218 protein-coding genes and 6 tRNA genes (1 of these 224 running past the window's edge) are annotated in these 222,719 nt (G+C 65.7%); 140 read left to right on the top strand and 84 right to left on the bottom strand.

Going from position 1 to position 222,719, the window contains the following annotated elements; translation table 11 throughout:
* Positions 1 to 32: 32 nt before the first annotated feature.
* From K320_RS0105480 to K320_RS0105470, 3 genes are read left to right on the top strand one after another with little or no spacing between them, the layout of a single operon-like run.
* Positions 33 to 311: a type II toxin-antitoxin system RelE/ParE family toxin gene (locus tag K320_RS0105480; RefSeq protein WP_024537842.1), complete on the top strand. Its 279-nt coding sequence runs from the start codon at positions 33 to 35 to the stop codon at positions 309 to 311.
* A 12-nt stretch (positions 312 to 323) separates the two neighbouring features.
* Complete coding sequence (locus K320_RS0105475; RefSeq protein WP_029695841.1) at positions 324 to 635, top strand: HigA family addiction module antitoxin; 312 nt, start codon at positions 324 to 326, stop codon at positions 633 to 635.
* Between the two features lie 13 nt (positions 636 to 648).
* On the top strand, positions 649 to 2,319 hold the full coding sequence (locus K320_RS0105470; protein ID WP_024537840.1) for a hypothetical protein: 1,671 nt from the start codon (positions 649 to 651) through the stop codon (positions 2,317 to 2,319).
* Between the two features lie 12 nt (positions 2,320 to 2,331).
* Here the strand turns inward: K320_RS0105470 and K320_RS0105465 are convergent, their stop codons facing one another.
* From K320_RS0105465 to K320_RS18960, 3 genes are read right to left on the bottom strand one after another with little or no spacing between them, the layout of a single operon-like run.
* Positions 2,332 to 2,571: a helix-turn-helix domain-containing protein gene (locus K320_RS0105465; protein ID WP_024537839.1), complete on the bottom strand. Its 240-nt coding sequence runs from the start codon at positions 2,569 to 2,571 to the stop codon at positions 2,332 to 2,334.
* Positions 2,572 to 2,616: 45 nt separating this feature from the next.
* On the bottom strand, positions 2,617 to 2,763 hold the full coding sequence (locus K320_RS18965) for a hypothetical protein (protein ID WP_156913834.1): 147 nt from the start codon (positions 2,761 to 2,763) through the stop codon (positions 2,617 to 2,619).
* On the bottom strand, positions 2,760 to 2,915 hold the full coding sequence (locus tag K320_RS18960; protein ID WP_156913832.1) for a hypothetical protein: 156 nt from the start codon (positions 2,913 to 2,915) through the stop codon (positions 2,760 to 2,762). The genes K320_RS18965 and K320_RS18960 overlap by 4 nt, the downstream gene beginning before the upstream one ends.
* 690 nt (positions 2,916 to 3,605) lie before the next feature.
* Here K320_RS18960 and K320_RS0105450 point away from each other — a divergent pair.
* On the top strand, positions 3,606 to 3,911 hold the full coding sequence (locus K320_RS0105450; protein ID WP_024537838.1) for a hypothetical protein: 306 nt from the start codon (positions 3,606 to 3,608) through the stop codon (positions 3,909 to 3,911).
* A gap of 81 nt (positions 3,912 to 3,992) precedes the next feature.
* Here K320_RS0105450 and K320_RS19430 read toward each other — a convergent pair whose 3' ends face one another.
* Entirely contained in the window at positions 3,993 to 7,199 is a 3,207-nt protein-coding gene (locus K320_RS19430) for a class I SAM-dependent DNA methyltransferase (protein WP_024537837.1), read from the bottom strand.
* A 158-nt stretch (positions 7,200 to 7,357) separates the two neighbouring features.
* Here K320_RS19430 and K320_RS0105435 point away from each other — a divergent pair, with 158 nt between their 5' ends.
* Both K320_RS0105435 and K320_RS0105430 read left to right on the top strand, forming a co-directional pair.
* A complete protein-coding gene (locus K320_RS0105435) occupies positions 7,358 to 8,125 on the top strand; it encodes a 2OG-Fe dioxygenase family protein (RefSeq protein WP_024537836.1) in 768 nt (255 codons plus the stop codon).
* Between the two features lie 36 nt (positions 8,126 to 8,161).
* Positions 8,162 to 8,602: a universal stress protein gene (locus tag K320_RS0105430; RefSeq protein ID WP_024537835.1), complete on the top strand. Its 441-nt coding sequence runs from the start codon at positions 8,162 to 8,164 to the stop codon at positions 8,600 to 8,602.
* 155 nt (positions 8,603 to 8,757) lie between these two features.
* Here K320_RS0105430 and K320_RS0105425 read toward each other — a convergent pair whose 3' ends face one another.
* From K320_RS0105425 to speD, 4 genes are all read right to left on the bottom strand, one after another.
* Positions 8,758 to 9,219 carry a DUF192 domain-containing protein gene (locus K320_RS0105425; RefSeq protein ID WP_029695840.1) on the bottom strand — a complete coding sequence of 154 codons (462 nt, stop codon included), beginning with the start codon at positions 9,217 to 9,219 and terminating at the stop codon, positions 8,758 to 8,760.
* Between the two features lie 95 nt (positions 9,220 to 9,314).
* Entirely contained in the window at positions 9,315 to 9,551 is a 237-nt protein-coding gene (locus K320_RS0105420) for a hypothetical protein (RefSeq protein WP_029695839.1), read from the bottom strand.
* A 161-nt stretch (positions 9,552 to 9,712) separates the two neighbouring features.
* Positions 9,713 to 10,660 carry a polyamine aminopropyltransferase gene (gene speE, locus K320_RS0105415; RefSeq protein WP_024537834.1) on the bottom strand — a complete coding sequence of 316 codons (948 nt, stop codon included), beginning with the start codon at positions 10,658 to 10,660 and terminating at the stop codon, positions 9,713 to 9,715.
* Positions 10,661 to 10,665: 5 nt separating this feature from the next.
* Positions 10,666 to 11,073: an adenosylmethionine decarboxylase gene (speD, locus tag K320_RS0105410; protein ID WP_024537833.1), complete on the bottom strand. Its 408-nt coding sequence runs from the start codon at positions 11,071 to 11,073 to the stop codon at positions 10,666 to 10,668.
* Positions 11,074 to 11,292: 219 nt separating this feature from the next.
* Between speD and K320_RS0105405 the strand changes: the two genes are divergently transcribed.
* The 21 genes from K320_RS0105405 (at position 11,293) to hisA (ending at position 28,767) form a co-directional block, all read left to right on the top strand.
* Positions 11,293 to 12,123 (top strand): ABC transporter ATP-binding protein, encoded by an 831-nt coding sequence (locus K320_RS0105405; protein ID WP_024537832.1) that lies wholly within the window; start codon positions 11,293 to 11,295, stop codon positions 12,121 to 12,123.
* Entirely contained in the window at positions 12,120 to 12,902 is a 783-nt protein-coding gene (gene mlaE / locus K320_RS0105400; RefSeq protein WP_024537831.1) for a lipid asymmetry maintenance ABC transporter permease subunit MlaE, read from the top strand. The genes K320_RS0105405 and mlaE overlap by 4 nt, the downstream gene beginning before the upstream one ends.
* A gap of 11 nt (positions 12,903 to 12,913) precedes the next feature.
* Positions 12,914 to 13,402 carry an outer membrane lipid asymmetry maintenance protein MlaD gene (mlaD, locus tag K320_RS0105395; protein ID WP_024537830.1) on the top strand — a complete coding sequence of 163 codons (489 nt, stop codon included), beginning with the start codon at positions 12,914 to 12,916 and terminating at the stop codon, positions 13,400 to 13,402.
* Complete coding sequence (locus K320_RS0105390; RefSeq protein ID WP_024537829.1) at positions 13,399 to 14,145, top strand: MlaA family lipoprotein; 747 nt, start codon at positions 13,399 to 13,401, stop codon at positions 14,143 to 14,145. The genes mlaD and K320_RS0105390 overlap by 4 nt, the downstream gene beginning before the upstream one ends.
* The gene (locus K320_RS0105385; RefSeq protein WP_407059754.1) at positions 14,145 to 14,789 is read left to right on the top strand and encodes an MlaC/ttg2D family ABC transporter substrate-binding protein; all 645 of its coding nucleotides are present in this window, start codon (positions 14,145 to 14,147) and stop codon (positions 14,787 to 14,789) included. The genes K320_RS0105390 and K320_RS0105385 overlap by 1 nt, the downstream gene beginning before the upstream one ends.
* 13 nt (positions 14,790 to 14,802) lie before the next feature.
* Positions 14,803 to 15,075, top strand: a complete 273-nt coding sequence (locus K320_RS0105380) for an STAS domain-containing protein (protein ID WP_024537827.1) — start codon at positions 14,803 to 14,805, stop codon at positions 15,073 to 15,075.
* A complete protein-coding gene (locus tag K320_RS0105375; RefSeq protein WP_024537826.1) occupies positions 15,072 to 16,427 on the top strand; it encodes a sensor domain-containing diguanylate cyclase in 1,356 nt (451 codons plus the stop codon). Before K320_RS0105380 ends, K320_RS0105375 begins: the two co-directional genes overlap by 4 nt.
* Before the next feature lie 14 nt (positions 16,428 to 16,441).
* Positions 16,442 to 17,371 (top strand): ABC transporter ATP-binding protein, encoded by a 930-nt coding sequence (locus K320_RS0105370; protein WP_024537825.1) that lies wholly within the window; start codon positions 16,442 to 16,444, stop codon positions 17,369 to 17,371.
* A complete protein-coding gene (locus K320_RS0105365) occupies positions 17,368 to 18,123 on the top strand; it encodes an ABC transporter permease (RefSeq protein WP_024537824.1) in 756 nt (251 codons plus the stop codon). Before K320_RS0105370 ends, K320_RS0105365 begins: the two co-directional genes overlap by 4 nt.
* A gap of 23 nt (positions 18,124 to 18,146) precedes the next feature.
* Positions 18,147 to 18,398 (top strand): BolA family protein, encoded by a 252-nt coding sequence (locus K320_RS0105360; protein WP_024537823.1) that lies wholly within the window; start codon positions 18,147 to 18,149, stop codon positions 18,396 to 18,398.
* A gap of 54 nt (positions 18,399 to 18,452) precedes the next feature.
* Positions 18,453 to 19,727: a UDP-N-acetylglucosamine 1-carboxyvinyltransferase gene (gene murA, locus K320_RS0105355; RefSeq protein ID WP_024537822.1), complete on the top strand. Its 1,275-nt coding sequence runs from the start codon at positions 18,453 to 18,455 to the stop codon at positions 19,725 to 19,727.
* Positions 19,728 to 19,849: 122 nt separating this feature from the next.
* Positions 19,850 to 20,488 (top strand): ATP phosphoribosyltransferase, encoded by a 639-nt coding sequence (hisG, locus tag K320_RS0105350; RefSeq protein ID WP_024537821.1) that lies wholly within the window; start codon positions 19,850 to 19,852, stop codon positions 20,486 to 20,488.
* A gap of 30 nt (positions 20,489 to 20,518) precedes the next feature.
* Complete coding sequence (gene hisD / locus K320_RS0105345) at positions 20,519 to 21,841, top strand: histidinol dehydrogenase (protein WP_024537820.1); 1,323 nt, start codon at positions 20,519 to 20,521, stop codon at positions 21,839 to 21,841.
* A gap of 181 nt (positions 21,842 to 22,022) precedes the next feature.
* Positions 22,023 to 22,445 carry a cupin domain-containing protein gene (locus tag K320_RS0105340; RefSeq protein WP_024537819.1) on the top strand — a complete coding sequence of 141 codons (423 nt, stop codon included), beginning with the start codon at positions 22,023 to 22,025 and terminating at the stop codon, positions 22,443 to 22,445.
* A 280-nt stretch (positions 22,446 to 22,725) separates the two neighbouring features.
* Positions 22,726 to 23,751, top strand: a complete 1,026-nt coding sequence (locus K320_RS0105335) for an autotransporter outer membrane beta-barrel domain-containing protein (RefSeq protein WP_024537818.1) — start codon at positions 22,726 to 22,728, stop codon at positions 23,749 to 23,751.
* 45 nt (positions 23,752 to 23,796) lie between these two features.
* On the top strand, positions 23,797 to 24,774 hold the full coding sequence (locus K320_RS18005; protein WP_156913830.1) for a helix-turn-helix transcriptional regulator: 978 nt from the start codon (positions 23,797 to 23,799) through the stop codon (positions 24,772 to 24,774).
* Positions 24,775 to 24,970: 196 nt separating this feature from the next.
* Entirely contained in the window at positions 24,971 to 25,285 is a 315-nt protein-coding gene (locus K320_RS0105325) for a YIP1 family protein (protein ID WP_024537816.1), read from the top strand.
* 215 nt (positions 25,286 to 25,500) lie between these two features.
* Positions 25,501 to 26,604 carry a histidinol-phosphate transaminase gene (hisC, locus tag K320_RS0105320; RefSeq protein WP_024537815.1) on the top strand — a complete coding sequence of 368 codons (1,104 nt, stop codon included), beginning with the start codon at positions 25,501 to 25,503 and terminating at the stop codon, positions 26,602 to 26,604.
* Positions 26,601 to 27,224, top strand: a complete 624-nt coding sequence (hisB, locus tag K320_RS0105315; protein WP_024537814.1) for an imidazoleglycerol-phosphate dehydratase HisB — start codon at positions 26,601 to 26,603, stop codon at positions 27,222 to 27,224. The genes hisC and hisB overlap by 4 nt, the downstream gene beginning before the upstream one ends.
* 48 nt (positions 27,225 to 27,272) lie before the next feature.
* A complete protein-coding gene (hisH, locus tag K320_RS0105310) occupies positions 27,273 to 27,941 on the top strand; it encodes an imidazole glycerol phosphate synthase subunit HisH (protein WP_024537813.1) in 669 nt (222 codons plus the stop codon).
* Positions 27,942 to 28,023: 82 nt separating this feature from the next.
* Positions 28,024 to 28,767, top strand: coding sequence for a 1-(5-phosphoribosyl)-5-[(5-phosphoribosylamino)methylideneamino]imidazole-4-carboxamide isomerase (hisA, locus tag K320_RS0105305; RefSeq protein WP_024537812.1), 744 nt, complete (start codon positions 28,024 to 28,026; stop codon positions 28,765 to 28,767).
* 15 nt (positions 28,768 to 28,782) lie between these two features.
* Here the strand turns inward: hisA and K320_RS0105300 are convergent, their stop codons facing one another.
* Positions 28,783 to 30,135, bottom strand: coding sequence for an HD domain-containing phosphohydrolase (locus tag K320_RS0105300; RefSeq protein ID WP_084301171.1), 1,353 nt, complete (start codon positions 30,133 to 30,135; stop codon positions 28,783 to 28,785).
* A gap of 134 nt (positions 30,136 to 30,269) precedes the next feature.
* Here K320_RS0105300 and hisF point away from each other — a divergent pair, with 134 nt between their 5' ends.
* From hisF to tatC, 9 genes are all read left to right on the top strand, one after another.
* A complete protein-coding gene (gene hisF, locus K320_RS0105295; RefSeq protein ID WP_024537810.1) occupies positions 30,270 to 31,049 on the top strand; it encodes an imidazole glycerol phosphate synthase subunit HisF in 780 nt (259 codons plus the stop codon).
* A 61-nt stretch (positions 31,050 to 31,110) separates the two neighbouring features.
* The gene (hisI, locus tag K320_RS0105290) at positions 31,111 to 31,515 is read left to right on the top strand and encodes a phosphoribosyl-AMP cyclohydrolase (RefSeq protein ID WP_024537809.1); all 405 of its coding nucleotides are present in this window, start codon (positions 31,111 to 31,113) and stop codon (positions 31,513 to 31,515) included.
* A 5-nt stretch (positions 31,516 to 31,520) separates the two neighbouring features.
* Positions 31,521 to 31,892 (top strand): phosphoribosyl-ATP diphosphatase, encoded by a 372-nt coding sequence (locus K320_RS0105285; protein WP_024537808.1) that lies wholly within the window; start codon positions 31,521 to 31,523, stop codon positions 31,890 to 31,892.
* A gap of 1 nt (position 31,893) precedes the next feature.
* On the top strand, positions 31,894 to 32,280 hold the full coding sequence (locus K320_RS0105280; RefSeq protein ID WP_024537807.1) for a DUF4870 family protein: 387 nt from the start codon (positions 31,894 to 31,896) through the stop codon (positions 32,278 to 32,280).
* A complete protein-coding gene (locus tag K320_RS0105275; RefSeq protein WP_024537806.1) occupies positions 32,273 to 33,298 on the top strand; it encodes a patatin-like phospholipase family protein in 1,026 nt (341 codons plus the stop codon). The genes K320_RS0105280 and K320_RS0105275 overlap by 8 nt, the downstream gene beginning before the upstream one ends.
* Before the next feature lie 22 nt (positions 33,299 to 33,320).
* Positions 33,321 to 33,680, top strand: a complete 360-nt coding sequence (locus tag K320_RS0105270; RefSeq protein WP_024537805.1) for a histidine triad nucleotide-binding protein — start codon at positions 33,321 to 33,323, stop codon at positions 33,678 to 33,680.
* Positions 33,681 to 33,740: 60 nt separating this feature from the next.
* Entirely contained in the window at positions 33,741 to 33,986 is a 246-nt protein-coding gene (gene tatA / locus K320_RS0105265; protein ID WP_024537804.1) for a Sec-independent protein translocase subunit TatA, read from the top strand.
* A 20-nt stretch (positions 33,987 to 34,006) separates the two neighbouring features.
* Positions 34,007 to 34,492, top strand: coding sequence for a Sec-independent protein translocase protein TatB (gene tatB / locus K320_RS0105260; RefSeq protein ID WP_024537803.1), 486 nt, complete (start codon positions 34,007 to 34,009; stop codon positions 34,490 to 34,492).
* Positions 34,493 to 34,563: 71 nt separating this feature from the next.
* Positions 34,564 to 35,364, top strand: coding sequence for a twin-arginine translocase subunit TatC (gene tatC, locus K320_RS0105255; RefSeq protein ID WP_024537802.1), 801 nt, complete (start codon positions 34,564 to 34,566; stop codon positions 35,362 to 35,364).
* Between the two features lie 18 nt (positions 35,365 to 35,382).
* Here tatC and K320_RS0105250 read toward each other — a convergent pair whose 3' ends face one another.
* Positions 35,383 to 36,519: a S1C family serine protease gene (locus K320_RS0105250; RefSeq protein ID WP_024537801.1), complete on the bottom strand. Its 1,137-nt coding sequence runs from the start codon at positions 36,517 to 36,519 to the stop codon at positions 35,383 to 35,385.
* A 60-nt stretch (positions 36,520 to 36,579) separates the two neighbouring features.
* Between K320_RS0105250 and K320_RS0105245 the strand changes: the two genes are divergently transcribed.
* Positions 36,580 to 37,332, top strand: a complete 753-nt coding sequence (locus K320_RS0105245) for a Nif3-like dinuclear metal center hexameric protein (RefSeq protein WP_029695832.1) — start codon at positions 36,580 to 36,582, stop codon at positions 37,330 to 37,332.
* Between the two features lie 3 nt (positions 37,333 to 37,335).
* On the top strand, positions 37,336 to 38,385 hold the full coding sequence (gene pdxA / locus K320_RS0105240) for a 4-hydroxythreonine-4-phosphate dehydrogenase PdxA (protein WP_024537799.1): 1,050 nt from the start codon (positions 37,336 to 37,338) through the stop codon (positions 38,383 to 38,385).
* A 37-nt stretch (positions 38,386 to 38,422) separates the two neighbouring features.
* Here pdxA and mscL read toward each other — a convergent pair whose 3' ends face one another.
* The gene (gene mscL / locus K320_RS0105235) at positions 38,423 to 38,845 is read right to left on the bottom strand and encodes a large conductance mechanosensitive channel protein MscL (protein ID WP_024537798.1); all 423 of its coding nucleotides are present in this window, start codon (positions 38,843 to 38,845) and stop codon (positions 38,423 to 38,425) included.
* Positions 38,846 to 38,998: 153 nt separating this feature from the next.
* Between mscL and petA the strand changes: the two genes are divergently transcribed.
* From petA to K320_RS0105205, 6 genes are all read left to right on the top strand, one after another.
* On the top strand, positions 38,999 to 39,601 hold the full coding sequence (petA, locus tag K320_RS0105230; RefSeq protein WP_024537797.1) for a ubiquinol-cytochrome c reductase iron-sulfur subunit: 603 nt from the start codon (positions 38,999 to 39,001) through the stop codon (positions 39,599 to 39,601).
* Between the two features lie 10 nt (positions 39,602 to 39,611).
* Positions 39,612 to 41,033, top strand: coding sequence for a cytochrome b (locus K320_RS0105225; protein WP_024537796.1), 1,422 nt, complete (start codon positions 39,612 to 39,614; stop codon positions 41,031 to 41,033).
* Positions 41,034 to 41,047: 14 nt separating this feature from the next.
* Positions 41,048 to 41,803, top strand: a complete 756-nt coding sequence (locus K320_RS0105220) for a cytochrome c1 (RefSeq protein WP_024537795.1) — start codon at positions 41,048 to 41,050, stop codon at positions 41,801 to 41,803.
* Positions 41,804 to 41,893: 90 nt separating this feature from the next.
* Complete coding sequence (locus tag K320_RS0105215) at positions 41,894 to 42,505, top strand: glutathione S-transferase N-terminal domain-containing protein (protein WP_024537794.1); 612 nt, start codon at positions 41,894 to 41,896, stop codon at positions 42,503 to 42,505.
* Positions 42,506 to 42,518: 13 nt separating this feature from the next.
* Positions 42,519 to 42,998, top strand: a complete 480-nt coding sequence (locus tag K320_RS0105210) for a ClpXP protease specificity-enhancing factor (RefSeq protein ID WP_024537793.1) — start codon at positions 42,519 to 42,521, stop codon at positions 42,996 to 42,998.
* A gap of 46 nt (positions 42,999 to 43,044) precedes the next feature.
* A tRNA-Thr gene (locus K320_RS0105205) sits at positions 43,045 to 43,120 on the top strand.
* Between the two features lie 9 nt (positions 43,121 to 43,129).
* On the opposite strand, the gene K320_RS0105200 is transcribed toward K320_RS0105205, so the two are convergent.
* Positions 43,130 to 43,450 (bottom strand): hypothetical protein, encoded by a 321-nt coding sequence (locus tag K320_RS0105200; protein WP_024537792.1) that lies wholly within the window; start codon positions 43,448 to 43,450, stop codon positions 43,130 to 43,132.
* Between the two features lie 33 nt (positions 43,451 to 43,483).
* Here K320_RS0105200 and K320_RS0105195 point away from each other — a divergent pair, with 33 nt between their 5' ends.
* The 5 genes from K320_RS0105195 to K320_RS0105175 all read left to right on the top strand — a co-directional run bounded on the left by K320_RS0105195 (position 43,484) and on the right by K320_RS0105175 (position 49,951).
* Positions 43,484 to 44,437, top strand: a complete 954-nt coding sequence (locus tag K320_RS0105195; RefSeq protein WP_024537791.1) for a M23 family metallopeptidase — start codon at positions 43,484 to 43,486, stop codon at positions 44,435 to 44,437.
* A gap of 147 nt (positions 44,438 to 44,584) precedes the next feature.
* Entirely contained in the window at positions 44,585 to 47,338 is a 2,754-nt protein-coding gene (secA, locus tag K320_RS0105190) for a preprotein translocase subunit SecA (RefSeq protein ID WP_024537790.1), read from the top strand.
* Positions 47,339 to 47,352: 14 nt separating this feature from the next.
* Positions 47,353 to 48,594 carry a bifunctional glutamate N-acetyltransferase/amino-acid acetyltransferase ArgJ gene (argJ, locus tag K320_RS0105185; RefSeq protein ID WP_024537789.1) on the top strand — a complete coding sequence of 414 codons (1,242 nt, stop codon included), beginning with the start codon at positions 47,353 to 47,355 and terminating at the stop codon, positions 48,592 to 48,594.
* A gap of 44 nt (positions 48,595 to 48,638) precedes the next feature.
* Positions 48,639 to 49,508, top strand: coding sequence for an ATP-binding protein (locus K320_RS0105180; protein WP_024537788.1), 870 nt, complete (start codon positions 48,639 to 48,641; stop codon positions 49,506 to 49,508).
* Positions 49,505 to 49,951: an NUDIX domain-containing protein gene (locus K320_RS0105175; protein ID WP_024537787.1), complete on the top strand. Its 447-nt coding sequence runs from the start codon at positions 49,505 to 49,507 to the stop codon at positions 49,949 to 49,951. Before K320_RS0105180 ends, K320_RS0105175 begins: the two co-directional genes overlap by 4 nt.
* Positions 49,952 to 49,998: 47 nt before the next feature.
* Here the strand turns inward: K320_RS0105175 and K320_RS0105170 are convergent, their stop codons facing one another.
* On the bottom strand, positions 49,999 to 50,220 hold the full coding sequence (locus tag K320_RS0105170) for a DNA gyrase inhibitor YacG (RefSeq protein WP_024537786.1): 222 nt from the start codon (positions 50,218 to 50,220) through the stop codon (positions 49,999 to 50,001).
* Positions 50,221 to 50,297: 77 nt separating this feature from the next.
* Between K320_RS0105170 and K320_RS0105165 the strand changes: the two genes are divergently transcribed.
* The 3 genes from K320_RS0105165 to K320_RS19200 are packed head-to-tail and all read left to right on the top strand — an operon-like array spanning position 50,298 to position 52,506.
* A complete protein-coding gene (locus K320_RS0105165) occupies positions 50,298 to 51,233 on the top strand; it encodes a sulfurtransferase (RefSeq protein WP_024537785.1) in 936 nt (311 codons plus the stop codon).
* The gene (locus K320_RS0105160) at positions 51,230 to 52,327 is read left to right on the top strand and encodes a YeeE/YedE family protein (protein ID WP_024537784.1); all 1,098 of its coding nucleotides are present in this window, start codon (positions 51,230 to 51,232) and stop codon (positions 52,325 to 52,327) included. Before K320_RS0105165 ends, K320_RS0105160 begins: the two co-directional genes overlap by 4 nt.
* 26 nt (positions 52,328 to 52,353) lie before the next feature.
* Positions 52,354 to 52,506: a hypothetical protein gene (locus K320_RS19200; RefSeq protein WP_169730030.1), complete on the top strand. Its 153-nt coding sequence runs from the start codon at positions 52,354 to 52,356 to the stop codon at positions 52,504 to 52,506.
* Positions 52,507 to 52,573: 67 nt separating this feature from the next.
* On the opposite strand, the gene K320_RS0105150 is transcribed toward K320_RS19200, so the two are convergent.
* The 5 genes from K320_RS0105150 to mtoX all read right to left on the bottom strand — a co-directional run bounded on the left by K320_RS0105150 (position 52,574) and on the right by mtoX (position 57,600).
* Entirely contained in the window at positions 52,574 to 53,686 is a 1,113-nt protein-coding gene (locus tag K320_RS0105150; RefSeq protein WP_024537783.1) for an S-(hydroxymethyl)glutathione dehydrogenase/class III alcohol dehydrogenase, read from the bottom strand.
* A 33-nt stretch (positions 53,687 to 53,719) separates the two neighbouring features.
* Positions 53,720 to 54,427, bottom strand: a complete 708-nt coding sequence (locus tag K320_RS0105145; protein WP_024537782.1) for a cupin domain-containing protein — start codon at positions 54,425 to 54,427, stop codon at positions 53,720 to 53,722.
* Between the two features lie 55 nt (positions 54,428 to 54,482).
* Entirely contained in the window at positions 54,483 to 55,448 is a 966-nt protein-coding gene (locus tag K320_RS0105140) for a cytochrome-c peroxidase (protein ID WP_169730033.1), read from the bottom strand.
* Positions 55,449 to 55,564: 116 nt separating this feature from the next.
* Complete coding sequence (locus tag K320_RS0105135; protein WP_024537780.1) at positions 55,565 to 56,248, bottom strand: SCO family protein; 684 nt, start codon at positions 56,246 to 56,248, stop codon at positions 55,565 to 55,567.
* Positions 56,248 to 57,600 carry a methanethiol oxidase gene (gene mtoX / locus K320_RS0105130; RefSeq protein WP_024537779.1) on the bottom strand — a complete coding sequence of 451 codons (1,353 nt, stop codon included), beginning with the start codon at positions 57,598 to 57,600 and terminating at the stop codon, positions 56,248 to 56,250. The genes K320_RS0105135 and mtoX overlap by 1 nt, the downstream gene beginning before the upstream one ends.
* A 181-nt stretch (positions 57,601 to 57,781) precedes the next feature.
* Between mtoX and fdhD the strand changes: the two genes are divergently transcribed.
* The gene (gene fdhD, locus K320_RS0105125; RefSeq protein ID WP_024537778.1) at positions 57,782 to 58,633 is read left to right on the top strand and encodes a formate dehydrogenase accessory sulfurtransferase FdhD; all 852 of its coding nucleotides are present in this window, start codon (positions 57,782 to 57,784) and stop codon (positions 58,631 to 58,633) included.
* 17 nt (positions 58,634 to 58,650) lie between these two features.
* Here the strand turns inward: fdhD and grxD are convergent, their stop codons facing one another.
* The 5 genes from grxD to hemA all read right to left on the bottom strand — a co-directional run bounded on the left by grxD (position 58,651) and on the right by hemA (position 62,934).
* Positions 58,651 to 58,974 carry a Grx4 family monothiol glutaredoxin gene (gene grxD / locus K320_RS0105120; protein WP_024537777.1) on the bottom strand — a complete coding sequence of 108 codons (324 nt, stop codon included), beginning with the start codon at positions 58,972 to 58,974 and terminating at the stop codon, positions 58,651 to 58,653.
* Between the two features lie 127 nt (positions 58,975 to 59,101).
* A complete protein-coding gene (locus K320_RS0105115) occupies positions 59,102 to 59,557 on the bottom strand; it encodes a VOC family protein (RefSeq protein WP_245593823.1) in 456 nt (151 codons plus the stop codon).
* Between the two features lie 55 nt (positions 59,558 to 59,612).
* Complete coding sequence (gene prmC / locus K320_RS0105110) at positions 59,613 to 60,467, bottom strand: peptide chain release factor N(5)-glutamine methyltransferase (protein WP_024537775.1); 855 nt, start codon at positions 60,465 to 60,467, stop codon at positions 59,613 to 59,615.
* Positions 60,460 to 61,545 carry a peptide chain release factor 1 gene (gene prfA, locus K320_RS0105105; protein WP_024537774.1) on the bottom strand — a complete coding sequence of 362 codons (1,086 nt, stop codon included), beginning with the start codon at positions 61,543 to 61,545 and terminating at the stop codon, positions 60,460 to 60,462. The genes prmC and prfA overlap by 8 nt, the downstream gene beginning before the upstream one ends.
* Before the next feature lie 84 nt (positions 61,546 to 61,629).
* Positions 61,630 to 62,934, bottom strand: coding sequence for a glutamyl-tRNA reductase (gene hemA, locus K320_RS0105100; protein ID WP_024537773.1), 1,305 nt, complete (start codon positions 62,932 to 62,934; stop codon positions 61,630 to 61,632).
* Positions 62,935 to 62,973: 39 nt separating this feature from the next.
* Here hemA and K320_RS0105095 point away from each other — a divergent pair, with 39 nt between their 5' ends.
* Positions 62,974 to 63,249 (top strand): hypothetical protein, encoded by a 276-nt coding sequence (locus tag K320_RS0105095; protein ID WP_024537772.1) that lies wholly within the window; start codon positions 62,974 to 62,976, stop codon positions 63,247 to 63,249.
* 23 nt (positions 63,250 to 63,272) lie between these two features.
* Here the strand turns inward: K320_RS0105095 and ugpQ are convergent, their stop codons facing one another.
* Positions 63,273 to 64,025 (bottom strand): glycerophosphodiester phosphodiesterase, encoded by a 753-nt coding sequence (gene ugpQ, locus K320_RS0105090; RefSeq protein ID WP_024537771.1) that lies wholly within the window; start codon positions 64,023 to 64,025, stop codon positions 63,273 to 63,275.
* A gap of 160 nt (positions 64,026 to 64,185) precedes the next feature.
* Between ugpQ and serA the strand changes: the two genes are divergently transcribed.
* From serA to K320_RS0105025, 13 genes are all read left to right on the top strand, one after another.
* Positions 64,186 to 65,415 (top strand): phosphoglycerate dehydrogenase, encoded by a 1,230-nt coding sequence (gene serA / locus K320_RS0105085; RefSeq protein WP_024537770.1) that lies wholly within the window; start codon positions 64,186 to 64,188, stop codon positions 65,413 to 65,415.
* A 10-nt stretch (positions 65,416 to 65,425) separates the two neighbouring features.
* Positions 65,426 to 65,869, top strand: a complete 444-nt coding sequence (locus tag K320_RS0105080) for an HIT family protein (protein ID WP_029695825.1) — start codon at positions 65,426 to 65,428, stop codon at positions 65,867 to 65,869.
* 64 nt (positions 65,870 to 65,933) lie between these two features.
* The gene (locus K320_RS0105075; RefSeq protein WP_024537768.1) at positions 65,934 to 66,404 is read left to right on the top strand and encodes a gamma-butyrobetaine hydroxylase-like domain-containing protein; all 471 of its coding nucleotides are present in this window, start codon (positions 65,934 to 65,936) and stop codon (positions 66,402 to 66,404) included.
* 108 nt (positions 66,405 to 66,512) lie between these two features.
* Positions 66,513 to 67,244, top strand: coding sequence for a bifunctional demethylmenaquinone methyltransferase/2-methoxy-6-polyprenyl-1,4-benzoquinol methylase UbiE (gene ubiE / locus K320_RS0105070; RefSeq protein WP_024537767.1), 732 nt, complete (start codon positions 66,513 to 66,515; stop codon positions 67,242 to 67,244).
* Between the two features lie 36 nt (positions 67,245 to 67,280).
* Positions 67,281 to 68,285, top strand: coding sequence for a Tim44 domain-containing protein (locus K320_RS0105065; protein ID WP_024537766.1), 1,005 nt, complete (start codon positions 67,281 to 67,283; stop codon positions 68,283 to 68,285).
* A 27-nt stretch (positions 68,286 to 68,312) separates the two neighbouring features.
* On the top strand, positions 68,313 to 68,855 hold the full coding sequence (locus tag K320_RS0105060) for a hypothetical protein (protein WP_024537765.1): 543 nt from the start codon (positions 68,313 to 68,315) through the stop codon (positions 68,853 to 68,855).
* Entirely contained in the window at positions 68,852 to 70,417 is a 1,566-nt protein-coding gene (gene ubiB / locus K320_RS0105055; RefSeq protein WP_024537764.1) for a ubiquinone biosynthesis regulatory protein kinase UbiB, read from the top strand. The genes K320_RS0105060 and ubiB overlap by 4 nt, the downstream gene beginning before the upstream one ends.
* A 95-nt stretch (positions 70,418 to 70,512) precedes the next feature.
* Entirely contained in the window at positions 70,513 to 71,961 is a 1,449-nt protein-coding gene (locus K320_RS0105050) for a sodium:solute symporter family protein (RefSeq protein WP_024537763.1), read from the top strand.
* Positions 71,962 to 72,037: 76 nt separating this feature from the next.
* Positions 72,038 to 72,364 carry an FmdB family zinc ribbon protein gene (locus tag K320_RS0105045; RefSeq protein WP_024537762.1) on the top strand — a complete coding sequence of 109 codons (327 nt, stop codon included), beginning with the start codon at positions 72,038 to 72,040 and terminating at the stop codon, positions 72,362 to 72,364.
* A complete protein-coding gene (locus tag K320_RS0105040) occupies positions 72,365 to 72,994 on the top strand; it encodes a DUF502 domain-containing protein (RefSeq protein ID WP_024537761.1) in 630 nt (209 codons plus the stop codon).
* 40 nt (positions 72,995 to 73,034) lie between these two features.
* The gene (gene aspS / locus K320_RS0105035) at positions 73,035 to 74,837 is read left to right on the top strand and encodes an aspartate--tRNA ligase (protein ID WP_024537760.1); all 1,803 of its coding nucleotides are present in this window, start codon (positions 73,035 to 73,037) and stop codon (positions 74,835 to 74,837) included.
* Between the two features lie 103 nt (positions 74,838 to 74,940).
* A complete protein-coding gene (locus K320_RS0105030; RefSeq protein ID WP_024537759.1) occupies positions 74,941 to 75,222 on the top strand; it encodes a type II toxin-antitoxin system Phd/YefM family antitoxin in 282 nt (93 codons plus the stop codon).
* Positions 75,223 to 75,540, top strand: a complete 318-nt coding sequence (locus K320_RS0105025) for a CcdB family protein (RefSeq protein ID WP_024537758.1) — start codon at positions 75,223 to 75,225, stop codon at positions 75,538 to 75,540. It begins immediately after the preceding gene.
* Between the two features lie 3 nt (positions 75,541 to 75,543).
* Here K320_RS0105025 and K320_RS18955 read toward each other — a convergent pair whose 3' ends face one another.
* The 8 genes from K320_RS18955 to proV all read right to left on the bottom strand — a co-directional run bounded on the left by K320_RS18955 (position 75,544) and on the right by proV (position 83,423).
* Complete coding sequence (locus tag K320_RS18955; RefSeq protein ID WP_156913828.1) at positions 75,544 to 75,717, bottom strand: hypothetical protein; 174 nt, start codon at positions 75,715 to 75,717, stop codon at positions 75,544 to 75,546.
* Positions 75,705 to 76,169 (bottom strand): SH3 domain-containing protein, encoded by a 465-nt coding sequence (locus tag K320_RS0105015; RefSeq protein ID WP_245593822.1) that lies wholly within the window; start codon positions 76,167 to 76,169, stop codon positions 75,705 to 75,707. The genes K320_RS18955 and K320_RS0105015 overlap by 13 nt, the downstream gene beginning before the upstream one ends.
* A 48-nt stretch (positions 76,170 to 76,217) precedes the next feature.
* Positions 76,218 to 77,210, bottom strand: coding sequence for a porin (locus K320_RS0105010; RefSeq protein ID WP_029695822.1), 993 nt, complete (start codon positions 77,208 to 77,210; stop codon positions 76,218 to 76,220).
* Positions 77,211 to 77,254: 44 nt separating this feature from the next.
* Entirely contained in the window at positions 77,255 to 78,307 is a 1,053-nt protein-coding gene (proX, locus tag K320_RS0105005) for a glycine betaine/L-proline ABC transporter substrate-binding protein ProX (RefSeq protein ID WP_024537755.1), read from the bottom strand.
* A 107-nt stretch (positions 78,308 to 78,414) separates the two neighbouring features.
* Positions 78,415 to 79,881 carry a mechanosensitive ion channel gene (locus K320_RS0105000; protein ID WP_024537754.1) on the bottom strand — a complete coding sequence of 489 codons (1,467 nt, stop codon included), beginning with the start codon at positions 79,879 to 79,881 and terminating at the stop codon, positions 78,415 to 78,417.
* Positions 79,882 to 79,949: 68 nt separating this feature from the next.
* Positions 79,950 to 80,960, bottom strand: a complete 1,011-nt coding sequence (gene proX, locus K320_RS0104995) for a glycine betaine/L-proline ABC transporter substrate-binding protein ProX (protein WP_024537753.1) — start codon at positions 80,958 to 80,960, stop codon at positions 79,950 to 79,952.
* 67 nt (positions 80,961 to 81,027) lie between these two features.
* Entirely contained in the window at positions 81,028 to 82,116 is a 1,089-nt protein-coding gene (proW, locus tag K320_RS0104990) for a glycine betaine/L-proline ABC transporter permease ProW (RefSeq protein WP_024537752.1), read from the bottom strand.
* 17 nt (positions 82,117 to 82,133) lie between these two features.
* A complete protein-coding gene (gene proV, locus K320_RS0104985; protein ID WP_024537751.1) occupies positions 82,134 to 83,423 on the bottom strand; it encodes a glycine betaine/L-proline ABC transporter ATP-binding protein ProV in 1,290 nt (429 codons plus the stop codon).
* A gap of 656 nt (positions 83,424 to 84,079) precedes the next feature.
* On the opposite strand from proV, the gene K320_RS0104980 reads away from it, so the two are divergent.
* Entirely contained in the window at positions 84,080 to 85,057 is a 978-nt protein-coding gene (locus K320_RS0104980; RefSeq protein ID WP_024537750.1) for a glycosyltransferase family 2 protein, read from the top strand.
* Complete coding sequence (locus K320_RS0104975; protein ID WP_024537749.1) at positions 85,054 to 85,434, top strand: GtrA family protein; 381 nt, start codon at positions 85,054 to 85,056, stop codon at positions 85,432 to 85,434. The genes K320_RS0104980 and K320_RS0104975 overlap by 4 nt, the downstream gene beginning before the upstream one ends.
* On the opposite strand, the gene K320_RS18000 is transcribed toward K320_RS0104975, so the two are convergent.
* The 4 genes from K320_RS18000 to K320_RS0104955 all read right to left on the bottom strand — a co-directional run bounded on the left by K320_RS18000 (position 85,363) and on the right by K320_RS0104955 (position 89,171).
* Positions 85,363 to 86,940 carry an ArnT family glycosyltransferase gene (locus K320_RS18000; protein WP_024537748.1) on the bottom strand — a complete coding sequence of 526 codons (1,578 nt, stop codon included), beginning with the start codon at positions 86,938 to 86,940 and terminating at the stop codon, positions 85,363 to 85,365. The two genes, K320_RS0104975 and K320_RS18000, sit on opposite strands and share 72 nt — an antisense overlap.
* Positions 86,937 to 87,806, bottom strand: a complete 870-nt coding sequence (locus K320_RS0104965; protein WP_024537747.1) for a ChbG/HpnK family deacetylase — start codon at positions 87,804 to 87,806, stop codon at positions 86,937 to 86,939. The genes K320_RS18000 and K320_RS0104965 overlap by 4 nt, the downstream gene beginning before the upstream one ends.
* A gap of 82 nt (positions 87,807 to 87,888) precedes the next feature.
* Positions 87,889 to 88,437, bottom strand: a complete 549-nt coding sequence (locus tag K320_RS0104960; RefSeq protein WP_024537746.1) for an NUDIX hydrolase — start codon at positions 88,435 to 88,437, stop codon at positions 87,889 to 87,891.
* Positions 88,438 to 88,475: 38 nt separating this feature from the next.
* Positions 88,476 to 89,171, bottom strand: a complete 696-nt coding sequence (locus K320_RS0104955) for a fumarylacetoacetate hydrolase family protein (RefSeq protein ID WP_024537745.1) — start codon at positions 89,169 to 89,171, stop codon at positions 88,476 to 88,478.
* A gap of 61 nt (positions 89,172 to 89,232) precedes the next feature.
* On the opposite strand from K320_RS0104955, the gene pgeF reads away from it, so the two are divergent.
* On the top strand, positions 89,233 to 90,039 hold the full coding sequence (gene pgeF, locus K320_RS0104950; protein ID WP_024537744.1) for a peptidoglycan editing factor PgeF: 807 nt from the start codon (positions 89,233 to 89,235) through the stop codon (positions 90,037 to 90,039).
* Here pgeF and K320_RS18595 read toward each other — a convergent pair.
* Positions 89,926 to 90,264 carry a hypothetical protein gene (locus K320_RS18595; protein ID WP_024537743.1) on the bottom strand — a complete coding sequence of 113 codons (339 nt, stop codon included), beginning with the start codon at positions 90,262 to 90,264 and terminating at the stop codon, positions 89,926 to 89,928. The two genes, pgeF and K320_RS18595, sit on opposite strands and share 114 nt — an antisense overlap.
* Before the next feature lie 81 nt (positions 90,265 to 90,345).
* Between K320_RS18595 and K320_RS0104940 the strand changes: the two genes are divergently transcribed.
* The 3 genes from K320_RS0104940 (at position 90,346) to phbB (ending at position 94,172) form a co-directional block, all read left to right on the top strand.
* Positions 90,346 to 92,073 (top strand): PHA/PHB synthase family protein, encoded by a 1,728-nt coding sequence (locus K320_RS0104940; protein ID WP_024537742.1) that lies wholly within the window; start codon positions 90,346 to 90,348, stop codon positions 92,071 to 92,073.
* A gap of 71 nt (positions 92,074 to 92,144) precedes the next feature.
* Entirely contained in the window at positions 92,145 to 93,326 is a 1,182-nt protein-coding gene (locus K320_RS0104935) for an acetyl-CoA C-acetyltransferase (RefSeq protein WP_024537741.1), read from the top strand.
* Between the two features lie 108 nt (positions 93,327 to 93,434).
* A complete protein-coding gene (gene phbB, locus K320_RS0104930; RefSeq protein ID WP_024537740.1) occupies positions 93,435 to 94,172 on the top strand; it encodes an acetoacetyl-CoA reductase in 738 nt (245 codons plus the stop codon).
* Positions 94,173 to 94,518: 346 nt separating this feature from the next.
* Here phbB and K320_RS0104920 read toward each other — a convergent pair whose 3' ends face one another.
* Entirely contained in the window at positions 94,519 to 96,462 is a 1,944-nt protein-coding gene (locus K320_RS0104920) for an ABC-F family ATP-binding cassette domain-containing protein (RefSeq protein WP_024537739.1), read from the bottom strand.
* Between the two features lie 70 nt (positions 96,463 to 96,532).
* Positions 96,533 to 97,696, bottom strand: a complete 1,164-nt coding sequence (locus tag K320_RS0104915) for a PilT/PilU family type 4a pilus ATPase (RefSeq protein ID WP_024537738.1) — start codon at positions 97,694 to 97,696, stop codon at positions 96,533 to 96,535.
* Between the two features lie 165 nt (positions 97,697 to 97,861).
* Between K320_RS0104915 and K320_RS0104910 the strand changes: the two genes are divergently transcribed.
* Positions 97,862 to 99,367, top strand: coding sequence for a methyl-accepting chemotaxis protein (locus tag K320_RS0104910; RefSeq protein ID WP_024537737.1), 1,506 nt, complete (start codon positions 97,862 to 97,864; stop codon positions 99,365 to 99,367).
* Positions 99,368 to 99,658: 291 nt separating this feature from the next.
* On the opposite strand, the gene K320_RS0104905 is transcribed toward K320_RS0104910, so the two are convergent.
* The 4 genes from K320_RS0104905 to K320_RS0104890 all read right to left on the bottom strand — a co-directional run bounded on the left by K320_RS0104905 (position 99,659) and on the right by K320_RS0104890 (position 103,610).
* Positions 99,659 to 100,270 carry an RnfABCDGE type electron transport complex subunit B gene (locus K320_RS0104905; protein WP_024537736.1) on the bottom strand — a complete coding sequence of 204 codons (612 nt, stop codon included), beginning with the start codon at positions 100,268 to 100,270 and terminating at the stop codon, positions 99,659 to 99,661.
* 18 nt (positions 100,271 to 100,288) lie between these two features.
* Positions 100,289 to 101,647 carry a polyhydroxyalkanoate depolymerase gene (locus tag K320_RS0104900; RefSeq protein WP_024537735.1) on the bottom strand — a complete coding sequence of 453 codons (1,359 nt, stop codon included), beginning with the start codon at positions 101,645 to 101,647 and terminating at the stop codon, positions 100,289 to 100,291.
* A gap of 208 nt (positions 101,648 to 101,855) precedes the next feature.
* Positions 101,856 to 102,878 (bottom strand): tRNA dihydrouridine(20/20a) synthase DusA, encoded by a 1,023-nt coding sequence (gene dusA / locus K320_RS0104895; RefSeq protein WP_029695818.1) that lies wholly within the window; start codon positions 102,876 to 102,878, stop codon positions 101,856 to 101,858.
* Positions 102,879 to 102,974: 96 nt separating this feature from the next.
* A complete protein-coding gene (locus K320_RS0104890) occupies positions 102,975 to 103,610 on the bottom strand; it encodes a GntR family transcriptional regulator (protein WP_024537733.1) in 636 nt (211 codons plus the stop codon).
* Positions 103,611 to 103,739: 129 nt separating this feature from the next.
* Between K320_RS0104890 and scpA the strand changes: the two genes are divergently transcribed.
* From scpA to K320_RS0104820, 15 genes are all read left to right on the top strand, one after another.
* Positions 103,740 to 105,896: a methylmalonyl-CoA mutase gene (gene scpA / locus K320_RS0104885; RefSeq protein ID WP_024537732.1), complete on the top strand. Its 2,157-nt coding sequence runs from the start codon at positions 103,740 to 103,742 to the stop codon at positions 105,894 to 105,896.
* 93 nt (positions 105,897 to 105,989) lie between these two features.
* Positions 105,990 to 106,973, top strand: a complete 984-nt coding sequence (gene meaB / locus K320_RS0104880; protein WP_051384852.1) for a methylmalonyl Co-A mutase-associated GTPase MeaB — start codon at positions 105,990 to 105,992, stop codon at positions 106,971 to 106,973.
* Positions 106,974 to 106,998: 25 nt separating this feature from the next.
* Positions 106,999 to 108,531: an acyl-CoA carboxylase subunit beta gene (locus tag K320_RS0104875; RefSeq protein WP_024537730.1), complete on the top strand. Its 1,533-nt coding sequence runs from the start codon at positions 106,999 to 107,001 to the stop codon at positions 108,529 to 108,531.
* A 7-nt stretch (positions 108,532 to 108,538) separates the two neighbouring features.
* A complete protein-coding gene (locus tag K320_RS0104870) occupies positions 108,539 to 108,754 on the top strand; it encodes a GDCCVxC domain-containing (seleno)protein (RefSeq protein ID WP_024537729.1) in 216 nt (71 codons plus the stop codon).
* A 5-nt stretch (positions 108,755 to 108,759) separates the two neighbouring features.
* On the top strand, positions 108,760 to 110,808 hold the full coding sequence (locus tag K320_RS0104865; protein ID WP_024537728.1) for an acetyl-CoA carboxylase biotin carboxylase subunit: 2,049 nt from the start codon (positions 108,760 to 108,762) through the stop codon (positions 110,806 to 110,808).
* Positions 110,809 to 110,867: 59 nt separating this feature from the next.
* On the top strand, positions 110,868 to 111,329 hold the full coding sequence (locus tag K320_RS0104860) for a VOC family protein (protein WP_024537727.1): 462 nt from the start codon (positions 110,868 to 110,870) through the stop codon (positions 111,327 to 111,329).
* A gap of 166 nt (positions 111,330 to 111,495) precedes the next feature.
* Entirely contained in the window at positions 111,496 to 111,765 is a 270-nt protein-coding gene (locus tag K320_RS18950; protein ID WP_156913826.1) for a hypothetical protein, read from the top strand.
* Complete coding sequence (locus tag K320_RS0104855; RefSeq protein ID WP_084301168.1) at positions 111,672 to 112,250, top strand: tyrosine-type recombinase/integrase; 579 nt, start codon at positions 111,672 to 111,674, stop codon at positions 112,248 to 112,250. Before K320_RS18950 ends, K320_RS0104855 begins: the two co-directional genes overlap by 94 nt.
* A gap of 48 nt (positions 112,251 to 112,298) precedes the next feature.
* Positions 112,299 to 112,577, top strand: coding sequence for a type II toxin-antitoxin system RelE/ParE family toxin (locus K320_RS0104850; RefSeq protein WP_024537725.1), 279 nt, complete (start codon positions 112,299 to 112,301; stop codon positions 112,575 to 112,577).
* 11 nt (positions 112,578 to 112,588) lie between these two features.
* Positions 112,589 to 112,897 carry a HigA family addiction module antitoxin gene (locus K320_RS0104845; RefSeq protein WP_024537724.1) on the top strand — a complete coding sequence of 103 codons (309 nt, stop codon included), beginning with the start codon at positions 112,589 to 112,591 and terminating at the stop codon, positions 112,895 to 112,897.
* 30 nt (positions 112,898 to 112,927) lie between these two features.
* Complete coding sequence (locus K320_RS0104840; protein ID WP_024537723.1) at positions 112,928 to 113,209, top strand: BrnA antitoxin family protein; 282 nt, start codon at positions 112,928 to 112,930, stop codon at positions 113,207 to 113,209.
* Positions 113,210 to 113,219: 10 nt separating this feature from the next.
* The gene (locus tag K320_RS0104835; RefSeq protein WP_024537722.1) at positions 113,220 to 113,531 is read left to right on the top strand and encodes a HigA family addiction module antitoxin; all 312 of its coding nucleotides are present in this window, start codon (positions 113,220 to 113,222) and stop codon (positions 113,529 to 113,531) included.
* 110 nt (positions 113,532 to 113,641) lie between these two features.
* Positions 113,642 to 114,037: a hypothetical protein gene (locus K320_RS0104830; protein WP_024537721.1), complete on the top strand. Its 396-nt coding sequence runs from the start codon at positions 113,642 to 113,644 to the stop codon at positions 114,035 to 114,037.
* Between the two features lie 295 nt (positions 114,038 to 114,332).
* The gene (locus K320_RS0104825; protein ID WP_024537720.1) at positions 114,333 to 115,199 is read left to right on the top strand and encodes a ParA family protein; all 867 of its coding nucleotides are present in this window, start codon (positions 114,333 to 114,335) and stop codon (positions 115,197 to 115,199) included.
* Complete coding sequence (locus K320_RS0104820; protein ID WP_211236090.1) at positions 115,196 to 115,696, top strand: hypothetical protein; 501 nt, start codon at positions 115,196 to 115,198, stop codon at positions 115,694 to 115,696. The genes K320_RS0104825 and K320_RS0104820 overlap by 4 nt, the downstream gene beginning before the upstream one ends.
* Before the next feature lie 88 nt (positions 115,697 to 115,784).
* Here the strand turns inward: K320_RS0104820 and K320_RS0104815 are convergent, their stop codons facing one another.
* The 8 genes from K320_RS0104815 to K320_RS0104775 form a co-directional block, all read right to left on the bottom strand.
* Entirely contained in the window at positions 115,785 to 116,045 is a 261-nt protein-coding gene (locus tag K320_RS0104815) for a hypothetical protein (RefSeq protein ID WP_024537718.1), read from the bottom strand.
* The gene (locus tag K320_RS18945; protein ID WP_156913824.1) at positions 116,042 to 116,197 is read right to left on the bottom strand and encodes a hypothetical protein; all 156 of its coding nucleotides are present in this window, start codon (positions 116,195 to 116,197) and stop codon (positions 116,042 to 116,044) included. Before K320_RS18945 ends, K320_RS0104815 begins: the two co-directional genes overlap by 4 nt.
* 255 nt (positions 116,198 to 116,452) lie before the next feature.
* Positions 116,453 to 116,528: transfer RNA gene (locus tag K320_RS0104800), tRNA-Thr, on the bottom strand.
* Between the two features lie 205 nt (positions 116,529 to 116,733).
* On the bottom strand, positions 116,734 to 117,426 hold the full coding sequence (locus tag K320_RS0104795) for a MarC family protein (RefSeq protein WP_024537717.1): 693 nt from the start codon (positions 117,424 to 117,426) through the stop codon (positions 116,734 to 116,736).
* 51 nt (positions 117,427 to 117,477) lie between these two features.
* Positions 117,478 to 118,488 (bottom strand): class 1 fructose-bisphosphatase, encoded by a 1,011-nt coding sequence (locus K320_RS0104790; protein WP_024537716.1) that lies wholly within the window; start codon positions 118,486 to 118,488, stop codon positions 117,478 to 117,480.
* Between the two features lie 20 nt (positions 118,489 to 118,508).
* Entirely contained in the window at positions 118,509 to 121,217 is a 2,709-nt protein-coding gene (pepN, locus tag K320_RS0104785) for an aminopeptidase N (protein WP_024537715.1), read from the bottom strand.
* Between the two features lie 23 nt (positions 121,218 to 121,240).
* Positions 121,241 to 122,345 (bottom strand): peptide chain release factor 2 gene (prfB, locus tag K320_RS0104780; protein WP_156913822.1). Its coding sequence is split into 2 segments (ribosomal slippage): positions 121,241 to 122,263 and positions 122,265 to 122,345, totalling 1,104 coding nucleotides; the frame shifts between segments, so codons are not numbered across the junction.
* A 67-nt stretch (positions 122,346 to 122,412) separates the two neighbouring features.
* Complete coding sequence (locus K320_RS0104775) at positions 122,413 to 123,372, bottom strand: alpha/beta fold hydrolase (RefSeq protein ID WP_024537713.1); 960 nt, start codon at positions 123,370 to 123,372, stop codon at positions 122,413 to 122,415.
* 148 nt (positions 123,373 to 123,520) lie between these two features.
* Between K320_RS0104775 and ybaK the strand changes: the two genes are divergently transcribed.
* The 3 genes from ybaK to plsY all read left to right on the top strand — a co-directional run bounded on the left by ybaK (position 123,521) and on the right by plsY (position 125,998).
* Entirely contained in the window at positions 123,521 to 124,027 is a 507-nt protein-coding gene (gene ybaK / locus K320_RS0104770) for a Cys-tRNA(Pro) deacylase (protein ID WP_024537712.1), read from the top strand.
* 56 nt (positions 124,028 to 124,083) lie between these two features.
* The gene (locus K320_RS0104765) at positions 124,084 to 125,286 is read left to right on the top strand and encodes a GGDEF domain-containing protein (RefSeq protein WP_024537711.1); all 1,203 of its coding nucleotides are present in this window, start codon (positions 124,084 to 124,086) and stop codon (positions 125,284 to 125,286) included.
* A 79-nt stretch (positions 125,287 to 125,365) separates the two neighbouring features.
* Entirely contained in the window at positions 125,366 to 125,998 is a 633-nt protein-coding gene (gene plsY / locus K320_RS0104760; protein ID WP_024537710.1) for a glycerol-3-phosphate 1-O-acyltransferase PlsY, read from the top strand.
* A gap of 24 nt (positions 125,999 to 126,022) precedes the next feature.
* Here plsY and K320_RS0104755 read toward each other — a convergent pair whose 3' ends face one another.
* The 3 genes from K320_RS0104755 to K320_RS0104745 are packed head-to-tail and all read right to left on the bottom strand — an operon-like array spanning position 126,023 to position 128,132.
* Entirely contained in the window at positions 126,023 to 126,997 is a 975-nt protein-coding gene (locus K320_RS0104755; RefSeq protein WP_024537709.1) for an HD-GYP domain-containing protein, read from the bottom strand.
* Between the two features lie 2 nt (positions 126,998 to 126,999).
* On the bottom strand, positions 127,000 to 127,632 hold the full coding sequence (locus K320_RS0104750) for a retropepsin-like aspartic protease family protein (RefSeq protein WP_024537708.1): 633 nt from the start codon (positions 127,630 to 127,632) through the stop codon (positions 127,000 to 127,002).
* 14 nt (positions 127,633 to 127,646) lie between these two features.
* A complete protein-coding gene (locus tag K320_RS0104745; protein ID WP_024537707.1) occupies positions 127,647 to 128,132 on the bottom strand; it encodes a YajQ family cyclic di-GMP-binding protein in 486 nt (161 codons plus the stop codon).
* 66 nt (positions 128,133 to 128,198) lie between these two features.
* Between K320_RS0104745 and murB the strand changes: the two genes are divergently transcribed.
* Positions 128,199 to 129,281 carry a UDP-N-acetylmuramate dehydrogenase gene (gene murB, locus K320_RS0104740; protein WP_024537706.1) on the top strand — a complete coding sequence of 361 codons (1,083 nt, stop codon included), beginning with the start codon at positions 128,199 to 128,201 and terminating at the stop codon, positions 129,279 to 129,281.
* Between the two features lie 116 nt (positions 129,282 to 129,397).
* Here murB and ppnP read toward each other — a convergent pair whose 3' ends face one another.
* On the bottom strand, positions 129,398 to 129,718 hold the full coding sequence (ppnP, locus tag K320_RS0104735; RefSeq protein WP_024537705.1) for a pyrimidine/purine nucleoside phosphorylase: 321 nt from the start codon (positions 129,716 to 129,718) through the stop codon (positions 129,398 to 129,400).
* A gap of 217 nt (positions 129,719 to 129,935) precedes the next feature.
* On the opposite strand from ppnP, the gene K320_RS0104730 reads away from it, so the two are divergent.
* Both K320_RS0104730 and queC read left to right on the top strand, forming a co-directional pair.
* A complete protein-coding gene (locus tag K320_RS0104730; RefSeq protein ID WP_024537704.1) occupies positions 129,936 to 130,616 on the top strand; it encodes a 7-cyano-7-deazaguanine/7-aminomethyl-7-deazaguanine transporter in 681 nt (226 codons plus the stop codon).
* A gap of 4 nt (positions 130,617 to 130,620) precedes the next feature.
* Positions 130,621 to 131,328, top strand: coding sequence for a 7-cyano-7-deazaguanine synthase QueC (queC, locus tag K320_RS0104725; protein WP_024537703.1), 708 nt, complete (start codon positions 130,621 to 130,623; stop codon positions 131,326 to 131,328).
* Between the two features lie 22 nt (positions 131,329 to 131,350).
* On the opposite strand, the gene K320_RS0104720 is transcribed toward queC, so the two are convergent.
* From K320_RS0104720 to K320_RS0104705, 4 genes are all read right to left on the bottom strand, one after another.
* Entirely contained in the window at positions 131,351 to 132,241 is an 891-nt protein-coding gene (locus K320_RS0104720; protein WP_024537702.1) for a dihydrodipicolinate synthase family protein, read from the bottom strand.
* Between the two features lie 116 nt (positions 132,242 to 132,357).
* Positions 132,358 to 133,701, bottom strand: coding sequence for an argininosuccinate synthase (gene argG, locus K320_RS0104715; RefSeq protein WP_024537701.1), 1,344 nt, complete (start codon positions 133,699 to 133,701; stop codon positions 132,358 to 132,360).
* Between the two features lie 87 nt (positions 133,702 to 133,788).
* Positions 133,789 to 134,472 carry a glycine zipper 2TM domain-containing protein gene (locus tag K320_RS0104710; protein WP_024537700.1) on the bottom strand — a complete coding sequence of 228 codons (684 nt, stop codon included), beginning with the start codon at positions 134,470 to 134,472 and terminating at the stop codon, positions 133,789 to 133,791.
* A gap of 108 nt (positions 134,473 to 134,580) precedes the next feature.
* Complete coding sequence (locus K320_RS0104705) at positions 134,581 to 134,943, bottom strand: ArsC family reductase (RefSeq protein ID WP_034342754.1); 363 nt, start codon at positions 134,941 to 134,943, stop codon at positions 134,581 to 134,583.
* Between the two features lie 48 nt (positions 134,944 to 134,991).
* Here K320_RS0104705 and folC point away from each other — a divergent pair, with 48 nt between their 5' ends.
* From folC to K320_RS0104660, 9 genes are all read left to right on the top strand, one after another.
* On the top strand, positions 134,992 to 136,455 hold the full coding sequence (gene folC, locus K320_RS0104700) for a bifunctional tetrahydrofolate synthase/dihydrofolate synthase (RefSeq protein WP_024537698.1): 1,464 nt from the start codon (positions 134,992 to 134,994) through the stop codon (positions 136,453 to 136,455).
* Between the two features lie 110 nt (positions 136,456 to 136,565).
* Positions 136,566 to 137,345 carry an SPOR domain-containing protein gene (locus tag K320_RS0104695; protein ID WP_342667225.1) on the top strand — a complete coding sequence of 260 codons (780 nt, stop codon included), beginning with the start codon at positions 136,566 to 136,568 and terminating at the stop codon, positions 137,343 to 137,345.
* 6 nt (positions 137,346 to 137,351) lie between these two features.
* Positions 137,352 to 137,840, top strand: a complete 489-nt coding sequence (locus K320_RS0104690) for a CvpA family protein (RefSeq protein ID WP_024537696.1) — start codon at positions 137,352 to 137,354, stop codon at positions 137,838 to 137,840.
* Between the two features lie 27 nt (positions 137,841 to 137,867).
* Positions 137,868 to 139,373: an amidophosphoribosyltransferase gene (gene purF / locus K320_RS0104685; RefSeq protein ID WP_024537695.1), complete on the top strand. Its 1,506-nt coding sequence runs from the start codon at positions 137,868 to 137,870 to the stop codon at positions 139,371 to 139,373.
* A 100-nt stretch (positions 139,374 to 139,473) separates the two neighbouring features.
* Positions 139,474 to 140,694, top strand: a complete 1,221-nt coding sequence (locus K320_RS0104680) for an O-succinylhomoserine sulfhydrylase (protein WP_024537694.1) — start codon at positions 139,474 to 139,476, stop codon at positions 140,692 to 140,694.
* A complete protein-coding gene (gltX, locus tag K320_RS0104675) occupies positions 140,691 to 142,100 on the top strand; it encodes a glutamate--tRNA ligase (RefSeq protein WP_024537693.1) in 1,410 nt (469 codons plus the stop codon). The genes K320_RS0104680 and gltX overlap by 4 nt, the downstream gene beginning before the upstream one ends.
* Positions 142,101 to 142,196: 96 nt before the next feature.
* Positions 142,197 to 142,272 (top strand) — tRNA-Glu (locus tag K320_RS0104670).
* Positions 142,273 to 142,323: 51 nt separating this feature from the next.
* Positions 142,324 to 142,400 (top strand) — tRNA-Asp (locus K320_RS0104665).
* Positions 142,401 to 142,406: 6 nt separating this feature from the next.
* Positions 142,407 to 142,482: transfer RNA gene (locus tag K320_RS0104660), tRNA-Ala, on the top strand.
* Positions 142,483 to 142,745: 263 nt separating this feature from the next.
* Here K320_RS0104660 and K320_RS0104655 read toward each other — a convergent pair.
* Positions 142,746 to 142,821: transfer RNA gene (locus K320_RS0104655), tRNA-Ala, on the bottom strand.
* A 206-nt stretch (positions 142,822 to 143,027) separates the two neighbouring features.
* On the opposite strand from K320_RS0104655, the gene uvrC reads away from it, so the two are divergent.
* Positions 143,028 to 144,977, top strand: coding sequence for an excinuclease ABC subunit UvrC (gene uvrC / locus K320_RS0104650; RefSeq protein WP_024537692.1), 1,950 nt, complete (start codon positions 143,028 to 143,030; stop codon positions 144,975 to 144,977).
* 240 nt (positions 144,978 to 145,217) lie between these two features.
* Here uvrC and pdxH read toward each other — a convergent pair whose 3' ends face one another.
* Together pdxH and K320_RS0104640 are read right to left on the bottom strand one after the other, a co-directional pair.
* Entirely contained in the window at positions 145,218 to 145,871 is a 654-nt protein-coding gene (pdxH, locus tag K320_RS0104645) for a pyridoxamine 5'-phosphate oxidase (RefSeq protein WP_024537691.1), read from the bottom strand.
* On the bottom strand, positions 145,868 to 146,461 hold the full coding sequence (locus K320_RS0104640) for a gamma-glutamylcyclotransferase (RefSeq protein WP_029695812.1): 594 nt from the start codon (positions 146,459 to 146,461) through the stop codon (positions 145,868 to 145,870). The genes pdxH and K320_RS0104640 overlap by 4 nt, the downstream gene beginning before the upstream one ends.
* Before the next feature lie 137 nt (positions 146,462 to 146,598).
* Here K320_RS0104640 and greA point away from each other — a divergent pair, with 137 nt between their 5' ends.
* From greA to K320_RS0104625, 3 genes are read left to right on the top strand one after another with little or no spacing between them, the layout of a single operon-like run.
* The gene (gene greA, locus K320_RS0104635; protein ID WP_024537689.1) at positions 146,599 to 147,075 is read left to right on the top strand and encodes a transcription elongation factor GreA; all 477 of its coding nucleotides are present in this window, start codon (positions 146,599 to 146,601) and stop codon (positions 147,073 to 147,075) included.
* Positions 147,076 to 147,083: 8 nt separating this feature from the next.
* Positions 147,084 to 147,500, top strand: coding sequence for a DUF4149 domain-containing protein (locus K320_RS0104630; protein WP_024537688.1), 417 nt, complete (start codon positions 147,084 to 147,086; stop codon positions 147,498 to 147,500).
* A 3-nt stretch (positions 147,501 to 147,503) separates the two neighbouring features.
* Complete coding sequence (locus tag K320_RS0104625) at positions 147,504 to 148,400, top strand: Kdo hydroxylase family protein (RefSeq protein ID WP_024537687.1); 897 nt, start codon at positions 147,504 to 147,506, stop codon at positions 148,398 to 148,400.
* A 58-nt stretch (positions 148,401 to 148,458) separates the two neighbouring features.
* Here K320_RS0104625 and K320_RS0104620 read toward each other — a convergent pair whose 3' ends face one another.
* Both K320_RS0104620 and K320_RS0104615 read right to left on the bottom strand, forming a co-directional pair.
* On the bottom strand, positions 148,459 to 149,181 hold the full coding sequence (locus K320_RS0104620) for a hypothetical protein (RefSeq protein ID WP_051384851.1): 723 nt from the start codon (positions 149,179 to 149,181) through the stop codon (positions 148,459 to 148,461).
* Between the two features lie 29 nt (positions 149,182 to 149,210).
* Complete coding sequence (locus K320_RS0104615) at positions 149,211 to 149,681, bottom strand: YhbY family RNA-binding protein (RefSeq protein ID WP_024537685.1); 471 nt, start codon at positions 149,679 to 149,681, stop codon at positions 149,211 to 149,213.
* 20 nt (positions 149,682 to 149,701) lie between these two features.
* Here K320_RS0104615 and K320_RS0104610 point away from each other — a divergent pair, with 20 nt between their 5' ends.
* The 7 genes from K320_RS0104610 (at position 149,702) to K320_RS0104575 (ending at position 156,871) form a co-directional block, all read left to right on the top strand.
* Positions 149,702 to 150,355 carry an RlmE family RNA methyltransferase gene (locus K320_RS0104610; RefSeq protein ID WP_024537684.1) on the top strand — a complete coding sequence of 218 codons (654 nt, stop codon included), beginning with the start codon at positions 149,702 to 149,704 and terminating at the stop codon, positions 150,353 to 150,355.
* Positions 150,356 to 150,482: 127 nt separating this feature from the next.
* The gene (ftsH, locus tag K320_RS0104605; protein WP_024537683.1) at positions 150,483 to 152,399 is read left to right on the top strand and encodes an ATP-dependent zinc metalloprotease FtsH; all 1,917 of its coding nucleotides are present in this window, start codon (positions 150,483 to 150,485) and stop codon (positions 152,397 to 152,399) included.
* Positions 152,400 to 152,452: 53 nt separating this feature from the next.
* Entirely contained in the window at positions 152,453 to 153,310 is an 858-nt protein-coding gene (folP, locus tag K320_RS0104600; protein ID WP_024537682.1) for a dihydropteroate synthase, read from the top strand.
* Entirely contained in the window at positions 153,307 to 154,638 is a 1,332-nt protein-coding gene (gene glmM / locus K320_RS0104595) for a phosphoglucosamine mutase (protein ID WP_024537681.1), read from the top strand. The genes folP and glmM overlap by 4 nt, the downstream gene beginning before the upstream one ends.
* 3 nt (positions 154,639 to 154,641) lie before the next feature.
* Positions 154,642 to 155,070, top strand: a complete 429-nt coding sequence (locus tag K320_RS18590; RefSeq protein ID WP_245593820.1) for a GAF domain-containing protein — start codon at positions 154,642 to 154,644, stop codon at positions 155,068 to 155,070.
* 121 nt (positions 155,071 to 155,191) lie between these two features.
* Positions 155,192 to 155,350: an HD domain-containing phosphohydrolase gene (locus K320_RS19700; protein WP_407059753.1), complete on the top strand. Its 159-nt coding sequence runs from the start codon at positions 155,192 to 155,194 to the stop codon at positions 155,348 to 155,350.
* 204 nt (positions 155,351 to 155,554) lie between these two features.
* Positions 155,555 to 156,871, top strand: coding sequence for a methyltransferase domain-containing protein (locus K320_RS0104575; RefSeq protein ID WP_407059752.1), 1,317 nt, complete (start codon positions 155,555 to 155,557; stop codon positions 156,869 to 156,871).
* Positions 156,872 to 156,899: 28 nt separating this feature from the next.
* On the opposite strand, the gene K320_RS0104570 is transcribed toward K320_RS0104575, so the two are convergent.
* On the bottom strand, positions 156,900 to 157,457 hold the full coding sequence (locus tag K320_RS0104570) for an HNH endonuclease (RefSeq protein ID WP_024537678.1): 558 nt from the start codon (positions 157,455 to 157,457) through the stop codon (positions 156,900 to 156,902).
* 151 nt (positions 157,458 to 157,608) lie between these two features.
* Here K320_RS0104570 and K320_RS0104565 point away from each other — a divergent pair, with 151 nt between their 5' ends.
* The 3 genes from K320_RS0104565 (at position 157,609) to lspA (ending at position 162,098) form a co-directional block, all read left to right on the top strand.
* Positions 157,609 to 158,646, top strand: coding sequence for a bifunctional riboflavin kinase/FAD synthetase (locus K320_RS0104565; protein WP_024537677.1), 1,038 nt, complete (start codon positions 157,609 to 157,611; stop codon positions 158,644 to 158,646).
* A 79-nt stretch (positions 158,647 to 158,725) separates the two neighbouring features.
* A complete protein-coding gene (gene ileS / locus K320_RS0104560; protein WP_024537676.1) occupies positions 158,726 to 161,581 on the top strand; it encodes an isoleucine--tRNA ligase in 2,856 nt (951 codons plus the stop codon).
* A complete protein-coding gene (gene lspA, locus K320_RS0104555) occupies positions 161,574 to 162,098 on the top strand; it encodes a signal peptidase II (protein ID WP_029695810.1) in 525 nt (174 codons plus the stop codon). Before ileS ends, lspA begins: the two co-directional genes overlap by 8 nt.
* 27 nt (positions 162,099 to 162,125) lie before the next feature.
* On the opposite strand, the gene K320_RS18345 is transcribed toward lspA, so the two are convergent.
* Positions 162,126 to 163,025 carry a tRNA (adenosine(37)-N6)-threonylcarbamoyltransferase complex transferase subunit TsaD gene (locus K320_RS18345; protein ID WP_024537674.1) on the bottom strand — a complete coding sequence of 300 codons (900 nt, stop codon included), beginning with the start codon at positions 163,023 to 163,025 and terminating at the stop codon, positions 162,126 to 162,128.
* Between the two features lie 98 nt (positions 163,026 to 163,123).
* On the opposite strand from K320_RS18345, the gene K320_RS0104545 reads away from it, so the two are divergent.
* The 3 genes from K320_RS0104545 (at position 163,124) to K320_RS0104535 (ending at position 168,625) form a co-directional block, all read left to right on the top strand.
* Entirely contained in the window at positions 163,124 to 164,788 is a 1,665-nt protein-coding gene (locus K320_RS0104545; RefSeq protein ID WP_024537673.1) for a Na/Pi cotransporter family protein, read from the top strand.
* A gap of 199 nt (positions 164,789 to 164,987) precedes the next feature.
* On the top strand, positions 164,988 to 167,510 hold the full coding sequence (locus K320_RS0104540) for a ribonucleoside-diphosphate reductase subunit alpha (protein WP_024537672.1): 2,523 nt from the start codon (positions 164,988 to 164,990) through the stop codon (positions 167,508 to 167,510).
* 17 nt (positions 167,511 to 167,527) lie between these two features.
* Positions 167,528 to 168,625 (top strand): ribonucleotide-diphosphate reductase subunit beta, encoded by a 1,098-nt coding sequence (locus tag K320_RS0104535; protein ID WP_024537671.1) that lies wholly within the window; start codon positions 167,528 to 167,530, stop codon positions 168,623 to 168,625.
* Positions 168,626 to 168,897: 272 nt separating this feature from the next.
* Here the strand turns inward: K320_RS0104535 and K320_RS0104530 are convergent, their stop codons facing one another.
* Complete coding sequence (locus K320_RS0104530) at positions 168,898 to 174,363, bottom strand: PASTA domain-containing protein (RefSeq protein ID WP_156913820.1); 5,466 nt, start codon at positions 174,361 to 174,363, stop codon at positions 168,898 to 168,900.
* A 170-nt stretch (positions 174,364 to 174,533) separates the two neighbouring features.
* Here K320_RS0104530 and K320_RS0104525 point away from each other — a divergent pair, with 170 nt between their 5' ends.
* Positions 174,534 to 175,175, top strand: a complete 642-nt coding sequence (locus K320_RS0104525) for a response regulator transcription factor (RefSeq protein WP_051384837.1) — start codon at positions 174,534 to 174,536, stop codon at positions 175,173 to 175,175.
* Positions 175,172 to 177,016, top strand: coding sequence for an ATP-binding response regulator (locus tag K320_RS18340; protein ID WP_024537668.1), 1,845 nt, complete (start codon positions 175,172 to 175,174; stop codon positions 177,014 to 177,016). The genes K320_RS0104525 and K320_RS18340 overlap by 4 nt, the downstream gene beginning before the upstream one ends.
* 289 nt (positions 177,017 to 177,305) lie before the next feature.
* Here the strand turns inward: K320_RS18340 and K320_RS0104515 are convergent, their stop codons facing one another.
* The 5 genes from K320_RS0104515 to K320_RS0104495 form a co-directional block, all read right to left on the bottom strand.
* On the bottom strand, positions 177,306 to 178,283 hold the full coding sequence (locus tag K320_RS0104515) for a porin (RefSeq protein WP_024537667.1): 978 nt from the start codon (positions 178,281 to 178,283) through the stop codon (positions 177,306 to 177,308).
* A 285-nt stretch (positions 178,284 to 178,568) separates the two neighbouring features.
* Positions 178,569 to 179,339, bottom strand: coding sequence for a pseudouridine synthase (locus K320_RS0104510; RefSeq protein ID WP_024537666.1), 771 nt, complete (start codon positions 179,337 to 179,339; stop codon positions 178,569 to 178,571).
* Between the two features lie 27 nt (positions 179,340 to 179,366).
* Entirely contained in the window at positions 179,367 to 180,068 is a 702-nt protein-coding gene (locus tag K320_RS0104505) for a Rossmann-fold NAD(P)-binding domain-containing protein (protein WP_342667224.1), read from the bottom strand.
* 37 nt (positions 180,069 to 180,105) lie between these two features.
* Positions 180,106 to 182,352 (bottom strand): xanthine dehydrogenase family protein molybdopterin-binding subunit, encoded by a 2,247-nt coding sequence (locus K320_RS0104500; RefSeq protein ID WP_024537664.1) that lies wholly within the window; start codon positions 182,350 to 182,352, stop codon positions 180,106 to 180,108.
* Positions 182,349 to 182,810: a (2Fe-2S)-binding protein gene (locus K320_RS0104495; RefSeq protein ID WP_024537663.1), complete on the bottom strand. Its 462-nt coding sequence runs from the start codon at positions 182,808 to 182,810 to the stop codon at positions 182,349 to 182,351. Before K320_RS0104495 ends, K320_RS0104500 begins: the two co-directional genes overlap by 4 nt.
* Before the next feature lie 382 nt (positions 182,811 to 183,192).
* Here K320_RS0104495 and K320_RS0104485 point away from each other — a divergent pair, with 382 nt between their 5' ends.
* The 3 genes from K320_RS0104485 to K320_RS0104475 all read left to right on the top strand — a co-directional run bounded on the left by K320_RS0104485 (position 183,193) and on the right by K320_RS0104475 (position 186,194).
* Positions 183,193 to 184,041 carry an HDOD domain-containing protein gene (locus tag K320_RS0104485; protein WP_024537661.1) on the top strand — a complete coding sequence of 283 codons (849 nt, stop codon included), beginning with the start codon at positions 183,193 to 183,195 and terminating at the stop codon, positions 184,039 to 184,041.
* 20 nt (positions 184,042 to 184,061) lie between these two features.
* Positions 184,062 to 185,711: an NAD(P)/FAD-dependent oxidoreductase gene (locus K320_RS0104480; protein ID WP_024537660.1), complete on the top strand. Its 1,650-nt coding sequence runs from the start codon at positions 184,062 to 184,064 to the stop codon at positions 185,709 to 185,711.
* 138 nt (positions 185,712 to 185,849) lie between these two features.
* On the top strand, positions 185,850 to 186,194 hold the full coding sequence (locus K320_RS0104475; protein WP_024537659.1) for a cupin domain-containing protein: 345 nt from the start codon (positions 185,850 to 185,852) through the stop codon (positions 186,192 to 186,194).
* 73 nt (positions 186,195 to 186,267) lie between these two features.
* Here the strand turns inward: K320_RS0104475 and lpdA are convergent, their stop codons facing one another.
* From lpdA to aceE, 3 genes are read right to left on the bottom strand one after another with little or no spacing between them, the layout of a single operon-like run.
* Positions 186,268 to 188,091 (bottom strand): dihydrolipoyl dehydrogenase, encoded by a 1,824-nt coding sequence (gene lpdA / locus K320_RS0104470; RefSeq protein WP_024537658.1) that lies wholly within the window; start codon positions 188,089 to 188,091, stop codon positions 186,268 to 186,270.
* Positions 188,092 to 188,103: 12 nt separating this feature from the next.
* Entirely contained in the window at positions 188,104 to 189,762 is a 1,659-nt protein-coding gene (gene aceF / locus K320_RS0104465) for a dihydrolipoyllysine-residue acetyltransferase (RefSeq protein WP_024537657.1), read from the bottom strand.
* Between the two features lie 15 nt (positions 189,763 to 189,777).
* Positions 189,778 to 192,477 (bottom strand): pyruvate dehydrogenase (acetyl-transferring), homodimeric type, encoded by a 2,700-nt coding sequence (aceE, locus tag K320_RS0104460; RefSeq protein WP_024537656.1) that lies wholly within the window; start codon positions 192,475 to 192,477, stop codon positions 189,778 to 189,780.
* Positions 192,478 to 192,638: 161 nt separating this feature from the next.
* Between aceE and K320_RS0104455 the strand changes: the two genes are divergently transcribed.
* The 5 genes from K320_RS0104455 (at position 192,639) to K320_RS0104435 (ending at position 199,528) form a co-directional block, all read left to right on the top strand.
* Positions 192,639 to 195,161 carry a PAS domain S-box protein gene (locus K320_RS0104455; RefSeq protein ID WP_029695804.1) on the top strand — a complete coding sequence of 841 codons (2,523 nt, stop codon included), beginning with the start codon at positions 192,639 to 192,641 and terminating at the stop codon, positions 195,159 to 195,161.
* A 21-nt stretch (positions 195,162 to 195,182) separates the two neighbouring features.
* Positions 195,183 to 195,803, top strand: coding sequence for a response regulator transcription factor (locus tag K320_RS0104450; protein ID WP_407059755.1), 621 nt, complete (start codon positions 195,183 to 195,185; stop codon positions 195,801 to 195,803).
* A gap of 57 nt (positions 195,804 to 195,860) precedes the next feature.
* Entirely contained in the window at positions 195,861 to 196,709 is an 849-nt protein-coding gene (locus K320_RS0104445) for a bifunctional methylenetetrahydrofolate dehydrogenase/methenyltetrahydrofolate cyclohydrolase (RefSeq protein ID WP_024537655.1), read from the top strand.
* 32 nt (positions 196,710 to 196,741) lie between these two features.
* Positions 196,742 to 198,775, top strand: a complete 2,034-nt coding sequence (locus K320_RS0104440) for a M3 family metallopeptidase (protein ID WP_024537654.1) — start codon at positions 196,742 to 196,744, stop codon at positions 198,773 to 198,775.
* Positions 198,776 to 198,880: 105 nt separating this feature from the next.
* Positions 198,881 to 199,528: a glutaredoxin family protein gene (locus K320_RS0104435; protein WP_024537653.1), complete on the top strand. Its 648-nt coding sequence runs from the start codon at positions 198,881 to 198,883 to the stop codon at positions 199,526 to 199,528.
* Positions 199,529 to 199,540: 12 nt separating this feature from the next.
* Here the strand turns inward: K320_RS0104435 and rpiA are convergent, their stop codons facing one another.
* On the bottom strand, positions 199,541 to 200,236 hold the full coding sequence (rpiA, locus tag K320_RS0104430; protein WP_024537652.1) for a ribose-5-phosphate isomerase RpiA: 696 nt from the start codon (positions 200,234 to 200,236) through the stop codon (positions 199,541 to 199,543).
* A gap of 34 nt (positions 200,237 to 200,270) precedes the next feature.
* On the opposite strand from rpiA, the gene K320_RS0104425 reads away from it, so the two are divergent.
* On the top strand, positions 200,271 to 201,311 hold the full coding sequence (locus tag K320_RS0104425) for a quinone-dependent dihydroorotate dehydrogenase (protein WP_024537651.1): 1,041 nt from the start codon (positions 200,271 to 200,273) through the stop codon (positions 201,309 to 201,311).
* 41 nt (positions 201,312 to 201,352) lie between these two features.
* Complete coding sequence (locus tag K320_RS17995) at positions 201,353 to 204,199, top strand: bifunctional diguanylate cyclase/phosphodiesterase (RefSeq protein WP_024537650.1); 2,847 nt, start codon at positions 201,353 to 201,355, stop codon at positions 204,197 to 204,199.
* A 26-nt stretch (positions 204,200 to 204,225) separates the two neighbouring features.
* Here K320_RS17995 and K320_RS0104415 read toward each other — a convergent pair whose 3' ends face one another.
* The 6 genes from K320_RS0104415 to K320_RS0104390 form a co-directional block, all read right to left on the bottom strand.
* Positions 204,226 to 205,575 (bottom strand): spinster family MFS transporter, encoded by a 1,350-nt coding sequence (locus tag K320_RS0104415; protein ID WP_024537649.1) that lies wholly within the window; start codon positions 205,573 to 205,575, stop codon positions 204,226 to 204,228.
* A 17-nt stretch (positions 205,576 to 205,592) separates the two neighbouring features.
* Positions 205,593 to 207,875 (bottom strand): arylsulfatase, encoded by a 2,283-nt coding sequence (locus K320_RS0104410; RefSeq protein ID WP_024537648.1) that lies wholly within the window; start codon positions 207,873 to 207,875, stop codon positions 205,593 to 205,595.
* Positions 207,876 to 207,921: 46 nt separating this feature from the next.
* Positions 207,922 to 209,550 (bottom strand): GMC family oxidoreductase, encoded by a 1,629-nt coding sequence (locus K320_RS0104405; protein ID WP_029695800.1) that lies wholly within the window; start codon positions 209,548 to 209,550, stop codon positions 207,922 to 207,924.
* Positions 209,551 to 209,559: 9 nt separating this feature from the next.
* The gene (locus tag K320_RS0104400; protein WP_024537646.1) at positions 209,560 to 211,473 is read right to left on the bottom strand and encodes an alkyl/aryl-sulfatase; all 1,914 of its coding nucleotides are present in this window, start codon (positions 211,471 to 211,473) and stop codon (positions 209,560 to 209,562) included.
* Complete coding sequence (locus K320_RS0104395; RefSeq protein ID WP_024537645.1) at positions 211,470 to 212,153, bottom strand: TetR/AcrR family transcriptional regulator; 684 nt, start codon at positions 212,151 to 212,153, stop codon at positions 211,470 to 211,472. The genes K320_RS0104400 and K320_RS0104395 overlap by 4 nt, the downstream gene beginning before the upstream one ends.
* A 170-nt stretch (positions 212,154 to 212,323) precedes the next feature.
* On the bottom strand, positions 212,324 to 213,562 hold the full coding sequence (locus K320_RS0104390) for a YihY family inner membrane protein (RefSeq protein ID WP_407059751.1): 1,239 nt from the start codon (positions 213,560 to 213,562) through the stop codon (positions 212,324 to 212,326).
* Between the two features lie 36 nt (positions 213,563 to 213,598).
* On the opposite strand from K320_RS0104390, the gene K320_RS0104385 reads away from it, so the two are divergent.
* Genes K320_RS0104385 through hmgA form a run of 4 tightly spaced genes read left to right on the top strand, consistent with a single transcriptional unit; the run spans position 213,599 to position 217,610 of the window.
* On the top strand, positions 213,599 to 214,018 hold the full coding sequence (locus K320_RS0104385) for a DUF2069 domain-containing protein (RefSeq protein ID WP_024537643.1): 420 nt from the start codon (positions 213,599 to 213,601) through the stop codon (positions 214,016 to 214,018).
* The gene (locus K320_RS0104380; protein ID WP_024537642.1) at positions 213,996 to 215,423 is read left to right on the top strand and encodes an FAD-binding oxidoreductase; all 1,428 of its coding nucleotides are present in this window, start codon (positions 213,996 to 213,998) and stop codon (positions 215,421 to 215,423) included. Before K320_RS0104385 ends, K320_RS0104380 begins: the two co-directional genes overlap by 23 nt.
* 39 nt (positions 215,424 to 215,462) lie before the next feature.
* Positions 215,463 to 216,281, top strand: coding sequence for a thymidylate synthase (locus K320_RS0104375; RefSeq protein WP_024537641.1), 819 nt, complete (start codon positions 215,463 to 215,465; stop codon positions 216,279 to 216,281).
* Between the two features lie 39 nt (positions 216,282 to 216,320).
* On the top strand, positions 216,321 to 217,610 hold the full coding sequence (gene hmgA, locus K320_RS0104370; protein WP_024537640.1) for a homogentisate 1,2-dioxygenase: 1,290 nt from the start codon (positions 216,321 to 216,323) through the stop codon (positions 217,608 to 217,610).
* Between the two features lie 8 nt (positions 217,611 to 217,618).
* Here hmgA and selD read toward each other — a convergent pair whose 3' ends face one another.
* Positions 217,619 to 218,686: a selenide, water dikinase SelD gene (gene selD, locus K320_RS0104365; protein ID WP_024537639.1), complete on the bottom strand. Its 1,068-nt coding sequence runs from the start codon at positions 218,684 to 218,686 to the stop codon at positions 217,619 to 217,621.
* Between the two features lie 45 nt (positions 218,687 to 218,731).
* On the bottom strand, positions 218,732 to 219,712 hold the full coding sequence (senB, locus tag K320_RS0104360) for a selenoneine biosynthesis selenosugar synthase SenB (protein WP_245593819.1): 981 nt from the start codon (positions 219,710 to 219,712) through the stop codon (positions 218,732 to 218,734).
* A gap of 35 nt (positions 219,713 to 219,747) precedes the next feature.
* Between senB and gloA the strand changes: the two genes are divergently transcribed.
* The 3 genes from gloA to K320_RS0104345 all read left to right on the top strand — a co-directional run.
* A complete protein-coding gene (gene gloA / locus K320_RS0104355; protein ID WP_024537637.1) occupies positions 219,748 to 220,197 on the top strand; it encodes a lactoylglutathione lyase in 450 nt (149 codons plus the stop codon).
* Positions 220,198 to 220,413: 216 nt separating this feature from the next.
* Positions 220,414 to 221,613, top strand: coding sequence for a tyrosine-type recombinase/integrase (locus tag K320_RS0104350; protein WP_014861257.1), 1,200 nt, complete (start codon positions 220,414 to 220,416; stop codon positions 221,611 to 221,613).
* Positions 221,610 to 222,719, top strand: partial view of a PDDEXK nuclease domain-containing protein gene (locus K320_RS0104345; RefSeq protein ID WP_014861256.1) — the 5' portion only. Its footprint extends 57 nt past the window's final position; the window shows 1,110 of its 1,167 coding nt (coding positions 1-1,110); the start codon lies at positions 221,610 to 221,612; its stop codon lies off the right edge, out of view. The genes K320_RS0104350 and K320_RS0104345 overlap by 4 nt, the downstream gene beginning before the upstream one ends.

The following is a 222,719-nucleotide window of genomic DNA, read 5'->3' as shown; positions in this document are numbered from 1 at the left end:
ATTTAACGCGGCGCGTTATATACTGACGATCAATGATCGAGAGCTTTCGATGTGCACAGACCCAGGCGCTGTTTGCCGGGCAGGCAGTGGCTCGCTTTGCCAACCTGCGCGCTGTCGCCGAACGCAAGCTTCAGATGGTGCACCGAGCCACCTGTCTGGCCGATCTGCGCATTCCTCCGAACAATCGCCTGGAAGCGCTCAAAGGCGATCGTAAAGGTCAGCACAGCATCCGCATCAACGATCAGTGGCGCGTGTGCTTCGTGTGGACGGGCAGCAACGCAGCGCAAGTAGAGATCGTGGACTATCACTGACGGAGAACCGCCATGCAAACCATCACCAATGGCATGCGCCCCATACACCCAGGCGAGGTGTTGCGCGAAGAATTCCTCAAACCCATGGGCATCACAGCCCATGCGCTGGCGAACGCGCTGCAGGTGCCCGCGCCGCGCATCAATGACATCGTGCGCGAGCGCCGCTCCGTGACCGCTGATACGGCACTGCGCCTGGCGCAATACTTCGGCGCCAGCGCCGAGTTCTGGATGGGCTTGCAGGCAGACTACGACATGGCTACCGCACGCCCGGCACTACGGGACGTGCTTTCACGTATTGCGCGCATGCCGACACCGCAAAGTTGAACCGGGCCTGGGCATGGCGATGAATCTTGCCGCGCTGGTGCGTGCATTGCCCCGCTCGGCGCTGGCGCCGGCGACCCTCGCGCACCTCGACGGGTTCGCTGACGCCGCCGACGCCGACGACATGGTGCGGCGCAACCGCTACATCTGGCTCCGCGAACCACCGGGCGCATATTGCGTGCCCTTCCTCGAACCCGTACAGGCATTGGCGACGCTGCTGCGCAGCGAAGGCGCGGCAACACCCCAGGCGCAGGCCACCCAGATCGTGGCGCGAATGCTGGGTGATTCGGCGCCCGCACGCCGGGCCTGCTATTTCAGTCCCCGCGACCCCCATCCGCCAGAGCACATTCCGGTGGCCGACTTCGTCGACTGGCTGCGCACCACGCAACAGAGCTTGTCTGCGGCAGCGCTCGATTTTCTGGAGCAGGCTGGGCAGGTGGCGGCAAGTGCTCCGATATTCCGGCCCGACCAGAGCGGGCCTGCGACGCCGATGACCCGGATTTCCTTGCAGCAGTTGCCGGCACACCCGCGCCCCTGGGAGCAGTTCACGTTCTTCCACGCCCCATGGTGCGAGCAAGAGGGCGAGGCACCAGATTGGGACGCGGCCTTCATCGCTTGGCGCCAGACCATGCGCCCCATCGCGCAGGCGCTGGAGCAGACGTTGGGGCGCGCGCTCTACCACTTCGACGACCATGAGGTCATGCCCGACGACCCCGAGGACGATGGCCAGATCGACTTCGCGCACCGCTTTTTCATTCTGCATTGGTGCTGCACCCACCGGCCCGATTCCGGCTTCGTGCGCTACCTGCTCCAGGCCAGCGGCGCCCGTCACGCAGACGAATTGAAGGCGGCGTTGGTCGCGCCAGCCAGTTACGCTCACCCCTTCGAACTGGACTTGGGGCAACGGCTCTGGAGCAGGCGTTCATGCACGCTTCGCTACCTGCCGCCGCAGGCCCGCAAGACCCTGGTGGTCGTCTTTGCGACCATCGACGCGCGCGACGTGGCGCAAATGATCGTGGCCGAGCATATCGGCGCGGACGTGAGCTTCGCCGCACCGCCGGAACTCGCCACCCCGGCATGGATGCGCCGCGTCGGCGCGCGTTGCCGCAGCGCACGTTGCCTGCCGCAGGACGACTGGCTGCAGCGCCCGGTGGAGCTGCTGGCCACGACCGATGAGGTGCGCATCATCGCCAACGACGCCCGGTTTTCATACCACCTGAATCTGTCCGAGCACGCCGAGGATCTGCTGTGGCTGGCCCTGCGGCTCGGCGTCAAGGTCGGCTACCACGGCATAGACGGCTGGGGCTTGTCCAATCCCGAGGCCACCCTGTCGAAGCGCGGCGTGCCCGAACGGGCGGCGGCACGCCAGGCCGAACGCGCCGCCTTCACGCACCAGCTCGACGAAATCCGCCTGGACATCGGCTTTGGCCGCAGCGGTCTGCAGGACGCCAGGGGCAAGCCGATCAGCTACGAGCAGATCGAACTGCCGCTCGCGCTGATACGGCGCATCGCGGCCTGGCAGCGCGACTGCATTGCGCCCGCTGGGCCGGGCCACCTGCGCGACGAACACCGGCCGCGCCTGCTCGAACAGGAACAGATCGCCATCGCCAAGGCGCTGCGGACAGCCCGCGCCTGGAAGGTTTGCTTCAAACCACCGGCGGGGCGCGACTGGGTGCAGGTCGGTTGAGCCCGGATTCGGTCACGCCAAGGCCTCGATGACCGCCTGCGGGTTGCGATCCCCGCGTTCCCAGTGCCGCAGGGTGGCCGTGGAAAAGCCAAAACGGGCGGCAAATGGTTCCTGCGTCATGCCCACCTTGGCGCGCACGGCCTTCACGTCGATGGCGCGCGGACGGTGCACGCGCACGCCGCGCTCGTCGTCCTGGGCATGGGCGATGACCTCTTGAAGGCCTTGCTTGATGCTGTCGAATGCGGTGCTCATGGCGTTTTCCCTTTCCAGACTGCGACCGACACATCCGCCAGGTCGTTACGCCAGCAACAGCGAGGCGAACCACAAGCCGTACGCGGCGATGCCGGCCAGCACCAGGTACACACCCAGGCCAATGCCTGCGATGGCGGTGGGCAGACCGGCCAGCAGCAGGATGAGCGAAGCCTTGAGCACGATGGAGTTCATGGCCTGCCGAGAAATATGCGAACCAGTTGCCAGGCGATCCAGGCGCACAGGCTGGCAAAGGCCAGCGCTGCCAGCACCATGGCGCTGCGCACCATGCCGCCGCCCATGGCGAGCACGGCGCAGCAGGCGATGAACAGAATGACGCGTGGCATGTGCGGATGGTAAGAAGTCATGCGTGTTGGAAATGACAGACGTCGATGGGGCAGCCTAGGTTGTCAGCCTCATCCCGCGCAACGCCAGCTTTTGAACGAAGGGTGCCGGACGATCGGCGAGGGACTTGAACCCAGCCAGCTTCCGATTTTCATCGGCGCCGCGCCTCCAGGGAGCGCATCTACCGATCATCCAGCGCACGCATGCTAGCGTGACCGTGCACAAGCGCAAGCGGCACCTGTTGTTTGCGCAATCCGTGGGGTAGCGTGGGCTGTCGGGAGTTGGCGGGCCCGGATTCGAACCGGGACATCTGAGCCCATCACCAAGTGGGAGCACCGCCAACCGGCGCAATGATACGTGCGCCCGGCCTCTTCCCAGAACGCCCCAATCAGCTCGCCCTCGGCGCTCATCAGCCGCCATGGGATGAGCACCGGGCCTTTCACCTGGCCGAACAGGCCGGCTGAAGCGCTTCGGCGCGGGCAGCGTCGATCCAGGGCTTTGGGCATTGTTTCCAAATTCGAAACGGTGATATCCATTTAAGAGGCTTTTTTAAACTAGGGTAAACCCGCACAATACAAGCCATCGAAGGACATCACCCGATGCACCTCCGGTAAGGAAAGTGGCTCAGGCCACCTGTTTATCTCATAGGTTTTGTTTGTTTTTTTGGTTTACCACACCGTAAGGAGAAAATCATGATCCGCAAGAATTTCGCTTTCGCCGCCGTTGCCGCAGCCGTGCTCGTCTCGGGTACCGCCTTTGCCGCCGATGCGCAGCCCGCCGCTGGCGCCTTCCCGCTGTTCCAGCCGCAAGACGTGGTCGTGAACCAGGCCCAGCGTGCCGATGTGCAGGCCCAGGCCATCGCCCAGGCGCCCGAGGCCGGCAACATGCCGGTGGCGCAAGCCGCGGTGGAGAGCAGCCTGACCCGCGCCGAGGTGCGCGAAGCCACGCGCCAGGCGCTGGCGGATGGCTTCCGCCCGGCCTACGGCAATCTGTCCTGATGTGGCGCCGGGCGACCGCCCGGGATGAACACCAGGCAACAAGGGCATCCCGTCATGGGCGTGCCCTTGTTTTTTTGCCTTTCACCCCTTGGGCGTCGCTGACGCCCTTTCCAGATTGAGCGCCAGCAGCCGCCGCAGGATTTCATCGTCGGGCATGTCGGCGCGGTAGTCGCTCCAGCCGTAGGCAGCGGCCACGGCAGCATCGAGTGCCTCATGCGCCTGCGCGAGCCAGGCGGGGCGGGCGTTGTAGAGGTTGGTCAGCGTGCGCTTTTGCAGCGCCTTGGCATCCTGCTCCGAAAGATCGTGGCGCGGCTCGATGCGGTCGGGGTAGGGGGAATGCGCCATGCCCAGCGGCACCACCTCGGGCACGCGGCGCGTCCATTCGGGCGGGTTCAGCCAATTGCAGCGCAGCATGTCGAGCCGGTGCGCCGCCTCGGCGATGGCGGTTGCGGCATCGCGCGGTGGTATGGGTTTGATAGCTGCTGGCGCCTGCCCTGCCTGCGTTAGGGCCGGATTTGGCTTGAAATTGTCAAGCGTGGCGGGCAGATCGGCGGGGATCAGCGCGCCGCTCTCCAGCAGCTCGGTGCGCTGGTGGGCGGTGTCCGCAGGGGTGAGGCCGAGCGGGAAGGGGAAGGTTTCAAAGCAGGTGGTGGGGGTGTAGCGCGGGCGGTCTTCCAGCGAGGTGCCCATGCGCAGCGACCAGCATTCGTGCAAGCGGCTGTGCAGGATGCCGAAGGTGGTGTCGTCGGCGCGGGCGATGACGCCGGTTGCATGGCTTGGCAACACGCTTTTGTCGAACCAGACCCACAGGCGGTGTTTGGCGACGATGGAGGTTGCGATGAAGCGCTGCGGTTGCCGTAGCGCGGTGCGCATGTCCGGCGCGGTGCGTGCGTGCAGCCACCACCGTCGCCGTTCTGCCGCGCTGCGCACGGCGTCCTTCTCGGGCTTCACGACACGCAGAACGTAGGTGAACGGTGCCTCGAACAACGCAGATTCCTGCTCGGATGCGTCCACGCCGAAGTCAACGATCCAAGTGTCTGAAGGTCGGCGCACGATGTCCGCGCCACTGATCCAGGGCTTCACGACCTCCGCACTGCTGCGCCCGTTGGGGTTGGGGAGTGCGAGCCACGATCGCGCCAGTTCACCCGTTATGTCGAAAGAGGCCTTCTTGGACGTGCCCACGAAGCAGCAATTGGCATTGGATTGGAGGCGCAACGCTGCCGTGAGATCGAGCGTTGAGTCCCCAGCGTCCCCTGCCGTCAGATCGGCGTGGATGTGTGCGACTTGCTGACCGTTGAGGTGATCGTGCGTTTCAGCCGCTCCAAACGCCACCAGCGACACCCGCACCGCCGCGCCGTCGTTCACCCACGGCTCATCGGCCCAGGCGTCGAAGATGCGCGTTTGTCGCACGATGGCGTCGAGCACCGCGCGGTTCTTGCCGCCGCGGATGGAGTTGGTTGCTACCAAACCAGAAGCTGTCAGCGCTTGACTGGCAAGGGCTGCGCGGCTTTTTTCAAACCAGTAGCAGACCAGGTCGGCGCCGCCGGGCACGCGGCCTGCGTAGGTCTTGCGCAGGGCATCGACGTAGGCATCGCCCAGTTCGCGGCGCATTTTCTTGTCGCCCAGAAAGGGCGGGTTGCCCACTACTGCATCGGCCTTGGGCCATTGCGCTTCTTTCACTCCCTCCCCCACTGGGGGAGGGTTGGGGTGGGGGCTTGCGGGGCCGGAATCGGGCGCGGTGGATGCGGATGCGCCCGCGCCCCCACCCCTGCCCTCCCCCAGCGGGGGAGGGAGAGAAATGCCCCCATCCCTGCCTTCCCCCGGCGGGGGAAGGGGTGAAACGCCCCCACCTCCGTCCTCCCCCAGAGGGGGAGGGAGAAACTGCAGCAGCGCATCGCGGCATTCGATCTGCTCCAGCGGCTCCAGCACCGGGTTGGTCTTGGCCGCGTAGCCGTGGGCGATGCGCCACTGGATTTCGCCTATCCAGACCGAGACGCGGGCGAGTTCCGCGGCGTATTCGTTGAGTTCTATGCCCAGCAGGTTGTGCACGCCGGTGACCAGGTCCTGCTCGCGATCGAGCCCCAGGCGCGCGGCTTCGGTGATGGCGTGCAGCTCCACGTCTTTCAGCGCCTTCAGGCCCATGAAGAGGAAGTTGCCGCTGCCGCACGCCGGGTCGAGCACGCGCCAGGCGCGCAGGCGCTCCAGCCATTGCACCAGGCGCTGGTGCGCCTTCTTGTAGGCGGCGTCGCCGTTCTTCTTGATTTTGGCTGTCAGCGCTTGCAGGTCTTGCGCCACCAGCTCCCATTCTTGCAGCAACGGGCGGGTGATGACGGGCTCGATGATGCGGTTGATCGTGGCCGGATCGGTGTAGTGCGCGCCGAGCTGGCTGCGCTTGGCGGGGTCCAGGCCCCGCTCGAACAGCGTGCCGAAGATGCTGACGTCGATCGCGCTCCAGTTCAGGCTGGCGGCGTTGCGCAGCTCGGTGATGTCCACGATCTCCAGCTTCGGGACATCAATGCGCGCGAACAGCCCGCCGTTGAACCAGGGGATGTCGTCCGCGCCGTACAGGCCGCCGGTCTGCATGGTGTGAAACAGGCTGGCAAGGCCGGCGGTGAGCTTGTCGCTGGTGAGCAGGCGGTTGTCGACCAAGCGCTCGAACATGCGCCCGGGCAGCAGGCCCACGTCTTCGGCGAAGAAGCAGAACAGGCATTGCGTGAGGAAGTGCGCCACCGCCTCGCCGGCATGGCCGCGAGCGCGCAGTTGCGCGGCGAGTTGGGCAAAGCTTTTGGCGGCGGCTTCGGTGATGTCGCGGCTGGTCTGGCGCGGGCGAAAACTTTCTGGATCCAGCCAAAGACGGGCGAGCAGCGCGCGTTTTTCGGGCTGCGCCAGCTCTTCGATGCGCACGGTGTGCGTCTCGCTCGGGTGGCCGTTGAACTGGGTATGGATGCGGATGGTGAGCCGGTCGCAGACGACCAGCAGCGGCGGGTTGGCCAGCGCCAGGCTGTATTGCAAGAGCTGGCGCAAGGCGGCGTCGAGGTTCTTGCCGGGCGCCTTGTTCTCCCATGCGAAGTGGTCGCGGTAGAACACGTCGGCGTAGCCGCGGGCTTCGCCCAGCACGAGCGAGCGGCGCTCGAACAGGTATTCGCCCGCCACCTCGGGGCTGCCGGGCTTGGGAACGCCGAGCAGCTCGCACAGGCCGAGGAAGTGGCTCTGCGCGCCCTGTTCTTCGTTCAGGTGGCTGCTGCTGCCGCCCGGGCCCCATTGGGCGATGAAGTCGTGTGGCGTCATTACAGGTGGTATTGAGATATTAGATATATAGCTGCTGGCGCTTGCTGGCAAAGCGCTGGAGCAGGTTTTTATGGTGATAGTGCCGGGTGGCGCGGCCTGGCCATTTTGGCGCAAGGGCCAGCCGCGCAAAGCAGCCGGCTGCGCTAAGCTGGGCACCCATGGCCATCACGCATTTTTCTCCCCCTTATGTTCCGGCGGCGCAACTGGCGCAGCACCTGCGCGAGCGCGGTTATGCGGTGCTGGCGCCGCAGGACATGGCGGCCTGGGCGGGCGCGCCGCTGGCGCAGCTGCAGGGGCTGCGCGCGGATTGGGACGATCTGCCGCCGGACGATTACCTCAAGGATGGCGGGCGCTACCGGCGCAGGCGCCATGCCTGCTTCGTGGTGCAGGGCGAGCGCCTTGAACAGGCGCCGCACCGCGCGCACTGGCAGCCGGTGCAGTACAACGCGCTGCACGGCGGCATGCAGCGCTGGTTTGCGCCCATGCTGGTGGCCACGGTGGCCAGCCCCGCCTGGCAGGCGCTGGTGCGCGCCGCCGCGGGTGCCGCGCAGGCGGCGCTGCTGCCGCTGCAGACGCCGCCGGCGCGCTGGTGCGTGGAGGCGCACCAGTTCCGCATCGACACCGAAGGGGGCCTGGGCCGCCCCACGCCCGAGGGCGCGCACCGCGATGGCGTGGATCTGGTGGCGGTGTTTCTGGTGGGGCGCGAGGGCGTGAAGGGTGGCGAGACGCGGATTTTTGAGGCGGCCAGCCCGGCGGGGCAGCGCTTTACCCTCGATGAACCGTGGTCGGTGATGCTGCTGGACGATGCCCGCATGGTCCACGAAACCACGCCGATCCAGCCGCTGGCCGGGCAGGGCTGGCGCGACACCCTGGTTCTGACCTGCCGGCGGGATCATTTCCTCGGTGAGGATGGTCATAATTCTTGATGGCACAGCGGCGTGATGCCGCGAAAGGAGCACAACATGTTCAAGCACATTCTGGTTCCCGTCGATGGTTCGGACACCTCGATGAAGGCGGTGGCGCGCGCGGCGGCGCTGGCGCAGGTGTTCGGCAGCGACATCACGCTGCTGTATGTGATCGACCCTTATCCCTTCACCGGCGTGGGCGCGGACTTTGCCTACGGCCAGGCGCAGTACCTGACGGCGGCCAATGCCGAGGCCAGTACCGCGCTGGACGCCGCGCGCGACGCGGTGACCGCCGCCGGTGTCGCCAAGGTGGAGACGGTGGTGGGCGAGGGCCACACCGTGCACGAAGGCGTGCTCGCCACCGTGCAGAGCATCGGGGCGGACCTGGTGGTGATGGGCTCGCACGGGCGCCGCGGCATCGAGAAGCTGGTGCTGGGCAGCGTGACGCAGCGCGTGCTGGGGGTGGTGAAGGTGCCCATCCTCGTCGTGCGCGACTGAGACTATTGCTCCGGCGCTATGCAATCTCCAGTTGTGGGAGCGGCTTCAGCCGCGAAGGCAGCTGTTCGCGGCTGAAGCCGCTCCCACAAGCAGTAGAAACCTCACGGGGGCGGATCAACAGGAGCCTGGGTGGCGCGCGGATTCGGCGCGCGCGTTCAGCGGGAGGTAAAGGGCGCGCCCGTCAGCCGGGCGCCGCTCTTGAGCCCTTTTTTGGCAAACCAGCCCTGGTTCATTTCCAGCACGAAGCGCACCGGCTTGGCCGAGCAGTGCGAATCTTCGGTCTGCGGCTGCATGTCGGCCAGGTTCACGATGGTGCCGTCATCGGCGACGAAGGCCGCCGTCAGCGGCAGCAGCGTGTTTCTCATCCAGAAGCATTGCACGCCCGGCACCTCGAAGGCGAACAGCATGCCCTCGTGTTCCGGCATCTGTTTGCGGTACATCAGGCCGATTTCGCGCTCGCGCGGCGCGGCGGCCAGCTGCGCGCTGATGCGGTACATGCCCGCGTGCAGTTCGGTGCGGGGCAGGTTCATCTGGGGCTCGCCCTGCTGGGCCGCGGCGCCGGCGCAGACGAAGGCCAGGCCCAGGGCCAGCAGCGTGGTGGTTTTCTTCAAAAGCATGGGTCGGAAAGGTCAACAGCCCGCAAAACGGCTATTTTGCGGGCTGTTGCGCGGCGGGCTGCAAGAACGCTGGTGGCGCTGCAGCCGGATCGGCTTCAGGCGGCCGTCTTGGCAGCCTTCTTGCTGTGGCGCTTGGCGTGCTTGCTGCTGGCCTTCCTGTGCGCCTTGGCGGTTTTCTTCGCCTTGGCTTGCGGTGCGGCCGCCGCGGGTGCCGCGGCGGCAGGAGCGGCAGCCGCTGCGGGCGCCAGGGGCTCTGCCGGAGCAGGGGTGCCTTGGGCGAAAGCGCCCACGGCGAAGAGGCTTGCGGTGATGAGTGCGAAAAGTTGTTTCATGGTTGCCATTTCCTGTCTGCGGATGCAGCGCGAAACGCCGCGTTGCGCTGAGCACAACGGGTGCGGGCACAGCGGCGTTGACGCATTGTGCCCTTTTTTCCTCGCCGGAATTTGACGCGAATTGGCGTGGCGCAAGCCTCCGCGCGGCGCCGCGCGCCGCCTCAACCTTCGATGATGGTGATCGGCGGCAGCCCGGCCGGATCCACCACGTCGCCCAGCGTGTCGCCGCTGTGCAGCGGGCGGGCCGGGGCGGCGAAAAGCTCCCGCACGAAATTGGGCTGTGCCAGCAGGGCCTGGTGCGTGGCGCCGTTGTACAGCTGCAGGCCGGCAATGCCGCGCCGCGCGATGCGCGCATCCACTTCGGCCGCCGAGAGCGCCGCCGGGTCCGTGCCGCCGGACGCCATCGCCATGCACCACAGCGTGCCGTAGAGCGGCACGTACTGCAGATAGGGCCGCACGATGGGAAACACCGCCCGCAATGAGGCATGCAGGCGCCGCAGGCTGTTCTGCAGGTGGATGGGCGAGCCCAGGTGCAGCGACACGACGCCGTCCGGCGCCAGGATGCGGCGGCAGGCCTGGTAGAACTCCACGGTATAGAGCTCGACCGCCGGGCCGAAGGGGTCGGTGAGATCGAGCACGATCTGGTCGAAGCGTTCCTTGGTGGCGGCGATGAAGGCGCGCGCATCGCCCAGTTGCAGGCGCAGGCGCGGATCGTCGAACGCGCCGCGGTGGATGGCCGGCAGCCATTCGTGCGCCAGGCGGATCACGGCGCCGTCGAGCTCGCACAGCGTCACCTGCGCCATGTCCGGCAGCTTGAGCAGCTCTTCGGCCGCGCCACCGTCGCCGCCGCCCACTATCAGCGCCCGGCGCACGCCGGGGTGGGCGATGGCGGGCAGGTGCACCATGGGCTCGTGGTAGAAGAATTCGTCGCGCTCGCTGGTCATGAAGCAGCCATCGATGCGCATGAGCCGCCCGAACTGGGGGTGCTCGTGAATCTCGATGTGCTGCCAGTCCGAGCGCACTTCCGCCAGCAGGCGGCAGTGCGTGAGATAGATGCCGAAATGCGCGTTCAGGCGCTCGGCCAGGGCGCGCTGCGTGGGGCCTGCCATGTCCGTCAGGCCCGGTCTACGCGGTGCAGGCGCGGCTCCTTCGGGTTGAAGGCGGATTTGATGCCGTCGAACAGTTTCTGCGCCTTGGGGCGGTTGTTCGCGGTGTAGTTGCAGACGTAGACGTCCAGCGTCACATAACCCGATTCGGGCCAGGTGTGGATGGAAAGGTGCGACTCTGCCAGCACCACCACGCCCGTCACGCCGCCGTCCTCGCCAAAACTGTGAAACAGCGAGCCGACGGCGGTCAATCCCGCGCCGGCCACCTGGCGTTTGCAGAAATCTTCGAGGTGGTCGGCATCCAGCATCAGGCGGGCGTCGCAGCGGCAGCCGTACAGGTCGCCGATCAGATGCAGCCCGGTGGCAAGCCGGTGGTTGGCGCGGGGGGCGGGAGAGGTGGCGACAGCCTGGTTCATCGTGGGAAAGCCTTTCATCCATGCTCAAAGGCTGTACGGCCGGCTGCGTGAACAGGCCCGGCGACAGCAGATTCGTGCGACGAGGGAAGAGGGCGACTATAGCGAATGGCCGTGCCGGCCGTCCGGGCGCGCCGCCAACGGGGCCGAGCAGCCTTTGGCGCGCGCCTTTATGATCGCAGTCTTCCCTGCACCTGTAGGCCGCTGCCCTGGCCGTACAGCATGCCCTCCAGCGAACCCTTGCATCCAGAACCGTTTGTCGAACTGCGCGACGTCACCTTCGGGTATGGCGAGCGCGTGATCCTGCGCGATTTTTCGCTGACGGTGCCGCGCGGCAAGGTCACGGCCATCATGGGCGCCTCGGGCGGCGGCAAGACCACGGTGCTGCGCCTGATCGGCGGGCAGCAGCGGGCGCAGAAGGGCCAGGTGCTGGTGGACGGCCGGGACATCGGCCCGATGGACATGGCGCAGCTGTATGCCGCACGGCGGCGCATGGGCATGCTGTTCCAGTTCGGCGCGCTGTTCACCGACATGAGCGTGTTCGACAACGTCGCTTTCCCGCTGCGCGAGCACACCAGCCTGGGTAAGGCGCTGATCCGCGACATCGTGCTCATGAAGCTGCATGCCGTGGGCCTGCGCGGCGCGCGCGACCTGATGCCGAGCCAGATTTCCGGCGGCATGGCGCGGCGCGTGGCGCTGGCGCGCGCGATTGCGCTCGATCCGGAGCTCATCATGTACGACGAGCCGTTCGCCGGGCTGGACCCGATCTCGCTGGGTACCGCGGCGCAGCTCATACGCCAGCTCAGCGACGCGATGGGCGTGACGACCATCCTGGTTTCGCACAATCTGCAGGAAACCTTCGCGCTGGCGGACCATGTGGTGATTCTGGGCGCGGGCAACGTGGCGGTGCAGGGCACGCCGGGCGAGGTGCGCACCAGCGACGATCCGCTGGTGCGCCAATTCGTGCATGCGCTGCCGACAGGGCCGGTGCCGTTTCATCACCCGGGCCCGACGGTGGAGCAGGACTTCGGCCCGGTGGGAGGCAGGCGATGAGCTGGTGGCGTCCTTCGGATATCGGATTCACCGTGCGCAGCGAGCTTGCCGCCATGGGCAGCGGCGCGCGGCTGCTGGGCCGCCTCCTGGCGCTGCTGGGCGCCACGCTGCGCCGCCCGGCGCTGCTGCGCGACCAGGTGCACTTCCTGGGCAACCATTCGCTGGTCATCATTGCGCTGTCGGGCTTGTTCGTCGGCTTCGTGCTGGCGCTGCAGGGCTACAACGTGCTGCAGCTTTATGGCTCGGAGAGTTCGCTCGGGCTGATGGTGACCTTGAGCCTGGTGCGCGAGCTCGGGCCGGTGGTGACGGCGCTGCTGTTTGCCGGGCGCGCGGGCACTTCGCTCACGGCCGAAATCGGCCTGATGCGCGCGGGCGAGCAGCTGGCCGCGATGGAGATGATGGCGGTGGACCCGGTGCAGCGCATTCTGGCGCCGCGCTTCTGGGGCGGCGTCATCGCCATGCCGGTGCTGGCGCTCGTCTTCAATGCCGTGGGCGTGCTGGGCGGCTGGCTGGTGGGTGTCGTGATGATCGGGGTGGATGCCGGTGCATTCTGGGGCCAGATGCAAAGCGGCGTGGATGTGTTCAAGGATGTGGGCAACGGCGTGGTCAAGAGCCTGGTGTTCGGCCTGGCGGTGACCTTCACCGCGGTGCTGCAGGGCTATGTGGCCAGGCCGACGCCCGAGGGCGTCTCGCGCGCGACGACGCGCACGGTGGTCATTGCGTCGCTGGCGGTGCTGGCGCTTGACTTCATGCTCACCGCCTTGATGTTCAGCTTGTAGAGGGTGGTGGCATGGAACGTTCAAAGAATGATGTCTGGGTGGGCCTGTTCGTGATCCTGGGGCTGGCGGCGCTGGTGTTTCTGGCGCTGCAGTCGGCCAATCTGCTCAATCTGCATTGGCAGTCGGGCTACGAGATCAGCGCCAAGTTCGACAATATCGGCGGCCTCAAGCCCAAGGCGGCGGTGCGCAGCGCCGGCGTGGTCGTGGGGCGCGTGCGCTCCATCACCTTCGACGACAGCACCTTCCAGGCCAAGGTGGCGCTGGAGATGGACAAGCGCTATCTGTTTCCCAAGGACAGCTCGCTGAAAATCCTCACCAGCGGCCTGCTGGGCGACCAGTACATCGGCATCGAGGCGGGCGCGGACGAGAAGAATCTGGTGAATGGCGACAGCGTGACCTCGACGCAATCGGCCGTGGTGCTGGAAAATCTGATTGGCCAGTTTTTATATGGCAAGGCACAGGAAGGGGGCAGCCCGGCACCGGCTGCCGGCAAGAAATGAAAAAAAACAAACTTCGCTGGCATGGCGGCCTGCGCGGCGGGCGCTGGCTTGCCGCAGCGGCGCTGTGCCTGGCCGTGGCGGGATGCGCGACGGGGCCTGGCGCCCACCCGCAGGATCCGCTGGAGCCCTACAACCGGGCGATGACCCAGTTCAACGACGGGGTGGACAAGGTGGTGATGACGCCCGTGGCCACGGTGTACAAGAACGTGCTGCCCTGGCCGGTGCGCGCGGGCATCGGCAACTTCTTCGCCAACCTCGGTGATCTCTGGTCGTTCGTGAACAATGTGCTGCAGGCCCGCGGGCAGGCGGCTGCGGACAGCCTGGCGCGCTTTGGCATCAACAGCTTCATCGGCATCGGCGGCCTGTTCGACGTGGCGAGCGAAGCGAACATTCCGCGCCACAAGCAGGATTTCGGGCTGACGCTGGGGCATTGGGGCGTGCCGACCGGGCCGTACCTGGTGCTGCCGCTGTTCGGGCCTTCCACGCTGCGCGATACGGTGGCGCTGCCGGCCGACACCTGGGGCGACCTGGCCTGGCACGCGCGCCCGGTCTCCACGCGCAACAGCCTGTACGGCCTGCGCGTGGTGGACCGGCGTGCCAGCCTGCTGGGCGTGACCGGGGTGCGCGATGCGGCGGCGCTGGACCCCTACACCTTCACGCGCGATGTGTACCTTGGCGTGCGCGGCGATGCGGCGGACAAGGCAGGCAGTGACGATGACGGCAAGCTGCCGGAGGATGATTGATGGCTCACATGGATTGGAAAATGGATCGCCGGGCGCTGCTGCGCACCGCGGGGGCGCTGGGCGCCAGTGCCGGCCTGGCCCGCGCCTGGGCGGCCGGTGAGGCGCCCGATGCCCTGGTCGGACGCCTGTCCAGCGAGGTGCTGGATGCCGTGCGCAAGGATCCGCAGATCAAGGCCGGGGACGTGCACAGGATCGTGGCGCTGGTGGATAAGATCATCCTGCCGCACCTGGATTTCAAGCGCATGACGGCGGCGAGCGTCGGCCCCGGCTGGCGCAAGGCCACGCCTGAGCAGCAGCAGCGCCTGCAGGACGAGTTCAAGCAGCTGCTGGTGCGCACCTACGCGGGCGCCCTGGCGGAGGTGTCCGATCTGACCATCGTCGTCAAGCCCTTGCGGGCCGCGCCCGCGGATACCGACGTGCTGGTGCGCACCGAGGTGCGCGGGCGGGGCGACCCAATCCAGCTCGATTACCGCCTGGCGCAGAAGCCCGGCGAGGCCTGGAAGATCTACAACATCAACGTCATGGGCGTCTGGCTGGTGGAAACCTACCGCAGCCAGTTCGCCGCCGAGATCAACGCCAAGGGTGTCGATGGCCTGATCGAGGCGCTGGTGGCGCGCAACAAGGCCAACGCCGCCGGCAAGTGAGGAGCGGCTGTCCGTGCTTGTCCTGCCCGCCACGCTGACGCATCCCCAGGCCAGCGCCTGCCTGCAACTGCTGCTGCAGGGGCTGGAGGCCGAGGCAGGCGCCGAGGTGGTGGTGGATTGCGCGGCACTGGCGACCTTCGACAGCTCTGCGCTGGCGGTGCTGCTGGAGTGCCGCCGCGCCGCGCTCTACGACGGCAAGGCTTTGACCGCCCGGGCCATGCCGCAGGCGCTGCAGAGTCTGGCGCAGCTGTACGGCGTGCAGGCCTTGCTGGTGGCGCCGCAATGACGCTTCCGGGGGGCGATCGGCCCGAGGGTGTCGCCTGCGCCGCGCCTGCCCATCCCGCCACCGCCACTTTCGTGGCCGATCCGTTTCGCGAAATCCTCGACGAGATGGGCGCCTTCGTGTTTGCCACGGACTTGCAGGGGAGCTATGTGTATGCCAATCCCATGGTGCTGCGGCTGCTCGGGCGAAGCCTGCAGGAGGTGCTGGGCAGGACGTTTGACGATTTCATCAAGCTCGCGCACGACGAAGACCACGCGGCGATAGACCGGCGGGTGCTGATCCACGGCGAGGTGGTGTCACGGGAGGAATCGAACGTGATTCCGGATACCGGCGAGGTGCGCACCTACTGGACCATCAAGCGTCCTTTGCGGGATGCCGCGGGCGCGATTTCGGGCATGGTGGGCGTGTCCTACGACATCACCGACAAGAAGCGGCTGGAAAACGAAGTGGCCGAGCAGAAGGCGCTGCTTGCCGCGGTACTCGACAACGTCGATGCGCTGGTCTACATGAAAGGCGAAGACCGGCGCTTTCGCTACGCCAACCAGCGCGCCGCCGATGCCTTCGGCCTGCCGTCGGAGCAGGTGGTCGGCAAGCTCGACGGCGAACTGATGCCGTCCGAGGCGGCGGAACGGTTCTGGCGCAAGGACCAGGAAATCCTGGCCAGCGGCCAGCGTTCGGTCAGCGAGGAGGCCATGCAGGGCAGGGATGGGCGCATGCGCCACTATTGGAGCGTGGTCGTCCCCTGGCAGCAGGCCGACGGCAGCCGCGCGGTGATCGGCCTGAGCACCGACATCACCGAGCTGCACGATTTGAAGGAAGAGCTGCAGCGCCAGGCACGCACCGATGCGCTCACGGGCGTTGCCAACCGGCGCAGCTTCCAGGAGGCGGCCCAGGCGGAGTTCGAACGCAGCCGCCGCTATGCGCGGCCGTTGAGCCTGATGGCCATCGATGTCGACCATTTCAAGGACATCAATGATCGCCACGGCCACCCCGTGGGCGATCAGGTGCTGCGGACCATCGCGCAGTGCGTGCAGGGCAGCCTGCGCGGCAATGACCTGCTGGCACGCACCGGAGGCGAGGAGTTTTGCGTCCTCCTGCCCGAGACGGAGCTGGCTGCCGCCTCCGAGCTGGCGGGACGGCTGTGCCAGAACCTGGCCGTGCACGCCGCTTTTTCCGGCCTGGGCATGAAGGTGACGGCCAGTTTTGGCGTCACCAGCCTTGTTGCGGGCGATGAGCGATTCGACCAGATTTTTGCGCGTTCCGACCGGGCGCTCTACGCGGCCAAGCAGCAGGGGCGCAACCGGGTCGTGTGTCTCGGGATGGGTACGGGAGCGGGCCAGGGCCACACCGATTAAAATGCGCGGTTGCCATGACCGCAGTCTCCTTTCAATCCGTCTCCAAAACCTTTGCCACGCCGCATGGTCCGTTCCAGGCCCTCTCCGGCGTGAGCTTCGAGATTGCGGAAGGCGAATTTTTCGGGCTTCTGGGCCCCAACGGCGCGGGCAAGACCACGCTGATCAGCGTCCTCGCCGGCCTGGCGCGCGCCACGCACGGAAGCGTCAAGGTGATGGGGCACGATGTGCAGGGCGACTACGCCGCCGCGCGCAAGCTGCTGGGCGTGGTGCCGCAGGAACTGGTCTACGACCCGTTTTTCAGCGTGCGCGAGACGCTGCGTCTGCAGTCGGGCTATTTCGGGCTGCGCAACAACGACGCCTGGATCGACGAATTGCTGGCGCACCTGGGCCTGGCGGACAAGGCGGATGCCAACATGCGCCAGCTCTCGGGCGGCATGAAGCGGCGCGTGCTGGTGGCGCAGGCGCTGGTGCACAAGCCGCCAGTCATCGTGCTCGATGAGCCGACGGCGGGCGTGGACGTGGAGCTGCGCCAGACGCTGTGGCAGTTCGTCGCGCAGCTGAACAAGCAGGGCCATGCGGTGCTGCTGACGACGCACTACCTGGAAGAGGCCGAGGCGCTGTGCACCCGCCTGGCGATGCTCAAGCACGGGCATGTGGTGGCGCTGGCCAAGACGTCCGAGCTGCTGGCGCAGGCTTCGACCCAGGTGCTGCGCTTCAAGACGGACGATGCCCTGCCGCCGGAGCTGGCACCGCTGGCGCGCGTGACCGGGCGCGTGGCGCAGCTGCCGGCGCGCGACGCCCAGGAAATCGAACGCCACCTTGCCATGCTGCGCGCCGCGGGCGTGCGTGTGGAGGACGTGGAAATCCGAAAGGCCGACCTGGAAGACGTATTCATCCACGTCATGGAAACCGTGCGCGACGAAGCCGCCGGGGTTGCCGCATGAACGGCTGGCAGACCCTCTTCTACAAGGAACTGCTGCGCTTCTGGAAGGTGGCGTTCCAGACCGTGGTGGCGCCCATCGTCACCTCCATGCTCTACCTGCTGATCTTCGGCCACGTGCTGGAAAATCGCCTCCAGGTCTATGGACACCTGAGCTATACGGCCTTTCTGGTGCCGGGCCTGGTGATGATGAGCATGCTGCAGAACGCGTTTGCCAACAGCTCGTCGAGCCTGGTGCAGAGCAAAATCATGGGCAACCTGGTGTTCGTCCAGCTCACGCCGCTGTCGCACTGGGCCTGGTTCACCGCCTATGTGGGTTCATCGGTGTTGCGCGGGCTGGTGGTGGGCCTGGGGGTGTTCATCGTCACGCTGCTTTACGCCAATCCGGGATTCGTGGCGCCGTTGTGGAGCCTGGTGTTCGCCCTGCTGGGTGCCGGTTTACTGGCGTCGCTGGGCGTGATCGCGGGCCTGTGGGCCGACAAGTTCGACCACATGGCGACGTTCCAGAACTTCGTCATCGTGCCCATGACCTTTCTCTCGGGCGTGTTCTATTCCATCGACACGCTGCCGCCGTTCTGGCAGGGCGTGAGCCAGCTCAACCCGTTCTTCTACATGGTCGATGGCTTTCGCTACGGCTTCTTCGGGGTGAGCGACATCTCCCCCTGGATCAGTCTGGCGGTAGTGGGGCTGGCGTGGCTGCTCATCAGCGGCCTCACGCTGCATCTGCTGCGCATTGGCTACAAGATTCGCAATTGAGCATTTTTCTGCAAGGGTGCCCCATGACCGCTGACGACATCAAGCAATGCATTGCCGACCATCTTGCCTGCGAGCATCTGGTGGTCGATGGCGATGGGCACCACTGGTATGCGCTCATCGTTTCGCCGGCGTTCGAGGGCAAGCGGGCTATCCAGCGCCATCAGCTCGTCTATGGCACCGTGCGCGAGCACATGGACAGCGAAGCGCTGCATGCGCTCTCGATGAAGACCTTCACGCCCGCCGAATGGGTGCAGGCCCAGCAGCAGAATAATTGATTTTGATAGCTGCCAGCGCTTTGTGGTATTGCGCTGCAGGCTGATTTTAATGATATGGACAAACTTCTGATCCGTGGCGGCCGCCCGTTGAACGGGCGTGTCGCGATCTCGGGCGCCAAGAACGCGGCGCTGCCGCAGATGTGCGCGGCGCTGCTCACCAGCGAGCCGGTGCACCTGGTGAACGTGCCGCGCCTGCACGATGTGCGCACCATGCGGCAATTGCTGGACCACATGGGCGTGCGCAGCGAAACGCATGGCGAGCGTGGCGGCATGAGCTTTTTTGCGTCCGATGCGCTGCAGCCCGTGGCGCCCTACGAGCTGGTCAAGACCATGCGTGCCTCGGTGCTGGCGCTGGGTCCGCTGCTGGCGCGCTTCGGCCATGCCCGCGTGTCGCTGCCCGGCGGCTGCGCCATCGGCGCGCGCCCGGTGGACCAGCACATCAAGGGCCTGACGGCGATGGGCGCGCAGATCACGCTGGAGCACGGCGACATCGTCGCGCGCCTGCCCGAGGGGCGAAAACGTCTGCACGGCGCGCGCATCACCACCGACATGATCACCGTCACAGGCACCGAGAACCTGATGATGGCTGCCTGCCTCGCCGAAGGCGAGACGGTGCTGGAAAACGCCGCGCAGGAGCCCGAGGTGGCGGATCTGGCCGAGATGCTGATCGCGATGGGCGCGCGCATCGAGGGCCACGGCAGCAGCAGCATCCGCATCCAGGGCGTCGATCGCCTGCAGGGCTGCACGCACCAGGTGGTGGCCGACCGCATCGAAGCCGGCACCTTTGCCTGCGCGGTGGCGGCCACCGGCGGCGATGTGCTGCTGGAACATGCGCGCATCGACCATCTGGAGGCGCTGGTGGACAAGCTGCGCAGTGCAGGCGCCACGGTCAGCGCCGAAGCCGCGGGCATGCGGGTGCAGAGCCCGGGCGGTGCACAGCTCACGGCGCAGGGCTTTCGCACCATGGAATATCCGGGCTTTCCCACCGACATGCAGGCGCAGTTCATGGCGCTCAACCTGGTGGCGCAGGGCACGACGACGGTGACCGAGACCATCTTCGAGAACCGCTACATGCACGTGAACGAGCTCATGCGCCTGGGCGCCGAGATCATGGTCGATGGCCGAGTGGCCACGGTGGCAGGCGGCGCGCGCCTGACCGGCGCGACGGTGATGGCCACCGACCTGCGCGCCTCCGCCAGCCTGGTGATCGCCGGTCTGATGGCCGAGGGCGAGACGGTGGTGGACCGCATCTACCACCTGGACCGCGGCTACGACGCGATGGAAGACAAGCTGCGGGGTTTGGGTGCGGATATCGAGCGCATCCGATGACAGAATGACTGCGCCGCTGGCGCGGCAGCCATGACGAAATGACTCTCGGGGTCATGGCGGCGCAGCGCCGTCATCGAAGCGCAGCGAGGTCATTTCGTCATCAGAGATCAGGAAGGAATACCGTGATTACCCTGGCCCTCTCCAAAGGCCGCATCTTCGATGAAACCCTGCCGCTGCTGGCTGCCGCCGGGATCGAGGTGCTGGAAGACCCGGAAAAGACGCGCAAGCTGATCCTGCGGACGAACCAGGACGATGTGCGCGTGGTGCTGGTGCGCGCCACCGATGTGCCCACTTACGTGGAATACGGCGGCGCCGACATCGGCGTGACCGGCAAGGATACGCTGATCGAACATGGCGGGCAGGGTCTCTTCAGGCCGCTGGATCTGCGTATCGCCAAATGCCATGTCAGCGTGGCGGTGCGCGCCGATTTTGATTATGAGCAGGCGGTGCACCAGGGCGCGCGCCTGCGCGTGGCCACCAAGTACCCGCATATCGCGCGCGAATTCTTTGCCGGCAAGGGCGTGCATGTGGACCTCATCAAGCTCTACGGCAGCATGGAGCTGGCGCCGCTCACGGGCCTGGCGGATGCCATCGTCGATCTGGTCTCCACCGGCAACACGCTCAAGGCCAACCAGCTGGTGGAGGTCGAGCGCATCATGGAGATCAGCAGCCATCTGGTGGTGAACCAGGCCGCGTTCAAGCTCAAGCAGGCGCGGCTCAAACGCATCATCGAGGCATTTGCGAGCGCAGTGGCCGCCTGAGCGGCTGCATCGCAGGTTCAGGAGAAACTGGTGAAATTAATAGCTGATCCCGCACGGCTGTCAAGCGCTTCAGGCACATTTGAGCAAGAACTCGCCGCGCGCCTGCATTGGTCCAGCGCGCAGGATGCGGCGATCGAGCAGCGCGTGGCCGACATCCTTGCCGACGTGCAGCAGCGCGGCGATGCGGCGGTGCTGGAGACCACCGCGCGCTTTGACCGCCTGACTGCCGCAAGTGTTGCCGAGCTTGAGCTCACGCAAGCTGAACTGAAATCCGCACACGACAGTCTGCCCACGGTGCAGCGTGATGCGCTGGCCGCCGCCGCCGACCGCGTGCGCCGCTACCACGCGGCGCAGAAAAAGGCCTGCGGCGAGAGCTGGAGTTACCGCGACGAAGACGGCACGCTGCTGGGGCAGAAGGTGACGCCGCTGGACCGCGTGGGCATCTACGTGCCGGGCGGCAAGGCGGCCTACCCGAGCAGCGTGCTGATGAACGCCATTCCCGCGCAGGTGGCGGGCGTGCCCGAGATCATCATGATGGTGCCCACGCCGGGTGGCGAGAAGAACCCGCTGGTGCTGGCGGCGGCCTATCTCGCGGGCGTCACGCGCGGCTTCACCATTGGCGGCGCGCAGGCGGTTGCCGCATTGGCTTACGGCACGGCCACGGTGCCCAAGGTGGACAAGATCACCGGCCCCGGCAACGCCTATGTGGCCAGCGCCAAGAAGCGGGTGTTCGGCCAGGTCGGCATCGACATGATCGCCGGGCCGAGTGAAATCCTGGTGCTGGCCGATGGCACGACGCCGCCCGACTGGGTGGCGATGGATCTGTTCAGCCAGGCCGAGCATGATGAGCTGGCGCAGTCCATCCTGCTGTGCCCCGATGCCGATTACATAGCGCAGGTGGCGCAGGCGATGCACCGGCTGCTGCCAGAGATGCCACGCGCGGAAATCATCGCCGCCTCGCTCTCGGGGCGCGGCGCGCTGATCCACACGCGCAGCATGCAGGAAGCCTGCGAAATCTCCAACCGCATCGCCCCCGAGCACCTCGAAATCTCCAGCCGCGAGCCGCAGCGCTGGGAGCCGCTGCTGCGCCACGCCGGTGCAATCTTCATGGGCGCTTACACCACCGAGTCGCTGGGCGACTACTGCGCCGGCCCCAACCACGTGCTGCCCACCAGCGGCACGGCGCGCTTTTCCAGCCCGCTCGGGGTGTACGACTTCCAGAAACGCACCAGCCTGATCGAGGTGAGCGAACAGGGCGCGCAGGTGCTCGGCCGCATCGCCAGCGTGCTGGCGCATGGCGAGGGCCTGCAGGCGCATGCGCGGGCGGCGGAGATGCGGCTGAAGAGTTCATAGCCTCTCCGTTGTGGGTGCGGGCGTTCGTAGGCGCGGACGCTTTTCCGATAGCCGCGTCGGAAAACTGAAAGCGGCGCAGAGTCCTGTTTCCTAAACTGGTCGTGGTCAATAGCTGCCCAGGCTTGTTGATCAGGCTCGCTATCGAGCGGGCACTACACCAGATCAGACCAGGAGACGGGAAATGAATGAATACAAGGGCGGAGCGACGGTGCACTGCGATGGATTGCCCTGGCTGCCGCTGGCACCGCGGGTTTTCGTCAAGGTGATCAAGCTGGTCCCTGAAACCGGCGCCTTCAGCGTCATGATTCGTGCCGAACCCGGGGGCGTCCTGCCGCGGCACAAGCACCTGGAGAGCGCCGAAATCTACATCCTCAAGGGTACGGGCGTGCACCGGCAGACCGGACCTTTCCAGGCCGGTGACTACGTCTCCGAACCCAAGGGGGCGATCCATGATGCCCTGCCGTTTGACCAAGAGACGGAATTGCTGATGGTGTGCCAGGGCGCGTCTGCCTTCCTCGGGCCCAACGACGAGCCGATGTACCACATGGATATCCCCATGCTGCAGCGCCTGTCGGGCGCCGCACCGGGCGAGCCCACCCATTGATGCGGCGCGGCGCGGCGCGGGATGACGCCCCGCGGCTGAAGCCGCAAGCCCGATCGGCAAGCTTCATCGCCAGCCAGCGCGCAGGCGTGGCCCGGGCCACGCGCATGCGTTGGCGCGTGCGGCTCTGCCATCGCGGCGTACAGAACAACGGAGACGGGAGATCGTGATGAAAACAAGGGTGATGAGAATACCGTGTGCGCTCGCCTTCGCGGGCCTGCTGGCAGGTGTCGCGGCGGCCGGGACGGAGCAGCCGGCCGGCGGTTTCAGCCCCACGCCCGGCATGGTCAGCATGATGACGCTGGGACAGGCCGGGTTGATGAATCCCCTGTTTTCCAATGAAATCTATGGCAACACGCAGACCAAGATCGGCGCTTCCAGGGCCACCGCCGGCTACGTCAACGACGCGTTGATCGGCCAAGGCGTGCCGCCGCCCGCCTGGCCCGCGTTCCGGGATCGCGCCCGTGTCTTCGTGCTGCCGATTTCCATGATGAAGGAACTGCCAGCAGCCACCGGCGCCCATTTCTTGCGCATCAATGTGGAACCCACCCGGGTTGTCGGCAGCAACAACCTGCCGGTTGAACCCGTGGGCAACAGCCCCAAGGTCGAGTTGCAGTATTTCCATGCGCCGATTCCCAGCCGATTGCTTGGCATTGGACTGAGCTTTGAGCATGACGGCTACGACCTGCGCTACCACCAGGATCCGGTCAACACCCTGGGTCGATCGCGGCGCAACGCCTGGGCCCTGCAGCTGCGCTACGCTGAGGCTTATACCCCGCATTGGGGCCTGGCCGCACGCATGGACTATCAGCGAGGCAAAGCCAGCTACACGGTCTCAAACGATTTCATGCGGCAGCGGCAGGACTACGATGAAAACCGGTTCTATGCGCAGGTTGAACTGATCGGGACGTTCAGCACGCAAGATATTGGTCTGCTGCCGCCGGGCTGGTTGCTGCGCCCCATCGTCGGTGCGAACTACCAGCGCAGCTTTTTCAATACGGCCAGCGCCTCGGTGCTGCACGGCAAGCACGAGGACTACGGCGCGGCCTGGGTGCGCGCCCGGGTTGAAAAACAGCAGGCAGCTGGCCCGCAGTGGCAATTTCTGCCGAGTCTTTCGCTTGGGCTTGAAGCGGAATACGCCAACGATGTGGACCTGCGCTTGAGGGATCGGCGCTACGTCCTGGCGTCGTTGGGCCTGGCGGTGGTGGGCGGCCCCTATCGCTTTGACCTTGAATACAATCTGCGCCACGGCGTGGACAGCAAACGCAAGGCGCAAATCATTTCCGCTGTGCTTTCGTACCAGTTCTGAATCGGGGCCGGCTCACGATCGGCCTGAATCGGCAGCGCATTTTTTTTGCTGCATGCCGCTGACTGGGGAGGATGGACGACGATGGATGCAGTCACCCGCCCCGCGGGTCAGCCGGGCTTCACTGCTTATCTGAATGACCGGACCTTGCCCATTCGCCGGGCCGACGTGCGAGCGCTTGAGTCCACCCCTCTCACCATGGCGCTGGTCGAGCACGCGCCGGCGGACGGCATCGAATACAGGCCCGTTCAGGAACTGATCATCAGCATCGTGCTGCGCGCTCGGCATGCGCCGGTACTGCGCGACATTGGCTGCGGATCTCAACGCTTCAACGCAATGCCTGGCCAGGTGCTGCTGACGCCGCCGAGCTGCGGCTCCTATTGGCGCTTTGAGGGCAACCCGTTGGTTCTGCACCTGGGCGTTGCACTGCATCCGCTGGCGCAATTGCTCGGCGCTGACGCGGATCTGATTGAAAGCCGCATCAAGCAACTCGCCCGGCGGCAGCTGAATGAGCCGCTGGTCGGGCAGATCGCCAGGCGCCTGTGGGACTCCGGAAGCGGTGCGGGCGAAGGCGGCAGCTATGCGCCCAACTACCTGGGGGCGATCCTCGCACTGCTGCTCGAAGCCAGCCCCGCTGCCGATGACGCCGGACGCAAGGAAGTGCCAGCCCTGCCTGCCTGGCGTCTGCGCAAGACCATGGAGGCGATCGATGGCGCGGGGCACGGCCTGTCGGTGGCCCAACTGGCGCGCTCGGTCGCCTTGTCACCCGACCACTTCAGCCGCTCCTTCAAGGCCAGCACGGGTCGCCCGCCATACCAGGTGCTCAGCGAGATGCGCATGGAGCGCGCCAAGGCGCTGCTGCGCGAAAGCCGGCTGTCGATCACCGAACTGGCGCTGGATCTCGGCTTCTCTTCCCCGGCCCATTTCTCCAGCCGTTTTCGGCAGTTGACAGGGTTGACGCCTTCCGCTTGGCGGGCTGCGTCCGTCGTCCCACTCGATGGGCGCAGCGGACAACCAGATCCTTGACGTCGCGCGCCAGCGTACTGGCCGATCGCGCAGGGCGAAGCGGCACATGAGCGTGTGGTGCGTTTCGGGATGCACGCCAATGGCCGTGGCTGCGGGCGGCACCGAGGCTTTCGCACCCGCCGGGAAATAGTTACATTGACGGCATGGGTTTTTGCGGGCCCGGGTTCGGGCACCATGCCCGTCAAGGAGCGTCGCCATGGCCATCGTCGATCGCGTCAAGAGTCTGTTGCTCAGTCCCCAGCCCACCTGGGCGGCCATCGCGGCCGAGCCTGCCACCGCGGCCGGGCTGTATCCCGGCTACCTGGCGTGGCTCGCCGCCATTCCCGCCCTCTGCGGCTTCATCGGCATGACGCTGATCGGCATGGGCGGCCTCGGCGCCACGGTGCGCATGCCCTTCCTGGTGGGGCTGGCCAACATGGTGGTTTCGTATGTGCTGAGCCTGGCGGGCATCTATGTGCTGTCGCTCATCGTCAATGCGCTGGCGCCACGCTTTGGCGGAACGAGTGCTTGAAGCGTTTGTCTCTGGCGCCGCTGAATTCGGGTAAATTTGCCCGCAGGCGCTCGATGAGCGCCGTTGCCGTGCAATGCGTGCCCTGCTTTCAGGCGTGACAGGCGCACGGTCCGCCTGACGGCCCGTTATCCGGACGTACCTGCCGCGCCTGCCGTGTTGCGAGGCGGTGCAGGTGCTCCCTTCCTTTTTTTCAATCCAACGAATGCCTTTATCCCATGACCACTGAAGAGGTTTCTGTCCATCCCCTGGCCCGGCTGCGCCATGACGTGCAAGGCATGCATGCCTATGCGGTGCAGGATTCGCGCGGCATGGTCAAGCTGGACGCGATGGAAAACCCCTATCGCCTCCCGGCCGCCTTGCAGGCCGAGTTGGGAAAGCGGCTGGGGCAGGTGGCGGTCAACCGCTATCCGGGTGAGGGTGCCGAACAGCTCAGGACGGCCTTGCAGGGCCAGGCGCAGCCGCCGGCGGGCTGGTCGCTGATGCTGGGCAACGGCTCGGACGAGCTGATCAGCCTGCTGGCGCTGGCCTGCGACGTGCCGGGCGCCTCCATCCTCGCGCCGCTGCCCGGCTTCGTGATGTACGCCATGAGCGCGCAGCTGCAGGGCCTGGCCTTTCACGGCGTGCCGCTCACGGCCGATTTCGAGCTGGATGAAGCGGCCATGCTGGCGGCCATCGCGCGGCACCGCCCGGCCATCGTTTACCTGGCCTATCCCAACAACCCCACCGGCACGCTGTGGGACGAGGGCGCCATCGCCCGCATCATCGCCGCGCAGGGCGCGGCCGGCGGCCTGGTGGTGATGGACGAGGCCTACCAGCCGTTTGCCGCGCGCAGCTGGATGGAAAACGTGCGCTCGGCGCCCGAGATGCACCGCCATGTGCTCATCCTGCGCACGCTCAGCAAGTTCGGTCTGGCGGGTGTGCGGATTGGCTATCTGCTGGGTGAGGCTGGTTTGATCGCCGAGCTCGACAAGGTGCGTCCGCCCTACAACGTGGGTGTGCTCAACAGCGAATGCGCGCTGTTTGCCTTGGAGCATGAAGATGTTTTTGCCGCTCAGGCGCAGGAAATACGGGCGCAGCGTGCTCGCATTCTGGAACAACTGGGGCAAATGCCCGGGGTGCGACCCTTCCCGAGCGAGGCCAACATGGTCCTGGTGCGCGTACCCGATGCGGCGCGCGCCTTCGCCGGTTTGCGCGAGCGCAAGGTGCTGGTGAAGAACGTTTCTACAATGCACCCATTGCTCGCCAACTGCCTGCGGCTGACCGTGGGCAGCGCTGACGAAAATACCGCCCTCTTGCAAGCGCTGCGCGCCTCGCTATGACTTCTTCTGCTCTCGTTGCCTCCAGCCGAACCGACCGCACCGCCGAGGTCAGCCGCCAGACCGCCGAAACGCGCATCCGCGTAGCCATCAACCTGGATGGAACCGGCCAGACGCGGCTGAACAGCGGCATCGGCTTCTTCGACCACATGCTCGACCAGATCGCGCGCCACGGCCTGATCGACCTGGAGGTGCAGTGCGATGGCGATCTGCACATCGATGGCCACCACAGCGTCGAAGACGTGGGCATCGCGTTCGGCCAGGCCGTGGCGCGTGCCATCGGCGACAAGAAGGGCATTCGCCGCTACGGCCATGCCTACGTGCCGCTGGATGAAGCGCTTTCGCGCGTCGTGCTGGATTTTTCCGGCCGGCCCGGGCTGCACCTGGACGTGGCTTTCACGGCCGCGATGATCGGCGGCTTCGATACGCAGCTGGTGCATGAATTTTTCCAGGGCTTCGTGAACCACGCGGGTGTCACGCTGCACGTCGACAACCTCAAGGGCGTGAATGCGCACCACCAGTGCGAAACGATTTTCAAGGCCTTTGCGCGCGCGCTGCGCGCCGCGGCAGAGCCCGATCCGCGTGCCGCGGGGGTGATCCCGTCGACCAAGGGTGCGCTGTAATTTGAATCAAAAAGGCCTGTAACGCTTGCTGGATAAGCGCTGACAGCTATGCAAAATAAAGTAAAAACGGTGGCCGTGGTGGACTATGGCATGGGCAATCTGCGCTCGGTGTCGCAGGCCGTGCGGGCCGCGGCCGAGGGCGAAGGCTGGCGGGTGCTCGTCACGGGCGACGCCGACGCCGTGCACGCGGCCGATCGCGTGGTGCTGCCGGGCCAGGGCGCCATGCCCGATTGCATGCGCGAGCTCGATGCCTCGGGGGTCCGCGCGGCGGTGCTGGAAGCCGCCGCGCGCAAGCCGCTGTTTGGCGTGTGCATAGGCATGCAGATGCTGCTCTCGCACAGCGCCGAAGGCGATGTCGATGGCCTGGGCCTCATTCCCGGGGAGGTCCTGCGATTTGAGCTTGCGGGCCGCCGGCAGGACGACGGCAGCCGCTACAAGGTGCCGCACATGGGCTGGAACCGCGTGCGCCAGCTACCGCAGGCAGGCAGGCTGCACCCGCTGTGGCAGGGTGTGCCCGATGAGAGCTGGTTCTACTTCGTGCACAGCTACTATGCTCGCCCGGCCGATGCGCTGCACTGTGCGGGCGAAACCGGCTATGGCGGGCCCTTTGCAGCGGCCATCGCACGTGATAATCTTTTTGCCACCCAGTTTCATCCTGAAAAAAGTGCGGCCCAAGGGCTGCAGCTCTATCGCAACTTCCTGCACTGGAAACCGTGAAGACAGGCTGGCGTTCAGCGTTGGGCGTTGAGCGCGAAGTCTGAATTCCATGCCCAGCCCCCAACGCCCCAACCTCTCCAAAATGTTGCTGATACCCGCCATCGACCTCAAAGACGGACACTGCGTACGCCTCAAGCAAGGCGACATGAACCAGGCCACCACCTTCGGCGATGACCCGGCCGAGATGGCGCGCAAGTGGCTCGATGCCGGCGCCAGGCGCCTGCATCTGGTGGATTTGAACGGCGCATTTGCCGGCCAGCCCAAGAACCGCGGAGCCATCAAGGCCATCCTCAAGGCGGTAGGCAACGAAATTCCGGTGCAGTTGGGCGGAGGCATCCGCGACCTGGACACCATAGAGCTCTACCTCGATGCGGGGCTGGAGTACGTGATCATCGGCACGGCCGCCGTGAAGAACCCGGGATTCCTGCAGGACGCCTGCAGCGCCTTTGGCGGCCATGTCATCGTCGGGCTGGATGCCAAGGACGGCAAGGTGGCGACCGACGGCTGGAGCAAGCTGACCGGCCATGAGGTGGTGGACCTTGCACGCAAATTCGAGGACTGGGGCGTCGAATCGGTCATCTACACCGACATCGGCCGCGACGGCATGCTCACCGGCATCAATATCGAGGCCACCGTCAAGCTGGCGCAGGCGCTGAGCATTCCGGTGATTGCCTCGGGCGGGCTGTCCGGCATGGCCGATATCGAACAGCTGTGCGCGGTTGAGGGCGAGGGCGTCGAAGGCGTGATCTGCGGGCGTGCGATCTATTCCGGTGATCTCGACTTCGCCGCGGGCCAGGTGCGCGCGGACGAACTGGCGGCACCGTAGCAAACCCTGGCTGCGTCAGGGTTCGCCTGCCGGCAGGCTGCGCAGCAGCGCGTCGCACCAGGCGCGCGCGGCAGCGTCGCGCGGATCACCCTCTGCGCCCAAGGCGGGCCAGCGCGTGAGCGCGGTGCTGGCGATCGATTGCAGTTGCCACAGGGCCTCGCGCATGAGAAACAGCAGCTCTTTGACACCGGCAGGATCAGCCTGCAGCAGCGGCAGGAGTTCGGTCTGGTGGTCCGGGTGGGCGCCGGTATCGAACAAGCTGGTCTGCAGGGTGGCCAGGCGCCGCGCCATCCAGGCGGCGGGACTGTCCTCCGGCACCGGCGGGTCGCCGGCGGGCAGGGCTGCCTGCAGCGTGCTCCAGTGCCGCAGTGCCTGGGCCAGGCGGCTGCTTGCGCCGCGAATTTCCGCCAGATCGCCCGCATGGCCCGGCTGGATGGCGCTCGATTGCAGCAGGGGCAGCAGCAGCGCTGCAAGCGACTCCGGAAATTTCTGGCGGTCCATGCGCAGCGCCAGCGAAAGGCGCACCGAGGCGCCATCATTGGCATATTTCTCGAAAAAGGCAGACACCACTTCGGCCAGCAGCAGCATCTGGCCCATGTCGGAAATCTGCTCGCCGCGGATGCCGCGCGGGTAGCCGCTGCCATCCATGCGTTCGTGGTGTTCGAGGATGGCAACGGCCACCGACTGGGGGTAAACCTCCCAGCCGTGCACCAGCCGCGCGGCAAGGGTGGGGTGGGCGGCCAGTTGCTGGCGCTCGCTGGCCGCCATGGGGCGGGCCGTGTCGCGCCAGGCCGGGTCCAGATGCAGGAGGCCGATGTCGTGCAGCAGGCCGGCGGCCGCCAGCCGGGTGCATTCGCTCTTGTTCCAGCCGCGGCGCATGCCCAGGTAGGTGGCGACGAGCGCTGCCCGAAGACCATGCGCGAGCTGTGCGGGCGCCAGTTCGCGCATCACCGTCAGCATGAAGGCCAGTGCGGCAGGCAGGCTGATGGCGTGCAGGGGGGCGGCGAGCGTGGCGGCGGCGACGCCGCCGGCGTCGTCCTGCACCAGCAGTTCGATGGGGGGATCCTGCAGGCACATCTGATGGGCCTGTGCCGCCAGCGATGCCTGGCTGACCATGCCGTCCATGGCCAGCAGATGCTCCAGCGGCGTGCGCAATTCGTGCTTCATCAGGCGCTCGAACAGCGCTGGCGTCATCCGGGTACCGGCACCCACCAGCTTGGCGTCCCTGGTGGTGTAGACCGCCTCCCGCGTGGTCACGACGCAGCGCTCGCAGACCGCAAGCACGGCGCGCTGGTAATGCGAGGGTAGCCAGGGGGCGGAAGTTTCGGAGGGAAGAGGGGGGCTGTCGCTTGCTTCAGGGGGAACCATCGGACGTCAGTGTAGTGTTGCGCACTATCGGGGACTTATGGCGCGCAGCCGGGGAATATACCCAGCGCAGAGGCGGTTTGCGCGCAAGGAGCGCCATGCGTGGTATCTTGCGCACCCCTTTTGTGCCAATTCACATGCTTGCCAAACGCATCATTCCCTGCCTGGACGTGACCGGCGGCCGCGTCGTCAAAGGCGTGAATTTCGTCGAACTGCGCGATGCCGGAGACCCGGTGGAGATCGCCGCGCGCTACAACGAGCAGGGCGCCGACGAGCTGACCTTTCTCGACATCACCGCCACCAGCGACGGGCGCGATCTGATCCTGCCCATCATCGAAGCGGTGGCCAGCCAGGTGTTCATTCCGCTTACCGTGGGCGGCGGCGTGCGCACGGCAGCCGATGTGCGCCGGCTGCTCAACGCCGGGGCTGACAAGACCAGCTTCAATTCGGCGGCGATCGCCGATCCGGACGTCATCAGCGCGGCCTCTGCCAAATACGGCTCGCAGTGCATCGTCGTCGCCATCGATGCCAAGCAGCGCAAGGGTGATGAAGTGGCTGCGCGCGGCGCGGGCTGGGATGTCTACAGCCACGGCGGGCGCAAGAACACCGGCCTGGACGCGGTGCAGTGGGCGGTGGAGATGGCGCGCCGCGGCGCGGGCGAGATCCTGCTCACCAGCATGGACCGCGATGGCACCAAATCGGGCTTTGATCTTGCGCTGACCCGCGCGGTGAGCGATGCGGTGGATGTGCCGGTGATCGCTTCGGGCGGTGTGGGCAACCTCGACCATCTGGCGGACGGCGTGAGCGCCGGGGGGGCGGATGCGGTGCTGGCGGCGAGCATTTTTCACTACGGTGAATTCACGGTGCGCCAGGCCAAGGAGCACATGCGGGCGCGCGGCATTGCGGTAAGAATTTGAATGAAAAAAGGCTGTAGCGCTTGATATAAAAGTGCGGTCAGCTCCTATTTTTGAAATTTGCATGGCTGAATTGAATACCGATTGGCTGGCCCAGGTGCGCTGGGACGCGCAAGGCCTGGTGCCGGCGATTGCGCAGGAGGCCGGCACGGGCGACGTGCTGATGCTGGCGTGGATGAACCGCGAGGCGCTGGCGCAGACGGCCGCTACCGGGCAGGCGGTGTATTACAGCCGCTCGCGCGGCCGGCTCTGGTACAAGGGCGAGGAGTCGGGCCACGTACAGCTGGTGCATGAAATCCGCCTCGATTGCGACCAGGACGTGGTGCTGCTCAAGGTCACGCAGACGGGGCATGAGCCAGGCATCGCCTGCCATACCGGGCGGCACAGCTGCTTTTTCAGCCTGCTCAGGGATGGCGAGTGGCAGGCCGTCGATCCGGTCTTGAAAGACCCGTCCAGCATCTACAAATGAAACCCATGACAAGCAACGATGCACTCGAACGCCTCGCGGCGGTGATCGAGAGCCGCAAGCCGGCCAACGGCGGCAACCCTGAAAAAAGCTATGTGGCGCGTCTGCTGGCCAAGGGGCCGGATGGCTTTCTCAAGAAGGTGGGCGAGGAAGCCACCGAAGTGGTGATGGCGGCCAAGGACGTGGCGCAGGGCGCAGACCGCGGCAAGCTGGTCTATGAAATGGCCGATCTGTGGTTTCACTGCATGGTGGCACTGGCGTATTTCGAACTTGCGCCCGCGGATGTCGTCAAAGAGCTGGAGCGGCGCGAAGGCGTGAGCGGGCTTGAGGAAAAGGCGTTGCGCAAACAGGCGCGGCGCGCGCAGGAGGAAGGGAGCTGACATGGGCGACGACATCATCGACGTGGGACCGGATCCGCGTGCCGAGGGCCTCAAGGCCTGGGGCTGGGTCAGCTATGTGCTGCACGTGATCGTGGCGATTGCCGCGGTGGTGCCGGGCGCGCAGCCCAGTTTGGCGCTGCTGCTGCTGGCCCTGGTGATCGACCTGGTGAAGAAGGGCGACGCCGAGGGAACCTGGCAGGCCAGCCATTTTTCGTGGCGCATCCGCAGTGTGCTGTGGGCCGGCTTCTGGTACCTGGTGACGAGCCCGCTGTGGTTTTTCTTCCTGCTGCCCGGCATGCTGGCCTGGGGTGTGGTGTCGATCTGGTTCCTGTACCGCATCGTGCGCGGCATGGTGGCGATGAACGATGCAAAGGCGGTCAATGCCTGAGCGCAAGCCGCGGCAACCCCTGAATCTGGCCCTGCAGGGCGGGGGCTCGCATGGTGCGTTCACCTGGGGCGTGCTGGATGCACTGCTGGAAGATGGGCGGTTTGACCTGGATGGCATCAGCGGCACCAGCGCCGGCGCGATGAATGCCGTGGCGCTCGCCCACGGCTTCGCGCTGGCGGCAAGCCGGGGCAAGGAGCGCGAGGAAATCCACGTCAACGGCTGCGCGCTGGCCCGCGACACGCTGCGCAAGCTCTGGGAAGGTGTCGGCGCCCTCGGCGCTCTCATGTGGGGTGTGCCGCTGCAGGGCAATCCGCTGGTGAGCCTGATGACGCAGTGGTTCTCGCCCTACCAGACCAACCCGCTGGACATCAACCCTTTGCGCAATCTGCTGCGCGACACGGTGGATTTCGGACTGCTGGCGCATGAGGCCGCGCATGTGCCCAAGGTCTTTGTCTGCGCCACCAATGTGCGTACCGGGCGGGGTGAAATCTTCACCGGCAAGCGGTTGTGCATGGAATCGGTGATGGCGTCGGCCTGCCTGCCGATGATGTTCCAGGCGGTGCAGATCGAGGGCGAGTATTACTGGGATGGCGGCTACTCCGGCAATCCGGCGCTGCACCCGCTCATCTACCGCACGCAGTCCAGCGATGTGCTGCTGGTGCAGATCAACCCGGTGCAGCACAAGGCCGTGCCGGACAACGCCAGCGACATCATGGACCGGATGAACGAAGTCACGTTCAACGCCAGTCTGCTGGCCGAACTGCGCGCCATCGAATTCGTGCGCCGGCTGCTGGCCGAAGGCAAGCTCGACCCCAAGCGCTACAAGGACATGCGCGTGCACCGCATCGATGGCGGCGCGTCCCTTGCGCCCTTCGGCGCGGCCAGCAAGACGCGCGCGGACCTCATGTTCCTGCGCCAGCTCTTCGGTCTCGGGCGCGAAGAGGGCAAGCGCTGGCTGCACGCCCACGGCCACGATGTGGGTGTGCGCTGCACCGTGAAATCGGCGGACGACGCCTGACGGCAATTTCTGGAGACACACAATGCACCACGATCCGGATTGCATTTTCTGCAAGATCATCGAAGGCAAGATCCCCTCGCAAAAAGTACATGAGGACGAGCTCGTGTACGCCTTCAAGGACATCCATCCGTGGGCGCCCGTGCACTTTCTCATCGTGCCCAAGGAACATTTCGCGTCCATGGAGCAGGCGGGCCCGCAGCATGAAAAGCTCCTGGCCCACATGCTGCTGCTGGCGCCCAGGCTGGCGAAAGAGCAGGGCTGCAATCCGTATCCGGCAGGCGGCTACCGGCTGCAGATCAATACCGGCGCCGAGGGCGGTCAGGAGGTCTATCACCTGCACCTGCACGTCGTGGGTGGCTCGCGCCCCTGGTTCAAGGCGTGAAGCGGCATTGCTCGCATCGGGCTTGACCTAAAATCATCCTCTCACCTCAGGAGTTTTGCAATGGGTTCGTTTTCCATCTGGCACTGGCTGATCGTGCTGCTCATCGTCGTCATGGTCTTCGGCACCAAGAAGCTCAAGAACATCGGCTCCGATCTGGGCGGTGCGGTCAAGGGCTTCAAGGACGGCATGAAGGAAGGCGGCAACAGCGGCGACGACAGTGCCGCGGCAGCGCCCGCCGGGCAGGTCACGAATGCGGCTGCTGCCGAAAAGACCACGATAGACGTCGAGGCCAGGCAAAAGAGCTGAGCCGCCACGGATCGCCGGCGATGCTGGATATCGGCCTGTCCAAGATGGCGCTCATCGGGGTGGTGGCGCTTGTCGTCATCGGCCCCGAAAAATTGCCGCGCGTGGCGCGCACGGTAGGCACCTTGCTGGGCAAGGCGCAGCGCTACGTGGCGGACGTCAAGGCGGAAGTCAACCGCTCCATGGAGCTTGATGAGCTGCGCAAGATGAAGGACACGGTGGAAAACGCCGCGCGCGATGTGGAAAAAAGCGTGGCGACCACCGCCAGCGATTTTGAAAAGGACTGGAAGGATGCCACCGCGGGCCTCGCGGATTCTTCGGCCGACCCGTTGCCCGACGATCCCGCGGCCCTGGCGCTGGTCGTGCCTGCTTACAAGCGTCCGGACAAGCACTGGCGCGCCAGGCGCGGCGCCGTGCCGCACTGGTACAAGGCGCGCACTGGCATGCGCGCGCGAGTGCAGTCGGGCGCTGCGCGGGTGGCGCGCTTTCGTCCGCCCAAGCCCTATTGATTTTTTGCCAGGCCGCGTTTGCCTGCATGCCTGGCAATTTTGATGCGCGCTGGCGCATCACCTGAGACCCCATGGCCCAGACCCCCAATTCCGAAGACGAACTTGCCGGCACAGAACAGCCCTTTGTCGAGCACTTGATGGAGCTGCGCGACCGCTTGATCAAGGCGGTTCTGGCGGTAGGCGTGGTGGCTGGCGTGCTCTTTCTCTACCCAGGTCCTGGCGCGCTCTACGACTTTCTGGCCGCACCGCTGGTGGCGCACCTGCCGCAGGGCGCGACGATGATCGCCACCTCGGTGATCTCGCCGTTCATGGTTCCGCTCAAAATCCTGCTGATGGCGGCCTTCCTGGTGGCGCTGCCCGTGGTGCTCTACCAGATCTGGGCGTTTGTGGCGCCCGGGCTCTATTCCAACGAAAAGAAGATGGTGCTGCCGCTGGTGGTATCGAGCACCATTTTGTTTTTTCTCGGGGTGGCGTTCTGCTATTTTTTCGTCTTCGGGCGGGTTTTCGCCTTCATCCAGAGCTTTGCGCCCAAGAGCATCACGGCAGCACCGGATATCGAGGCCTATCTGGGCTTTGTGATGACGATGTTTCTGGCGTTCGGCGTGGCGTTCGAAGTGCCCATCGCGGTGGTGGTGCTCGTGCGCCTGGGCGTGATCAGCGTCGAAAAGCTCAAGCAGGCGCGCGGCTATTTCGTGGTCGCATCCTTCATCATCGCCGCCATCATCACACCGCCTGATGTGGTTTCGCAATTGGCGCTGGCGATTCCCATGTGCCTGCTCTACGAACTCGGCATCTGGGCGGCGCAGCTGTTTGTGCGCAACCATCCCAAGGAAGAGCCCGACGCCGAAAAGAACTCGGAATCGGCCACTTGAAAGGTGCGGCTGCGCGGTTCAGCGGCGTGAAAGCTGGCGCGGTCTTTTCACCGGCGTGACCGCCAGCTGCAACTGCCTGTCTCCGCGCTGCACCTGAAATTCCACTGCAGCGCCTGGCTTGAGCCCGGCGACCACGGACAGCAGCTGCGGCACCGAGTGCACCGGCTTGCCGGCCACCTGCTCGATCACATCGCCGGGCAGGATGCCGGCCTGCGCGGCGGGCCCGCTGTGCAGCACGCCGGTGATGATCACCCCCTCGCTGGCGTGCACGCCGAAGGTTTGCGCCAGCTCGGGCGAGAGCTCGTTGGGCTCCACGCCGATCCAGCCGCGCGTCACCTGGCCGTCGCGCACGATGCTCTCCAGCACCTGTCTGGCCGTCGAGACCGGAATGGCAAAGCCTATGCCCAGGCTGCCGCCGGTGCGTGAATAGATGGCGGTGTTGATGCCCATCAGATTGCCATTCACATCCACCAGCGCGCCGCCTGAATTGCCGGGATTGATGGCGGCATCGGTCTGGATGAAGTTCTCGAAGGTGTTGATGCCCAGCTCGCTGCGCCCGAGTGCGGAGACGATGCCGCTGGTGACTGTCTGCCCTACGCCGAACGGGTTGCCGATCGCCAGCACCCGGTCGCCAACCGCCAGCGCGTCCGAATCGCCCAGCACCATGACCGGCAGGCTCTCCAGGTCGATCTTGAGGATCGCAAGATCGGTCTCCGGGTCCGTGCCGATGACGCGGGCCTGGGCGTGGCGGCTGTCGGCGAGCGCCACTTGAATTTCGTCGGCGTCCTTCACCACATGGTTGTTGGTCAGGATGTACCCGTCCGGGCTCACGATGACCCCGCTGCCCAGTCCGGTTTGGGTTTGATTGCCGAACCGGCGCTGGAACAAGGGGTCGCCGTTGAACGGAATCCGCACTTCCTTGCTGGTCATGATGCTGACCACGCCTGGCGATGCTTTGCGTGCAGCGGGGCTGAAGCTCCCGGGCGCCGCTTCCTGCCCGGCATGGGGCTCTCTCGGTGCCTCGTGCAGCGTGATGCCGCTGGTCTGGTGAACCGCGCCGCGCCCGAGCCAGGCCGGTTGCAATGTGGCAATGACAAACCAGACGGCCATGCAGACCGTCACGGCCTGGGAAAAGAGGAGCCACAAACGCTTCATCGAGCACGCCGGTATGTCAAACCCGCATTGTCGCGGGTTTCCGGGGGCACAATGCCCCGCATGAGCATTGATCGACAGGAACTGCTGGCGCATTTTGATGCGCTACTGCAGCCCGCACGCTTCAAGGACTACGGGCCCAATGGCCTGCAGGTGGAAGGCAAGGCGCGCATCGAGCGCGTCGTGAGCGGCGTAACCGCTAGCCGCGCGCTGATTGACGCGGCGATAGCCGCTCGCGCCGATGCCTTGTTCGTGCACCACGGTCTGTTCTGGCGCGGCCAGGATGGCCGCATCGTCGGCTGGATGAAAGAGCGTCTGCAGCGCCTGCTAGCGCACGACATCAATCTGTTTGCCTACCACCTGCCGCTGGATGCCCATCCGGAGCTGGGAAACAACGCGCAGCTCGGCTTGCGCCTGGGTTGGCGGACAGAGGCGCATTTTGGCGATCAGGACTTGGGCTGCGTTGGCGTGGCGGCTTATGCCGATGCGGCGGCGCTGTCCAGCCATCTGCAGCAGGTGCTGGCGCGCCAGGTGTTGTTGGTGGCGCCGTCCGGGCTGCGGCCGGTGCGCCGCATTGCGTGGTGCACCGGTGGCGCCCAGGGCTTTTTCGAGGCCGCCATCGCAGCGGGTGCCGATGCTTTCGTGACGGGCGAAATTTCGGAACCCCAGGTTCATCTGGCGCGCGAAACCGGCGTGGCCTTCATCGCTGCCGGCCACCATGCGACGGAGCGTTACGGCGCGCCCGCGGTGGCGAGCCATGTGGCTGAACGGCTCGGGCTTGCGCACGAATTCATCGACATCGCCAATCCGGCCTGAGCCATGCACCGCAAGCCGACGTTCCCCATCGCCATCACTCAGGGTGATCCCGCAGGCATAGGGCCGGAAATCATCGCCAAGGCGTTTCGCGATGCGCCAGACCTGCTGGCCGGCTGCTTCGCCGTCGGCACTGTGGCGTGCCTGCGGCGTGCGGCAGCCTGCATTGAGCGATCCGGCGCGCCTTCGCTGCCCGTCGCCGTTTTGGACTCATTGGCAGAAGCGGGAGAGATGCCGCCGCGCTGCCTGCCGGTGTGGCCTCTGGCAGGCTTGCATGGCGGTGCTCAGTGGGGGCGCAGCAGTGCACAGGCAGGCGGCGATGCGGCTGCCTGCGTGGTCTGGGCGGCGCGCGCCGCGCTGCGCGGCGAAGTGGCGGCGATGGTGACGGCCCCGTTGAACAAGGAATCACTTGCCGCCGCAGGGGTGGCCTACCCAGGGCATACCGAACTGCTGCAGGCAGAGGCCGCCCGCCATGCGGGCGTGGCACTGGCGCAGATGCCGGTACGCATGATGCTGGCCAATGATGAGTTACGCACCGTCCTGGTGAGCATCCATGTTTCCCTGCGCGATGCCATCGCCGCCGTGACGCGGGAAAACGTGCTGCAGACCTTGCGCATCACCCATGCTGCACTCAGCAGGAGCCTGGGCCACGCACCGCGCATTGGCGTGGCCGGCCTCAATCCCCACGCGGGCGAAGGAGGCCTGTTCGGCCGCGAGGAAATCGACGTGATTGCTCCTGCAATTGAAGCTGCCAGGGCAGATGGAATATGTGCCGACGGCCCCTTTGCACCGGATACCGTTTTCATGCGCGCGCGCCACGCCATGGATCGGCAGGGTGAATTCGACGTGGTGGTGGCGATGTACCACGACCAGGGGCTGATCCCGGTCAAGTATCTGGGCGTCGAGCGCGGCGTGAATGTCACGCTGGGGTTGCCGCTGGTGCGCACCAGCCCCGATCACGGCACCGCCTTTGATATTGCCGGCAAGGGGATTGCCGATGCCGGCAGCCTGATCGAGGCGGTGAGAATGGCCAGGGCCCTGAGCGCTCGGCCCTGAACGTTGGCGGCAACGCGCAACGTCCGACGCTCGGCGCTCAGCTTTTCTTCAGGCTGTCCCGGATTTCGCGCAGCAGCACGACGTCCTCGGGTGTCGGAACTGGCTCCGCCGGGGCCGCGGGTGCCTCTTTCTTGAGCCGGTTGATCTGCTTGACCATCATGAAAATGATGAACGCTAGGATGATGAAATTCACGAGTATGGTGATGAAGCTGCCATAGGCGAAGACGGCACCGCCTTTCTTGGCTTCTTCCAGCGTCAGGCCGGCAGCCTGTCCGGCCAGGGCAATGTAGTAATTTGAAAAGTCCAGTCCGCCCGTGGCCTTGCCGACCAGCGGCATGATCAGGTCGCCGACGATCGAATCGACGATCTTGCCGAATGCGGCGCCGACGATGACACCGACGGCGAGATCGATCGCGTTGCCCTTGACGGCGAATTCTTTGAATTCCTGCATCATGCTCATGGTGTGTGACTCCTTGTGGTGGTTCCGGGGGGTGAAGTATCGCGCGTCTTTGGAACTTTGATAGCGCCGGAACGGGCAGCAGCGTCCGCTACAATTTACGGTTGACCGGCATACAGATTGATGCACGCAGGTCGACGTACAGCAAGGAATCCCATGAGTGAAACTCCGATCGACTCCAGCAAGCGCACTTGGCTGATCGCTACCAGTTGCGCTGGCGCGGTGGGTGGCGTGGCCACAGCCGTTCCTTTCGTGAGCAGTTTTGAGCCTTCAGAGAAGGCCAAGGCCGCCGGTGCTGCGGTGGAGGTCGATATTTCGGCCATGAAAGAGGGCGAGAAGCTCACCGTCGAATGGCGTGGCAAGCCGGTATGGATCGTCAAGCGCACCAAGGAAGAGCTTGATGCGCTGCCCAAGCACGATGGCGAACTGGCCGACCCGGAATCCAAGCGCCATCCGGACGAATTCACGCCGCCCTATGCGCGCAACGAATGGCGCTCCATCAAGCCCGAATACCTGGTGGTGATTGGCATCTGCCCCCATTTGGGATGCTCTCCCACCGATAAGTTCACCACCGGCGCGCAGCCCTCGCTGCCCAACGACTGGCCGGGCGGCTGGCTGTGTCCGTGCCACGGCTCCACGTTCGACCTGGCCGGCCGTGTTTTCAAGAACAAGCCGTCGCCGGACAATCTGCCGGTGCCTCCGCATATGTACCTGTCGGACACCAGGCTTCTGATTGGTGACGACACGAAGAAGGCTTGAGGGGATACACATGGCTGCTTATCGCGAATTCAAGCAAATTTCGCCCAACGCCTCTGCGACGGCGAAGCTCACCAACTGGCTGGAAAACCGTTTCCCGACGGCGTTTGACGCCTACAAGGTGCACATGTCGGAGTACTACGCTCCGAAGAATTTCAACTTCTGGTACATCTTCGGTTCACTTGCGCTGCTGGTGCTGGTGATCCAGATCGTCACCGGCATCTTCCTCGTGATGCACTACAAGCCGGATGCCGCCAAGGCGTTCGAGTCGGTCGAATACATCATGCGCGACGTGCCCTGGGGCTGGCTGATCCGCTACATGCACTCCACCGGAGCATCGGCCTTCTTCGTGGTGGTGTATCTGCACATGTTCCGCGGCCTGCTCTACGGCAGCTACCGCAAGCCGCGTGAACTGGTCTGGCTGTTTGGCTGCGCGATCTTCCTGGCGCTGATGGGCGAGGCCTTCATGGGCTACCTGTTGCCCTGGGGCCAGATGTCGTACTGGGGCGCCCAGGTGATCGTGAACCTGTTCTCCGCCATCCCGTTCATCGGCCCCGATCTGTCCATCTTCATCCGCGGCGATTACGTGGTGGGGGATGCCACGCTGAACCGCTTCTTCAGCTTCCACGTGATCGCCGTGCCGCTGGTGCTGCTGGGCCTGGTGGTGGCGCATTTGCTGGCGCTGCATGACGTGGGCTCCAACAACCCTGACGGCATAGAGATCAAGGGCCCGGGCAAGCCGATGGATGAAAAGGGGCATCCGCTCGATGGCGTGCCTTTCCATCCGTATTACACGGTGCACGACATCTTCGGCGTCGGGTTGTTCCTGTTTGTCTTCTCGGCCATCGTGTTCCTGGCGCCCGAAATGGGTGGCTATTTCCTGGAGGCCAACAACTTCATTCCGGCCGATCCGCTGAAGACGCCGTCGCATATCGCGCCGGTCTGGTACTTCACGCCTTTCTATTCGATGCTGCGTGCCGTGACCAGCGAAATGATGTATGCGCTCATCGCCTGCGTGGTGCTGGGTGTGGGTTATGGCGTGTTGAAGTCCAAACTGGCCGGGGTGCTCAAGGGCGCAGTGGCGGTGGCAGGCGTCATCGTGATTGCACTGATGCTGACCATCGACGCCAAGTTCTGGGGTGTGGTGACGATGGGTGCTGCCGTGGTCATCCTGTTCTTCCTGCCCTGGCTTGACTGCAGCCCGGCACGCTCCATTCGCTACCGGCCAAGCTGGCACAAGTGGCTGTATGTGATCTTCGTCATCGTTTTCTTCGTTCTGGGCTACCTCGGAATGCTGGCGCCCTTTCCGCTGGGCGAGCGCGTATCCCAGGTGGGGACGCTCTTTTACTTCGGTTTCTTCCTGCTGATGCCATGGTGGAGCCGCCTGGGCGAATCCAAGCCAGTGCCTGAGCGCATCAACTTTGTTGCGCACTGAGCTGGAGAAAGACAATGAAAAAATTCATTCTTGCATTGATCGCAACCATCGGCTTGGCTGCAGGCGTCCAGGCGTCCACTGGCGGGTTCCCTCTCGACAAGGCGCCGGTGAATCTGACGGACAATGCCTCGCTGCAGCGCGGCGCCCGCACTTTCGTCAACTACTGCCTGAGCTGCCATTCGGCCGCTTACATGCGCTACAACCGGTTGACCGACATTGGCCTGACCGAGCAGCAGATCAAGGACAACCTTTTGATCACCACCGAAAAGGTGGGTGACACCATGGTGGCGGCGATCAACCCCAAGGAAGCCAAGGACTGGTTTGGAGGCAATCCGCCAGACTTGACGGTCATCGCACGTTCGCGCGCCGGCAACGGCGGCTCCGGCGCCGATTACCTCTATACCTTCCTTCGCACCTTCTATCGGGATGACACCAAGGCGACGGGTTGGAACAACATGGTGTTCCCCAGCGTCGGCATGCCGCATGTGCTGTGGGAATTGCAGGGCGAGCGCGGCCCCGTCTATGAAGAAGTCGAGCACCACGGTGAGAAGGTGCATGCCTTCAAGGGCTGGCAGCAGCTGACGCCGGGCACGCAAACGAATCTCCAGTACGACCAGACCGTGGGCGACCTGGTCAACTACCTTCAGTGGATGGGTGAACCGGCGCAGCGGACGCGCGTGCGCGTAGGCGTCTGGGTGCTGATGTTCATCGCACTGTTCATTCTGATCGCGTGGCGCCTGAATGCCGCGTACTGGAAAGACGTCAAATAACGGCCTGTGCGCGTATTTGCACGGAAAATTGCATGAATGGGGAGTGGGCACCGGCGTGCCCACTCTTTTGATTTTGAGGAGTTTGCGCACATGATGGTGCTTTATTCGGGTACGACCTGCCCGTTCTCACACCGCTGCCGTTTCGTCTTGTTCGAAAAGGGCATGGATTTCGAGATTCGGGATGTTGATCTGTACAACAAGCCGGAAGACATCGGCGTGATGAATCCGTACGGTCAGGTGCCTATCCTGGTGGAGCGGGACCTGATCCTGTACGAATCGAACATCATCAATGAGTACATTGACGAGCGTTTCCCGCACCCGCAACTCATGCCGGGCGATCCGGTGGACAGGGCGCGCGTGCGCTTGTTTCTGCTGAATTTTGAAAAAGAATTGTTCGTGCACGTGCATACGCTTGAATCGCGTGCTTCCAAGGGTAACGAGAAAGCCCTGGAGAAGGCGCGCGGGCATATTCGGGACAGGCTCACGCAGCTTGCGCCGGTATTCCTGAAAAACAAATACATGCTGGGCGATGGCTTTTCGATGCTTGACGTGGCGATCGCACCCTTGCTCTGGCGCCTTGATTACTACGGCATCGAGCTCTCCAAGAACGCGGCGCCCTTGCTGAAATATGCAGAGCGCGTGTTTTCGAGGCCAGCCTACATCGAGGCATTGACGCCCTCGGAAAAGGTCATGCGCAAATAACGGGGGCTGCACCATGGATGGCGATGCGAAGGATGTATCCACACGCCCTTATCTTTTGCGGGCATTGCATGAGTGGTGTTCCGACAGTGGTCTGACGCCCTACATCGTGGTGCGTGTCGACGACTCCGTCCAGGTGCCGCGCGAATACGTGACGGACGGGGAGATCGTGCTGAACGTCAGCGATGAAGCGACGAGTGCCTTGCAGATTTCCAACGAATTCGTCGTGTTCAAGGCGCGTTTCGGTGGTAAGCCGCGTGACATTGCCGTGCCGATAGGCCGTGTATCAGCCATTTACGCACGGGAAAACGGGCAAGGCATGGCGTTCCCCGTGGAAGAGGGGCCAGCGTTGCTGCAGCAGACGCCGGATGCCTTGCCGCAACCCGCAGGCCTGCAATCGGTGAAAGACACCAAGGCACCAACCAAGCCGCAGGGTGATCCGCCCAAGCCTTCCGACCCCCATGGCCGCCGTCCAGCGCTCAAGCGCATCAAGTAGTTCTGCGGCATTTTGCACTGCTGGCGCCAGATAAAATGCGCCACCTGCCGGTTTAGCTCAGTTGGTAGAGCACCCGCCTTGTAAGCGGAAGGTCGTCTGTTCGAGCCAGACAACCGGCACCAGCCTGGATTTCATGGGCGGCCGGGCGGAGCCATGGATTGAATTTTTACCCGGATCGCGTTAATCTCGCACCCTTGTCCCTGCAGATGCGTGACCAGTGCAGGGGCTAGCTGCCTGATTTTGGTGGCGGCGGCGTTGCCGTTGACCAGCAGGCACCAAGCGTCGCCTTCAATGGGCCCTGGCGCAATTTGCGAGTGCAGTGGGGCGGGAATCAAGGCCTTCAACGATTGCAGGCGGGCGCCAGATTCGCGCGCCAGGCCGGCCAGCCGGGCGAGCACCGGCGATTCTTCGCTGGCTTGCTCCAGGGTGACCGCGTGGTGGCGACGTTGCATTGTGGCTCGAATGGACTGCAAGGAGCGTGCATTGTGCACCTGATCATTACCGATGTCCGCATGGCCCGTAGCCGCGTGCTGCGCGTGGGTTGGGCCCATGTGCTGGCCGTCGTGCTGCTGCTCACGCTCTCTGCCACGCTGGCCTGGCTCATGCCCAGGGCCGCTGTTTTGCCGCAGACCGTGATCGATCGCGCCGTCGCACGCTGGCCGTCTCCGGATCGGCTGATGGAGCAGCAGGAAAAGGCCGTGCGCAGCAGCATCGATGCCATGGCGCGCAAGGTGGGCGAGATGCAGGCGCGGCTGATGCAACTGGAATCGCTGGATGAGCGGGTGCGTGGGCTCGCGGGCCTGCCACCCGTGAAATGGGAGCCGCGTGCCGGACAGGGTGGCGTCCTGTTGGACGACAGGCCGCTGTCGAGGCAGGAATTGGGCGGCGTGCTCGATGATTTGGGTGCGCGCGCCAAGGCGCAGCACGATCGCATGCTCACCATTGAGTCGCGCCTGGTGGATCGGCAGGTCCGCACCGCATTGGTGCCTTCGCTGCCGCCCGTTCAGGATAGGCCCGTGGGTTCGCCGTATGGCACGCGCATCGACCCCATCAGCGGGCATGCGGCGCGGCATACCGGATTGGATTTCCCTGCACCGACGGGTACCGTGATTTCGGCGGCTGCAGGCGGTGTCGTGGTCACGCAGGAATTCCATCGCGAGTACGGCAACATGGTGGAGATCGCCCATGGGAGCGGGCTGATCACCCGTTACGCCCACGCGTCCAGGGTATTCGTCAAGGCTGGCGATCTGGTCCGGCAGGGGCAAAAGATTGCCGAGGTCGGATCCACCGGACGGGTCACCGGGCCCCATCTGCATTTTGAGGTGCTCAAGGACGGTGCGTGGCAGAACCCGGGCGATTTCCTGTTTGGCGGGCGCGGCAGGGCACCGGTACAGATGGTGGCGGGACGCGAACATCTGGTAGACGCGCCGCGACAGTAAAATGCGCCGTTTGGGCGTTGTTTGGTTGGCGAGCACCCTTTGCAGACACTTGCAATTGGCGCCAACAGCCTGCATCTGCGCTCGTTTTCTCTTTGAGGTCAAAGACCGCGTTGCCGCCGCATGGCGTGTGGGCGTGGTCGGATTCGCATGGGCACCAACTTTTTCACCAGAATCATCGGCAGCCGCAATGACAGGCTGCTCAAGCAATACCGCAAGACGGTCCAGCGCATCAACGTGATGGAGGCGGAACATGAAAAGTTGAGCGACGAGGCCCTGCAGGGCAAGACGCAGGAGTTTCGTGACCGCCTGGCCAAGGGCGAGACGCTGGACGCCTTGCTGCCCGAAGCGTTTGCGGTGGTACGCGAGGGTTCCAAGCGCGTCATGAAAATGCGCCATTTCGATGTGCAGCTCATCGGCGGCATGGTGCTGCACTACGGCAAGATCGCCGAGATGCGCACGGGCGAAGGCAAGACGCTGACGGCGACGCTGGCGGTGTATCTGAATGCCCTGGCGGGCAAGGGCGTGCACGTGGTCACGGTGAATGACTACCTTGCCGGTCGTGACGCGCAGTGGATGGGGCAGCTGTACAACTTCCTGGGCCTCTCGGTGGGCATCAACCTGCCCAACATGCCGCGCGAGGAAAAGCAGGCAGCCTATAACGCCGACATCACCTACGGCACGAACAACGAGTACGGTTTTGACTACCTGCGCGACAACATGGTGTATGAGACGCAGGACAGGGTGCAGCGCAGCCTGAATTACGCCATTGTTGACGAGGTTGACTCGATCCTGATCGACGAGGCGCGCACGCCGCTCATCATCAGTGGCCAGGCGGAAGACCACACCGCGCTCTACGTGGCGATGGACAAGGTGGTGCCGCTGCTCAAGCGCCAGGAAGGCGAGGCCAACGCGCGTACCGGCGAGGGCGTGGTCACGCCGGGCGATTTCACCGTGGACGAGAAGCAGCGGCAGGTGACGCTGACCGAGCAGGGCTTTGAAAATGCCGAGCGCATTCTGGCCAGCCAGGGTTTGATTGGCGATGGCCAGTCGCTGTATGCCGCTTCCAATATTTCGCTGGTGCATCACCTCTACGCGGCCCTGCGCGCGCACCATCTGTTCCATCGGGATGAGCACTATGTGGTGCAGGATGGCGAAGTCGTCATCGTCGATGAGTTCACCGGCCGTCTGATGTCGGGACGGCGCTGGAGCGAAGGTCTGCACCAGGCCGTCGAGGCCAAGGAAGGGGCGAACATCCAGGCCGAGAACCAGACGCTGGCTTCCATCACGTTCCAGAATTATTTCCGCCTCTACACCAAGCTCTCGGGCATGACCGGCACGGCCGATACCGAGGCCTACGAATTCCAGGACATCTACGGTCTGGAAACCGTGATCATTCCGCCGAACAAGCCGAGCAGGCGCGACGACCAGCTGGACCGGGTGTACAAGACCACGCGCGAGAAATACGAGGCGGCGATCGCCGACATCCGCGAGTGCCACGAAAAAGGCCAGCCGGTGCTGGTGGGTACGTCGTCGATCGAGAATTCGGAGATCATCGACGACCTGCTCGTCAAAGCCAAGCTGCCCCACCAGGTGCTCAACGCCAAGCAGCACGAGCGCGAGGCGGACATCATCGCGCAGGCGGGGCAGCCGGGCGCCATCACGATCGCCACCAACATGGCGGGGCGCGGCACCGACATCGTGCTCGGGGGCAATGTCGAGAAGCGTGTCGCCGCGCTGCAGGCCGATGAGTCCCTCGCGCCAGCGGAGCGCGAGCGCAAGATTGCCGACCTGCGTGCCGAATGGAAAGCCAGCAACGAAAAGGTGGTGGCACTCGGCGGCCTGCGCATCATCGCCACGGAGCGCCACGAGAGCCGGCGCATCGACAACCAGCTGCGTGGCCGTTCCGGCCGGCAGGGCGACCCGGGGTCTTCGCGCTTCTACCTGAGCCTGGACGACCCGCTGATGCGCATCTTCGCAGGCGACCGCGTCAAGGCCATCATGGAGCGCCTGAAGATGCCCGACGGCGAAGCCATCGAGGCGGGCATGGTCACGCGCAGCATCGAGAGCGCGCAGCGCAAGGTCGAGGGCCGCAATTTCGACATGCGCAAGCAGCTGCTCGAATACGACGACGTGGCCAACGAGCAGCGCAAGGTGATCTACCAGCAGCGCAACGAGATCCTGGACGCCGCCGACCTCTCGGGCATGATCGCCGCGATGCGCGATTCCAGCCTCACCGACGTGGTGCGCCAGTACGTGCCCGCCGAGTCGGTGGAGGAGCAGTGGGACCTGGCAGGGCTGGAAAAGGACCTGGCGGGCAATTGGCAGCTTGCGATTCCACTGGTGAAGGAGGTGCATGCCTCCGAAATTCTCTCGGAGGAAGACATCGTCGAGAAGGTGGTGACGGCAGCCCGCGAGTCCTTTGATGCCAAGGTGGCCCTGGTGGGTGTGGAGAACTTCCAGCGCTTTGAGCGGGCCGTGCTCCTGCAGAGCATGGACACCAGCTGGCGCGACCACCTCACGGCGCTGGATTACCTGCGCCAGGGCATCCATCTGCGCAGCTACGCGCAGGTGCAGCCCAAGCAGGAGTACAAGCGCGAATCGTTCGAGATGTTCCGCCAGTTGCTGGACCACATCCGCAACGAAGTCACGCGCGTGATGATGACGGTGCAGGTGCAGTCCCCCACGCAGGTGGACGAGGCGGCGCAGGCGGTCAGTGCCCGCAGCGAGAACGTCACCAACGTGACCTACAGCGCTCCGGGTGAAACCGGCGAGGCGCAGGTGACGGCGGCGGCCACTGCCGGCGCTGTTGCGGCGGCGGAGTTTCCGCGCGTCGGACGCAACGATCCCTGCCCCTGCGGCAGCGGCAAAAAATACAAGCATTGCCACGGCAAGCTGGCCTGATCGAGAGGAACACCGTGCCCGTGAATCTGAAGGCCCCCGTGGCCGAGCATCTGCATGCCGTGGCGGGACTGCGCATCGGCAGTACCGAAGCGGGCGTGCGCAAGGTCCATCGCAAGGATGTGACGGTGTTTCTGCTGGAGGAGGGCGCCGCCGTTGCGGGCGTGTTCACGCAAAACCGCTTTTGCGCGGCGCCGGTGCAGGTCTGCCGCGAGCATCTGGCATCAGGCAATGGATCGGGCGGCGGCATCCGTGCGCTGGTGGTCAACACCGGCGTGGCCAACGCGGGCACGGGTGAGCAGGGCTTGCTGGATGCGCGCCGCACCTGCCTGGAGCTTGCCGCGCAACTGGGCGTGCAGCCGCAGCAGATCCTGCCGTTTTCCACTGGCGTGATCATGGAGCCGCTGCCGGTCGATCGCATCGTGGCGGGCCTGCCTGCCGCGATTGCCGATGCGAAGGCCGATCATTGGCTGCGCGCGGCCGAAGCCATCATGACGACGGACACCGTACCCAAGGCCTTCAGCGCGCAGGCAGTGATTGGCGGCGCCACGGTGACCGTGACGGGCATCGCCAAGGGTGCGGGCATGATCCACCCCAACATGGCGACCATGCTGGGTTTTGTCGCGACGGATGCCGCGATGGCGCCCGAATTGCTGCAGCAGGCGGTGCGCACCCTGGCCGACCAGTCCTTCAATCGCGTGACCGTGGACGGCGACACCTCCACCAACGATTCCTTCATTCTGATGGCGACGGGCAAAGCGGCGCATGCGCCCATCACGTCGCTGGAAAGCGCCGATGGACAGGCGCTGATGGCCGTCTTGCGCAGCGTGGCGCAGCGGCTGGCGCAGGCCATCGTGCGCGATGGCGAGGGAGCGACCAAGTTCATCACCATCCGCGTGGAGCAGGGCTCCAGCGTGGAGGAATGCCTGAGGGCGGGCTATGCGATTGCCCATTCGCCGCTGGTGAAAACCGCCTTCTTCGCCAGCGACCCGAATCTGGGCCGCATTCTCGCGGCCGTGGGCTATGCGGGCATTGCCGATCTGGACCAGACGAAGATCGAACTCTTCCTGGACGATGTGCACGTGGCCACGCGCGGCGGGCGCAACCCGGCTTACCGCGAGGAAGACGGTCAGCGCGTGATGCGGCAAAGCGAGATCACGGTGCGCGTGCAGTTGGGACGTGGAGCGGCGGTGGATACCGTTTGGACGTGCGATCTGAGCCACGACTACGTCACCATCAACGCCGATTACCGTTCCTGAATCAATAGCTGCCGGCGCTTGCCTGGTATGCTTTGCAAGCCAAAATGACAGATAAACTGGATCTTCTCATCGCGCGTGCCGATCAGCTCATCGCACGCATCGAGGCCATCCTTCCCAAGCCCCTAGGCGCCCCCGACTGGAACGCCTCGATCGCCTGGCGCTACCGGCGCCGTGCCAGCGGCGGCAGCGCGCTCGAACCGGTGCGCCACGTGGCGAACCTGCAGCTGGCCGACCTGAAGGAAATCGAGCCGCAGAAGGAAAAGATCCAGCGCAACACCGAACAGTTCGTCGCGGGCAAACCCGCGAACAACGTACTGCTCACCGGCGCACGCGGCACGGGCAAATCTTCGCTCATCAAGGCCTGCCTCAACACCTATGCGGCCCGTGGCCTGCGTCTGATCGAGGTGGACAAGGCCGATTTGACGGATCTGCCGGACATTGTGGAAGTGGTGGCCGAGCGTCCCGAAAAATTCATCGTCTTCTGCGACGATCTGAGTTTTGACGAGGGCGAGCCGGGCTACAAGGCGCTCAAGAGCATCCTGGACGGCTCGGTGGCGGCGGCCACGCCCAATGTGCTGATCTACGCCACGAGCAACCGGCGCCACCTGCTGCCGGAGTACATGAAGGAAAACCTCACCTACACCCACACCGACGATGGCGAGGTGCATCCGGGCGAGGTGGTGGAGGAAAAGATCTCGCTTTCCGAGCGCTTTGGTTTGTGGGTGAGCTTCTATCCCTTCAACCAGGACGAATACCTCGCGATTGCCGCGCAGTGGCTCACGCATTTTGGCGCGGCGCCTGCCGCGATCGAGGCGGCGCGGGCCGAGGCGCTGCTCTGGGCCCTGGAGCGCGGCTCGCGCAGCGGCCGCGTGGCCTACCAGTTCGCGCGCGACTATGCGGGGCGCGCGCAGTGACGCGCGGCTACACCGAGGTGGCCGCGGGCATTCTGCTCGGGGCCGATCGCACCATGCTGCTGACCTCGCGCCCTGAAGGCAAGGCCTATGCAGGCTATTGGGAATTTCCAGGGGGCAAGCTGGAGGCGGGCGAGAGCGTGGAACAGGCACTGCGCCGCGAGCTGCAGGAGGAACTGGGCATCACGATCGCGGCGGCCCACCCCTGGAAGGTGACCGAGCACGATTACCCGCATGCGCTCGTGCGTCTGCACTGGTGCAAGGTGTTGGCCTGGCAGGGCGAGTTCGAGATGCGCGAAGGCCAGCGCATGGCCTGGCAGGCCTGGCCACCCACGGTGCGTCCGCTGCTGCCGGGGGCATTTCCGGTGCTTGAAATGCTGGCAGAGGAGTGGGGCGTGCCTTTTGATGCGGCGGCGCTGGGGGCGCGAATTCTCCTGAAAAAATAGCTGTTCTCGCATGCTGGATAAGCGCTGGAGCCGTATCTTTCTAGAATTTACGGTTGCTGCTTCGGGTCGCCGTAAGGCGCATCATCGGGCGGTGCTTCAGTCGGTATGCGAAAGTCCTCCGCCGCCCAGGCACCCAGATCGATCTGCTTGCAGCGTTCGCCGCAGAAGGGCCGGTAGCGGTTGGAACGGGCGAAGAGCGCGGGACGGCCACAGGTGGGGCAGGGCACGGTGATCGGTGGGTTTGGTGTGTTTTCAGGCGTTTCAGTCATATGCATAACAGGAAAATGTCGTTGATGGTCCGCTTCCCCTGTCGGACAATGGAAGGCCGATCCGGGGCCATACCAGCATGAAGTATTGGATTTTCGCGTTGTTTCTCTGGTGCGGCGCTGCCGCCGCAGCGCCGCCACTGCTGACTTCGGATGGACTGGAGCCACTGCTTTCCAATCCGCGGATGCGCATTGTCGATATCCGCGATGCACAGAGCTTTGCGGGTGGGCATATCGAGGGTGCGCAGAATGCCCCCTACAACGAATGGCTGGGCCCGCCTGAAAATTTTGGCATCCTGCCGCCCGCGCAGGCCATGGTGGCGCTGGTGCAGCGCCTGGGTCTGACGCCGGACAACCCTGTGGCCGTGATCTCCGCAGGCAGCGACGGAACGGATTTTGGCGCCGCCGCGCGGGTGTACTGGATGCTCAAGTCACTCGGTGTGAAAGAGCTCTTCATTCTCGATGGCGGCATGCAGTCCTGGGATTTCGATGGCAAGGAGACCACCAAATCCGTGGCGGCGCAGGCAAGGACCGACTGGCAGCCCCGCTTCAGCGACCGGTGGACCGCGACGCGCGAGCAGGTGCTGGAGCATGTCAGGAAGCACGATGCGGTGCTGCTGGATGTGCGCCCCGAGAACTTTTACGAAGGCCGGTTCAAGGCGCCGATGGCGCTTATGGCGGGCACGATTGCGGGGGCGGTGCAGCAGGATTTCACCCGCTGGGTGCAAAACGGTTCGGCCAACGCGGTATCGACAGACGCCGCGCGCGCGCTTGCCAGCGAGATCAAACGCCCCGAGGGACAGGATCTGGTGCTGTTCTGCAATACCGGCGTGTGGTCGGCGCTCGTCTGGTTCGAGATGCACGAGGTGCTGGGCATCAAGGACGTGAAAATCTACCCGGGCTCCATGGTCGATTGGGTGCAGGCACCCGAGCCGCTGCCCATGCTCAACGCCCCCAGCCGCCGCACGCAGATCGCGCAGGCATTTGAGCGGGCCTGGAAGAATCTCAAGCAATGAAACGCCTTCCGCTCGTCGCCATGATGGCGGCTTTCTTTGCCTGGATGCTCTGGGCGGTTTCCATGCGCCAGGCGCTGCTGTTCCTCGTCGGCATAGGCTTGGGCGTGGCGCTGGCCGGCCAGCGCTTTGGTTTTACCACCGCGTGGCGCATCCTCGTGGAGGACAAGAACCCGAGCGGTGTCATCGGGCAGCTCATCGCGTTCGGTCTCGCGGCTATTCTTTGCATGCCGCTGCTGGGGTATTACCCGGAGCTGACGGCGGCGCTCGGCCCCCCGAGTGTGAGTTTGCTCGTGGGCGCCTTCGTCTTCGGTCTGTGCATGCAGGTGGCCGATGGCTGCGGCAGCGGCGTGTTCTACAAGGCGGGCCTGGGCATACCGCTCAATACCGCCATCCTGCCGCTGTTCTGCATCGGGAGTTTCCTGGGGAGCTGGCATCTGGGCTGGTGGCTCGATTTGGGGCACACCGATCCTGTGGGCTTCGTCACCGAATGGGGCTGGCAGAAGGCGCTGGCGGGCACGCTGGCGGCCCTGGCCCTGATTGGCGCGGGTGTAGCCTGGTACACGCGGTTCTGGCACCGATCGCGTGGGGCGGTGGCGCCAAGGCTGTTCACGCGCAAGTGGGTCGTGGGTGCCATCCTGATTGCGGTGTTTGCCGCCCTGGCCCTGTTCGTCTCGGGCAACCCCTGGGGCATCATCTACGGCCCGGGGCTGTGGGTCGCGAAGATCGCCGATTCTGCGGGCGTGATCGATCCTGCCCACAACTGGTTCTGGAGCCTGCCCGACAACGCGGCCATCCTGCAACAGACGGTGCTGCTGGACGTGACCACGGTCACCAACATCGGCCTCCTTGCCGGTGCGCTGTGGGTGGGTGCCGGCAAACCCGCGTCGCACAAGGCCATGACGGGCAAGCAATGGGCCGTGGCACTGTGTGCCGGGCTTTTGCTGGGCTACAGCTCGCGCCTGGCGTTTGGCTGCAATATCGGCGCGATGTTCTCCGGCATTTCCACCGGTTCGATTCACGGCTGGATCTGGGCGCCAATGGCCTTTGCGGGCACCGTTTTCGGCCTGCGCATCCGCCGGCGGCTGGGCTACTGAGTGGGGGCTAAGCAATGAAACCCGCGATGCTGCGCACCATTTTCTGGGTGCTTTTTTCGACTTTCATTGTCTGGGATTACAAGGTATCACCGACGGTGGATTTGCGCTGGGAGCTTGCGCCCATTGCCGCCGGATCGGGCCAGGCGACCAAGGGCGGACATTGCTCCATGCCTGAATAGCCGTCACGGCGGAGTTCGTCCAGCATTGCGCGCGAGGGGCGCCGCCGCACCTCTCGCGCGGGCGCCATCAGGCGTAATGCACCACCGAACGTATCGACCTGCCCTCGTGCATGAGGTCAAACGCCTGGTTGATGTCGGCAAGGCCCATGGTGTGGGTCACGAAAGGCGCGAGCTGGATGCGCCCGGCCATCGCGTCCTGCACCATGCCGGGCAGCTCGCTGCGCCCCTTCACGCCGCCAAAGGCCGTGCCCAGCCACTTGCGCCCTGTGACGAGCTGGAACGGACGGGTGGAAATCTCCTGCCCGCTGCCTGCCACGCCGATGATCACGCTCTGGCCCCAGCCGCGGTGCGCGCATTCCAGCGCCGCGCGCATGACGTTGACGTTGCCTATGCACTCGAAGCTGTGGTCCACGCCCCAGCCGGTCATCTCCACGATCACCTGCTGGATGGGCTTGTCGTGATCCTTGGGGTTGACGCAGTCGGTGGCGCCGAAGGTGCGCGCCAGATCGAACTTGGAGGGGTTGGTGTCGATCGCGATGATGCGCCCGGCCCTGGCCAGCTTGGCCCCCTGCAGCACGGCAAGGCCGATGCCGCCCAGGCCAAACACCGCCACGCTGTCGCCCTCCTGTACCTTGGCGGTGTTCTTCACCGCACCCAGACCGGTGGTCACGCCGCAGCCCAGCAGGCAGACCTGTTCGGGGTTGGCCTGGGGGTCTACCTTGGCCAGCGACACCTCGGCCACCACGGTGTATTCGGAGAACGTCGAGCAGCCCATGTAGTGGTAGATGGGCTGGCCGTTGTAGGAGAAGCGCGTCGTGCCGTCGGGCATGATGCCCTTGCCCTGCGTGGCGCGCACGGCGGTGCACAGGTTGGTCTTGCCGCTCTTGCAGAACAGGCACTCGCCACATTCGGCGGTGTAGAGCGGAATCACATGGTCGCCGGGCTTGACGCTGCTCACGCCCTCGCCGCATTCGACGACGATGCCTGCTCCTTCATGGCCGAGCACGGCGGGGAAAACGCCCTCGGGGTCATCGCCCGAGAGCGTGAAGGCGTCGGTATGGCACACGCCGGTATGGGTGATCTTGATGAGCACCTCGCCCTTCTTGGGCGGGGCGACGTCGATCTCGACGATTTGCAGGGGCTCTCCGGCTTTGAAGGCTACGGCGGCGCGGGATTTCATGGGCGTCCTTTGGTGGATGGAGTGGGTGGATATTCAGCGGCTGGCTGCGTAGGCGTGACCGTCGGTGCCGGGTTTGCCATTGGCAGCCTGAGCCAGGTGCCCGGTCTTGACCAGAATGGTGCAGCCTTGCGCGCTGAAAGGGCGGTGCTCGCTCAGATGCGGGTTGCGCAGCCAGGTGCCTTGAGGATAACAGCCATGCTCGTCCTCGAAGACACCGGCCAGTACCAGAATTTCCTCACCGCCCAAATGCCGATGCGATTGAAATTGCGTCCCGGGCGCCCAGCGCACCAGGGCCGTGTGGCGCGTCTCGAAAGTGGCGAGAGGCATCACGGCGAGGCCGGGGACCAGGCCGGGTTGCCATTGCGCGGTACGCGTATCGACCACCACCCGTTGCTGATCGTGCGCCAGCATCTGCCGCAGCTTCACGAAAATGGTGCAGCCAGTGACCGACCAGGGCGCATGCGACGAGCCGTGCGGATTGCGCACATAGGTGCCTGGGCCGTAGTTGCCCGCCTCGTCGCAGAACTCGCCTTCCAGCACGAAGAATTCCTCCCCCAGCTCGTGCACGTGCCGCGAGAACCGTGAGCCCGGGGCGTAGCGGACCATGGAGGTGGCTACAGCCACTTCGTCGCCGTCGCGCGCCAGCATGCGGCGCTCCACCCCGGGCAAGGGGGACGCGAGCCAGGGCAGTTCTGCCGAGTGGACAACGGCACGCCGGGAAACATCTGCATTCAGGCGCATGGCTCAAAGGCTTTCGATCATGGTCGCGATGCGGGAGAACCGCGCGCGCGGATATTCAGCGCGGGAATGTGCGGGCATCCGAAGAAGTCAAGGCATCCAGGAACGCAAGCATAGCTTCACGGTCTTGCACAGTCATCGCGAAGGGTTGGATCAATGGGTCTTGCGCCTTGTCTGACGGGATGCCTCCCGCCGCATAGAAATCCAGAACGTCTCCCAGCGTGGTCAGGGAACCGTCGTGCATGTAGGGTCCTGTCACACCGACGTTGCGCAAGGTGGGTGTTCTGAACGCGCGCAGGTCGCGGCGCTGTTTGGTGACTTCGTAGCGCCCGAGGTCGTCCTGGTCGGGAACGCCGACGCGCGCCAGTGTTTCCGGGTCCATGGTGGACTGCAGGCCCGGCACGAGGGTGTAGGTCACGCTTAGCTTATTGAGCGCTTCGGTACGCGCCTGCACCCCGGTGTTGTGGAACTGCCCGTCACTGAAGAGGGCATCCCTTTCGCCCAGCGTGTGGCAACTGGCGCAGCCATTTTTCACGAAGAGGGCAAATCCGCGCCGGGCCTGTTCCGGCATGGCGCCGGCGTCTTTGCCGTAGTGCCAGCGGTCAAACGGGCTGTTGGCCGCGATCAGGGTGCGCTCATAGGCGGCCAGCGCGCGCGCTGTGCGTTCTGGCGTGGCGCGGGTGCTGCCAAAGGCCTTTTTGTACGGTCCGCGGTATTCCTTCATCGCGTTGATCCGGCGCATGACCGTTTCGATGTCCGGGTTGGCCATTTCGTCATCTTCGAGCATGGGCTGAAGCGCCTGGTCTTCCAGCGTCTTTGCGCGTCCGTCGTGAAACATCGAGGTGGCATAAGCCACGTTCAGCAGCGAAGGCGCGCTGCGCCGCAGGCTGACCCCTTCCATGCCGACCGCGGTACGAATTTCGTTGACCGTGAAGGCCTGCTCGGGAACGTGGCACATGGCGCAGGAGAGCGTGCCATTGATGGACAGGCGGCGGTCGAAAAACAATTTCTTGCCCAGTGCCACCTGTGCGGCAGGCGGCGTGGCCAGCGGCGGCAGGCCCAGTGCTGGAACTTTCTCCGCAGCGGCTGCAAAAACAAGGACAAACGACGTGCAAAGAGTGGCCAGCAACCGGTATCTGTTCATGCCCCGGATTCCTCCATGCGCAAGGTCTGCATATCGTTCAGAAGCGCCTGGGGCGCGAGTGTGGCGATGCTGTAGATCTCGCGCACCTGCAGCCTGGCGTCCACCAGGAAGAGCTTGAGCAGGTGGTTGAGCGTACGCGTGGGCTTGCCATCGGTGCCCATTTCCACGCTCACGTCCTGACCGAAGCCATCGAGCAGCGGCAACAGGGCGGATACGGATGCGGTCGTCAAGAACTGCCAGCGAACGCGTGGGTCGGTGGCGTACGCGCCGGCGAACAGGCGCATGGTCTGCGGCGTGTCGTTCGATGGGTCGAAGCTGATGCTGACGATCTGGGCCCGTCTGGCAAGGCGCTCATCCTTGCCAAGCGAGTCGCGCAGTTGCTCCAGAGCCGCCCAGGCCTGCGGGCAGCCTTCCGGATCGCGGCAGTAGGTGTAGATGAAGGAGACGATGCTGATGCGGCCGCGCAGCAGAGCGTTGAGCTGGTGCGTGCGGGCCTGTGTATCGAGTACCGCGCCGGTGGGCGCGGTGTCGATGCGTGCCAGCTTGTAGGTGCCGGGCGCCGGCAGCGCACCGATGTCGACCGGAGCGGCACGCAAGGTCTGGTTCGATGCGTCGCTCGCGGCGCGCGCCCACAAGGGGGCCAGCGCCGCGGCACCCAGAAGCGTGCGCCGAGCCAGCATTACTGCTGCGGTGCCTGGGCGACCGATAGATTGCCCAGGTCCGCCAGCGTCTTGCCGGCTGGGCGGGCACTGAACTTCATGTGGTGCGCGCGGCCGAGCTTGAGCGCGGCAAAATCCACTTCGAATTTTTCGGTGAGCTTCTGCCCGTCCCAGTCAAAGGCGCGCAGCACCTGTTCGTTGTCCTTGCCCTTCTTGTCCCAGTTGGCCAGCAGCGAGGAGGTGAGGTACACGCGCTTGCCGTCCCAGCTTTGCGAGACCATGTTGACCTGCGGGCCCGTCGTGATGGAGTAGGTTTCCTTGGGGTGCTCCGGATCGGTCATGTCGAAGTAGCGTGTCTTGCCATCCAGGAAGGTGTTGACCCACAGGCCTTTGCCATCGGCGGTGATGCTGATGTCCACGGGCAGCGGTACCTTGGACGGGTCGCCGATGTCGGCAACGTCCTTGGCGACCCATTGACCGCTGGCGTCCTGCTTGATGAGCCAGATCTTGGAGGTGAGCGCGGTGGCGGTCACGGCCCAGTGGTCGTTGGGGTTGAGCGACCAGCGGATTTCCAGCGGCGCACCGGGTACGCTGAGTACCTGGGTGGGCTTCATGGATTTCACGTCCCATACGGCCATGGTGTTGCCGAACTGCTTCATGGCATCCGGGTCCTTGACCATCTTGCCCAAGTCCATCATGTAGTTGTTCCAGCCGGTGAAGCTGGAGGTGAGCATGACGTTTTTCCCAGGGTCGATGGCGATGTCGTAACCGTAGCCATCGCCCTTCACGCCGCCGATTTCGGTCGTGGGCATGGGGTAGCTGTCCACGATGTCGCCCTTGTTGTTGAACATCACCAGACCGGTCTGACCACCGTGGTCCTTGTTGTTGGACAGGGCCTGTACCAGCATGCGGCCAGGCATGGCATAGAAGGTGTGCGGGCCGACGAAGCCGGTCTTGGATTCGATGTTGGCGATGGTCTTGATCAGCTTGGGCTTGGCCGGGTTGATCAGGTCGAAGACAAAGATCTTGTTGTCATCGAGCCGTCCGCCCCACAGGTAGCGCCTGTCATCGGAGAAGCCCATGTGGTGCGCTTCGCCGCGGCCCGGCAGGGAGATTTTGTCGATGACCTTGCCGTAATGCTTCGATTTGGGATTCGCGTCTATGGTGACGAGTTTGTCGTTGCCATCGCCCATGCCCTTGATGCCCAGGGTCCAGACGTGGACGAAGTCTTCCTGCCCCTTGATCAGGTTGGCGGTGTAGGGGGAGTTGCAGGTCTCGTCGGCCGATGCGCTCGTGACGGCTGCAGCGCCCAGGGTTGCCAGGCCCGCGATGACCAGAGCGTGGACCAATGTGTGAACTCGGGGAAACGTCATGAAAGGTCTCCTGAAATGGTGGCGAGCGACATAGCATCACCTGCGCCTGATATTGAAGGCAGTTTTTTTCCTGGGCAACTAGGGTTTATACGTAATTGCTTATGCTATATGCCAGCAAGACAGTGGTGGCACGCAGGCGTGCTGGATCACAATCGGAAGCGAGCAGGTTTCAGGGCATTTCATGGACATCAACATTCCCGGAGCGGTCAACGCATCGCGCTCACGGATTGAGCCGCTGGCGGCAGTGCAGGCGCTGCGCATGTGCTCCGATGGGGCGGCAGAGCCGGCACACCGCGAGGCATGGGTGGCCAGCGAGGTGCCGGTTGCCTTGGTCTTCAACGACATCTCGCATGCGGTGATGATGGCGACGCCGCAGGATCTGGAAGATTTCGCGCTTGGTTTTGCGCTCAGCGAAGGCATCATCGATCAGCCCGGCGAATGCCGCGGCATCGAGGTGCGGCACCACGGCGCGGGAACGCCTGAGGCCGCGTGCGTGGCGGAGATCGACATTGCGCCGCGGCACTTCGAGCGCCTCAAGCAGCGGCGCAGGACACTGGCCGGCCGCACCGGCTGCGGACTGTGCGGCGTGGAAAGCCTGCAGGCGCTGGATCTGCGCGCCGTGCCCATGCCCGCGCCGGCGTGGCGTGGGGGTTTGGGTGTGGCAGAGGTGTTGCGGCCGTTTGGCGTGCTGCGCGAGCGCCAGCGGCTCAATGCCGATGCGGGTGCGCTGCATGCCGCCGGCTGGGCAACGCCCGATGGGCAGCTGCAGGACGTGCTGGAGGATGTGGGTCGCCACAACGCGCTGGACAAGCTGCTCGGGCGGCTTGCGCGCACGGGGCGCCTGCAGGAACCCGGCTTTGTGGTGATGACCAGCCGCACCAGCTATGAGCTGGTGCGCAAATGCGCGCGCCTGAATATAGCGCTGCTGGCGACGGTGTCCGCGCCGACCGCCCTGGCGCTGCAACTGGCGCGCGAGGCCGGGATGCACCTGTGGGCGCAGTGCCGCCCGCCGTACGCGCTACGCTATGCGTAGCTGTGTCGGCAGCCGGTTCAGGCCTGCGGGGCAAGCAGGGTCTTGAGCTCGCCCGATTCGTACATTTCCATCATGATGTCGGCGCCGCCGACGAGCTCGCCCTTGACGTAGAGCTGCGGGATCGTCGGCCAGTTGCTGTATTCCTTCACGCCCTGGCGGATTTCCTCGTCCTCCAGTACGTTCACGGTCTTGAGGGATTCCAGATCCACGCCCAAGGCCTTGAGAATTTGCACCGCGCGGCCGGAAAAGCCGCACATCGGGTACTGCGCATCGCCCTTCATGAAAAGCAGGATGTCGTTGTTCTTGACCAGTTGGTCTATGCGTTGCTGGACGTCGCTCATGAGATACCCTGAAACAGAAAGGCGTGAAGATGGCGGATTATTTCATCTTCTTCATGTCCCTGTGCCTTGCGGCGTATTCGGCAGCCCGGCTCCGTTGGAACCGGGCATTGGAATGCGGCTTTGCAGTTCAGGAAAAATAGTAGGCGCAGACCTTGTTGCCTGACGGGTCGCGCAGGTAACCGGCATAGGCGCCCGGCAGGTGCGTGCGGGCACCGGCCGCGCCTTCGTCGGCACCGCCGGCTTTCAGTCCGGCGGCGTGGAAGGCATCGACTTCTGCCGTGCTTTTGGCGGCGAAGCCGATCGTCACGCCATTGCTGCTGGCCGGGCCGCCGGCTGACGGGCGCAGGACGAGCAAAGCCGGTTTGTCACGGCCATAGAGAAAGCAGTTGTCGCCAAAAGGCCCAAGATTCTTGATGCCCAGCGTTGCCAGCACTGCGTCGTAAAAAATGGTGGATTTCTGCAGGTCGTTTGCCCCGACCGTGGTGTGCGAAAAAACGCCATCTCCGGATATGACTGGTGCGCCCATCGTGCGTGCTCCTTGAATTTGCGTTGAAAGGATCCCTGAATCGTTGGCGGCAGCCATTTCCGCCGCTTCTTGATTCGGGCCAGGCATTCTTGCATGGAACGTCAGAATCTTTTCAGAGCGCCGGGGATTCCATCCAGCAGCCTCCGCTGCACCTCGCGTGGCCGGCGAGGTCCGATCGGCTTTGCACCTGCGTGAAGCCGGCCGCCTGCAACAGCTGGCAGACGGCAGAGGCCTGCTCATGGCCGTGTTCCAGCAACAGCCAGCCGCCCGGGCGCAGATGCACCGGAGCCTGCGCGATGATGGCGCGGATGGCGTTCAGCCCATCGGCGCCGCTGGCAAGCGCCATGCGGGGCTCGTGCCGCAGCGCGGCCAGGTGCGGGTCATCCTCGGCGATGTAGGGTGGGTTGCCGGCGATGAGGTCGAAGCGCCCATGATCGCCGGCAAGCCAGTTGCCTTGGCGCACGGTGATGGGCAGGTTCAATCGCCGGGCGTTGTGCCGCGCCACTTCCAAGGCCTGTGGGCTGGCGTCGATGGCGGTGACGCTGGCGTCCGGGCGCTGCGCCTTGAGGGCCAGGGCGATGGCGCCGCTGCCGGTACCCAGATCCACGATGAGCGGTGCTGTCTGTGCTTGCAGCACTTCCAGCGCCCAGTCCACCAGCGTTTCGGTATCCGGGCGCGGGTCGAGCACCTGTTCGTTGACGCACAGGTCCAGTCCGTAGAAGGCCTTGTGGCCGATGAGGTAGGCGACGGGCTCTCCGGACAGCCGCCGGCGGCACAGGTGTTCGAAGGATGTCCATGCCGCGGATGCCAGAGGCTCGCCGTCGTGTGCCAGCAGCCAGGCGCGGTCGTGCGGGCCGCGGCCCAGCGTGTGCAGCAGCAGCATCTGCGCTTCCAGGCGCGGCAGGCGCAGTTGCTGGGCCCAGGCGAGGGCGGCGTCCAGCCGCCGCGGGGGGATGGCCTCAGGCATGGGCGGTTTCAAGCTCTGCCAGCAATTCAGCCTCGTGGGCGTGCTGCAGCGCGTCCAGCACCTCGCCCAGGTCGCCATCCATCACCATCTGCAGCTTGTAGAGCGTGAGGTTGATGCGGTGGTCCGTCAGGCGCCCCTGCGGGAAGTTGTAGGTGCGGATGCGGTCGGAGCGGTCGCCGCTGCCGATCAGGCCCTTGCGCAGGGCCGCCTCTTTTGCGGCGCGCTCGCTGCGCTCTTTTTCCTGCAGCCGCGCCTGCAGCACGCGCAGCGCCTGGGCCTTGTTGGCGTGCTGGCTGCGCCCGTCCTGGCATTCGGCGACGATGCCGGTGGGCAGATGCACCACGCGCACGGCGGAATCGGTCTTGTTGATGTGCTGGCCACCGGCGCCGCTGGCGCGGAAGGTGTCTATGCGCAGCTCGGCCGGGTTGAGCGTGATGGCCTCGTGCTCGTCGGGCTCTGGCATCACGGCGACGGTGCAGGCGCTGGTGTGGATGCGCCCTTGCGTCTCGGTCACCGGCACGCGCTGCACGCGGTGGCCACCGGATTCAAAGCGCAGGCGGCCGAAGGCATTCTCACCGTCGATGCGCAGCACCACTTCCTTGTAGCCGCCCAGCTCGCTCTCGTGTTCGCTCATCACCTCCACGCGCCAGCCGGCAGTGGCGGCGTAGCGGGTGTACATGCGCGCCAGATCGGCGGCGAACAGCGCGGATTCATCACCACCGGTGCCGGCGCGGATTTCGAGGAAGGCATGGCGTGCGTCATCCGGATCCCTGGGCAGCAGCAGGCGCTGCAGCTCGTCATCCAGCCGGCTGATTTCTTCGGCGGCGCCGTCGATTTCCTCCTGGGCCAGCTCCGCCATGTCGGGGTCTTGCAGCAATGCCCGCGCGGCTTCAAGATCGGCTTCGCGCTGCTGGTAGCGTGTCCAGCGGCTGGCGACGGCGGTGACCTCGGCATGCTCGCGCGAGAGCACTCGGTACTGCGCCATGTCGCCCATGATGTCCTCGCGCGAGAGCAGGAAATCGAGTTCATTCAAACGCTCTGCATGGCGCTGCAGTTGCTGGCGGAGAAAGGGTTTCATGCGGGAAATGAAGGATTCGCTACCAATACAGTAGCTTTCAGCGCTTGTGCATCAAGCGCTGGAGGCGAATTTGGCTTTAAGCCGCTAACGCTCGCGATGGCCGCGGGCGGAACGCAGGAACAGGCGCGAGACGGTATCGGCGGCCTGCGTGCGCGCGTCAAGGTCGCCCGCGTGCAGCTCGGCCATGGCGCCGTGCAGCATCTTCTGCGTGAGGCCGCGCGAGAGGGCTTCGAGCACGCTGTCGATGTCCTGCCCCTTGGCCAGCAGCTTTTTCGCGCGGGCGATTTCCTGCGCGCGCCAGTCGTCGGCCTGGCTGTTGAGCTGCTGAATCAGCGGCACCACGCCGCCCGCCGGATCGCGCTGGTCCATCCAGTGCATGAAGTTCTGCACGCCGACGTCGATGATCGCCTCGGCCTGCTGCACGGCGGCTTCGCGCTGGGCCTGACCGGTCTGCACCACGGTGGCGAGGTCATCGACGGTGTAGAGGTAGACGTCGGCCAGCTGCTTGACTTCGGGCTCGATGTCGCGCGGCACGGCCAGATCGACCATGAAGATGGGGCGGTGGCGGCGCTTTTTCAGCGCGCGCTCCACCGCACCCAGGCCGATGATGGGCAGGGTGCTGGCGGTGCAGCTGATGACGGCGTCGAATTCGTGCAGGTGCTCGGGCAGCTCCGCCAGGCGCATCACGCTGGCGTCAAAGCGCGTGGCGAGCTTTTCGCCGCGTTCCAGCGTGCGGTTGGCGATCACCATCTGGCGCGGGCTGCGGGCCGCAAAGTGGGTGGCGCAGAGCTCGATCATCTCGCCCGCGCCGACGAAAAGCACGCGGATCTGGCCCAGGTCTTCGAACAGCTGCCCCGCCAGGCGCACGGCGGCGGCGGCCATGCTGATGCTGTGCGCGCCGATGTCGGTGCTGGTGCGCACCTCCTTGGCCACGGCAAAGCTGCGCTGAAAGAGCTGGTTGAGCGTGCTGCCCAGCGCGCCCGCGCCTTCGGCCGCGCGCACCGCGGTTTTCATCTGGCCGAGGATCTGCGCCTCGCCCAGCACCATGGAATCGAGCCCGCTGGCGACGCGAAAGGCGTGGCGCGCCGCCCCGTCGCCCTGCAGCAGGTAGGCGTGCGGGCGCAGCTGCTGGGCGCTGATGCCGCCGCTTTGCGCCAGCCACTGCAGGGTGTGGTCCAGCGCCGCATGCTCGGCGGCGCAGTAGACCTCGGTGCGGTTGCAGGTGGAGAGGATGGCCGATTCCACGCCACTGTGCTGGGTGCCCGCGCTGCCGAACGACTGGCGCAGCCCCTGCAGCGTGGGCGCGATCTGGTCGAGCGCGAAGGCAAAGCGGCCCCGCAGATCGAGCGGTGCGGTTTGATGGTTGATGCCCAGGGCCCAGACTGCCATGGGGAGCGATTATAAAATTTGTACCGCATTGTGTCGCCCATGAGCTTTTTGACCGCCATCAATCACCTGCTGAATTTCATCGCGCCGGCTTTGGTGCTGGCGCTGCTGCAGGTGGCTGGCAGCCAATTATTCATGCGAAAAATGGCTGTAGCGCATGGCTGGACTGTGCCAATAGCTCTGCTTTCCATAGTGGGGTGCACCGTTCTGGCGGGCGGCGTGCTGCTGTTGGGCAGGGATGGGCAGATGCTGACCTATGGCGTGCTGGTGCTTGCCACGGCCGGCGCGCACTGGCTCTGGCTGCGCGCCTGGCGCTGACCAGCGGGTAATGCCGGACATCCTCAAGCCGCGGGGCTGAAAAAATCCACGCGGTCGGTGATGATGCCGTCGGTGCCAAGCGTCCTCAGGCGGTCGGCCTCGGCAGCTTCGTTGACGGTGTAGCTCAGGGTGCGCAGACCGGCGGCCTTGGCCGCGCCCATGGTTTCGGAAGTCCAGAGCGCATGCTCGGCCACCAGCGCAATGCAGCCGAGGGCCTGCGCCTGGGTCAGCCAGTCGGCTGGCAGGGTATCCAGCAGCAGGGCGCGCGGCAGCGCCGGGGCGGCCATGCGGGCGGCCTGCAGCGCCGTGGTGGAAAACGAGCTCAGCAGCGGTGCGACGCCTTGCCCCTGCCACAGCCGCGCCACGGCCTGCGCGACGGCCTGGCCGGTGTCGGCATCCGTATCGGGGCTGGGTTTGATCTCCAGGTTCAGCAGCAGATGGTTGGCCAGGCACCAGTGCGCCAGGCGCTCCAGCGTGAGCAGCGGCTCGCCCGCGTACTGGCGCGAATGCCAGGCGCCGGCATCGAGCCGCGAGAGCGCGGCCCAGGGCTGTTGGCCCGCAATCCCCTGGCCGTTGCTGGTGCGCTCCAGCCTATCGTCGTGCAGCAGAAACAGCACGCCATCGCGGCTGAGCTTGGCGTCGCATTCGAACATGCGCCAGCCGTGGCTTGCGCCCAGCCTGAATGCTGCCAGGGTGTTTTCCGGTGCCAGCTTGCCGGCGCCGCGGTGGGCGATCCAGAAGGGATAGGGCCAGGCGGGGAGGGCAGGAATGGTCATGAAGAGCATTCTGGCACCGGGTGGCTAGAAGCGGGGCGATGGGCAGCAGGTGCACAATTCACCCTGTCTGCCCCAGGGTTTTGTGCAGTGCACAATCATCGGGGTTATCCCCCATAGGGCTTGCAGTTTCGCAGGCTTTCATTTTTCCGAGACCCGCACCATGCCCAAAACGTCCCTCGACAAGAACAAGATCAAGTTTCTGCTGCTGGAAGGCATCCACCAATGCGCCGTCGATGCATTGCATGCCGCCGGCTACACCAACGTGGAGCTGCTGCCGCGCGCGCTGGAGGGGCAGGAGCTGCTGAGCAAGATCGCCGACGTGCATTTCATCGGCATCCGCTCGCGCACCCAGCTCACCGCCGAGGTGCTGGCGCATGCCAACAAGCTGGTCTCCATCGGATGTTTCTGCATCGGCACCAACCAGGTGGACCTGAACGCGGCGCGCGAGAAGGGCATCGCGGTGTTCAACGCGCCGTATTCCAACACCCGCTCGGTCGCTGAGCTGGTGCTGGCCGAGGCGATCTTGCTGCTGCGCGGCATTCCGGCGCGCAATGCGGCGGCGCACCGCGGCGGCTGGCTCAAGACGGCGGAAAACTCGCACGAGGCGCGCGGCAAGACGCTGGGCATCGTCGGCTATGGCGCGATCGGCTCGCAGCTGTCGGTGCTGGCGGAAAGCCTGGGCATGCAGGTGATTTTTCATGATGTGATCGCCAAGCTGCCGCTGGGCAACGCGCGCCAGGTGGAATCGCTCAAGGCGCTGCTCGCGCAATCCGACATCGTCACGCTGCATGTGCCGCAGCTGCCCAGCACGCAGTGGATGATGGGCGAGGCCGAAATTGCCGCGATGAAGGAGCACAGCATCCTGATCAACGCCTCGCGCGGCACGGTGGTGCGCATCGAGCCGCTGGCAGACGCCATCCGGGCCGGGCGCATCATCGGCGCGGCGATCGACGTGTTTCCGGCGGAGCCCAAGAGCACCAAGGACGAGTTCGTCTCGCCGCTGCGGGGCCTCGACAACGTCATCCTCACGCCGCACATCGGCGGCTCGACGCTGGAGGCGCAGGCCAACATCGGCCTGGAAGTGGCGCACAAGCTCATCACCTACAGCGACACCGGCACCTCCACCAGCTCGGTCAACTTGCCCGAAGTGGCGCTGCCCGCGCACCCCGGCAAGCACCGCGTGCTGCACATCCACCGCAATGTGCCGGGCGTGATGTCGGAGATCAACCGCATCCTCTCGGACGGCGAGGTCAACATCTCCGCCCAGTTCCTGCAGACGCGCGACAACGTCGGCTATGTGGTGGTCGATCTGGATGCGCGCTCGTCGGACATGGCGCTGGAGAAGCTCGCCAAGGTGCAAGGCACCATCCGCACCCGCGTGCTGTTCTGATTTGGTTGCGATGGCCTGCCCGCTCTGCGAGACGGAAGGCGGCCGGCTCGTTTGGCGCGGCGCCTGGCTGCGGGTGATCCAGGCCGATGAGCCCGCCTTTCCCGCGTTCTACCGTGTGGTGTGGAATGCGCACGCGGGCGAATTCACCGATCTCTCCGAAGCGGAACGGGCGCACTGCATGCAGGCGGTGGCGCGGGTCGAACAGGTGCTGCGCGAGCAGCTTCTACCCACCAAGGTCAACATCGCGGCGCTGGGCAACCAGGTGGCGCACCTGCACTGGCATGTGATCGCCCGCTTCGACTGGGACAGCCACTTTCCCGATGCCGTCTGGGCGCCGCCGCGGCGCGCGCAAGACACTGCGCGCATTGCGGCCTTGGCGCGGCAGCAGCCGCTGGTGCATGATGCCCTGCGTGCCCGGCTCTCGGACTGGGCTGGATCGCAATCAAATACATAGCTGCTGGCGCTTGCTGCGTAAGCGCAAAAGGCTTTTTTGCTACTTGAACTGATTTTGCATTCCCATGGCTGAACAGACCACCGCCGCGCCGGTTCCGACGGCAATCACCCTGCATGAAACCTCGCGCACGATGGAGGTCGCGTTTTCCAGCGGCGAGCGCTACCGCATCCCGTTCGAGCTGATGCGCGTGTATTCGCCCTCGGCGGAAGTCACCGGCCACGGCCCGGGGCAGGAGGTGCTGCAGACCGGCAAGCGCGAGGTGACGATCACCGAACTCGAACCCATGGGCAACTACGCCGTGCGCCCGACGTTCTCGGATGGCCACAACAGCGGCCTGTTCACCTGGAGCCTGCTCTACAGGCTGGGGCATGACCAGGATGAGCTCTGGAACGACTACCTCTCGCGACTGGAGGCGGCGGGCGCGAACCGCGATACCGCGATGAGAGGCAAGCCCGCGACGACGATCACCAAAAAGAAGGCCCATGCCGGTGCCGATGAAAACTGCGGCGATGGTAGCTGCGGCTGCAGTGGCTGAGGGTCCGCACGGCGGTTACAACTTGAATTCAACCAAATAGCGACAGATTTCCGAGGGATACCCGAGGGTGATGCCGCCTGGCGCGGGTGTCTCGCCTACGATTGCGCCATGACAGCGACGCATTTCGGATTTCAGACGGTGGATGAGCGCGACAAGGCGCGGCGCGTGCGCGGCGTTTTCGATTCCGTCGCGCCGCGCTACGACCTGATGAACGACCTGATGTCCGGTGGTCTGCACCGGGTCTGGAAGGCGTACACCGTCATGGTCGCCAATCTGCGCGAGGGTGACCGGGTGCTGGACATTGCGGGCGGCACGGGCGACCTGGCGCTGGCATTCTCGAAAAAAGTCGGCGCCAGCGGCGAAGTCGTGCATACCGACATCAACGAAGCCATGCTGCATACCGGGCGCGACAGGCTCATCAACAAGGGCGTCGTGCTGCCTACGGTGGTCTGCGATGCCGAGCACCTGCCGTTCCCCGACGGCCACTTCGATCTGGTGAGCGTCGCCTTTGGCCTGCGCAACATGACGCACAAGGACAAGGCCCTCGCCGAGATGGCGCGCGTGCTCAAAAGCCGTGGGCGCCTGCTGGTGCTGGAATTTTCCAAAGTGGCCGCGCCGCTCAAAAAAATCTACGATCTGTACTCCTTTCAGGTGCTGCCGCGTTTGGGAGAGTGGGTGGCAGGCGATGCAGACAGTTACCGCTATCTCGCCGAATCGATACGCATGCACCCAGGCCAGGAGGAACTAAAGACTCTGATGCAGCATCAGGGTTTCGGGCATGTGGATTTTCACAACATGACGGGTGGCGTCGTGGCCTTGCATGTCGGTGTGAAGTGCTGATGTTTTGTTTCAACCAACGTAACCAATGAGGAAGCGATGAAAAATCTGTGGTCTGTGGTTTTGGTGACGCTGCTGACGCTGGTGTACGCCGACGCAGAGGCAGCCCGATTGGGTGGCGGGCGCTCGGCCGGCCGGCAATCCGCCAATGTGACGCAACGCGATGCCGTCCGTGCCCCGGCACCAGCGCCCAGCGCGGCACCCAATGCGGCGAACAACGCCAGCGCCGCCAAGCAGGCCAGCGCAGCCAACGCCGCCGGCGCGGCAACGCGCAAGCCGTGGGCGGGGATGCTGGGCGGCCTGGCCGCAGGTCTGGGTCTGGCGTGGCTTGCCAGTTCGCTGGGCCTGGGTGCCGAGTTCGGCCAGTTTCTGCTGATCGCGCTGCTGGTGCTGGTGGGCTTCGCGGTGCTGCGCATGGTGATGCGGCCCAAGCCATCCCCGCAGGCGGCAGCCTCGCCCTTTGCCTTCCAGGGCGCGGGCGCGACGCCTGCGGCGCCGGTGAACGCGGCGCGCCAGTACAACCCGGCCAAGGTGGGCAATGACGCGTCCGCCCGCCCCTGGGAGGATTCGCGCGTGGATTTCGACAGCGTACCTGCGGCCGCGGGCGCAGGTGTGGCCATCGGATCCGCATTGGCCGGAGCCCAGGGCTGGGGCGTGCCGGCAGGGTTTGATATAGAAGGCTTCCTGCAGACGGCCAAGCGCAATTTCACCACGCTGCAATCGGCCTGGGACAGATCGGACGTGGACATGCTGCGCTCCATGATGACCGACGGCATGCTGGACCAGGTGCGCTCGCAGCTCAAGGAGCGCGAGCAGCAGCGCGGCGCGACTGCGCCCAACCAGACCGATGTGCTGATGCTCGAGGCGCAGCTGCTGGGCATTGAAGAGCTCGACGGCGAGTACATGGCCAGCGTGGAGTTCTCCGGCATGATCCGCGAGGAGGCCTCGGCCGGCCCCAGCCCCTTCCGCGAGGTCTGGAACATGACCAAGCCCAAGGACGGCAAGAGCGGCTGGCTGGTCGCGGGGCTGCAGGCGCTGCAATAAGCTGCATTCAGGGAATAATCGGGGACCATGAAAACACGGTCCCCTTTTTCTTTTCTGCAAGACCTCGCAAGCCGCCTGCCCGGCCCCCCGCAGGCCCCGCAATGGCTGGTGCAGGGCATGCAGCACCGCCTGGTGCTGTTGCTCAACCACGTGCTGATGCAGGAGCCGCAGGCCATGGAGCGCCTTGCGTGCCACAGCGGCCGCGTGGCGCGAGTGCAGTGGCGCCAGTTTGTCGTGGCGCTGCAGATGACGCCGGCGGGCTTGCTGGATGTGGCGCCAGCGCACGCGGATGCCGACCTGCGTGCCGAACTGCTCCAGGGCTCCCCTGCCGATCTGGCGCGCTCGGCGCTGGCAGGCGATCGGCCGCAGGTGCACGTTGAGGGGGATGTGCAATTGGCCAGCGACATTCACTGGCTCGCCGAGAACCTGCGCTGGGATATCGAGGAAGACCTGGCGCGCATCGTCGGCGATGCCCCGGCCCACTTCATCGGCATCGGCGTGCGCCGTGTGCTGGTGGCGCTGCACGGCTTTGCCGGCCGGCGCGGGGCGGCTGACCACCTTTATTCATGAGCCGATTTTTTCGCGGAATCGCCATCTGCTGGGTGGCGCTGCGCCACGGCCTCGATGGGCTGGTGCTGTCGGGTTTTTCGCGGCCCTGGGTTCGCGCGCTGACACGGCTGCTGACCCTGGGGCGGCGGCTGGATGCGCCGCGCGGCCAGCGCCTGCGCGAGGCTCTGGAAGAGCTGGGGCCGATCTTCGTCAAATTCGGTCAGGTGCTCTCCACGCGCCGCGACCTCATGCCGCCGGATATCGCCGACGAACTTGCGCTGCTGCAGGACCGCGTGCCGCCGTTTGACCCCGAGGTGGCGGTGGCCACGATAGAGCGGTCCTTCCGCAAGCCTCTGGAAGAGATTTTTGTCTCGTTCGATCGCACGCCGGTGGCCAGTGCGTCGATCGCCCAGGTGCACTTTGCCGTCATCCGCGACCGTGAAGGCCAGGAGCGGGAAGTGGCCGTCAAGGTGCTGCGGCCGGGCATGCTCGCGGCGATCGAGAAAGACCTCGCGCTGATGCACATGGTGGCGGGCTGGGTCAGCCGCCTCTCGGCCGATGGCAAACGCCTCAAGCCGCGCGAGGTGGTGGGCGAGTTCGACAATTATCTGCACGATGAGCTCGACCTGGTGCGCGAAGCGGCCAACGCGGCGCAGCTGCGGCGCAACATGGCGGGGCTTGATCTGGTGCTGATACCCGAAGTGTTCTGGGACTGGTGCCACAGCGATGTGATGGTGATGCAGCGCATGCAGGGCGTCCCAATCAGCCAGATCGATACCCTGCGCGACATCGGCGTGGATATTCCGAAACTGGCGCGCGATGGTGTCACCATCTTTTTCACCCAGGTGTTCCGCGACGGCTTTTTCCACGCCGACATGCACCCGGGCAACATCATGGTGAGCACGCAGCCGGAAACCTTCGGGCGCTACATCTCGCTCGATTTCGGCATCGTCGGCTCGCTCACCGAGGTGGACAAGGAATACCTGGCGCAGAACTTCACCGCCTTCTTTCGCCGCGACTACAAGCGCGTCGCCGAGCTGCATGTGGAAAGCGGCTGGGTGCCGGCGGATACGCGCGTGAACGAACTGGAGGGCGCGATCCGCACGGTCTGCGAGCCGTACTTCGACCGCCCGCTCAAGGAGATATCGCTGGGCATGGTGCTGCTGCGCCTGTTTCAGACCTCCCGGCGCTTTCATGTCGAGATTCAGCCGCAGCTCGTGCTGCTGCAGAAGACCCTGCTCAATATCGAAGGTCTGGGGCGCCAGCTCGACCCTGACCTGGATCTGTGGAGCACCGCAAAGCCGTTTCTGGAGCAGTGGATGCTGGAGCAGCTCGGCCCCAAGCGCCTGTGGAACGAACTGCAGGCCCAGGGGCCGCACTACGCCAAGATGCTGCCGGAATTGCCGCGCCTGCTGCACAGCTACCTGGGCCGGCCGCAGCAGACACAGTCCGAGCCCATCCGCCAGCTGCTGGCGGAGCAGAAGCGCACCAACCGGCTCCTGCAGGGCCTGCTGTATTCGGGTCTGGGCTTTGTGCTCGGCCTCATCGTGGTGCAGCTCGTGATCCGCATCCGGGTGTTGTAAATACAGCGCGAAGCGTGCGGTGAAAGCGTTTCTCGGCGGCTTGCCCGGATAATCCGCGTCGCCGTTTTCAGCCCTCGTTTGCCGGAGAGCCGCCCATGCTGGTGACCTTCATCGTCCTGTATCTGCTGGCCTCGATCGCCATCGGCCTGCTGGCTGCGCGGCGTGTCAAGAACACCGCCGACTACGCCGTCGCCGGGCGCAGCCTGCCGCTGGCGGTGGTGATCGCCACCACCTTCGCCACCTGGTTCGGCTCCGAGACGGTGCTGGGGGCGCCGGCGCAGTTCGTCAAGGAGGGGCTGCACGGCACGGTGGAAGATCCGTTCGGCGCCGGCCTGTGCCTGGTGCTGGTGGGCCTGTTCTTCGCGCGCAAGCTGTATGCGATGAACATCATCACCATCGGCGATTACTACCGCCGCCGCTTCGGGCGCGTGGTGGAGGTGCTGTGCTCCACCATCATCATCCTGAGCGACCTGGGCTGGGTGGGCGCGCAGATCACCGCGCTGGGCCTAGTGTTCAACATCCTGAGCCAGGGCGCGATAGCGCTCTCCTGGGGCATGGTGATCGGCACGGCGGTGGTGCTCCTCTATACGCTGTACGGCGGCATGTGGTCGGTGGCGCTCACGGATTTCGTGCAGATGATCGTCATCGTCGCCGGGCTCCTGGCGATTGCCTGGTACGCCGCCGACATCGCCGGCGGTGCCGAGCGGGTCGTGACCTATGCGGCCAGCGAAGGCAAGCTGCGCTTCCTGCCCACGGGCGGCGCCAAGGAGTGGACCTTCTTCCTTGCCGCCGCGATCACCATGATGCTGGGGTCGATTCCCCAGCAGGACGTGTTCCAGCGCGTCATGTCCTCCAACAGTTCGAACACGGCCCAGAATGGCCCCATCGTGGGCGGCCTGCTCTACATCGCCTTCGCCTTCGTGCCCATGTTCGTGGTGATGGCGGCGCTGCTGGTGCTGCCGGGCACGGCGGCACTGCTGGAGGACGACCCGCAGAAGGTGCTGCCCACGCTGGTGCTCACGCACATGCCGGTGGGGCTGCAGGTGGCGTTCTTCGGCGCGCTGCTTTCGGCCATCATGTCCACCGCATCGGCCACGCTGCTGGCGCCTTCGACCACCTTTGTCGAAAACATCCTGCGCAACCTCAAGCCCGGCATGAGCGACCAGCAGACACTCAAGGCCATGCGCGTGAGCGTGGTGGTGTTCACCTTCTGCGTGCTGGTGTACTCCATCACCATGGAAGGTTCCTCCATCTATGAGCTGGTCTCGGGCGCCTATCAGGTGCCGCTGGTGGGTGCGTTCGTGCCGCTGCTGATGGGCGTCTACTGGAAGCGCGCAACGACGCAAGGCGCACTGCTGGCCGTGGCGATGGGCATGGGCGTGTGGCTCTGGTTCGTGGCCAGCCCGGTGCTCCACGAGGCGTTTCCGCAGCAGCTTGCCGGCCTGATGGCATCGTTTGCCGGCATGCTGGGCGGCTCGCTGCTGCCGCAGTTCATCGCCGACCAGAAGGGGCGCACGCACCATTACGAAACCGCGGCGGCCTGAACCGCCGTGCCGCGGCGCAGCCGCTTGAGCGGCTACCTATAATCGTGGGCTTTGCAAGAAATCCGCGCTGCCCAAAATGCCCATTTATGCCTACCGCTGCAGTCACTGCGGCCATGCCCAGGACGTGCTGCAGAAAATGTCCGATGCACCACTCACGCACTGCCCGGCATGCGGGCAGGAATCCTACGTCAAGCAGCTGACGGCAGCGGGTTTCCAGCTCAAGGGCTCGGGCTGGTACGAGACGGATTTCAGCGGGCGCAAGAGCAGCGCCCCGGCCACCGAAAGCACGCCGGCCGGCACGCCAGCCGCCGCTCCGGCCGAAGCAGCCAAGGCGCCAGATACTACGAAAACAGAAGCGCCTGCCGCAGCACCAGCAAGCGCAAAAGCCACTTCCGAGGCTTGAATGGCTGCCTTGCGCAAGTGGCTGTTCGCCGGCCTGCTGGTGATTGTTCCGCTGATCATCACCGCCTGGGTATTGTCCTGGGTGGTGGGGCTGCTCGATCAAACCCTGGAAATCCTGCCGGCCGATTGGCAGCCGGACAAGCTGCTGGGTTTTCACGTCCCGGGCTTCGGCGTGGTGCTCACGCTGCTCATCCTCTTGATCGTCGGCGCGATCGCGAGCAACTTCTTCGGGCGCAAGCTCGTCGCCATGGGCGATGCGCTGGTGAGCCGCATTCCGGTGGTGCGCTCCATCTATTCCAGCGTCAAGCAGGTGTCGGACACGCTGTTTTCCGAAAGCGGCAACGCCTTTCGCACCGCCGTGCTGGTGCAGTGGCCGCGCGACGGCATGTGGACGGTGGCCTTCGTCACCGGCAGCCCCAGCGGCGAGGTGGCCGGCTACCTGCGCGATGAATTCGTCAGCGTCTACGTGCCGACCACGCCCAACCCGACCAGCGGCTATTTCGTGCTCATGCGCAAGAGCGACTGCATTGAGCTGGAAATGAGCATCGACGAAGCGCTCAAGTACATTGTCTCGATGGGGGTCGTCGCGCCCCACGATCCGGTGCAGGCCGACAGCCAGCTGCACCCTTGAACCGAAGTGGCGCCCTGCGAGGGCGCAGGAAGAACCAGCCATGTCCATGCGTACCAGTTACTGCGGTCTCGTGACCGAAGCCCTGATGGGCCAAACCGTCACCCTGTGCGGCTGGGTGAACCGCCGCCGCGACCATGGCGGCGTGATCTTCATCGACCTGCGCGACCGCGAAGGCTATGTGCAGGTGGTCTGCGACCCCGACCGCCCCGAGATGTTCAAGGTGGCCGAAGGCATACGCAACGAATTTTGCCTGCAGGTCAAGGGCCTGGTGCGCGCGCGCCCCGAGGGCACGACGAATGACAAGCTCACCAGTGGCCAGATCGAAATCCTGTGCCACGAACTGGTGGTGCTCAACCCTTCGGTCACGCCGCCATTCCAGATGGACGACGACAACCTGTCGGAGACCACGCGCCTCACGCACCGCGTGATGGACCTGCGCCGCCCGGTGATGCAGCGCAACATGATGCTGCGCTACCGCACCGCGCTGCAGGTGCGCAACTTCCTGGACAGGGAAGGTTTCATCGACATCGAAACCCCCATGCTCGGCAAGAGCACGCCCGAAGGCGCGCGCGATTACCTGGTGCCCAGCCGCGTGCATGACGGCCAGTTCTTCGCGCTGCCGCAGTCGCCGCAGCTCTACAAGCAGATGCTGATGGTGGCCGGCTACGACCGCTACTACCAGATCACCAAGTGCTTCCGCGACGAAGACCTGCGCGCCGACCGCCAGCCCGAGTTCACGCAGATCGACTGCGAGACTTCGTTCCTGGGCGAGGAGGAAATCCGCGCCATCTTCCAGCGCCTGATCACGGAAGTGTTCCAGCAGCAGCTGAAGGTGGACCTGGGTGACTTCCCGGTGATGCCCTATGCGGAGGCGATGGCGCGCTTTGGTTCGGACAAGCCCGACCTGCGCGTGAAGCTGGAATTCACCGAACTCACCGACGTCATGAAGGACGTGGACTTCAAGGTGTTTTCCACGCCCGCGACCACGCCGGGCGGCCGTGTGGTGGCGCTGCGCGTGCCCGGCGGCGCTGCCATCTCGCGCGGCGAGATCGACGGCTACACCGACTTCGTCAAGATCTACGGCGCCAAGGGCCTGGCGTGGATCAAGGTCAACGAAGTGGCCAAGGGACGCGAGGGCCTGCAGTCGCCCATCGTCAAGAACATCCACGATGCGGCGATTGCGGAAATCCTCCAGCGCACCGGCGCGCAGGATGGTGACCTGATCTTCTTCGGCGCCGACAAGGCCAAGATCGTGAACGACAGCATTGGTGCGCTGCGCCTGAAGGTGGGTCTGAGCGAATTCGGCAAGACGCACGGTTTGTTCGACAACCGCTGGGCACCGCTGTGGGTGGTGGATTTCCCGATGTTCGAGCGCGACGAGGAGGAAAACCGCTGGGTGGCGGTGCACCACCCCTTCACCTCGCCCAAGGACGGGCACGAAGACCTGATGGACACCGACCCCGGCGCCTGCGTCGCCAAGGCCTACGACATGGTGCTCAACGGCTGGGAGCTGGGCGGCGGCTCGGTGCGCATCCACCGCGCCGACGTGCAGGCCAAGGTGTTTGCCGCGCTCAATATCGGCCCGGAAGACCAGCGTGCCAAGTTCGGCTATCTGCTCGACGCCCTGCAGTACGGCGCGCCGCCGCACGGCGGCCTGGCCTTCGGCCTGGATCGCCTGATCACGCTCATGACGGGCGCTGAATCCATCCGCGACGTGATCGCCTTCCCCAAGACCCAGCGTGCGCAGGATCTGCTGACGCAGGCGCCGTCGCCGGTGGACGAGAAGCAGTTGCGTGAATTGCATATCCGGTTGCGCAACCCTGACGCTTTGAAAACGGGCTGATCCGCCGGCCGGATGATTTCCCTCACCAACAGGGGCGCCTCGTGCGCCCTTGTTTATTTGTAATGGCTAAAATGGCTATCCGAATCGCTGTCCGGGAGCCGCCATGCAAGTCACCGCCACCGAAGCCAAGAACCGCTTTGGCTATTACCTCGGCCAGGCCGAGCGCGAGCCCGTGCATGTGCTCAAGAACGATCGCGTGGCGGGCGTCATCGTGTCGGCCGCGCGCTATGCCGAGCTGGCCGCGCTGGAGCAGAAGAAGACCCTGGCGCAGCGCAAGCGCGAGTTCAACGAAACGTACAAGGACTGGATTGCCGAGCAGAACGCGCACCACGAGGCGCATGGCCTGTGGTGCGAAGGGCTGGTGGCCTGGCAGGAGCCGACCTGAATGGCGCAGTTCGATGTCTATGCCAACCCGCAGCCGGATTCGCGCCGCTTCGTGCCCTACGTGCTGGATGTGCAGAGCGCGCTGATCGACCAGCTCGGCACCCGGCTGGTGATGCCGCTGTCGCGTGTGGGGTTGCGGCAGGCGCGGCTGCCGCTCAATCTGTGCCCTCTCCTGGAAGTGGCGGGCGAGCCGCTGGTGCTCATGCCGCATCTGGCAGCGCCCTTGTCCTTGCGGCTCCTGAAAAAGCCAGCCGGATCGCTGGCCCATCGTTCGGCGGAGATCATGGGGGCCATGGACACCGTGCTCAGCGGGTTCTGAGCCTCAACGGGTATTGGCCTCGTCGCGGTCGAAGCGGTAGCCGGACAGATCAGCCTGATGGCGTGCGTGGGAGGTGGCGGCGTCCTGTTTTACCGCCTGTTGGGCGGCGGAAGGGGCGTTGCGCAAGGCAAGGAACTTGGCGAAATGCAGCACCTCGCCGTGGGCTACCAACCCCACGTCAGACTGCGCGCCATCCACCCCTGCGTTCCACCGGCGAGCCGTACCAGCACCCAGCCCTTGCGGGTTTCCAGCGTGCGCAGGATTTCGCCTTGCTGCAAGGTGGTCAGGATGCGGTGGCTGGTGCCGGGCCCTGCCCGCAGGCGCGCCTTGGGTGCGGTCACGATGCGGTGTGGCGTGGTGCTTGCCAGCGGCGCGAAGAGCCAGCCCAGCGTGGCCTCGTAGTCGGCCACCTGCAGCCATTGCCCTTTCTTTTGCAGCACGCGCAGCGGGTAGCCGCGATCAAGCTGCCATTGCACGGCAGCCCGGGTGGTGGGCTGCGCGCGCACGTTCACGGTGGCGCCTTTGACGCTCACATAGCTTGCGGCATGGGCCTGCAAGGGCAGCAGGCACACCGTGGCGACCAGCGCGAGCAGCCACGAACGGCACAGGTGGGAGAACAATTGAAACACTGGGATGGATTCCTTCAACTGGGGATGGCGGCAATGCACGGAACCGGGTCAGAACGCGTGAGACAGACCAACGCCGAAGGCGGTCGCTGAACGTGCGCCGGAGGGCTTCTGGTGGCCCAGGCTCACGTATGCGGTGCTGCGCTTGGACAGGGCGTAGTCTGCGCCCAGCGAAGCGAAATGGTTGGTGACGCCACCCGTGCGCTGGCGGCCGTAGCCTGCCTTGAGGGTGGTGGCGCCCGTCGCGTAAGTGGCGCCCAGCGTCAGGGCGCGTGCGCTGGCGCCGCCACCGCCGGTACGGGAATAGTCCAAGGCCGCCATCACGGCAAAGGCGCCGGCCGCGTATTTGCCGCCGAGGAAGGTGGCCTTGTCGCCGCTGCCGTTGCGCTCATGCGCCAGCATGGCGGCGATGGGACCGCCGTGGTAGCGCATGGCTGCCGAATACCCGCGCCCCTGGCTGCCCGGCGCCGCGGTGCGGTCAGGGCTTGCGCTCAGGTGCAGCGTCACGCCGGAAAACGCGGGCGAATCATAGAAAAACCCGTTGTTCATGCGGCCGTATTCGGCGCTGCCGTTGTTGCTCACGCGGTCCGTCGGCGCCAGAGCGTGCCAGTAGTACCAGGCGGGCGAGGCGATGCGGTTGAAGTTGGCCCAGGGGTCGAACTCCCAGTCGTAGGCCCACAGGGCGGTCAGGGCGCGGCCCATGCGCAGGCTGCCCCAGCTGCCGCTCAGGCCCAGGGTGGCTTCGTCGTGCCAGAACGGCTTGGCGCCGTCGCCCTCGATGGCGCCGGTGCCCATTTCAAAGCGCGAACTGAAGCGGAAACCGGCCTTCAGGCCGCCGCCCAGGTCTTCGCTGCCCGACAGGGCGACGTTGCTGCGCTGGATGGTGCCGACATGCGTGGCGCGGTCAAAGCCGTGGTAGACGCCGACGTCCAGAAAGCCGCTGAGCCGGACCTGTGACTGGGCCGATGCCGCACCGGGCAGGCCGAGCAGGAGCGCCGCCGCGCAGAGCGGGAGCGTGCGGAGGATGTTGGTATGCGTGTGCATGGATGGGACTCCTTTTTTTCAGGGAAAACGGTGCCGTGGGCGGGCTATTGCGCGGCGGCGCGCGCCTGCGCCAGCCAGCCGTCCACCGTTTTCTGGTTGGCCTTGATCCACTGTTCTGCGTGGCGCTGGATGTCCGCGGGCTTGGCTTCGCCCTGGCTCATCAGGTAGTTCTCGGCGTTGATGTCGGCCAGCGGGATTTGCATGATGGCAAACAGCCTGGCCGCCGCCGGATTGGCTTCGCACCATGCCTTGTTGGCGACGATTTGCTGGTTGTTGACGGTGAAGCCGTAGTTCTTGCCGTTGGGCAGCCTGGTGTCGGTGCCCTTGCCCTCGCCCGGCAGGGAGGAAAACGGCACCTCCAGCCACACCACGTCCTTGCCGGGCTTCATGACGTTGCTGACCCAGTACGGCGTCCAGGTGTAGTAGAAGACGGGCTTGCCTGCGTTGTGGCGCGCCACGGTGTCCGCGATCAGCGCCGAGTAGTTGCCCTGCTGGTGCGTCACCGTCTTGCGCAGGTCGAAGGCGGTGAGCTGGTGTTCGATCACACCCTCGCAGCCCCAGCCCGGGTTGCAGCCGGTCAGGTCCGCCTTGCCGTCGCCATCGCTGTCGAACAGCTGGGCTAGCTTGGGGTCCTTGAGCTGACCGATGTTGGTGATTTTGTATTCGTCGGCGGTCTTCTTGTCGATCAGATAGCCCTGCGCGGCATTGGGCGAGAAGATGCCCTCGCGAAACAGCTTGGCGTCGCCGCCGGCGTTCTTGTAGTAATCGGCGTGCAGCGGGTTCCAGTGGGTGGCGATGAAGGTGGCGTCGCCGTTGGCGATCGACATGTAGGCGGTGGGGTAGTCCACCTCCTTGTAGGGCAGCACTTCGTAGCCCAGTGCTTCGAGCGCCTTGAACACCACGATGTGCTGGAACAGCTCTTCGGCCACCGAGCTTTTGACCGGCTGCACCTGGATGCCCTTGCCGGGCTGATCCGCGGCGAAGCTGGCGCCGCCGCCCAGGGCCATGCCCAGCGCCAAGGCGCCGGCCAGCAGGCTGGGGCGCAGCGGCTGAAGAAAAAATGACGGGGATGGGTTTCTCTGCAAAAGCAGGTGCATGCGGGGTGCTTCCTTTCATGCCGAACGGGTCGGCGAGGTCGACGGCGGGCGCGCGCGGCGCCCAGGGAAAGGCGTTGCCCGCGCGGGCAACGCCGGGGATGGAACGCCTAATCCTTCTTGCGCAGCAGCCGGGTGACGCCATGCTCCAGCAGCGTGGCGGCGGCCTGGCGTCCGCCCAGGCCAAAGGCCAGGGCGAAGGCCACGGCCACGGCGCCCAGCGTCAGGCCGAAGGCCAGTTGCACGATTTCATTGGCGATACCCATGGCGCGCAGGCCCATGGCGGTGACCAGGCCCAGGATGGCAAAACGCGCCAGATGGGCGGCAAAGGTGCTGCCTTCCTTGCCGGTGCGTGCAATGGCGCTGGCGGCCAGGCTGGAGAGCCAGAAACCGGCCATCAGAATGGCGCTGCCGAGGATGATGTCGCCGCCAAAGCCGATGAAGGTGGTCACCACCTCGCTGACCTGGTCGAACCCCAGTTGCGAGGCGGCCTCCACCGCGGCGAACAGCAGGGCGAAGAACATCACCAGCCGGCCGGCCAGCTGCGATGGGCGCAATGCGCCGGACAGCGCTTCGCCCAGCCCGAGCTTGCCGGGCAGGGCGTCGGCCCCGGCGCTGGCCAGCAGGCGGGCGAGCAGGCCGGCGGCAAAGCGCGCCACGTACCAGGTCAGCAGCAGGATGATGCAGGCCGCGAGCAGGTGCGGCGTGGCGCCCAGCACCTGCTCCAGCACCTGCGTGGCCGGGCGCGAGATGGCGTCTATCCTGAGCGCATCCAGCGCGGCGATCAGCGAGGGCACGAAAACCAGGAGGAACACCAGCGTGCCGCCCAGGCGGGGCAATTGCACGCTCTTGTCCAGACCGATGCTGCCGTTCAGCCGCTGCGCGCCCGCCGCGGCCAGCAGGTTGCCCACCAGCGCCCGCAGGATGCGGGCCACGGCGTAGCCGGCGAGCGCGATCATCGCCGCGCCAAAGGCATTGGGCAGGTAGCCGAGGAGCTGGGCCAGCAGGCTGCGCACCGGCTCCAGCACACCCTCCAGACGCAGGGCGCCCAGGATGGCCGGCAGGAAGAACAGCATCACCAGCCAGAACAGCACGTTGGCCGCATGGCGGCTCATGGGCGCCATGCCGGCTTCCTGTGACAGGCGCTCGTCCAGCGTGGTGGCGCCCAGGGCCTTGGCGGCCATGGCGCGCAGCAGCGTGGCCAGCAGCCAGGCGACCAGCGCCAGCACCGCGCCGGCGGCCAGGTGCGGCACGTAGCCCACCACGTCCTGCACGATCTGCGCCAGTGGCGCGGACAGCAGCGTCAGGTCCAGCGAATTGAGCGTGGCGACCAGGGTGGCCAGCAGGACGAGCCAGAAGACGCCGGTGGCGGCGGCCTCCTCCATGCGGAGGGTGGCGTGGGTGCCGGCGCTGATGCGTTCATTGACGCGCAGCATCCTGAGTCCGCGGCGCGTGGCGGCGCGCACGATGACGGCGAGCAGCCAGCCCACCACCAGGATGGCCAGGGCGCCGAGCACCTGCGGGGTCTGCGACCCCAGCGCTTGCTGCAGGGCATGGGTGAAGGCATTGAAATCCATATCGGTCCTTGAAGTCTCGCGTGCGGCGAGGCGGGTGTTTCAGATGTCTCGCGATGGTTGTGGAGGGCTTACCTGGCCGCCGCGCGCGCCTGCTTGAGCCAGCCGTCCCAGGTCTGCTGGTGCGCCTTGATCCACTGGTCGGTGTGGCGTTCGATATCCGCGGCCTTGTTCTGGCCCTGGCTCATCAGGTAGTTCTCGGCATTGATGTCGGCGATCGGCAGCTCCATGATCGAGAACAGCTTGGCCGCCGCCGGGTTGGCCTCGCACCAGGCCTTGTTGGCGACGATCTGCTGGTTGTTCACCACGAAGCCGTAGTTCTTGCCGTTGGGCAGCTTGGTGTCGATGTCTTTCTGCTCACCGGGGAGCGACGAGAACGGCACCTCCAGCCACACCACGTCCTGGCCGGGCTTGAGCACGTTGCTCACCCAGTAGGGCGTCCAGGTGTAGTAGAGGATGGGCTTGCCGGCCTTGTGGCGCGTGATGGTGTCGGCGATCAGCGCCGAATAGCTGCCCTGCTGGTGCGTCACCGTCTTGCGCAGATCGAAGGCGGTGAGCTGGTGCTCGATCACCGCTTCGCAGCCCCAGCCCGGGTTGCAGCCGGTCAGGTCCGCCTTGCCGTCACCATCGCTGTCGAACAGCTGGGCGAGCTTGGGGTCCTTGAGCTGGCCGATGTTGGTGATTTTGTATTCGTCGGCGGTCTTCTTGTCGATCAGATAGCCCTGCGCGGCATTGGGCGAGAAGATGCCCTCGCGAAACAGCTTGGCGTCGCCGCCGGCGTTCTTGTAGTAATCGGCATGCAGCGGGTTCCAGTGGTCGGCCAGGAAGGTGGCGTCGCCGTTGCCGATGGCGATGTGCGCCGTGGGGTATTCCACCTCCTTGATCGGCTGCACGTCGTAGCCGAGCTGGGTGAGTGCCTTCATCACCAGCAGCGTCTGGAAGGTCTCCTCGGCGATCGAGCTCTTGAGCGGCAGCACCTTCACGCCCTTGCCGGGCAGGTCGGCCGCGCTGGCCGCGACGGCGAAGGTGCTGGCCAGGGTGGCAAGCACCAGCAGGCGGCGGATGCGGGAGGGTTGGAACATGGTGTTCTCCTTGGGCAAAAATTTGAATGAAAAGTGGTTGTAACGCTTGCTGGACAAGCGCTGAAAGCTATGGTTTATGGGTAATGCGCAGCAGCGCGCCCAACGGTCCGCCGTGCCACCAGCGCTGGCCGCCGCGCTGCGGCTCGCCCATGGCCTGCGTGATGCGGTCGAGCACGATGGCCAGCAGCACGATGCCCAGGCCGCCGACGGTCGCCAGGCCCATGTCCAGGCGCCCGATGCCGCGCAGCACCATCTGTCCCAGGCCGCCGACGGCGATCATCGAAGCGATGACGACCATGGAGAGACTGAGCATCAGCGACTGGTTGATGCCGGCCATGATGGACGGCATGGCCAGCGGCAGCTGCACCTTCAGCAGCAGCTGCGCGGGCGAGGCGCCGTAGGCGCGGCTGGCCTCGATCAGGTCGGGCCGCACCTGGCGGATGCCGAGGTTGGTCAGGCGCACCAGCGGCGGCAGCGCGAAGACGATGGTGACGATCACGCCCGGCACGTTGCCGATGCCGAACAGCATGACGACGGGCACCAGGTAGACGAAGGCCGGCGTGGTCTGCATCGCATCCAGGATCGGGCGCGTGATGCGCTGCGCGCGCTCGCTGGCCGCGAGCCACACGCCCAGCGGCAGGCCGATGAGCACGCAGAACAGCAGCGAGGTGAACACCAGCGCCAGCGTGACCATGGTGTCGTTCCAGATGCCGAGCAGCGCCACGGCCAGCAGCGAGACGGCCGTGGCCAGCGCCAGCCAGCGCCCGGCAAACTGCCAGGCGATGAGCGCGATGAGCAGCACCATCAATGGCCAGGGTACGGCCAGCAGACCATCCGAAATGCCCGAAAGAATGGCGTCGATGGGCGTGCGAACGGCCTGAAAGAAGGGGCGGAAATGATCGACGACCCACGCCAGGCCGTCGTTGATGGGGCCCTGCACCGGCAGGCCGTCGGTGGTGATCTGGTGCCAGAGCGCGGCGAGGCCGCCGCCGTCGCCATCGGGCGGCGCCGCGCTGGCGCTGGAATCGAGCCAGCTGGCGCCGCCCTGGGTGCCTTCGGTGGCGGCACCCCAGGCGTCGGTGGTTGCGGAAGGATCGGCAGGGGCCGCCGGTGTGCTGGCGGCGCTCCATGGATCAGAGGAGGCTTCGGTGGCCATGGTGATTCCTTTGCGTGTCACGCCGCCTTGACGACCGGATCGGCCGCCTGGTGCGGGTAGTGCGGGTTGAGCTGCAGCGGCGCCACTTCGGGCTGCAGCGGCAGCATCGGCGGCGTGTCGCGGTCGAGAAAGCGCATCAGCGTCGTGCGGCTCACCACGCCGAGGTACTGCCCGGCCTCGTCCACCACCGGCAGCGGGCAGGGCGCGTTGGTCATCGCGCCGTACAGCTCGGCCACCGGCGTGTCCGCGGGCAGGGGCGGTGCGTCCTTGAGATAGGCATGTTTCAGCCCCAGCGGGCCCTGGTGCCCGCGCAGCGCATCGCGCAGCGATTGCGACGAGACGGCGCCCAGGTACTGCTTGCGCGGGCTGAGCACATAGGCCACGTCGCGGTCGGAATCCTCCAGGATGCGCAGCGCCGCGCGGCAGCCGCGGTCGCCCTGTTCGGAAATCACCGTGAGCGACTGGCGCGCGATGTCGCGCGCCTTGAAGACCGCGGCCGCATCCACGCCACGCACGAATTCGCGCACATAGTCGTTGGCCGGAGCGCGCAGGATTTCATCCGGCGTGCCGACCTGCACCACCTGCCCGTCCTTCATGATGGCGATGTGGTCGCCGATGCGCATCGCCTCGTCCAGGTCGTGCGAGATGAAGACGATGGTGCGGCGCCTGGCTTCCTGCAGGCGCAGCAGCTCGCTCTGCATCTCGGTGCGGATGATGGGGTCGAGTGCCGAGAAGGCCTCGTCCATCAGCAAAATGGAAGGGTCCGCCGCCAGCGCCCTGGCCAGGCCCACGCGCTGCTGCATGCCGCCCGAGAGTTCATCGGGGTAGCTTGCCTCCCAGCCCGCCAGGCCCACCTGCGCCAGCGCCTCCCTGGCGGCGCTCTCGCGCGCTGCCTTGTCCACGCCCGCCAACTCCAGCCCGAAGGCAGTGTTCTCCAGCACCGACAGATGCGGCATCAGCGCGAACGACTGGAACACCATGGAGATGTCCTTGCGCCGCAGCTGGCGCAACTGGCGTTCGTCAAGATCGAGGATGTTCTGGTCGTTGACGAAGATGCGTCCGGCTGTCGGTGCGATCAGGCGGTTGAGCAGGCGCACCAGCGTCGACTTGCCCGAGCCGGAGAGGCCCATGACGACGAAGATTTCACCGGCCTCTATGCGAAAGCTCGCATTGAAGACGCCGATGGATTGGCCGGTGCGCTCCAGGATTTCCTGCTTGGAGACGCCTTCGCGCGCCAGGCGCAGCGCTTCATCCGGCGTTTCGCCGAAAATTTTGTATACCTTGTCGATGGTGATCGATTTGGCCATCTGGTGGGTTCTTTCCTGTGGATTGAACTCACCCCGCGGCCATGCAGGCGCGCGGGGCACGATGGCCGAAGCGTGCAAAAAACACACAACCCCGATGCAGTGACATCGCCCAAAGTGCCTGCCCGCAAAAGGGACGCACACGGCGGACGTTGCCGGGGAAGTTGGCCGCCTTCCGGGGCGGCCGGGCGGCTCGGATGGCACGCGGGAAATGGTGCGCAAGAGCCGGTGCGCGGATGAAAACGGGGCACGAGCGCCATGCCGTCCATCCTGGGCATCGAGGCCGAAACTTCGGCCGTGGCAGGTGCGGCGCATCCGCGGGATGCTGTGCCCTGCCGTGTTCCAGCCCGCGTCAGAACCTGTTGAACCGGGCCGGATTACCTGCTGCGCAGGTTGTAAAACACGCAACCATTATAAAAAACGTGTCTGAGGTGGCAAAAATAAATCCGCGCACGGAACTTGGTTTTTGCGCGATGGCGCAGTGGCATCCCCGCGCGGGCAGTGCATGGCGTCCCGTCGATCGGCCATTCCAAAGTGCTGCAGGCCGCAATTTCCGTGTGGATTGCAGAGGGGCTGGCGCATTGCGCGCGCCTGACTCGGTGAAAATCGGCCATTGGTTCGCGCACGGTGGCGCGGACCGAGTCCGTTCAAGGTGTTCGATGTCCCCACGCGCGCAGCAGCTTCCTTCCATTTCCTGCGTCATGCCGGCGTACAACGAGGCGGCATCGCTGCCGGCGGTGGCGGCGCAGACCCTGGCCGCCCTGCGGGCGCTCTCGCCGCGGGTGGAACTGGTGGTGGTCAACGACGGCAGCCGTGACGCTACCGAATCCGTGGTCCGCGGCCTGTGCGCCAGCGAACCCGCGCTGCGCCTGGTGCAGCTGTCGCGCAATTTCGGCAAGGAGGCGGCGCTGACCGCCGGCATCGCCGCCGCGCGCGGCGAGGTGGTGGTGCTGATGGATGCCGATGGCCAGCACCCGACGGCGCTGCTGGCCGACATGCTGCGCCACTGGCAGCAGGGGGCGGACGTGGTGTATGCGGTGCGGCGCACGCGGGAAGACCAGTCAGGGCTGCACCGCAAGCTGGTGCCGTGGTTCTACGACATCGTCAACTGGGGCAGCCGGGTGCGCATTCCGCGCGATGCGGGGGATTTCCGGCTCATGGACCGGCGCGTGGTCGATGCGCTGCTCAAGCTGCCCGAGCGCCACCGCTTCATGAAGGGGCTCTACGCCTGGGTCGGCTTTCCCAGCGTGGCGCTCGATTACGACCCGCTGCCGCGCGCCGCGGGGCACAGCAGCTTCGGCCTGCGCGGCGCGCTGCGCCTGGGCACCACCGGGCTGTTCGCGTTCACCGCCGTGCCGCTGCGCCTGCTGGGGCTGCTGGGGGTGGTGCTGGCGGTTTCGGCCATGGGCTACGGCCTGTGGGTGGTGCTGGATTACTTCTTCAACGGCATCGATGTGCCGGGCTATGCCACGCTGGTGGTGGGCATGATGTTCCTGAGCGGGGTGCAGCTGGTGTCCATAGGGCTGCTGTCGGAATATGTGGCACGCATCTATGACGAGGTCAAGCAGCGCCCGCTGTACCTGGTGGCCGATGAGGCGGGCAGCGGCCTGGCTCAGGACGGGCAGCCCGGTTCATGAGAGTGCAGGGGGCCGGCCAGGGCCTGTGGTTCATCGGCGTGGGCGGCGCGGCGGCGGCTACGCATGCGGCGGTGTTCTGGCTGGCGCAGCACGCCATGCTGGCCGAACTGGCCAATGCGCTGGGCTTCGCGGTGGCGTTTTTCGTGAGCTTTGCCGGCCACCGCTGGCTGAGTTTCCGCGGTGCGGCGACGGGCGTGGGGCAAAGTCTGCTGCGCTTCGCCACGACCGCCCTGGCGGGCTTTGCGGTCAACGAGATCGTCTTTGCGCTGCTGCTGCGCGGGGCCGGCTGGCCGTCATGGCTCGCGCTATTCCTCGCCATGGCCGTAGCAGCGGGGCAGACCTTCGTTCTCAGCCGCTACTGGGCCTTTCGCGCCTGAGGCGTACAGGCTCCACGATTCGCCTTGCTGCACCTTCTTCCAGCCGGGCGGCGCGCTGGTCCTGGCGGGCGTCACCAGCCAGGCGCCGCCGTGCTGCGCCGCGGTTTTGAGCCGGCCGGGCCGTTGGAGGATGGCGCGTGCCGTGTCCGGCTCGAAGTCACCCGCCTCGAAGAGTTCGCGCTGCCAGTTGTCGCTGGCGCTGGCGCGCAGGCCGGGCCAGTCCTGCACCACGATGATCGGCTGCCGCAGCCGGGCCGTGAAGGGCAGGTCGTAGGGATAGCCGCCGCAGGCGTAGACCGGTTCGCCGGGCTTTCTTTCGGCGGCAAGCGTGGCGGCCACGTCGATGCTGAGCATCCGGTGGTTGAGGCCGACGGTGATGGTCAGGACCAATACGCCGCCCACGGGAACCAGCGCCAGCAGTGCAAACCAGCGCTCCGCATGCCTGCGGCCCGGCATCACGCGCTCCCAGCCGAGCGCGGCGAGCAGCGCCAGCGGCGGCAGCACCGGCAGGATGTAGCCCGTCAGCTTGGACGCCGGAATGGAGAAAAACAGCAGGATGGCGAGCAGCCAGATCCAGCAGAGGGATCGAACCGGGCCCGCTATTGGTATGAAAGCATTTGGCACGGTCTGGTTGCGGGCTGGCGCTGAAAATGGAATGAAAAATGTCCATGGCAGCAGCATCACCGCCAGCACGACCGGATAGAACCATTCGCCATGCCGGTTGTTGAAGGTGGTGCCGGTGTAGCGCCCGAACTGCTGAACGCCGAAGAGGTAGTTCCACAGCCCCGGGTAGCGCTCACCGGCCAGCACGAACCACGGCAGCGCCAGCAGTGCAAAAAGGAGCAGGCCGCTGACCCACGGCAGGCGCAGCACCTTGCGCCACTGGCGCGTCCAGCTGATCCACGCCAGCAGCACCAGGCCGGGCAGCGCCACGCCGATCAGCCCCTTGGTGAGCAGGCCGAGGGCGCCGAAGGCAAAGCCGGCGCGGGCCAGCGTGGCGTGTGGCCGCTCGCCGTGCAGCAGGCTGAGCGCAAAGCACCAGATGGTGCTGGCGATGAAGGCGGCCACAAGCATGTCGTGGTTGACGTACTGCCCGCCTATCAGGAAGGCGCCGCTGGCGGCCAGCATCAGCGCCGCGCGCCGCGCCAGGGCGGCCGTTGTCAGGCGCCTGGCGGCCAGGTACAGGCCGCAGACCATCAGCAGCGCGGCCGCCGCCGGCACCAGCCGGGCGGCCCAGGGCGTGGCGCCGAACGCCGCCATGGCGCCGGCCTGCAGCCAGTGCATCAGCGGCGGCTTGTGAAAGAACGGCAGGCCGTCTAGGCGCGGCACCAGCCAGTCGCCCGAGACCAGCATCCAGCGGCTGATCTCTGCGTAGCGGCCTTCGTCGGGCACGCTCAGCGGGCGCAGGGCTGCCAGCACGAGCAGCAGCGCCAGCAGCAGCGCCAGCCAGCGCCAGAACGGGAGGGAGGTATTGCGGCCTGGGCCGGGCGATGGATCGGAGGTCACGTGCGGTGCGCAAGTCGGGAGGTGCTGCAAAAAAGGTGGCTGCCGCGCACCAGCGCCACGTGGCTGGCGGCAAGCTGGTCGGCAAAATGGCTGCCGCGCAGATGCTCCCATTCCCATTCGCGCGCGGCGGCGATGGGGTCGGGCGGGGCGCCGGCATCCGGCGCGGGCCTGCCCGGGTGGCACATCAGTACGCAGGCGGCGGGCGACAGCCCCAGCCAGCGCGCCATGCGCCGGGCATACCGGGCCTGATCGCCATCGAAATCATAAACGCCAGACAAGGCTCCAGCGCATGCCACGCCTGCGTTGGCAGCTATCGTTTCAAGACTGCCCGCACCCATCGCGGCGATCACGCGGCTTTTGAGATTGGTCTGGCCGGCCGGGACGCGCGACAGCCGCAGCCAGGGCCCGCGGGCGCCGTAGCGCTGCGCCAGCAGTTCCACCAGCGGCTCGCGGATGCCGGCGAATTGCTGCACATGCTGGTGCCCGTCGACATGGTCCGGGGCGGCATGCCAGTGGGCTTCAAACAGATCCAGCTGGCGCTCGATGGCGTCGCGCGCCTGGCGGCGCTTGAGGCCGCCGGCAAGCGCCCGCAGCATGGCGGCGCCCAGCCCCATGCCGTGGCCCGCCGCCCGCGCGAACGGGCTGGTCCAGTCCAGGTGCAGCCCGACGTCGATGCGCCCGCGCTCCGTCTGCAGCGCGGCCGCATCCTCGGGCCAGCGCGGCGAGAGCACCATGGCGCTGGTTGCGCTCAGCCGCCCGGCGTGCGCCAGTTCCTGGATCGCCTGGCTGATGCCGGCGCTTTGCGCGTAGTCGTCGGCGCACAGCACCAGCGGCTTGGCTTGGGTGGCAGGTTGTTGGGGCGTCATGGCAGGTTGCGGCAGCCGGCGGGCGTGCCGGCACGTCCGCCGGCTGCCGCTCAGGGCGAGGCAGCCGGCGTTCCATGGGTTTTCAGGAAAGGTCGATGCAGTGAAAGCCGAAGCTGTCTTTGCGGCGGTCGGCGAAATAGCATTCCAGCGTCTTGCTGACGGTGCGAAACGCCAGTTGCTCCCAGGGAATTTCGGCTTCGGTGAAAAGGCGGGCTTCCAGCGTCTCTATGCCCGGGTTGAACTGTTCGCTTTGCAGCGTGGCGCGGTAGAACAGGTGCACCTGGCCCACGTGGGTGACGTTGAGCAGCGTGAACAGCGGCCCCATGGCGATGTCGGCGCCGGCTTCCTCATCGGTCTCGCGCGCGGCGCCCTGCGCGGTGGTTTCCTGCAATTCCATGAACCCGGCAGGCAGTGTCCACAATCCGCGGCGCGGCTCGATGGCGCGTTTGCACAGCAGCACGCGATCACCCCGCGCCGGAATGGTGCCGACCACCATCAGCGGGTTTTCGTAGTGGATGGTGTGGCATTGCGTGCAGACGGCGCGCGGGTGCGTGTCGCCGTCATCGGGGATGCGGTAGACGACCGGTGCGCCGCATTCGCGGCAGTGCTTGATGGGGCGGCGTGGAAACATGAACAGGCTGTGCGGCGGAACGGGAGGGTTTTTTCGTGTCAGGCGATCTTGACCCGCAGGGGCTCAAGACCGTCAATGTGGCCCGCCAGCAGGTCGCCGCGCACCACGGCGCCCACCCCGGCGGGCGTGCCGGTGAAGATCAGGTCGCCCGGTGCCAGCAGCCATGCGCGCGAGAGATGCGCGATGATTTCGGGCACGCTCCAGATCATGTCTGCGATGGTGCTCTTCTGCCTCTCGCTGCCGTTGACCGTCAGGGCGATGCCGGCCCGGGCGATGCCCTGGGCCTGCGCGGCGGGCGTGAGAGGCCCGATGGGCGCACTGGCGTCAAAGCCCTTGGCGATGCTCCATGGGCGGCCCTTCTGCTTGGCTTCGCTTTGCAGATCGCGCCGCGTCATGTCCAGGCCCACGGCATAGCCCCAGACATGCTCCAGCGCACTGTCGACGGCGATATCGGCACCGCCGCGCCCCATGGCCACCACCAGTTCGAGCTCATGGTGGTAGTTGTTCGTCAGGCTGGGGTAGGGCACCGATCCGGTTTGTCCGGCGGCTACGGGCACCACCGCGTCGGCCGGTTTCATGAAGAAGAACGGCGCCTCGCGCCCGGTGCTGCCCATCTCCCTGGCGTGCTCGGCGTAATTGCGCCCTACGCAGTAGATGCGGTGAACCGCAAAGCGCTGGTCCGACCCGCAGACGGAGAGGCTCGCAGGAGCAGCAGGAGGAAGAACGTAGGGCATGCGTGCGCCTTGTGGTGCTGGTTCAAGACGCGCAGTGTGCCACGGCGGGTATCCTAGTGCCGTGTCGCACGACTGGATCATCCCCGACTGGCCCGCGCCCGCGTGCGTGCAGGCGCTGTGCAGCACGCGCAGCGGCGGGGTCAGCGCGGCCCCGTGGGACCGCTGCAATCTGGGCGACCACGTCGGGGATGCGCCTGGCGCCGTGCGGGCCAATCGCGCCCGGTTCGCCGAGGTGCTGCAGGGCAGGCGAGGCGATGTGCGGCCGGTCTTTCTGCGCCAGGTGCATGGCACGCGGGTGCTCGCCATCGACCGCGGCACACCCGATGGAACCGAGGCGGATGGCTGCACCAGCACCACGGCCGGTGTGGCGTGCACGGTGATGGTGGCCGACTGCCTGCCCGTGCTCCTTACCGACAGGACCGGCACGCGCGTGGCCGCGGCGCATGCCGGGTGGCGCGGCCTGGCGGCGGGGGTGCTGGAAGCAGCATTGCAGTGTTTTTGGCCTTTAGCGCAAGACGGTGAAGCGCCTCCAGCTATCAAATCAGAAGTCATCGCCTGGCTGGGGCCGTGCATAGGCAAGGCGGCGTTCGAGGTCGGCGGCGATGTGTTTGCGGCATTCACGCGGGCGGATCCTGGCGCCGCCATCTGCTTTGCCGCGTCGGGGCGCGAGGGGAAATACCACGCCGACCTGGCGGCGCTGGCGCGCAGGCGGCTGGCGGCCGCGGGCCTCTCCCGGGTTCATGGCAACGATGGCTCAGAGCGGTGGTGCACGGTTGCCAACCCGGCCCGCTTCTTCTCCCACCGGCGCGATGCCTCCCGGCTCGGCGCCAGCGGCCGCATGGCCGCCAGCATCTGGCGGCTCGGCTGAGCCCGGCATCGCCGCATCGCCCGGGGATGCGGCTTCAGCCCTGGCGCGGCGTGCCCGTTTGCGGGCGGGTGCGCCAAGAATGTAGCCCAGCAGCGCGGCGGGCAGCAGCCCGTAGAACACGAAGGTGCCGGCGCCGCCCAGCAGCGTTCCGCCGGGCGCCGTGGCCTCGGCCACGCCCATCAGCAGAGTGACGTAAATCCAGGCGGTCAGAATCAGATACATCATGCGATTGTGCTGGTGACCACATGACGCATGGGTGACAATACTTCGGCAATCCAGCATGTGTGAATGGAAAACGGAGGCAGCATGAATTTCGATACCAAGCAGGCGCAGGATACGGCGCAAAAAATGCAGCAGATGTGGACCAATGCCTGGGGCCAGATGCTGCAGGCCTTCAAGCCGGTGGATGTGAGTGCGGTTGCCACCAGCATGAAGCCGCTGCAGGCGGTCGGCTTTTCCCCCGAGCGGCTGGCGCAGTTGCAGCAGCAGTACCTTGACGGCGTGCATGCGCTCTGGAACCAGAGCTGGGGCGCCGGCAGCAAGACGGAAGCCGGCGGGCGCGGCGACCGGCGGTTTGCGGCCGAAGAGTGGGGCAAGAACCCGCTTTCGGCGTTCAGCGTGGCCGCCTACGAATTGCAGGCGCGCACATTGAACGCCATGGCCGATGCGGTGCAGGCGGATGAAAAGACCCGTGCGCGCATTCGCTTCAGCGTGGAGCAGTTCCTGGCGGCGAGTGCGCCGAGCAATTTCCTCGCGTTCAATGTCGAGGCGCAGAAGAAGGCGCTCGAAACCCATGGCGAGAGCCTGGCGGCCGGCATGGCCAACCTGCTCAAGGACATCCAGCAGGGCCACATCTCCATGACCGACGAAAGCCGGTTTGAAGTCGGCAGGAACGTCGCCACCACCGAGGGCGCGGTGGTGTTCCAGAACGAGCTGTTCCAGCTCATCGAATACAAGCCGCTGACCGCCAAGGTTTATGAAAAGCCGTTCCTGATGGTGCCGCCGTGCATCAACAAGTACTACATCCTTGATCTGCAGCCGGACAACTCCTTCATCCGCAATGCGGTGGCGCAGGGCCACCGCACCTTTGTCGTGAGCTGGCGCAACCCCGACATGTCGCTGGCGGGCAAGACCTGGGACGACTACATCGAGGATGCGATCCTCAAGGCCATCGCGACGGTCAAGGACATCGCCGGCGCCAGGCAGATCAACACCCTGGGCTTTTGCGTCGGCGGCACCATGCTCTCCAACGGCCTGGCCGTGCTCGCCGCGCGCGGTGATGATTCAGTCGCCAGCGCCACTTTCCTCACCACGCTGATCGACTTCACCGAGACCGGCATCCTGGATGTCTTCATCGACGAGAACTTTGTGCGCCTGCGCGAGATGCAGATGGGGCAGGGCGGCCTGATGGCGGGGCAGGATCTGGCCTCCACCTTCAGCTTCCTGCGGCCCAACGATCTGGTCTGGAACTACGTCGTGGGCAACTACCTCAAGGGCGAAACGCCGCCGGCCTTCGACCTGCTCTACTGGAACTGCGACAGCACCAACCTGCCGGGCCCCTACTACGCCTGGTACCTGCGCAATTTCTATCTGGAAAACAGGCTGGTCCAGCCCGGCGGCGTCACGGTCTGCGGCGAAAAGCTCGATCTGCGCCAGGTCGAGCTTCCGGTCTACGTCTACGGCTCGCGCGAAGACCACATCGTGCCGATCGGCGGTGCCTACGCCTCCACCCAGGTGCTGCCGGGCAAGAAGCGCTTCGTGATGGGCGCTTCGGGCCACATCGCCGGCGTGATCAATCCGCCCGCCAAGAAGAAGCGCAGCCACTGGCTGCGCGAGGATGGCAAATTCCCCGCCAAGGTGGAGGACTGGATCGCTGGCGCCACCGAGCAGCCCGGCAGCTGGTGGGACGACTGGGCCGCCTGGCTCAAAGGCCATGCCGGCAAGCAGATCGCCGCGCCCAAGGGCTATGGCCGAGCACCGCAGTTCAAGGCGCTGGAAACCGCGCCGGGCAGCTACGTGCGGCAAAAGGCTTAAGCTGTATCTGGTCAATACACCTGCAGGACACTGCAGGCGTGCACCGATTTTTTCAAAGTGAAAGGTTGATCATGGAAGACATCGTCATTGTTTCTGCCGTCCGCACGCCTGTCGGCAAATTCGGCGGCGCGCTTGCGCACACGCCGGCGACGGAGCTGGGCTCCATCGTCATCAAGGAGGCGCTGGCCCGCGCCAAGGTGGGCCTGGACCAGGTGGGCGAAGTCATCATGGGGCAGGTGCTGGCAGCGGGCTGCGGCCAGAATCCGGCGCGCCAGGCGATGATGAAGGCGGGCGTTGCCAAGGAAACGCCGGCGCTCACCATCAATGCCGTCTGCGGCTCGGGCCTGAAGGCCGTCATTCTCGCGGCCCAGGCGGTGGCCACGGGTGACAGCGAGATCGTGGTTGCCGGCGGGCAGGAAAGCATGAGCCTGTCGCCCCACGTGCTCAATGGCTCGCGCAACGGCCAGCGCATGGGCGACTGGAAGATGACGGATACCATGATCGTCGACGGCCTCTGGGACGTGTACAACCAGTACCACATGGGCATCACGGCGGAGAACGTCGCCAAGGCGCATGGCATCACGCGTGAGATGCAGGATGCGCTGGCGCTGGCCAGCCAGCAGAAGGCCGCTGCGGCGCAGGATGCCGGGCACTTCATCAAGGAAATCGTGCCCGTCAGCATGGCGCAGAAAAAGGGTGATCCCATCGTCTTCAGCGCCGACGAGTTCATCAACCGCAAGACCAACGGCGACGTGCTGGCGCACCTGCGTCCGGCGTTTGACAAGGCGGGCACGGTCACGGCCGGCAACGCTTCCGGCATCAACGACGGCGCGGCCGCCGTGGTGGTGATGACGGCGAAGAAGGCGGCGGCGCTGGGCCTCACGCCGCTGGCGCGCATCGCGGCCTACGGCATCACCGGGCTGGACCCCGCGACCATGGGCATGGGGCCGGTCCCGGCTTCGCGCAAGGTGCTTGCGCGCACCGGCTGGAAGGTTGCCGACGTGGATCTGTTCGAGCTCAACGAAGCCTTCGCCGCGCAGGCCTGTGCCGTGAACAAGGAGCTTGCGGTCGACCCGGGCAAGGTCAACGTCAACGGCGGGGCGATCGCGATTGGCCACCCCATCGGGGCATCGGGCTGCCGCATCCTGGTGACGCTGCTGCATGAAATGCAGCGCCGTGGCTCGAAAAAAGGCCTGGCCGCGCTGTGCATTGGCGGCGGCATGGGTGTTTCGATGGCCGTCGAGCGGGCCTGAACGGCGGTACTTTTTCGCTCGTGCTTGGTGTTTTCCATGGCACGGGCCAGCATGGAACTCGGTTAGAGTGTCCAAGCGGTTTTTGATTGAGGAACAAGGAGTTCGAACATGGGACAAAGAGTTGCATACGTCACGGGCGGCATGGGTGGCATCGGCACCGCCATCTGCCAGCGTTTTCACAAGGATGGCTACACGGTCATCGCCGGTTGCGGCCCGACGCGGGACTACCAGAAGTGGCAGGCCGAGCAGAAGGCGCTGGGCTACACCATCCATGCATCGGTCGGCAACGTGAGCGACTGGGATTCAACGGTGGAAGCCTTCGCCAAGGCCAAGGCGGAGCATGGCCCCATCGACATTCTGGTGAACAACGCGGGCATCACGCGCGACCGGATGTTCATGAAGATGACGCCGGAAGACTGGCGCCAGGTGATCGACACCAACCTCAACAGCATGTTTTACGTCACCAAGCAGGTGGTGGCCGACATGGTGGAAAAGGGCTGGGGCCGCATCGTCAACATCAGCAGCGTGAATGGCGAGAAGGGCCAGGCGGGCCAGACCAACTATTCGGCTGCCGAGGCGGGCATGCACGGTTTCACCATGGCATTGGCGCAGGAAATGGCCACCAAGGGCGTGACGGTGAACACCGTGGCGCCAGGCTACATCGGCACCGACATGGTCAAGGCCATCCGCCCCGATGTGCTGGAAAAGATCGTCGCCACGGTGCCGGTCAAGCGCCTGGGCGAGCCCAGCGAAATCGCTTCCATCATCTCGTGGCTGGTGTCTGAAGAGGGTGGCTACTCGACCGGCGCCGAGCTTTCCGTCAACGGCGGTCTGCACATGAACTGAGTCTGGCATCGCCCAGCAAAAAGCCCCGCATTGCGGGGCTTTTTTCGCCGTTCCGCGTGCCGGAGTCTGCGCCCACAGGCGCCGACCATCACACGCCGGAGCGCAGAGGCGCGCGCTTGCGGTCGCGTTCGTCTTCGGGCCAGAGCGTGGGCTGCTGGGTACGGCAGGTCGTGGTGGTGGACATCGTCAGAACTCCTTAGATGTACACCACAACGCGGGCAGGGCTGAAGGCGTTGACAGGTTTTCAACAAAATATCCGGGTTTCTACCAATTGGTACTATTTCCTGAAGCTGCCTTTGCAAGTCCCTGTCAAAAATAAGAATTCTCTTTTTTCTCGTTCATTCCATCACAGCCGCTCGATTGCTTCCGAAAGCTCCAGCCACCGTTCTTCATGAGCGGCCAGCTCGTCGCCAATGGCCTTGAGGCGGCGGCCGGCTTCTGCAATGCGCTCGGACGGGAGCGCGGTGGACAGTTCGGCTTCCAGCGCCGTTTTCTCGCTTTCCAGCGCAGGTATGCGTTTTTCGATCTGCGCCAGCTCCTTTTTTAGCGGTTTGGCTTTTTCCGCCAGTTGCTGGCGTTCCAGGGCAGCCAGGCGCCGTGCCTCGCGCGGATCGATGCCACTCCCCGCCCCCGGCTCGCCGGGGTTGCTGTTGCCGCTGCCGATGCGCGCCTCTTCACGCAGGCGGCGCGATTCATCGATCAGGTAGCGCTGGTAGGCGTCCAGGTCGCCGTCAAACGGATGCAGTCCACCCCGGGCGACCAGCCAGAAGTCGTCGCACACGGCGCGCAGCAGGTGGCGGTCGTGGCTGACCAGCATGACGGTGCCGTCAAAATCATTGAGCGCCATGGCCAGTGCCTCGCGCGTGGCCAGATCCAGGTGGTTGGTGGGCTCATCCAGCAGCAACAGGTTGGGCCGCTGCCAGACGATGAGCGCCAGCACCAGCCTGGCTTTCTCGCCGCCGCTCATGCTGCCCACGGCCTGGCCGACCATGTCTCCGGTGAAGTTGAAGCTGCCCAGGTAGTTGCGCAGTTCCTGTTCGCGCGCTTCCTGGCCGGTGGCAATTTCCATTTCCAGACGCAGGAGGTGTTCCAGTGGCGTGTCCCGCGGGCGCAGCACGTCCAGTTCCTGCTGGGCGAAGTAGCCTATCGTCAGCCCCTTGCCTTCGGTGACCTTGCCGGCCAGCGGCTCTAGGCTGCGGGCGATGGTCTTGACAAGCGTTGACTTGCCCTGGCCGTTGGCGCCCAGGATGCCGATGCGCTGCCCGGCAAGCACGGTCTGCGTCACGCCGCGCACGATGGGAATCGCACCGCCATCTTCGCCGCGGTAGCCAAAGATGGCATCGCGCAGCGCCAGCATGGGGTTGGGCAGACTGGCCGGCTCGCGGAAAGTGAAGCTGAAATCGGCCTCGGCCAGCACCGGCGCGATTTTTTCCATGCGCTCGATCTGCTTGACGCGGCTTTGCGCCTGCCGTGCCTTGGTGGCCTTGGCCTTGAAGCGGTCGATGAAATGCTGCAGGTGCGCGATTTTTTCCTGCTGGCGCTCGTACGCCGCCTGTTGCAGCAGCAGCTGTTCGGCACGCTGGTCTTCGAAGGCGCTGTAGTTGCCGGCGTAGCGCGTGATGCGGGCGTTTTCGATGTGCAGCGTGACCTTGGTCACGGCGTCGAGGAATTCGCGGTCGTGGCTGATGACGAGCATGGTGCCGCCGTAGCGCGCCAGCCAGCCTTCCAGCCAGACGAGCGCATCCAGATCGAGGTGGTTGGTGGGCTCATCGAGCAGCAGCAGGTCGCTGGGGCACATAAGCGCCCGCGCCAGCTGCAGGCGCATGCGCCAACCGCCGGAAAAGCTGTTGACCGGCTGCTGCAGCTGCGCAGGCTGAAAGCCCAGCCCCAGGATCAGTGTCTGGGCCCGCGCGGTCGCATCGTGTGCTCCGGCATCGTGCAGATCCGCGTGCGCCTGGGCGATGGCCATGCCGTCGCCGCTGTGCTCGGCGTGCGCCAGCTGCTGCCGGCACTGCACCAGCCGGGTGTCGCCCGCAAGGACGAAGTCGGTCGCCGGTTCGTCCGTTTCCGGCATGTCCTGCGCCACGCTGGCAAGGCGCCACTGCGCCGGCAGTTCGAGTTCGCCGCGGTCCTCGTGCAGCGCGCCTTGCAGGAGAGCGAAGACGGACGATTTTCCGGCGCCGTTGCGGCCGACGAGGCCGACGCGTTCGCCGGGTTGGATGGTGGCGCTGGCGCCGTCCAGCAGCACTTTGGTGCCACGGCGCAGGGTGACGTTTTTCAGTTGGAGCATGGGAATGCGGTCCGATCAGCGCCGGACCGTGACCGGGACGCGCACGCTGCGTCCCAGGAAATGCAGATGGCTATTCAGGCTTGACGTCGAGCACGATCTCGGTGAAGGATGGACCTGTATCCTCCGGAGCATCCTGTGCCTGTTTCTGTGCCTGCGCCGCCTTGGCGGCCAGGCTGAAGTCGTTTTGCAGGCGCCAGAGCAGGTTGGTTGGGGAATCGGAGTTCGCAAGGCCTTCCTTGCGCGCGATTCTGCCATCCATGATGAGCTTGGCAAGCGCCTCCTCGAAGGTCTGCGAGCCCTCCGCCATGGATTTTTCCATCGCCTCGCGCACACCGGAGAAATCGCCTTTTTCGATCAGGTCGCTGACCAGCTTGGTGTTGAGCATGACTTCCACCGCAGGCAGGCGGGTGCCTTCGGGCGTGCGCACCAGGCGCTGCGAGATGATGGATTTGAGCGCGGAGGCGAGGTCGCCCAGCATGGTGGGCCGCACCTCCACCGGGTAGAACGAGAGAATCCGGTTGAGCGCCTGATAGCTGTTGTTGCCGTGCAGCGTGGCCAGGCATAGGTGGCCGGACTGGGCGTAGGCGATTGCGGCGGACATGGTTTCCCGATCGCGGATTTCGCCGATCAGGATCACGTCAGGGGCCTGGCGCAGCGCGTTCTTGAGCGCTGTTTGGAGCGTGCGCGTGTCGCTGCCGACTTCACGCTGGTTGACAATGGATTTGCGGTTCTTGAACTGGTATTCGATGGGTTCCTCCACCGTCAGGATATGCCCTGGCAGCTCTCCGTTGCGATGGTCGATCATCGCGGCCAGCGTAGTGCTCTTGCCTGAGCCAGTGGCGCCGACGACGAGGATCAGCCCGCGCTTTTCCATGATCAATTCGCTGAGCACCGGTGGCAGATTCAAGGTGCCCAGTACCGGAATGTCTTGCGGAATGAAGCGGATCACTACGGCAAAGCTGCCGCGCTGGCGCATGGCGCTGACACGAAAGCGCCCCACCCCGGTGATGGGCACGCCCATGTTCAGCTCGCCGGTTTCTTCCAGTTCTTCAATGCGCTCGGGGGCAACCACTTCCGCCAGCAGGCTGCGGGGTGCGTCCGGGGACAGCAGTTGCTCGTTGATCGGGATGCATTCGCCATTGATGCGGATCAGCGCCGGTGCGTTGGCCGACAGATAGACGTCAGAGGCCTTTTTTTCGCCCATGAGTCGCAATATGCGTTCCATCGTGCCCATCTGGTACCCCTCTTGCTTGTCCTGTGCTGGCATTATCGAACATGGCACGGCGCGGAAAATTCGTGCCTGGTGCGATGTGGCCGCGTGCAGCAGCGCTTTTGCCGCTTTTCGGCGGCGGCGACTGGGCTATCGTTCAAGGTTCAAAAAATACCAAGGAGACAATCCATGATGGATATCTGGCTATGGCGGCCGGGCGCGGCGCTGATGCATCGCCTTTCACTGGGAGGCAAATGCGCTCTTGCGGGAGGTGTGGCAGTGGCGGTGCTCGTCGTGGTGGCCGCCGTGTCAATGCGCGACACGGCCGCCGCGTGGGCTGTGTGTCTGGCCGGCATACTGGTGCTGTGCTACGTGATGGCTTGCCTGTGGCACAGCCTCATGGTGAACCTCGTGCAACTGGCCAGCGTGATGGAGAGTGTTGCCCAGGGAGACCTCTCGGTGCGTGCCGTCATGCGCGGCAAGGGGCAGCTGGCGCATCTGGGCGGGCGGTTGAACCACATGGTGCATACGCTCTCCTCGATGGTTGCGGATATCCGCAGCAACGCCGCGTTGGTCGCGCACGCCGGGGAGCAGTTGCTCAATGATAGCCGGCAGCTGGCAGAGCGCACCGATCAGCAAGGGCAGAGCCTGGCGCGCACGACCGCCAGCGTGGAGCAACTGGGCAGGGCGCTGGAAAGCGATGATGAAGCCGCCAGGGATGCGGACCAGCGCGCGGCACAGGTCAAGCGGGCCGCCGATACCGGGGTACTGGCCATGGGCAGCGCGGTGCAATCGGTGCAGGCGATCCAGAACGATGCCAAGCGCATGAACGAGATCATCGGCGTGATTGACGGCATCGCCTTTCAGACCAACATCCTGGCTTTGAACGCCGCCGTCGAGGCAGCACGCGCCGGCGAGCAGGGCCGCGGCTTTGCCGTGGTCGCGGGCGAGGTGCGCTCGCTTGCCGGCCGTTCGGCGGAGGCGGCGCGCGAAATCCGCGTTCTGATCGGGACTTCCGTCGGGCAGGTCGAAACCAGCGCGGGGCAGATTCGCGCGGCCGGGGAAGGCATTGAAGTCATGGCCTCCGGCATCCGCACGGTCGCGGACAAACTCGGAGGCATCACGCATTCCGTGGGGGAACAGCGCCTGGGTCTGCAGGAAATCGCCGAGGCAGTGCACCAGCTTGAAACCATCACCGAAAGCAACGGCGAGATGGTGGAGCATGCGGTGGAGGAGGCGACCCGGCTGCAGACGCGCGCAGCGACGCTTTCGCAGGCCGTGCAGAACTTCCGCCTGCAGCAGGGCACGGCCGATGAAGCCGTGGCGCTGGTGCGGCGTGCGATGCAACTGCATGGCACGGGCGCCGGGAGGGAGTCCTTTCTGCGCAGCGTGACGGACCCGGCGAAGCCCTTTCACGACAGGGACATGTACGTGTTCGTTCTGGATGCCGCCGGAACTTATCTCGCATTTGGCGGCAACCCGGCGAAGGTGGGCACGCGCGTGCAGGATATTCCCGGCATCGCCGGGGATGCGCTGGTGCGCGACATCGTGAACCAGGCCGACCGCGGGCCGGGCTGGGTCGAGTACGATATCACCAACCCGGCGAGCGGCAAGGTGCAGACCAAGATGTCCTACGTGCAACTGGCCGGGGATCTCTACCTTGGCTGCGGGGTTTACAAGACGCTGGCGGCCTAGGGCAACGCTGAACAAGTCCCTCGCGCACGGCGCATCCCTGGCTTGGGACGGTCTGCGGCGTTCAAATCCTCGCCATGGCTATGGCTACGGCTACGGCTACGGCTACGGCTGTGGTTTGCGCCTTGCCTGGCGCCGATCTTATTCAACGAACCTCCAACCCAGGGCACTAGGAGCCTGTTGGGCTTGGAAGTCGCCGGCCGTCAAGCGACCACGGCGGCCCATTTCTGGTTTCGCCGCTCTTCGAGAACGCTTTCGGCGCTCCAGGTCCGACAGGCTTGCGGGCGCCGGCGTTCAGGCGCTTTGCGTATTGCGTGCCCGGGCGCGCGCCAGCACGGCGGCGATGGTGGACTGCCTGGCGTCGGCCTGCGGTGCGCCGGGGGGGGCGGCAGCCACCTGATCTGACTGCGCCAGGCGCGCCAGGCGGCTTTCGTGGCGTTCGCGTGCGTGCTGCTGCAGCGGTGCCGACCAGGCGGCCCAGCCGGTGGCATCGCCGCTGGCGTTCTCCATCGCGATGCAGTCCACCGGGCAGGCGGGCACGCACAGCTCGCAGCCGGTGCAGTGCGCCTCGATGATGGTGTGCATGCGCTTGTGGATGCCGGTGATGGCGTCCGTGGGGCAGGCCTTGGCGCAAAGGGTGCAGCCTATGCACCAATCCTCGTCGATCACCGCGACCGTGCGCGGCGCCTCGCTGCCGTTGGACGGGTTGAGCGCCAGCGCGGGCAGGCCGGTGATGGCGGCAAGCCGGGCCACACCTTCGGCGCCGCCTGGCGGGCACTGGTTGATTGGCGCCCGGCCGTTGGCGATGGCGCTGGCATAGGCGGCGCAATCGGGGTAGCCGCAGCGCGTGCACTGTGTCTGCGGCAGGGCGGCGTTGATGCGCGCCGCCAGCGCATCGTTGTCCACCGGCAGTCTCCCCCGCGTTCAGGCCACCTTGCGTTTGCGTGCGGTGGACGGTGCCTGGGTGCCTGCCACGGCGGCGGGCTCGGCCGAGGCTTCTGCAGCGGCGGCGGCAACGGCAGGCTGGTTTCGGGCAATGAACTGGCGCACGATGGGATAGACCTGTTCGCGCCAGCGGCGGCCGCTGAAGATGCCGTAGTGGCCTGCGCCTTCCACGGTCAGGTGTCGGCGCTTGTCGGCGGGGATGCTGGTGCACAGGCCGTGGGCGGCTTCCGTCTGGCCCGAGCCGGAGATGTCGTCCAGCTCTCCCTCCACGGTCAGCAGCGCCGTGTGCTGAATGTCCTGCGGACGCACGCGCTCGGTCTTGCCATCCTCCGAGACCACGTCCCAGGTGCCGTTGACCAGGTTGAAGTCCTGGAACACCGTCCTGATGGTGTCCAGGTAATAGGTGGCGTCCATGTCCAGCACGGCGTTGTATTCGTCGTAGAACTTGCGGTGTGTTTCCGCGCTGGAGTTGTCGCCCTTGACCAGATTCAGGAAGTAGTCGTAGTGGCTGGAGGCGTGGCGGTCGGGGTTCATCGCCATGAAGCCGGCGTGCTGCAGAAAGCCGGGGTACACCGGACGGTCATGGCCGGCAAAGCGGCTCGGCACGCGGTAGATCACGTTGTTCTCGAACCATTGGAAGCTGTGCTCCTCGGCCAGGTTGTTCACCGCGGTGGGCGAGCGGCGGGCGTCGATCGGGCCGCCCATCATCACCATGCTGCTTGGTGTCTGCTCGCCGCGGCTGGCCATGAGCGATACCGCGGCCATGACGGGCACGGTGGGCTGGCAGACGCTGATCACGTTGCAGTTGCCGTAGATGCCCTGCAGGTGGCGGATGAATTCCTGCACGTAGTTGATGTAGCCGTCCAGCCCGAAAGTGCCGTCTTGCAGCGGCACGTCGCGGGCGTTCTTCCAGTCGGTGATGTAGACCTTGTGGCCCGTGAGCATGGTGCGTACCGTCTCGCGCAGCAGCGTGGCGTGGTGGCCCGACAGCGGCGCCACGATCAGCACCGGGGGCTGCGCCTTGAGCTTTTCCAGCGTGGGCGGGTCATCGGTGAAGCGCTTGAAACGGCGCAGCTCGCAGAACGGCTTGTCGATCTCGACGCGCTCGTCGATCGCCACGGCAACGCCGTCCACAGCGACCTTGCGGATGCCGAATTCGGGCTTTTCGTAGTCCTTGCCCAGGCGGTGCAGCAGGTCGTAGCCAGCGGCAATCCTGTGCGCCACCTGCGTTTCGCTGAACGGCCACTGTGGATTGCGATAGAGCTTGGACATGACTTGCGCCATGTCGGAAAACGGCTCCATCAAGGTGCGCTGGGTTTCGTAGAGGGTATAGAGCATGGAAAAGCCTGTTGATGCTGCAGCGCAGCAATATAGCAATATTTTGTTTCTTGCATGGTTGGTGGAACCACTCGGTTTATGTCGCGGTGGTGACATTGATGCTGTTGAGCAACGGAACCGACCGTGGGCAAGGCGCATCGGGTGCCGGTGCGCGCTGGGGCGTGTTCCATGGTCGCTGCCAATCAAGCAACATGCATGCCGGAATTCATCACGCCGCAGTCAGAGTTTCAGCCGTCCGAGGGCGAAAGGCGCTGCTGGCCAGGGCCGCGACTTCGCTGGCGGAAAGATGCTTGAGCCGGTGGTCGCTCCATTTCTGGCGCCAGTGGCGCGCCCCTGGCAGGCCGTTGTACAGGCCCAGCATGTGCCGGGCGATGGACGGCCAGGGCGTTGCGTGCTCGCGTGCTTCGCGCTCCATGTAGTCGACCATCGCCTGTTCGATGGTTTCGCGGCTGGCGGCTGATGGTGCGGTGCCAAAGAACTCGGCGTCCCAGCCCGCCAGCCACCACGGGTTGTGGTAGGCCTCCCGGCCCGCCATGGCACCATCGAGCCCTTGCAGCTGGGCGCGCAGTGCGCTGCTGTCGCGCAGTCCGCCGTTGGCCACGATGGTCAGGTGCGGGAAGTCGCGCTTGAGTTGCCGCGCGATGTCGTAACGCAGCGGCGGGATCTCGCGGTTTTCCTTCGGACTCAGACCCTTGAGCCAGGCATTGCGGGCGTGCACGATGAAGACCGTGCTGCCGGCATCGGCCACGGTGCCGACGAAGTCGCGCACGAAGCCGTAGTCCTCGTCCTGGTCCAGTCCGATGCGGTGCTTCACGGTGACGGGGATGTGGACGGTATCCACCATGGCCTTGACGCAATCGGCCACGAGACCTGGTTCGCGCATCAGGCAGGCGCCGAAGGCGCCGCGCTGCACCCGCTCGCTCGGGCAGCCGCAATTGAGGTTGATTTCGTCGTAGCCCCAGTCCTCGCCCATGCGGGCGGCCCGGGCCAGATCGGCCGGTTCGCTGCCGCCCAGTTGCAGCGCCACGGGGTGTTCGGCCGCGTCAAAACGCAGATGGCGCGCCACATCGCCGTGCAGCAGTGCGCCGGTGGTCACCATTTCGGTGTACAGCAGCGCGTGGCGCGAGAGCAGGCGATGGAAGTAGCGGCAATGCCTGTCGGTCCAATCCATCATCGGGGCCACGCTCAGGCGCCAGGGGCTGGTTGGGCTTGGGTCGGTGATGGATGGCACGGGCAAGGCGTGGAGATTGGGAAACGGCGGATATTCTAGCTATTTATGGCTTTGGCGCTTATGTGACAAGCGCTGCAAGCTATCAATAAGAAAGCATCATGCGGCGGCATTCAACCCATTGGCAAAGTGAGCGTGCATGGCCTTTGCCGCGGCGTCAGGCGCGTGGGCCTGCAGCGCGGCCATGATGGAGCGGTGTTCCGCCAGCGATTCGTCGATGCGTCCGCGCTTGAACAGTGAGTTGTGGCGGTTGAGCTTCATGACCTTGCGCAGGTCGTTCACCATCTGCTCGCGCCAGCGGTTGTCCGCCATCCGCAGCAGCTGCAGGTGAAAGCGCTCGTTGATGGCAAAAAAGCGTTCGTGGTCGCCAGCAGCGCGTTCAAGTTCGTCGTGCAGCGCCTGCAGGCCGGCAATTTCTGCCGCGCCGGCGGTGGCGGCGACGGCTGCGGCCGCGTCGGCTTCCAGCAGCGAGAGCAGGTGGTAGACGTCGCGCAAATCCTTGTCGGAGGTCTCCGTCACGTAGGCGCCGCGCCGCAGCTTCATGGTCACCAGGCCTTCGGTGGCGAGCACTTTCAGTGCCTCGCGCAGCGGCGTGCGGCTGATGCCGAATTCTTCGGCGATCTTCAGCTCGTCGATCCAGCTGCCGGGCACGAGTTCGCGCTGGAAAATGCGCTGGCGCAATTGTTCGGCCACTTCTTCATAGAGGGCGCGCGGAGCCAGGGTGGCGGAAGACATGGCGGGACTGTAACCCAAAAAAATTAAAAATTAATAATTACAAATACGGTAAACTTCCTCCATCGATGGCCGTGCGCTGCAGGAGACCCTGCGGCCCGGCATCTTCCTCCTTGATAAAACGAGCGCACCATGAGCGATTCTCATCCTGCATTTCAATCCTCGGACCTTGCTGCGTGGACCCGGGCGGCCGGCAAATCAGCCCCTGGGGGCGATCTGTCGCAGTTGAACTGGAAGACCGCGGATGGCATCACCGTCAAGCCCCTGTACACGGCGGCCGATACGGCGGGGCTGCCTTACGCCAACACGCTGCCGGGCTTCGAACCTTATCTGCGCGGGCCGCAGGCGACGATGTACGCGGGCCGCCCCTGGACGATCCGCCAGTACGCGGGGTTTTCAACGGCGGAGGAATCGAATGCCTTCTACCGCAAGGCGCTCGCCGCCGGCGGGCAGGGCGTTTCCGTCGCATTCGACCTGGCCACCCACCGCGGCTATGACTCAGATCACCCGCGCGTGACCGGCGACGTGGGCAAGGCGGGCGTGGCGATTGACAGCGTGGAAGACATGAAGGTGCTGTTCGACGGCATTCCGCTGGACAAGGTGAGTGTGTCGATGACCATGAACGGCGCGGTGCTGCCGGTGCTGGCGGGCTATGTGGTGGCGGCGGAAGAGCAGGGCGTGGCGCAAGACAAGCTCTCGGGGACGATACAGAACGACATCCTCAAAGAGTTCATGGTGCGCAACACCTATATCTACCCGCCCCAGCCGAGCATGCGCATCGTCGGCGACATCATCGAGTACACGGCTAAACACATGCCGAAGTTCAACTCGATTTCGATCAGCGGCTACCACATGCAGGAGGCGGGGGCGAACCAGGCGCTCGAATTGGCCTTCACGCTCGCCGATGGCAAGGAGTACGTGAAGACGGCGATCGCCAAGGGCATGGATGTGGACGAGTTCGCCGGGCGGCTGAGCTTCTTCTGGGCCATCGGCATGAACTTTTACCTGGAGATCGCCAAGATGCGCGCGGCGCGCCTGCTGTGGTGCCGCATCATGAAGGGGTTTGAGGCGAAAAAGCCCAAGAGCCTGATGCTGCGCACGCACTGCCAGACCAGCGGCTGGAGCCTGACCGAGCAGGACCCGTACAACAACATCGTGCGCACCACGATAGAAGCGATGGCGGCGGTGTTTGGCGGCACGCAGAGCCTGCACACCAATTCATTCGACGAAGCCATTGCGCTGCCGACGGAGTTCAGCTCGCGCATCGCGCGCAACACCCAGCTCATCATTCAGGAAGAGACGCACATCACCAACGTGATCGACCCCTGGGCCGGTTCCTACCTGATGGAGAAGCTCACGCAGGACATGGCGGATGCTGCGTGGAAGATCATCGAGGAGGTCGAGGCAATGGGCGGCATGACGGCCGCGGTGGACAGCGGCTGGGCCAAGCTCAAGATCGAGGCGGCGGCGGCCGAGAAGCAGGCGCTGATCGATTCGGGCAAGGAGGTGATCGTTGGCGTGAACAAGTACAAGCTCGATCACGAAGACACGGTAGACATTCTCGAAGTGGACAACGTCAAGGTACGCGACAGCCAGATTGCGCGCCTGAATGATTTGAAGCGAAAGCGCGATCAAACCCTTGTGGGGCAAGCGCTGGAAGCTCTCACAAACGCAGCAAAAACCGGCGAAGGCAATCTGCTGGATCTGGCTATCCAGGCCATTCGCCTGCGCGCCACGGTAGGCGAGGTGAGCGATGCGCTGGAAAAAATCTTCGGGCGCCACCACGCCGATACGCAAAAGGTGACCGGTGTGTATGCAGCCGCCTACGATTCGCCCGAAAGCTGGAACGCCATCAAGGCCGAGATCGACCAGTTCGCCCAGGAGCAGGGCCGCCGCCCGCGCGTGATGGTCGCCAAGCTCGGCCAGGACGGCCACGACCGCGGTGCCAAGGTGGTGGCCACGGCCTTTGCCGATCTGGGCTTTGACGTGGACATCGGCAGCCTGTTTCAGACCCCCGAGGAATGCGCGCGCCAGGCGATCGAGAACGACGTGCACGCGATCGGTGTTTCCACGCTCGCTGCGGGCCACAAGACGCTGGTGCCCGCGATCATCAATGAATTGAAGAAGCAGGGGGCGGATGACATCGTCGTCTTTGTCGGCGGCGTGGTGCCGCGCCAGGACTACGACTTTCTTTACCAGGCCGGAGCCAAGGGCATCTACGGGCCGGGTACGCCGATTCCGGCTTGCGCCAAGGATGTGCTGGAAAAGATCAAGGCGGCGCTGGCCTGAAGCGGTAGCCTGCGACACAACCCTGCGGCACCACAGACTGGACCGACACCCTTGGCACACCCGCTGCTTGAACCCCTGCTGCACGGCGCGCCCATGCCGCGCCGCCGCGCCATGGCCAAGGCGATCACGCTGCTCGAATCCACGCGCGCCGATCACCGCGCGCAGGCGGATGCGATGCTGACCGAGCTGTTGCCGCACACCGGCAAGGCGCTGCGCCTGGGGATCAGCGGTGTGCCGGGCGTGGGCAAGTCCACCTTCATTGAGGCGCTCGGGCTGTATCTGATAGCGCAAGGCCTGAAAGTGGCGGTGCTGGCGATCGACCCATCGTCCACCGTCTCGGGCGGTTCCATCCTGGGCGACAAGACGCGCATGCAGCAGCTCTGCGTGGAAGAGAACGCCTACATCCGCCCCAGCCCCAGCAGCGGCACGCTGGGCGGCGTGGCCGAGAAAACGCGCGAGGCCATGCTGGTCTGCGAAGCGGCGGGCTACGACGCGGTGATCGTCGAGACCGTCGGTGTGGGCCAGAGCGAGACGGCGGTGCACGGCATGACGGACATGTTCTGCGTGCTGCAACTGCCCAACGCGGGGGACGACCTGCAGGCGATCAAGAAGGGCGTGATGGAACTTGCCGATCTGGTGGTGGTGAACAAGGCCGACATCGACCCCAGGGCAGCGATCCGCACGCGCACGCAGATCACTTCCAGCCTGCGCCTGATGGCCATGCAGGGCAACCCCGCGTACGCGATGAACGACCCGCAACGCTGGCACCCCAGGGTCGTCACGATCAGCGCCTTGAAGGGCGAGGGCGTGCAGGATTTCTGGGCGGCGGTGAGCGAATTTCGCCGTCTGCAGACCGCCAATGGCGCGCTGGCTGCGCGCCGCGAACAGCAGGCGCTGGCGTGGATGTGGGAGCGCATCGATGCCGGGCTGCGCACCGCCTTTCGCCAGCACCCCAAGGTGCAAGAACTGCTGCCGCAGATGCAGCAGGATGTGGTGGCGGGGCGCATTGCCGCCAGCACCGCAGCACGTAATCTGCTCTCAGCGCAGGCAGGGCAGGCGCTGGCAGCTATCAATTAACAAGACATCAATCAAGGATCCAAGCATGCAGACCATCCTGGAACAACTGGAGCAAAAGCGCGAACTCGCGCGCTTGGGCGGCGGGCAAAAGCGCATCGATGCGCAGCACGCCAAGGGCAAGCTCACCGCGCGTGAGCGCATCGAGCTGCTGCTCGACGAAGGCACGTTTGAAGAATGGGACATGTTCGTCGAGCACCGTTGCGCCGACTTCGGCATGGCCGAGAACAAGATTCCGGGCGATGGCGTTGTGACGGGCTACGGCATGATCAACGGGCGCCTGGTTTTCGTCTTCAGCCAGGACTTCACCGTCTTCGGCGGCGCACTCTCCGAGGCCCACGCCGAGAAAATCTGCAAGGTCATGGATCAGGCAATCAAGGTCGGCGCGCCGGTGATCGGCCTCAACGACTCGGGCGGCGCGCGCATCCAGGAAGGCGTGGCCAGCCTGGGCGGCTACGCCGAGGTGTTCCAGCGCAACGTGCTCGCCAGCGGCGTGGTGCCGCAGATCAGCATGATCATGGGCCCCTGCGCCGGCGGTGCGGTGTACTCGCCCGCGATGACCGACTTCATCTTCATGGTGAAGGACTCCAGCTACATGTTCGTCACCGGCCCCGAGGTGGTGAAGACCGTCACGCACGAGGAGGTCACCTCCGAGGAACTCGGCGGCGCCATCACCCACACCACGAGGAGCGGCGTGGCCGACATGGCGTTCGAGAACGACGTCGAGGCGCTGTTGATGCTGCGCCGGCTGTACAACTACCTGCCGCTCAACAACCGTGAGAAGCCCCCGGTGCGCCCCAGCCGCGACCCGATCGACCGCGCCGATCTGAGCCTCGATACCCTGGTGCCCGCCAACCCCAACCAGCCCTACGACATGAAGGAGCTGATCGCAAAAACGGTGGACGACGGCGACTTCTTCGAGCTGCAGCCCGAATACGCCAAGAACATCATCATCGGCTTCGGCCGCATGGACGGCCAGCCCGTGGGCATCGTCGCCAACCAGCCCCTCGTCCTGGCCGGGTGCCTGGATATCAAGAGCAGCATCAAGGCCGCGCGCTTCGTGCGCTTTTGCGATGCGTTCAACATTCCCATCATCACGTTTGTCGATGTGCCCGGCTTCATGCCCGGCACCTCGCAGGAATACGGCGGCATCATCAAGCACGGTGCCAAACTGCTGTTTGCCTACGCCGAATGCACCGTGCCCAAGGTGACGGTGATCACGCGCAAGGCCTATGGCGGAGCGTATGACGTGATGAGTTCCAAGCACCTGCGCGGCGACGTGAATCTTGCCTGGCCCAACGCCGAGATCGCGGTGATGGGCGCCAAGGGCGCGGTGGAGATCATCTTCCGCCAGGACAAGAACGACCCGGCCAAGCTCGCGGCGCGCGAGGCGGAATACAAGCAGCGCTTTGCCAACCCCTTCGTGGCGGGCGCGCGTGGCTTCATCGACGACGTGATCCAGCCGCACGAGACGCGAAAACGCATCTGCCGGTCGCTCGGCATGCTGCAGAGCAAGAAGCTGGAAAACCCGTGGCGCAAGCACGGCAACATGCCGCTGTGAGAAAGCAATGCAGGCAGCAACCCAGGCCACGGTGACCTGCCCCAAGTGCGGTCACCAGAGCAAGGCGGACATGCCCCTGGATGCCTGCCTGTGGTTCTACGAGTGCCCGGCGTGCCATGTGGTGCTGACCCCCCAGCCGGGCGACTGCTGTGTGTTTTGTTCGTATGGCGACATGCAATGTCCGCCCAAGCAGGAAGAAAAGAGCTGCTGCTCGAAGGAATAAGCCAAATGTTTACCAAGATACTGATTGCCAATCGTGGGGAGATCGCCTGCCGCGTCATTGCTACGGCGAAAAAAATGGGCATCGCCACCGTCGCGGTGTATTCCGATGCCGACGCCAGCGCGCGCCACGTCAAGCTCGCCGATGAGGCGGTGAACATCGGCCCCGCGCCCTCGCGTGAGTCTTATCTGCAGGCCGACAAGATCATTGCCGCCGCCAAACAGACCGGCGCGCAGGCCATCCACCCCGGCTACGGCTTTTTGAGCGAGAACGAAGGCTTCGCGCGCCGCGTGGAAGAAGAGGGCATGGCCTTCATCGGCCCCAGGCACCACGCGATCGCAACCATGGGCGACAAGATCGCGTCCAAGAAGCTCGCCAAGGAAGCGGGCGTGAACTGCATCCCCGGCTGGAACGAGGCCATCGATTCGCCCGAGCACGCGGTGGAGATTGCCAAGGACGTGGGCTACCCGGTGATGATCAAGGCCAGCGCCGGCGGCGGCGGCAAGGGCCTGCGCGTGGCGTACAACGACAAGGAGGCGTTCGAAGGCTTTGCCTCGTGCAAGCACGAGGCGCTCGCCGCGTTTGGCGACGACCGGGTGTTCATCGAGAAATTCGTCGAGCAGCCGCGCCACATCGAGATCCAGATCATGGGCGACGGCTTCGGCAACGTCGTTTATCTGAACGAGCGCGAATGCTCGATCCAGCGCCGCCACCAGAAGGTGCTGGAAGAAGCGCCTTCGCCCTTCATCTCGGACGCCACGCGCAAGGCGATGGGCGCGCAGGCGGTGCTGCTGGCCAAGGCGGTGCAATACCAGAGCGCGGGCACGGTGGAGTTCGTCGTCGGCAAGGATCAGGACTTTTACTTCCTGGAAATGAACACCCGCCTGCAGGTGGAGCACCCGGTGACGGAAAGCATCACTGGGCTCGATCTGGTGGAGCTGATGATCCGCGTGGCCGCGGGCGAGAAGCTGCCGCTCACGCAGGCCGATGTCAAGCGCGAGGGCTGGGCGATCGAGTGCCGCATCAACGCCGAGGACCCGTTCCGCAACTTCCTGCCGTCCACCGGGCGGCTGGTGCGCTTCGAGCCGCCCGAGCAGACGATGTTCCAGGCCGACATGAGCCAGCGCTACGGCGTGCGCGTGGATACCGGCGTGTACGAGGGCGGCGAAATCCCGATGTACTACGACTCGATGATCGCCAAGCTCATCGTGCACGGGCAGGACCGCCAGGATGCGATTGCCAAGATGCGCGCCGCGCTCAATGCCTTCGTGATCCGTGGCGTGCAGAGCAACATCCCGTTCCAGTCCGCGCTGCTCGGGCACCCGGATGTGCAGAGCGGCAACTTCAACACCGGCTTCATCGCCGCGCACTACCCGCACGGCTTTCACGCCGAAGACGTGCCGCACGAAGACCCGGATTTTCTCGTCGCGCTCGCGGCCTACATGCACCGCCGCTACCGCGCGCGCGCCTGCGGCATCAGCGGGCAGATGGTGGGCCACGAGATCACGGTGGGCGAGGAATTCACCGTCATCGTGCTGGGCAGCGAAGGCCGGCATGTGCCGCACCAGGTGAGCGTGACCGACTATGTGGCTCAATCGGGCTCCAGCGCGGTCAACATCAACGGCAAGAGCTACAAAATCAGCAGCAGCGCGCATCTGGGCAGCATCTGCGTACAGGGCGCGTGCAACGGCAAGGGCTTCACCGCGCAGATCGAGCATGGTCTTCCGAACAATCCGCTTGCCCTGCGCATTCGCCACAATGGCACGCAGATCGATGCGCTGGTCCTCACGCCGCTGCGCGCCCAGCTCTTCGCGCTCATGCCCTACAAGGCGCCGCCGGACATGAGCAAGTTCGTGCTTTCGCCCATGCCGGGTCTCTTGGTGAACGTGGCCGTCAAGCCCGGCCAGAAGGTGCAGGCGGGCGAGCGCGTGGCGGTGATCGAGGCGATGAAGATGGAGAACGTGCTCTTTGCCAGCGCCGATGGCGTGGTCAAGGAGATCAAGGCAGCCCAGGGCGAGAGCCTGGCAGTTGACCAGCCGATTGTGGAATTTGAATGAAACAGGGTTGAAGCGCTTTCCAGTCAAGCGCTGCAAGCTATATTTTGAGGAGTGAATTCATGGCACGCCCCTTCAAGGTGCTCAGCATCCAGCAGGTCGCCATCGGCGGTACCGACAAGGCGGCGCTGCGCCGTCTGTGGGTGGATACCCTGGGCCTCACGCCCACCGGCAGCTTTGCCAGCGAACGCGAAAACGTCGATGAGGACATCCTCGCGATGGGTCGCGGCGCGACCAAAGTGGAAATCGACCTGATGCAGCCGCTTGACCCGGCAAAGAAACCGGCGGTCCACATACCGCCGCTCAATCACATCGGTCTTTGGATCGATGACCTGCCAAGCGCCGTCCAGTGGCTGACCGAACAAGGCATGCGCTTCACGCCCGGCGGCATCCGCAAGGGCGCCGCAGGCTACGACGTGTGCTTCATCCACCCCAAGGGCAACGAGCAATTTCCGCTCAGCGGAGAGGGTGTGCTGCTGGAGCTGGTTCAGGCGCCGCCCGAGGTGATTGCTGCCTTGGGGTAAGGCGCGGCTGGGTTGCAAGCCAGCCAAAGCAAAGCCCGCTCATTTTCATGTAGCGGGCTTTTGTCTTCTGCGCTGATGCCGGAGAGAGGAATCGAACCCACTACCTTCTCATTACGAATGAGAGGATAGGGGTGTTTGCTTACGTTGATTGGTGTAGGTATAATCAATGAAAATCAACAACTTAGAGAAGTTACCTTGCTTTTCAGTGTTGATTGAGATTCGGCAATTTCAGGCAAATTTGCCTACAGATTGCCTACAAGTTGCCTACAACCTGCCTACAGACACCATGCCCACCACACCAAGCCGCGCCCGCCTGACTGCCGGAAGGGTTGACGCCTTCACCTGTCCGCCGGGCAAGGCACAAGCCTTTCTCTGGGACACAGAAGCGCCAGCATTGGCCGTGCGCGTGACGCCTATCTGCGCGCGCTGCTGCTGACTGGTGCAAGGCGCGAGGAAATTGCCGCGCTGCGCTGGGAGCACGTCGATTTTCAATGGCGCAAGCTGACCCTTGCCGACAAGGTGAAGGCGAGCCGCACCATCCCGCTATACCCCTATCTGGCGCAATTGCTGGCGACGCTGCCCAGGGTGAATGAATTTGTTTTTGCCAGCAGTGGCAAGGCTGGGCACATCGTTGACGCCCGCAATGCGATGGCACAGGCGCTGCAACATGCCGGGGTTGCGCACGTCACGATTCACGGCCTGCGCCGCACCTTCATCCAGCAAGCCCGCAAGGTTGTTCCGGCTGGCGCGCCAGCACAGATAGCCGGGCACGCACCGAGCGCGACAGCCGAGGGTTACGCCATCCTGAGCCTGGATGAGCTGCGCCCGCACGCAGAAGCTATCGAGCGGCATTTTCTGAATCTTGCCGGGGTGCCGTTTGATGCCAGCGTGGAGCCGGGCAAGCTGCGCGCCGTGGTGTAGCCCGCCAATGGTGATTGACGTTAATAACGCACATCGTTAATATTCACCATGATTCAAGACTTTCGCTGTAGTGACACCGAGTCACTGTTCAACGGCAAGCGCGTGGCCCGGTTCGTCAACTTTGAAACCGTTGCCCTGCGCAAGCTGCAACAGTTGCATGCCGCTACCGCTTTGGAGTTTTTGCGCGTACCACCCGGCAACCGCCTGGAGGCCCTGACAGGCGACCGCCAAGGCCAGCACAGCATCCGCATCAATGGACAGTGGCGCGTGTGCTTTGTCTGGCGTGATGGGCACGCGCAAAGCGTTGAGATAGTGGATTACCACTGAGAGGAAAAACGATGGCACGCGAAATCCCCCTGGTTCACCCCGGCATCATCCTGCTGGAAGATTGGCTTAAACCGCTGGGCCTGAGCCAGTACGCCTTAGCCAAAGCCATTGATGTACCGCCGCGCCGCATCAATGAAATCGTCAAGGGCTTGCGCGGAATCACCGTGGATACCGCGCTGCGGCTTGGCGCTTACTTTGGCACGGACGCCCAAAGCTGGCTGAACCTGCAAGACCACTACGACACCGAGCACGCCCGCGAAACGATGGCCGATGTACTGGAGCGCATCACCAAGCACGGTGGCGCACCCGCCCCCGCTTGAGGAAAGCCAACCATCGCGAGGTGAACCGCTATGCCAAAACTCAAACCCGGCATCATCCTGCCCACGCCAGAAGAAGATGCCGCCATCACCGCCGCCGCCATGGCAGACCCCGATGCACTGCCGTTCACCGATGCCGAATGGGAAGCCGTCAAGCCCTTCGTCAAACGCGGCCGCCCGCTGGGCAGTGGCAGCAAAACACAGGTAACGATGCGCCTTGATGTTGACATCGTGGAGCGCCTGCGCGCCACCGGCCCCGGCTGGCAGACCCGCGCCAATGACGTGCTGCGCAAGTGGGTGCATCGCCACGCCTGAAGGTGCAAACATGAAGGCAATGTTCAATCCTCCGCATCCCGGCCTGGCGCTGCGTGACGACGTACTGCCCGCGCTGGGCTTGTCCGTGACCGAGGTCGCGCAGCAATTGGACGTGGCGCGCGTCACCCTATCGCGCATGCTCAATGGCCTTGCCGCTATCTCGCCAGAAATGGCGCTGCGCCTGCAAGCGTGGCTGGGTGTTGAACGCGGGGGCGACGCCCGCGCCTGGCTGGCGCAACAGACTGCCTACGACATGTGGCAGGTGCAGCAGCGATTGAAGGAGCACCCGATGCACGTCAAGGCAGCGCCCGCCTACGCCTGACACCGTTACGCCCCAGCTAGGCAGGGCCGCAATCCTGCTGAAAAGCCAGTGCCTCCCGCTGGCCTGCTGGGGCTCCTATTGAGGGAGCAGCATCCGGGAGGGATGCACGAATGACCAAGACCTATTTGGCTGCCGACTTGGCCGACCTTTGCAGCATTGATAGAAACAACGCTGGGGAATTGGTATTCGATTACGATGCGTTCGCATACGTGTTCCGCGCCGACGGTCTATGGCTGCGGTTGCCGGATGCAATCTGGAATCTCACGCATGCTGAACAACAGGCCATCACTGGCATGAATCCGCGCCGCCTACAGCGCAGCGACGGAGAGTTGTGGGGCAAGGCGGCCGTGTTCCCTTCCTTGGAAAACGTTGCGCCCATCCTGCCGTTCCCATTCACCGCCCTCCAACTCTGGGACTTCGACCGTGATACGGGCAGCAAAGTGGTTGAGTACTGGTGCAGAAAACCGTGTTGCAGGTTCATCTCACGCTCCTGTGGTTGGGTGTGAGGTCATTAGGTCGCGGTTCCAACCCGTTGGGAGCCTCCCTTGACTTGGTCTGTGTACGTTGTACACTGGGTCTGTGAATGATGTTCACAGAAAGGTGGGTATGACTCAACAGAGCGATGAACTTGTGGGGATAGGTGAGATTGCCGAGATGGCCGGGGTGTCCCGTCAAGCAGTCGCCAATTGGCGCGTGCGGGCGGCTGACTTCCCTAGCCCGGTTACGGAGCTAGCCTCCGGGCCGATATTCCGGCGCTCGCAGATTCGGTCTTGGCTAAAGAGGAATAAAAGGAATACTCCAATGGCTCATGTGATTTCGACGATCAATTTGAAGGGTGGTGTCGCGAAGACGACCACGTCTGTGGCGCTGGCCGAGGTCTTTTCGGCGGAGATGCGAAAGAAGGTCCTGGTCATCGACCTGGACCCGCAGACCAACGCGACGATCATGCTGCTCGGGGAGGACAAGTGGCTTGATCTGAACAACCAGGGGCACACACTGGCTCAGTTGTTCAAGGACGCCATGAATCCCGACGTGAAGAAGTTCGACCTCAACGCCACGCTCCAGAAGCGGGTGGGTGACGTTCAGGAGGCCAGGACCATCGACCTGCTGCCGTCGAGCCTTGACCTGATCGACGTGCAGGACCAGCTCGCGTCTGCGCCATCGGGGAAGTTCTACGCCGTGAATCCCGTGGAACTCCTCTGGCGAGCGGTCAAGTCGAAGCTGGACGACTACGACATCGTCATCATCGACTGCCCGCCGAACTTGGGCATCGTTACCCTGAACGGCCTGCGCCTCTCGGACGCCTACATCATCCCCACTATCCCCGACCACCTCTCGACCTACGGTATCCCGCAGATCGTGACCCGCGTGGGTGAGTTCGCGCAGGCCATTGGCGAGAACATCGACCCTCTGGGCATCGTCATCACGAAGTACCAAGCCAACTCGACGGTGCACAACACCGTGCTGAGGCAGCTTCAGACCGACGCGAACTTCCCCGACGTGTACGCCACGAAGGTCAAGCAGACCAACACGGCGTCGGCGGCAGCGGAGCACACGGCGCACAAAAGGACGCTGCGGCAGAAGTACGGCTCCGATCCCAACGGGCTCACCTCGACATACATCGAGCTGGCGAAAGAGATTTGGGACGACTTGGAGGGCGAATTGTGAGCCTACGGAACACACTCAACCGCCTGATGCGGGTGGTGATCGAAGAGGCGGAGCGCAACCCCGATTTCGAGGCTGCGCTGAACGACGCCATAGGCTCGACGCCAAGCAAGCGTAAACCATCCAAGGCGGAAGCCATCGGCCATGTCGAGGACGGCGAGGCGAAGCGAGGGAAGAATCGGCGTGCCCCTGCGGCGCTCGATCCTGTTCAGGTCGTGCGAGACGGCGAACCCGCCCTACGGATCGCACTGGAAAAGCTATCCCTGGAACAACTGCGTGACATCGTCGCCGAATACGGGATGGACCCCGGTCGGCTTGTGATGAAGTGGAATACGCCGGAGCGCGTGATCGACAGGATCGTGGAGATGTCAATCGCGCGGGCGCACAAGGGAAACGCCTTCCGCAAGCCCGCCGATGAGCCCGCGCCGTCGGCCACCGGAGCAGACGAGACGCCACCCTCTGATACCCAATCAGCAAGCGAGCCACCGAAAACGCCATGAAAAAGAAGGGGATGCCTTTCGAGCATCCCCTCCGAAACACGGCGGAGCAACCTCGGCCTCTGTACCGACTCCGCCGCTGGCATCAAACCTAGTGCATGTGGGCGAGCGGGTGACGCTCGGCCACGGCGAGGTCCTCGCGGGAGACGTAGGCGTTCCACGCGCGGCTGTAGTGGTAGCCGAGGAGGCGCGCCGCATCGTCGAAGTCCGCCGACCAGGGCTCCACCCCGACGCTGCGGGCCTGTTCAGCCAGTCCGTCGAGGATGTCCGCACCAGAGCGCAGGGCGCGAGCCAAGCCCGCGAGCGCGACGGCCACCGGGTGGCGCGCCTCATAGCTGGGCCGCTTATTCATCGCCGATCCTCGTCGTCAAGGGCGTAGGAAACATCGGGCTCGCACAGCGCTTGCCATGCAGCCACGGCGCGCACGCCGCGAGATGAGGTCAGCTCCTCGAAGATGATGGTCAGATCATCGTGGACGGCTTCGATCAGGTTGTTGATGTTCATTTGATTCGCTCCAAAAAAGTTAAGGTTTGTGGAGCGCCCGAACGAGGTGGCCGACCCCGCCGAACGCCCCGTTAGGTAGCGCGCTGGAGTGAAGTCTGAATGCCCGTCAACAGAAAAAATATCATCATTTGCGTCGGCGTGTGGGCTACGCACATCGGCCCGCATTCGATGATTGACGCGAGAAAAGGCCGCGTGTTGAAGGAGGGCCGGAAAGCAAAAAGGCCACCCGGTTAGGGGTGGCCTTTTTACATCAAGTGGTGCCGGAGAGAGGAGTCGAACCCCCGACCTTCGCATTACGAATGCGCTGCTCTACCAACTGAGCTACACCGGCAAAAATCAAAACTTGTTCAAACCGTGTCTGTACTACCTTGCCATCAGACTGCTGGCGGCCCGAAAGCCTTGCCGTGCTTAGCTTCTGCTTCCGTCGTCAAGCATCGCTGTCCTGATTACGAATGAGCTGCTCTACCGACTGAGCTACTCCGGCCAAGCCCGGCATTATATAGGCGTGCGAGGGCTTGCCGCGTGTTCGGCAAAACTCAGATGGAGGAGGGAAGGGTCGCGATCAGGCCGCGGATGCCGTCCCAGACGATCTGCACGCCCACCGACAGCAGGATGAAGGCCATGATCCGGAGGAAGACGAGCTGGCCGACTTCGCCGAGTTTGCGCAAGACGATGCCTGCATAGCGGAAGGTGGCGGCCACCAGCATTCCCAGCAGCACCATGCCGGCCAGTGCGCCGGCGAGGCTGGCCAGGGTTTCCGTGATGCGCGGCGTGCGCAGGCTTGCGCCCACGGCAATGGCGGCGGCCAGTGAGCCGGGGCCGCAGGTGATGGGGAAGGACAGCGGATAGAAGGTGTTCAGGCGCGCGTTGTCTTCGGTCAGGGTTTGCGCCATCTGGGCGGTGTCGTCGTGGGTGGGCTGCTGGGTGTTGAGCATCAGCCAGGCGTTGTAGGCCACGATGATGCCGCCCGCCACCCGCACCACGGGCAGCGAGATGCCGAACAGGTCCAGCACCAGCGAGCCCAGGGTCATCGTGATGGCCAGCAGAATCGCGACGTATTTGCCGACGGTGGTGGCCAGCTGGTGGCGCTGGGAGATGCTCATGCCCTGGGTCCAGCTGACGAAGATGGGTGCGGTGGCCAGCGGATTGATGATGGGCAGCACGCCGGCCAGGGCGAACAGCAGGCTTTTGCCGAACGCGGAAGCCAGGGTTAAAAGAGAAAATTCCATGAGCCGGGCGCAATCTGATGGAAACCTGGGTGCGGCGCGGCAGGTCGGGTTTCAGGCTTTGCCGTGGTAGCCGGTCACGCGTTCGACTTCATTCTTCGAGCCGAGGATCACGCTCACGCGCTCGTGCAGCCTGGTGGGCTGAATGTCCAGAATGCGCTGCCTGCCGTTGGTGGCTGCGCCGCCCGCCTGCTCGACGAGCCAGCCCATGGGGTTGGCCTCGTACATCAGGCGCAGCTTGCCGGGCTTGTTGGGCTCGCGTTTGTCCCAGGGGTACATGAAGATGCCGCCGCGGCTCAGGATGCGGTGCACGTCGGCCACCATGCTGGCGATCCAGCGCATGTTGAAGTCCTTGCCGCGTGGGCCATCCTTGCCTTGCAGGCATTCGTCGATGTAGCGGCGCACGGGCTCGTCCCAGTGGCGCATATTGCTCATGTTGATGGCGAATTCCTTGGTGTCCTCGGGAATGCGCACGTTCTCGCGGATGAGCACGAAGGAGCCCTGCTCGCGATCCAGTGTGAACATGGCGACGCCGTCGCCCACGGTGAGTGCCAGCGTGGTCTGCGGGCCGTAGACGCAGTAGCCGGCGGCGACCTGGCAGTGGCCGGGTTGCAGAAAGTCGTCGTCATGTACGCCAGGGTGGCCTTCGGGTTTCTTCAGCACGCTGAAGATGGTGCCAATGCTGACGTTCACGTCGATGTTGGATGAGCCGTCGAGCGGGTCGAACATGAGCAGGTATTCGCCCTGCGGGTAGCGGTTGGGCACGACGTAGATGCCTTCCATCTCCTCGCTGGCCATGGCCGCCAGGTGGCCGCCCCATTCGTTGGCCTCGATCAGGGTTTCGTTGGCGATGATGTCCAGCTTCTTCTGCACCTCGCCCTGCACGTTCTCGGTGCCGGCGCTGCCCATCACGTCGCCGAGTTCGCCCTTGTTGACCGCGAAGCTGATGCGCTTGCAGGCGCGCGCCACGACTTCGAGCAGCAGGCGCAGCTCGGAGGGGATGTGGCCGTGCACGCGCTGCTGTTCGACGAGGTAACGCGTGAGGCTGATGCGGTGATCGACCATGGGGCTTCCTTTCAATCCTTTCAGTCGGCGAGCGCGTGCGTGACGAGTTCGCGCACGTCGTTGGAGAGCTTGGGCGCGGCGGCCACGCGCTCGATGGCGGCGCGCGCCAGCGCGCGGTAGGGCTCGGCCAGCTTCTTCCAGCGGTCGAGCGCGCGCGCCAGGCGGGCGGCGACCTGCGGGTTGAAGGCATCCAGCAGAAGCACCTGCTCGGCCCAGAAGGCGTAGCCCGCACCGTCCTGGCGATGAAAGCCCGCCGGGTTGGCGCTGCAGTAGCTGAAGACGAGGCTGCGCGCGCGGTTGGGGTTCTTGAGGTTGAAGTCCGGGTGCTTCAGCAATTGCTGCACGGCGGGCAGCACGTCGCCGCCGCGGTCGGTGCGGCCGGCCTGCAGGGCAAACCATTTATCGAGCACCAGCGCATCGTCCTTGAAGCGGTCGTGAAAACGTTCCAGCGCCGGCCTGGCGAGTTCGTGGCCGCTGGCGACGAGCGCGCCCAGGGCGCCGAGGCGATCAGTCATGTTGCCTGCGTCCTTGAAGCGCTGCAGCGCCTTGCCGGGCCAGATGGCGTCGCCGCTCTCGCGGGCCGCAAGGCACAACATGGAAAGCGCCAGGCTGGTGAGCGCGCGGCGGCCGCTGCTGATGGCATCGGGCCGGTAGGCGCCACTGGCCTGGTGGGTCTCGAAGGCCCAGACCCAATCGGCCTGCAGCTCACGCGCCAGCTGGGCGCGAAGCTGCTCGCGCACAGCGTGGATCTGCTGTGGATCGACCACTTCGACCTGCTCGGCGATGTAGGCTTCCGACGGCAGCGTGAGCACCAGTTCCTTGAAGGCAGCATCGAGCTGCGGGTGGCGCAGCACAGTGCGCAGGGCCTCCACGACGGTGGCGGGTATCAGGGCATTCTGGCCTGTAACGCTTGCTGCGCCGGCGTCAGAAGCTATCGCATTGAGAGCGGTGCGCAGCAGCAGGCGCTGGCCAGCCTCCCAGCGGTTGAAGGCGTCGCTGTCGCTCGCCAGCAGCGTGAGCAGGGCGGCATCGCTGTCGTCGTGCTCTAGGATGACCGGCGCGCTGAAGCCGCGCAGCAGCGAGGGCACGGGCTCGGCCGCCACGTTCACGAAGGTGAAGCTCTGGCTGGCCTCGTGCAGCACCAGCGTGCGGCTGGTGCCGCTGGCCGTCGCCTCGCCTTCGAGTTGCAGGGGCAGTTGCGCGCCGTCCTGCGCCACCAGCCCCATGGCGACCGGAATCACGAAGGGCAGCTTGCCCGGCTGGCCGGGCGTGGCCGGGCAGGATTGCGAGAGCGTGAGCGTCCAGGTCTGCGCGGCGGCGTCGTACTGCCCCGTGGCCTTGACGCACGGCGTGCCCGATTGGCTGTACCAGCGCTTGAATTGATCGAGGTGCGTGGCGAGCGCGCTGCCGGGGTTGGCGTCGGCGATCGCCTGCGCGAAATCGTCGCAGGTGACGGCGTGCCCGTCGTGGCGCTCGAAGTAGAGTTTCATGCCCTGGGCAAAGCCCTCGTGGCCACCGACCAGGGTGCGCTGCATGCGCACGACTTCGGCGCCTTTTTCGTACACCGTGACGGTGTAGAAATTGTTGATTTCCACATAGCTGTCGGGCCGCACCGGGTGGGCCATGGGGCCTGCGTCCTCGGGGAACTGCGCGGTGCGCAGCACGCGCACGTCTTCGATGCGGCGCGTGGCGCGCGCAGATAGCGAGCCCGCCATGTCCATCGAGAATTCCTGATCGCGAAAGACCGTGAGGCCTTCCTTGAGCGAGAGCTGGAACCAGTCGCGGCAGGTGACGCGGTCGCCCGTCCAGTTGTGGAAATACTCGTGGCCTACGACCCCTTCGATGTTGGCGTAGTCCAGATCGGTGGCAGTCGATGGACTGGCCAGCACGTACTTGGTGTTGAAGATGTTCAGGCCCTTGTTTTCCATCGCGCCCATGTTGAAGTCGCTGGTGGCGACGATCATGAAGCGGTCCAGATCGAGCGACAGGCCGAAGCGCGTCTCGTCCCAGGCGATGGCGGCCATCAGCGAGTTCATCGCGTGTTCGGTCTTGCCCAGGTCGCCGGGGCGCACGTAGACCTGCAGCAGGTGCTCTTTGCCCGCGCGGCTCGTGATCTGCTGCTCGCGCGCGACGAGCTGGCCCGCGACGAGCGCGAACAGGTAGCAGGGCTTCTTGTGCGGATCGACCCATTTGGCGAAGTGGCGTCCGCCCTCCAGCTCGCCCGATTCCACGAGGTTGCCGTTGGAGAGCAGCACCGGGTAGCGCTTCTTGTCCGCGCGCAGGGTGACGGTGAAGCTCGCCATCACATCGGGGCGATCCAGGTAATAGGTGATGCGGCGAAAGCCCTGCGCCTCGCACTGGGTGAAGAAGGTGTCGTTGCTGACGTACAGGCCCATCAGATGGGTGTTCTTCTCGGGCGCGCAGGTGGTGAAGATTTCCAGATCGAAGGGGTCGTTGCCCTCGGGCAGGTTTTCCAGCACCAGCTGGTTTTCCTCGATCTTGAAACTGGTGCCCGCACCGTTCACCAGCACGCGCGCCAGGTTCAACTCTTCGCCATCCAGGCGCAGCGCCTCTGCCGCCACCTCCGGGTTGCGGCGCAGGCGCATCTTGTTGAGCACGCGTGTCTTGGCCGGGTCGAGGTCAAATGCCAGATCGACCGTATCGACCCAGAACGCCGGCGCCTGGTACTGCAGGCGATAGACCGCGCTGGCGGTGCCTTCTCTCATCATGGTGAACTCCTTGGGTCAGGCGTTTAAACGCCTTGTTTGAGCGAGGCCTCGATGAAGACATCGAGATCGCCGTCCAGCACCTTCTGCGTGGCAGAGACTTCCACGTTGGTGCGCAAATCCTTGATGCGGCTGTTGTCCAGCACGTAGGAACGTATCTGGTGGCCCCAGCCGACGTCGCTCTTGGTGTCTTCCAGCGCCTGCTGCTCGACCATGCGCTTCTGCATCTCGTGCTCGTACAGGCGCGAGCGCAGGCGCTGCCAGGCGACGTCGCGGTTGCTGTGCTGGCTGCGCCCGTCCTGGCACTGCACGACGATGCCGGTGGGGAGGTGGGTGAGGCGCACGGCCGAATCGGTCTTGTTGATGTGCTGCCCGCCCGCGCCGCTGGCGCGGAAGGTGTCGGTGCGCACGTCCGCCGGGTTGATGTTGATCTCGATCGAGTCGTCGATTTCCGGGTAGACGAAGAGCGAGGCGAACGAGGTGTGGCGTCCGCCCGAGCTGTCGAACGGGCTCTTGCGCACCAGCCGGTGCACGCCGGTTTCGGTGCGCAGCAGCCCGTAGGCGTATTCGCCCTCGACATGGATGGTCGCGCCCTTGATGCCGGCCACGTCGCCCGGCGTTTCTTCGTCCACCGTCGCCTTGAAGCCCTTGCGCTCGGCGTACTTGAGGTATTGGCGCAGCAGCATGCCGGCCCAGTCGCAGGCCTCGGTGCCGCCGGCGCCGGCCTGGATGTCGATGTAGCAGTTGAGCGGGTCCGCCTCCTTGCTGAACATGCGGCGGAACTCCAGCTCCTCGATCAGCGGCTGGAGCTTCTCGACCTCGCCCGCGATGGCGGCGATGCCGGCTTCATCGCCTTCGTCCTTGCTCATCTCGTAGAGCTCGGTGTTGTCGGCGATCTCCTGCGTGAGCTTTTGCAGCGTGAGCACCACGCCGTCGAGCAGCTTCTTTTCCTTGCCCAGCTCCTGGGCCTTCTTCGGGTCGTTCCAGACGTTCGGGTCTTCGAGCGAGGCGTTTACCGTGCGCAGGCGTTCGTATTTGGCATCGTAGTCAAAGATACCTCCGCAAGTCCGCGGTGCGCTCACCGAGGTCTTCGAGGGTGGTGCCGATGAGGTTGATTTGTTCTGCGTCCATGGGTAATCCTGTGCATTGATTGCGGAAGATAGCCTTTGATTTTCTCACGCACAGGTTTACTATATATTTAATAGCTGCTTGTATTTGCCGGCATTGCGGTTCGAGCCGATTGCACTAAAAAATCCTCGATCAAACCAGCCACGGCCTGCGGCTGGTCGTGGTGCAGCATGTGCCCGGCATCCTTCACGGTGGCGCTGGTGAGCTGGCGCACATGGCGGGTGCGTTCGTGGAATTCCTGCAGCGTGAAGCGATCCTTCCACCACTGGGCCAGGCTGTCGTGGTCCGCCACCACGCTGAGCACCGGCGCGGTGATCGCGGCGTAGAGCGCCAGCGCTTCGTCCACGCGGTAGAGCTGCGCGCTGATGACCTTCTGCGCCGCGTCGCCCAGGATGTGCCAGCGGCCGTCGCTGCCCTGGCGGGCCCAGTGCCGCGCCAGCCAGGCGGCCTTGTCGGCAGGCAGGCGCGGGTTGGTTTTCATCAGGCGCTCGGCCACGCCCTCGGGGCTGGCGTAGGTCTTGAGCGCGAGCTCGCCCTGGCGCTGCCGGCGCAGTTCATCGAGCCACTGCGCATAGCGCCCCGGTGCCTGCGCGGGCCGGGTGGCGGGCAGGCCGAAGCCTTCCAGATTGACGAGGCGGCGGATGCGCGCCGGGCGCGCACCGGCGTACATCATGGCGATGTTGCCGCCCATGCTGTGGCCGACGAGGTCGATGGGGGCGTCGCCCGCAACCTGATCGAGCAGCGCATCGAGGTCTGCCAGGTAATCGGGGAAGTGGTAGCAATCGACCCGCTGCTCCGGCATTGAAAGGCCGAAGCCGCGCCAGTCGGGCGCGATGATGCGCCGCCCCTGGGTGAATGCGCTGCTGAGCGCGTCGACGGCGAATTGCCACGATGCGGCCACGTCCATCCAGCCGTGCAGCAGCACCAGCGGCGCCAGGGAGGAATCCGCAGGCCCCCAGTGCCGCAGATGGCAGGGCATGCCCCGCAGGGCGATGGTTTCGTGGCGGGCGACAAGGCGTTCCTGGTACATCGCCTGATTATTGGCGGCAGGCTGTACCTTGTGCTGGCGCACGGGTGACTGCAGGCGGTAGATCACGGATGACACTTGGAATTTTTGAAGCAAAATAATGCCTTGGCGCTTATTGGGCAAGCGCTGGCAGCTATCAATTTGGTGAACCATGGCAAAGAAGGACAAGGCGCAGCACGTGAGCGAAACCCCGGCGACGCAGATGCTGCGCGCGCATGGCGTGGCGTTCACCGAACACGCCTATGACTACGTGGAGCATGGCGGCACGCATGAATCGGCGCGGCAGCTGGGCCTGCGGGAACACGCGGTGGTCAAGACCCTGGTGATGCAGGACCAGGATGCCAGGCCACTCATCGTGCTGATGCATGGAGACTGCAAGGTGTCCACCAAGAACCTCGCGCGCCAGATCGGCGCCAAGTCGGTCGAGCCCTGCAAGCCTGAAGTGGCGCAGCGCCACAGCGGCTATCAGGTGGGCGGCACTTCGCCGTTTGGCGTGCGCAAAACCATGCCGGTATATATCGAGGAAAGCATCCTGGCGCTCGACCGCATTGCGATCAATGGCGGGCGGCGTGGCTATCTGGTGCAGATAGCTCCGCAGGTCTGCGTGCAGTTGCTGGGCGCGCACGCGGTGCAATGCGCGTTGCCGGATTCGGGATGATGCGTCGCGTCGCGCCGGGCAGCCGTCCGGGCAGAACCCGCAAAGGGACATGAGGCATGGTCGCCACCGTCATCGTCGCAATCCTGTGCCTGCACCTGCTGTGCTTCGGCGCCATGTTCCTGCTGTTCAGCTCGCGCCTGCGCGGCAGGAAGCTGGGCATGGACGTGCTTGCGCTGGGCAACTTCATGCTGGGCACGGCCTATGTGCTGCAGCTGCTGGGCGGTCCGCCGGGCTGGAGCCTGGCCAGCGTCATCAACCACACGCTCACGCTGTGCACGCCCGCCGTGTATTTCGTGGGCGCGATGCGCTTTTTTGGCCGTCCGGCGCCGCTGCTGCGCCCGCTGCTGGTGATGGCGCTGGCCTACACGGCCGCGCAGGCCGCGGTGCAGTGGGGGCTGGGGACCGTGGCGCGCTACGCCATGCTCTCGGGCCTGTCGGCGCTGATCTTCATCGCCATGGCGGCGACAGCGGCCCAGGGGGTGCGCAGCTTCGCGCGGGACCTGCGCGCCGAGATGCTGTTTTTCGCGGTGCTCATCGGTGGCATCGGCATGCTCAATGCCTGGAAATGCGCCAAGCTGCTGACCGATGGCATGGCGGCGCTGGGCATGGAGCAGCGCTTTCAGCTGGTGTTCTACGGCTACATGTCGGTGCTTGCGGTGGTGCTGGCGCCGGCCGTGATCTGGCTGGTGCTGCGCCGCCTGACCGATGACCTGCGCGAGACGGCGGCGCGCGACCCGTTGACCGGGCTGCTCAACCGGCGCGGCATGACCGACGCGCTGGAAGCGCACCTGCGCACGCGCGGCGCGGACACCGCGCACCTGCTGCTGGTGGACGTGGACCATTTCAAGCGCGTCAACGACACGCATGGCCACAAGGCGGGCGACCGGGTGCTCTGCCGGGTGGCCGAGGTGATGCGCGCCACGCTGCGGCACCATGATCTGGCCTGCCGCACGGGCGGAGAAGAGTTCGTCGCCATCTGTCTTGCCACCCGCACGGACGATGCGCTGCAGCTGGCCGAGCGGCTGCGCGCGGCCATCCAGTCCATGACGGTGTCTGCCGTCGCCGATTCGGATGTGCCCATCCGCTGCACCGCCACCATCGGTGTCTCGGATGCCTTCACCGACGCCGATGGCCTCGACCGTGCGATGCAGCAGGCCGATGAAGCGCTCTACCGCGGCAAGGCGGCGGGGCGCAACCGGGTGTGCTCGGCCGCACGCGCACCTGATGCCGCGGCATGCGCCGTCGGGGCGGCGGCCTGAGGCCGCACGCGCGTTCCGCCACCCGGGGTGGCTGGCAAAATGGCGTACCCGTTTACATCTTCTTGTCGAGAGAGCTCCCGTGCCTTTTTTCTACAGCGTCTTGGCGATCGCCGCCGCCTATCTGCTCGGTTCCCTGTCGTTCGCCGTCATCGTCAGCCGCGCCATGGGGCTGTCCGATCCACGCAGCTACGGCAGCAAGAACCCGGGGGCGACGAATGTGCTGCGCTCGGGCTCCAAGGCGGCGGCGGTGGTGACGCTGCTGCTGGATGCCGCCAAGGGCTGGCTGCCGGTGTTCCTGGTGCGCAGCCTGGGCCCGGACCACGGGCTGGGCGAGGGCACGGTGGCGCTGGCGGGGCTGGCGGCGTTCGCCGGGCACCTGTGGCCGGTGTTCTTCGGCTTCAAGGGCGGCAAGGGCGTGGCGACGGCACTGGGCGTGCTGCTGGGCATCAGCGGCTGGCTGGCGCTGGCGACGGTGGCCACCTTCGTCATCATCCTGGCGTTCTTTCGCTGGGTGTCATTCGCCTCGCTCATCGCCGCGGCATTCGCACCGTTTTTCTACGTGCTGACCGGCGGCGTGCTGTGGGAGATGCACCCCGGCGTTGCGCTGGCGATCGCCGTGATGGCCGGTCTGCTGGCCTGGCGGCACGCGGCCAACATCCAGCGCCTGGTTCGGGGCACGGAGCCCAAGCTGGGCGCCGGCAAAAAGCCCTGACGGGCCGGTGCGCCGCGCGGCGGCTCAGCGCGGCGGCTTCGCCGCCTGCGCGGCGAACAACCCCAGGCGCACCATCATGTGGTGGTTGATGTTCGTCGTGACGGCCGAGCGGGCCAGCGCGGCGGCAACCTGGGGCTGGCCGCGCACGGTGTGGTAGAGCACCGGCGCGGCCAGTGCTTCGCCGTGCGCATCGGCCACGCTGGCGACCAGCGGGAAGTTCACGCGCTCGCTGCGGCGCAGCACGACGGCCGTATCGCCATTGCTCAGCTGCACGAAGGTGCCCGGCGGGCACAGGCCGACGGTGCGCATGAGCGCCACGGCGACATCGTCGTCCTGCTGCTCCGGCTGGCCGGCGATGGCGCGCACGGAATCGCTGGCGGTGCGGCCCGGGCGGGATTTGCGCGGCGAGATCATCGCGGCGTAGCGGTCCACCGTCGCCAGGATGTGCGTCAGGCGCGATTCGGCCGGCAGGCTGGCCAGCGTGGTGCGCACGGGCGGCGTGGCGTGGTGCGCGGCAACGACGTCGAGCCAGAGATCGTCCCGGATGTTGAGGTCTTCCAGCTGCGCCACGCCCTTTTCGGGGTGCGCGGCGACGGCGTGCTTCTGCTCGCTGCTCAAGGGCTCGTGCTGCAGCGCCAGCTGGTTCTGCAGCGCGGTCATGGCGATGTTCATCGTGATGGCGGCGCGCACCAGGCTTTCGCGTTCATGGCGCGGCAGCTGCAGTTCCTGCGCCAGGATCTGGCACAGCGTGGCGCACACCAGCGCGTGCGACGCGCTGTAGCCCGCGGTGGAGGTGCTGGCGAGCTGGAACATCAGGTACAGCGCGGCATCCGTATCGTGGCCGACGATTTCCTGCAGCCACTGGTCGCACTGGCGCAGCCTGGCGTTGAACTCCGGCACCAGCGCGGGGTGCAGCAGCAGCATGGAAAGCGCCGCCTCCAGATCGAGCCACTGGCTCAGCAAATCCTCGTATTCGTCGTCGGCGTTGGCGGTGGCCATGGTCAGCGCTTTTGCAGCAGGAGCTCGTTGCCCTTGCGCGTCATCTCGTAGGGTTTCAGAAAGCTGTTGCCCAGCAGCACGTAGGGCATGGGCTCGCTGGTGATGATGGCTTCCACGCCGCGCTGCTCCAGCGCGCCGATGCGTACCGAGTCCAGCCGCACGCGCCAGCCTTCGGCCACGCCGTTGGCCGTCTGCATGCGCACCGGCTGGCCTTGCTGCACGCGAATGCCCAGGCGCTCGGCCTCGGCGCGGCCCAGCGAGACGGCGGTGGCGCCGGTATCCACCATGTACTGCACCGGCCGGCCGTTGATCTGCCCGCCGCTGACGAAATGCCCGCGCGCATCGGCATACAGCGTGAGCTGCTGGGGTGCGCTGCCATGCGTGCCGACGCTCACCGGCTCGGCGCCCAGGTGCAGGGTTTCACGCCCGCCCACGCTCTCGATGACCACGGATTCGCGGCCGACCGAGACCACGCGCACGCCATCGATGGATTCGCCCGGCGCCACGGCGCGCGGCGTGCCGCTGCCCGAAACCATCAGCGCCTTGCCGCCCAGAATGCCGGCCAGCCGCAGCGTCTGCGCGTGCAGCGGCGCCGCGGCGAGCAGGGCAGCCAGCAGAAGGGCGCGGCGTTGCATGGCGGTGGGCCCGCTCAGTCGCGGAAGTTGTCGAAGGTCAGCGGCAGATCGGCCACTTCCTTGCGCAGCAGCGCCATGGCGGCCTGCAGGTCGTCGCGCTTGGCGCCGGTGACGCGCACCTTGCCGTCCTGGATGGCGGCCTGCAGCTTGAGTTTGCTGTCCTTGATGAGGCGCTGAATCTTCTTACCCTGCTCGGCATCGATGCCGTTCTTGACCTTCACCAGCTGCCTGAGCTTGTCGCCGCCCGCCTTCTGGGGTTTCTCGACATCCAGAAAGCGCACGTCCACGCTGCGCTTGGTGAGCTTGGCGCGCAGGATGTCCTGCAGCTGCTGCAACTGGAAATCGGCATCGCCCGTGAGCGTGATCTCCTTATCCTTGAGCTCGATGGCCGCCGAGGTGCCCTTGAAGTCAAAGCGCGTGCCAACTTCCTTGGCGGCGTTGTCCACGGCATTCTTCACTTCAACGAAATCGGCTTCACAAACGGTGTCAAACGATGGCATGGGTTTCCTCTGGTGCTGCGGTGTCGCGGCCGCTTTCTGAACGGTGCGGGTGCGACAATTCCCGGGATGTTAGTCGAGAAGAATGCATCACTGCAAAGTGCCAACAGCTTCGGCATCGCCGCGCGCGCACGCGAGCTGGTGCGTCTGCACAGCGAGGCCGCCGTGCAGGAGGCCGCCGCGCACTTCGATCTGGCGCGCCAGCCGTTTTTCGTGCTCGGCGGCGGCAGCAACATCGTGCTGACCGGTGACGTGGAGCCGCTGGTGCTGAAGGTGGAAATCCCGGGCATGGCGCTGGTGGAGGAAACCGCCCGGCACTGGATCGTGCAGGCCGGGGCCGGCGTTGACTGGCACGCATTCGTGGCTTGGACGCTGCAGCAGGGCTGGCCGGGGCTGGAGAACCTGGCGCTGATTCCGGGCACCGTGGGCGCCGCGCCGGTGCAGAACATCGGTGCCTACGGCGTGGAACTGCAGGACCGCTTTCATTCGCTCTCGGCCGTTGATTGCCTGACGGGACAGGCGTTTGCGCTGGATGCGGCGCAGTGCGCCTTCGGCTACCGCGATTCGGTCTTCAAGCACGCCGCGCCCGTGGCGGGGCAGGGCGCCGGCTGGCAGCGCGGCATGGGGCTGGCGGGCCGGGCGCTGATCACCAGCGTGCGGCTGGCCTTGCCCAAGGCCTGGCGGCCCGAGCTGGAATATCTGGATTTGCAGAGGAAGCGCGAGGAGGCCGGCATCGCCCAGCCCGATGCGCGCCGGATTTTTGACTGGGTGTGCCAGATCCGCCAGGCCAAGCTGCCCGACCCGGCCGTGCTGGGCAATGCCGGCAGCTTCTTCAAGAACCCGGCGGTGACGCCCGAACAGTGCCGCGACATCATCGCGCGCGAGCCAAAAATCGTGCACTACCCGATGCCCGACGGCAGCATCAAGCTGGCCGCGGGCTGGCTCATCGACGCCTGCGGCTGGCGCGGCAAGACCGTGGGGCGTGCGGGGGTCTATGAAAAGCAGGCGCTGGTGCTGGTCAACCGCGGTGATCGGCACAGCCCGGACACGAGCGTGACCGGCGGCGAGGTGATGACGCTGGCCAAGGCGATTCAGACCAGCGTCTACGAGCGCTTCGGCATCCTGCTGCAGCCCGAGCCGGTGGTGGTGTAGCGCTGCCGATTCATGCGGGTTTGGATTCGGTCGGGCAACAAGGCGGCAAGCCGAAGACAGTGCTGGCGCACGGCAAGGCGAGCCAACGACGTTGGACGGCCGAAGGCGGACCCGTTTCAGGCGTAGTGGCAGAGGTAGTGGTAGACCTCGGCCACGCGGATGTCGAACGACGACTCTGCGGGGATGGCAAAGCGCTCGCCGGGAGCGGATTTCTGCCATGCATCACTGCCAGCCAGCCGGTATTCGCAGGCGCCCGCCACGCATTCCATGATTTCAGTCGCGCCGGTGCTGAAGGTGAGTTCCGCCGCCAGTACCACGCCCGCGCTCTTGCGCGTGCCGTCCGCCAGCGTGAAGCTGTGCGAGACGCATTTGCCGCCGAAATACACGTTGGCCTGGGTGGCAAGGGTGACGTTGGCAATCTGGGTGGTGGCGGTCATGGCGGGTTGCAGGGTTGAAAAAGCAGGCGGCAATGGTAGCTGCCCTGCCGACCGCCGGTGGCATGCCGGAGAGGCAAGTGGCGAAACTATTGAAAATATAGCTGCAGGCGCTTTCCACACAAGTGCTGCATGTTGATTTGATGGATTTTTTGGCCTTTTGGTACCGCTACAATAGCGCCCTCCTGGGTTCCCTCGCCCCCATCAAAAAAGGATTCGCATGACTTCGCTTTGCGCGCCGCCGCAGCCCGTGGCGCGGCGCCTTCCCCTGTACCTCTCCCTCCTGGTGGCGCTGCACATCGCCATCGTCATCGCCAGCAACTATCTGGTGCAGCTGCCGATGCAGCTCTTCGGCTTTCACAGCACCTGGGGCGCGTTCAGCTTTCCCTTCATCTTTCTCGCGACTGATCTCACGGTGCGTCTCATAGGCAAGCACAGCGCGCGGCGGGTGATCGGCCGGGCCATGCTGCCCGCGCTGCTCGCCTCCTACGTGGTGGGCGTGCTGTTTCGCGAAGGCGGCTTCAATGGCCTGGCGGCGCTGGGCGAATTCAATACCTTCGTCTTTCGCATCGCGTTCGCCAGCTTTGCCGCCTACGTGCTGGGGCAGCTGCTGGACATCCAGGTGTTCGACCGCATCCGCCAGCGCCATGCCGCTTGGTGGCTGGCGCCGGCCGCCTCGGCCGTGGTGGGGCAGTGGTTCGATACCGCGGCCTTCTTTTCGATCGCCTTCTGGCACAGCAGCGATGCCTTCATGGCCGCGCACTGGGTGGAGATCGCCTGGGTGGACTACGCCATCAAGCTGGGTGTGAGCCTGGCGGTCTTCGTGCCGGCCTATGGCGTGGTGCTGGCCGCCGTCATGCGCTGGCTGCGGCCGGCGCAGTCCATGGCCGTGGCGCCGTAACGCCGTGACGCCCGATACGCGCCGCGCGCTGGTGCTGTTTTCCGGCGGGCAGGATTCCGCCACCTGCCTGGCCTGGGCGCTCTCGCGCCATGCCGTGGTGGAGACCATCGGCTTTGACTATGGCCAGCGCCACCGCGTCGAACTCGATTGCCGCCAGCAGCTGCGCGCCGGCATGGCCGCTCTGCCCTGGCCGGGTGCGCTGGGCCAGGACCATCTGTTGCAGGTGGACGTGCTGCGCCAGCTGGGCGGCAGCGCGATGACGGACGCAGTGGCCATCGCGCTGCAGCAGGATGGCCTGCCCAACACCTTCGTGCCGGGGCGCAATCTGCTGTTCTTCACGCTGGCGGCGGCGCTGGCCTACCGGCGCGATCTGACGGTGCTGGTGGGCGGCATGAGCGAGACCGATTATTCCGGCTACCCCGACTGCCGCGACAACACGCTCAAGGCGCTGCAGGTGGCGCTGAGCCTGGGCGTGGAGCGCCCGCTGGTGGTCGAAACGCCGCTGATGTGGCTGGGCAAGGCCGCCACCTGGGCGCTGGCGCAGCAGCTCGGCGGCGATGCGCTGGTGGAGCTGATCCGCCGCGAATCGCACACCTGCTACCTGGGCGAACGCGACGTGCTGCACGACTGGGGTTATGGCTGCGGCCAGTGCCCGGCGTGCGAACTGCGGGCGCGGGGTTGGGTGCAATGGCAGCAGCAGCGCAGCCAGTGAGGCAGTAACCGGCTGCGGGCGTTTACGTCAGCTCCAGCCGATCGAGCAGCGCGCCCAGGCGCTGCCGTGCCTCGCCCTCCAGCGATTGAATCGGCCGCGGCAGGCAGGGGGCCGGGACCAGCCCCGCCAACTCCGCCGCCGTGGCGATGGCGCGCAGGCTGCCGTATTGCCCGAACAGCGCCCACAGCGGCGCCAGTTGGCCGGACAGCCGCTGCGCCTCTGGCGCGTTCCCCGCCCGCGCGGCCCGCGTGATGGCCAGGGGGATGCGCGGGAACGTACCGGCGAGCGCCGAGTACCAGGCCTCGCACCCCGCGATCAAACCTGTGGCGCCCGAGGCGTCGCCGCTGATGCCTATCGTCACCTGCGCCGGGATCAGCGCGCGCAGCCGCTGCACGCGGGCGCGGGCCGCCTCGGGGTCCGCGGGAACCGGGGGAATCTTGATCGACGCCACCCGGGGCAGCCGCGCGATGCGGGCGTGCAGCGCGTCGCTGAATTCGAAATGCGTGGTGCCCGGGTTGTCGTACACGCACAGCGGCACCGACAGCTCGCGGGTGACGTCTTCGTAGAGACCAAAGACTTCGCCATCGGACAGTTTCTGATAGGAGACGGGCGCCAGCAGCACGCCTTGCGCGCCCGCCTGCTGCGCGTCCTGTGCCAGCGCCAGCACCTCGCGCGTGCGCAGCGCGCCTATGCCGACGATCACAGGCACGCCGCCCGCGTGGCGCACGGCCAGCCGCGCGATGCGCGCGCGCTCGGCGCGGTCGAGGTAGGCGTAGCTTCCGGTGGAGCCCAGCGCGGCGATGGAATCGACACCGGCCGTCGCCAGGCGCTCGATCAGCCGGGCGAAGGCCGTCTCGTCGATGGCGGTTTCGCTCAAAGGGGTCAGGGGAAAGGCGCTCAGACCGGAAAACATGTTGGCATCCTTGCAGGAACCCCATCATCATGGCGCAAAAAAACGCCAGCGAATAGGCTGGCGTTTTTGATAGCTGCCAGCGCTTGATGGGCAAGCGCTGCAGGCCGATTTAACGCTTATTTCTTGGCGCCGCCGTCTTCCAGCTGCGCCAGCGCCGCATTGCCGCCCAGCGAGAGCAGCCCGGCGCGGGCGTACACGCCCAGCTTGTCCCGCGTATCCGAAATATCCAGGTTGCGCATGGTGAGCTGCCCGATGCGGTCCAGCGGGCTGAAGGGCGCGTCCTCCACCTTCTCCATCGACAGCCGCTCGGGCGCGTAGGTCAGGTTGGGGCTTTCGGTGTTGAGGATGGAGTAGTCGTTGCCGCGGCGCAGCTCCAGCGCCACGCTGCCGCTGACGGCGCGGGCCACCCAGCGCTGGGCGGTTTCGCGCAGCATGATGGACTGCGGGTCGAACCAGCGGCCCTGGTACAGCAGACGGCCGAGTTTCAGGCCATTGAGGCGGTATTGCTCTATCGTGTCCTCGTTGTGGATGCCGCTCACCAGGCGCTCGTAGGCGATGTGCAGCAGCGCCATGCCGGGAGCCTCGTAGATGCCGCGGCTTTTGGCTTCGATGATGCGGTTCTCGATCTGGTCGCACATGCCCAGGCCGTGGCGCCCGCCGATGCGGTTGGCTTCCAGGAACAGCTCCACCGGGTCGTCGATCTCGTGGCCGTTCAGGGCCACCGGGCGGCCTTCGTCAAACGTCACGGTGACTTCCTCGGCCTTCACGGCGACGTCGTCCTTCCAGAAGGCGACGCCCATGATGGGGTTCACGATGCGGATGCCGCTGTTCAGAAACTCCAGATCCTTGGCCTCGTGCGTCGCGCCCAGCATGTTGGAGTCGGTGCTGTAGGCCTTCTCGGCGCTCATCTTGTAGCCAAAGCCTTCCTTGGTCATGAAAGCCGACATTTCGGCGCGCCCGCCGAGTTCGTCGATGAACAGCTGATCGAGCCAGGGCTTGTAGATCTTGAGCGAGGGGTTGGTGAGCAGACCGTAGCGGTAGAAGCGCTCGATGTCGTTGCCCTTGAAGGTCGAGCCGTCGCCCCAGATGTTGACATCGTCCTCCTTCATCGCCGCCACCAGCATGGTGCCGGTCACCGCGCGGCCCAGCGGCGTGGTGTTGAAGTAGGTGGCGCCGCCGGTACGCACGTGAAACGCGCCGCACTGGATGGCGGCGATGCCCTCCTGCGCCAGCTGCGTGCGGCAATCGACCAGGCGCGCCTTTTCGGCGCCGTATTCCATGGCCTTGCGCGGGATGGCGTCGTAGTCGTCCTCGTCGGGCTGGCCCAGGTTGGCGGTGTAGGCGTAGGGCAGGGCGCCCTTGTTCTTCATCCAGCGCAGCGCGGCGCTGGTGTCGAGGCCGCCCGAAAAGGCGATGCCGACCTTCTGGCCGACGGGGAGCGATTGCAGGATGGTTGCCATGGCAGCGTGCTGCGATGCGGCTTCGTGCCGCATCGCCATTGTTGGGGGAAAGCTGCCGATTTTAGGGGCGCTGGCTTGCCCGGGCTTTCAGCGCCAGTGGCGGCGATAGCCGTGGTCCCAGCCGCCGCCGCGGTTGTATTCGATGGTGGCGCCGTAGGACGGCGACACGTAGACCGGCGAGGTGTAGACCGGCGTCTCCGTCACCACCACCCCGGGCTGCACGGAATCGTAACCGTAGCCGTAGCCCTGGGGATAGCTGGAAGGCGGTGCCGCGGGCGCGACGGCGGGCTGCACCGTCACGGGAATCCACTGGCCCGGGTCCTGCTGCGTGCGCGTGGTGTATTGGCGTCCGCCGTATTCATACACCACGTCATAGCCGAGGAACTGGTTGTCGTAGCGCGTCTGCGTGGTGCAGCGCTGCACGTTCTGGTAGCCGGGGCTGTTGCCGCCTTCCACCTGGTTGCCCAGGAGGGCGCCGCCAAAGACGCCCGCGGCGGTAGCCACGGCGCGCCCGGAACCGCCGCCGATCGTGTTGCCCAGCAAGCCGCCAGCGACGGCGCCGAGCACGGCGCCCGCGCCGCTGGGCTGGCGCCCGCCGCTGTAGACGGTCTCGTTGTTGCAGACCTGCTGCGGTACCGCCACCTGCTGCGACACGGGCGTGACCGAGAGCACGCGGCCCATTTCGCGGCCCTGGGGCGGCGTCTGTGCCTGCACCTGCAGGGAAAGCGCGGCGGCAGTGGCAAGGAGTGCGAGTGTGGCGATTTTGTTCATGGTGAAACTCCTTTCGGATCGACCCATAGCCCTTGTTTGGACTCTGGTTCAGAGTGTAGGTTGCATGCGTGAAGCCGTTCAGTGCGCCGAGTAAAGCTGCGTAAAACCTCAGCCCAGCCGTTGCTGCCAGTCCAGCGGGTCAAAGCCCACCGTGGTCGCATCGCCCCAATCCACCACCGGACGCTTGATCACGGAAGGCTGCGCCAGCATCAGCGCGCTGGCGCTCGCGGCATCCGCCACGGCGGCCTGCCGCTGTGGCGCCAGCGTGCGCCAGGTGGTGCCCCGGCGGTTGACAAGCGTCTCCCAGCCTACGGCGGCGATCCAGGACTGCAGCTGCTCCACCGGCACGCCGCTCTTCTTGAAATCATGGAATTGATAGCTGACACCGCAGCCTTCAAGCCAGCTGCGTGCCTTTTTGACCGTGCTGCAGTTGGGGATGCCGTAGAGCGTGATGGTTTTGCGGGTACTCATGGATTCCATCATGCACGAGGGGCCGTGCAGCGACAATCGATGCCTGACATGAACGCATTACCTCACACCCTGGATGACTGGCTGCATTACTGCGAGCACCTGCATCCGCACACGATCGAGATGGGCCTGGAACGCGTGGCGCGGGTGGCCAAGCGCCTGAAGCTGCACTTTGACTGCCCGGTGATCACCGTGGCGGGTACCAACGGCAAGGGCTCCACCTGCGCGATGGCCGAGGCGGTGGCGCTGCAGGCGGGTTACCGCCCCGGCGTCTATACCTCGCCGCACCTGGTGCACTTCGAAGAGCGCTGCCGCATTGGCGGCGAGACCGTCAAGCCCGACGAATTGATAGCGCACTTCGCAGCAGTGGAGGGCGCCAGGGTCGAAAACGGCGATGAAATCCAGCTGACCTACTTTGAATTCAGCACGCTCGCCATCCTGCGCCTCATCAGCCAGGCCAAGGTGGACGTGGCGATCCTGGAGGTGGGCATGGGCGGGCGGCTGGACGCGGTCAACGTGATCGACGCCGATTGCGCGGTCATCACCATGATCGACGTGGACCATGCCGAATTTCTCGGGCCGGACCGCGAGGCCATAGGCCGTGAGAAGGCCGGCATCATGCGTGCCGGCCGTCCGGTGGTGGTCTGCGACCCGGTGCCGCCGCAAAGCGTGATCGACCATGCGAAGGCGATCGGCGCCGAGCTGTGGCTGTTCGGCACCGATTTCAATTATTCCGGCGACAAGCTGCAGTGGTCCTGGGCCGGACGCGGGCGGCGCTACGCCGGCATGGCCTACCCGGCGCTGCGCGGCGCCAACCAGCTTTTCAATGCCTCGGGCGCGCTGGCGGCGCTGGAGGCGATCCGCGAAAAACTGCCGATCTCCGCGCAGGCGGTGCGCGCGGGCCTGGCGCTGGTGGAACTGCCGGGGCGCTTCGAGGTGGTGCCGGGCCAGCCGGTGGTGGTGCTGGACGTGGGCCACAACCCGCATGCGGTGGCGACGCTGGCCGCCAGCATGGGCACCATGGGGCATTTCCGGCTCACGCATGCGGTGTTCGGCGCGATGGCGGACAAGGACATCACCGGCATTTTCGAAAAAATCGGCCCGCTGGTCGATCGCTGGTATTTCACCGATCTGCCCACGCCGCGTGCCGAGACGGCGGTGCATCTGCAGCAGCGCTGGGAGCAGTTTCACGCGCAGCAGGAGGCCGTGCATGCGGCGCCCGCGGCGCAGCAGGAAGAGGCGCCGCGCGTCGATCTGGCCGAGGCCGCGCGGGCGCAGGACGACAAGCCCCATCTGTCGGTCACGCGCTCGCGCCGCGGCAGCAGCGGCGAGGGCGGCGGCGGGCGACGCATCGTGAAAAGCGAGGTGTTCCCCGATCCGCAATCGGCCCTCGATGCCGCCGTCAAGGCCTGCAGGCTGACTGATAGAATCGTCGTCTTCGGATCGTTCTACACGGTCGGCGGCATCCTCAAGAATGGCGTGCCGCACATGCACGGCAAGCACTTCGATTCCTAGCCCGCTCAGCCACCGGTTTCATGGCATTTTTCAAATTCCCCTGGTTCAGTCAGCCCCAAGCGCCAGACAAGGGCAATTCCAGGCGGGGCCGCGCGGCACAGGCAGAGAGCATGGAAGAACTGCGCCGCCGCGCGCGCCAGCGCCTGATCGGCGCGGTGGTGCTGGTGCTCATCGGCGTGATCGTGTTTCCCATGGTGTTCGATACCCAGCCGCGCACGGTGCCGGTCAAGGTCTCGATCGACATTCCCGACCGCCACACCGCCGGCCCGCTGGTGATAGGCGCTGCCCCCGCCACGGCGGCCGATGCCGCCAAGACGGCGGTTGGCGCCGGCCTGGCGGACGGGGAAGAGCAGGTGCCGGCCAGTCCGGCCAAGCCTGCTGCGGCGGCGGCCACCACGGCACCGCCACAGGCTGCGCCGATCGAAGGCGCCGAGGCGAAGGCGCCCGCGAAGCCCGAACCCAGGGCTGAAGCCAGGCCGGAGCCCAAACCCGAACCGAAAGCCGAATCCAAGCATGCCGTGGCGCCAGCGCCCGCCCCGGTTCCGGCCCCCGCCGCAAGCGCCACCGCGGATGCCGCGCGGGCGCGTGCCTTGCTGGAGGGCAAAAGCGGGGCTGCTGGTGCGGCTGCGGCTGCTGCGCCCGCTGCCAATGCGCAGGCGGATCGCTTCATCGTGCAGGTCGGCGCCTACGCGGACCAGGCCAAGGTGCGCGAGGTGCGTGCCAGGCTGGAGCGCGCGGGTCTCAAGACCTATGCGCAGGACATCCAGGGCAAGGAAGGGATGCGCACCACGCGCGTGCGCCTGGGCCCGTTCGCCAACCGTGCCGAAGCAGCCAGGGTGCTCGATCGCATCAAGGGCCTGGGGCTGGACGGCGCCATCCTGACGCTGTAGCCCTCCATGGCGCTGCTTGACTGGGGCTTGCTGGCGGTGCTTGCGCTATCGATGCTGCTGGGCGCCTGGCGCGGGCTGGTGTTTGAAGTGCTGTCGCTGGCGGGCTGGGTACTGGCCTTTGTCGTGGCGCGCTGGTTCGCGGGCGGTGTGGGCGCCCTGCTTCCGTGGGGCGAGGCGCAGGCGCCCTGGCGCCCGGTGCTGGCCTTCGTTGTGCTGTTCATCGCCGTAGTGTTTGCCTGTGGCCTGCTGGCGGCGCTGGCGAAGAAGTTGATCACCGCCGCCGGGCTGCGGCCGGCGGACCGGGCCCTGGGTGCGGTTTTTGGCGCGCTGCGCGGCGCCTTGCTGCTGCTGGTGGCGGTCTGGGCGGCGGGCTTCACGCCCCTGCCGGCCGAGCCGTGGTGGCAGGCTTCGCGCCTGGCACCGCTGCTGCAGCAGGTGCTGAAAGGTCTGGGGCCGGTGCTGCCGCAGCAGTGGGCCGTTGCAGCGCCTGTCTGAACCGGCCTGCGTTTAAGGAGCGAGAGCATGTGCGGAATCGTCGGAGTCGTGGGCCAGGGCGGCGTCAATCAGCTGATTTACGACGCCTTGCTGCTGCTGCAGCACCGCGGGCAGGATGCCACCGGCATCGTCACCGAGCAGGAGCGCAAGTTCTTCATGCACAAGGCCAAGGGCATGGTGCGCGACGTGTTTCGCACGCGCAACATGCGTGCGCTGCCGGGCGCGCGCGGCCTGGGCCAGGTGCGCTATCCAACGGCGGGCAGCGCTGCCAGTGAAGAGGAGGCGCAGCCGTTTTACGTCAACGCGCCATTCGGCATCGTGCTGGCGCACAACGGCAATCTGACGAATGCGCACGCGCTGCGGCGCGAGCTGTTCGAGAACGACCATCGCCACACCAACACCGGCAGCGATACCGAGGTGCTGCTCAACGTGCTGGCGCACGAACTGGCGCGGGCGACCCGGGGCGCGCGGCTGCGGAGCGAAGAGGTTTTTGCCGCCGTGCGCGCGGTGCACCAGAGGGTGCGGGGGTCGTATGCCGTGGTGGCGCTGATTGCGGGTTTCGGCCTGCTGGCGTTTCGCGATCCGTACGGCATCCGCCCGCTGTGCCTGGGACGCGGCGACGACGGCACCGTCATGGTGGCCAGTGAATCGGTGGCGCTGGAAGGCACCTCGCTGCACCTCGTGCGCGACATCGCGCCCGGCGAGGCGGTGCTGGTGCGCGCGGGCGGCGAGGTGGAATCCGCCCAGTGCGCCGACCACGCCCAGCTGCATCCCTGCATCTTCGAGTATGTTTACCTGGCGCGGCCGGATTCGGTGATGGACGGCATCTCGGTCTACCAGGCGCGGCTGAACATGGGCGAGACGCTGGCCAAGCGCGTGATCTCCACCGTGCCGCCGAGCGAGATCGACTCCATCATCCCGGTGCCGGAATCCAGCCGCCCCAGCGCGATGCAGCTGGCGCAAAAACTGGGCCTTCCCTACCGCGAGGGCTTCGTGAAAAACCGCTACGTAGGGCGCACCTTCATCATGCCGGGACAGTCCGCGCGCAAGAAATCGGTGCGCCAGAAGCTCAACGCGATCGGCAGCGAATTCAAGGGCAAGCGCGTGCTGCTGGTGGACGATTCCATCGTGCGCGGCACGACTTCCAGGGAAATCGTGCAGATGGCGCGCGACGCCGGCGCGACCAAGGTGTATCTCGCCTCGGCCGCGCCGCCGGTGCGCTTTCCCAACGTCTACGGCATCGACATGCCGACGAGCGAAGAGCTGATTGCCAACGGCCGCACGGTCGAGGAAATCCGCGCCTGGATCGGCTGCGATGCGCTGATCTACCAGGACGTGGAGGCCATGAAGCGCGCGATCAGCGCCGTCAACCCGAAGGTGACCGGTTTCGAGGCCTCGTGCTTCGATGGCCGCTACGTCACCGGAGTGACCGAGGCCGATCTGGCCGCCATGCGTGCCGGGCGCGGCAGCGCCGAAGAGCGCGAAGACGCGCCGGCTTCGCGGCTGTCCCTGCCCAACGCGGAAACGGCATGAAAAAGTGAGCTTGCAGCGCTTGCCAGCACTGTGTTTCAAGTATGAATGTATCTCAAATCCTTTCCGAACAAGCGCAAACAGCTATCGTTTTGAAGAAACCATGACCCAGGAAAAATCCGGACTTCCCGAGGGATTGCATCCCGAAACCTACGCGGTGCGCCAGGCGTCGGCGCGCAGCAGCTACGGCGAGCACAGCGAAGCGCTGTACCTGACCAGCAGCTTCGTGCAGCACGATTGCGAGACCGCCGCCAGCCACTTCGCCCACCCGCACGAGGGCTACACCTATACCCGCACCGGCAACCCGACGGTCGCGAGCTTTGAACAGCGCCTCGCGCGCATGGAGGGCACGCAGTGCGCGGCGGCGACCTCCACCGGCATGGCCGCCATCCTGCTCGTGGCGCTCACCACGCTCAAGGCGGGCGACCATGTCGTGGCGTCGCAGTCGATGTTCGGCTCCACCATGAAGCTGCTGGGCACCGAGATGGCGCGCTTTGGCGTGGAAACCAGTTTCGTGTCGCAGACCGATGTCGCCGCCTGGCAGGCGGCCGTCAAGCCCAGCACCCGCCTGCTGTTTGCCGAGACGCCCACCAACCCGCTCACCGATCTCTGCGACATCCACGCACTGGCCGACGTGGCGCACAACGCCGGTGCGCTGCTGGCGGTGGACAACAGCTTCGCTTCGCCCATACTGCAGCGGCCGGTGGAATTTGGCGCCGACCTCATCGTGCATTCCGGCACCAAGCTCATCGACGGCCAAGGCCGGGTGATGGCGGGCGCCGTCTGCGGCAGCGAGACACTCGTCGGCGGCGTGATGTCCACCTTTTTGCGCAGCGGCGGGCTCAGTCTTTCGCCCTTCAACGCCTGGGTCGTGCTCAAGGGTTTGGAGACGCTGGCGCTGCGCGTCAAGGCGGAAAGCGCCGCGGCGCTCGAACTCGCCGGCTGGCTGGAGCAGCATCCCAAGGTCACCTGCGTGCATTACCCGGGCCTGGCCAGCCATCCGCAGCACGCACTGGCCATGCGCCAGCAAAGCGGCATGGGCGGCACGGTGCTGGCGTTCGATGTGGCGGGCAGTACGCCCGAACAGCTGCGCGCCAATGCCTTTCATGTGATCGACAGCACGCGCGTGTGCTCGGTCACCGCCAATCTCGGCGATGTGAAGACCACCATCACCCATCCCGCGAGCACCTCGCACGGGCGCCTTTCCGAAGAACAGCGCCAGGCGGCGGGCGTCAAGCAGGGCCTGATCCGCATTTCGGTGGGCCTGGAGCATCTCGACGACCTCAAGGCCGACCTGCTGCGTGGATTGGACGCATTGGCATGACAGACAACAAAGTACGCACCCGCTTCGCCCCGTCGCCCACCGGTTTCATTCATCTGGGCAACATCCGCTCGGCGCTCTACCCCTGGGCCTTCGCCCGCGCCACGGGCGGGGACTTCATCCTGCGCATCGAGGACACCGACCTGGAGCGCTCCACGCAGGAAGCCGTGGACGTGATCCTCGAAGGCATGCAGTGGCTTGAGCTCGACATCGACGAAGGGCCGTACTACCAGATGCAGCGCATGGACCGCTACCGCGCGGTGCTGGAGCAGCTCAAGGCCAGCGGCCATGTCTACCCTTGCTACATGAGCCAACAGGAGCTGGACGCGCTGCGCGAGCGCCAGACGGCGGCGAAGGAGAAACCGCGCTACGACGGCACCTGGCGCCCCGAGCCCGGCAAGGTGCTGCCGCCCATCCCGGCAGGCGTGCAGCCCGTGCTGCGCTTCAAGACGCCGCAAACCGGCAGCGTGGGCTGGGACGACAAATGCAAGGGCCACATCGAATTCCAGAACAGCGAGCTCGACGATCTGGTGATCGCCCGCCCCGACGGCACGCCCACCTACAACTTCTGCGTCTGCGTGGACGACATGGACATGCGCATCACCCACGTGATCCGCGGCGACGACCATGTGAACAACACGCCGCGCCAGATCCACATCTACGAGGCGCTGGGCGTTGCGCCGCCGGTCTTTGCTCACCTGCCCACGGTGCTGAATGAAGACGGCGAAAAAATGAGCAAGCGCCGCGGCGCCAAGCCCGTCACCTGGTACCGCGACGCGGGCTTTCTGCCCGACGCCATGGTCAACTACCTCGCGCGCCTGGGCTGGAGCCACGGCGACGATGAAATCTTCAGCCGCGCGCAGTTCCTGCAATGGTTCAATCTCGACCACCTGGGCAAGAGCGCGGGGCAATTTGACGAAACCAAGCTGCGCTGGGTGAACGCCCAGCACCTGAAGGCCTTGGCAGACGAAGAACTGGCGCAGCAGCTGCGCCCCTTCATCGTGCAGACCGGCGTTGCCGCCGCCGCCCTGGACGCCGACGACCGCCTGCCGCGCATCTGCGGCCTGTTCAAGGACCGCTGCGACACCCTGGTCGATCTGGCCCATTGGGCGCGGCTGTTCTACGTCGAAACGATCGAACGCAATGCCGACGATGCCGCCCAGCACCTGACCGAAGCCGCGCAGGCGCCGCTGGCCGCATTCGCGCAGGCCGTCGCCAAGGTCGAGTGGACGCGCGAGGCCATCAACGCCGCGCTCAAGGCGGTTTTGAAGGAACAGGGCATCAAGATGCCGCAACTGGCGATGCCGGTGCGCGTACTTACCATGGGCGTGGCGCACACGCCGTCGGTGGACGCCGTGCTGGAATTGCTCGGCCGCGAAAAAATCCTCGCACGGCTTCTGAGACACTGAAAATTCACGCTACAATGCGCGTCTTTCCTGATAGCAGCCAGATCGCAATGCAGATCAAGGCATATCGGAAAGAAAGAACAAAAGTTCTAGAAATTTGACCCTATCGTCTAGAGGCCTAGGACATCACCCTTTCACGGTGAGTACCGGGGTTCGAATCCCCGTAGGGTCGCCAAGTTGTACGGCACTTGGCTGCTTTGTTTATCAAAGCAGTAAAAGCTGTGCTGGAGTGGTAGTTCAGTTGGTTAGAATACCGGCCTGTCACGCCGGGGGTCGCGGGTTCGAGTCCCGTCCACTCCGCCAATATTTGGGGGTATAGCTCAGCTGGGAGAGCGCTTGCATGGCATGCAAGAGGTCAGCGGTTCGATCCCGCTTACCTCCACCAAATAGGGGTTTCAGAACCCGTCAAAAAGCCTCAAACCCCGTTCCTGTCATAGGGAACGGGGTTTTTCTTTGCTTCACGTACTGTTGGAATGCACCAGGACATACCGCCAATTTGTCGGTATTTCTGACGGTATGCCCCAGAGCCGGTATTTCAGATACCGTCAAAACAAGGGCAGGGCATGAGCAGACTGACAGACACCTGCAGCGTGTTCTGCCCGATCCAGAATGAAAACGCCCAACCGAGAGGGGTTGGGCGTTGAATAGTGGTGGAGAGGAGGAGGATCGAACTCCCGACCTCCGCATTGCGAACGCGGCGCTCTCCCAGCTGAGCTACCCCCCCACGAAGAGGTGCAATTCTAGCGCAATTCAGGCCCTGCTGATCCGTGTTTCGAGGGGCATTGCCTGCCGCTGTCCAGACCTTGGATTCCAGGTTTGCGTTGGCGCCATCGTTTCGTGGTCCGTGCTCGGGCAGTACTTTTTGCCTCCATGACTTTCTGCTTTGTCCGATAGGCCTCAAGGCTGTCGCCCCACCGCCACAATAGCACCATGTCCAAGGTGCATTCCGAAGAACTGCTCGCGCAGGTGGCGGCACTGCCCCCGCTGCCTGGGGTGTATCGCTACTTTGATGCGCAAGAGCAGTTGCTGTACGTCGGCAAGGCGAGCAACCTCAAGCGCCGCGTCGGCAGCTACTTCACCAAGCAGCACGGGGGCACCCGCATCGGCCACATGGTGGGCAAGATCGCGCGGCTTGAGACCACGGTGGTGCGCTCCGAGGCCGAGGCGCTGCTGCTGGAAAACAACCTCATCAAGACCCAGCACCCCAAGTACAACATCCTTTTCCGGGACGACAAGAGCTATCCGTACCTGAAGATCAGCGGTATCGCAGCCAAGGATGGCACGACGGATGATCCGTCGCAGCGCTTCCCGCGCGTTTCGTACTACCGCGGCGGCATCGACAAGAAGAACCGCTACTTCGGTCCCTATCCGAACGCCTGGGCGGTGAAGCAGACGATAGAGCTGCTGCAGAAGGTGTTTCGGCTGCGCACCTGCGAGGATACGGTGTACGCGCACCGCACGCGCCCCTGTCTGCTCTACCAGATCAAGCGCTGTACCGCGCCCTGTGTGAACTACGTCTCGCCCGAGGATTACGCCGAGGATGTGCGCGGTGCCGAAGCACTGTTGCGCGGCGAGACGGACGAGCTGCTCAAGAAGCTGGAGGCGCGCATGCTCGCGCATTCCGACAGGCTCGAATTCGAGCAGGCGGCGGCGGTGCGCAACCAGATCACCGCGCTCGCGCGCGTGCTGCACCAGCAGGCGGTGGAAACCCTGGGCGACAAGGACGTGGACATTCTTGCCGTGCGTGTCGAGGGCGGGCGCGCCTGCGTCAATCTGGCCATGGTGCGCGGTGGCCGCCATCTGGGTGATCGGGCCTACTTTCCTTCGCAGGTGGAAGAAGCCTCTGCCGTCTACAGCGCCGAAGAGGCCGAGGCGACCTCCGGCGCGGATCGGCCGGTCGCCGTGCAGGTGTTGGAAGCCTTCATCGCGCAGCATTATCTGGAGGTGGCCGTGCCGCCCGTGCTGGTGGTCAGCGAGCCCATCGATCCGGTGCTGGTCGAGGCGCTGAGCGAGCAGGCTTGCAGTCGCGTCTCGGCGGTGCACCAGCCGCGCGAGCAGCGGCGTGCGTGGCTGGAAATGGCGCAGGCCAACGCGAAAATTCAGCTTGCGCGCTTGCTGGCGGAGGAGGGCTCGCAGCAGGCGCGCACGCACGCGCTGGCCGAGGCGCTGGCGCTGGACGTGGAAAACCTCGACGAACTGACGGCGGAATGCTTCGATATTTCGCACACCGCGGGTGAGCAGACGCAGGCCTCGTGCGTGGTGTTCCAGCACCACAAGATGCAGCACAGCGCCTACCGGCGCTACAAAATTGAGGGCATCACGCCGGGCGATGATTACGCCGCCATGCGCCAGGTGCTGCAGCGCCGCTACCAGCCCGTGGCCCAGGCGCAGCAGGAGGCGGGTGGCGCCGAGGTGACGCGCCGCGAGCTGCGCCTGCCCGATCTGGTGCTGATCGATGGCGGGCGCGGCCAGGTGGCGATGGCGCGCGAGGTCTTCGAGCAGCTGGGCCTGGATGTCTCGCGCATCGTGGGCGTGGAAAAGGGCGAGGGCCGCAAGGTGGGGCTGGAGGAACTGGTGTTTGCCGATGGGCGCGAGAAGGTGTATCTGGGGCACGATTCGGCGGCGCTGATGCTGGTGGCGCAGATACGCGACGAGGCGCACCGTTTTGCCATCACCGGCATGCGGGCGGCGCGGGCGCGCGTGCGCACCGGCGGCAGCCGGCTGGAAGACATTCCGGGGATAGGCCCGCGCCGCAGGGCGCGGCTGCTGCAGCGCTTTGGCGGCGTGAAAGGTGTGCAGGATGCGAGCGTGCAGGATCTGATGACGGTCGAAGGCGTCTCGCACCAGCTGGCCGAGGCGATTTACCGCGCGCTACGCTGAGGCGAACCGGATGGTCAGCAAATGGCGCACAGGCTCTGGAATATCCGCTGCTCGTGTGGCGTCAAGGTCTGATGGCAGGGCGCCATCAGACGACGGATCAGGCCGTTGATTTCGCGGTCGGAAAAGGGCATGGGTGGTCTCCCGTGGCTATCCTGGTGACGAGGCAACGATACATCGCCCCATCGTTTGCTAAACCGGAAAAAGCAGGTGTGGGGCGGCGGATTTTGCCAGCGCAAGGGCTCAAGGCGCAAGCCTGGCCCGCTCCCACTGTCCTTGGTGCCATTGGTAGCGCAGCCGGTCATGCAGGCGGCTTTTGCGTCCCTGCCAGAACTCCCATCGCTGCGGAACGAGGCGGATTCCGCCCCAGTGCGGAGGGCGCGGCGGCTGCAGCAGGAATTGCGCGCCGTAGCGTGCCGCGTTGGCCACCAGCACGCCGCGGCTGGCAATGACCTGGCTTTGCGGGCTGGCCCAGGCGCCTATGCGTGAATCCAGCGGACGGCTTTGGTAGTAGGCGTCACTCTCCGCATCGCTCACTTTGTGTACCTGGCCTTCGATGCGTACCACGCGCTCCAGCTCTATCCAATGAAACTGCAGCGCGGCAAACGGGTTGCCCGCCAGTTCACGGCCCTTGCGGCTTTCGTAGTTGGTGAAAAAGACGATGCCGCGCGCGTCGTAGCCCTTGAGCAGCACGATGCGGGTGCTGGGACGCAGGTCGCTGCCGACGGTCGCCAGGGTCATGGCGTTGGGCTCGGGCACCTGCGCGGCCAGGGCTTCCTTCAGCCATTGGTCGAATTGCGCCAGGGGGTCGGCCAGCGAGGTTTCTTCGCTCAATTCGGCGCGTTCGTAGCTCTTGCGCAGGCCTGCGATGGATTTTGACAGCGGGGAAGTGCTCATGGGTCGATTTTGCCCGCTTGCGCTGCGTGCACGATGCGCGCCAGGGCGTGGTCGCGGATGCCCAGCCGCTGCAATTCCTGCAGCGTGGATTCGGCATAGTCGCGCGTGCTGCCATAGATGCCTTGCGCCTGGGCGAAGATGCGCCGGTATTCGCTGTCAGCCAGTGTCCCCGTGAAGTGCGGACTGCGCCGGGACAGCGTGAACCCCAGCGCCCGCACGCTGCCCTGCGGCGTGCGGCACAGCAGCCAGCGCGGGTCATAGACCGGCATCGGCATCTCACGCTGCCACAGCGCCGGAAAGACGGCCGGCACCAGGGCCGCCGGCACCCGAAAAACCATGCCCTGGCAGCTGCCGCCGGAGAGCAGCGCGAACACCAGCCCGGGGCGCTGGGCGGTGCCGCGGTTGACGTGGCTCCACATCTGCAGCGCCCGGTGCCAGCCATGGACCGTGGCGCGCCGTTGCTCGCTGTAGGGCAGATCGGGGCGCCAGATGAGCGAGCCATAGCCGAAGATCCAGAGGTCGCCGTTTTGCGACCGCCATTCCTGCATCGTGCGTGCAAGCAGTTCGTCAGGCGCGTGTCTCTTGTCCATGGGCGGATATTGTTGCGCGCGGCGTGGTCAAAGCCGGACGCCATCGAGATGCGCCGCACTAAAATGCAGGCCATTGCCAAGGCCATCTGCGTTTGCCGCAGGTGGTCTCTTGTTTTGGACCCTTTTTTTGCATTGCCATGGCTACCTTTCCTATCACCAAGCGAGGCGCGGAAAAGCTCAAGACCGAATTGCAGCGGCTCAAGACCAAGGAGCGCCCCGCCGTCATCGCCGCGATTGCCGAGGCGCGCGCGCAGGGCGATCTGAGCGAAAACGCCGAATACGACGCTGCCAAGGACCATCAGGGCTTCATCGAGGGGCGCATCGCCGAGATCGAAGGCAAGCTCTCCGCCGCGCAGATCATCGACCCGGCCACCCTGGACGCGGAAGGGCGCGTGGTGTTTGGCGCTACGGTGGATCTGGAAGACGCGGACACGGGCGATGCCGTGACCTACCAGATCGTGGGCGAGGACGAAGCAGACCTCAAGCACGGCCTGATCAACATCGGCAGCCCGATCGCGCGTGCGCTGATCGGCAAGGAAGTGGGCGATACCGCCGACGTGCAGGCACCGGGCGGCGTGCGCTCCTGGGAAGTGATGGCCGTGCGCTACCTCTGAAGCCAGCCATGCGCGCACGCCTGCCGATCTTTCTCGCCGCCTTGTGGTGGAGCAGTCTTTCCGTCATCGGCTTCGTGGCGGTGCCGCTGGTGTTCATGCGCATTCCGCAGCGCATGCTGGCGGGCTATATGGCGGCAGGTCTGTTCGAGGCGCAAACCTATATTTCAATAGCGTGTTGCGCGCTGCTGCTGGTGATTTCCAGGCAAAAACATTCGCAAACCATTGAGCAATGGGCGCAAAGCGCTCTGGTTTTCGTGATTCTGGGCATGCTGCTGGCCTTTGTCCTGCAGTTTGGCGTGGCGCCGCGCGTGATTGCCTACCATGGGGTCAAGCTGTGGCACAACCTGGCCACGGCCTTGTACCTCGGGCAGTGGCTGTGCGCGGCGGCGGTGCTCTGGCAGGTGACCAAACCACAGAGGGCTTGACCGATGCCGTCTCCGATCGTTGAACTGGACCTGGACGACTGGGGCGCCACACCCGAGGCCAGGCCCGAATGGACGGCCGCCGTCGAAGCGGGCAAGGTGCTGTGGTTTCCGCGCCTGGCGTTTGCGGTGCGCCCCGACGAGCGGGCCTTGCTGCGCGAGAACATGCTCGCGCCCAAGTCGCGCAACGTCAGCCTGAGCGCCGATGGTGTGCTCAAGGGGGCGGGCGGCGACGGCGCGGAGCAGGCCAGTCTGGCCGCGATGGTGGGGCGTTTTCGTGCGCAGGCACTGGCGCTGGTGGATGCGCTGTTTCCCGCATACCGCGGCGCGTTGACGGCGGCACCCACCAGCTTTCGGCCGCGCCGCGTCGAGACGCGCCGGCAATCGGTGCGCGCCGACGACCGGCGCATGCATGTCGATGCCTTTCCCTCGCGCCCCAACTACGGCGAGCGCATTCTGCGGGTGTTTGCCAACATCAACCCCGAGGGCGCGCCGCGTGTCTGGCGCGTGGGCGGAGATTTCGAATCGGTGGCGCGCCACTTCCTGCCCGGGGCCAAACCGTACCGCGCCTGGCAGGCCAGGGCGCTGCAGGCCCTGCATGTCACCAAGTCCCTGCGCAGCGAGTACGACCACCTGATGCTGCAACTGCACGACCGCATGAAATACGACGAACGGTGGCAGCAGCAGGGTGAGCAATGGCGGGTGCCCTTTGCGGCCGGGAGCTGCTGGGTCTGCTATTCCGACCAGGCCGTGCATGCGGTGATGGAGGGGCAGTACATGATGGAGCAGACCTTGTACCTGCCGCCCGGCCGCGAGGCCAATCCGGCCGCCAGCCCGCTGCAGATTCTCACGCGGCTGGTGGGGCGCCCGCTGGCCGGAGTGGGTGCGGGGGTGGCGCGTTGATGGTGCACCCATGACGGAATGACCCGGCCGCAGGCGCGGTCATTTCGTCATCAGGACGTCACCCCTTCCAAGCCTCGGCCACCCACCGCGCGGGGCGGATGTGGCGCAAGCGCTTGTTGCGCTGTCCGGCCAGCGCGTCAGGTGGGTTGACCTCGCCATGGAAGATCACGATGCGTGCGCCTTCGGGCATCAGCGGCTCGCGCCAGTAGTTGGTGGGCCATGCGGGGATGCAGTCGTACTTGAAGCTCGCGCACCAGCCCTGCGGCCAGTAGGCGAGCTTGCCCTGGCGGTGCAGAAAATGCGAGAGGAAATGCTGCTCGTTGCGGTGGTTGCGCAGCACCTCCTGCAGGTGCGATCGAAAATACGCCAGCACATCGGCGTGCGCACCCAGCGTGAAGCGGTAGACGGATGAATTGCCCACGATGCGCGGGCCGAAGCGCCAGAAGCGCGGGTAGTCGTGGATGATGAGAAAGTCGCCGGGCTGGGTAAAGAACCCGTCCAGCGCGCCGACGATCACGACGTCCAGGTCCAGGAACAGCGCGGTGCCGGTCAGGCCGTGCAAATCCGCCTCGAAGGTGGTGAGTTTTTTCCAGGCGCCATCGCGCTGGCCGGGCTGCAGCTGCAGATTCAGCGGCGGGATCGGCAGGCATTGCACTTCGCCGCGGATGCCGGCGGGATCGTCCGTGAGGCAGACAAGGCTGAAATCGCCGCTCAGGTGGCGGCGCACCATGGCGTACAGCCTGTTGACGTATTCGGGGCCGTACTTGGTGCCCCATTTCATGCACAGGACGTGCCGCTGGACGTCCGGCATCAATCGCTCTGGCGCTTCTTGATGGATGTCTGCCGGGGCTTGGCGCGCTTGATCTGCCCGCCTGCCGTCAGGCGCTGGTTGCCCAGCACCTTGAGCTGCTTGATCTCGGGGCGCTGGCCCGGGCGGCCGAACTTGAGCACTTTGACCTCTTTCGGGCCGGGCTTGCGGTCTTCGTCGATGGCCTTGTGCTTCTCCGGCATCGGGCGCCAGAGCACCAGCAGCTTGCCGATGTGCTGCACGGGCGCCGCTGCGAGTTCTTCGGCCGCGCGCAGGTACATCGCCTCGCGTTCGCTGCGTTCATCGTTGAAGACCCGTACCTTGATCAGGCCGTGGGCATTGAGCGCCGCATCGATCTCCTTGAGCACCGCGGGCGTGAGCCCGTCCGTGCCGATATGCACGACCGGGTCGAGGTGGTGGGCGTCGGCGCGGCGGGCGCGCCGCTCGGCAGCGGTCAGTATGAGTGGGGCCATGGCCGTATTATCCCAGTGCCATGAAGATCCAGACCAAGAGCAAGAAAGTCAACAAGGCGTGGATGCACCAGCAGGCCAACGACCCTTGGGTGAGACTCGCCCACAAGGAGGGCTACCGCGCGCGCGCAGCCTACAAGCTCAAGGAAATCGACGAGCGGCTGCATCTTTTGCGGCCGGGACAGGTGATCGTCGATCTGGGCAGCACCCCGGGCGCCTGGAGCCAGTACGCACGCCGCAGGCTGGCGCCACAGGGCGCGGCCGCCGGTGCGCTGGACGGCACGCTGGTGGCGCTCGATCTGCTGGAAATGGAGCCCATCGAAGGCGTGACCTTTCTGCAGGGGGATTTCCGCGAGGATGAGGTCCTGGCGCGGTTGCGCGAGGCGGTCGCGGGTCGCCCCGTCGACGTGGTGATTTCCGACATGGCGCCTAATCTCTCGGGTGTGGCGGCGGTGGATGGCGCGCGGATATCCCATCTGGTCGAGCTCGCCGTCGAGTTCGCGGCGCACCACCTGCACCACGACGGTGCGCTGGTGGCCAAGGTGTTTCACGGCAGCGGCTACGCGCAGCTGGTGGAGCTGTTTCGCCAGCACTTCCGGGCGGTGAAGGTGATCAAGCCCAAGGCCTCGCGCGATCAGTCGGCCGAAACCTATCTCGTGGGGCTGGGCTTGCGCTGAGCCTTGAATGGGCGTGTCGCCCACAGGGGAACGGGCGTGCTGCCGGGGTTGAAACGCCTACAATGACCCCCAATTGCCTCTTGCTTTCGCTTTGGGCGGCAAGGGGCCGTCTTATCTGGAGTTGCGCTTGAACAATCAGTGGTTTTCCAAAATCGCCGTGTGGCTGGTCGTCGCCATGGTGCTGTTCACGGTGTTCAGGCAGTTTGATACCCGCGCCACCATGGGCTCGGGCAGTGTCGGCTATTCGGATTTCCTCGAACAGGTGCGCAGCAACCGTATCCGCAGCGCCACGATCCAGGAAGGCCCTGGAGGCACCGAAATTCTGGCCACCACCACCGATGACCGCAAGATCCGCACCACGGCCACCTACCTGGACCGTGGCCTGGTCGGCGACCTGATCGACCATGACGTGAAATTCGACGTCAAGCCGCGCGAAGAGGGCTCGCTCCTGATGACGCTGCTGGTGAGCTGGGGGCCGATGCTGCTGTTGATCGGTGTCTGGGTCTATTTCATGCGACAGATGCAGGGCGGCGGCAAGGGCGGTGCCTTCAGCTTCGGCAAGAGCAAGGCGCGCATGCTCGACGAGAACAACAACACCGTCACCTTTGCCGATGTCGCGGGCTGCGACGAGGCCAAGGAAGAGGTGCAGGAGGTGGTCGATTTCCTGAAGGACCCGCAGAAATTCCAGAAGCTGGGCGGCCGCATCCCGCGCGGCCTGCTGCTGGTGGGCCCGCCGGGCACCGGCAAGACGCTGCTGGCCAAGTCGATCGCGGGCGAGGCCAAGGTGCCGTTCTTCAGCATCTCGGGCTCTGACTTCGTGGAGATGTTCGTTGGCGTGGGCGCGGCCCGCGTGCGCGACATGTTCGAGAACGCCAAGAAGAACGCCCCCTGCATCATCTTCATCGACGAAATCGACGCCGTCGGGCGCCAGCGTGGCGCCGGCCTGGGCGGTGGCAACGACGAGCGCGAGCAGACGCTCAACCAGATGCTGGTCGAGATGGACGGCTTCGAGACCAACCTGGGCGTGATCGTGGTGGCGGCCACCAACCGGCCCGATATCCTGGACGCGGCGCTGCTGCGTCCCGGCCGCTTCGACCGCCAGGTCTACGTCACGCTGCCCGACATCCGCGGCCGCGAGCAGATCCTGAACGTGCACATGCGCAAGATCCCGGTGGGCCAGGACGTGAACCCCGGCATCATCGCGCGCGGCACGCCCGGCATGAGCGGCGCCGACCTTGCCAACCTGTGCAACGAGGCGGCGCTGATGGCCGCGCGGCGCAACGCGCGCGTGGTCGAGATGCAGGACTTCGAGAAGGCCAAGGACAAGATCATCATGGGTCCGGAGAGGAAGAGCATGGTGATGCCCGAGGAAGAGCGGCGCAACACCGCCTACCACGAGAGCGGCCATGCGCTGATCGGGCGCCTGCTGCCCAAGTGCGACCCGGTGCACAAGGTCACCATCATCCCGCGCGGCCGCGCGCTGGGCGTGACCATGAGCCTGCCCGAGAATGACCGCTACTCCTACGACAAGGAGTACATGCTCAACCAGATCGCCATGCTGTTCGGCGGCCGGATCGCCGAGGAGGTCTTCATGCACCAGATGACCACCGGTGCCAGCAACGACTTCGAGCGCGCCACCAACCTGGCGCGCGACATGGTCATGAAGTACGGCATGACCGAGGCGCTGGGCCCCATGGTGTACGCGGAGAACGAGGGCGAGGTGTTCCTGGGCCGATCGGTCACCAAGACCACCAGCATCTCGGAAGAGACCATGCAGAAGGTCGATGCCGAGGTGCGCCGCATCATCGACGAGCAGTACACGATGGCGCGCACGCTGATCGAGGACAACCAGGACAAGATGCATGCCATGGCCAAGGCGCTGCTCGATTGGGAAACCATAGACATGGAGCAGCTCGACGACATCATGGCCGGCAAGGAGCCGCGTCCGCCCAAGGACTGGACGCCGCGCACCCCGCCCTCGGGCGGCAGCGGCCCGGGCAACCCGCCCGCGGTCAAGACCGATCCCGCGCCCACGGCGGCGTGACGTCCACCTTTGTTGCCGATTGAGCGCCGCCAGGTGCTCAATTTGGTTTTCCCATGTACTGGCAGACCACGCGCTTCGCAATCGACCTGTCGCGCCCGCGCGTGATGGGCATCGTCAACGTCACGCCGGATTCGTTTTCCGACGGCGGCGACCACGCCTCGCCCGAGGCGGCCATCGCACACTGCGAGCGGCTGGTGCACGAAGGCGCCGACATCCTGGACATCGGCGGCGAATCGACCCGCCCGGGCAGCCCGCCGCTGCCGCTGCACGATGAATTGGACCGGCTGCTGCCCGTGGTGCGGGCGGCGCTGACGCTCGGTGTGCCCGTATCGGTGGATACCTACAAACCCCAGGTGATGCAGCAGGTGCTGGATCTGGGCGTGGACATCATCAACGACATCTGGGCCTTGCGACAGCCCGGTGCGCAGGCGGCGGTGGCGGGCCATCTTTCCTGCGGTGTCTGCCTGATGCACATGCATCGCGATCCGCGGACCATGCAGACGCAGCCCATGCAGGGGGACGTGCTGGCGCAGGTGATGGAATTCCTTGAAGATGCCGCTGATCGATTGCGGGCATCGGGCGTTGCTGCGCAAAGGATCGTCATCGATCCAGGAATCGGTTTTGGCAAGACGGTGGAGCAGAACTTCGTGCTGCTTGCACGCCAGCAAGCCCTGCTTGGCCTGGGCTATCCAGTCTTGGCGGGCTGGTCGCACAAGTCCTCGCTCGGTGCTGTCACGGGGTTGCCGGTGCGTGAGCGTGTGGCGGTCAGCGCCGTCGCCGCGGTACTGGCGGTACAGCGCGGCGCTTCCATTGTGCGCGTGCATGAGGTCGGAGCGACGGTCGCGGCGCTTGCCATCTGGCAGGCGGTGCAGGCAGGACAGGATCAGCCAACGGAGGAAACAGGCCAATGACACGCAAATTCTTTGGCACCGACGGCATTCGCGGCACGGTCGGACATGAACCCATCACGCCGGATTTCGTGCTGCGCCTGGGGCATGCCGTCGGCAGCGTGCTGCGCCGCGGCGAAGAGCGCCCACGGGTGTTGATCGGCAAAGACACCCGCATTTCTGGCTACATGCTGGAGTCGGCCCTGGAATCCGGCCTGAATTCCGCCGGGGCGGATGTGGTGCTGCTCGGGCCCTTGCCGACCCCCGGGGTTGCCTATCTGACGCGTGCCCTGCGCGCGAGCCTTGGGGTGGTGATTTCCGCTTCGCACAATCCGTTTGCCGACAATGGCATCAAATTTTTCAGTGCGCAGGGCTCCAAGTTGCCGGATGCCTGGGAGCTGGATGTCGAGGCAGCGCTGCAGCGGGCGCCGCACTGGGCGAATGCTGCCAGCCTGGGCAAGGCTGCGCGGCTCGACGATGCTGCCGGGCGCTACATCGAATTCTGCAAGAGCACGTTTGCGCACGACCTCACGCTCAGAGGCTTGAAGATCGTCGTCGATGCGGCGCACGGTGCGGCCTACCACATCGCGCCCAAGGTGTTCCATGAGCTCGGCGCGGACGTGATCGCGATCGGCTGCGCGCCCGACGGCCTGAACATCAACGACCAGGTGGGCGCGACCCATCCGGATGCCCTGGTGCGGTCGGTGCGGGCCAATCGTGCGGACTTCGGCATCGCACTCGACGGCGATGCCGATCGCCTGCAGATGGTCGACGCCCAGGGACGGCTGTATACCGGTGACGAGTTGCTGTATGTCATCGCCGCCGATCGGCTGAACCGCGGCGAGCAGGTGCCGGGCGTGGTAGGCACCTTGATGACCAACATGGCCGTCGAACGTGCGCTGGTGCAGCGGGGCGTTCAGTTTGTCCGGGCAAAGGTAGGCGATCGCTATGTGCTGGAGGAACTGCTCGCGCATGGCTGGCTGCTCGGCGGCGAAGGGTCCGGCCATCTGCTGGTGCTGGACAAGCACAGCACCGGCGATGGTCTGGTGAGTGCATTGCAAATTCTGCAGACCTGCGTCCGCCGGCGTGCGCAGCTGCCGGATTTGCTCGATGGCCTGGCGCTTTTCCCGCAGGTGCTGGTCAACGTGCGGCTCAATGCCGGCCAGGATTGGCGCGCCGACATGCAACTTCAAAAAGCGATCGCTGATGCCGAGCGGATGCTTGGCGGACAGGGCCGCGTCCTGGTGCGTGCCAGTGGCACCGAGCCTTTGCTGCGCATCATGGTCGAAGCGCAGGATGCCCAACAGGCCAGCGAGTGCGCACAGCGCCTGGCGCAGGCCGCTCGCGCCTGACCCATGGTCGCCGGCGCCAACATGGCGCCTCCTGGAGAGGAAGTGGTCATGGCGGATGGCGCGCCCAATGACCATATGGTGGCGGTGCATGCCGTGCTGCACGATACGACGGTCGTCATTGACGATGCCTACGACAGCACGAATTTCGATTTCTCCGGAACGCGTGCCTTTGACCGGTGCACGGGCTACCGCTCGCGCTCCTTCCTCACGGTTCCGCTGAAGAATCACGAGGGTGAAATCATCGGCGTGCTGCAGCTCATCAACGCCATCGATGCAGTCAAAAAAGTCCGTGCGGGCATTTTCGCCGGCAGAGCAGCGGATCGCCCAGTCGCTGTCTTCGCAGGCCGCGATTGCGCTCACCAACCGCCTGCTGATCGATCAGCTGGAGCACCTTTTCGAATCCTTCGTCACCCTGATCAACCAGGCGATTGACGAAAATCGCCTTAGAGCCTGTTCATGATCTTTTCATGGTGCCCGCAAGGCAGCAAACAGCCGCAATCAAGGCGCGCGCCGCAGGCCATGCTGGCGGCCTGGGCAAGGCGCGCAACGCCGAGTGCGGCTGTTTGCTGCCTTGCCCTTCGGGTACCCGCGCGGTCTCACGCGCGAGCAGATGTCCTGGCAGGCGCGCATGCTGGGGATCGCCGACATCTTCGAGGCGCTGACTGCGGTGGACCGCCCGTACAAGCACGGCATGAAACTCTCGCGGGCGTGACCATCATGCGCGAGATGCGTGACGGCGGACATATCGACCCCGGCCTGTTCGAGGTGTTTGTGCAAGGCGGAGTGCACCTTGACTACGCACGGCGGTTTCTGGACGTGTCGCAGATCGATGTGTAGCGCCGGGCTGCTGAGATAATCATGGTTTCCATTTTTTGTACGCGGGCCGTCCCCGGGGCCAGTAGCCGCGTGCTTGCTATTGATGACTGCTGCTGTCCAGAACGACCCTATTCGCCATCATCTGGAGACTGTCCGCGCGCAGCTCGCCAAGGGCGAGCTGCGGGAGGCGGCCTTGACGCTGAATGAGGCACAGAAAATCCTTCCCGGAGACGCGCGGGTGTTCATGATGGCGGGCTTGATGGCGGAGAAATCCGGCAACGTCAAGGGTGCTTTGGAGATGCTGCGCAAGAGCGTGGCCACGGCGCCCGGCTGGGGGCCGGGGCTGCTGGAACTTGCCTTGCTGCTGGCGCGGCAGAACCAGTTTGCCGAGGCCATCGAGAAGGCGCAGGAAGTGGCCAGGCTGGAGCCTGGGAACCTGCTGGTGCTCGCGGGTGTCGTCGATATCGCCCATCGCGCCGGACATACGGAGATGGCTGTTCAGCACTTGCGCCGAGGGCTTGAACTGGTCCCCGGCGACGTGCAGCTGCGGCGCCTGCTGGCACGTGATCTGGACACTCTGGGGCAGCATGCCGGCGCGCTGGACATCTGGGGCGGGTTGATTGCGCAGGACGCGCATGACAAAGAAGCGCTGGCCGGCCGCGTGCGTACCTTCATCGCAATGGGCGCAGCCACGCAGGCGGCGGCCGACACGGCGGTGCTGATGGAACTGCTGCCTGGCGATGCGGTGGTTGCCTACTACGATGCGCTGGCGCGCGGCGAGACTCCGCCACACCAACCCGTCGAGCTCAATCGGGCATTGTTTGACGGCATGGCGGAGATTTATGACCAGCATATCGTGCGCGGCCTGGGCTACCGGCTGCCCAAGATCGTGGCGGACAGAATTCTCGAGCGGTACCCGGACAAGCACCTCAACGTGCTTGATCTGGGGTGTGGAACCGGGTTGCTTGGCGTCTGCCTTGGGCGTCTGGACGGCTTTCTGATCGGCGTGGAAATCTCGCAGAAAATGATCGATCAGGCCGCGCGCCACAAGGTCTACGACCGCTTTCACACGGTGGACATCAATGATGCGCTGGCGGCAACGCCAGCGGCGCAGTATGAAGTGCTGGCAGCGCTGGACGTTTTCATCTATTCGGGTGATTTGGCGCGTGCGGTGCAGGATGCCCATCGCATCCTGCAGCCTGCCGGTGATTTCTGGTTCTCTTGCGAAATTGCACCGGAAGAGGGGCAGGATCTGGTGCTGCAGCCGAGCGGCCGCTATGCCCACAAGCGCAGCCATGTGGCCCGCCTGTGTCGGGAGGCTGGCTTTGAAGGCGTGGAGATTGAAGCGCTGGAACTCAGGCGCGAGGCGGGCGTGCCGGTTCAAGGCTTCCTGGTGCGCGCCCGCAAGGCGGCTTGATCCGGCATCTTCGATCCGGCGCCTTCGCTCAGTGCAGCAGCCGCGAGGTTCGCGGCACATGGGCCATCAGAAAATCCATCTGGTCCGCAAGAATGCGGCGGTTGCGCAGGATGAAGTCTTCCCACAAGCTGGGCACGTAGGGCGCATACAGCAGCGGCATATGCGCCTGCTCGGGCGTGCGCGAGGCCTTGCGGTGGTTGCAGGCGCGGCAGGCCGTGGCGACGTTCATCCAGTGGTTGGCGCCGCGTTGCGCCACGGGCACGATGTGTTCGCGCGTGAGGTCTTCTTCGTGGAAATGCCCGCCGCAGTAGGCGCAGATATTGCGGTCGCGCTGGAACAGCTTGGCGTTGGTCAGGCTGGGCTGCAGGTCAAATGGGTTGATGTCCGGTACGCCGCGCGTGCCGATGATGCTGCTCACGGCGATCTGCGACTGCAGCCCGGTCTGCGCGTTGTGCCCGCCGCGAAACAGCGCGATTTGCGCGCCCAGCTCCCAGCGCACCTCGCCGCAGGCGTAGTGGGTGACTGCCTGCTCCAGCGTGATCCATGATTGCGGCAGGCCTTGTGCCGACAGCTTCAAGACTTTCACGAACATCCCCTGGCACGCTCCGCAATCTGGCGGCGGCACCGCGTGCCCGACGTTGCCACCGCTCGCACGCAATATACTCGCATTTATGGAAAAATAGCTGACAGCGCCATGATGGAAAAGCGCTGCAAGCTATCAAAAAAGAAGTTATCGAATGAACATATTCCACGGTCTGCATGCCAGCGGGGTAGCCCGTGCCTGTGCGCTGACCATCGGCAATTTCGACGGCGTGCACCGCGGCCACCAGGCGATGCTGGCACTGCTGGTCAACGAAGCGCGCCATAGGGAAGTGCCCAGCTGCGTGCTGACGTTCGAGCCGCACCCGCGCGATTACTTCGCCAGCGTGCAGGGCAAGCCGGATCTGGCGCCGGCACGCATCGGCACGCTGAGGGACAAATTGGCGGAGCTGGCGCGCTGCGGCGTGGACCAGACCGTGGTGCTGCGCTTCAACCGGGAACTGGCCCAGCTTGCGGCGCAGTCCTTCATCGGCGACGTGATCCAGCGCAGCCTGGGCGCGCGCTACGTGCTGGTGGGCGATGACTTTCGCTACGGCGCCAGGCGCGCGGGTGACTACGCCATGCTCGACGCCGCGGGCCGCGCGCAGGGCTTTGACGTGGCGCGCATGATGAGTTACGAAGTGCATGGCGACCGGGTATCGAGCACGGCCGTGCGTACGGCTTTGGCGGCGGGCGACATGCCGGCGGTGGAGCGTCTGCTGGGGCGGCCTTATGCGATTTCGGGCCATGTGGTGCACGGCCGCAAGCTGGGCAGGGCGCTGGGTGAGCGCCACGCCGGTGCACTGGATGGCTTTCGCACGCTCAACTTGCGCTTCGCGCACTGGAAGCCGGCGGCCAGCGGGATTTTTGTCGTCCTGGTGCATGGCCTGGCAGGCATGGCGCTGATGGGCGTGGCCAATCTTGGCGTGCGCCCATCGCTGGATGCGGGTGATGCGAACGGCGGCCAGGTGCTGCTGGAGGTCTACTGCCTGGACTGGCCGGCGCAGCTGGGGCCTGAGGGGGGCTACGGTAAAATCGTTCGCGTGGAACTGCTGCACAAACTGCACGACGAAATCAAGTACGAAGGCCTTGCCGAGCTCACCGCCGGCATCGCGCGCGACTGCGAAGCGGCGCGCCAGTACTTCGCCACCACCTACGCGCAAACCCGTCGCCAGACCACGCGCGACCGAATTTGACGGGCGCACCGCGCTTTCACTGCTTCCAGCCGTCTTTCAGGCGCAAGGCCTGAAACGCCCTCTATTTGCAAGGTTTTCCATGTCCGATTCCAAAGCCAAGACCGCGCCCGAGAGCGCCTACCGCGCCACGCTCAACATGCCGGATACCCCGTTCCCGATGCGCGGCGACCTGCCCAGGCGCGAGCCCGGCTGGGTCAAGGCCTGGAACGAAGAGGGCCTGTACAAGCAATTGCGCGACGCGCGGCGCGGCGCGCCGAAGTTCATCCTGCACGATGGCCCGCCCTACGCCAATGGCCAGATCCACATCGGCCATGCGATGAACAAGATCCTCAAGGACATGATCGTCAAAAGCCGCCAGCTCGAAGGCTTTGATGCGCTCTACACCCCGGGCTGGGACTGCCATGGCCTGCCGATCGAGAACGCCATCGAGAAGAAGTTTGGCCGCAACCTGCCGCGCGATGAAATGCAGGCCAGGGGCCGGGCGTTTGCCACCGAGCAGATCGCGCAGCAGATGCAGGATTTCAAGCGTCTGGGCGTGCTGGGCGAGTGGGACCATCCCTACAAGACCATGGATTTCGCCAATGAGGCGGGGGAGCTGCGGGCGCTCAAGAAGGTGATGGAGCGCGGCTTCGTCTATCGCGGCCTCAAGCCCGTGTACTGGTGCTTCGACTGCGCCTCGTCGCTGGCCGAATTCGAGATTGAGTACCAGGACAAGCAGAGCCAGACGCTGGATGTGATGTTCCCCGCGGCCGACCCCGATCGCCTCGCTGCCGCGTTTGGCTTGCCCAAGCTCGATAAGCCCGCATTCGCCGTGATCTGGACGACAACCGCCTGGACGATTCCGGCCAACCAGGCGCTCAACGTCAACCCCGATCTGGAATACAGCCTCGTCGATACCGAACGTAGCCTGCTCATCGTGGCCAGCGCCCTGGTGGAAAAATGCCTGGAGCGCTGGCAGCTCACCGGCAAGGTGGCGGCCACGGCGCTGGGCAGGAAGCTCGACCACATGCCCTTCAGGCACCCGCTGGCCCATGTGGACAAGGGCTTCGATCGCCTCTCGCCCGTCTACGTGGCCGACTACGCCACCGCTGAGGACGGCACCGGCATCGTCCACTCGGCCCCGGCCTATGGCGTGGAGGACTTCAACTCCTGCGTCGCCAACGGCATGAAGGTCGAGGACATTCTCAACCCCGTGCAGGGCAACGGCGTGTATGCGCCGGATCTCGGCATGTTCGCCGGACAGTTCATCTGGAAGGCCGTGCCCGTCATCCTCGATGCGCTCAAGGTGGCCGGGCGCCTGATGGATACGCGCACCATCACGCACAGCTACCCGCACTGCTGGCGCCACAAGACGCCGGTGATCTACCGCGCCGCGGCGCAGTGGTTCGTGCGCATGGACGAGGGCGAGGGCGTGTTTACCGATTCAGCACAAAAACCAGCGCAAACGCTGCGCCAGATTGCGCTGTCAGCTATCGAAAACACCAGTTTCTATCCCGAGAATGGCAAGGCGCGTCTGCGCGACATGATTGCCAATCGCCCTGACTGGTGCATCTCACGCCAGAGGAGCTGGGGCGTGCCCTTGCCTTTCTTCCTGCACCAGGACAGCGGCGAGCTGCACCCGCGCACGATGGAGATCATCGACCAGGCGGCCGCCATCGTTGAGCAAGGCGGCATCGAAGCCTGGAGCCGCGCCAGCAGCGAGGACATCCTGGGCGCGGAAGATGCCAGGCGCTACACCAAGAGCACCGACATTCTGGAAGTCTGGTTCGATTCCGGCTCCACCTTCTGGCATGTGCTGCGCGGCACGCACCCCACGTTGCACCACGATCAGGGCCCCGAGGCCGATCTGTATCTGGAAGGGCATGACCAGCACCGCGGCTGGTTCCATTCCTCGCTGCTGCTGGCCAGCGCCATCTATGGCCGCGCGCCGTACCGCGGGCTGCTCACGCACGGCTTCACGGTCGATGGCCAGGGCAAGAAGATGAGCAAGTCGCTGGGCAACACCGTTTCGCCGCAGGAAGTGAGCGGCAAGCTGGGTGCCGAAATCATCCGCCTGTGGTGCGCATCGACCGATTACTCGGGCGACCTGGCGATCGACGACAAGATCCTGGCGCGCGTGGTCGATGGCTATCGCCGCATCCGCAACACGCTGCGCTTTCTGCTCGCCAATGTGAGTGATTTCGATCCGGCGCACGACGCGGTGGCGGATGCCGAGCTGCTGGAAATCGACCGCTGGGCGCTGGCCCGCACCGCGCAGCTGCAGCAGGACATCCTGGCGCACTACAAGGTGTACGAGTTTCACCCGGTGGTGGCCAGGCTGCAGCTGTTCTGCTCCGAGGACCTGGGCGGCTTCTACCTGGATGTGCTCAAGGACCGGCTCTACACCACCGGTGCCAAAAGCCTGGCACGGCGCAGCGCGCAGACGGCGCTGTACAAGATCACCCACGCCATGCTGCGCTGGATGGCGCCCTTCCTCTCGTTCACCGCGGAAGAGGCATGGAAGATTTTTGGCGGCTCCGCATCGATTTACCTCGAAACCTTCCAGGAGGTGGCGCGGGTGGATGAGGCGCTGCTGGCCCGGTGGCAGCGCATTCTGGAAATTCGCGCGGCCGTCAACAAGGAAATTGAAAACCAGCGGGCCGCAGGCGCCATCGGCTCCTCACTGCAGGCAGTCGTGACCCTGACGCTTCCGCCAGAAGACCATGCGCAGCTTGCCGGCCTGGGCGACGACTTGAAGTTCGTCTTGATCGTCTCAAACGTGGAATTGATAGCTGGAAGCGCAATGCAGATAACCGTAAAAGCCAGTTTTGATGATAAATGCGAACGCTGCTGGCATTACCGCGCCGACGTTGGGCACGATGCCCGGCACCCCACGTTGTGCGGCCGCTGCACCAGCAACCTGTTTGGCGGCGGCGAGCCGCGCCTTCATGCCTGACGCCGCGCCGCGCCAAGGCGGCCCCCTTCGCGCCGCGCCGTGGTTTGCGTGGGCGCTGGCGGTGGTTGCTCTGGACCAGCTCGGCAAGCGCCTGATCCTGCAGCACTACCAGCTGGGCGATGCGACGCAGATCACCGGTTTCTTCAACATCGTGCGCGCGCACAACACCGGCGCGGCGTTTTCCTTTCTTGCATCGGCCGGGGGCTGGCAGCGCTGGTTGTTCACCGCCATCGGCGTGGTGGTGGGCGGCTTCATTGCCTGGCAGCTGCTGCGCCATGCCCATCAGAAGCTGTTTGCGTTTGCCCTCGCCAGCATTCTGGGTGGTGCCGTGGGCAATGTCGTCGACCGGCTGGAGCACGGCTATGTGGTTGATTTTCTGGACTTCCACTGGGCGTTTCTTGCGCCGGTGTTTCATGGCGGCCATTTCCCGGCCTTCAATCTGGCCGATGCCGCGATCACCTTGGGGGCCGTGTGCCTGATCGTCGATGAGGTGTTGCGGGCGCGCAGAAAACCATGAAGAACGGCGCACCGGCGTCCGGGCTGTTCATCGGGCTCGAGGCCTGACGCTCGCGGGCCGGGGTTGGCAGGCCTGCAGCACGTACGCTGCCTGTGCCAGGCGGATGGAGCGGGATGTGCCCGGCAAGGGCGTGACCAGGTGGCAATGGCCTTGCAGCGCCGCCCGCAGCGTGGCGTTGTTGGCCACTTTGCCGCAGAGCGCCAGCTGGGTGCTGCCGGTGCGTTGCAGCGCCTTGAGCGCCTGCCGCGCAAGCTGGCCTGCCACCGCCTGCTGTACGCTGGCTGCCAGATCGGCGCGGGGTTGTTCGCAGGGGCTTCCTTCAAGTTCTCGTGCGCGCCGCAGCGCCGCCATGCGCAGCGGGGCAAACGAAAAGTCCAGCGACGCCGCATCCACTTCGGGCTCGGGCATCCGATCGCCGTCGGCGTCGCCGAAATCCGCCAGCCGGGCGAGCGCGGCGCCGCCCGGCAGGTCCATGCCCAGCTGCTCGGCGAGAGCGTCGAAGACGTTGCCCGCGGCAGTGTCGAGAGAGCGGCCCAGCGCTGCGCAGTGGCCGGGCGCATCCACCCGTACCAGGGTCGTCAGCGTGTCTGTGGCCACCAGAGCCACCAGCGGATTGGCGAGACAGGCAGGGTTGGCCGAGGCCGCGAGCAGGTGGGCTTGCAAGGTGTCGATGACCAGCACCGGCACGCCCGGAGCGATGGGTGCGAGCGCATCGCCCAGCCGAGCGCAGGCGATACCAATGGCGGCGACGCTTGCCATGGGCGCGCCGCGTGATTCCAGCGGATTGCGCAGACCATCCAGATGCGCGACCAGGCCCTGGTGCAGCACGCTGACGCCGCCATCCGGCTGGCCTTGGACCAGCGCATAGTGGAATTTCCCCCCTTGATGGGCAATCCCCAGTGCCTTCGTGTCTGCCTGCTGCGCCATGGTATGGCCAGTTTAGGACGAACGACACCATCGGGCCCGGGTATGCTTTGGACTGGCCTTTGCCAAACAGGGATTTTCTTGAAAAGCGTCCGCGGGACATGAAGCATTTGTTGGATCTGCTGGCAGCCATTGCGCTGCTGATCTGGGGCATGCACCTGGTGCGCACCGGGGTGCTGCGCGTCTTCGGTGCCAACCTGCGCACCTGGCTGGCCAGGAGCCTGGGCAATCGCTTCACCGCGGCGCTTTCGGGCATTGGCGTGACGGCGCTGGTGCAGTCGAGCACCGCCACGGGGCTGATGACGGCGTCCTTCGTGGGGCAGGGGCTGATCTCGCTGCCGGCGGCGCTGGCCGTGATGCGCGGGGCGGATATCGGCACGGCGCTGATGGCGGTGCTGTTTTCGATGGATTTGTCCTGGCTCTCGCCGCTGTTCGTTTTTTCGGGTGTGGTGCTGTATGTCAGCTGGCAGGCGCGCACGGCCGGGCGCGTGGGGCGCATCCTGATCGGCCTGGGACTGATGCTGCTGGCGCTGCAGCAGATCGTGCTGGCCAGCGAGCCCATGCTCGCCTCGCCCATCACACCAGTCATTCTGGAGGCCATGAACAACGACCTGTTCGCCGAAATCCTGGTCGGCGCGGTGCTGGCCATCGTTTCGTATTCCAGCCTGGCGGTGGTGCTGCTGATCGCGGCCATGGCCGATTCCAACGTGGTGCCGCTGTCCATGGCATTGGGTCTGGTGCTGGGCGCCAATCTGGGCAATGGCCTGGCCGCGGTCCTGACCATGGCGCGCTCTTCCGCCGAGGTGCGGCAGGTGACGGTGGGCAACGTGGTCTTCAAGGTGCTGGGCGTGGTGCTGGTGGCGCCCTTCGTGGAGTTGTGGGCGCGCTATGTGCATCCGCTCGTGCCGGGCACGGCGCACAGCGTGGTGCTGTTCCACCTGGGCTACAACATCATCATCGGCGTGGGCTTCATCGGCCTCACGCAATGGGTGGCGCGCTGGGTGGCGCGGCTGCTGCCCAAGTCGGCCCAGGCGCAGGGCTACCAGCCGCGCCACCTCGACCCTTCCGCTCTGGCCACGCCGTCGCTCGCGATGACGCTGGCGGTGCGCGAGGCGCTCTACCAGGCCGACGTGGTGGAAACCATGCTCAAGGGCGTGCTGGACGTGATCCGCGACAACGACGAAGCGCTGGCGCAGCGCCTGCGCGGCATGGACGACGAGGTGGACGCGCTCTATTCGGCGATCAAGTATTACCTGACCAAAATCCCGCGCGAGGATCTGGGCGAGAAGGAAAGCCGCCGCTGGGCGGACATCATCAGCTTCACCATCAACATGGAGCAGATCGGCGACATCATCGAGCGCATCGTGCAGGACGTGCAGGAAAAGAAGATCGCCAAGGGTGTGGAATTCTCCGAGGCCGGCATGCGGGAGATCACCGAGCTGCACCAGCGCCTGATCAACAACCTGCGCCTGGGCATGGGGGTCTTCCTGGACGGAACGGTGCGCGATGCGCAGCGGCTGCTGGAGGAAAAAGGGCATTTCCGCGCGCTGGAGCGCGCCTACGCGGCCAACCATCTGGCCCGCCTGGCCGACCGCTCCACGCAGAGCATGGAAACCAGTTCGCTGCACATTGATTTGCTGAGCGAATTGCGCCGCATCAATTCGCTCATCAGCGCCACCGCCTATCCCATCCTGGAGCAGGCCGGCGCGCTGCCCAGCATCGGCGAGCGCGCCAAGGGGCATGAAGGCGGTTTGCCACCTGTCTGAGACCTCATCGCCGTCTGCGGACAGGGTGTTGCAAAAAGGCAAAACCCAGCGCCCATGCGCCCGCCCCGCTGGTTCAGGCTGCGGATTTCCCTCTTTTCCCCATCACGTCAGGGACACTACTGATTGTGTGCAGATGGCGGCTAAACTACTATCCCTAGCGTTTTAGCGTATCCACACCGCCCAAGGAGCATCCCCCGCCATGATCGAATCAGTCACCAAGCGCGACGGCCGCGTCGAGTCGTTCACCCCGTCCAAGCTCAACGGCTGGGGCGAATGGGCCGCCCAGGCCCTGGGGCCGGACATGGACTGGTCCTCGGTGGTGCTTGAGACGGTGACGGACATGCCCGAGCAGGTGACGACGACGATGCTGCAGCAGCAGCTCATCAAGAACTGCCTGCAGTCCGATTCGTGGCTCTACAACCGCATGGCCGGGCGCCTGTACGCGGCGCTGATGCACAAAGAGGTGCACGGCGTCTTCATGCCCACGGTGCTGCAGCTGCACCGGCGCCTGCAAAAGCTCGGCTACATGGAGCATCTGGACTATTCCGACGAGGAATACGCCGAGGTCGAGAAGCTGATCGACCATGACCGCGACTACGGCTACGCGCATTACCAGCTGCACACGCACCTGTCGAAATACGCGATCGCCGACCGGGTGAAGAACCGCATCTACGAGACCTCGCAGTTCATCTACATGCGCATGGCCATGGCGCTGGCCGTGGACCAGCCGCGCGCGCGCCGCATGACGGACGTGGCCCGCTGGTACGAGCACCTGTCGATGAACCGCATCAACGCGCCCACGCCCAACCACATCAACCTGGGCACGCCGCTGCGCGGCTACGCCAGCTGCTGCCTCTACACCACGGCGGACAGTGCGCGCTCGATCGCCGTGGGCAACCACATCGCCTACACCATGACCTACATGAGCGCGGGCATCGGCTCGCACATGAATTTGCGCTCGGTGAACGACCCGGTGCGCGGCGGCGTGATCCGCCACCAGGGCAAGCTGCCCTACCTGCGCGCCGTGGTCTCGGAGGTGAAATCCAGCCTGCAGAACGGCCGCGGCGGCGCCTGCACCAGCTACTTCTCGATCTACGACCCCGAGGTCGAAACCCTGCTGCGCCTGAAGAACCCCATGTCCACCGAGGACAAGAAGATCCGCGGCATGGACTATTCCTGGGGCAGCAACCGGTTGTTCGCGCGCAAGGTGGCGAGGAACGAAGACATCTTCCTCTTCAACAGCTTCACCGCGCCGGATCTGTACGAGGCGCTCTACAGCAGCGACGAAGAGCGCTTTGAGCGGCTGTACGAGAAGTACGACAAGAACCCGCTGTTCCCCAAGCGCTACCTGAATGCGCGCGAAATCCTCATCACCGCCTGCAACGAGTGGAACGAGACCGGCCGCATCTACGAGCACAACATCCACGAGATGAACCGCCACACGCCGTTCAAGGAGACCATCTACAGCTCCAACCTCTGCTCCGAAATCGACCTGCCCACCGGCGCCTACAACCACATCACCGAAATCTACAAGGAAGGCGACGTCTCCTTCATCGAATTCGAAGACGAGGAGGGCGGCACGCACCGCCTGAGCGGCGAAAAGCCCGTGCAAACGCAGCGCGGCATGGTCTACCCGCTGGAGCTGCAGCCGGGCGACGTGGTGCAGGGCGCCACCCTCCAGAAGATCACCCAGCGCTCCTCACCCGAGGTGGCCACCTGCAACCTCGCGGGCATCTGCGTGGACAACATCGAGAGCGATGCGCAGTACGAGGAAGTCGCCTACTACGCGCTCCTGATGATCGACAAGTGCATCCACCTGGCGGAATACGAGCTGCCGCACATCGGCTACACCTCCAAGGCGCGTCTGAACGCCGGCGTCGGCATCCTGGGCCTGGCGCACCTGATGGCGCGCGAGCACCAGCGCTACACCACGGCGGAGGGCAAGCAGTTCATCCACCAGACGGCCGAGCGCCACTTCTACCACCTGCTCAGCGCCAGCCTGCGTCTGGGCAAGGAGCTGGGCAACGCCCCCTGGATCCACAAGACCCGCTGGGCCGAAGGCTGGCTGCCGCTGGATACCTACAACCGCAACGTCGATCAGATCGCACCGCTCAAGAACCGCTACGACTGGGAGCAGCTGCGCGCCGCCATCGTCGCCAACGGCGGCATCCGCAACTCGGTGCTGGCTGCGCACATGCCCACCGAGACCTCGGCCAACGCCTCGGGCACGACCAACGGCGTCTACCCCATCCGCGAGCTCACGCTCATCAAGACCGACAACCAGCGCGTGAACTACTGGGCCGCGCCCAATGGCGAAGAGCTCGCCGACTGGTACGAATCCGCCTGGGACATCCCCGCCAAGGACATGACCGAGGCCTACGCCATCCTGCAGAAGTGGACCGACCAGGGCATCTCCGCCGACTTCTACCGCAAGGTGATAGGCGACGCCTTCATAGGCTCCAGCGAGATGATTCAGGACTACCTCTACCGCATCAAGCTCGGCCTCAAGAGCAAGTACTACATGAACCAGAAGACCTCGGCCGGCTTCAAGGCACTGAGCGAGGCCGATGCCGAGCGCCACGAGCTCGTCGGCCGCATGGTGGGCAGCGCGATGGCGGCCGACGTGGGTGGCAAGAAGGGCGAGGCGAACGGCCCCGAAGCTTCAAGTGCCGAGAGCGTGCTGGATGCCGACCCCGAGTGCAACGGCGCCTGCACCCTCTGATCTGAAGGAAACCCGCCATGACCGATACCGTCTTCAACTACACCAAGACCGATTACGACAAGCCGCTGCTGTTCCTGGGCGACAAACAGGGTCTGTTCGACACCATCAACCGCCACTACCCGCGCATCTGGGAGCTGTACAAGACGCAGAAATCGCTGGACTGGGATGAGAACGAATTCGACTATTCGAGCTGCAACGCCGACTTCAAGAAGGCCAGCCGCTCCACCTACGACATGATGATCAAGACGCTGGCCTGGCAGTGGGAGGCCGACAGCGTCGCCAGCCGCGCCATCGCGCCGGTGCTCGCGCCCTTCATCACCAGCAGCGAACTCTGGGCCGCGTGGCAGCGCGTGTCGGACAACGAGGTCATCCACGCCGCTACCTATTCCGAGATCGTGCGCAATTCGTTTGACGACCCCTCGGTCATCATCGACGAGATCCTCAGCGTGCAGGAGGCGCATGCGCGCCTGGCCCGCGTCGTGAAGGCCTTTGAAGACGGCTATACCGTCTCGCACCAATACGCGCTAGGGGCATTGGGCAACGACCAGGACACCTACAACGCCATCTTCATGATGCTCGTCGCGCTCTTCTGCATGGAACGCATCCAGTTCATGGCGAGTTTCGCCGTGACCTTTGCCATCTGCGACACCGGCATGTTCCAGCCGATAGGCAAATCCATCCAGAAGATCGCGCAGGACGAGCTGGAAATCCACGCCGAGCTCGACCGCGCCGTGCTGCAGAACGAACTGACCACGGCGCGCGGCCAGACCGCCTTCGCGCAGAAGCGCGAAGACATCGAGCAGCTCATCGCCGAAGTGGTGGACAGCGAACTCGCCTGGATCGAGTACCTCTTCTCCGAAGGCCGCGAACTCGTCGGCATGAACGCCGAGCGCCTGTCGGCCTGGACGCGCTACTGCGCCAAGGACGTCTACCAGACGCTGGGCCTGGAGACGACCAAATACGAATTCCCCAAGGCCAACCCGCTCAAGTTCATGGAAAAGTGGCTCAACATCAGCAAGACGCAGGCCTCACCGCAGGAGCAGGACATTGCGGCGTACAAGGTGGGGGTGATGCGCAGGAACGATGAGGGGGTGGTGTTCGAGGTGAATTTTTGAGGGATGGAGCCGCGTTCGATCCAATGAATCGGCGGCGCGCTGCCCAGCAACCGCGCTTTTGAATCGATAGCTGCTTGCGCTTGCCAGTCAACGTTTTTAGATACATTCGTATTTGAAAACGTTTGTAGGCAAGCGCAAGCAGCTATATTAAAATGAGTTCACCGCGGTTCGATATCCCATGACGGGGCCAGTCATCCGCCATGCCGGCGCCAGCCGGCGTCATTCGCCATCCGGTTGAACGGCAGCGCCGCAGCGCCCGGCGCGCCAGCCGGTCAGGGCGCGGGGGTCGGCAGAAACACCGGCGTGCTGATGTAGATCTGCCCGCTCACGTTGTTGCGCACGATGAACGGGATGGGCACCGGCAGGCCGCCCAGGCCCGTGCCGCCGCCGGGTCCGCTGTAGTGGTAGACCGAATCGAAACCGTCCGAGAACAGCAGCATCGTGCACTCCGGGTGGTTGCTGAACAGGCAATCCTCCGGCTCCTCATCGGTGCCCTGGAAGGCGCGCTCCACGGTGTCCGCCGCGGCATCGGCCGAATCGAGCAGGCTCTTCAGCGCGCCCTTCAAGGCCTTCAGGTCTTTCTTGACCTCGCTCGAACTCTTGTAGCTGCTGCCCGGCTTGGCACTCCAGGCACCGCTGATCTTGTCGAACACGTCCTTCGTGGCGCTCACCATGTCCGGGCCGATGAGGATCACGGTGTTCAGCTCGGTGTATTCCCACTCCAGCCCAATGGCCTCGATGAACGACAAGGACGACTCGAACACGTGGATCGACATGGATGCACCCGAACCGACCGCGATCAACTCCTGTCCGTCCAGGAACTCCCGGGCATGGTCCGCAAGCGCCACCACCGCCGCGCCCCAGGCCGCCTGGCCCAGGATGTCCTTGGCGTACTTCTTGGCGCTTTCGATGAGGGGGGCGACTTTCGCAATGGTCTGTTCCACGGCCAGGGTCGCCAGCGTGTCCACCAGCGCGGACTTCAGCAGCGGGAAGGGGCGCGCCTCGCGCCCCATGCCCAGGCCCTCGCCCAGGTCGTTCATCAGCGCATCCATCATGTCGGGGATGGCGTGCGAGACGATCAGCGCGTACTCCGGCGCGGCCAGCACCGTGCCGTACTCGCTGGGCGCCATGCCCGCGACCAGCCGCGCCTTGGCGTCGAACGCCGCGCCCAGCGCATCGATCTGCGTCAGGGGCGTGTGGCGCGCGCGCAAGCCTTCCGTCAGTGCCTTCAGCGGCGCGATGCTCTGGCGCAGCAACTGCTTGTTGAGGGCATCCTGCGGCCCCGGTACGACCCCGGCGGCTGACAAATCGGCCAGCGTGGGCAAAAAGCCGTCTTCGATGGTCATCGGCGAGCTCAGGCGCAAGGCATCGCGGTCAAAGCTGCGCCACAGGGCCACGGCTTGCGCCAGCGTGGCCCTGGCGGTGGTTTCATCCTGCCCTCGGGCTTGCTGCAACAGGTCCTGGATGCCCTGCAAGGTCTGCGTGAGCTGCACGAATTCGACCATGGGCGATTCGTCACCGCCCACGCCCGGCGGGCCGACGGCGAAGTCCACGCTCGCATGGCGTCCACCGCCGCTGACACTCAGGCGGAAGCTGCCGCGCGTGGCGCCGCCAAAGCTGATCTGGCCGCCGCTGACGCTGGGCAGCGGCCCCGCATGGGGCGTCATCAGCGCGGTCACGCTGTAGACGATCGGTCCGGGCAGCGGCTGCGCGCTGCCATCGGGCGCGAACGCCTGCGCGGTAAAGGCAATTGGCAGATCGGCGCTGCTGTAGTCATGGCTCAAGACCAGTTCCAGGCCGCTGCCGCCTGAGACTTGCACCGACACCGCTCCAGGCGCCATCACCGTGCCCGCCAATGGATTTTGCGAAATGATGCGGCCTCGCTCGACCGCATCGCTGTAGACGTAGTTGACGCTGCCCAGGGCGAAAGGCGCAGGTAGCAGCCCAGCGGCCGAGGCAGCCTGCGCCCCGATCAGGTTGGGGACGGCCCGGGGGGCGCCCCCCTTGGAAATCGTCAGATGCACCGCCGTGCCTCGAATCTGGCTACTGCCTGCGGCCGGTGACTGACTGATCACCCGGCCCACCGCCACGCTGTCATCAAACACCTCGTCGATCCGGCCCAGGCTGTATACGGAGCTGGCAATCGCGTCCAATGCATCGTGGCGAGTTTGCCCTTCGAAGTCCGGCATCACCTGATAGGCGCCCGACCTGGAAACAAAGTTGATGACAAAGCTTTGCTCGGAGTAGGCTTCCCGGCTATCCGTGGCACGCACGATGTTCAGAAAAGGACCATAACCGGCTCGCCCCTGACGGGTAAACAAGCCATCGGGGGTGACTGCCGCGCTCGGCTCGTCGGAATACACCAGGCGGTAGGTGATGGTGTCGCCGGGGTCGGCGTCCACCGCTGTGATCTGATACGCCAGCACGTTTTCCGTCACGGCCGCCGAGGGCGGCGTGGAGGTGATGCGGGGCGGGCTGTTGGGGGGCTGAATGTCGATGGTGACCGTGGCCTGTTCGGTCGGGACGCCCGCAGCCTGGGCGCGGTAGTGGAAGGAGGTGCGTGCGCGCTGGCGCAGGTCGGCCCTGGTCTGCAGTTGCGGCTGGTGGCCGTACAGGTTGGCGCTCCCATTCATGCCGGGCGTGGGCGGCACGGCGGCCACTTGGCCTGTAAGTTCTTCGACGTTGCCGTCCAGATCAAACCGCGCACCCTGGCGTTTGCGCACCTTCATCCACGGCTCGTTGGCACTCCTGAACGCCCAGACACCGCCCGTGCCGTCTTGAGGTAGGGGCACCGTATTGTTGACCACGATTTCCGCATGCCCATCACCATCGATGTCGACCACGCGTGGCGGCAGCATGTAGTAGTTATAGATAGATAAAGAGTCCGGCGCCATCTGGTACGAGTCCAGATCTGCGCCCGTATCGCCACGCAGCACCTGAATCGTATCGGCCACACGCAAAACGACTTCCGGCACGCCATCGCCATCCAGGTCATAAACGGCGGGTTGCCCGGATATGTGCAGGGTGGACGAGTACCGGCGCGCCCAACGCAGACGGCCCAGCGCATCCAACACCATCAGGCGGTCGGGGAAGGCGTGCACCAGAATTTCGGGCGTGTTGTCGCCATCGACATCGGCCACGGACAGCCCGCAGCGTTGTCTGGAGGAGCATTCCGGCACCGGCACATTCCAAAGGGATGAGCCGTCCAGACGCAAGCCACGCATGCGCTCACCCACATAATCCACCAGGATGAGTTCCGGCTTGCCATCGCCATCCAGATCGGCAACCGCGAAAGGCCCCGTCGCGACATGCGCTGAAGTGCCATCGTAATGGCGGCGGACCGTGCCATTCTTGTTCCACAGGGTGCCTTCGAAGAGCACCTCAACCTCACCGTCGTCATCCAGGTCTGCCACAACGGGTGGGCCGAAAAAATCTTGACCTCCCCCATTTCTGGCATATCCATTGAGCGTGCCTGGCCCCGGTGGAACGGCATAGAAATTGTGCTGCAGCTCGCCCGTCTTGCCATTGATCGCGAACACGCGCCGACAGTACAGATCATCCACTGCGCCACCCAGCAGCGAACACACCGATGTTGTGCTGTAAGGAATGTAGCCTTGCTCCGCCCTGCCGCCAAAAATCAGCGGATCACCGGTCGACGACAAGCGCGCCACGGAAAGGTTCACATCCTGGGTCCCCGAGATCACCATGCCTCGAACGCTGTCAAGCTGCGCCGTTCGGGGCGACAGCCATTTGACATCGCCCGTCGCGCCTTCCAGCGCAATCACCCGCATGTGGCGGCCTGCGCCCGTCGTCTCCCCGTCCAAATTGCAAGCGACAGCCATCACCACTTCGGCAGCGCCATCGTCATCGACGTCCGCAATGATGGGATTGTTGTGACGATTGCTGTAAGTCGTGCACAGACGGCCGGCAGGCAGCACGGTGCCATCGGCCAATGTCATGCCCGGCGGCAGAGCAATGGGGTTGTGTTCCCACAGCAGCCTCTGGTCATCGCCACTGCGTGCGGTCACGATGCCGTTAGCAGAAAGATAGACGAAATCCGGAACATCGTCGCCGTTCGTCAGACTGCCCACCGACAGGTTGTGCGCGAATCTTCTGCCATCCGCATGCCAGGCCAACTCCATCTTGAATATCGGTGGTGGAGGCAAGACATCCGGGGCCTTGTAGGTGAAGGCGCCATCGGAATTGAAAGCGGTCAAAGCACCTTTGTCCGGCTCACTGAGCTTCTCGGCAGCGAGCGTGCCGCCCAGAGGATTTACGTCATTGGCCAAGACGCCGGGTGCAGCGATGGTGAGAACCTCTCCCTCGCGCACTTGATAAGCGTCATCAACGGCCAGCGGCACTGCACTGGGCCCGACCTGGATCACAAAGCGCGCGCCGCTGCTGGCCCCACGCGCATCGGTGGCCTGCAACATGAAGAAGTGCTCGCCCAGATCGTCCTGCGTCGCCGGCCAGCGCAAGGTGTTGCCGGTCAGCGCCGCGCCCGGCGGCCCGCCCAGCAGGGCCAGCGTCACCGCATCACCATCCGGGTCACTGACCACGATGACCCGCTCGAAGCGGCTGCCGGCGCCAATGCTGGCGCTTGGCTGCGGCTCGATCTCCGGCGGGCGGTTCTCCGGCGCCGTCACCGTCACCTGGAAGCTGGCCTGCGCGCTGCGCGTGCCGTCGCTGGCGGCGATGGTGAACGGATGCGACGCACCCACGTCGCCTGCGCCGGGTGTCCATTTGAGCAGCGGCTCGGGCGCCAGCGCCGCGCCGGATGGGCCTTCGTCAATCCGGTAGCTCAGCACGGCCGCGGGGTCGGACGCGTTGGCCGCCAGCCGCAGCGACCACGGCTGGCCCGTCGGAATGCTGCGGTCGGCAATGGGGCCCAGCGCCAAGGTGGGCGGTGCCGGCACGCTGCCGTCGGCCACCACGTCGACATCGATGCGGAAGTAGGCGTTGGCGGCGTCGTGCGTGAACCACAGCGCCACCAGGTCGGCGTTGGGCGGCGCATCGCCCTTGGCGCCGGCGAGCGCCGGCGACTGGCCGGCCCAGTCGCCGGTCTGGCCATCCAGGATGATGGTGGCGGCCCACGCCATGCCGCCGGCGCTCAGGAGAACGCAGGCGCACAGCACCGCCAGCGGGGCGCCCGCACGCCGGGCCAGCCTGGCGCCGGCCAGGCCGATGCTGGCGGCCAGCAGCGCCACCCACAGGGGCGAAAGGGTGGGAATGGGGGTCACGCTGCCCGGCGACGGCGGAGCGGCGGCGCCCACGACGAGGTCGGCGCCCAGCAGCGCGTCGCCCCCGTCGGGGGTGGTGGACATGACGGCCGCGCGCACCCGCGTGGCGCCGCCCAGTTGCGCCAGCGGCAGGAAGGTTTCCACCACGGCGCTGGCGCTGGTCCCGACGCCCAGGCCCACGGGCCAGCCGCCGGCGGACACGGTGGCGGGGGCGGCCAGCACACCGCCCACGCAGGAGCGGCTGGTGACGCCGGTGACGGTGGCGCCGCCGGCATCGGTCACGATGCTGGTGCTGAGCACGCGCTCGGCCCCGGCGAAGCTGCCGTGCGGCGCCGGCAGCGCCACGGTGCAACCGGTGGCCGGATCGTTGTCGACATCAAGCAGGATGTCGTAGCTGGCGGTGGCCGCCCAGGCGCCGGTGCACGCGGCAGCCCAGATCAGTACGCCGGCCAGGAGCTGGCTCAGGCCCCCCGCCAAAGCGCGAGCGACAAACGGCATGCAACGCTCTCCCTGCATATTCGAGTCCGCGCATCATGCGGAGGGTGGCCGCGCCGCGCCATACGCCGATCGGCCCATGGCGAACGCCCAGATCATGAAGTATCGTTACAGCTTTGATCCGTTGTTACGGTCAACGGGTTCAGGGGTGCATGCAAGGAGGCGCCTGAGACGTGCTCGACGATTTCGCCCTGCTGCTGGTGGATGACCACCCGTTGTTCCGCGACGGGCTGGCGGCGGCGCTGCGCCACCAGGTGCCCCGGCTGCGCGTGCAGGCGGTGGGTACGCTGGACGATGCACTCGACGCACTGGCCGCGGCGGACGATGGGTTCGACCTGGTGCTGCTGGACTACCTTCTGCCCGGCATGGACGGACTGCGCTGCGCCCAGGTGCTGATGCGCCGGCACCCCGAGCTGGGGGTGGGCCTGATGTCTGGCCTGGACGACCCGACGCTGCCGCTACGCGCGCGCGAAGCGGGCCTGAGCGCGTATCTGCCCAAGTCACTGGAGATCGCGACGCTGCTGGAGCACCTGGGCCGCCTGGCGCTGGGCGAGCCGGTGTTCGACACGCCAGGCCCGCCGGTGCTGGCGAGCGATGCCGCACCCGCCGACTCCACGGTCCTGACGGCGCGCCAGCAGGACGTGCTGCGCGCGCTGGCCCAAGGCAGCAGCAACAAGCAGATCGCGCGCGCCATGGGCATCTCGCCCACCACGGTGAAGAAGCACCTGGAAGCCATCTTCGCCCGAATGGGCGCCACCAATCGCGTGCAGGCCGTGGTCATGGCGCGCGCCATGCTTGACGATCCGCCTCCGTGAACGCGCGCCTGTCCTGGCCGCCTGCGGCGCTGCACCGGCTCATGCTCACCGCCGACGGCATGGCGCCGCCGGGCGTGGACGACGCCAAGCGGCTGCAGATCGAGCGGCAGATGCTGGATTCGCTCGCGGAAGGCATGCGCCAGGTGCTGGTGACCTCGATCGTCATCGGCCCGCTGCTGACGGCGTGGCTGACGCAGCCGCACATCGGCACGTTCCGGGCGATGACGCTGCTGCTCTTGCTGCTGGCCTTCGGCGTGGAACGCGTGTTCCTGCTGCGACGCATGGCGCGCGAGCGGGCCTTGCGCGACGATGCGCCGCGCCGCTGGGCCCGTGCGATCGGCTGGCGGCTGGTGCTGGGCGCCATCGTGGTGCTGGTGTGGTTTCACTTTTCGGTGGAGTCCGGCAACCACATCCTGATATTGCAGATGCTGGCGCTGCTGACCATTCTGGCCGCCGGCGGAGCGGCGCTGTTTGCCAGCTGGCCGCCCGTGATGTGGGCCGTGACCAGCGCGCTGCTGCTGGGCATCGCCGCGCGGCTGGCCGTGCTGGGCGATCCCGAGCGCATGGTGGAAGCCGTTTTCTGCTGCGTGCTGTGGGTGGTGCTGGTCTCGGCCAACCTGCGCACGGCGCGCACCTTGCACCAGGAAGCCCTGACCCGCCTGCGCAACGAGGATCTGGTGCGCGAGCTGCACGACAAACACGCCCAGGCGGAAGCCGCCAATGCCGCCAAGTCGCGCTTCTTCGCCGCCGCCAGCCACGATCTGCGCCAGCCGCTGCAGGCCATGGGGCTGTACCTGAGCGTGCTGCAGCCGAGAATCGGCCAGCGCGAGAGCGACGACGACACCCTGGCGCGCATGCACCAATGCATGGCGGCGCTGGACCACATGCTGGAGTCGCTGCTCGATTTCTCGCGCATCGATTCCGGCCAGCTCACGCCCGCGCCGCGCGTCTTTGCGCTGCAGCGGCTGTTCAAACAACTGGCCAACATGCACGAAGCCGTCGCGCGGCAGAAGCAGCTTCAGCTGCGCGTGCGGCCCACCGGCGCCTGGGTGCGCACCGACCCGGTGTTGCTGGAGCGCATCCTGTCCAACCTGCTGGCCAACGCCCTGCGCTACACGCCGCGCGGCGACACGCTGCGCGTGTGCGTGGTGGACACCGGTGTGGGCATTCCCGAAGAGGCGCGGGAATTGATCTACGAGGAGTTCGTCCAGCTCAACAACCCCGGACGCAACCCGGAGCTGGGCCACGGCCTGGGCCTGGCCACGGTCAAGCGCATCGCCGCGCTGCTGGGCCATGGCCTGGGCCTGCGCTCGCGCGTGAACCGGGGCTCGACGTTCATGCTGGACGTCCCGATGGCCCAGGCCGGCGGCGCCCCCGCGCCGGACGCCCCGTCGAACACACCGCAGCGGCTGCACGGCCGCGTGCTGGTGGTCGAGGACAACGCCCTGGCGCGCGACGCTCTGGTGCGGCTGCTCACCGGCTGGGGACTTCAGGTGGACACCGCGGGCAGCAGCGAAGCGGCCTGCGCCGCCATCGCCCAGGCTCCCTTCGACGCGGTGCTGAGCGACTGGCGGCTGCCCGGCAAAGCGGATGGTCTGGCCGTTCTGCACGAAGCCCGCGCGCAACTGCCGCGCCTGAAGCTGGGCCTGCTCATCACCGGCGAAGACATCCAGTCGCTGCGCCAGCTCTCGCCCGAGTTTCCGGTGCTGCGCAAGCCCCTGCGACCCTTGCGGCTGCGCACGCTGCTGGCCCGGCACCTGGCGACTGACGCCGGGGTGAGTCAGGTGTCGTGCGACACCGTGATGGTCGGCGCGGATGCTGGGACCGTCACGCGAATGTAATCAATGGATTCCATAATTGCCGCTGTCTGGCAATCCGTGATTTCCCCTGAACTTGACCATGATCTGCATGGCTGGACGACGGGGTGATCAAAATGCACCGCTGCCAGGCGCAGACAGAGTGCACGGTTTTTTCATTGCAATACTCCGATGAGCGGTTGGTGGACCGCTCCTTTTTTTTTGGGTGCGTCGCGAGCGCCGAGTGCATCCATGCCAGCGCGCCAGCGACAACGCCGCGCAGAGCGCGGCGTTGTCGGGATGCTGCGGCGCGGCGACGGGCTGCCGCGCGGCATCAGAAGCGGTGCACCATGCCCACGCCGAAGGTATTGGAGCCCGTGGTGCCGTTGATGGCCTTGCCTTCCTTGTTCAGGCCGCCGTAGCCTGCGTACAGCAGGGTGCGCTTGGACAGTTTGTAGTTGGCAAACAGTTCGATGGCGGTTGCGCCTTCGCGGGTGGCGCTGGGGTTGCTCGTCACGCGGGCCACCTGGGCGCCCACCGTTAGCGCGCCCAGGGGAACGGCCACGCCCAAGCCGAAGCCCTTGCCGGTGGTGCGCGATTCGTCCTGCGTGTACAGGCCGCTCACGATGAACGAGCCGAAGTCATAGCGTGCGCCCAGTGCAAAACCGGTGCGATCGGCGCTGCCTTCGGCCATCTTGCTGGCCACGACGATGCCCAGGTTCAGGGGGCCGCTTTTGTAGCTGGCGGCAAGCTGGTACGAGGTCTTGCGCGTGTCGGCGGCGCCCGCGGCGGGGGCAGTCTTGTTTTCCTTCAGTACCACCGAGGCGCGGGCCTGAAAGCCGCTCATCGTCGGCGAGGTGTACATGAACTGGCTGTTGGCGCGGTTGCCGCCCAGGCTGCCATCGGCTCTCAAGCCCAGGTTTTTCAGGGCCGAGGTGGCGTTGGCCGTGCCGTTCAGATCGAACACGCCCATGGTGTCGCTTTGAGGCGTGGTCCTACGGCCCATGCTGAATTCGCCAAAGCCGCCGCCCATGCCCACGTAGGCTGCGCGGTTCCAGGAGCCGCCTGCGCCGGTTTTGAGGTCGACTTCCTGCTCGAAGTTGAAGATCGCCACCTGGCCACCGCCCAGGTCTTCCCGCCCGCGCAGGCCCAGCATGCTGGTTTCCTTGTAGCTGCTGGTCATCTGTGCCTTGCCGCCAAAGGTTTTGCCCAGACCGCCATCGGCGCGGCCATACAGGGTGACGTTGGACTGGGCCGAAGCAATGGTGGCGACGCTGCCCAGCACGGTCAGGGCGATCAGTGATTTTTTCATGGGAGAACTCCAAGGGGTGTTGAGGTGAAACGTGATCGCGTTTCAATACGAGAAACATCGAGAACACCCCTGGATTACGCCTTTCGGATATGACAGCCCTGAAACAACGCCTGGTTTGTATTCAAATAACAACAAAGTGGGGTATGCGCGGCGCAACGTGACGGGCACCGGCCTATGGATGCAGTGCGTTGGCGGCGCGGCGGGTTTGCATTCAGCAAACACCGTGGAGCATCAATTTTCGTAGCTGTCCGCGCTGGCTGCATAAGAGATACAGCCATTTTTTATCTAAATTCTCTGGTTGCCAGCGGGTGGCAGAGCCGTGGCTTGCTTGCCTTGGAGCCGGGCCAGCTGTTCGGCATCCAGCCAGCACCATTGCCCCGGCGCGAGGTCGGCGGGCAGCGCCAGGCCGCCGATGCGCGAGCGGTGCAGCGCCTCCACGCGGTTGCCCACGGCGGCCACCATGCGCTTGACCTGGTGGTATTTGCCCTCGGTCAGGGTGAGAAGCAGGCGGTGTTCGGCCACGGCCTCGCAGGCGGCGGCGCGCACGGGCTGCGGGTCGTCCATCAGCACCACGCCGCTGAGCAGTTGTTCGATCTGCCGTGCCTCCACCGGGTGGCGGGTGGTCACTTCGTAGACCTTGGGCACGTGGTGGCGCGGCGAATTCATGCGGTGGATGAAGGCGCCGTCGTCCGAGAGCAGCAGCAGGCCGGTGGTGTCCTGATCGAGCCGGCCCACCGCCTGCACGCCCTGGGTCTTGCCGGGGGCAGGGCGCTGGCGCAGTGGCGCGGGCAACAGGGTGTAGATGCTGGGCCAGGCGCCTGGGCGCTGGGAGCATTCGGTGCCCGCCGGTTTGTGCAGCATGAGGTAGGCGAGCCTGCGGTAAGGCCACCGTTGGCCTTGCACGGTAAAGTTGAACGCCGGGCCCTCCACCGGGCATTCGGTGGCCGGGTCGTCGCAGGGCAGCCCCTGCATGCTCACCAAGCCCTGCTGAATCAGACCGGCGCAGACGCGGCGGGTACCAAAGCCCTGGGTGAAAAGCAGTTCATCAAGACGCACGGATATTCTTTTCCCTTTCGCCCGGGCTCATGCGGGCGAATCCGTGTCCGCGCTGCGCTGTGCGGCCCCCTGCATCGCGCCGGAGGTCAGCAGTACGCGGCCCGACGCAGTGGGCACGGTCTGTGCCAGCGCGGCCGCGACATCCGCGGCGGCTATGGCCTGCCATTGGCGCGGGATGAGGGGGCGCAGCAGATCGTTCAGGCGTTCGCCCCAGATTTCGCCGCTGCGCGTGTGCTGACCAAGCGCTGCGCGGTCGCCACGCAGCAGCGAGGGGCGGGCAATCACCAGCGCTTCAAAGCCCAGGCCCGCGAGCGCCTGTTCCAACTCGCCCTTGATGCGGTTGTAGAACACCGGCGATGCCGCGTTGGCGCCCATCGCGCTGATCAGGCCCAGGCGGGTGGCGCCCGCGGCGCGGGCGGCGCGGGCCAGCGCCAGATTGGCATCCACGTCGATGGCGCGCATCGCGGCCTGGCTGCCTGCCACCTTGATGGTGGTGCCCAGCGCCAGGTACATCTCATCGAGTGGCGGCAGCGTGATCGGCACTGAAAAATCGACCGCCAGCATGTGCAGCTTGGGGTGGGTGAAGCCGGGCGCGCGCCGCGCCAGCGCATGCACCGCGGTCACCTCCGGATCACGGCACAGCCCTTGCACCAGCTGGCTGCCGATCAGGCCGGTGGCGCCTGCGACGGCGACGCGGCGGCTACGCGGCTGATCGGATTTCATCGGCATGCCTTTGCATTTGGAATTTGGAATCGGTGCGCGAACTTCAGGCAAACGCCACCTGCCTGGCGAACGGCATTTCGCGCAGCCGCACGCCGGTGGCGGCAAAAATGGCGTTGGCCAGTGCCGCGGGGGCGGGCGGCACGGGAGGTTCGCCCGCGCCGCGGATTTTGTGGCCGTTTTCCAGCCCGCGCACGAAGATCTCCGGGCATTGGTCAAAGCGCATGCCCATGTGTTCGTGGAAATTGCTCTGCTGCGCCTTGCCGTCGGCGTAGGTGATTTCGGCATTCATCGCATGCCCCAGTCCCCAGACCACGCCGCCCTTGACCTGGTTGTCGAAGTTCACCGGATCGACGACCTTGCCCACATCGAGCGCCACCCAGACCTTGTCGACACGCAGGCCCTGGGGTGTTTGGGCGACTTCGACCACCTCGGCGCAGGGCACGCCGAAGGACTCGATGAAGGCCACGCCGCGCCCGCGCCCTTCGCCGGGCCTGGCGCCTTTCCAGTCGCTCATTTCGGCGACGGCTTCCAGCACCTTGCGCGCCACCGGGCCGTTGGCCAGGCGCAGGCGCTCCTGCAGGGGGTCGGCGCCGGCGGCGTGGATCAGCTCGTCCAGAAAGCCATCGGCAAAAAAACCGGCGGAGGATGCACCGACCGAGCGCCAGGAGCTCGTCGGCGCCAGCTCGGGCACGCGGTAGGCGCGCATGCGGTAGTGGGGCAGGGCATAGGGCAGATTCCACGCGCCGGCGGGGATTTGCCCGTCGGGCCCGGGCACCTTCTGGCCGAGGCGCCCCATTTGCGAGGCGCTGGAGGAGACGGAGGCGATGTCCAGCGCCATGGCCTGCACCTGGCCGTTGGCGACGGCACCGCGCCCACGCGCCATGGTGATCTGGCGCGGGAAATCATGGGCGAAGTCTTCTTCGCGGCTGAAGGTGAGCTTGATCGGTACGCCCGGCATCTGCCGGGCAATTTCTGCCGCCAGCGTGATCTGCTCGGATTCCAGCCGGTGGCCGAAGCTGCCGCCGCAGTACTGGTTGTGGACATGCACCAATTTCGCGTCCAGGCCGGTGATTTTGGCCACCTTCTCCTGGACGAAGCGCGGCACCTGGCTGCCTGACCAGACATCGGCCTGTTCGGGTGTGTAGCGCACGATGGCCGAGAGCGGCTCCATCGGCGCATGCGCCACATAGGGCGCGCGGTATTCGGCGCCGACGGCATCGCTGCCCAGCGCGGATTCGGCATCACCGTCGTTGCGCCAGACCTTGTCCAGCCGCTCGGCGGTGAAGGAATCCGCCACGGCCTTCCAGTGTTCGGCCTGCTCCGCCGGGTAGGGCGCGGGGCCCCATTCGCAGGTGATGGCGTTCACCGCCCGGAAGGCGCGCCAGGTGTTGTCCGCCACCACGGCCACGCCGCCCGCCACGGGCATGATCTTCTTCACGCCGCGCAGGCCTTCGGCCGCCTTGGCGTCAAAGCCCACCAGCGTGCCGCCCTGGCGCGGGTTGACCTTGACGGCGGCATGCAGCATGCCATCCATGCGCAGGTCTATGCCGTAGCGCAGCGCGCCAGTGGATTTGGGCGCCATATCCAGCCGCGGCATGGGCTTGCCGATCAGACGCCACTGGCTGGGGTCGCGCAGGGCGACCTGCTGCACCGGCTTTTCCGATGCGGCGGATGCTGCCAGTTCGGTATAGGGCAGGCGTTTTCCATCGGGCAGCACGACGGCGCCCTTGTCCGTCCTGAGCTGGTCCACGGGCACGCCCGACTGCTGCGATGCGGCGCGCTTGAGCGTCTCGCGCGCCACCGCGCCGGCATGGCGCAGCTTGACGAAGCTGTCCGTCACGGTGCTGGAGCCGCCCGTCATCTGCACGCCCATGACCTTGAACAGCGCGCCCATGGTGGAACGCATGGCTTCGGCCGGAAAACTCTCGTCGGTCGAGAGAAACGGCACCTGCTCTTCGGCCAGCGCGCTGTTGTAGTAGGCGGCGCTGGGTGCACCGGGGTCCGCCACGAAATCGAACTGCCCCCAGTCCAGATCCAGCTCTTCGGCGATCAGCGCGGCCTGGACCGAGCGCACGCCCTGGCCCACGTCGGCATGCGGCGCGATCAGCGTGATGCCGTTGGCGTCGATCTTCACCCAGGGATTGAAAACGGCCTGTCCAGGCTTCGAAGTGGCGTCCAGCGGGTTGGCCGGCGTCTTGCGCACCAGCCAGGTGCCGAACGCGACGCCGCCGGCAAGACCAACGGAGCCGATGAGAAAGCCGCGGCGAGCGATGGTGGCGATGCGGCTCATCGCGCGGCCTCCAGCAGTTTGGCGGCGGCATGCACCGCCTCGCGGATGCGCGGGTAGGTGCCGCAGCGGCACAGATTGGCCGAAAGCGCGGCGTCAATGTCTGCGTCCGTGGGCGCAGGGTGCCCGGCGAGGAAGGTCGCCGCCGTCATGATCTGCCCTGGCTGGCAGTAGCCGCACTGCGCCACCTGGTGCGTGATCCAGGCCTGCTGCACGGCGTGCAGGGCGCCGGCGGGAGCCAGCCCTTCAATCGTGGTGACGGCGCCTTTGACATCGCCCACGGGCAGCGAGCAGGAGCGCACTGCCGCGCCATCCACGTGCACGGTGCAGGCGCCGCAGACGCCGATGCCGCAACCGAATTTGGGCCCGGTGATGCCGAGTTCGTCGCGCAGCACCCAGAGCAGCGGCATTTCGGGTTCGATATTCAGCGTATGGGGCTGGCCGTTGATGGTCAGTTGCATGAGGACCTCGTCAAAAGAAGAGTTGCCGGGCGGGGTGGCGCGTACTGCCCGGTGTTGAGGCGCTGTCCGTATGAAGCGCATGTTCTCGATACGATACCCGTATGTCTGCACTCCATGTTACTTGGAATGCGCCTTTGTCATTTGCCTGCGCTTCGTGGAATCTTTCGTCACGCGGGGATATCATTCTTGCCGCTTTCCCAGTTATGTAAAGTGCGCCCGGTCACATGAAAGTTTTTCGCGCAGACGGCCCGATCCCAGCCAAGGTTCAGACGCATGAACCTAAAGCGCTCGCCAAGCTGGACGCGGCTGTCGGGGTCAAACCGGCGCAGGCCGCGCTGCTGGCGCACTTGATACAATGTATATTATGTTAAGTTAATTTGAAATGAGCGGCACGAAGCTTCAGTCAACGGCCCTTGATGACATACTGGCCACGGAGTGCACGCTGCCCAGTCTGCCGCGCGTGCTTGCGCTGCTGACGACGGAGCTCGCGCAAGCAGAGCCCAACTTGAGGCGCGTGAACCGCTGGTTCTGCGGCGATCCTGTATTGGCCGCACGTTTGCTGCAAGAGGCGAATGCGCAGCCGCACCCGCTCTCGGGCAAGGTGGGCAGCATTGCGGAAGCCATGGTTCTGCTGGATACCGCGCAGCTGCGGCTTTTTGCATCGCAGGCCTTTCTCGGCACCACATCAGGGTCCGTGCCGGGTGTGAATCTCCAGCATTTCTGGCGCTACAGCGCCAACACCGCACGGATCATGCGGTCGTTGGCTGGTGTCATCGGGCGCAACCAGGCGCTGGCCTACGCAACAGGTCTGCTGCACGGCTTGGGGGAACTGGTTCTGCATCTGCGCGATCCTGAGGGTTGCCGGGCTGTCGCAACTGTTGCGGGTCCTTTGGACCTTCGCCGTGCCAAGGCGGAGCGGCGCGCCTGGGGTTACGACTACGCCGCGGTCAGTGCTGCCATGGCGCGCCAATGGCGGTTCCCGGCGGAATTCGTCGATACCCTGAGCAGCCACAGCGCCCCTTTTGACGGCGAGACCTACGAACCGCTGGCGGCGGTGCTTCATCTGGCTTCATGGCGGGCGCGGGCACGCGAGGCTGGCCTGAGCCAGCGCGAGCTGGCCGCCTCCTTCCCAGGAGAAGTCGGCGTGGTGCTGGAAATGGATATGGATACGGTGCTGCAGCAAGACCCCATTGACTGGAAGGCGCAGCCCAATGCGGGCGAATACGTCTGACTGCCCGCGAGTGCCGTACGATGCTTCTGCGCCTGTCTGAGCTGAAACTTCCGCTGGGCCACGCGGACGGCGATCTGGCGCACCTTGCTGCCCGGGTGCTCGGTCAGCCACCAGAGGCCGTGGCGCACGTGGAGGTTTTCAAGCGCAGTTTCGACGCGCGCAAGGCCGAGCTGCAGGTGGTCTACATCACTGACGTGCGGCTGCAAGATCCGGCGCAGGCCCCAGAACTGTTGCGCCGCCATGCGAACAACCCGCATATCCAGGCAACACCCGACATGCGCTACCAGATGCCGGTGACAGCCGCCGTCACTGCGCCCCGCCCTGTCGTCGTCGGCTTTGGTCCTTGCGGGATTTTTGCGGCACTGCTGCTGGCGCAGATGGGCTTCAAACCTCTGGTGCTGGAACGCGGCAAGGCGGTGCGCGAGCGCACGCAGGACACCTGGGGGCTGTGGCGCAGGAAGCAGTTGAATCCGGAATCCAACGTGCAATTCGGCGAAGGCGGCGCCGGCACCTTCAGCGACGGCAAGCTCTACAGCCAGATCAAGGATCCGCGCTTCCTTGGCCGCAAGGTGATGCGGGAGCTGGTGGATGCCGGCGCGCCGCCGGAAATCCTGCAGATCGCGCATCCGCATATCGGCACCTTCAAGCTCGTCAAGGTCGTGGAGAACATCCGCGCCCGGATCATTGCGCTGGGTGGTGAAATCCGCTTTGAACAGAAAGTGACCGACGTTTTGATCGATGGCGGGCATCTGCGCGGGCTCATGGTGCTGGACCAGCGCAGCGGGCGCACCTGCGAACTTCGCGCCGACCATGCCATCCTGGCTCTGGGCCACAGCGCGCGCGACACCTTCGAGGTGCTGCGCGCACGCGGCGTCCATGTCGAAGCCAAGCCGTTTTCCATCGGCTTTCGCATCGAGCACCCACAGGGTGTCATTGATCGGGCCCGCTGGGGCAGACATGCCGGCCACCCGCTGCTGGGCGCAGCCGACTATCGGCTGGTGCACCACGTCACCGGCGGCGCGGGCAGCGGCCGCGCGGTGTACAGCTTCTGCATGTGCCCTGGCGGCACCGTGGTCGCGGCCACCAGTGAACCGGGCCGGGTCGCCACCAACGGCATGAGCCAGTATTCGCGCAACGAGCGCAACGCCAATGCGGCCATCGTCGTGGGCATCACACCGGATGACTTTCCCAGGCACGCGGATGGGCGCCCTCACCCCCTGGCCGGCATCCAGTTGCAGCGCGAGCTCGAATCGCAGGCCTTTGTGCTCGGCGGTGGTGATTACCGCGCTCCGGCACAGCTGGTGGGCGACTTCATTGCAGGGCGCGCCTCCAGCGCGCTGGGTGGCGTGCAGCCGTCTTACCAACCCGGCGTCGTCCCCGGCGATCTCGGCCCTGCCCTGCCGGGCTACGCCATCGCCGCGCTGCGCGAAGCGCTGCCGGCCTTTGGCCGCAAGCTCAAGGGCTTTGACATGCATGATGCCGTTCTGACGGGGGTGGAAACGCGCACATCGTCACCGGTACGCATCACGCGCGGCGAGGATTTTCAGAGCGTGAATGTGGGCGGCCTGTATCCGGCAGGCGAAGGCGCGGGCTACGCGGGCGGCATACTTTCCGCAGGGGTGGATGGCATCAAGGCAGCAGAAGCCTTGGCACACATGCTGTCAGCGTGACGGGCAACAGCCAGGGGCACGGCGAAGCAGTCTGGTGTCGGCCACGCGAAGTGGCGCAGGCCTGTTGCACATCCGGTTGGCTCGGCGCATATTCTGGCGGGTGGGCCTTGAAGGTCCAGCCACCTCCAGGAGTGTGCAATGACCAAGACAAAACAGGCGCCGGAAACCCGCGGCGTCACGGTGCAGCCTCTGGCCAGCCTCGACCTGAGCGGCGAGATCACTGGCATGGCTGGTCGCCAGTTGCGCATGCGCAAGATCACCATCGCACCCGGCGGCGTCTTCGGTCCAGAACACAGCCATGTGGATCGACCGGGCATGGTCTTCATCCTGCGAGGCAGCATCACAGACCACCGCAACGGCATCGCCACCGACTACGGCCCGGGCCTGGGCTGGCCCGAGGATCACACCACCGTGCACTGGCTGGAAAACCGCGGAACGGAAACTGCGGTGGAAATTTCGGTCGATATCGTGCGGGTCGGGTGAGGCGTATCCACAAAGAAAAGCCCGGATTGCTGCCAATCCGGGCTCCGGGGTTCGTCAGCCAGGCCCGCGGTGACTATTTCTTCTGCGGCGGCACATCCGTGCACGAGCCATGCGCCACCTCGGCCGCCATGCCTATGCTTTCGCCCAGCGTGGGGTGCGGGTGGATGGTCTTGCCGATGTCCACGGTGTCGGCACCCATCTCGATGGCCAGGGCGATCTCGCCGATCATGTCGCCCGCGTGCGTGCCGACGATGCCGCCGCCCAGGATGCGGCCGTGGCCGTGCGCCTCGGGGCTGTCGTCGAACAGCAGCTTGGTGAAGCCCTCGTCGCGGCCGTTGGCGATGGCGCGGCCGGACGCGGCCCAGGGGAACAGGCCCTTCTTCACCTTGATGCCCTGTGCCTTGGCCTGATCCTCGGTCAGGCCCACCCAGGCGACCTCGGGGTCGGTGTAGGCGACGCTGGGGATCACGCGGGCGTTGAAGGCTGCGGCTGCCAATTCCTTATTGCCCTGCAGTTCGCCGGCGATGACCTCGGCCGCCACATGGGCCTCATGCACGGCCTTGTGGGCCAGCATGGGCTGGCCGACGATGTCGCCGATGGCGAAGATATGCGGCACGTTGGTGCGCATCTGGATGTTGACGTCGATGAAGCCGCGATCCGTCACCGCCACGCCGGCCTTGTCCGCGCCGATCTTCTTGCCATTGGGCGAGCGGCCCACGGCCTGCAGCACCAGGTCGTAGGTCTGGGGCTCGGGCACCGTCACGCCGTCCTTGGCGGGGGCGAACGACACCTTGATGCCCTCCGGCGTGGCCTCGGCCGCCACGGTCTTGGTGTTGACCATGATGTTGTCGAAGCGCGGCGCGTTCATCTTCTGCCAGACCTTGACCAGGTCGCGGTCGGCGCCCTGCATCAGGCCGTCGAGCATTTCCACCACGTCCAGGCGTGCGCCCAGCGTGGAGTACACCGTACCCATTTCCAGGCCGATGATGCCGCCGCCCAGGATCAGCATGCGCTTGGGCACGCCGGCCAGTTCCAGCGCGCCGGTCGAATCGACCACGCGCGGGTCATCGGGCATGAAGGGCAGGCGCACGGCCTGGCTGCCGGCCGCGATGATGGCGTTCTTGAACTGCACCACCTTCTTGGCGCCGGTCTTGTCCTGGCCGCTGCCGGTGGTTTCCTCGACCTCCAGGTGGTGACTGCCGACGAAGTTGCCATAGCCGCGCACGATCGTCACCTTGCGCATCTTGGCCATCTGGCCCAGGCCGCCGGTGAGCTTGGAGATGACTTTTTCCTTGTGGCCGCGCAGCTGATCGATATTGACCTCGGGAGCGGCGAACTTCACACCCGCCATTTCCAGGTGCTTGACCTCGTCCATCACCGCAGCGACGTGCAGCAGTGCCTTGGAGGGGATGCAGCCCACGTTCAGGCAGACGCCGCCCAGCGTTTTGTAGCGCTCGACCAGCACCACCTTCAGGCCCAGGTCGGCGGCGCGGAAGGCGGCGGAGTAGCCGCCAGGGCCGCCGCCGAGAACGAGCACGTCGCAGTCGAAATCGGCTGCTCCACCGTAGCTGGATGCTACAGGTGAAGGAGCTATCGGCGCTTGATTGGCGGGCGTTGGAGCCTGTTTTTGCTCGGCAATCTGAGTCGGCGCCGCGGCATCGGAAGTTTCCAGCGCCAGCAGCACGCTGCCCTCCCCCACTTTGTCGCCCAGCTTGACCTTGAGCTCCTTGACCACGCCGCCGTGGCTGGCGGGAATCTCCATCGACGCCTTGTCCGATTCGACGGTGACCAGGCTCTGCTCGGGGCGGATGGTGTCGCCCACCGCCACCAGCACCTCGATCACCGCCACGTCCTTGAAGTCGCCGATGTCCGGCACCTTGATGTCCATCACTGCCATGTCAGCTCCCCTTCACAGCAGGATGCGGCGGTAATCCGCCAGCACCTGGCCCAGATAGGCGTTGAAGCGCGCGGCCGCCGCGCCGTCGATCACGCGGTGGTCATACGACAGCGAGAGCGGCAGCGTGAGGCGCGGAACGAATTTTTCCTTGTCCTCGTTCCACACCGGCTTCATGGCGGAGCGCGACAGGCCGAGGATCGCCACTTCCGGCGCGTTGATGATGGGCGTGAAGTGCGTGCCGCCTATGCCGCCGAGCGACGAGATGGAGAAGCAGCCGCCCTGCATGTCCGCCGCGCCGAGCTTGCCGTCGCGTGCCTTCTTCGCCAGTTCGCTCATCTCGGCGCTGATCTGCAGAATACCTTTCCTGTCCGCGTCCTTGAGCACCGGCACCATCAGCCCATTGGGCGTGTCGGCGGCAAAGCCGATGTGGTAATACTGCTTGTAGACGAGGTTGTCGCCATCCAGGCTGGTGTTGAACTCGGGGAATTTCTTGAGCGCCGCCACCACCGCCTTGATGACGAAGGCGAGCATGGTCACCTTGACGGGGCTCTTGGCCTTCTCGCTTTCCTTGTTGGTCTGCACGCGGAAGGCTTCGAGCTCGGTGATGTCCGCTTCGTCGTTGTTGGTGACGTGTGGAATCATCACCCAGTTGCGCGCGAGGTTGGCGCCGCTGATTTTCTTGATGCGCGACAGCGGCTTGGCTTCGATGGCGCCGAACTTGGCGAAGTCCACCTTGGGCCAGGGCAGCAGATCCAGGCCCACGCCGGAGCCGCCCGCCGGGGCGCGCGCAGCCTGTGCCTGGGTCTGCACGCTGCCCGCCATCACGGAACGGGTGAAGGACTGGACATCCTCGGGCGTGATGCGCCCCTTGGGGCCCGTGCCCTTGACCTCGGTGAGTGGCACGCCGAATTCGCGCGCCAGCTTGCGTACCGAGGGGCTGGCATGCGGCAGCCCGAGCAGGGAGCCGCCAGGCTGGTGCGGCGGTGCGCTTGCCGCGGGAGCGAGGGCCGGGACTGCCGCGGCCGCAGCCGCGACCGGTGCCGGCGTCGTGGGGGCTGGCGCAGGTGCCGGTGCCGAAGCTGCGGCAGGCGCCGCCGCGCCCTCCAGCACAACCACCAGGTCGCCTGCATTGATCTTGTCGCCGAGCTTGACCTTGAGCTCCTTGACGATGCCGGCGGCGCTGGAGGGAATCTCCATCGACGCCTTGTCGGATTCGACCGTAAACAGCGATTGCTCCGCCTTGACCGAATCACCCACGGCAACGAGCAGCTCGATCACGGCGACATCCTTGAAATCGCCGATATCGGGCACGCGCACTTCGATGCGCCCGCTGGCGGCAGGCGCCGCCGCTGCGGGCGCCGATGCCTGCGCTACAGGAGCAGGAGCTGGCTGCGCAGGCGTGGCGGGTGCTGGAGCCGGATTCAATGCTGAATCCGCCGTCTCGACGATCAGCACCACCGAGCCCTCGCTGATCTTGTCGCCCAGCTTGACCTTGAGCTCCTTGACGATGCCGGTCTCGGTCGATGGAATTTCCATCGACGCCTTGTCCGACTCGACGGTGATCAGACTCTGCTCCGCCTGGATGGCTTCGCCGGGCTGCACCAGCAGCTCGATCACGCCGACCTCTGAAAAATCGCCGATATCGGGGACTTTGACTTCCTTGAGTGCCATGGCCAGGTCCCTCCTTCAGGCGTGCAGCGGGTTGATCTTCTCGGTCTTGATCGCGTACTTGCTGATCGCCTCCGAAACTTTGGCGCGGTCGATCGCACCCTCGTCGGCCAGCGCGCTCAATGCGGCCAGCACGATGTAGTGGCGGTCGATTTCGAAGTGCTCGCGCAGGCGGAAGCGGAAGTCGCTGCGGCCGAAGCCGTCGGTGCCCAGCACCGTGAAGCTGCGGCCCTTGGGCAGGTGCGGGCGAATCTGCTCCGGGTAGGCCCGGACCCAGTCGGTGGACGCGATCACCGGCCCCGCATGCGCGGCCAGCTGCTGCGCGACGAAGGAGGCGCGCGGCGCCTCGCCCGGATGCAGCAGGTTCCAGCGCTCGGCATCCACGCCCTCGCGGCCCAGTTCGGTAAAGCTCGGGCAGCTCCATACGTCGGCCTGCACGCCCCAATCGGCTGCAAGGAGCTTTTGCGCCTCCAGCGACTCGCGCAGGATGGTGCCGCTGCCCAGCAGCTGCACGCGCTTTTGCCCTTCGGCGCCCGGCTGGCACAGGTACATGCCCTTGATGATCTGCTCTTCCGTGCCGGGCTTGAGGCCGGGCATGGCGTAGTTCTCGTTGTGGATGGTGATGTAGTAGTAGACGTCTTCCTGCTTCTCGACCATGCGCTTGAGGCCGTGGTGCATGATCACGCCGACTTCGTGCGCGAACGACGGGTCGTAGCTGATGCAGGACGGCACCACGGCCGCATGCATCTGGCTCTGGCCGTCGCCGTGCTGCAGGCCCTCGCCGTTGAGCGTGGTGCGTCCGGCGGTGCCGCCCAGCAGAAAGCCGCGCGCATGCAGGTCGCCCGCGGCCCAGGCCAGATCGCCAAAGCGCTGGAAGCCGAACATCGAGTAATAGACATACATCGGCACCATGATGCGGTTGCTGGTGCTGTAGCTGGTGGCCGCGGCGATCCAGCTGGCCATGCCGCCCTGCTCGTTGATGCCTTCCTGCAGCACCTGGCCGTCCTTGGCTTCCTTGTAGTAGGCCACCTCGCCTTTGTCCACCGGGGTGTAGAGCTGCCCTTGCGGGTTGTAGATGCCAATCTGGCGGAACATGCCTTCCATGCCGAAGGTGCGCGCTTCGTCGACGACGATGGGCACGACGCGCGGGCCCAGCGCCTTGTCGCGCAGCAGTTGCACGACAAAGCGCACATAGGCCTGCGTGGTGCTGATCTCGCGCCCCTCGGCCGTGGGGTCAAGCACGGCCTTGAAGGTCTCGAGCGCGGGCACGGTGAAGCTCTCGTCGGACTTTTCGCGGCGGTGCGGCAGGTAGCCGCCGAGTTCCTTGCGCCGCGCGTGCAGGTATTGCATGGCCGGCGTGTCATCGGCCGGCTTGTAAAACGGCAGCTTTTCGAGTTCGCTGTCGGGTACCGGGATGTTGAAGCGGTCGCGGAAGGCGCGCACCGCGTCATCCGAGAGTTTCTTGATCTGGTGCGCCGGGTTCTTGGCCTGGCCGGCGGCGCCCATGCCGTAGCCCTTGATGGTGCGCACCAGGATCAGCGTCGGCTGGCCCGTGGTCTTCGAGGCGGAAGCGAAGGCGGCATGGACCTTCTGCGCATCGTGCCCGCCGTGGCGCAGCGCCCAGAGGTCGCCATCGCTCAGGTGCTCGACCATTTTCAACAGCCGTGGGTCGCGGCCGAAGAAATGCTCGCGGATGTAGGCCCCGTCCTGCGCGCGGAAGGTCTGATAGTCGCCATCGAGCGTGTCCATCATCACTTTCTTGAGGACGCCGTCCTTGTCGCGCGCCAGCAGCGGATCCCAGCTGCTGCCCCAGAGGCACTTGATGACGTTCCAGCCGGCGCCGCGGAACTGCCCTTCCAGCTCCTGGATGATCTTGCCGTTGCCGCGCACCGGGCCGTCCAGGCGCTGCAGGTTGCAGTTGATGACAAAGATCAGGTTGTCCAGGTTTTCACGCGAGGCCAGGCGGATGGCGCCGGTACTTTCGGGCTCATCCATCTCGCCGTCGCCGAGGAACACCCAGACCTTGCGGTTTTCGGTATTGGCGATGCCGCGCGCATGCAGGTACTTGAGAAACCGCGCCTGGTAGATCGCCATCAGCGGCCCCAGGCCCATGGAGACCGTGGGGAACTGCCAGAAATCGGGCATCAGCCACGGGTGCGGGTAGCTGGAGAGCCCCTTCTTGTAGCCCACCTCCTGGCGGAAATGCAGCAGCTGGTCTTCGGTCAGGCGGCCTTCGAGGAAGGCCCGGGCGTAGATGCCGGGCGAGCTATGACCCTGGAAGAAAACGCAATCACCACCGCGCTCGGCGCTTTCGGCATGCCAGAAGTGGTTGAAGCCCGCTTCGAACATGTGCGCCACCGAGGCGTAGGAGGCGATGTGCCCGCCCAGGTCGCCGCCGTCATCGGGGTGCAGGCGATTGGCGCGCACCACCATGATCATGGAGTTCCAGCGCATGTACGCGCGCAGGCGGCCTTCGATTTCCAGATTGCCGGGGCTGCGGATTTCTTCCTCGGGCTCGATGGTGTTGACGTAGCCCGTGGTGGCGGAAAACGGCATGTCGATGGAGTGCTCGCGCGCGTGCTCCAGCAGCTGCTCCAGCAGGTAGTGCGCGCGCTCCGGGCCTTCCTTGTCGATCACCGCGGAAAGCGCCTCCATCCACTCGCGCGTTTCCTGTTGATCGGAATCGGCCATCGGCTGGCCTTGGGTCGGTTCGCTCATCTTTGGTCTCCTTAGTGCGGCATGGTGATCAGGGTATCGCCGCGAGTGTCTCACAATTTCAAAAAATTTCAAATAGAGTTTATTGATTCCATATAATGATAATTTAAAGAAAACCACGGCCCTTCTGTCAGGCTTACAGCATCCGCCGATAAACTTCATTCATGGTTTCCCCTAGCTTGCGAGCCTCGGTTTCGCCGCAGACTGCGCAGCGCTCCGCATCCCGGTGGCGCCGCTGGTGGCGCGGGCTGGCGCCGCACCGCCAGGATCGGTTTGCCGCACTGGCGCCGCTGGTTGCCGTATTCCTGTTTTTTCTCGCGATCGTCGCCTCCTTCTGGTACCTGCATTCCGAAGAAGTCGAACGCGAGCGCGATGCCCTGCGGCGCGATACGGAATACGCCCAGCAGCGGCTGCGGCTGCGGCTCACGGAGCGCCAGGAACAGGTATTGCGCATTGCCCGCGAGCTCTCCACACGCAGCATGGGGGATGCCGATTTCGCGACACAGGCCGACCTCCTGATCGCGCAATACCCGGAGGTGCAGGCGCTGACGTGGATAGACGCCACCGGGCGCATCCGGATGAGCCAGGCCGCGCCCAATCTGGCCAGCAGCCAGCTGCGGGTGGCGGGGGAGGTGCTCCAACCTGGTTCCACGGCGCACGGCTTCCGCGAGATGCAGCGCCTGGAGCAGCCCGCCTATCTGCCGATCCAGACGGCCAGCGACGACGCCGCGCCACTGCTGGCGCTGATGGTCCCCCTCACCTCCCAGAGACGGTTCAGGGGTGCGCTGCTGGCCGAGTATTCCTTCGACAGCCTGCTGCGCTACGGCACACCGACGGAGGTGCTGGCGCGCTACGCGGTGACGCTGCTCACGGAAGACCACCAGCTGCTGGCCGGCACGCCCCTGGTCCAGCGCAGCCGCTCCCTGCTGCCGTGGAGCGGCACGGCCAACGATGATGAAGCGGTGCTGGAGCTGCCCGGCCAGAGCCTGGTGCTGCGCGCGCAGGCCTATCGGACATCGCTGGGCGTGGTCGGCAGCAGCCTGTTCTGGCTCGTCGGCATGCTCAGCGTGATGACGGCCTGGCTGCTGCTGGGCACCTGGCGGCACACGCGCCGGCGCCTGCAGACGCAGGAAGCCCTGATTGCCGAGACCAATTTCCGCCGGGCGATGGAAAACTCCATCCTGACCGGCATGCGCGCGCTGGATCTGCATGGCCAGATCACCTACGTGAATGCGGCGTTCTGCCAGATGACGGGCTGGAGCGCCGAAGAACTGGTGGGGCAGAAACCGCCCTACAGCTATTGGCCGGAGGCCGAGCGCAATACGCAGCAGAGCAAGCTCAGCGAAGAGCTCTCGGGCGAGGCGGCGCCGGGAGGCTTTCAGGTGCGGGTGCAGCGCAAGAGCGGCACCATCTTCGATGCGCGCCTGTATGTTTCAGCGCTGATCGACGGGCACGGGCGGCACACCGGCTGGATGACGTCGATGACCGACATCACCGAGCCCAACCGCGTGCGCGAGCAGCTGGTCGCGTCGCATGAGCGCTTCACCATCGTGATGGAGTCGCTCGATGCCTCCGTCTCCGTCGCTCCGCTGGGCAGCAAGGAGCTGCTGTTTGCCAACCGCCTGTACCGCCAGTGGTTCGGCTCGCAGACCGAAGGGCATCTGCAGCTCGTGGCCCAGGCAGGCATGGCGCATGCGGAGGCGGCCGGGGACGAAGACGACTTCATGGGCCTGCCCAGCCACGCGATGACGACGGCGCAGTCGGACAACGTCGAGATCTACCAGCCCGACCTGGGCAAGTGGCTGGAGGTGCGCTCGCGCTACCTGCACTGGGTGGACGGGCGGCTGGCGCAGATGGTGATCGCCACCGACATCACCGCCCGCCGGCGTGCGCAGGAGATTGCCGCGCACCAGGCCGAGCGCACCCAATCGGTCAGCCGCCTGATCACCATGGGCGAGATGGCCTCCAGCGTGGCGCACGAGCTCAACCAGCCGCTCACGGCCATCAGCAACTACTGCAGCGGCATGATTTCGCGCCTGGAGAGCCAGCAGATCAGCGAGGAGGCGCTGCTGGGCGCGCTGGAGAAAACCGCCCACCAGGCGCAGCGCGCCGGCCAGATCATTCAGCGCATCCGCGCCTTCGTGAAAAAAAGCGCGCCCAACCGCCAGCTGGCCCAGGTGCCGGACATGGTGGCCGAGGCGATCGAGCTCGCCACCATAGAGCTGCGCCGCCACAACGTGCGCCTCACGCACTACGTGGCGGCGCGCCTGCCGCCGGTCATGGCCGACCGCATCCTGATCGAACAGGTGCTGATCAACCTCATGAAGAACGGCGCGGAGGCGATTGCGCATGCCGACCGCCCCACCGGCCGGCGCGGCGTGGAGCTGCGCGTGGTGCCGCGCCAGGTGGAAGGCGCCGACGTGATCCAGTTCAGCGTGGAAGACACCGGACCAGGCCTGCCTGCCGACGTGCTGGAACACCTCTTCGAGGCCTTCTACTCCACCAAGAGCGAAGGCATGGGCATGGGCCTGAATCTGTGCCGCAGCATTGTCGAATCCCACCAGGGGCGGCTGCAGGCGCAGAACCTCTACAATGGAAACGAGATCACGGGGTGTTTGTTCACTTTCTGGCTGCCGCTTGCCAGCATTGAGGGTGCTACTACCGAATTCGAAGCATCAACCACCTGACAAGGGAATTGCATGAACCTGATGTCGCCGAAAAAGGGTACCGTGTACGTCGTCGATGACGATGAGGCCGTGCGCGATTCGCTGCAATGGCTGCTGGAGGGAAAAGGCTACCGCGTGCGCTGCTTCGACTCCGCCGAAGCCTTTCTGACGCGCTACGACCCGCGCGAGGTGGCCTGTCTCATCATCGACGTGCGCATGTCCGGCATGACCGGGCTGGAACTGCAGGACCGGCTGCTGGAGCGCAAATCCCCGCTGCCCATCGTCTTCATCACCGGCCACGGCGACGTGCCCATGGCGGTGGACACCATGAAGAAGGGCGCGCTCGATTTCATCCAGAAGCCGTTCAATGAAAAGGAGCTGCTGGAACTGGTCGAACGCATGCTGGCCCGCGCCCGCGACACCTTCGCCGACCACGAAATCGCCGCCAGCCATGAAGCGCTGATGTCCAAGCTCACCGGGCGCGAATCCCAGGTGCTGGAGCGCATCGTCGCCGGGCGCCTGAACAAGCAGATCGCCGACGACCTCGGGATCAGCATCAAGACGGTGGAGGCGCACCGCGCCAACATCATGGAAAAGCTGGGCGCCAACACCGTCGCCGACCTGCTCAAGATCGCCCTGGGCAACAGCGCTGCCAAACCCTGATTTTTTGATAGCTGACAGCGCATGCCTGGCATGCGAAAAGGCCTTTTTTCCTTCAAAATGACTGCCCATACCATCGATGGCAACGCCTTGGCGCGCCAAATCCGAGACCAAGTCAGCCACCGCACGGCGGCGCTCAAGGCGCGCGGCATCACGCCGCAGCTCAGCATCATCCTGGTGGGCGAAGACCCGGCCAGCCAGGTCTATACCCGCCACAAGGTCAACGACAGCACCGAAACCGGCCTGGGCGCCACGCTGGAGCGCTACCCCGCCGACCTGCCCGAAGCGCAGCTGCTGGCCCGCATCGAGGCGCTGAACGGCGACCCCGCTGTGCATGGCATCCTGGTGCAGCTCCCCTTGCCCGCTCACATGGATACGCACAAGGTCATCGCGGCGATTTCCCCGGCCAAGGACGTCGATGGCTTTCACGTCGCCAGCGCCGGCGCGCTGATGACGGGCCTGCCGGGCTTCTGGCCCTGCACGCCGCATGGCTGCATGAAGATGCTCGAATCCATAGGCTATGACCTCAAGGGCAGGCATGCCGTGGTCATAGGCCGCAGCAACATCGTGGGCAAGCCCATGGCACTGATGCTGCTGCAAAAGGATGCCACGGTCACCGTCTGCCACTCGCGCACGCAGGATCTGAAGGCGCTCACGCTGCAGGCGGACGTCATCGTCGCCGCCGTGGGCAAGCGCAACGTGCTCACCGCGGACATGGTCAAGCCCGGCGCCGTCGTCATCGATGTCGGCATGAACCGCAACGATGCGGGCAAGCTCTGCGGCGACGTCGACTACGAAGGCGTGCGCGAGGTCGCGGGCTGGATCACCCCGGTGCCCGGCGGCGTCGGCCCGATGACGCGTGCCATGCTGCTCGTCAACACCCTGGAAGCCGCCGAGCGCAGCGCTTGAACTTTGGCGCCGCGCCGCCATTCTGAGAATCCATGAACAACCCCCTGCTCGATTTCTCCGGCGCCATCGCCTTTGACCGCATCACCCCGGCGCATGTCGCCCCGGCCGTCGATGAATTGCTGCGGCGCTGCGAGGCGGCGCTGGCGCAGGTGACGGCCGACGGCTTTCCGGCCGAATGGAACGCCATGGCGAGCACGCTGGATGTCGCCACCGAACAACTGAGTCGTGCCTTCGGCGCCGTGAGCCACCTGAGCAGCGTGATGGACACGCCCGAGCTGCGCGCCGCCTACAACGCCGCCCTGCCCCTGGTGACGGCGTTCTGGACCAAGCTGGGCGCGGATGAGCGGCTCTACGCCCAATACAAGGCGATGGACCCACGGACGCTGAACGCCGAGCAGCGCCAGGCCCTGTCCAACGCCCTGCGCGGCTTTCGCCTCTCGGGCGCCGAATTGCAGGGCGCCGACCGCGAACGCTTTGCCGCCGTGCAGGAGCGGCTGGCGCAGCTGCAGCAGAAATTCAGCGAAAACGTGCTCGATGCCACCGATGCCTTCAGCTGTTTCGTCACCACCGAAGCGCTGGCCGGCGTGCCCGAGGACGTGTTGCACGCCACCCGGGAGGCCGCGCAGACCGATGGCAAGGACGGCCACAAGCTCACGCTGCACATGCCCTGCTATCTGCCGGTGATGCAGTTCGCGCACAGCCGCGGCCTGCGTGAAACGCTTTACCGTGCCTATGTCACGCGCGCCTCCGAGCAGGCCGAGGGTGGGGCAAGGCAGTTCGACAACAGCCAGGTGATGCAGGAAATCCTGGCGCTGCGCCAGGAAGAAGCCGCTCTGCTGGGTTATGCCAATTTCGGCGAAGTGTCGGTCGTGCCCAAGATGGCCGAATCGCCGGCGCAGGTGCTGCATTTCCTGCGCGATCTGGCGCAGCGCGCGCGACCGTTTGCCGAACGCGATCTCGCTGATCTGCGCCGCTTTGCGAGCGAACAACTGCAGCTCGATGACCCGCAATCCTGGGATTGGCCCTACGTCACCGAGCATCTCAAGGAGGCGCGCTACGCCTTCAACGAACAGGAAGTGAAGCAGTATTTCCCGGCGTCCAAGGTGCTGGCTGGCCTGTTCAAGATCGTCGAAACCCTGTTCGAGCTGCAGATCCAGCGCGACGAGGCTCCTGTCTGGCACCCGGCGGTGGAGTTCTACCGTATCGAGCGTGCAGGTCAATTGGTGGGCCAGTTCTATCTGGACAAGCCCGCGCGCACCGGCAAGCGCGGCGGCGCCTGGATGGACGACGCGCGCAGCCGCTGGCTGCGCCCCGATACCGGCCGGCTGCAGACCCCCGTGGCCTACCTCGTCTGCAACTTCGCCGATGGCGTGAACGGCAAGCCGCCGCTGCTCACGCACGACGACGTGACCACGCTGTTCCATGAATTCGGCCATGGCCTGCAGCACATGCTGACCCAGGTCAACGAGCATGATGTCTCCGGCATCAGCGGTGTCGAGTGGGATGCGGTGGAACTGCCAAGCCAGTTCATGGAAAACTTCTGCTGGGAATGGGAAGTGCTCAAACACATGACGGCGCATGTCGATACGGGCGAACCGCTGCCGCGCGCGCTGTTCGACAAGATGACGGCGGCCAAGAATTTCCAGGCCGGGCTGCAGACCCTGCGCCAGATCGAATTTTCGCTGTTTGACATGCTGCTGCACACCCGCCCCACCGGCGCCACGGATATCCTGGCACTGGTGGACGAAGTGCGCACCGAAGTGGCGCTGCTCAAGCCGCCGGCCTTCAACCGCTTCCCGCACAGCTTCAGCCATATCTTCAGCGGCGGCTATGCCGCCGGCTATTACAGCTACAAATGGGCCGAAGTGCTGTCTGCCGACGCCTATGCGGCCTTCGAAGAGACGCGCGGCGGCGATGGCGAGCCCAGCCTGGAGACCGGGCGCCGCTACCGCCAGGCGATCCTCGAATCCGGCGGCAGCCGCCCGGCGATGGAATCGTTCAAGGCCTTTCGCGGGCGCGAGCCGCAGCTTGATGCGCTGCTGCGCCACCAGGGCATGGCGCAATGAAACGGCGCGCGATGGCTTGCATCTTTGATGGTTTGAGTCAGAATCGCCCGAGGCCGGCTGTTGGCATGCGCCATCAGCTATCAAATTGAAACCCGGAGAACCACCATGCGCCAACGCACCCAGCTTCTTGCGATGGCCTGCGCATCGGTGCTGCTGGCGGCCGGCGTGCAGGCGCAGTCCGTCTACCGCATCGTCGGGCCGGATGGCAGGGTGTCCTTCACCGATCGCCCACCGGAAAACGCCGCCAAGGGCACGCGGGTGGAGGGCGGCCCCCCGGGGGCCGCGGCCAGCAGCGCCGCCGCCGCCCTGCCCTACCAGCTGCGCCAGCCGGCCACGCGCTTCCCGGTGGTGCTCTATACCGGCGCCGATTGCGCGCCCTGCGTGAATGGACGCAACCTGCTGATCAACCGCGGCGTGCCGTTCACCGAGCGCACCATCGCCAGCAACGAAGACATTGACGCGCTCAAAGGTATCGCGGGCGATGCAGGCCTGCCGCTGCTGACCGTGGGCGGCCAGCAGCTCAAGGGATTTTCGGATACCGAGTGGAGCCAATACCTGGATGCCGCAGGCTATCCCAGGACATCGGAGCTGCCGTCCGGCTACCAGCGCCCTGCCGCCACCCCGCTGGTGGCGCGCAGCAACAGCGTGATCCCCAGCAACACCGTTCCGAAGCCCGAGCCCGCACGCCCGGCGGCATCGACGCCACCCCCGGGAACCCGCACGCCATCCAATCCCGCCGGGATCATTTTTTGAGGCAGGCGCGGCTCACGCGGCAAATTCCATCGTCTGGACCCCTGCCGCCGTTGCGAGCAGGCAAACGTCCGCCTTCTGGCGCGCAAACACCCCGACGGTCACCACGCCGGGCCACTGGCTCACTTCAATTTCGAACCCCGGCGGATCGGCGATCGCGAGCCCGCGCACGTCCAGGATGTGCTGGCCGTTGTCGGTCACCAGCGGCACGCCGTCCGCAAGCCGCACCGCCGCGGCACCGCCCAGCGCGGCAAAGCGCCGCACCAGCTGCGCCGCCGCCATCGGTATCACTTCCACCGGCAAGGGAAACCGGCCGAGCACCTCCACGCGCTTGCTCACGTCGGCAATGCAGACAAAGCGCCGCGCCAGCGCGGCCACGATCTTCTCGCGCGTCAAGGCCGCGCCGCCGCCCTTGACCATGAAACCCCTGCCGTCGATTTCATCCGCCCCATCGACGTACACGCTGATGCCTTGCACCTCGTTGGCGTCCAGCACCGGAATGCCCAAAGCCTGGAGGCGCTGCGTGCTGGCCTGCGAGCTCGATACCGCACCGGGAATCTGCCCTTTGATGCCGGCCAGCGCATCGATGAACTTGTTGACGGTGGAGCCCGTGCCGACGCCCAGGATTTCGCCGGGAACGACGTAACGCAAGGCCGCCTGGCCCACGAGTGTCTTGAGTTGGTCCTGTGTCAGCGCGGTGGTCATGGTCATGGCGGAAAATCAAGCAATTTCCCGGATTATCTTCATGCCGCTGCCCTACCTGCTCGCCCGCCCCCTGCTCTTTCGCATGGATGCCGAGGCGGCGCACGAGCTGACGCTGAAACTTCTGGCGGGCACGGCGGGCACGCCGCTCTCGCGCACCTGGTCGTGCCCGCAGGTGAGTGACCCGGTGACGCTGGCGGGCCTACGCTTTCCCAACCGCGTCGGCCTGGCGGCGGGGCTGGACAAGAACGCCCGCTGCATCGATGCCTTTGCCGCCATGGGCTTCGGCTTCGTGGAGGTCGGCACCGTCACCCCCAGGCCGCAGCCCGGCAATCCCAGGCCGCGCATGTTCCGGCTGCCGCAGGCACAGGCGCTCATCAACCGCATGGGTTTCAACAACGACGGGCTGGACGCCTTTCTCGCCAACGTCCAGCGCTCGCGCGTGCGCGCCGCAGGCGCAGGGATGCTGCTGGGCCTGAACATCGGCAAGAACGCCGCCACGCCGATGGAAAACGCGGTGGACGACTACCTGGCATGCCTGGACGGCGTCTACCCGCATGCGGATTACGTGACGCTCAACATCAGCTCGCCCAACACCAAGAACCTGCGCAGCCTGCAAGGCGATGCAGCGCTGGATGCCTTGCTCGCCGCCATTGCCGGGCGCCGCGACGCCCTGGCGCAGCAGCATGGCCGGCGCACGCCCATTTTCCTGAAGATCGCCCCCGATCTGCGGCCCGGGCAGGTGACCACCATCGCCCAGGCCCTGCAGCGCCACGGCATGGATGGCGTGATCGCCACCAACACCACCATCAGCCGCAACGGCGTGGAGGGCCAGGCGCATGCAGAGGAAGCCGGCGGGCTCAGCGGCGCGCCGCTCAGGCAAGCGTCAAACGCCATCATCCACCAGCTGCGCGCGCTGCTCGGCCCGGGCTTTCCCATCATCGGTGTCGGCGGTATCCTGCGCGCCCAGGATGCCGTGGAAAAAATCAGGGCCGGCGCCGACGTGGTGCAGATCTACACCGGCCTGATTTACCGCGGACCCTCGCTGGTGCTGCAGGCGGCGCGCGCGCTGCGCCGATCCTGATGGCTGGCCGCCCGCCAACGACCGCTGCTTGCCGCCGCACGATGACGCCATCCACCGCCGCGCCGTTTTCAAGCCGCCGATCGCTGCAGGCGCTGGTTGCACTGCTGGCACTGCAGGGGGTGCTGCTGCTCGTCCCCGTGCCGCCGTGGGCGCAGGGTCTTGCCAACTACCTGCCGCTGCATACGGCACTCGAAACACTGGCCATCGCCGTGGCGGGCATGATTTTCGCCACCATCTGGAGCGTGCGCAGCGAGCATCTGCGCCCGGGCATGGTCGTGCTGGGCTGCACCTTCCTCGGCTCGGCCTTGCTCGATTTCTCGCACATGCTCTCGTACCCGGGCATGGCGGACTACATCACCCCAAGCTCCGCGGAAAAGGCCATTCTTTTCTGGCTGACTGCCCGGCTTCTGGATGCCGCGGGCCTGCTGGCTTTTGCAATCCTGTCTCTGCGGCCGGGCAGCAAACCCTTGCGGCCGCAGGCCGTTCTGGGTGCCACGCTGCTGCTGGTGGTGCTGGTGCATGCAGCCATTCTGGGCGAGGCATCCTGGCTCCCGAGGACTTTCGTGGCTGGAGAAGGTCTCACTGCCTTCAAGATTGCCGCCGAATACGCCGTGATCGCCCTGTTTGCGCTGGCCGCACTGTCATTGGCGCGGCGCATGCGTGACGGCGGCATGGCCAACGCGGACCTGTTCTTTGCCGCTGCCTGCACGGCAGCGATGAGCGAATTCTTCTTCACCCACTACGCCAGCACCACCGACATCTACAACCTGGCCGGGCATGTGTACAAGGTGCTGGCCTGCATCTTTCTCTACCGCGCCGCGTTTTCCGACACCGTGCGCCAGCCCTATGCCTTGCTGCGCGCCACCACCGCGCAGCAGCAGGCCTTGCTCACGGCCCTGCCGGATCTGCTGTTCGTGGTCGATGGCGAGGGGCGCTACCTCGACATCCACGCCGGAAGTGCGGGCGGCATGCTGACGGCCGCCGGCGGCCTGCAGGGCAAGACGGTGCGCGACGTCATGCCGGCGAGCGAGGCCGATACGGTGCTGGCGGCGATAGCCGAAGCCAGTGCCCGGGGCCTGTCGCGCGGCGCGGTCATCCGGCTCAGCCCCACCTCGCAGACGCCGTTGGCGTTCGAGCTCTCCGTGGCGCGTGCCGCCGCCGAGAACGGCGACGCACCGCGCTACATCGTCATTTCGCGCGACGTGACCGAGCGCGAAAAATCGGCGGAAACCCTGCGTTTGCTCTCCCACGCCGTTGCGCAGAGCCCGGTCAGCATCATCGTGACCGATCTGGAGGGCTACATCCGCTACGTGAACGATGCCTTCGTGCGCGAAACCGGCTACAGCGCCGAAGAAGCCCAGGGGCGCAACCCCAGCATGCTCCAATCCGGCAAGACGCCGGCGGCCACCTACCAGGCCATGTGGTCGCAGCTGACGCAGGACAAGCCATGGCAGGGCGAACTGGTGAACCGCACCAAGTCGGGCGCCGAGACCATCGAATCCGTGGTGATCTACCCGCTGCGCGACGCCGGCGGGAGCACCACCCACTACCTTTCCCATCAGATGAACGTCACCGCCGAGCGGCGCGCGGCCCGCCGGATCGAGCATCTGGTGAACTACGACCAGCTGACCGGCCTGGCCAACCGCCGCATGCTCAAGGCGCTTTTCACCCAGCTTTGCAGCGGCTCGGAGCCATGTGCACTGCTTTGGCTGGATCTGGACCATTTCAGGGACATCAACGATTCGCTCGGCCACAGCGTGGGCGATCTGCTGCTGAACCTGGTGTCCCAGCGGCTGCTCAACAGCGTGGGGCGGCAGGATGTGCTTTCGCGGCATTCCGGGGACGAATTCGCGCTGCTGATACCGCAGGCGCGGGCCGAACAGGCCAGGCTTTGCGCCCAGCGCATGCTGGAGGCCATAGACCAGCCGATGCAGCTCGCCGAGCACACGCTCTCGACCACGGCGTCGGTGGGGATCGCGCTGTACCCGCAGGACGGCACGGATTTCGAAACACTGCTCAAGCGCGCCGAGATGGCGGCCTACGAAGCCAAGGACCAGGGGCGCAACGGCTGGCAATGCTTCACCGCCGAGCTGCAGGAGCGCAGCGCGCACACGCTGGCGCTCAGCAACGCGCTCAAGACGGCTCTGGCCAATGATGAGCTGCACCTGGTCTATCAGCCGCAGCTGGACATGCGCACCGGCGCCATCATCGGCGCGGAAACCTTGCTGCGCTGGACGCATCCGCGCTGGGGCCCGGTATCGCCGGCGGAATTCATTCCGCTCGCCGAATCCAACGGCACGATCGTGGCCATCGGCGCGTGGGTGCTGCGCACCGCCCTTGCGCAGGTACGCAAATGGATGGAAGCGGGCCTGCAGCCGCTGGTGATCGCGGTCAACCTTTCCGCCGTGCAGTTCGGCCAGGCCAACCTGCCGTCGCTGGTGCGCCGCACGCTGGAAGAGACCGGTGTGCCGGCGCGGTATCTGGCCCTGGAGCTGACGGAAGCCACGGCCCTGAAGGCGCCGCAGGCAGCCGCCCAGCACATGCGCGACCTGCGGGCGCTGGGAACGCAGCTGGCCATAGACGATTTCGGCACCGGCTACTCATCGCTCAGCTACCTCAAGCGCTTCAAGATCCACAAGCTCAAGATCGACCAGTCCTTTGTGCGCGACATCCACAGCGACGCCGACGACCAGGCCATCGTGGTCGCCATCATCCAGCTGGCGCGGGGCCTGGGCGTGGACACCATCGCCGAGGGCGTGGAGACTGCCGAGCAGGCCAGCTTTCTGCTGGAGCATGGCTGCAGCGAGATCCAGGGCTACCACTTGAGCCGGCCGCTGCCGGCGCCGGAGTTCGAGGAGTTCGTGCGCAACCATGCCGCCGCGGTGTGACACGCGACGCGAGAAGGCGCACGCACTCATGGCTTCAAATCCGCCCTCGCCTGCCGGTAAGCGCCCATGCTGCTGGCGAATGCCACCAGCGCAATCACGCAGGCCAGCGGGATCACGATGGCGATCGCCGTGCCCAGCCCGGCGTTCTTGCCGGCAATCGATTCACCCAGCAGCGCGATGGACGGCGGCGCCAGGCCCAGACCGACCAGGTTGATCAGCGCGGTATAGGCTGCCACCACGCGGCCCAGCACCGCGCCATGCGCGATTTCCTGCAGCGCGCCGGGCGCCACACCCCAGATCAGGCTGATGCAGAAGGTGAGCACCGCCGCGGCGGCGTACGTCACCCAGGCGTTGCCCGAGAGACCCATGACGAGCGCCGGGACGATGGTGAGTGCCGCGGCCGTTGCGCCGACGATGAACTTGCCGGCACGCCGTCCGGTTTTTTCCATGCGGTCGGCGATGACGCCGCCGATGATCGCGCCCAGCGGCCCCAGCAGCAGCGCCATGATGCCCAGGCGCGCGCCCACCTGCAGCGCGCTCCAGTGGTGCTCGCGCATAAACAGCGTCGGCAGCCACGAGGTGGCGCCGTAGGAGGCGAAGCACAGCGCGGTAAAACCGATGAAGTGCGCGCCGAACGCGCGCGGGTGCTGGCGGAAGGTCTCGAAGAAACCCGCCGACTGCTCCGCCGCCTGTGCCATCGTGCGGCCATGCAGGTACAGGCGCGGCGGCTCGCGCACGAACAGCGCGGCGACGAACAGCGGAATGCCCAGCAGGCCCGCCGCCACCAGCACCACCTGCCAGGGCTGCAGCGCGCCCAGCAGCGGCAGCACGGTGACCTGGCCGTGCAGCCGGTCCAGCAGCAGGCCGCCGCCGATCAGCGCCAGCGCCGTGCCGATGAAGATGCCGGAGGCAAACACGCCCATCGCGCGGCCGCGCTTTTCGGGCGGGAAATAATCGGCGATGAGCGAGGTAGCACTGGGCAGGATCGCCGCCTCGCCCGCGCCCACGCCCACGCGCGCGCCGAAGAAGGACATGAAGTTGCGCGAGAGGCCGGCGAGCACGGTCATCAGGCTCCAGACCGCGATGCCGCCGAGCACGATGTTGCGCCGGTTGTAGCGGTCCACCAGCCAGGCGATGGGAAAGCCGAAGATCGAATAGAAGATGGCAAACGCCGTGCCGCGCAGCAGCCCCATCTGCAGGTCCGAGAGGCCCAGGTCGTGCTCTATGGGTACCACCAGCAGCGAGACCACGTTGCGGTCCACGAACGCCAGCATGTAGCCCAGGAACAGGATCAGCAAGGCATGGCGCGCCTGGCGCCGGGGCGGGAACTGCACGCCGGGCGCAAGCGGCGGCTGGGCGGGGGTGAAGAGGGCCATCGCGCTGCTCCTGGGGGTTATTGCCGCGCCATTTCGGCCTGGCCAATGCCGTCGCCATGCAGCGGCTGCTGCGGCTCAAGATCCACCGTCACGCAGACCAGGCGCCCGGTGAAGGCAAACGGCGCGCCGTAGCGGGAAACGGGACTGCCCCTGTCGCGCGCTATGTCCAGGCCCGACCAGGAGATCAGCGTGGCAAAGCCCAGCGGGCAAACGCCTTCGGCCACGCTTTCGCCATCGATCCACAGGCTGGCAGCGCGGCGGGCGGGCACGGCAATGCGGCCGTGGCCCGGCATGGGTGGCGTGAGCACCAGCGGCCCCAGCTGCATGCGAAAGCCCAGGCACCGGCGGCCTGAGGGCACCGGGCGGTCCGAGCGCAGGATCTGGTGCACGCCGCCGATGTTCATGTCGTGTACCAGGTGACCCTCCTGCAGGTAGAGGCTGTAGCCGCTGGTGGCGTCGCCGTGGGCGATGAGCACGCCTTCGGCGCCTTCCGCCGGGATCAGCACCCGGGCTTCGATGGCGTAGCTGCGCGAGCGCAGGTCGGGCGCCACGTCGCTGGGCAGATGGCCCATGCCGTGGTGAAACACGAAGCGCGTGCGCGCGCCCTGGGCGCGCTGGGCGTTCTCGGCAAAACGCGCGCCGAAGCGGTCGTCCAGCGGCAGCACCTGATTGGCCTCGGCCTCCTGCCACCACAGGGCCTGCATGCGCGCCAGGCGTGCAGGTTCGGTCAGTGCGAGGTCGTGGTTCTCGGCAAAGTCTGCGTCCAGGTGGTAAAGCTCCCAGCGGTCGGCGTCAAACGGCGTGCCCGGCGCGTGCCAGGTCACCGCCTTCCAGCCCGCGTGCCAGAGGCCGCGGTGGCCGAACATCTCGAAGAGCTGCGGCCCGCTGCGCGAGACAGCCTGAGGACTGGTCAGCGTGGCCTTGAGGCTTTCGCCGGTGATGGGCTGCTGCCGGACACCGTTGATCGTTGCGGGTGCCTGCACGCCGCAGACGTCGAGCAGCGTGGGCAGCAGGTCGCGCGCGTGCCAGAAGCCGTGGCGCAGCTCGCCGCGCGCGGCTATGCCCCGGGGCCAGGCGAGCACCAGCGGGTCGCGGATGCCGCCGCCGTGCGTGTTCTGCTTGTAGCGCTTGAGCGGCGTGTTCGACGCCATGGCCCAGCCCTGCGGGAAGTTGGCGTGCGACGCCGGGCCGCCGATGTCGTCGATGCGCGCGAGCTTCTCGGCCATCTCCTCGCGGCGCAGGTTGTACGGGCCCATGGCGTTGACGAAGCCGGCCACGCCGCCTTCCTGGCTGGCGCCGTTGTCCGAGAGCACCAGCACCAGCGTGTCGTCCGCCATGCCGCTCGCTTCCAGGAACTGCATCAGCCGCGCGAGCTGCTGGTCGGCGTGCGTCAGCATGCCGGCGTAGGCGCTTTGCAGGCGGGTGAAGACGCGCCGCTCGACCTCGCCCAGGCTGTCCCAGGCGGGCACGCCGTCGTTGCGCGGCGGCAGCTCGGTGTCCTGAGGCACCAGGCCCAGCGCCTTCTGGCGCGCCAGGCGCTGTGCGCGCTCCACGTCCCAGCCGTGGGCGAACTGCGCGTCGTAGCCGCGGATCAGGTCCTGCGGCGCCTGGTGCGGCGCGTGGCACGCTCCAAGAGCCAGCCACAGCAGCCAGGGCGCGTCGGGCGCGTCGGCCTGGTGCTCGGCCAGCATGCGCATGGCCTGGTCGACCAGGTCGCTGGTCAGGTGGTAGCCGCTCTCGTAGGTTCCGGGCGGGTCGATGTGGGTGTTGTCCTGCACCAGCTCGGGGGCGAACTGGTCGGTCTCGGCGTCCAGGAAGCCGTAGAAGCGGTCGAACCCCCGGCCCAGCGGCCAGCCATCGAACGGGCCGGCCGGGCCGCTTTGCGTGAGCGGCGTGACGTGCCACTTGCCCACCATGTAGTTGCGCCAGCCGTGCGGGCGCAGCATCTCGGCAAGCGTGCCCGCGTCTGGGCTGATCTTGCCGCGGTAGCCGGGGAAGCCGCTGTCGAAATTGGCAAGGCAGCCGACGCCGACCGCGTGGTGGTTGCGCCCGGTGAGCAGCGCGGCGCGCGTGGTCGAGCACATCGCGGTGGTGTGAAAGCCGCTGTAGCGCAGGCCGCGCGCGGCAAGCTGGTCGATGGCGGGCGTGCGGATGCTGGAGCCGTAGCAGCCGAAGTCGGAGAAGCCTACGTCGTCGAACAGCACCAGCAGGATGTTGGGCGCGCCCGCCGGGCGCTGGGGCGGCGCGGGCCAGTGCGGCGTGGAATCGTGGATGGTTTTGCCGATGTGCAGCGCATTCATGGGATGCTCCAAATTTTGATAGCTGCCAGCGCTTTCCAGACAAGCGTTAAATAGCTATTTCTCTTGTATTCCCGAGGATCAGGTCCGCCGCGCGCTCGGCGATCATGATGGTGGGGGCGTTGGTGTTGCCACCGATGAGGCGGGGCATGACGCTGGCGTCCACCACGCGCAGGCCCTGGGTGCCGTTCACGCGCAGCAGCGGGTCCACCACCGCATCGGCATCACCCCCCATGCGGCAGGTGCCCACGGGGTGGTAGATGGTGTCCACGTGGTCGCGCAGAAAGGTTTCGATCGCCGCATCGCCGCCCTGCCAGTCGGGCTCGGGCTTCAAAGGCACCTGCGCATGCAGGCCCAGCGCCTTGGTGCGAAACAGCGCGGCGGTGGCACGCGTGGCGCGAACCAGCGCCGCCATGTCGTCGGGGTGCGTGAGAAAGGCCGGATCGATGAGCGGCGCGGCCCGTGGATCGGTGCCGGCAAGCCTGACGCTGCCGCGCGATTGGGGGCGCAGGATGCAGGTGTGCAGGCTGAAGCCGTGGCCCCAGTGGCGCTTTCTGCCGTGGCTGTCGACGATGCCCATCACGAAGTGCCACTGCGCATCGGGCCGGTCCAGATCGGGCCGGGTGCGCAGGAACCCGCCGCTTTCGGCGTAGTTGGTCGAGAGCATGCCCGATTGGTCGCGCTGGTACTGGCCCCAGGCCTGCCAGAGCGTGCGAAAACCGGCCAGGCTCAGGCCGAAGAGCCGGGTATCGTTGAGGCGGCGCGTGAGGATGGAATCCGGATGGTCCTGCAGGTTGGCGCCCACCTGCGCGCGGTCGGCAACGCAGGCGATGCCCAGGTTCTGCAGATCGGCGCCCGGGCCCACGCCCGAGAGCTGCAGCAGCTGCGGGCTGCCGAAGGCGCCGGCGCTCAGGATGACCTCGGCGCGCGCCGTGAGCTGGCGCTTGCCGCCGCCTGCTATCACCTCGATGCCTGTGGCGCGCAGGCCTTCAAAGATGACGCGCGTGGCATGCGCATCGGCCATCAGCACCAGGTTGCTACGCCCGCGCACCGGGTCGAGGTAGGCGCGCGCGGCATCGCAGCGCACGCCGCGATCCTGCGTGACGTGGTACAGGCCCACACCCTCTTGCGTCGCGCCATTGAAGTCGCCGTTGCGCGCGTGGCCGCATTCGGCGGCGGCATCCAGCACCAGGCGGTTGAAATCGCTGGGGGAGCGCAGCGCGCTCACCTTGAGCGGGCCGTCAAAACCATGCAGCTTGGCGTCCAGTTCGGGCACCAGGCAGCCCTCGGCGCGCCGGAAATAGGGCAAGACACCGCTCCAGCCCCAGCCGGTGCAGCCATCCTTTGCCCAGCCGTCGTAATCGCTGGCGTGGCCGCGGATGTAGCACATGGCGTTGATGGCCGAACTGCCGCCCAGCACCTTGCCGCGCGGCTGGTAGCCACGGCGGCCGTTCAGCTCGGACTGCGGCACGGTGTCAAACGCCCAGTTGAGCCGGTGCATGGGCACGGTGCCGATCAGCCCCGCCGGAATGCTGACCCAGCGCCCACCGCTCGCGGGGCCGGCCTCGATGAGGGCGACGCGCAGGTCCGGGTTGGCGGAGAGGCGGTTGGCCAGCACGCAGCCGGCCGAACCGCCGCCGACGATGATGTAGTCAAAGGCCAGTGCTTCTTCATCCATGGCTTGTCCTCACTGCGCCGCGCGGGCGGCATCGACGACCGGGAAGGCGCCGTCAAAGCGGTCCAGCAGGCCAAAAAACTGCGCCAGCAGTCCTGTGTTCCCCGAAAGCTTCAGGTGCCCGCTGGCCAGCGCCGCCGGGGCTTTGAGCTGCTGCTGCAGCAGCGCATCGAGCGTGGCGCGGTCGGTGCGCACGCCGGCATCGGCCGCGGGCGCCTGCGGCATGCGGAGGCTGCTGAGCGCGCCGTTGGAGAGCGCGCACAGCCAGTGCTCGCCGCTGTCGCTGAAATGCCAGGCCATGGTGAATGCCATGCCCTCTGCACGCTGCGCGACGATGCGCACCGCCAGCAGGTCAAACAGCAGGTCGTTGGACAGCGCCGAGAGCATGGCCGCGCCCGCCCCGGGCTGGGGCTGGGGCGGGCCGGCGCGGTATTCGTGCGCGCCCAGCAGGTAGGCGTTGCGCCAGGTGGCCGATTCGGACTGAAAGCCCAGCTGCTCCAGCGCGGCGGCGGCCAGCGCACGGGCGGCCTGGTGGTCCGGCTCGGCGTACACCAGATGCGCCGTCACCTCGGCCACCCAGCGGAATTCGCCGCGCTCAAAATCCTCCTGCGCGCGCGCCAGCAGAGCCTCTGCGCCGCCCATGTAGGCGACGGTCTTGCGCGCCGCAGCTACCGGCGGCAGCCGGTTCAGGCTGGCCGGGTGCGCGTCGTACCAGCTCAGGTAATGCTGGTAGATCGCCTTCACGTTGTGCGAGACGCTGCCGTAGTAGCCGCGCGCGTGCCAGCGCCCCGCCAGGCCGGGCGGCAGTTGCAATTGCTCGGCAATCTCGGCGGCCTTCAGGCCGTGGTTCATCAGGCGCACGGTCTGGTCGTGCAGATAGCGGTACAGGTCGCGCTGCTCGGAAAGCAACCGCAGCGCGCGATCGTTGCCCCAGGTGGGCCAGTGGTGCTGGCCCAGGATCACCTGCGTGGCCGCGCCCCAGCGGTGCAGCGCCTCGTGCAGGTATTTGGACCAGGCCAGCGCATCGCGCACCTTGGCGCCGCGCAGCGGGCACAGGTTGTGCAGCGTGTGCGTGGCGTTCTCGGCCAGGTTCAGCGCCCCCTCGGACGGAATGAACAGGTGCATCTCGGCCGGCGCCTCGGTGTCGGGCGCCAACTGGAATTCCATCGTCAGGCCGTCGATCACCAGGGTCTCCAGCGGCTCGGCGATTTCGCGCGTCGGCGCGATCAGGCCGGGGCGCCCGCGCGGCAGGTTCTTGCCCAGGCCGCTGTCCACCTGCGCCGCCGGGCCGATCGGCAGCGTGTTGCCGAACTGGAACTGCGCACGCCGCGCCATCGCCACGCCCGCCAGCACGTTCTCGGCCACGGCGGCGCGCATGAAGCCCGCGGGCGCGATGATCTGCACCTGCCCCGCATCCACCTCAGCCTGGCTGGTGAGGCCGGTGACGCCGCCGAAGTGGTCCACATGGCTGTGGCTGTAGACCACCGCCAGCAAAGGGCGTGGGCCGCGGTGCGCGCGGTACAGCGCCAGCGCGGCGGCGGCCGTCTCGGGCACCATCAGGGCATCGAACGCCACCACGCCGCTGTCGGTCTCGATGAAGGTGATGTTGGCGATGTCAAAGCCGCGCACCTGGTAGATGCGCTCGGTCACCTCGAAAAGGCCATGCTCGACATTGAGCCGCGCCTGGCGCCAGAGCGCCGGATGGACGGTATCGGGCGCCTGCTCCTGCGCCAGAAAGCCATAGGCCGCCAGGTTCCAGACACTGGTGCCATCGGCGCGCGCGATGGCCGCGTCGGGCAGCGTGGCGATGAAGCCGCGCCGTGCGTCCTCCAAATCCTCGCCATCCTCGGGCGGCCGGGTACTGGCGACGAGGCGCTGGAAATCCACGGTGGCGCGGTGCGCGCAGCCAGGGGCGATGGTGTTCATGCCTTCCTCCTGATGGCCGATGCCGGCTGCTGCTGTACGCCGAGGTAGCGCGCCAGCACGGCGGTAAGCTGCCCCTGCAGCGCCGGGTCCTGCAGGTACAGCGGCCCGGGGTTGGTCAGCACCGCGTTGATGAGCACGCCTTGCAGCAACTGGAAGGCGAACAGCAGCTGCTCCTGCGCGCTATCGCCGCGCCAGCGCGGCCAGCGGGCCATGGCGTGCAGAAACTGCGCCCGGCTGCTCTCGCGAAAGCGCAGCAGGGGCGATTGCAGCGCCTCTTCGGCGCTTTTGCGCCGCAGCTCGATGACAGCGGTGGCGTACAGGCCGCGGTGGCGGGTGAAGGACTGCAGCCCCAGCGCGACCCAGCGTTCGAGGAATTCATGCTCGGTCTCCAGCGCGCGCTCGGGGGCGGCAAAGAAGGCGCTGCTCGCCGCCTGCATGGCCTGCGTCACCAGATCCACCAGCACCTCGAAATAGGCCGCCTTGGTGTGAAAGCGTGTGTAGAAGGTACCGATGGAGCAGCCGATCTCGGCGGCGATATCTCCGACCTTGACATCGTCCCAGTGGCGCGTGGATGTCAGGTGCAGCCCGGCGCGTATCAGGGCATCCTGGCGCTCGCGCCCACGCTGCTGGCGCGGGGCATGGATGCGTTCGAATGGCGGAAGGCGTTTGCTGGCAGGCATAAAACATGAATATCAATTCATGTTTCAGCGTATACGTCTCTGGCTGGTTTGCCTATCGGGGTTTTTCCCAGGGCCCAAAAACAGTGGAAACCACGGCTTTCAAAGACCTTGAACAAGTTCAAAGAGCGCGGAACACGCGCCTCAGCGGAATACGGCTCAGTGACTCACAGTCACAGCGCCCGCGCCAGCACATCCGCCAGCTTGAGCACGGGCATGCCGGTATTGCCCCAGAACCGCTCCAGCTCGGGCGTGCGCTGCAGCAGCAGCCGCTCCACCAGCGGCTGCATCGCGGTTGCGGCCGGGTCCGCCAGCAAGAGATAGCGCGCATCCGCCAGATCGCGCGCGCCGGCGGCGACCTCGTTGACCTGCACCACCCAATCGAGCTGCAGCAGCACCTGCAGCGGCCCCGCCAGCTGCGGCTGCCCGACGCGCAGCGCATGCGCCAGCTGCGCGCCCGTCAGCCCATGCTGGGGATTGCCGCGCGCGGCGTGCAGCTGCTGCAGCAGCTGCACCGCCAGCGCAAACGGCGGCTGCGGCTTTTCGCCATTCCTGGCGAGCGCATCGCGCAGCCGCGGCAGGTAGGCCGCCACCACCGCCCCCAGCAGCACGACCAGCCAGGCCACGTAGACCCACAGCAGCAGGATGGGCAGCGTGGCGAAGGCGCCGTAGATCATGGAGTAGGTGGGCACGGAGGCGAGGTACAGCGCCAGCCCCTTCTTCGCCAGCGCGATGCCCAGCGCCACGAAGGCGCCGCCCGCCAGCGCATGGCGCCAGCGCACCGGCGTGTTGGGCACGTAGTGGTAGAGCGCCGACATGCCGCCCGCCAGCAGCAGGAATTCAATGCTGCCGAACAGCATGCGCACGCCTTCCGGCAGCGTGCCCTTGAGGCTGTGCGATGCGGCCGATGCCACCGAGCTCGTCAGCACCAGCCCGCCGGCAAGCACCAGCGGTCCGAGCGTGATCGAAGCCCAGTAGATCAGCACGCGCTGGCCCAGCGGGCGCAGCCGCGGCACGCGCCAGATGGTGTTGAGCGTGCGGTCAATCGTCAGGATGAGCGCCAGGGCCGTGACGATGAGAAACGAGAAGCCCACTGCCCCCAGGCGGCTGGCCTTGGCGGCGAACTGCGTCAGATAGCCCATGACCGGGCGCGAGATGGTCTCGGGGAACAGGCTTTGCGTAAGCCAGTGCTGCAGCACCTCCTGCATCTGCCCAAAGATGGGAAAGGCCGAAAAAATCGCCAGCGCCACGGTGACGAAGGGCACCAGCGCCAGCAGCGTGGTGAAGGTCAAGCTCGCCGCCGTCTGGCCCAGGCGGTCTTCGCGGTAGCGCTCGGCCAGCAGGCGCGCGATGCCGAGCCAGGGAAAGTTGACAAGCCGGCGCCAGGCGCGCTTGAAGGTGGCGGTGTGCATGCTCATCACCTCGTATGATCCCAGATTCCGCCCGCCATGCCGATCGCCCCGCCCTCCCCCCTGCCGCCGCCGCCCCTCGTGGCCTTCAGCCAGCGCCTGGCCGTGGCCAGCCTGCTGGCGCTGGTGCTGCTGTGCCTGGCCTGGGAGCTGTGGCTGGCGCCGCTGCGCCCGGGCGGCTCGTGGATCGCGCTCAAGGCGCTGCCGCTGGCGCTGCCGCTGGCCGGCCTGCTCAAGCGGCGCATGTACACCTACCGCTGGGTCAGCCTGCTGCTGTGGCTGTACTTCACCGAGGGCGTGGTGCGCGCCTGGAGCGATCCGCCCCCCGCGCGCTGGCTCGCGCTGATTGAGATCTTCCTCTGCCTGCTGCTCTTTGCCGCTTGCGTGATGCACATCCGCCTGCGCCAGCGCGGTGCATCCGCCGACCCCGCCACCCATGACATCCAACCCGCTGCTTGAATCCCTGCGCGCCATCGTCGGCGCCGACCATGTACTCACCGACGGCGACCTCAGCGCCTGGGAGCAGGACTGGCGCCGCCGCCGCCAGGGCAAGGCGCTGGCCGTGGTCCGCCCTGCCAATACCGAGGAGGTCGCCGCCGTGGTGCGCGCCTGCGCGCAATCGGGCACCGCCATCATCCCCCAGGGCGGCAACACCGGGCTGTCGGTCGGCGCCACGCCGGACGATAGCGGCACGCAGATCATCCTGAGCCTCACGCGCATGAACCGCATCCGGGCGATCGACCGCGACAACCTCACGGTGACGGTGGAGGCCGGCTGCATCCTGCAGGCGCTGCAGGAATACGCGGACAAGGAGGGGCTGCTGTTCCCGCTCTCGCTGGCGGCCGAAGGCAGCTGCACCATCGGCGGCAACCTGGGCACCAACGCCGGCGGCACGCAGGTGGTGCGCTACGGCAATGCGCGCGAGCTGTGCCTGGGGCTGGAGGTGGTCACCGCGCAGGGCGAGGTGTGGAACGGCCTCTCGGGCCTGCGCAAGGACAACACCGGCTACGACCTGCGCAACCTCTTCGTCGGCAGCGAGGGCACGCTGGGCGTGATCACCGCGGCGACGATGAAGCTCTTTCCCAAACCGGTGGCGGAACTCACCGCCTGGGCCGCCGTGCCCTCGATGGCAGCCGCGGTGCGCCTGCTGGGCCTGGCGCACCAGCACCTGGGCGCATCGCTCACCGGTTTCGAGGTGATGGGCCAGTTCGCGCTTTCGCTCGTGGTCAGGCACATGCCGCAGCTGCGCGTGCCGTTCGCAGGCATGGCAGAGGCGCCCTATTGCGTGCTGCTGGAAAACGCCGACAGCGAATCCGAAGCTCATGCGCGCGCGCGCTTCGAGCACCTGCTGGAGCAGGCGCTGGAGGACGGCTGCGTGCTGGACGCCGTGGTGGCCGAGAGCCTCGCGCAGGCGCATGAGCTCTGGCACATCCGCGAGAGCATTCCGCTGGCGCAGGCCGAAGAGGGCCTGAACATCAAGCACGACATATCGATTGCCGCCTCGCGCATTCCGGCCTTCGTCGAGCACACCGATGCCCTGCTGGTGCGCGAAATCCCCGGCGTGCGGCTGGTGAACTTCGGCCACCTGGGCGACGGCAACCTGCACTACAACGTGCAGGCACCCGAAGGCGGCGATGGCAAGGCCTTTCTGCGTGACGAGGAGGCGCGGGTGAACCGGCTGGTGTACGACGCCGTGGCGCAGCACGGCGGCTCGTTCTCCGCCGAGCATGGCGTGGGCCAGCTCAAGACGCATGAGCTCGAACGCTATGAACCCCCTGCGGCGCTCGCGATGATGCGCGCCATCAAGCAGGCGCTCGATCCGCGGGGCACCATGAACCCGGGTTGCATACTCTTCAAACAGTAGCTCGCAACGCTTGCTGCATAAGCGTTAGAGCCGTATTTCATGCATAAAATATCTCGCCCCATCCGCTCGCAATACGAAGACCTGATGCGCCACGTGTACGAACGCGGCGCCGCCAAGGGCGACCGCACCGGCACCGGCACCCGCAGCGTTTTCGGCCACCAGATGCGCTTTGACCTCTCCGAGGGCTTTCCGCTGGTGACCACCAAGAAGGTGCACCTCAAGTCCATCATCTATGAGCTGCTGTGGTTTCTGCGCGGAGACGGCAACGCGCGCTGGCTGCAGGAAAGAGGCGTGACGATCTGGGACGAATGGGCCAAGCCCGACGGCGATCTGGGCCCCGTCTACGGCGTGCAGTGGCGCAGCTGGCCGACGCCGGGTGGTGGCCATATCGACCAGATCGCGCAGGTGGTGCAGCAGCTCAAGAGCAACCCGGACAGCCGCCGCATCATCGTCTCTGCCTGGAACGTGGCGGACCTCTCGAAGATGGCGCTGATGCCTTGCCACGCGCTGTTCCAGTTCTACGTGGCGGAAGGCAAGCTCAGTTGCCAGCTCTACCAACGCAGCGCCGATATCTTCCTCGGCGTGCCGTTCAACATCGCCAGCTACGCGCTGCTCACGCACATGCTGGCGCAGCAGTGCGATCTGGCCGTCGGCGACTTCATCTGGACGGGGGGCGACTGCCACCTCTACAGCAACCATTTCGAGCAGGTTGAAACGCAGCTGGCGCGGGAACCCTACCCCTATCCGGTACTGCATATCAAGCGCAGGCCTGCTTCCATGTTCGACTACGCCTACGAGGATTTCGAAATCCTCGAATACCAGCACCACCCGGCTATCAAAGCCCCTGTCGCCGTGTAAGCGGGTACGCTTCGTCCATCCACACTCCAGGAGACTGTGATGAACGACCAGCGTTACATGCCCGGTTTCGGTAACGAGTTTTCCACCGAAGCCCTGCCCGGCGCCCTGCCCGTGCGCGGCAATTCACCGCAGAAGGCACCCTACGGGCTGTATGCCGAACAGCTTTCGGGCACCGCCTTCACCGCGCCGCGCCACGCCAACCGCCGTTCATGGCTGTACCGCATCCGCCCCGCCGCGGTGCAGGAGCCGTACGAACCCAGCGACATCGCGCCGCGCTGGCTCAGCCATTTCGACGAGGTGCCGACGCCGCCCAACCCGCTGCGCTGGGACCCGCTGCCGCTGCCCGGGCCCAGCGCCGAAGTGGATTTCATCGATGGCATGACCACTTTTGGCGGTAACGCCGGCTGCGGCATCCACCTCTACGCCGCCAACCAGTCGATGACGACGCGCTATTTTCACAACGCCGACGGCGAACTGCTCATCGTGCCGCAGCAGGGGCGCTTGCACATCGCCACCGAGTTCGGCGTGATCGATGTCGAGCCGCAGGAGATCGCCGTGATCCCGCGCGGCGTGCGCTTTCACGTGGACCTGCCGGATGGCGCGGCGCGCGGCTATGTCTGCGAGAACTATGGCGCGCACCTGCGCCTGCCCGACCTGGGCGTGATCGGTTCCAACGGTCTGGCGCATCCGCGCGATTTCCTCACGCCGGTCGCGGCCTACGAGGACCAGGAGGGCCACTTCGAGATGGTGGCCAAGTTCCAGGGGCGGCTGTGGCGCGCGCCGATCGGTCATTCACCCCTCGACGTCGTGGCCTGGCAGGGCAGCGGCGCGCCCTACAAGTACGACCTGCGCAAATTCAACGCCATCGGCTCCATCACCTGGGACCACCCCGATCCATCGATCTTCCTGGTGCTGCACGCCCCGAGCAGCACGCCGGGCGTCGACACGCTGGACTTCGTCGCCTTCGCACCGCGCGTGCTGGCGATGCAGGACACCTTCCGCCCGCCCTGGTTCCACCGCAACATCGCCGGCGAGTTCATGGGCCTGGTGCACGGCGCCTACGACGCCAAGGCGGAAGGCTTCCTGCCCGGCGGCGCCTCGCTGCACAACACCATGATCGGCCACGGCCCAGATGCCGGCACCTTCGAGAAGGCCAGCGCGCACGACACCAGCAAGCCCGACTACATCAAGGACACCATGGCCATCATGTTCGAGACGCCCGTGGCGATAGAAACCACGCGCTTCGCACTCGAATCACCGCAGCGCCAGCGCAATTACCACCAGTGCTGGATGGGAATCCAGAAGCACTTTGACTCCAGCCAGCGCTGAGGCAGCATTCACCCGGTGATGGCCAGGCCGGGCAGCACACCGGCCTGCATCCGCCCAATCACCGCCGCATGCTCAAAGCCCTGCGCGTGAAACAGCGCCAGCACCGCCTCCACGCTGGCCGCATCGCAGCTCACCAGCAGACCGCCCGAAGTCTGCGGATCGCACACCAGATCGCGCGCCGTGGCGGGCAGGTCCGGGTCCAGGGTCACCTCGTTGCCATAGGCCGCCCAGTTGCGCCCCGAAGCACCGGTCACCAGTCCCTCGGCCGCCAGGCGTGCCACCTCAGGCAGCAGTGGCAGCCTGGCGTATTCGATGACGGCCTGCAGCCGCGCGGCGCGTGCCAGCTCCAGCGTATGGCCAGCCAGGCCGAAGCCAGTCACGTCGGTGAGCGCGTGCACGCCCGCCATCTCGGCCAGAGCGATGCCCGGGGTATTGAGCTGGGTGGTGGTGGCGATGAGCTGCGCATAGCCTTCGGCATCCAGCGCATCCTTCTTGAGCGCGGCGGAAAGCACGCCCACGCCCAGCCGCTTGCCGAGAATGAGCACATCGCCCGCCTTCGCACCCGCATTGCGCTTGACCTTCTCCGGGTGCACCAGACCCATGACCACCAGACCGTAGATCGGCTCGACCGAATCGATGGTGTGCCCGCCCGCGATCGGAATGCCCGCCTGCTGGCAGACGGCCTGCCCGCCCGCGACGATGCGGCCTATGGTCTGCAGCGGCAGCTTGTTCACCGGCATGGCCAGCAAGGCGAGTGCCATGATGGGCTTGCCGCCCATGGCGTAGATGTCGCTGATGGCGTTGGCGGCGGCGATGCGGCCGAAGTCGAACGGATCGTCGACGATGGGCATGAAAAAGTCGGTGGTGGCGATCAGCGCCTGGTGGTCGTTCAGGCGGTAGACGGCGGCATCGTCCGCGGTTTCATGGCCTACCAGCAGCTCGGGCGGGATGATGCCCGCGGCGCTGTTCTGCAAGATCTCCTGCAGCACCCCCGGCGCAATCTTGCAGCCGCAGCCGCCGCCGTGCGAGAGGCTGGTGAGGCGAATCGTTTCCGTAGGGGCCAGAGGCTGGGACATTGCGCGGGCAAAATGAAGTTGCGAAGCCTGCGATTGTCGCGGCAGCTACGAAATTTTGCTGGTGAGCAGATCGCGCGCCAGCGCCTGCACGGCCGCGCGTTCCACCGCAGGCGCGAAGCGCGGCTCCCGCAGGGCGCATTGCGCGGCCAGGTGAATTGCGAACGCGGGCTCTGCGGCAAAGCGCTGCATCAGCCTGGCCAGCGCCTGCGCGTGGCCTGGCGGAAAGTACCCGTCGTAACCGCGTCCCAACAGGCCGACGTTGCCGTCGATGCGGCTGGCCAGCACCGGCACGCCCGAGCGCACCGCCTCGATCACCACATGCGCGCCGCCCTCCATGCGGCTCATGTGCACCAGCGCGCGTGCGCGGGCGATCCACCGGCGGGCCGCCAGCGGCGCCACGCCGCCGAGCCAGTGGTAATGGGGCATTGCGCGCATGGCATCTTCCGCCGCTCGCTGCCAGTGCGGCTGCAGCGCCGCGCCCATATGCAGCACGCGCGGCGGCAGGCCATTGGCAAGCGTTCCAGGCAGCAGTCCGACGGCATCCAGCAGCACCTGAGGGTCTTTTTCGTCGCGCAAATGGCCCACGGCAACAAAATCAAAATGGCGCTGCGCCTGGTCCTGGCGCAACACCCGCGTGGCCGATTGCTCGATCACCCGCACTTCGGCTTGCAGCGGTGGCAGACTGCGCCGGGCCTCTTCCTGCAGCACCACCACGTGGCTGGCCCGGCGCAGCGCCTGCCTCGCGCCCGCTTCACGCGGAATGTCACGGTACAGATCGGTGCCCGTGAGCACGATGGCCAGCGGGCGGCCCGGATGCGCGGCATGAAAGCGCTCAATGCTGGGCGCCGAGCGCCAGGCATGCAGCGCGATCAGCGCCTGCACGGGCTCGCCGCTCCAGGCCGTGGCGAGGCGCACCTGCGCCAGCGGTGCAAGAAAACGCGCCCAGCGCCCGGCGGTATGGGCGTTGCCGTTGCTGCAGCCCGGCAGCGATGGGGTGACGATTTCAATGCGGGGGAATGGGCTCACGGCGGCCATTCTGTCAGGCTTGCCATAATCCAGGCATGCGAATGCTTCACACCATGCTGCGCGTCGGCAACCTGCAGCGAGCCATTGATTTCTACACCCAGGTACTGGGCATGCAGCTGCTGCGCACCAGCGAAAACCCCGAGTACAAATACTCCCTCGCCTTCCTCGGCTTTGACGGTGGCAACCCCGGTCAGGCCGAGATCGAACTCACCTACAACTGGGGCGTGGAAAGCTACGACATGGGCAGCGCCTATGGCCATGTCGCCATCGGCGTGCCCGATGCCTACGCCGCCTGCGCGAAGATCAAGGCCGCCGGGGGCAATGTCACGCGCGAGGCCGGAGCCGTCAAGGGCGGCAGCACGGTGATCGCCTTTGTGACGGACCCTGACGGCTACAAGATCGAATTAATACAAGCAAAATCAACAACTTATGAAGAAGGACGCCACTCAGACGCCAAAAACACCGATCCGCTGCGCAGCGCGTAGCAGGCGGGCAACAAAAAAAGCCCGCAAGCGGGCTTTTTTTGTTTCACGATGACTCCAGTACCGCAATTCGCTGGACTACGCCAAGGCTCGATACAGCAGGTTTATCAATCACTTAGGCGAGTTCAACATATGCCGGTGCTTTCCGAAACTTGACCCGGCTTCCCTTCGCGTGGCTCCCATGCGGCTCTTGGAAACCGGGCTTTCCGAGGAGTCATCATGGCGAAGATCAAGCTCACCAAGTCCGCAGTTGATGCGGCACAACCCCAAGACAAGGCCATCGAACTGCGGGATACCGTGGTGCCCGGCTTCCTGTGCAAGATCACCCCGGCGGGCCGCAAGGTGTTCATGCTCCAGTACCGCTCGAACGCGGGCGAGCGCCGCAAGCCCGCCCTGGGCCAGTACGGGGAACTGACGGTCGATCAGGCACGCACAATGGCGCAGGAATGGCTGGCCGAGGTGCGCCGGGGCGGCGACCCGAGCGCAGCCAAGAATGCCGCCCGCAAGGCACCGACCATGAAGGAGTTTTGCCACACTTTCATGGAGGACTACTCCAAACAGCGTAACAAGCCCAGCACGCAGCGCGGCTATCAGGGCGTCATTGACCGCTGCATCATCCCGATCATGGGCCGGATGAAGGTACAGGACGTGAAGCGCCCTGACGTGGCGACGCTGATGAAGAAGCTGGCCTACAAGCAGGCGGAGGCCAATCGCACCTTCGGCGTACTGCGCAAGATGTTCAACCTGGCCGAAGTGTGGGGGCTGCGCCCGGACGGCACGAATCCATGCCGCCACGTTCCGATGTACCCACCTGGCAAGGAAACCCGGCTCATCGTGGACGATGAACTGGTGCGGATCTTCCGCCAGTTGGAGCACTTGGAGGCGGAAGGACTGGAGAGCTACGTCATCCCGCTGGCAATCCGCCTGCAATTCGAGTTTGCCGCCCGCCGCTCCGAAATTTGTCCACTCGAATGGGATTGGGTTGATCTGGAAAAGCGCCGCGTTGTCTGGCCCGACAGCAAGACCGGCGGTATCTCCAAGCCCATGAGTGAAGAAGCCTATCGGCTACTGTCTACCGCGCCTCGCCGGGAAGGTTGCCCCTACGTCCTGCCGTCGCCGAACGATCCGACCCAGCACATGACCCACGGTGAGCATTACGGCGGCTGGACGCGCGTGCTCAAGGCCGCTGACGTTCCACACGTTGGCACGCACGGCATTCGCCACCGGGCGACGACAGACATTGCCAACTCGGGCGTGCCAACCAAGGTGGGCATGAAGCTCACAGGTCACAAGACCGTGGCGATGTTTATGCACTATGTTCATACCGAAGACAAGCCGGTGCGGGAGGCGGCCGAACTGGTGGCGAATCGGCGGCTGGCGATTACTGGGGCATCCCGTTCCATGGAGGCATCAGCATGACAAGGAAGACGCCTGCGGCAGTGGGGAAACCTGCTGCCGTACCGGCCGGCTATGCCGGCATCCACGGTGGCATTGTGGAACTGCTGGATGCGGCGCGCCGGGCAGCGGCGCGCAGTGTCAATGCGTTGATGACGGCCAGCTATTGGGAGATTGGCCACCGAATCGTCGAAGCCGAGCAGAAAGGCAGGCGGCGGGCCGGTTACGGCGAGCAGTTGATGGAGCAGTTGTCCGCCGATCTGACGGCCCGATTCGGGCGTGGCTTCGGTGTCAACAACTTGGAGAACATGCGGCGTTTCTTCCTCGCATACCCCCAGCCTGAGATTTCCCAGACACTGTCTGGGAAATTGGGAAATGAGTCGCCTGCCGAGAAATCCCAGACAGTGTCTCGGAAATTCGACCTCTCCGAACTGGCCCAGGTCTTCACCTTGCCGTGGTCGGCCTATGTCCGGCTGCTGTCGGTCAAAGATGACCATGCCCGTCGATTCTACGAGACAGAGGCGTTGCGCGGCGGCTGGAGCGTGCGCCAGCTCGACCGGCAGATCGGCAGCCAGTTCTACGAACGCACGACCTTGTCCAAGGACAAGGCAGCGATGCTGGTCAAGGGCTCGGTGGCCAAGCCCGAGGATGTCGTCACGCCCAATGACGCGATCAAAGACCCGTATGTGCTGGAGTTCCTCGACCTCAAGGATGAGTATTCGGAATCCGACCTGGAAGCGGCCTTGATCCAGCGGCTGGAAGACTTCCTGCTGGAACTGGGGGAAGGCTTCACCTTCGTTGGGCGGCAACGTCGGTTGCGCATCGATCAGACCTGGTATCGGGTTGATCTGTTGTTCTTCCATCGCAAGCTGCGCTGCCTGGTCATCATCGACCTGAAGCTAGGCAGTCTGACCCATGCTGACGTGGGCCAGATGCATATGTATTGCAACTATGCCAAGGAGCATTGGGCCTATGCGGATGAGAATCCGCCGGTGGGCCTGATCCTGTGCGCAGACAAAGGCCATGCCCTGGCGCGGTATGCGCTAGATGGCTTGCCGACCAAGGTGATGGCAGCCAACTATCGGACGGTACTGCCGGATGCCGAGTTGCTGCAAAAAGAGTTGGAGAAG

Source organism: Comamonas badia DSM 17552 (assembly GCF_000484635.1).
Lineage (GTDB): Bacteria > Pseudomonadota > Gammaproteobacteria > Burkholderiales > Burkholderiaceae_C > Comamonas_C > Comamonas_C badia.
The sequence above is the reverse complement of the archived record's forward strand: the minus strand, read 5'-3'. Positions and strand labels throughout refer to the sequence as shown.

What these genes read in the sequence shown, in the direction of transcription:
- K320_RS0105480 (WP_024537842.1), top strand. Translation starts at nt 33, where the DNA reads ATGATCGAGAGCTTTCGATGTGCACAGACCCAGGCGCTGTTTGCCGGG.
- K320_RS0105475 (WP_029695841.1), top strand. Translation starts at nt 324, where the DNA reads ATGCAAACCATCACCAATGGCATGCGCCCCATACACCCAGGCGAGGTG.
- K320_RS0105470 (WP_024537840.1), top strand. Translation starts at nt 649, where the DNA reads ATGGCGATGAATCTTGCCGCGCTGGTGCGTGCATTGCCCCGCTCGGCG.
- K320_RS0105465 (WP_024537839.1), bottom strand. Translation starts at nt 2,571, where the DNA reads ATGAGCACCGCATTCGACAGCATCAAGCAAGGCCTTCAAGAGGTCATC.
- K320_RS18965 (WP_156913834.1), bottom strand. Translation starts at nt 2,763, where the DNA reads ATGAACTCCATCGTGCTCAAGGCTTCGCTCATCCTGCTGCTGGCCGGT.
- K320_RS18960 (WP_156913832.1), bottom strand. Translation starts at nt 2,915, where the DNA reads ATGCCACGCGTCATTCTGTTCATCGCCTGCTGCGCCGTGCTCGCCATG.
- K320_RS0105450 (WP_024537838.1), top strand. Translation starts at nt 3,606, where the DNA reads ATGATCCGCAAGAATTTCGCTTTCGCCGCCGTTGCCGCAGCCGTGCTC.
- K320_RS19430 (WP_024537837.1), bottom strand. Translation starts at nt 7,199, where the DNA reads ATGACGCCACACGACTTCATCGCCCAATGGGGCCCGGGCGGCAGCAGC.
- K320_RS0105435 (WP_024537836.1), top strand. Translation starts at nt 7,358, where the DNA reads ATGGCCATCACGCATTTTTCTCCCCCTTATGTTCCGGCGGCGCAACTG.
- K320_RS0105430 (WP_024537835.1), top strand. Translation starts at nt 8,162, where the DNA reads ATGTTCAAGCACATTCTGGTTCCCGTCGATGGTTCGGACACCTCGATG.
- K320_RS0105425 (WP_029695840.1), bottom strand. Translation starts at nt 9,219, where the DNA reads ATGCTTTTGAAGAAAACCACCACGCTGCTGGCCCTGGGCCTGGCCTTC.
- K320_RS0105420 (WP_029695839.1), bottom strand. Translation starts at nt 9,551, where the DNA reads ATGAAACAACTTTTCGCACTCATCACCGCAAGCCTCTTCGCCGTGGGC.
- speE (WP_024537834.1), bottom strand. Translation starts at nt 10,660, where the DNA reads ATGGCAGGCCCCACGCAGCGCGCCCTGGCCGAGCGCCTGAACGCGCAT.
- speD (WP_024537833.1), bottom strand. Translation starts at nt 11,073, where the DNA reads ATGAACCAGGCTGTCGCCACCTCTCCCGCCCCCCGCGCCAACCACCGG.
- K320_RS0105405 (WP_024537832.1), top strand. Translation starts at nt 11,293, where the DNA reads ATGCCCTCCAGCGAACCCTTGCATCCAGAACCGTTTGTCGAACTGCGC.
- mlaE (WP_024537831.1), top strand. Translation starts at nt 12,120, where the DNA reads ATGAGCTGGTGGCGTCCTTCGGATATCGGATTCACCGTGCGCAGCGAG.
- mlaD (WP_024537830.1), top strand. Translation starts at nt 12,914, where the DNA reads ATGGAACGTTCAAAGAATGATGTCTGGGTGGGCCTGTTCGTGATCCTG.
- K320_RS0105390 (WP_024537829.1), top strand. Translation starts at nt 13,399, where the DNA reads ATGAAAAAAAACAAACTTCGCTGGCATGGCGGCCTGCGCGGCGGGCGC.
- K320_RS0105385 (WP_407059754.1), top strand. Translation starts at nt 14,145, where the DNA reads ATGGCTCACATGGATTGGAAAATGGATCGCCGGGCGCTGCTGCGCACC.
- K320_RS0105375 (WP_024537826.1), top strand. Translation starts at nt 15,072, where the DNA reads ATGACGCTTCCGGGGGGCGATCGGCCCGAGGGTGTCGCCTGCGCCGCG.
- K320_RS0105370 (WP_024537825.1), top strand. Translation starts at nt 16,442, where the DNA reads ATGACCGCAGTCTCCTTTCAATCCGTCTCCAAAACCTTTGCCACGCCG.
- K320_RS0105365 (WP_024537824.1), top strand. Translation starts at nt 17,368, where the DNA reads ATGAACGGCTGGCAGACCCTCTTCTACAAGGAACTGCTGCGCTTCTGG.
- K320_RS0105360 (WP_024537823.1), top strand. Translation starts at nt 18,147, where the DNA reads ATGACCGCTGACGACATCAAGCAATGCATTGCCGACCATCTTGCCTGC.
- murA (WP_024537822.1), top strand. Translation starts at nt 18,453, where the DNA reads ATGGACAAACTTCTGATCCGTGGCGGCCGCCCGTTGAACGGGCGTGTC.
- K320_RS0105340 (WP_024537819.1), top strand. Translation starts at nt 22,023, where the DNA reads ATGAATGAATACAAGGGCGGAGCGACGGTGCACTGCGATGGATTGCCC.
- K320_RS0105335 (WP_024537818.1), top strand. Translation starts at nt 22,726, where the DNA reads ATGGTCAGCATGATGACGCTGGGACAGGCCGGGTTGATGAATCCCCTG.
- K320_RS0105325 (WP_024537816.1), top strand. Translation starts at nt 24,971, where the DNA reads ATGGCCATCGTCGATCGCGTCAAGAGTCTGTTGCTCAGTCCCCAGCCC.
- hisC (WP_024537815.1), top strand. Translation starts at nt 25,501, where the DNA reads ATGACCACTGAAGAGGTTTCTGTCCATCCCCTGGCCCGGCTGCGCCAT.
- hisB (WP_024537814.1), top strand. Translation starts at nt 26,601, where the DNA reads ATGACTTCTTCTGCTCTCGTTGCCTCCAGCCGAACCGACCGCACCGCC.
- hisH (WP_024537813.1), top strand. Translation starts at nt 27,273, where the DNA reads ATGCAAAATAAAGTAAAAACGGTGGCCGTGGTGGACTATGGCATGGGC.
- hisA (WP_024537812.1), top strand. Translation starts at nt 28,024, where the DNA reads ATGTTGCTGATACCCGCCATCGACCTCAAAGACGGACACTGCGTACGC.
- K320_RS0105300 (WP_084301171.1), bottom strand. Translation starts at nt 30,135, where the DNA reads ATGGTTCCCCCTGAAGCAAGCGACAGCCCCCCTCTTCCCTCCGAAACT.
- hisF (WP_024537810.1), top strand. Translation starts at nt 30,270, where the DNA reads ATGCTTGCCAAACGCATCATTCCCTGCCTGGACGTGACCGGCGGCCGC.
- hisI (WP_024537809.1), top strand. Translation starts at nt 31,111, where the DNA reads ATGGCTGAATTGAATACCGATTGGCTGGCCCAGGTGCGCTGGGACGCG.
- K320_RS0105285 (WP_024537808.1), top strand. Translation starts at nt 31,521, where the DNA reads ATGACAAGCAACGATGCACTCGAACGCCTCGCGGCGGTGATCGAGAGC.
- K320_RS0105280 (WP_024537807.1), top strand. Translation starts at nt 31,894, where the DNA reads ATGGGCGACGACATCATCGACGTGGGACCGGATCCGCGTGCCGAGGGC.
- K320_RS0105275 (WP_024537806.1), top strand. Translation starts at nt 32,273, where the DNA reads ATGCCTGAGCGCAAGCCGCGGCAACCCCTGAATCTGGCCCTGCAGGGC.
- K320_RS0105270 (WP_024537805.1), top strand. Translation starts at nt 33,321, where the DNA reads ATGCACCACGATCCGGATTGCATTTTCTGCAAGATCATCGAAGGCAAG.
- tatA (WP_024537804.1), top strand. Translation starts at nt 33,741, where the DNA reads ATGGGTTCGTTTTCCATCTGGCACTGGCTGATCGTGCTGCTCATCGTC.
- tatB (WP_024537803.1), top strand. Translation starts at nt 34,007, where the DNA reads ATGCTGGATATCGGCCTGTCCAAGATGGCGCTCATCGGGGTGGTGGCG.
- tatC (WP_024537802.1), top strand. Translation starts at nt 34,564, where the DNA reads ATGGCCCAGACCCCCAATTCCGAAGACGAACTTGCCGGCACAGAACAG.
- K320_RS0105250 (WP_024537801.1), bottom strand. Translation starts at nt 36,519, where the DNA reads ATGAAGCGTTTGTGGCTCCTCTTTTCCCAGGCCGTGACGGTCTGCATG.
- K320_RS0105245 (WP_029695832.1), top strand. Translation starts at nt 36,580, where the DNA reads ATGAGCATTGATCGACAGGAACTGCTGGCGCATTTTGATGCGCTACTG.
- pdxA (WP_024537799.1), top strand. Translation starts at nt 37,336, where the DNA reads ATGCACCGCAAGCCGACGTTCCCCATCGCCATCACTCAGGGTGATCCC.
- mscL (WP_024537798.1), bottom strand. Translation starts at nt 38,845, where the DNA reads ATGAGCATGATGCAGGAATTCAAAGAATTCGCCGTCAAGGGCAACGCG.
- petA (WP_024537797.1), top strand. Translation starts at nt 38,999, where the DNA reads ATGAGTGAAACTCCGATCGACTCCAGCAAGCGCACTTGGCTGATCGCT.
- K320_RS0105225 (WP_024537796.1), top strand. Translation starts at nt 39,612, where the DNA reads ATGGCTGCTTATCGCGAATTCAAGCAAATTTCGCCCAACGCCTCTGCG.
- K320_RS0105220 (WP_024537795.1), top strand. Translation starts at nt 41,048, where the DNA reads ATGAAAAAATTCATTCTTGCATTGATCGCAACCATCGGCTTGGCTGCA.
- K320_RS0105215 (WP_024537794.1), top strand. Translation starts at nt 41,894, where the DNA reads ATGATGGTGCTTTATTCGGGTACGACCTGCCCGTTCTCACACCGCTGC.
- K320_RS0105210 (WP_024537793.1), top strand. Translation starts at nt 42,519, where the DNA reads ATGGATGGCGATGCGAAGGATGTATCCACACGCCCTTATCTTTTGCGG.
- K320_RS0105200 (WP_024537792.1), bottom strand. Translation starts at nt 43,450, where the DNA reads ATGCAACGTCGCCACCACGCGGTCACCCTGGAGCAAGCCAGCGAAGAA.
- secA (WP_024537790.1), top strand. Translation starts at nt 44,585, where the DNA reads ATGGGCACCAACTTTTTCACCAGAATCATCGGCAGCCGCAATGACAGG.
- K320_RS0105180 (WP_024537788.1), top strand. Translation starts at nt 48,639, where the DNA reads ATGACAGATAAACTGGATCTTCTCATCGCGCGTGCCGATCAGCTCATC.
- K320_RS0105170 (WP_024537786.1), bottom strand. Translation starts at nt 50,220, where the DNA reads ATGACTGAAACGCCTGAAAACACACCAAACCCACCGATCACCGTGCCC.
- K320_RS0105165 (WP_024537785.1), top strand. Translation starts at nt 50,298, where the DNA reads ATGAAGTATTGGATTTTCGCGTTGTTTCTCTGGTGCGGCGCTGCCGCC.
- K320_RS0105160 (WP_024537784.1), top strand. Translation starts at nt 51,230, where the DNA reads ATGAAACGCCTTCCGCTCGTCGCCATGATGGCGGCTTTCTTTGCCTGG.
- K320_RS19200 (WP_169730030.1), top strand. Translation starts at nt 52,354, where the DNA reads ATGCTGCGCACCATTTTCTGGGTGCTTTTTTCGACTTTCATTGTCTGG.
- K320_RS0105150 (WP_024537783.1), bottom strand. Translation starts at nt 53,686, where the DNA reads ATGAAATCCCGCGCCGCCGTAGCCTTCAAAGCCGGAGAGCCCCTGCAA.
- K320_RS0105145 (WP_024537782.1), bottom strand. Translation starts at nt 54,427, where the DNA reads ATGCGCCTGAATGCAGATGTTTCCCGGCGTGCCGTTGTCCACTCGGCA.
- K320_RS0105135 (WP_024537780.1), bottom strand. Translation starts at nt 56,248, where the DNA reads ATGCTGGCTCGGCGCACGCTTCTGGGTGCCGCGGCGCTGGCCCCCTTG.
- mtoX (WP_024537779.1), bottom strand. Translation starts at nt 57,600, where the DNA reads ATGACGTTTCCCCGAGTTCACACATTGGTCCACGCTCTGGTCATCGCG.
- fdhD (WP_024537778.1), top strand. Translation starts at nt 57,782, where the DNA reads ATGGACATCAACATTCCCGGAGCGGTCAACGCATCGCGCTCACGGATT.
- grxD (WP_024537777.1), bottom strand. Translation starts at nt 58,974, where the DNA reads ATGAGCGACGTCCAGCAACGCATAGACCAACTGGTCAAGAACAACGAC.
- K320_RS0105115 (WP_245593823.1), bottom strand. Translation starts at nt 59,557, where the DNA reads ATGGCTGCCGCCAACGATTCAGGGATCCTTTCAACGCAAATTCAAGGA.
- prmC (WP_024537775.1), bottom strand. Translation starts at nt 60,467, where the DNA reads ATGCCTGAGGCCATCCCCCCGCGGCGGCTGGACGCCGCCCTCGCCTGG.
- prfA (WP_024537774.1), bottom strand. Translation starts at nt 61,545, where the DNA reads ATGAAACCCTTTCTCCGCCAGCAACTGCAGCGCCATGCAGAGCGTTTG.
- hemA (WP_024537773.1), bottom strand. Translation starts at nt 62,934, where the DNA reads ATGGCAGTCTGGGCCCTGGGCATCAACCATCAAACCGCACCGCTCGAT.
- K320_RS0105095 (WP_024537772.1), top strand. Translation starts at nt 62,974, where the DNA reads ATGAGCTTTTTGACCGCCATCAATCACCTGCTGAATTTCATCGCGCCG.
- ugpQ (WP_024537771.1), bottom strand. Translation starts at nt 64,025, where the DNA reads ATGACCATTCCTGCCCTCCCCGCCTGGCCCTATCCCTTCTGGATCGCC.
- serA (WP_024537770.1), top strand. Translation starts at nt 64,186, where the DNA reads ATGCCCAAAACGTCCCTCGACAAGAACAAGATCAAGTTTCTGCTGCTG.
- K320_RS0105080 (WP_029695825.1), top strand. Translation starts at nt 65,426, where the DNA reads ATGGCCTGCCCGCTCTGCGAGACGGAAGGCGGCCGGCTCGTTTGGCGC.
- K320_RS0105075 (WP_024537768.1), top strand. Translation starts at nt 65,934, where the DNA reads ATGGCTGAACAGACCACCGCCGCGCCGGTTCCGACGGCAATCACCCTG.
- ubiE (WP_024537767.1), top strand. Translation starts at nt 66,513, where the DNA reads ATGACAGCGACGCATTTCGGATTTCAGACGGTGGATGAGCGCGACAAG.
- K320_RS0105065 (WP_024537766.1), top strand. Translation starts at nt 67,281, where the DNA reads ATGAAAAATCTGTGGTCTGTGGTTTTGGTGACGCTGCTGACGCTGGTG.
- K320_RS0105060 (WP_024537765.1), top strand. Translation starts at nt 68,313, where the DNA reads ATGAAAACACGGTCCCCTTTTTCTTTTCTGCAAGACCTCGCAAGCCGC.
- ubiB (WP_024537764.1), top strand. Translation starts at nt 68,852, where the DNA reads ATGAGCCGATTTTTTCGCGGAATCGCCATCTGCTGGGTGGCGCTGCGC.
- K320_RS0105050 (WP_024537763.1), top strand. Translation starts at nt 70,513, where the DNA reads ATGCTGGTGACCTTCATCGTCCTGTATCTGCTGGCCTCGATCGCCATC.
- K320_RS0105045 (WP_024537762.1), top strand. Translation starts at nt 72,038, where the DNA reads ATGCCCATTTATGCCTACCGCTGCAGTCACTGCGGCCATGCCCAGGAC.
- K320_RS0105040 (WP_024537761.1), top strand. Translation starts at nt 72,365, where the DNA reads ATGGCTGCCTTGCGCAAGTGGCTGTTCGCCGGCCTGCTGGTGATTGTT.
- aspS (WP_024537760.1), top strand. Translation starts at nt 73,035, where the DNA reads ATGTCCATGCGTACCAGTTACTGCGGTCTCGTGACCGAAGCCCTGATG.
- K320_RS0105030 (WP_024537759.1), top strand. Translation starts at nt 74,941, where the DNA reads ATGCAAGTCACCGCCACCGAAGCCAAGAACCGCTTTGGCTATTACCTC.
- K320_RS0105025 (WP_024537758.1), top strand. Translation starts at nt 75,223, where the DNA reads ATGGCGCAGTTCGATGTCTATGCCAACCCGCAGCCGGATTCGCGCCGC.
- K320_RS0105010 (WP_029695822.1), bottom strand. Translation starts at nt 77,210, where the DNA reads ATGCACACGCATACCAACATCCTCCGCACGCTCCCGCTCTGCGCGGCG.
- proX (WP_024537755.1), bottom strand. Translation starts at nt 78,307, where the DNA reads ATGCACCTGCTTTTGCAGAGAAACCCATCCCCGTCATTTTTTCTTCAG.
- K320_RS0105000 (WP_024537754.1), bottom strand. Translation starts at nt 79,881, where the DNA reads ATGGATTTCAATGCCTTCACCCATGCCCTGCAGCAAGCGCTGGGGTCG.
- proX (WP_024537753.1), bottom strand. Translation starts at nt 80,960, where the DNA reads ATGTTCCAACCCTCCCGCATCCGCCGCCTGCTGGTGCTTGCCACCCTG.
- proW (WP_024537752.1), bottom strand. Translation starts at nt 82,116, where the DNA reads ATGGCCACCGAAGCCTCCTCTGATCCATGGAGCGCCGCCAGCACACCG.
- proV (WP_024537751.1), bottom strand. Translation starts at nt 83,423, where the DNA reads ATGGCCAAATCGATCACCATCGACAAGGTATACAAAATTTTCGGCGAA.
- K320_RS0104980 (WP_024537750.1), top strand. Translation starts at nt 84,080, where the DNA reads ATGTCCCCACGCGCGCAGCAGCTTCCTTCCATTTCCTGCGTCATGCCG.
- K320_RS0104975 (WP_024537749.1), top strand. Translation starts at nt 85,054, where the DNA reads ATGAGAGTGCAGGGGGCCGGCCAGGGCCTGTGGTTCATCGGCGTGGGC.
- K320_RS0104965 (WP_024537747.1), bottom strand. Translation starts at nt 87,806, where the DNA reads ATGACGCCCCAACAACCTGCCACCCAAGCCAAGCCGCTGGTGCTGTGC.
- K320_RS0104960 (WP_024537746.1), bottom strand. Translation starts at nt 88,437, where the DNA reads ATGTTTCCACGCCGCCCCATCAAGCACTGCCGCGAATGCGGCGCACCG.
- K320_RS0104955 (WP_024537745.1), bottom strand. Translation starts at nt 89,171, where the DNA reads ATGCCCTACGTTCTTCCTCCTGCTGCTCCTGCGAGCCTCTCCGTCTGC.
- K320_RS18595 (WP_024537743.1), bottom strand. Translation starts at nt 90,264, where the DNA reads ATGATGTATCTGATTCTGACCGCCTGGATTTACGTCACTCTGCTGATG.
- K320_RS0104940 (WP_024537742.1), top strand. Translation starts at nt 90,346, where the DNA reads ATGAATTTCGATACCAAGCAGGCGCAGGATACGGCGCAAAAAATGCAG.
- K320_RS0104935 (WP_024537741.1), top strand. Translation starts at nt 92,145, where the DNA reads ATGGAAGACATCGTCATTGTTTCTGCCGTCCGCACGCCTGTCGGCAAA.
- phbB (WP_024537740.1), top strand. Translation starts at nt 93,435, where the DNA reads ATGGGACAAAGAGTTGCATACGTCACGGGCGGCATGGGTGGCATCGGC.
- K320_RS0104920 (WP_024537739.1), bottom strand. Translation starts at nt 96,462, where the DNA reads ATGCTCCAACTGAAAAACGTCACCCTGCGCCGTGGCACCAAAGTGCTG.
- K320_RS0104915 (WP_024537738.1), bottom strand. Translation starts at nt 97,696, where the DNA reads ATGGGCACGATGGAACGCATATTGCGACTCATGGGCGAAAAAAAGGCC.
- K320_RS0104910 (WP_024537737.1), top strand. Translation starts at nt 97,862, where the DNA reads ATGATGGATATCTGGCTATGGCGGCCGGGCGCGGCGCTGATGCATCGC.
- K320_RS0104900 (WP_024537735.1), bottom strand. Translation starts at nt 101,647, where the DNA reads ATGCTCTATACCCTCTACGAAACCCAGCGCACCTTGATGGAGCCGTTT.
- K320_RS0104890 (WP_024537733.1), bottom strand. Translation starts at nt 103,610, where the DNA reads ATGTCTTCCGCCACCCTGGCTCCGCGCGCCCTCTATGAAGAAGTGGCC.
- scpA (WP_024537732.1), top strand. Translation starts at nt 103,740, where the DNA reads ATGAGCGATTCTCATCCTGCATTTCAATCCTCGGACCTTGCTGCGTGG.
- meaB (WP_051384852.1), top strand. Translation starts at nt 105,990, where the DNA reads ATGCCGCGCCGCCGCGCCATGGCCAAGGCGATCACGCTGCTCGAATCC.
- K320_RS0104875 (WP_024537730.1), top strand. Translation starts at nt 106,999, where the DNA reads ATGCAGACCATCCTGGAACAACTGGAGCAAAAGCGCGAACTCGCGCGC.
- K320_RS0104870 (WP_024537729.1), top strand. Translation starts at nt 108,539, where the DNA reads ATGCAGGCAGCAACCCAGGCCACGGTGACCTGCCCCAAGTGCGGTCAC.
- K320_RS0104865 (WP_024537728.1), top strand. Translation starts at nt 108,760, where the DNA reads ATGTTTACCAAGATACTGATTGCCAATCGTGGGGAGATCGCCTGCCGC.
- K320_RS0104860 (WP_024537727.1), top strand. Translation starts at nt 110,868, where the DNA reads ATGGCACGCCCCTTCAAGGTGCTCAGCATCCAGCAGGTCGCCATCGGC.
- K320_RS18950 (WP_156913826.1), top strand. Translation starts at nt 111,496, where the DNA reads ATGAAAATCAACAACTTAGAGAAGTTACCTTGCTTTTCAGTGTTGATT.
- K320_RS0104850 (WP_024537725.1), top strand. Translation starts at nt 112,299, where the DNA reads ATGATTCAAGACTTTCGCTGTAGTGACACCGAGTCACTGTTCAACGGC.
- K320_RS0104845 (WP_024537724.1), top strand. Translation starts at nt 112,589, where the DNA reads ATGGCACGCGAAATCCCCCTGGTTCACCCCGGCATCATCCTGCTGGAA.
- K320_RS0104840 (WP_024537723.1), top strand. Translation starts at nt 112,928, where the DNA reads ATGCCAAAACTCAAACCCGGCATCATCCTGCCCACGCCAGAAGAAGAT.
- K320_RS0104835 (WP_024537722.1), top strand. Translation starts at nt 113,220, where the DNA reads ATGAAGGCAATGTTCAATCCTCCGCATCCCGGCCTGGCGCTGCGTGAC.
- K320_RS0104830 (WP_024537721.1), top strand. Translation starts at nt 113,642, where the DNA reads ATGACCAAGACCTATTTGGCTGCCGACTTGGCCGACCTTTGCAGCATT.
- K320_RS0104825 (WP_024537720.1), top strand. Translation starts at nt 114,333, where the DNA reads ATGGCTCATGTGATTTCGACGATCAATTTGAAGGGTGGTGTCGCGAAG.
- K320_RS0104815 (WP_024537718.1), bottom strand. Translation starts at nt 116,045, where the DNA reads ATGAATAAGCGGCCCAGCTATGAGGCGCGCCACCCGGTGGCCGTCGCG.
- K320_RS18945 (WP_156913824.1), bottom strand. Translation starts at nt 116,197, where the DNA reads ATGAACATCAACAACCTGATCGAAGCCGTCCACGATGATCTGACCATC.
- K320_RS0104795 (WP_024537717.1), bottom strand. Translation starts at nt 117,426, where the DNA reads ATGGAATTTTCTCTTTTAACCCTGGCTTCCGCGTTCGGCAAAAGCCTG.
- K320_RS0104790 (WP_024537716.1), bottom strand. Translation starts at nt 118,488, where the DNA reads ATGGTCGATCACCGCATCAGCCTCACGCGTTACCTCGTCGAACAGCAG.
- pepN (WP_024537715.1), bottom strand. Translation starts at nt 121,217, where the DNA reads ATGATGAGAGAAGGCACCGCCAGCGCGGTCTATCGCCTGCAGTACCAG.
- K320_RS0104775 (WP_024537713.1), bottom strand. Translation starts at nt 123,372, where the DNA reads ATGTACCAGGAACGCCTTGTCGCCCGCCACGAAACCATCGCCCTGCGG.
- ybaK (WP_024537712.1), top strand. Translation starts at nt 123,521, where the DNA reads ATGGCAAAGAAGGACAAGGCGCAGCACGTGAGCGAAACCCCGGCGACG.
- K320_RS0104765 (WP_024537711.1), top strand. Translation starts at nt 124,084, where the DNA reads ATGGTCGCCACCGTCATCGTCGCAATCCTGTGCCTGCACCTGCTGTGC.
- K320_RS0104755 (WP_024537709.1), bottom strand. Translation starts at nt 126,997, where the DNA reads ATGGCCACCGCCAACGCCGACGACGAATACGAGGATTTGCTGAGCCAG.
- K320_RS0104750 (WP_024537708.1), bottom strand. Translation starts at nt 127,632, where the DNA reads ATGCAACGCCGCGCCCTTCTGCTGGCTGCCCTGCTCGCCGCGGCGCCG.
- K320_RS0104745 (WP_024537707.1), bottom strand. Translation starts at nt 128,132, where the DNA reads ATGCCATCGTTTGACACCGTTTGTGAAGCCGATTTCGTTGAAGTGAAG.
- murB (WP_024537706.1), top strand. Translation starts at nt 128,199, where the DNA reads ATGTTAGTCGAGAAGAATGCATCACTGCAAAGTGCCAACAGCTTCGGC.
- ppnP (WP_024537705.1), bottom strand. Translation starts at nt 129,718, where the DNA reads ATGACCGCCACCACCCAGATTGCCAACGTCACCCTTGCCACCCAGGCC.
- K320_RS0104730 (WP_024537704.1), top strand. Translation starts at nt 129,936, where the DNA reads ATGACTTCGCTTTGCGCGCCGCCGCAGCCCGTGGCGCGGCGCCTTCCC.
- K320_RS0104720 (WP_024537702.1), bottom strand. Translation starts at nt 132,241, where the DNA reads ATGTTTTCCGGTCTGAGCGCCTTTCCCCTGACCCCTTTGAGCGAAACC.
- argG (WP_024537701.1), bottom strand. Translation starts at nt 133,701, where the DNA reads ATGGCAACCATCCTGCAATCGCTCCCCGTCGGCCAGAAGGTCGGCATC.
- K320_RS0104710 (WP_024537700.1), bottom strand. Translation starts at nt 134,472, where the DNA reads ATGAACAAAATCGCCACACTCGCACTCCTTGCCACTGCCGCCGCGCTT.
- K320_RS0104705 (WP_034342754.1), bottom strand. Translation starts at nt 134,943, where the DNA reads ATGAGTACCCGCAAAACCATCACGCTCTACGGCATCCCCAACTGCAGC.
- folC (WP_024537698.1), top strand. Translation starts at nt 134,992, where the DNA reads ATGAACGCATTACCTCACACCCTGGATGACTGGCTGCATTACTGCGAG.
- K320_RS0104695 (WP_342667225.1), top strand. Translation starts at nt 136,566, where the DNA reads ATGGAAGAACTGCGCCGCCGCGCGCGCCAGCGCCTGATCGGCGCGGTG.
- K320_RS0104690 (WP_024537696.1), top strand. Translation starts at nt 137,352, where the DNA reads ATGGCGCTGCTTGACTGGGGCTTGCTGGCGGTGCTTGCGCTATCGATG.
- purF (WP_024537695.1), top strand. Translation starts at nt 137,868, where the DNA reads ATGTGCGGAATCGTCGGAGTCGTGGGCCAGGGCGGCGTCAATCAGCTG.
- K320_RS0104680 (WP_024537694.1), top strand. Translation starts at nt 139,474, where the DNA reads ATGACCCAGGAAAAATCCGGACTTCCCGAGGGATTGCATCCCGAAACC.
- gltX (WP_024537693.1), top strand. Translation starts at nt 140,691, where the DNA reads ATGACAGACAACAAAGTACGCACCCGCTTCGCCCCGTCGCCCACCGGT.
- uvrC (WP_024537692.1), top strand. Translation starts at nt 143,028, where the DNA reads ATGTCCAAGGTGCATTCCGAAGAACTGCTCGCGCAGGTGGCGGCACTG.
- pdxH (WP_024537691.1), bottom strand. Translation starts at nt 145,871, where the DNA reads ATGAGCACTTCCCCGCTGTCAAAATCCATCGCAGGCCTGCGCAAGAGC.
- K320_RS0104640 (WP_029695812.1), bottom strand. Translation starts at nt 146,461, where the DNA reads ATGGACAAGAGACACGCGCCTGACGAACTGCTTGCACGCACGATGCAG.
- greA (WP_024537689.1), top strand. Translation starts at nt 146,599, where the DNA reads ATGGCTACCTTTCCTATCACCAAGCGAGGCGCGGAAAAGCTCAAGACC.
- K320_RS0104630 (WP_024537688.1), top strand. Translation starts at nt 147,084, where the DNA reads ATGCGCGCACGCCTGCCGATCTTTCTCGCCGCCTTGTGGTGGAGCAGT.
- K320_RS0104625 (WP_024537687.1), top strand. Translation starts at nt 147,504, where the DNA reads ATGCCGTCTCCGATCGTTGAACTGGACCTGGACGACTGGGGCGCCACA.
- K320_RS0104620 (WP_051384851.1), bottom strand. Translation starts at nt 149,181, where the DNA reads ATGAAATGGGGCACCAAGTACGGCCCCGAATACGTCAACAGGCTGTAC.
- K320_RS0104615 (WP_024537685.1), bottom strand. Translation starts at nt 149,681, where the DNA reads ATGGCCCCACTCATACTGACCGCTGCCGAGCGGCGCGCCCGCCGCGCC.
- K320_RS0104610 (WP_024537684.1), top strand. Translation starts at nt 149,702, where the DNA reads ATGAAGATCCAGACCAAGAGCAAGAAAGTCAACAAGGCGTGGATGCAC.
- folP (WP_024537682.1), top strand. Translation starts at nt 152,453, where the DNA reads ATGTACTGGCAGACCACGCGCTTCGCAATCGACCTGTCGCGCCCGCGC.
- glmM (WP_024537681.1), top strand. Translation starts at nt 153,307, where the DNA reads ATGACACGCAAATTCTTTGGCACCGACGGCATTCGCGGCACGGTCGGA.
- K320_RS18590 (WP_245593820.1), top strand. Translation starts at nt 154,642, where the DNA reads ATGGTCGCCGGCGCCAACATGGCGCCTCCTGGAGAGGAAGTGGTCATG.
- K320_RS0104565 (WP_024537677.1), top strand. Translation starts at nt 157,609, where the DNA reads ATGAACATATTCCACGGTCTGCATGCCAGCGGGGTAGCCCGTGCCTGT.
- ileS (WP_024537676.1), top strand. Translation starts at nt 158,726, where the DNA reads ATGTCCGATTCCAAAGCCAAGACCGCGCCCGAGAGCGCCTACCGCGCC.
- lspA (WP_029695810.1), top strand. Translation starts at nt 161,574, where the DNA reads ATGCCTGACGCCGCGCCGCGCCAAGGCGGCCCCCTTCGCGCCGCGCCG.
- K320_RS18345 (WP_024537674.1), bottom strand. Translation starts at nt 163,025, where the DNA reads ATGGCGCAGCAGGCAGACACGAAGGCACTGGGGATTGCCCATCAAGGG.
- K320_RS0104545 (WP_024537673.1), top strand. Translation starts at nt 163,124, where the DNA reads ATGAAGCATTTGTTGGATCTGCTGGCAGCCATTGCGCTGCTGATCTGG.
- K320_RS0104540 (WP_024537672.1), top strand. Translation starts at nt 164,988, where the DNA reads ATGATCGAATCAGTCACCAAGCGCGACGGCCGCGTCGAGTCGTTCACC.
- K320_RS0104535 (WP_024537671.1), top strand. Translation starts at nt 167,528, where the DNA reads ATGACCGATACCGTCTTCAACTACACCAAGACCGATTACGACAAGCCG.
- K320_RS0104530 (WP_156913820.1), bottom strand. Translation starts at nt 174,363, where the DNA reads ATGCCGTTTGTCGCTCGCGCTTTGGCGGGGGGCCTGAGCCAGCTCCTG.
- K320_RS0104515 (WP_024537667.1), bottom strand. Translation starts at nt 178,283, where the DNA reads ATGAAAAAATCACTGATCGCCCTGACCGTGCTGGGCAGCGTCGCCACC.
- K320_RS0104505 (WP_342667224.1), bottom strand. Translation starts at nt 180,068, where the DNA reads ATGCCGATGAAATCCGATCAGCCGCGTAGCCGCCGCGTCGCCGTCGCA.
- K320_RS0104500 (WP_024537664.1), bottom strand. Translation starts at nt 182,352, where the DNA reads ATGAGCCGCATCGCCACCATCGCTCGCCGCGGCTTTCTCATCGGCTCC.
- K320_RS0104495 (WP_024537663.1), bottom strand. Translation starts at nt 182,810, where the DNA reads ATGCAACTGACCATCAACGGCCAGCCCCATACGCTGAATATCGAACCC.
- K320_RS0104485 (WP_024537661.1), top strand. Translation starts at nt 183,193, where the DNA reads ATGAGCGGCACGAAGCTTCAGTCAACGGCCCTTGATGACATACTGGCC.
- K320_RS0104480 (WP_024537660.1), top strand. Translation starts at nt 184,062, where the DNA reads ATGCTTCTGCGCCTGTCTGAGCTGAAACTTCCGCTGGGCCACGCGGAC.
- K320_RS0104475 (WP_024537659.1), top strand. Translation starts at nt 185,850, where the DNA reads ATGACCAAGACAAAACAGGCGCCGGAAACCCGCGGCGTCACGGTGCAG.
- lpdA (WP_024537658.1), bottom strand. Translation starts at nt 188,091, where the DNA reads ATGGCAGTGATGGACATCAAGGTGCCGGACATCGGCGACTTCAAGGAC.
- aceF (WP_024537657.1), bottom strand. Translation starts at nt 189,762, where the DNA reads ATGGCACTCAAGGAAGTCAAAGTCCCCGATATCGGCGATTTTTCAGAG.
- aceE (WP_024537656.1), bottom strand. Translation starts at nt 192,477, where the DNA reads ATGAGCGAACCGACCCAAGGCCAGCCGATGGCCGATTCCGATCAACAG.
- K320_RS0104455 (WP_029695804.1), top strand. Translation starts at nt 192,639, where the DNA reads ATGGTTTCCCCTAGCTTGCGAGCCTCGGTTTCGCCGCAGACTGCGCAG.
- K320_RS0104450 (WP_407059755.1), top strand. Translation starts at nt 195,183, where the DNA reads ATGTCGCCGAAAAAGGGTACCGTGTACGTCGTCGATGACGATGAGGCC.
- K320_RS0104445 (WP_024537655.1), top strand. Translation starts at nt 195,861, where the DNA reads ATGACTGCCCATACCATCGATGGCAACGCCTTGGCGCGCCAAATCCGA.
- K320_RS0104440 (WP_024537654.1), top strand. Translation starts at nt 196,742, where the DNA reads ATGAACAACCCCCTGCTCGATTTCTCCGGCGCCATCGCCTTTGACCGC.
- K320_RS0104435 (WP_024537653.1), top strand. Translation starts at nt 198,881, where the DNA reads ATGCGCCAACGCACCCAGCTTCTTGCGATGGCCTGCGCATCGGTGCTG.
- rpiA (WP_024537652.1), bottom strand. Translation starts at nt 200,236, where the DNA reads ATGACCATGACCACCGCGCTGACACAGGACCAACTCAAGACACTCGTG.
- K320_RS0104425 (WP_024537651.1), top strand. Translation starts at nt 200,271, where the DNA reads ATGCCGCTGCCCTACCTGCTCGCCCGCCCCCTGCTCTTTCGCATGGAT.
- K320_RS17995 (WP_024537650.1), top strand. Translation starts at nt 201,353, where the DNA reads ATGACGCCATCCACCGCCGCGCCGTTTTCAAGCCGCCGATCGCTGCAG.
- K320_RS0104415 (WP_024537649.1), bottom strand. Translation starts at nt 205,575, where the DNA reads ATGGCCCTCTTCACCCCCGCCCAGCCGCCGCTTGCGCCCGGCGTGCAG.
- K320_RS0104410 (WP_024537648.1), bottom strand. Translation starts at nt 207,875, where the DNA reads ATGAATGCGCTGCACATCGGCAAAACCATCCACGATTCCACGCCGCAC.
- K320_RS0104405 (WP_029695800.1), bottom strand. Translation starts at nt 209,550, where the DNA reads ATGGATGAAGAAGCACTGGCCTTTGACTACATCATCGTCGGCGGCGGT.
- K320_RS0104400 (WP_024537646.1), bottom strand. Translation starts at nt 211,473, where the DNA reads ATGAACACCATCGCCCCTGGCTGCGCGCACCGCGCCACCGTGGATTTC.
- K320_RS0104395 (WP_024537645.1), bottom strand. Translation starts at nt 212,153, where the DNA reads ATGCCTGCCAGCAAACGCCTTCCGCCATTCGAACGCATCCATGCCCCG.
- K320_RS0104390 (WP_407059751.1), bottom strand. Translation starts at nt 213,562, where the DNA reads ATGCACACCGCCACCTTCAAGCGCGCCTGGCGCCGGCTTGTCAACTTT.
- K320_RS0104385 (WP_024537643.1), top strand. Translation starts at nt 213,599, where the DNA reads ATGCCGATCGCCCCGCCCTCCCCCCTGCCGCCGCCGCCCCTCGTGGCC.
- K320_RS0104380 (WP_024537642.1), top strand. Translation starts at nt 213,996, where the DNA reads ATGACATCCAACCCGCTGCTTGAATCCCTGCGCGCCATCGTCGGCGCC.
- K320_RS0104375 (WP_024537641.1), top strand. Translation starts at nt 215,463, where the DNA reads ATGCATAAAATATCTCGCCCCATCCGCTCGCAATACGAAGACCTGATG.
- hmgA (WP_024537640.1), top strand. Translation starts at nt 216,321, where the DNA reads ATGAACGACCAGCGTTACATGCCCGGTTTCGGTAACGAGTTTTCCACC.
- selD (WP_024537639.1), bottom strand. Translation starts at nt 218,686, where the DNA reads ATGTCCCAGCCTCTGGCCCCTACGGAAACGATTCGCCTCACCAGCCTC.
- gloA (WP_024537637.1), top strand. Translation starts at nt 219,748, where the DNA reads ATGCGAATGCTTCACACCATGCTGCGCGTCGGCAACCTGCAGCGAGCC.
- K320_RS0104350 (WP_014861257.1), top strand. Translation starts at nt 220,414, where the DNA reads ATGGCGAAGATCAAGCTCACCAAGTCCGCAGTTGATGCGGCACAACCC.